General features: G+C 46.0%; 204 protein-coding genes, 2 tRNA genes, 2 pseudogenes and 1 riboswitch (1 of these 209 cut by a window edge). Of the genes and pseudogenes, 99 read left to right on the top strand and 109 right to left on the bottom strand.

Annotated elements, in window-relative coordinates; all coding sequences use genetic code 11:
* The 6 genes from J0M30_14790 to J0M30_14765 form a co-directional block, all read left to right on the top strand.
* A protein-coding gene (locus J0M30_14790; protein MBN8668762.1) for a hypothetical protein crosses the window boundary here: on the top strand, positions 1–1,235 show its 3' portion. The gene continues 310 nt to the left of window position 1, outside the view; the window shows 1,235 of its 1,545 coding nt (coding positions 311–1,545); its start codon lies beyond the left edge, outside the window; its stop codon occupies positions 1,233–1,235.
* A gap of 169 nt (positions 1,236–1,404) precedes the next feature.
* Positions 1,405–1,839, top strand: coding sequence for a hypothetical protein (locus J0M30_14785; GenBank protein MBN8668761.1), 435 nt, complete (start codon positions 1,405–1,407; stop codon positions 1,837–1,839).
* Positions 1,840–1,961: 122 nt separating this feature from the next.
* Complete coding sequence (locus J0M30_14780) at positions 1,962–3,302, top strand: DUF935 family protein (GenBank protein ID MBN8668760.1); 1,341 nt, start codon at positions 1,962–1,964, stop codon at positions 3,300–3,302.
* A gap of 38 nt (positions 3,303–3,340) precedes the next feature.
* Positions 3,341–4,168 carry a minor capsid protein gene (locus J0M30_14775; GenBank protein MBN8668759.1) on the top strand — a complete coding sequence of 276 codons (828 nt, stop codon included), beginning with the start codon at positions 3,341–3,343 and terminating at the stop codon, positions 4,166–4,168.
* On the top strand, positions 4,140–4,643 hold the full coding sequence (locus tag J0M30_14770; protein ID MBN8668758.1) for a phage virion morphogenesis protein: 504 nt from the start codon (positions 4,140–4,142) through the stop codon (positions 4,641–4,643). Before J0M30_14775 ends, J0M30_14770 begins: the two co-directional genes overlap by 29 nt.
* A 10-nt stretch (positions 4,644–4,653) precedes the next feature.
* Positions 4,654–5,376, top strand: coding sequence for a hypothetical protein (locus tag J0M30_14765; GenBank protein ID MBN8668757.1), 723 nt, complete (start codon positions 4,654–4,656; stop codon positions 5,374–5,376).
* Here J0M30_14765 and J0M30_14760 read toward each other — a convergent pair.
* The 23 genes from J0M30_14760 to J0M30_14650 all read right to left on the bottom strand — a co-directional run bounded on the left by J0M30_14760 (position 5,371) and on the right by J0M30_14650 (position 18,587).
* On the bottom strand, positions 5,371–5,712 hold the full coding sequence (locus J0M30_14760; GenBank protein ID MBN8668756.1) for a hypothetical protein: 342 nt from the start codon (positions 5,710–5,712) through the stop codon (positions 5,371–5,373). The two genes, J0M30_14765 and J0M30_14760, sit on opposite strands and share 6 nt — an antisense overlap.
* Before the next feature lie 112 nt (positions 5,713–5,824).
* Positions 5,825–6,052 carry a hypothetical protein gene (locus J0M30_14755; protein ID MBN8668755.1) on the bottom strand — a complete coding sequence of 76 codons (228 nt, stop codon included), beginning with the start codon at positions 6,050–6,052 and terminating at the stop codon, positions 5,825–5,827.
* Positions 6,053–6,140: 88 nt separating this feature from the next.
* A complete protein-coding gene (locus J0M30_14750; protein MBN8668754.1) occupies positions 6,141–6,761 on the bottom strand; it encodes an antA/AntB antirepressor family protein in 621 nt (206 codons plus the stop codon).
* Positions 6,762–6,922: 161 nt separating this feature from the next.
* The gene (locus tag J0M30_14745) at positions 6,923–7,480 is read right to left on the bottom strand and encodes a hypothetical protein (GenBank protein MBN8668753.1); all 558 of its coding nucleotides are present in this window, start codon (positions 7,478–7,480) and stop codon (positions 6,923–6,925) included.
* A 25-nt stretch (positions 7,481–7,505) separates the two neighbouring features.
* Positions 7,506–7,958, bottom strand: a complete 453-nt coding sequence (locus J0M30_14740; GenBank protein ID MBN8668752.1) for a hypothetical protein — start codon at positions 7,956–7,958, stop codon at positions 7,506–7,508.
* Positions 7,958–8,386 carry a hypothetical protein gene (locus tag J0M30_14735; protein MBN8668751.1) on the bottom strand — a complete coding sequence of 143 codons (429 nt, stop codon included), beginning with the start codon at positions 8,384–8,386 and terminating at the stop codon, positions 7,958–7,960. Before J0M30_14735 ends, J0M30_14740 begins: the two co-directional genes overlap by 1 nt.
* On the bottom strand, positions 8,383–8,682 hold the full coding sequence (locus J0M30_14730) for a hypothetical protein (GenBank protein MBN8668750.1): 300 nt from the start codon (positions 8,680–8,682) through the stop codon (positions 8,383–8,385). The genes J0M30_14735 and J0M30_14730 overlap by 4 nt, the downstream gene beginning before the upstream one ends.
* Positions 8,679–9,074 (bottom strand): hypothetical protein, encoded by a 396-nt coding sequence (locus J0M30_14725; GenBank protein ID MBN8668749.1) that lies wholly within the window; start codon positions 9,072–9,074, stop codon positions 8,679–8,681. Before J0M30_14725 ends, J0M30_14730 begins: the two co-directional genes overlap by 4 nt.
* Positions 9,037–9,414: a hypothetical protein gene (locus J0M30_14720; protein ID MBN8668748.1), complete on the bottom strand. Its 378-nt coding sequence runs from the start codon at positions 9,412–9,414 to the stop codon at positions 9,037–9,039. The genes J0M30_14725 and J0M30_14720 overlap by 38 nt, the downstream gene beginning before the upstream one ends.
* A gap of 21 nt (positions 9,415–9,435) precedes the next feature.
* Positions 9,436–9,732 carry a hypothetical protein gene (locus J0M30_14715; GenBank protein ID MBN8668747.1) on the bottom strand — a complete coding sequence of 99 codons (297 nt, stop codon included), beginning with the start codon at positions 9,730–9,732 and terminating at the stop codon, positions 9,436–9,438.
* Positions 9,733–9,738: 6 nt separating this feature from the next.
* Positions 9,739–10,194 carry a hypothetical protein gene (locus J0M30_14710; protein ID MBN8668746.1) on the bottom strand — a complete coding sequence of 152 codons (456 nt, stop codon included), beginning with the start codon at positions 10,192–10,194 and terminating at the stop codon, positions 9,739–9,741.
* A gap of 10 nt (positions 10,195–10,204) precedes the next feature.
* Positions 10,205–11,095 carry a DNA cytosine methyltransferase gene (locus tag J0M30_14705; GenBank protein MBN8668745.1) on the bottom strand — a complete coding sequence of 297 codons (891 nt, stop codon included), beginning with the start codon at positions 11,093–11,095 and terminating at the stop codon, positions 10,205–10,207.
* Between the two features lie 7 nt (positions 11,096–11,102).
* Positions 11,103–11,285, bottom strand: coding sequence for a hypothetical protein (locus J0M30_14700; protein MBN8668744.1), 183 nt, complete (start codon positions 11,283–11,285; stop codon positions 11,103–11,105).
* Positions 11,286–11,297: 12 nt separating this feature from the next.
* The gene (locus J0M30_14695; protein ID MBN8668743.1) at positions 11,298–12,017 is read right to left on the bottom strand and encodes a hypothetical protein; all 720 of its coding nucleotides are present in this window, start codon (positions 12,015–12,017) and stop codon (positions 11,298–11,300) included.
* Positions 12,018–12,115: 98 nt separating this feature from the next.
* On the bottom strand, positions 12,116–12,514 hold the full coding sequence (locus J0M30_14690) for a hypothetical protein (protein MBN8668742.1): 399 nt from the start codon (positions 12,512–12,514) through the stop codon (positions 12,116–12,118).
* Between the two features lie 60 nt (positions 12,515–12,574).
* Positions 12,575–12,859 carry a hypothetical protein gene (locus J0M30_14685; protein MBN8668741.1) on the bottom strand — a complete coding sequence of 95 codons (285 nt, stop codon included), beginning with the start codon at positions 12,857–12,859 and terminating at the stop codon, positions 12,575–12,577.
* Between the two features lie 756 nt (positions 12,860–13,615).
* Positions 13,616–14,137: a host-nuclease inhibitor Gam family protein gene (locus J0M30_14680; GenBank protein ID MBN8668740.1), complete on the bottom strand. Its 522-nt coding sequence runs from the start codon at positions 14,135–14,137 to the stop codon at positions 13,616–13,618.
* 16 nt (positions 14,138–14,153) lie between these two features.
* A complete protein-coding gene (locus tag J0M30_14675; GenBank protein ID MBN8668739.1) occupies positions 14,154–14,456 on the bottom strand; it encodes a hypothetical protein in 303 nt (100 codons plus the stop codon).
* On the bottom strand, positions 14,434–14,850 hold the full coding sequence (locus J0M30_14670; GenBank protein MBN8668738.1) for a hypothetical protein: 417 nt from the start codon (positions 14,848–14,850) through the stop codon (positions 14,434–14,436). Before J0M30_14670 ends, J0M30_14675 begins: the two co-directional genes overlap by 23 nt.
* Complete coding sequence (locus tag J0M30_14665; GenBank protein ID MBN8668737.1) at positions 14,847–15,233, bottom strand: hypothetical protein; 387 nt, start codon at positions 15,231–15,233, stop codon at positions 14,847–14,849. Before J0M30_14665 ends, J0M30_14670 begins: the two co-directional genes overlap by 4 nt.
* Position 15,234: 1 nt before the next feature.
* Positions 15,235–16,119, bottom strand: coding sequence for an ATP-binding protein (locus J0M30_14660; GenBank protein MBN8668736.1), 885 nt, complete (start codon positions 16,117–16,119; stop codon positions 15,235–15,237).
* 257 nt (positions 16,120–16,376) lie between these two features.
* Positions 16,377–18,359: a hypothetical protein gene (locus tag J0M30_14655; GenBank protein MBN8668735.1), complete on the bottom strand. Its 1,983-nt coding sequence runs from the start codon at positions 18,357–18,359 to the stop codon at positions 16,377–16,379.
* A gap of 12 nt (positions 18,360–18,371) precedes the next feature.
* Positions 18,372–18,587, bottom strand: a complete 216-nt coding sequence (locus tag J0M30_14650; GenBank protein MBN8668734.1) for a hypothetical protein — start codon at positions 18,585–18,587, stop codon at positions 18,372–18,374.
* 96 nt (positions 18,588–18,683) lie between these two features.
* Between J0M30_14650 and J0M30_14645 the strand changes: the two genes are divergently transcribed.
* The 11 genes from J0M30_14645 (at position 18,684) to sucD (ending at position 30,433) form a co-directional block, all read left to right on the top strand.
* Positions 18,684–19,139, top strand: a complete 456-nt coding sequence (locus J0M30_14645) for a helix-turn-helix transcriptional regulator (protein ID MBN8668733.1) — start codon at positions 18,684–18,686, stop codon at positions 19,137–19,139.
* A gap of 233 nt (positions 19,140–19,372) precedes the next feature.
* On the top strand, positions 19,373–19,633 hold the full coding sequence (locus J0M30_14640) for a hypothetical protein (GenBank protein ID MBN8668732.1): 261 nt from the start codon (positions 19,373–19,375) through the stop codon (positions 19,631–19,633).
* A 9-nt stretch (positions 19,634–19,642) separates the two neighbouring features.
* Positions 19,643–20,995, top strand: a complete 1,353-nt coding sequence (locus J0M30_14635; GenBank protein MBN8668731.1) for a sigma-54-dependent Fis family transcriptional regulator — start codon at positions 19,643–19,645, stop codon at positions 20,993–20,995.
* A 79-nt stretch (positions 20,996–21,074) separates the two neighbouring features.
* Positions 21,075–21,221 (top strand): potassium-transporting ATPase subunit F, encoded by a 147-nt coding sequence (locus J0M30_14630; GenBank protein ID MBN8668730.1) that lies wholly within the window; start codon positions 21,075–21,077, stop codon positions 21,219–21,221.
* A 4-nt stretch (positions 21,222–21,225) separates the two neighbouring features.
* A complete protein-coding gene (gene kdpA, locus J0M30_14625; GenBank protein ID MBN8668729.1) occupies positions 21,226–22,941 on the top strand; it encodes a potassium-transporting ATPase subunit KdpA in 1,716 nt (571 codons plus the stop codon).
* Positions 22,942–22,964: 23 nt separating this feature from the next.
* Positions 22,965–25,013 (top strand): potassium-transporting ATPase subunit KdpB, encoded by a 2,049-nt coding sequence (kdpB, locus tag J0M30_14620; GenBank protein ID MBN8668728.1) that lies wholly within the window; start codon positions 22,965–22,967, stop codon positions 25,011–25,013.
* Positions 25,014–25,023: 10 nt separating this feature from the next.
* Complete coding sequence (kdpC, locus tag J0M30_14615) at positions 25,024–25,593, top strand: potassium-transporting ATPase subunit KdpC (protein MBN8668727.1); 570 nt, start codon at positions 25,024–25,026, stop codon at positions 25,591–25,593.
* 5 nt (positions 25,594–25,598) lie between these two features.
* A complete protein-coding gene (locus J0M30_14610; GenBank protein ID MBN8668726.1) occupies positions 25,599–26,687 on the top strand; it encodes a porin in 1,089 nt (362 codons plus the stop codon).
* A complete protein-coding gene (locus J0M30_14605; GenBank protein MBN8668725.1) occupies positions 26,684–27,811 on the top strand; it encodes a sensor protein KdpD in 1,128 nt (375 codons plus the stop codon). Before J0M30_14610 ends, J0M30_14605 begins: the two co-directional genes overlap by 4 nt.
* Positions 27,811–29,517 (top strand): HAMP domain-containing protein, encoded by a 1,707-nt coding sequence (locus J0M30_14600; protein ID MBN8668724.1) that lies wholly within the window; start codon positions 27,811–27,813, stop codon positions 29,515–29,517. Before J0M30_14605 ends, J0M30_14600 begins: the two co-directional genes overlap by 1 nt.
* Positions 29,518–29,554: 37 nt before the next feature.
* A complete protein-coding gene (gene sucD / locus J0M30_14595; protein MBN8668723.1) occupies positions 29,555–30,433 on the top strand; it encodes a succinate--CoA ligase subunit alpha in 879 nt (292 codons plus the stop codon).
* 166 nt (positions 30,434–30,599) lie between these two features.
* Here the strand turns inward: sucD and J0M30_14590 are convergent, their stop codons facing one another.
* Positions 30,600–31,100, bottom strand: coding sequence for a hypothetical protein (locus tag J0M30_14590; GenBank protein ID MBN8668722.1), 501 nt, complete (start codon positions 31,098–31,100; stop codon positions 30,600–30,602).
* A 176-nt stretch (positions 31,101–31,276) separates the two neighbouring features.
* Between J0M30_14590 and J0M30_14585 the strand changes: the two genes are divergently transcribed.
* Positions 31,277–37,405 carry an alpha-2-macroglobulin gene (locus tag J0M30_14585; GenBank protein MBN8668721.1) on the top strand — a complete coding sequence of 2,043 codons (6,129 nt, stop codon included), beginning with the start codon at positions 31,277–31,279 and terminating at the stop codon, positions 37,403–37,405.
* 306 nt (positions 37,406–37,711) lie between these two features.
* Here J0M30_14585 and J0M30_14580 read toward each other — a convergent pair whose 3' ends face one another.
* Positions 37,712–38,770, bottom strand: coding sequence for an FAD-binding oxidoreductase (locus tag J0M30_14580; GenBank protein ID MBN8668720.1), 1,059 nt, complete (start codon positions 38,768–38,770; stop codon positions 37,712–37,714).
* A 195-nt stretch (positions 38,771–38,965) separates the two neighbouring features.
* On the opposite strand from J0M30_14580, the gene J0M30_14575 reads away from it, so the two are divergent.
* Entirely contained in the window at positions 38,966–39,367 is a 402-nt protein-coding gene (locus J0M30_14575) for a hypothetical protein (protein MBN8668719.1), read from the top strand.
* A gap of 324 nt (positions 39,368–39,691) precedes the next feature.
* Here the strand turns inward: J0M30_14575 and J0M30_14570 are convergent, their stop codons facing one another.
* Positions 39,692–40,477, bottom strand: a complete 786-nt coding sequence (locus J0M30_14570; GenBank protein ID MBN8668718.1) for a zinc-dependent peptidase — start codon at positions 40,475–40,477, stop codon at positions 39,692–39,694.
* A 166-nt stretch (positions 40,478–40,643) separates the two neighbouring features.
* On the opposite strand from J0M30_14570, the gene aspS reads away from it, so the two are divergent.
* The 6 genes from aspS (at position 40,644) to J0M30_14540 (ending at position 47,310) form a co-directional block, all read left to right on the top strand.
* Positions 40,644–42,473, top strand: a complete 1,830-nt coding sequence (gene aspS / locus J0M30_14565) for an aspartate--tRNA ligase (GenBank protein MBN8668717.1) — start codon at positions 40,644–40,646, stop codon at positions 42,471–42,473.
* A 46-nt stretch (positions 42,474–42,519) separates the two neighbouring features.
* Positions 42,520–43,779: a replication-associated recombination protein A gene (locus tag J0M30_14560; GenBank protein MBN8668716.1), complete on the top strand. Its 1,260-nt coding sequence runs from the start codon at positions 42,520–42,522 to the stop codon at positions 43,777–43,779.
* A gap of 195 nt (positions 43,780–43,974) precedes the next feature.
* Entirely contained in the window at positions 43,975–45,321 is a 1,347-nt protein-coding gene (locus J0M30_14555) for a M20/M25/M40 family metallo-hydrolase (GenBank protein MBN8668715.1), read from the top strand.
* A 1-nt stretch (position 45,322) separates the two neighbouring features.
* A complete protein-coding gene (locus J0M30_14550) occupies positions 45,323–45,778 on the top strand; it encodes a GNAT family N-acetyltransferase (protein MBN8668714.1) in 456 nt (151 codons plus the stop codon).
* Positions 45,779–45,909: 131 nt separating this feature from the next.
* Positions 45,910–46,884: a hypothetical protein gene (locus tag J0M30_14545; GenBank protein MBN8668713.1), complete on the top strand. Its 975-nt coding sequence runs from the start codon at positions 45,910–45,912 to the stop codon at positions 46,882–46,884.
* A gap of 24 nt (positions 46,885–46,908) precedes the next feature.
* A complete protein-coding gene (locus tag J0M30_14540; GenBank protein MBN8668712.1) occupies positions 46,909–47,310 on the top strand; it encodes a T9SS type A sorting domain-containing protein in 402 nt (133 codons plus the stop codon).
* Positions 47,311–47,529: 219 nt separating this feature from the next.
* Here J0M30_14540 and uvrA (J0M30_14535) read toward each other — a convergent pair whose 3' ends face one another.
* The gene (uvrA, locus tag J0M30_14535) at positions 47,530–50,352 is read right to left on the bottom strand and encodes an excinuclease ABC subunit UvrA (GenBank protein MBN8668711.1); all 2,823 of its coding nucleotides are present in this window, start codon (positions 50,350–50,352) and stop codon (positions 47,530–47,532) included.
* Positions 50,353–50,946: 594 nt separating this feature from the next.
* Between uvrA (J0M30_14535) and J0M30_14530 the strand changes: the two genes are divergently transcribed.
* From J0M30_14530 to J0M30_14515, 4 genes are all read left to right on the top strand, one after another.
* Positions 50,947–51,549, top strand: coding sequence for a hypothetical protein (locus tag J0M30_14530; GenBank protein MBN8668710.1), 603 nt, complete (start codon positions 50,947–50,949; stop codon positions 51,547–51,549).
* A gap of 62 nt (positions 51,550–51,611) precedes the next feature.
* Positions 51,612–51,727, top strand: a riboswitch (SAM riboswitch).
* 113 nt (positions 51,728–51,840) lie between these two features.
* Positions 51,841–52,881: a homoserine O-acetyltransferase gene (gene metX / locus J0M30_14525; protein ID MBN8668709.1), complete on the top strand. Its 1,041-nt coding sequence runs from the start codon at positions 51,841–51,843 to the stop codon at positions 52,879–52,881.
* A gap of 53 nt (positions 52,882–52,934) precedes the next feature.
* Positions 52,935–54,188 (top strand): homoserine dehydrogenase, encoded by a 1,254-nt coding sequence (locus J0M30_14520; protein ID MBN8668708.1) that lies wholly within the window; start codon positions 52,935–52,937, stop codon positions 54,186–54,188.
* Between the two features lie 52 nt (positions 54,189–54,240).
* Complete coding sequence (locus tag J0M30_14515; protein ID MBN8668707.1) at positions 54,241–55,179, top strand: glycosyltransferase family 2 protein; 939 nt, start codon at positions 54,241–54,243, stop codon at positions 55,177–55,179.
* A gap of 286 nt (positions 55,180–55,465) precedes the next feature.
* Here the strand turns inward: J0M30_14515 and J0M30_14510 are convergent, their stop codons facing one another.
* A complete protein-coding gene (locus J0M30_14510) occupies positions 55,466–56,434 on the bottom strand; it encodes a GDP-mannose 4,6-dehydratase (GenBank protein ID MBN8668706.1) in 969 nt (322 codons plus the stop codon).
* 44 nt (positions 56,435–56,478) lie between these two features.
* Here J0M30_14510 and J0M30_14505 point away from each other — a divergent pair, with 44 nt between their 5' ends.
* The 10 genes and pseudogenes from J0M30_14505 (at position 56,479) to J0M30_14460 (ending at position 67,417) form a co-directional block, all read left to right on the top strand.
* Complete coding sequence (locus tag J0M30_14505) at positions 56,479–57,114, top strand: phosphatase PAP2 family protein (GenBank protein MBN8668705.1); 636 nt, start codon at positions 56,479–56,481, stop codon at positions 57,112–57,114.
* Positions 57,115–57,339: 225 nt separating this feature from the next.
* The gene (locus J0M30_14500; protein ID MBN8668704.1) at positions 57,340–57,873 is read left to right on the top strand and encodes a hypothetical protein; all 534 of its coding nucleotides are present in this window, start codon (positions 57,340–57,342) and stop codon (positions 57,871–57,873) included.
* A gap of 29 nt (positions 57,874–57,902) precedes the next feature.
* Positions 57,903–58,397, top strand: a complete 495-nt coding sequence (locus tag J0M30_14495) for a hypothetical protein (protein MBN8668703.1) — start codon at positions 57,903–57,905, stop codon at positions 58,395–58,397.
* Positions 58,398–58,599: 202 nt separating this feature from the next.
* Positions 58,600–58,956: a BlaI/MecI/CopY family transcriptional regulator gene (locus tag J0M30_14490; GenBank protein MBN8668702.1), complete on the top strand. Its 357-nt coding sequence runs from the start codon at positions 58,600–58,602 to the stop codon at positions 58,954–58,956.
* Positions 58,957–60,036, top strand: coding sequence for a hypothetical protein (locus J0M30_14485; protein ID MBN8668701.1), 1,080 nt, complete (start codon positions 58,957–58,959; stop codon positions 60,034–60,036). It begins immediately after the preceding gene.
* A 96-nt stretch (positions 60,037–60,132) separates the two neighbouring features.
* Positions 60,133–61,110, top strand: a complete 978-nt coding sequence (locus J0M30_14480) for a prolyl oligopeptidase family serine peptidase (GenBank protein ID MBN8668700.1) — start codon at positions 60,133–60,135, stop codon at positions 61,108–61,110.
* Positions 61,111–61,166: 56 nt separating this feature from the next.
* Positions 61,167–63,956: a TonB-dependent receptor gene (locus J0M30_14475; protein MBN8668699.1), complete on the top strand. Its 2,790-nt coding sequence runs from the start codon at positions 61,167–61,169 to the stop codon at positions 63,954–63,956.
* 494 nt (positions 63,957–64,450) lie between these two features.
* Positions 64,451–65,129 (top strand): annotated as a pseudogene (locus tag J0M30_14470) (transposase).
* A 147-nt stretch (positions 65,130–65,276) separates the two neighbouring features.
* On the top strand, positions 65,277–66,788 hold the full coding sequence (locus J0M30_14465; protein ID MBN8668698.1) for a penicillin-binding protein: 1,512 nt from the start codon (positions 65,277–65,279) through the stop codon (positions 66,786–66,788).
* Complete coding sequence (locus tag J0M30_14460) at positions 66,779–67,417, top strand: hypothetical protein (GenBank protein ID MBN8668697.1); 639 nt, start codon at positions 66,779–66,781, stop codon at positions 67,415–67,417. Before J0M30_14465 ends, J0M30_14460 begins: the two co-directional genes overlap by 10 nt.
* A 28-nt stretch (positions 67,418–67,445) precedes the next feature.
* On the opposite strand, the gene J0M30_14455 is transcribed toward J0M30_14460, so the two are convergent.
* The 3 genes from J0M30_14455 to J0M30_14445 form a co-directional block, all read right to left on the bottom strand.
* Positions 67,446–68,378, bottom strand: a complete 933-nt coding sequence (locus tag J0M30_14455) for a hypothetical protein (protein MBN8668696.1) — start codon at positions 68,376–68,378, stop codon at positions 67,446–67,448.
* Between the two features lie 28 nt (positions 68,379–68,406).
* Positions 68,407–68,931, bottom strand: coding sequence for a hypothetical protein (locus J0M30_14450; GenBank protein ID MBN8668695.1), 525 nt, complete (start codon positions 68,929–68,931; stop codon positions 68,407–68,409).
* A gap of 852 nt (positions 68,932–69,783) precedes the next feature.
* On the bottom strand, positions 69,784–70,617 hold the full coding sequence (locus tag J0M30_14445) for a hypothetical protein (GenBank protein ID MBN8668694.1): 834 nt from the start codon (positions 70,615–70,617) through the stop codon (positions 69,784–69,786).
* Positions 70,618–71,310: 693 nt separating this feature from the next.
* Here J0M30_14445 and J0M30_14440 point away from each other — a divergent pair.
* Positions 71,311–72,282, top strand: a complete 972-nt coding sequence (locus J0M30_14440; GenBank protein ID MBN8668693.1) for a glycoside hydrolase family 43 protein — start codon at positions 71,311–71,313, stop codon at positions 72,280–72,282.
* 248 nt (positions 72,283–72,530) lie between these two features.
* Here J0M30_14440 and J0M30_14435 read toward each other — a convergent pair whose 3' ends face one another.
* The 15 genes from J0M30_14435 to J0M30_14365 form a co-directional block, all read right to left on the bottom strand.
* A complete protein-coding gene (locus tag J0M30_14435) occupies positions 72,531–73,874 on the bottom strand; it encodes a TlpA family protein disulfide reductase (GenBank protein MBN8668692.1) in 1,344 nt (447 codons plus the stop codon).
* Between the two features lie 503 nt (positions 73,875–74,377).
* On the bottom strand, positions 74,378–75,745 hold the full coding sequence (locus J0M30_14430) for a RagB/SusD family nutrient uptake outer membrane protein (GenBank protein MBN8668691.1): 1,368 nt from the start codon (positions 75,743–75,745) through the stop codon (positions 74,378–74,380).
* Positions 75,746–75,763: 18 nt separating this feature from the next.
* Positions 75,764–79,273 carry a SusC/RagA family TonB-linked outer membrane protein gene (locus J0M30_14425; protein MBN8668690.1) on the bottom strand — a complete coding sequence of 1,170 codons (3,510 nt, stop codon included), beginning with the start codon at positions 79,271–79,273 and terminating at the stop codon, positions 75,764–75,766.
* A gap of 178 nt (positions 79,274–79,451) precedes the next feature.
* The gene (locus tag J0M30_14420; GenBank protein MBN8668689.1) at positions 79,452–80,675 is read right to left on the bottom strand and encodes a FecR domain-containing protein; all 1,224 of its coding nucleotides are present in this window, start codon (positions 80,673–80,675) and stop codon (positions 79,452–79,454) included.
* A gap of 287 nt (positions 80,676–80,962) precedes the next feature.
* Positions 80,963–81,556: an RNA polymerase sigma-70 factor gene (locus tag J0M30_14415; GenBank protein MBN8668688.1), complete on the bottom strand. Its 594-nt coding sequence runs from the start codon at positions 81,554–81,556 to the stop codon at positions 80,963–80,965.
* Between the two features lie 144 nt (positions 81,557–81,700).
* On the bottom strand, positions 81,701–81,973 hold the full coding sequence (locus J0M30_14410) for a hypothetical protein (GenBank protein MBN8668687.1): 273 nt from the start codon (positions 81,971–81,973) through the stop codon (positions 81,701–81,703).
* 540 nt (positions 81,974–82,513) lie between these two features.
* The gene (locus J0M30_14405) at positions 82,514–82,951 is read right to left on the bottom strand and encodes a LytTR family transcriptional regulator (protein MBN8668686.1); all 438 of its coding nucleotides are present in this window, start codon (positions 82,949–82,951) and stop codon (positions 82,514–82,516) included.
* Positions 82,952–83,394: 443 nt separating this feature from the next.
* Positions 83,395–83,781, bottom strand: a complete 387-nt coding sequence (locus J0M30_14400; protein MBN8668685.1) for a LytTR family transcriptional regulator DNA-binding domain-containing protein — start codon at positions 83,779–83,781, stop codon at positions 83,395–83,397.
* Between the two features lie 87 nt (positions 83,782–83,868).
* Positions 83,869–84,498 carry a response regulator transcription factor gene (locus J0M30_14395; GenBank protein ID MBN8668684.1) on the bottom strand — a complete coding sequence of 210 codons (630 nt, stop codon included), beginning with the start codon at positions 84,496–84,498 and terminating at the stop codon, positions 83,869–83,871.
* Between the two features lie 107 nt (positions 84,499–84,605).
* A complete protein-coding gene (locus J0M30_14390; GenBank protein MBN8668683.1) occupies positions 84,606–85,766 on the bottom strand; it encodes an 8-amino-7-oxononanoate synthase in 1,161 nt (386 codons plus the stop codon).
* Between the two features lie 216 nt (positions 85,767–85,982).
* Complete coding sequence (locus tag J0M30_14385; protein MBN8668682.1) at positions 85,983–87,119, bottom strand: cysteine desulfurase; 1,137 nt, start codon at positions 87,117–87,119, stop codon at positions 85,983–85,985.
* Positions 87,120–87,232: 113 nt separating this feature from the next.
* The gene (kduI, locus tag J0M30_14380) at positions 87,233–88,063 is read right to left on the bottom strand and encodes a 5-dehydro-4-deoxy-D-glucuronate isomerase (GenBank protein ID MBN8668681.1); all 831 of its coding nucleotides are present in this window, start codon (positions 88,061–88,063) and stop codon (positions 87,233–87,235) included.
* A 121-nt stretch (positions 88,064–88,184) separates the two neighbouring features.
* Positions 88,185–89,864, bottom strand: a complete 1,680-nt coding sequence (locus tag J0M30_14375) for a sodium/solute symporter (GenBank protein MBN8668680.1) — start codon at positions 89,862–89,864, stop codon at positions 88,185–88,187.
* Between the two features lie 243 nt (positions 89,865–90,107).
* Complete coding sequence (locus J0M30_14370) at positions 90,108–90,470, bottom strand: DUF86 domain-containing protein (protein ID MBN8668679.1); 363 nt, start codon at positions 90,468–90,470, stop codon at positions 90,108–90,110.
* A complete protein-coding gene (locus tag J0M30_14365; GenBank protein MBN8668678.1) occupies positions 90,463–90,753 on the bottom strand; it encodes a nucleotidyltransferase domain-containing protein in 291 nt (96 codons plus the stop codon). The genes J0M30_14370 and J0M30_14365 overlap by 8 nt, the downstream gene beginning before the upstream one ends.
* Positions 90,754–90,905: 152 nt before the next feature.
* On the opposite strand from J0M30_14365, the gene J0M30_14360 reads away from it, so the two are divergent.
* Positions 90,906–91,547, top strand: a complete 642-nt coding sequence (locus J0M30_14360) for an HAD family phosphatase (protein ID MBN8668677.1) — start codon at positions 90,906–90,908, stop codon at positions 91,545–91,547.
* A 119-nt stretch (positions 91,548–91,666) separates the two neighbouring features.
* On the opposite strand, the gene araA is transcribed toward J0M30_14360, so the two are convergent.
* From araA to J0M30_14335, 5 genes and pseudogenes are all read right to left on the bottom strand, one after another.
* Positions 91,667–93,163 carry an L-arabinose isomerase gene (gene araA, locus J0M30_14355; GenBank protein MBN8668676.1) on the bottom strand — a complete coding sequence of 499 codons (1,497 nt, stop codon included), beginning with the start codon at positions 93,161–93,163 and terminating at the stop codon, positions 91,667–91,669.
* Positions 93,160–94,266, bottom strand: coding sequence for a galactose mutarotase (locus J0M30_14350; GenBank protein MBN8668675.1), 1,107 nt, complete (start codon positions 94,264–94,266; stop codon positions 93,160–93,162). The genes araA and J0M30_14350 overlap by 4 nt, the downstream gene beginning before the upstream one ends.
* Before the next feature lie 735 nt (positions 94,267–95,001).
* Positions 95,002–96,570 (bottom strand): annotated as a pseudogene (locus J0M30_14345) (ribulokinase).
* A gap of 112 nt (positions 96,571–96,682) precedes the next feature.
* Positions 96,683–98,488: a RagB/SusD family nutrient uptake outer membrane protein gene (locus J0M30_14340; protein ID MBN8668674.1), complete on the bottom strand. Its 1,806-nt coding sequence runs from the start codon at positions 98,486–98,488 to the stop codon at positions 96,683–96,685.
* 18 nt (positions 98,489–98,506) lie between these two features.
* A complete protein-coding gene (locus J0M30_14335) occupies positions 98,507–101,683 on the bottom strand; it encodes a TonB-dependent receptor (GenBank protein ID MBN8668673.1) in 3,177 nt (1,058 codons plus the stop codon).
* Between the two features lie 583 nt (positions 101,684–102,266).
* Between J0M30_14335 and J0M30_14330 the strand changes: the two genes are divergently transcribed.
* The 6 genes from J0M30_14330 to J0M30_14305 all read left to right on the top strand — a co-directional run bounded on the left by J0M30_14330 (position 102,267) and on the right by J0M30_14305 (position 113,080).
* A complete protein-coding gene (locus J0M30_14330; protein MBN8668672.1) occupies positions 102,267–104,813 on the top strand; it encodes a glycosyl hydrolase 115 family protein in 2,547 nt (848 codons plus the stop codon).
* A gap of 66 nt (positions 104,814–104,879) precedes the next feature.
* On the top strand, positions 104,880–105,971 hold the full coding sequence (locus J0M30_14325; GenBank protein ID MBN8668671.1) for an endo-1,4-beta-xylanase: 1,092 nt from the start codon (positions 104,880–104,882) through the stop codon (positions 105,969–105,971).
* 32 nt (positions 105,972–106,003) lie between these two features.
* A complete protein-coding gene (locus tag J0M30_14320) occupies positions 106,004–107,647 on the top strand; it encodes a glycoside hydrolase family 43 protein (protein ID MBN8668670.1) in 1,644 nt (547 codons plus the stop codon).
* Between the two features lie 16 nt (positions 107,648–107,663).
* Positions 107,664–109,595 carry a sialate O-acetylesterase gene (locus tag J0M30_14315; GenBank protein MBN8668669.1) on the top strand — a complete coding sequence of 644 codons (1,932 nt, stop codon included), beginning with the start codon at positions 107,664–107,666 and terminating at the stop codon, positions 109,593–109,595.
* Positions 109,596–109,658: 63 nt separating this feature from the next.
* A complete protein-coding gene (locus tag J0M30_14310) occupies positions 109,659–111,725 on the top strand; it encodes a polysaccharide deacetylase family protein (GenBank protein MBN8668668.1) in 2,067 nt (688 codons plus the stop codon).
* Positions 111,726–112,702: 977 nt separating this feature from the next.
* Positions 112,703–113,080 (top strand): GxxExxY protein, encoded by a 378-nt coding sequence (locus tag J0M30_14305; protein MBN8668667.1) that lies wholly within the window; start codon positions 112,703–112,705, stop codon positions 113,078–113,080.
* A 426-nt stretch (positions 113,081–113,506) separates the two neighbouring features.
* On the opposite strand, the gene J0M30_14300 is transcribed toward J0M30_14305, so the two are convergent.
* Genes J0M30_14300 through J0M30_14275 form a run of 6 tightly spaced genes read right to left on the bottom strand, consistent with a single transcriptional unit; the run spans position 113,507 to position 116,272 of the window.
* Positions 113,507–114,550, bottom strand: a complete 1,044-nt coding sequence (locus tag J0M30_14300; GenBank protein ID MBN8668666.1) for an AI-2E family transporter — start codon at positions 114,548–114,550, stop codon at positions 113,507–113,509.
* Positions 114,551–114,970 carry a hypothetical protein gene (locus J0M30_14295; protein ID MBN8668665.1) on the bottom strand — a complete coding sequence of 140 codons (420 nt, stop codon included), beginning with the start codon at positions 114,968–114,970 and terminating at the stop codon, positions 114,551–114,553. It abuts the gene before it with no gap.
* Positions 114,942–115,325, bottom strand: coding sequence for a hypothetical protein (locus tag J0M30_14290; protein MBN8668664.1), 384 nt, complete (start codon positions 115,323–115,325; stop codon positions 114,942–114,944). The genes J0M30_14295 and J0M30_14290 overlap by 29 nt, the downstream gene beginning before the upstream one ends.
* Positions 115,326–115,532, bottom strand: a complete 207-nt coding sequence (locus J0M30_14285; GenBank protein MBN8668663.1) for a YtxH domain-containing protein — start codon at positions 115,530–115,532, stop codon at positions 115,326–115,328.
* 28 nt (positions 115,533–115,560) lie between these two features.
* Positions 115,561–115,731 carry a DUF1328 domain-containing protein gene (locus J0M30_14280; GenBank protein ID MBN8668662.1) on the bottom strand — a complete coding sequence of 57 codons (171 nt, stop codon included), beginning with the start codon at positions 115,729–115,731 and terminating at the stop codon, positions 115,561–115,563.
* Positions 115,732–115,750: 19 nt separating this feature from the next.
* A complete protein-coding gene (locus J0M30_14275) occupies positions 115,751–116,272 on the bottom strand; it encodes a hypothetical protein (protein ID MBN8668661.1) in 522 nt (173 codons plus the stop codon).
* Between the two features lie 122 nt (positions 116,273–116,394).
* Between J0M30_14275 and J0M30_14270 the strand changes: the two genes are divergently transcribed.
* A complete protein-coding gene (locus J0M30_14270) occupies positions 116,395–116,997 on the top strand; it encodes a DUF4142 domain-containing protein (GenBank protein MBN8668660.1) in 603 nt (200 codons plus the stop codon).
* A gap of 22 nt (positions 116,998–117,019) precedes the next feature.
* On the opposite strand, the gene J0M30_14265 is transcribed toward J0M30_14270, so the two are convergent.
* The 4 genes from J0M30_14265 to J0M30_14250 all read right to left on the bottom strand — a co-directional run bounded on the left by J0M30_14265 (position 117,020) and on the right by J0M30_14250 (position 120,199).
* Positions 117,020–117,427, bottom strand: coding sequence for a hypothetical protein (locus J0M30_14265; GenBank protein ID MBN8668659.1), 408 nt, complete (start codon positions 117,425–117,427; stop codon positions 117,020–117,022).
* A gap of 159 nt (positions 117,428–117,586) precedes the next feature.
* Positions 117,587–118,183, bottom strand: coding sequence for a ferritin-like domain-containing protein (locus tag J0M30_14260; protein MBN8668658.1), 597 nt, complete (start codon positions 118,181–118,183; stop codon positions 117,587–117,589).
* Between the two features lie 39 nt (positions 118,184–118,222).
* The gene (locus J0M30_14255; GenBank protein MBN8668657.1) at positions 118,223–118,630 is read right to left on the bottom strand and encodes a hypothetical protein; all 408 of its coding nucleotides are present in this window, start codon (positions 118,628–118,630) and stop codon (positions 118,223–118,225) included.
* Between the two features lie 150 nt (positions 118,631–118,780).
* Positions 118,781–120,199: a sigma-54-dependent Fis family transcriptional regulator gene (locus tag J0M30_14250; protein ID MBN8668656.1), complete on the bottom strand. Its 1,419-nt coding sequence runs from the start codon at positions 120,197–120,199 to the stop codon at positions 118,781–118,783.
* Positions 120,200–120,439: 240 nt separating this feature from the next.
* Between J0M30_14250 and J0M30_14245 the strand changes: the two genes are divergently transcribed.
* Positions 120,440–120,748: a response regulator gene (locus J0M30_14245; GenBank protein ID MBN8668655.1), complete on the top strand. Its 309-nt coding sequence runs from the start codon at positions 120,440–120,442 to the stop codon at positions 120,746–120,748.
* 29 nt (positions 120,749–120,777) lie between these two features.
* Here J0M30_14245 and J0M30_14240 read toward each other — a convergent pair whose 3' ends face one another.
* The 3 genes from J0M30_14240 to J0M30_14230 are packed head-to-tail and all read right to left on the bottom strand — an operon-like array spanning position 120,778 to position 122,950.
* Positions 120,778–122,181, bottom strand: a complete 1,404-nt coding sequence (locus J0M30_14240) for a CHASE3 domain-containing protein (protein MBN8668654.1) — start codon at positions 122,179–122,181, stop codon at positions 120,778–120,780.
* Positions 122,182–122,217: 36 nt separating this feature from the next.
* Positions 122,218–122,583: a hypothetical protein gene (locus J0M30_14235; GenBank protein MBN8668653.1), complete on the bottom strand. Its 366-nt coding sequence runs from the start codon at positions 122,581–122,583 to the stop codon at positions 122,218–122,220.
* Positions 122,573–122,950: a hypothetical protein gene (locus J0M30_14230; GenBank protein MBN8668652.1), complete on the bottom strand. Its 378-nt coding sequence runs from the start codon at positions 122,948–122,950 to the stop codon at positions 122,573–122,575. The genes J0M30_14235 and J0M30_14230 overlap by 11 nt, the downstream gene beginning before the upstream one ends.
* A 136-nt stretch (positions 122,951–123,086) precedes the next feature.
* Between J0M30_14230 and J0M30_14225 the strand changes: the two genes are divergently transcribed.
* From J0M30_14225 to J0M30_14215, 3 genes are read left to right on the top strand one after another with little or no spacing between them, the layout of a single operon-like run.
* Positions 123,087–123,527 (top strand): PA2169 family four-helix-bundle protein, encoded by a 441-nt coding sequence (locus J0M30_14225; GenBank protein MBN8668651.1) that lies wholly within the window; start codon positions 123,087–123,089, stop codon positions 123,525–123,527.
* Positions 123,528–123,550: 23 nt separating this feature from the next.
* Positions 123,551–123,907, top strand: a complete 357-nt coding sequence (locus tag J0M30_14220) for a hypothetical protein (protein MBN8668650.1) — start codon at positions 123,551–123,553, stop codon at positions 123,905–123,907.
* The gene (locus J0M30_14215; GenBank protein MBN8668649.1) at positions 123,907–124,197 is read left to right on the top strand and encodes a PLDc N-terminal domain-containing protein; all 291 of its coding nucleotides are present in this window, start codon (positions 123,907–123,909) and stop codon (positions 124,195–124,197) included. Before J0M30_14220 ends, J0M30_14215 begins: the two co-directional genes overlap by 1 nt.
* Positions 124,198–124,265: 68 nt before the next feature.
* Here J0M30_14215 and J0M30_14210 read toward each other — a convergent pair whose 3' ends face one another.
* Positions 124,266–125,861, bottom strand: coding sequence for a hypothetical protein (locus J0M30_14210; GenBank protein MBN8668648.1), 1,596 nt, complete (start codon positions 125,859–125,861; stop codon positions 124,266–124,268).
* Positions 125,862–125,886: 25 nt separating this feature from the next.
* Positions 125,887–126,813 (bottom strand): YihY/virulence factor BrkB family protein, encoded by a 927-nt coding sequence (locus tag J0M30_14205; GenBank protein MBN8668647.1) that lies wholly within the window; start codon positions 126,811–126,813, stop codon positions 125,887–125,889.
* Positions 126,814–126,987: 174 nt separating this feature from the next.
* Between J0M30_14205 and J0M30_14200 the strand changes: the two genes are divergently transcribed.
* Positions 126,988–127,635, top strand: a complete 648-nt coding sequence (locus J0M30_14200) for a hypothetical protein (protein MBN8668646.1) — start codon at positions 126,988–126,990, stop codon at positions 127,633–127,635.
* 67 nt (positions 127,636–127,702) lie between these two features.
* Positions 127,703–128,035, top strand: coding sequence for a four-helix bundle copper-binding protein (locus J0M30_14195; protein MBN8668645.1), 333 nt, complete (start codon positions 127,703–127,705; stop codon positions 128,033–128,035).
* Positions 128,036–128,184: 149 nt separating this feature from the next.
* Here the strand turns inward: J0M30_14195 and J0M30_14190 are convergent.
* The 5 genes from J0M30_14190 to J0M30_14170 all read right to left on the bottom strand — a co-directional run bounded on the left by J0M30_14190 (position 128,185) and on the right by J0M30_14170 (position 131,708).
* A tRNA-Pro gene (locus J0M30_14190) sits at positions 128,185–128,258 on the bottom strand.
* Positions 128,259–128,299: 41 nt separating this feature from the next.
* Positions 128,300–128,390, bottom strand: a tRNA-Ser gene (locus J0M30_14185).
* Between the two features lie 102 nt (positions 128,391–128,492).
* On the bottom strand, positions 128,493–129,926 hold the full coding sequence (dnaA, locus tag J0M30_14180; protein ID MBN8668644.1) for a chromosomal replication initiator protein DnaA: 1,434 nt from the start codon (positions 129,924–129,926) through the stop codon (positions 128,493–128,495).
* Positions 129,927–130,060: 134 nt separating this feature from the next.
* The gene (locus J0M30_14175) at positions 130,061–130,984 is read right to left on the bottom strand and encodes a metallophosphatase (protein MBN8668643.1); all 924 of its coding nucleotides are present in this window, start codon (positions 130,982–130,984) and stop codon (positions 130,061–130,063) included.
* The gene (locus tag J0M30_14170; GenBank protein MBN8668642.1) at positions 130,974–131,708 is read right to left on the bottom strand and encodes a 5'-nucleotidase C-terminal domain-containing protein; all 735 of its coding nucleotides are present in this window, start codon (positions 131,706–131,708) and stop codon (positions 130,974–130,976) included. Before J0M30_14170 ends, J0M30_14175 begins: the two co-directional genes overlap by 11 nt.
* Before the next feature lie 182 nt (positions 131,709–131,890).
* On the opposite strand from J0M30_14170, the gene J0M30_14165 reads away from it, so the two are divergent.
* The 5 genes from J0M30_14165 to J0M30_14145 all read left to right on the top strand — a co-directional run bounded on the left by J0M30_14165 (position 131,891) and on the right by J0M30_14145 (position 137,696).
* Positions 131,891–132,493 carry a PorT family protein gene (locus tag J0M30_14165; protein MBN8668641.1) on the top strand — a complete coding sequence of 201 codons (603 nt, stop codon included), beginning with the start codon at positions 131,891–131,893 and terminating at the stop codon, positions 132,491–132,493.
* A gap of 76 nt (positions 132,494–132,569) precedes the next feature.
* Positions 132,570–134,177, top strand: a complete 1,608-nt coding sequence (locus J0M30_14160; GenBank protein MBN8668640.1) for an FAD-dependent monooxygenase — start codon at positions 132,570–132,572, stop codon at positions 134,175–134,177.
* Positions 134,178–134,231: 54 nt separating this feature from the next.
* Positions 134,232–135,164 carry an ATP-binding cassette domain-containing protein gene (locus J0M30_14155; GenBank protein ID MBN8668639.1) on the top strand — a complete coding sequence of 311 codons (933 nt, stop codon included), beginning with the start codon at positions 134,232–134,234 and terminating at the stop codon, positions 135,162–135,164.
* 20 nt (positions 135,165–135,184) lie between these two features.
* Entirely contained in the window at positions 135,185–136,513 is a 1,329-nt protein-coding gene (locus J0M30_14150; protein MBN8668638.1) for an ABC transporter permease, read from the top strand.
* A gap of 352 nt (positions 136,514–136,865) precedes the next feature.
* Positions 136,866–137,696 (top strand): hypothetical protein, encoded by an 831-nt coding sequence (locus J0M30_14145; GenBank protein MBN8668637.1) that lies wholly within the window; start codon positions 136,866–136,868, stop codon positions 137,694–137,696.
* A gap of 106 nt (positions 137,697–137,802) precedes the next feature.
* On the opposite strand, the gene J0M30_14140 is transcribed toward J0M30_14145, so the two are convergent.
* The 3 genes from J0M30_14140 to J0M30_14130 are packed head-to-tail and all read right to left on the bottom strand — an operon-like array spanning position 137,803 to position 140,258.
* Entirely contained in the window at positions 137,803–138,222 is a 420-nt protein-coding gene (locus tag J0M30_14140) for a carboxypeptidase regulatory-like domain-containing protein (protein ID MBN8668636.1), read from the bottom strand.
* Positions 138,223–138,280: 58 nt separating this feature from the next.
* Complete coding sequence (locus tag J0M30_14135; protein ID MBN8668635.1) at positions 138,281–139,225, bottom strand: nitronate monooxygenase; 945 nt, start codon at positions 139,223–139,225, stop codon at positions 138,281–138,283.
* Between the two features lie 40 nt (positions 139,226–139,265).
* Positions 139,266–140,258, bottom strand: coding sequence for an NTP transferase domain-containing protein (locus tag J0M30_14130; protein ID MBN8668634.1), 993 nt, complete (start codon positions 140,256–140,258; stop codon positions 139,266–139,268).
* Positions 140,259–140,412: 154 nt separating this feature from the next.
* On the opposite strand from J0M30_14130, the gene J0M30_14125 reads away from it, so the two are divergent.
* Together J0M30_14125 and J0M30_14120 are read left to right on the top strand one after the other, a co-directional pair.
* The gene (locus J0M30_14125; protein ID MBN8668633.1) at positions 140,413–141,690 is read left to right on the top strand and encodes a serine hydroxymethyltransferase; all 1,278 of its coding nucleotides are present in this window, start codon (positions 140,413–140,415) and stop codon (positions 141,688–141,690) included.
* A 71-nt stretch (positions 141,691–141,761) separates the two neighbouring features.
* Positions 141,762–142,184, top strand: coding sequence for a DUF4293 domain-containing protein (locus J0M30_14120; protein MBN8668632.1), 423 nt, complete (start codon positions 141,762–141,764; stop codon positions 142,182–142,184).
* 148 nt (positions 142,185–142,332) lie between these two features.
* Here J0M30_14120 and uvrA (J0M30_14115) read toward each other — a convergent pair whose 3' ends face one another.
* Complete coding sequence (gene uvrA, locus J0M30_14115) at positions 142,333–145,176, bottom strand: excinuclease ABC subunit UvrA (protein ID MBN8668631.1); 2,844 nt, start codon at positions 145,174–145,176, stop codon at positions 142,333–142,335.
* Positions 145,177–145,459: 283 nt separating this feature from the next.
* Between uvrA (J0M30_14115) and J0M30_14110 the strand changes: the two genes are divergently transcribed.
* On the top strand, positions 145,460–146,041 hold the full coding sequence (locus tag J0M30_14110) for a sigma-70 family RNA polymerase sigma factor (protein ID MBN8668630.1): 582 nt from the start codon (positions 145,460–145,462) through the stop codon (positions 146,039–146,041).
* A gap of 95 nt (positions 146,042–146,136) precedes the next feature.
* Here the strand turns inward: J0M30_14110 and J0M30_14105 are convergent, their stop codons facing one another.
* The 5 genes from J0M30_14105 to J0M30_14085 all read right to left on the bottom strand — a co-directional run bounded on the left by J0M30_14105 (position 146,137) and on the right by J0M30_14085 (position 152,256).
* Entirely contained in the window at positions 146,137–148,083 is a 1,947-nt protein-coding gene (locus J0M30_14105) for a thioredoxin family protein (GenBank protein ID MBN8668629.1), read from the bottom strand.
* 73 nt (positions 148,084–148,156) lie between these two features.
* Positions 148,157–148,606, bottom strand: a complete 450-nt coding sequence (locus J0M30_14100; protein MBN8668628.1) for a hypothetical protein — start codon at positions 148,604–148,606, stop codon at positions 148,157–148,159.
* A gap of 116 nt (positions 148,607–148,722) precedes the next feature.
* A complete protein-coding gene (gene purQ / locus J0M30_14095; GenBank protein ID MBN8668627.1) occupies positions 148,723–149,406 on the bottom strand; it encodes a phosphoribosylformylglycinamidine synthase subunit PurQ in 684 nt (227 codons plus the stop codon).
* A 334-nt stretch (positions 149,407–149,740) separates the two neighbouring features.
* Complete coding sequence (locus J0M30_14090; GenBank protein ID MBN8668626.1) at positions 149,741–150,715, bottom strand: hypothetical protein; 975 nt, start codon at positions 150,713–150,715, stop codon at positions 149,741–149,743.
* A gap of 14 nt (positions 150,716–150,729) precedes the next feature.
* On the bottom strand, positions 150,730–152,256 hold the full coding sequence (locus J0M30_14085) for a hypothetical protein (GenBank protein ID MBN8668625.1): 1,527 nt from the start codon (positions 152,254–152,256) through the stop codon (positions 150,730–150,732).
* 245 nt (positions 152,257–152,501) lie between these two features.
* On the opposite strand from J0M30_14085, the gene J0M30_14080 reads away from it, so the two are divergent.
* From J0M30_14080 to J0M30_14065, 4 genes are all read left to right on the top strand, one after another.
* A complete protein-coding gene (locus J0M30_14080) occupies positions 152,502–154,463 on the top strand; it encodes a KUP/HAK/KT family potassium transporter (protein MBN8668624.1) in 1,962 nt (653 codons plus the stop codon).
* Between the two features lie 174 nt (positions 154,464–154,637).
* Entirely contained in the window at positions 154,638–155,426 is a 789-nt protein-coding gene (locus tag J0M30_14075) for an alpha/beta fold hydrolase (protein ID MBN8668623.1), read from the top strand.
* Between the two features lie 242 nt (positions 155,427–155,668).
* Positions 155,669–156,826 (top strand): hypothetical protein, encoded by a 1,158-nt coding sequence (locus tag J0M30_14070; GenBank protein ID MBN8668622.1) that lies wholly within the window; start codon positions 155,669–155,671, stop codon positions 156,824–156,826.
* Positions 156,827–156,935: 109 nt separating this feature from the next.
* A complete protein-coding gene (locus J0M30_14065; protein MBN8668621.1) occupies positions 156,936–157,754 on the top strand; it encodes an alpha/beta fold hydrolase in 819 nt (272 codons plus the stop codon).
* 79 nt (positions 157,755–157,833) lie between these two features.
* Here the strand turns inward: J0M30_14065 and J0M30_14060 are convergent, their stop codons facing one another.
* Positions 157,834–158,775: a LysR family transcriptional regulator gene (locus J0M30_14060; GenBank protein MBN8668620.1), complete on the bottom strand. Its 942-nt coding sequence runs from the start codon at positions 158,773–158,775 to the stop codon at positions 157,834–157,836.
* Between the two features lie 204 nt (positions 158,776–158,979).
* On the bottom strand, positions 158,980–159,891 hold the full coding sequence (locus tag J0M30_14055; protein ID MBN8668619.1) for an LD-carboxypeptidase: 912 nt from the start codon (positions 159,889–159,891) through the stop codon (positions 158,980–158,982).
* A gap of 124 nt (positions 159,892–160,015) precedes the next feature.
* Here J0M30_14055 and J0M30_14050 point away from each other — a divergent pair, with 124 nt between their 5' ends.
* Positions 160,016–161,656 (top strand): formate--tetrahydrofolate ligase, encoded by a 1,641-nt coding sequence (locus tag J0M30_14050; GenBank protein ID MBN8668618.1) that lies wholly within the window; start codon positions 160,016–160,018, stop codon positions 161,654–161,656.
* 45 nt (positions 161,657–161,701) lie between these two features.
* Here J0M30_14050 and J0M30_14045 read toward each other — a convergent pair whose 3' ends face one another.
* Positions 161,702–162,733, bottom strand: a complete 1,032-nt coding sequence (locus tag J0M30_14045) for an LD-carboxypeptidase (protein MBN8668617.1) — start codon at positions 162,731–162,733, stop codon at positions 161,702–161,704.
* A 187-nt stretch (positions 162,734–162,920) separates the two neighbouring features.
* On the opposite strand from J0M30_14045, the gene J0M30_14040 reads away from it, so the two are divergent.
* From J0M30_14040 to J0M30_13990, 11 genes are all read left to right on the top strand, one after another.
* Positions 162,921–163,490: a Crp/Fnr family transcriptional regulator gene (locus J0M30_14040; protein MBN8668616.1), complete on the top strand. Its 570-nt coding sequence runs from the start codon at positions 162,921–162,923 to the stop codon at positions 163,488–163,490.
* Between the two features lie 70 nt (positions 163,491–163,560).
* A complete protein-coding gene (locus tag J0M30_14035) occupies positions 163,561–165,912 on the top strand; it encodes a glycoside hydrolase family 3 C-terminal domain-containing protein (GenBank protein MBN8668615.1) in 2,352 nt (783 codons plus the stop codon).
* 32 nt (positions 165,913–165,944) lie between these two features.
* The gene (locus J0M30_14030) at positions 165,945–167,561 is read left to right on the top strand and encodes a dienelactone hydrolase family protein (protein MBN8668614.1); all 1,617 of its coding nucleotides are present in this window, start codon (positions 165,945–165,947) and stop codon (positions 167,559–167,561) included.
* 345 nt (positions 167,562–167,906) lie between these two features.
* Positions 167,907–170,060 (top strand): methionine--tRNA ligase, encoded by a 2,154-nt coding sequence (gene metG / locus J0M30_14025; GenBank protein MBN8668613.1) that lies wholly within the window; start codon positions 167,907–167,909, stop codon positions 170,058–170,060.
* Positions 170,061–170,358: 298 nt separating this feature from the next.
* Positions 170,359–171,078: a hypothetical protein gene (locus tag J0M30_14020; GenBank protein ID MBN8668612.1), complete on the top strand. Its 720-nt coding sequence runs from the start codon at positions 170,359–170,361 to the stop codon at positions 171,076–171,078.
* A gap of 30 nt (positions 171,079–171,108) precedes the next feature.
* On the top strand, positions 171,109–171,489 hold the full coding sequence (locus tag J0M30_14015) for a hypothetical protein (protein MBN8668611.1): 381 nt from the start codon (positions 171,109–171,111) through the stop codon (positions 171,487–171,489).
* A gap of 11 nt (positions 171,490–171,500) precedes the next feature.
* Entirely contained in the window at positions 171,501–171,956 is a 456-nt protein-coding gene (locus J0M30_14010; GenBank protein ID MBN8668610.1) for a hypothetical protein, read from the top strand.
* A gap of 29 nt (positions 171,957–171,985) precedes the next feature.
* Positions 171,986–172,543: a YceI family protein gene (locus J0M30_14005; protein ID MBN8668609.1), complete on the top strand. Its 558-nt coding sequence runs from the start codon at positions 171,986–171,988 to the stop codon at positions 172,541–172,543.
* Positions 172,544–172,576: 33 nt separating this feature from the next.
* Positions 172,577–173,476 (top strand): hypothetical protein, encoded by a 900-nt coding sequence (locus J0M30_14000; GenBank protein ID MBN8668608.1) that lies wholly within the window; start codon positions 172,577–172,579, stop codon positions 173,474–173,476.
* A gap of 162 nt (positions 173,477–173,638) precedes the next feature.
* Entirely contained in the window at positions 173,639–176,017 is a 2,379-nt protein-coding gene (locus J0M30_13995; protein ID MBN8668607.1) for a 3-hydroxyacyl-CoA dehydrogenase/enoyl-CoA hydratase family protein, read from the top strand.
* A gap of 39 nt (positions 176,018–176,056) precedes the next feature.
* Positions 176,057–176,704 carry a peptidase M10 gene (locus tag J0M30_13990; GenBank protein MBN8668606.1) on the top strand — a complete coding sequence of 216 codons (648 nt, stop codon included), beginning with the start codon at positions 176,057–176,059 and terminating at the stop codon, positions 176,702–176,704.
* Positions 176,705–176,776: 72 nt separating this feature from the next.
* Here J0M30_13990 and J0M30_13985 read toward each other — a convergent pair whose 3' ends face one another.
* From J0M30_13985 to mraZ, 14 genes are all read right to left on the bottom strand, one after another.
* Entirely contained in the window at positions 176,777–177,700 is a 924-nt protein-coding gene (locus tag J0M30_13985; GenBank protein ID MBN8668605.1) for a TIGR01777 family oxidoreductase, read from the bottom strand.
* Positions 177,701–177,925: 225 nt separating this feature from the next.
* The gene (gene ftsZ / locus J0M30_13980; protein ID MBN8668604.1) at positions 177,926–179,848 is read right to left on the bottom strand and encodes a cell division protein FtsZ; all 1,923 of its coding nucleotides are present in this window, start codon (positions 179,846–179,848) and stop codon (positions 177,926–177,928) included.
* 115 nt (positions 179,849–179,963) lie between these two features.
* Positions 179,964–181,337: a cell division protein FtsA gene (gene ftsA, locus J0M30_13975; protein MBN8668603.1), complete on the bottom strand. Its 1,374-nt coding sequence runs from the start codon at positions 181,335–181,337 to the stop codon at positions 179,964–179,966.
* A gap of 12 nt (positions 181,338–181,349) precedes the next feature.
* Positions 181,350–182,132 carry a cell division protein FtsQ/DivIB gene (locus J0M30_13970; GenBank protein MBN8668602.1) on the bottom strand — a complete coding sequence of 261 codons (783 nt, stop codon included), beginning with the start codon at positions 182,130–182,132 and terminating at the stop codon, positions 181,350–181,352.
* 35 nt (positions 182,133–182,167) lie between these two features.
* Entirely contained in the window at positions 182,168–183,550 is a 1,383-nt protein-coding gene (locus tag J0M30_13965) for a UDP-N-acetylmuramate--L-alanine ligase (GenBank protein ID MBN8668601.1), read from the bottom strand.
* A 26-nt stretch (positions 183,551–183,576) separates the two neighbouring features.
* The gene (murG, locus tag J0M30_13960) at positions 183,577–184,674 is read right to left on the bottom strand and encodes an undecaprenyldiphospho-muramoylpentapeptide beta-N-acetylglucosaminyltransferase (protein MBN8668600.1); all 1,098 of its coding nucleotides are present in this window, start codon (positions 184,672–184,674) and stop codon (positions 183,577–183,579) included.
* On the bottom strand, positions 184,671–185,927 hold the full coding sequence (locus J0M30_13955) for an FtsW/RodA/SpoVE family cell cycle protein (GenBank protein MBN8668599.1): 1,257 nt from the start codon (positions 185,925–185,927) through the stop codon (positions 184,671–184,673). The genes murG and J0M30_13955 overlap by 4 nt, the downstream gene beginning before the upstream one ends.
* An 18-nt stretch (positions 185,928–185,945) precedes the next feature.
* On the bottom strand, positions 185,946–187,286 hold the full coding sequence (murD, locus tag J0M30_13950) for a UDP-N-acetylmuramoyl-L-alanine--D-glutamate ligase (GenBank protein MBN8668598.1): 1,341 nt from the start codon (positions 187,284–187,286) through the stop codon (positions 185,946–185,948).
* A 200-nt stretch (positions 187,287–187,486) separates the two neighbouring features.
* The gene (locus J0M30_13945; protein ID MBN8668597.1) at positions 187,487–188,764 is read right to left on the bottom strand and encodes a phospho-N-acetylmuramoyl-pentapeptide-transferase; all 1,278 of its coding nucleotides are present in this window, start codon (positions 188,762–188,764) and stop codon (positions 187,487–187,489) included.
* A gap of 25 nt (positions 188,765–188,789) precedes the next feature.
* Positions 188,790–190,256 carry a UDP-N-acetylmuramoyl-L-alanyl-D-glutamate--2,6-diaminopimelate ligase gene (locus tag J0M30_13940; GenBank protein ID MBN8668596.1) on the bottom strand — a complete coding sequence of 489 codons (1,467 nt, stop codon included), beginning with the start codon at positions 190,254–190,256 and terminating at the stop codon, positions 188,790–188,792.
* 10 nt (positions 190,257–190,266) lie between these two features.
* On the bottom strand, positions 190,267–192,378 hold the full coding sequence (locus tag J0M30_13935; protein MBN8668595.1) for a transpeptidase family protein: 2,112 nt from the start codon (positions 192,376–192,378) through the stop codon (positions 190,267–190,269).
* A gap of 76 nt (positions 192,379–192,454) precedes the next feature.
* Positions 192,455–192,787 (bottom strand): hypothetical protein, encoded by a 333-nt coding sequence (locus J0M30_13930; protein ID MBN8668594.1) that lies wholly within the window; start codon positions 192,785–192,787, stop codon positions 192,455–192,457.
* On the bottom strand, positions 192,788–193,711 hold the full coding sequence (gene rsmH, locus J0M30_13925) for a 16S rRNA (cytosine(1402)-N(4))-methyltransferase RsmH (protein MBN8668593.1): 924 nt from the start codon (positions 193,709–193,711) through the stop codon (positions 192,788–192,790).
* A gap of 7 nt (positions 193,712–193,718) precedes the next feature.
* A complete protein-coding gene (gene mraZ / locus J0M30_13920; protein ID MBN8668592.1) occupies positions 193,719–194,180 on the bottom strand; it encodes a division/cell wall cluster transcriptional repressor MraZ in 462 nt (153 codons plus the stop codon).
* A 426-nt stretch (positions 194,181–194,606) separates the two neighbouring features.
* Between mraZ and J0M30_13915 the strand changes: the two genes are divergently transcribed.
* Positions 194,607–195,851, top strand: coding sequence for an S-adenosylmethionine:tRNA ribosyltransferase-isomerase (locus J0M30_13915; protein MBN8668591.1), 1,245 nt, complete (start codon positions 194,607–194,609; stop codon positions 195,849–195,851).
* Positions 195,852–196,113: 262 nt separating this feature from the next.
* Here the strand turns inward: J0M30_13915 and J0M30_13910 are convergent, their stop codons facing one another.
* Entirely contained in the window at positions 196,114–197,349 is a 1,236-nt protein-coding gene (locus J0M30_13910; protein MBN8668590.1) for a HAMP domain-containing histidine kinase, read from the bottom strand.
* 204 nt (positions 197,350–197,553) lie between these two features.
* Here J0M30_13910 and J0M30_13905 point away from each other — a divergent pair, with 204 nt between their 5' ends.
* A complete protein-coding gene (locus J0M30_13905; GenBank protein MBN8668589.1) occupies positions 197,554–198,105 on the top strand; it encodes a YqgE/AlgH family protein in 552 nt (183 codons plus the stop codon).
* Between the two features lie 110 nt (positions 198,106–198,215).
* Here the strand turns inward: J0M30_13905 and atpC are convergent, their stop codons facing one another.
* From atpC to J0M30_13885, 4 genes are all read right to left on the bottom strand, one after another.
* Positions 198,216–198,473 (bottom strand): ATP synthase F1 subunit epsilon, encoded by a 258-nt coding sequence (gene atpC, locus J0M30_13900; GenBank protein MBN8668588.1) that lies wholly within the window; start codon positions 198,471–198,473, stop codon positions 198,216–198,218.
* 104 nt (positions 198,474–198,577) lie between these two features.
* The gene (locus tag J0M30_13895; protein MBN8668587.1) at positions 198,578–200,077 is read right to left on the bottom strand and encodes a F0F1 ATP synthase subunit beta; all 1,500 of its coding nucleotides are present in this window, start codon (positions 200,075–200,077) and stop codon (positions 198,578–198,580) included.
* 74 nt (positions 200,078–200,151) lie between these two features.
* On the bottom strand, positions 200,152–202,344 hold the full coding sequence (locus tag J0M30_13890; protein ID MBN8668586.1) for a hypothetical protein: 2,193 nt from the start codon (positions 202,342–202,344) through the stop codon (positions 200,152–200,154).
* Positions 202,345–202,357: 13 nt separating this feature from the next.
* The gene (locus J0M30_13885) at positions 202,358–204,298 is read right to left on the bottom strand and encodes a DUF3857 domain-containing protein (GenBank protein MBN8668585.1); all 1,941 of its coding nucleotides are present in this window, start codon (positions 204,296–204,298) and stop codon (positions 202,358–202,360) included.
* A gap of 146 nt (positions 204,299–204,444) precedes the next feature.
* On the opposite strand from J0M30_13885, the gene J0M30_13880 reads away from it, so the two are divergent.
* The 13 genes from J0M30_13880 (at position 204,445) to J0M30_13820 (ending at position 218,289) form a co-directional block, all read left to right on the top strand.
* Positions 204,445–205,629 carry a hypothetical protein gene (locus J0M30_13880; GenBank protein MBN8668584.1) on the top strand — a complete coding sequence of 395 codons (1,185 nt, stop codon included), beginning with the start codon at positions 204,445–204,447 and terminating at the stop codon, positions 205,627–205,629.
* Positions 205,630–205,692: 63 nt separating this feature from the next.
* Positions 205,693–207,462 carry a DNA polymerase III subunit gamma/tau gene (gene dnaX / locus J0M30_13875; protein MBN8668583.1) on the top strand — a complete coding sequence of 590 codons (1,770 nt, stop codon included), beginning with the start codon at positions 205,693–205,695 and terminating at the stop codon, positions 207,460–207,462.
* A gap of 45 nt (positions 207,463–207,507) precedes the next feature.
* Positions 207,508–209,148 carry a pyruvate dehydrogenase complex dihydrolipoamide acetyltransferase gene (locus J0M30_13870; protein ID MBN8668582.1) on the top strand — a complete coding sequence of 547 codons (1,641 nt, stop codon included), beginning with the start codon at positions 207,508–207,510 and terminating at the stop codon, positions 209,146–209,148.
* Positions 209,149–209,255: 107 nt separating this feature from the next.
* Positions 209,256–209,852, top strand: a complete 597-nt coding sequence (locus tag J0M30_13865; protein ID MBN8668581.1) for a hypothetical protein — start codon at positions 209,256–209,258, stop codon at positions 209,850–209,852.
* A gap of 19 nt (positions 209,853–209,871) precedes the next feature.
* Positions 209,872–211,389 (top strand): flotillin family protein, encoded by a 1,518-nt coding sequence (locus tag J0M30_13860; GenBank protein MBN8668580.1) that lies wholly within the window; start codon positions 209,872–209,874, stop codon positions 211,387–211,389.
* 62 nt (positions 211,390–211,451) lie between these two features.
* The gene (locus tag J0M30_13855; protein ID MBN8668579.1) at positions 211,452–212,888 is read left to right on the top strand and encodes a hypothetical protein; all 1,437 of its coding nucleotides are present in this window, start codon (positions 211,452–211,454) and stop codon (positions 212,886–212,888) included.
* A gap of 180 nt (positions 212,889–213,068) precedes the next feature.
* The gene (locus J0M30_13850; GenBank protein ID MBN8668578.1) at positions 213,069–213,575 is read left to right on the top strand and encodes a MarR family transcriptional regulator; all 507 of its coding nucleotides are present in this window, start codon (positions 213,069–213,071) and stop codon (positions 213,573–213,575) included.
* Positions 213,576–213,602: 27 nt separating this feature from the next.
* The gene (locus tag J0M30_13845) at positions 213,603–213,989 is read left to right on the top strand and encodes a hypothetical protein (protein ID MBN8668577.1); all 387 of its coding nucleotides are present in this window, start codon (positions 213,603–213,605) and stop codon (positions 213,987–213,989) included.
* A 34-nt stretch (positions 213,990–214,023) separates the two neighbouring features.
* Complete coding sequence (locus J0M30_13840) at positions 214,024–214,845, top strand: DUF393 domain-containing protein (GenBank protein ID MBN8668576.1); 822 nt, start codon at positions 214,024–214,026, stop codon at positions 214,843–214,845.
* 121 nt (positions 214,846–214,966) lie between these two features.
* A complete protein-coding gene (locus J0M30_13835; protein ID MBN8668575.1) occupies positions 214,967–215,332 on the top strand; it encodes a CoA-binding protein in 366 nt (121 codons plus the stop codon).
* A 221-nt stretch (positions 215,333–215,553) separates the two neighbouring features.
* Positions 215,554–216,021 (top strand): hypothetical protein, encoded by a 468-nt coding sequence (locus J0M30_13830; GenBank protein MBN8668574.1) that lies wholly within the window; start codon positions 215,554–215,556, stop codon positions 216,019–216,021.
* Positions 216,022–216,082: 61 nt separating this feature from the next.
* Positions 216,083–217,684 (top strand): zinc-dependent metalloprotease, encoded by a 1,602-nt coding sequence (locus J0M30_13825; GenBank protein MBN8668573.1) that lies wholly within the window; start codon positions 216,083–216,085, stop codon positions 217,682–217,684.
* Positions 217,685–217,815: 131 nt separating this feature from the next.
* A complete protein-coding gene (locus tag J0M30_13820) occupies positions 217,816–218,289 on the top strand; it encodes a ribonuclease H-like YkuK family protein (protein MBN8668572.1) in 474 nt (157 codons plus the stop codon).
* A 110-nt stretch (positions 218,290–218,399) separates the two neighbouring features.
* Here the strand turns inward: J0M30_13820 and J0M30_13815 are convergent, their stop codons facing one another.
* On the bottom strand, positions 218,400–218,594 hold the full coding sequence (locus J0M30_13815) for a hypothetical protein (protein MBN8668571.1): 195 nt from the start codon (positions 218,592–218,594) through the stop codon (positions 218,400–218,402).
* A gap of 66 nt (positions 218,595–218,660) precedes the next feature.
* The gene (locus J0M30_13810) at positions 218,661–219,299 is read right to left on the bottom strand and encodes a YihA family ribosome biogenesis GTP-binding protein (protein ID MBN8668570.1); all 639 of its coding nucleotides are present in this window, start codon (positions 219,297–219,299) and stop codon (positions 218,661–218,663) included.
* Positions 219,300–219,419: 120 nt separating this feature from the next.
* Here J0M30_13810 and ubiE point away from each other — a divergent pair, with 120 nt between their 5' ends.
* The 3 genes from ubiE to J0M30_13795 all read left to right on the top strand — a co-directional run bounded on the left by ubiE (position 219,420) and on the right by J0M30_13795 (position 221,592).
* Positions 219,420–220,166, top strand: a complete 747-nt coding sequence (gene ubiE, locus J0M30_13805; protein ID MBN8668569.1) for a bifunctional demethylmenaquinone methyltransferase/2-methoxy-6-polyprenyl-1,4-benzoquinol methylase UbiE — start codon at positions 219,420–219,422, stop codon at positions 220,164–220,166.
* Entirely contained in the window at positions 220,130–220,867 is a 738-nt protein-coding gene (locus tag J0M30_13800) for a PorT family protein (GenBank protein MBN8668568.1), read from the top strand. Before ubiE ends, J0M30_13800 begins: the two co-directional genes overlap by 37 nt.
* Positions 220,868–221,154: 287 nt before the next feature.
* On the top strand, positions 221,155–221,592 hold the full coding sequence (locus tag J0M30_13795; GenBank protein MBN8668567.1) for a hypothetical protein: 438 nt from the start codon (positions 221,155–221,157) through the stop codon (positions 221,590–221,592).
* A gap of 27 nt (positions 221,593–221,619) precedes the next feature.
* Here J0M30_13795 and J0M30_13790 read toward each other — a convergent pair whose 3' ends face one another.
* Entirely contained in the window at positions 221,620–223,269 is a 1,650-nt protein-coding gene (locus J0M30_13790; protein MBN8668566.1) for a hypothetical protein, read from the bottom strand.
* 128 nt (positions 223,270–223,397) lie between these two features.
* On the opposite strand from J0M30_13790, the gene J0M30_13785 reads away from it, so the two are divergent.
* From J0M30_13785 to J0M30_13775, 3 genes are all read left to right on the top strand, one after another.
* Positions 223,398–224,741: a dihydroorotase gene (locus J0M30_13785; protein ID MBN8668565.1), complete on the top strand. Its 1,344-nt coding sequence runs from the start codon at positions 223,398–223,400 to the stop codon at positions 224,739–224,741.
* Entirely contained in the window at positions 224,741–226,057 is a 1,317-nt protein-coding gene (locus J0M30_13780) for a DNA mismatch repair protein MutS (protein MBN8668564.1), read from the top strand. The genes J0M30_13785 and J0M30_13780 overlap by 1 nt, the downstream gene beginning before the upstream one ends.
* A gap of 170 nt (positions 226,058–226,227) precedes the next feature.
* A complete protein-coding gene (locus J0M30_13775; protein MBN8668563.1) occupies positions 226,228–227,205 on the top strand; it encodes a serine hydrolase in 978 nt (325 codons plus the stop codon).
* Between the two features lie 11 nt (positions 227,206–227,216).
* Here the strand turns inward: J0M30_13775 and J0M30_13770 are convergent, their stop codons facing one another.
* The 4 genes from J0M30_13770 to J0M30_13755 form a co-directional block, all read right to left on the bottom strand.
* Positions 227,217–228,347 carry an ATP-binding protein gene (locus tag J0M30_13770; protein MBN8668562.1) on the bottom strand — a complete coding sequence of 377 codons (1,131 nt, stop codon included), beginning with the start codon at positions 228,345–228,347 and terminating at the stop codon, positions 227,217–227,219.
* 305 nt (positions 228,348–228,652) lie between these two features.
* Positions 228,653–229,093, bottom strand: a complete 441-nt coding sequence (locus J0M30_13765; protein ID MBN8668561.1) for a hypothetical protein — start codon at positions 229,091–229,093, stop codon at positions 228,653–228,655.
* A 272-nt stretch (positions 229,094–229,365) separates the two neighbouring features.
* The gene (locus J0M30_13760; GenBank protein ID MBN8668560.1) at positions 229,366–229,833 is read right to left on the bottom strand and encodes a hypothetical protein; all 468 of its coding nucleotides are present in this window, start codon (positions 229,831–229,833) and stop codon (positions 229,366–229,368) included.
* A 156-nt stretch (positions 229,834–229,989) separates the two neighbouring features.
* Positions 229,990–230,475 (bottom strand): hypothetical protein, encoded by a 486-nt coding sequence (locus J0M30_13755; GenBank protein MBN8668559.1) that lies wholly within the window; start codon positions 230,473–230,475, stop codon positions 229,990–229,992.
* Positions 230,476–230,686: the final 211 nt, after the last annotated feature.

Genomic DNA, 230,686 nt, shown 5'->3' with positions numbered 1-230,686 from the left:
TCACCGGCAAAAAGAGATACATGCTGATGATCTCCAATTCATATGATAACGCAGAAAAGTTTCTGGCTCCTTACTGGGGTAACCTTGAAGCTAATCAACGTATCATTCATGACTATGGTGTTCAAGAGCTTCCAGGAAGCTGGACCAGTGGCGATTTTGTGAGCCGTAAGGGATTTGGATTCCTTGCCTTAGGAGCTGGTCAGTCCCCACGCGGTACTCGTCTGGAAGAGGCACGTCCCGATGTGCTGGTATTTAACGATATCGACACAGACGAAGAATGCCGAAACGCCGATATCATCGAAAACAAATGGAAGTGGATTGAGTCAGCGGCCATTGGTACCAGGTCTGTATCCAAGGCCACCCTGATCTTATTCCTTGGCAACATCATCGCTGAAGATTGTTGCGTCGTCCGGGCTACAAAAAACGCAGACTATGTTCATGTAGTTAATATCCGTGACGAAAATGGTCGGTCCTCATGGCCCGAAAAGAATAGCGAAGAGCAAATAGATCGCGTTCTTTCCAAAGTATCTTATTCCGCGCAACAGCGGGAATACTATAATAATCCAATTGACGACGGTAAGGTATTCAAGGAGTTGACTTATGGCAAGTGCCCTCCTTTAAAGTCTTTGCCCTTTGTGGTAGTGTATGCAGACCCCGCACCCAGTAATCGCGATAAGCCCGGAGTGAAAGCAAAAGCGCAGAATAGCTGCAAGGCGGTGGCCATTTGTGGCAGCCAGGATGATATTTTATTTGTTTACAAGGTTTTTGTTGATACCACGACAAACTCAAATTTTATTGATTGGCTGTACCGCTCACGGGATTACATTAACGACCGGACGCAAGGGTACTTCTATATCGAAAATAATACCCTTCAAAACCCATTTTATGAACAGGTCCTTCTGCCACTCATTCTAAGCAAAGGCCAGGAACCGGGCAATACTGTACTCGGCATTACGCCAGATGACCGTGATAAGCCAGATAAGTACTTTAGAATCGAAGGAAATCTGGAGCCAAAAAACAGGCTTGGCATGATGATCCTTAACATCGATGAAAAGGACGATCCTCACATGCAAAGATTGGAAGCGCAGTTTAAAAGCGTTTCCCCCAATTCAAAAACAATGGATGGACCTGACGCTGTGGAAGGCGCTTGGCATATAATAAAAACCAAAATAACCGTGCTTGGAAATGGTGCAGGGAACCTTGTTAAGAGACCCAAAAACACGAGGAGATACTAATGAATATTCAGATCGGAGATACCGTGCGAGTAGTATTGGGTATGCACTTGGAGCGAACCGGGAAGGTGATAAGCCTTCGTTGCGATTGTCCACTGAAGATCAAGGTCCAGTTTAATGGGGAAGTAAAAGAGGTTTACAGATATCAAATCATTGAATCAAAATAATTACTATGGCCGCTATTGTTACCATCGAGGACATGAAAACACATCTCTACTCAGAGATTATGACCACTATTTCACGCAATGATAATACGATTTTACAGGCAGGCATAGATACCGCCATCAGCGAGGCTATGGGGTATTGCAGTCGATATGATATCGCCGTGTTGTTTGACAAAGCCCAGAACGGGCCTGACCGGGCTAAGCTAATCGCCGCTGTCAAGGATCTGGCTGCCTGGGAAATCTGTAAGCTTGCTAACCCTACTGTCAATCTTGAACTCTTTGAAGCCTTACAGGAAAAGGCGCTGGAATGGTTGCTTAATGTTCAGACCGGGAAAGTAGTCCCCTATGGATGGCCCTACCCGGCGGATGATGAGGCCACCAACTACAATGAGAACAATTCAATCCAATATACCGGGAACACAAAAAGAAGTAATCATTATTAATTTATGATCATGATCCCAGAAGATATCACCAGGTATATCGTTGACCATAAGTTACAGTTTGGCGCTATTCAGGTCCTTGACAGCGTACTACTGGAAACATACATAACTATAAACTTGAATTAATGGCAAAAGGAGTGTACAAGAAAAAGACGGACTCGATGATCATTGTAAATGATCTTCGGATACAAACCGTTGACAGAACCTCTAAGGATATTGGGGATTTTATCAATTCCCTAAAGACCGCAGAGTCCTTTACCTCGCCTAACCGGGTGCAGCTCTATGACCTTTATAAGTATGCGGAACTGGACCCGTTCTTTTCCGGCGTATGGCAAAAGCGGGTAGCGAATATCCTGAACAAAAAACTGATGTTCGTGGGTAAAGAAGGCAAGGAGATAGATTCCCTTGCTCCGCTATTTAAAAATAAGCGCTTCCGCGATCTGTTGGAAGACCTGATGATCACCATTCTTTATGGTCGATCAGGATATGAATTCATCCCTGGCCCATCCTTTGACTTCAATAAGATACCACGTAAGCACCTGAAGCTGGAGAAAAAGAAGATCACCATCTTTCAGGCTGGCTCTGATGAAGGCTTTGCCTATGAGGAATTACCAAACGTATGGGTACTGGGTGATCCTGATGATCTTGGCATCCTTCATAAAATTGCGCCCTATTCGATCTACAAAAGAAACTGCCTGGGAGATTACAGCCAGTTCATAGAAATATTTGGCATCCCCATGCGGGTGATTAAGTATGATGCCAACGATCAGAAAACAAAACAGGAACTGTTGACTATGGCCGAAAGTGCCGGTAGCGCCCTGATCATGTCCATTCCAAAACAGGCGGAAATTGAGATTAAAAACGAGGGGGTTAATTCCTCAGCAAATGGTGACCTGCAATCTAAGTTTATCGACCTGCTCAATAAGGAGATAGCAATCTATGTGTTGGGTAACGTGGAGACATCCATGAGCGGTCGCACCGGTAGCCTGGCTAAAGCTAAAGTACAGGGCGAGGGGCAAGCTGAAATCCTGCAAATGGATTTGGAGACTGTTTTGCTTTGGCTCAACTCCGAGCAGTTTTTATCCATTCTTAAAACCTATGGATACTCCACTGACCAGGGTGAGTTTAAGTGGGAAGAGGAAGTAGATAACGCCTGGCTGAAGGACGAAAAAGCCATTGACGACTGGCTTATTAGTAAAGGGTTTCCGCTGGAGGAAGATTATATATACGAAAAGTATGGTCGGCCAAAACCAAAAGATTTTGATGCCAGGGTGCAAAAAATGGAGGAGGAAAAGTTGGCGCGCGTGCCTGATCCAAAGACTGGCCAGAAACAGACGCCAAAGCGCGGTGAAGCTGGCAAACCAAAAAAAATGCCCGGAACCGGGGCGACCGGTGAAATGAGATCGCTCTGGTCCCGGCTCAGGCACGCGCTTGCCGATTTTTTCGACCCGGCCCCGAAGGACTGATTCCGGAGGGGCTTAGCCATGAGGAGGTTAAGGAGCAATTGAGTAAGGCTTACGCTCGGTTCAATAAGGGCGATTTTAAGCCCCTTATGGCCGATGGGCTGGAACAGTGGCTCAAAGACCTGATCCAGCGCATATACGGCCTCCAGGCCCTTCCTGAGGGCATTGACAAGGAAATCACCCAATACTTTGCCGAAACCCTGGTTACGGGGATCGTAGAAGGCTTTGGAGCCAGTCTGGAAGAGGTGGATTATGACACCCCTGACTATGAAATGCTGGACGCGCTGATAAACCATACATGGCAGTTTTCTGCGGCCAAGAATTACAGCCAGTTGCGCGCCCTTACCGAAGCCCTCCAGGACGAGTCCGGCAAGCTGAGAACCTTTGGGGAATTCCGGGCTGTGGCCGAACAAATCAATAGCGATTATGTGGGAGCTTGGCTCAGGGCTGAGTACAATTTTGCCGTAGCGGGTTCACAAATGTCCAGGCTGTGGCTTACAATTGAAAGGGATAAAGAGTTCTTCCCCTTGTTGAAATACCGTACAGCGGGAGATGAACGGGTCAGGCTTGAACATGAATTGCTTGATGGCTTTGTCCGGAAGGTAGATGATCCGATATGGGACATCTTATTTCCGCCCAACGGGTGGGGGTGCAGGTGTGATGTTCAGCAAATGGCATCAGGCGCGGAAACGCCATTGGACAAGATCATAATACCCGACCGGATGCCAGACATGTTCAAGGTTAACCTCGGCAAGCAAAGGTTGGCTTTCCCACCTACCCATCCTTACTTCATCGGCCTTCCTGAAGATATTCGTGACCAAGGCCTTAATCTGAGACCCGATGAGCAAACCGACGAAACAACAGATTGAGCAATTGCTAAAGAAAAAGTTGAAAAGGGGGCTTGCCACCCTTCCAACAGTTATTGGTACAGAAGCCGTGTCTTGGTTTAAAGACCGGTTCCGGCAACAAAACTGGGTTGACCGATCAGCACAACCCTGGGCGCCAAGAAAATCAACAGGAAGAAAAAGCCTTGGCAGAGCAATTTTAACGAATACCGGGTATCTGAAGCGCTCTCCCAGGATCATATCCACCAGCGCCAATCGTGCCAGGGTGGGTACAAATGTGCCATACGCCAAGGTTCATAATGAAGGATATAGCGGTACTGTAACTGTCAACGAACATAAACGAACAACGCTTTTTGGAAAAAAAGTAAAGCCATACAGTGTGCCTACTTATACCAGAAAGATGAATATTCCAAGAAGACGGTTCATTGGCAATTCTTATGTATTGAGAAGTATTTTAAACAAGCGTGCCAAGGTTCACCTGACCCGATCCATGCGATAAAACGATGTATATGGCAGTCATTACTCCAGAGTCAAACTTGTTACTAAAAATTCAACAGCGGATATTGGATAATATTCCTGAAATCCGTTGGATCGATGCCGACCAGGGACAGCTAGAGTTTTTTACTTCCACTCGTCCGCCCGTAGTGTTCCCGTGTGCCCTCATCGATGTCCAGGATATTACCTATCGGGATATGCAGGATATGATGCAGCAAGCTATTGGCAATTTTACCATTCGAATAGCCATCGAACCGGCTGCCACCTTTTCAAGCACCACTCCCACTCAATACAAGGAGAAGGCCATCACCCATTTTGAACTGGCTGGCAAGGTGGCTAAATGGTTAAATAATTGGAGGGCTGATGGTATATTGACCATTGACTTCACCCGAAAATCTCTTGTTACCGAAAAGAGGGACGATCCTTACCGGGTACTTCTATTGACCTTTGAATGCCGCTGGATCGATACCGGTCAGGCTAACCAGGGTAATGCCACCGTATCTTCTTTCTCCTACGCTACTACCGGAAACGAAGACGGCATAATCACCGCTGATCAACTAAAGAATGTAACTATCATCTGGCTTGATCGCAGTGATGCCTGGTGGGGAGTGGCCACCGAAGGTCAGCCGACCCTTGAGCCGCGAAAAGCCATACATGACCCGGTTAACGGCACTCTTACATTTGCCAGTAATTTTGGGGCAGGGGAAACTGTGGGAATGCTCCTGAAAGGGTTATAGATAGTTTTCGCGCGCGGGGGTGGACCAGTTCAGGTGTGGCCACTTTTTTTCCAATTGTTCCCTGGAGGGTTTTATTGCACGAACATTAAGCAGCATTTCCCGGTCGTTTTGAAGGACATCATACACCCTTCTCTCGGTTAAAAAAAACTCCGTGGCCACAGCCTTTAATACAACCGGATAGCTCCATCCGGTAGAGTGTCCAATAAACCAGTACCGGTCAATCATACATTCATTTCTGCGCTCGTGTAATTCGGAATTGCGGCCAGACCCGTCCGCGATCACGGAGGGGCTTTCAATGAAGATGTCGTTAAAAAGTGTTCTGGAGCCGCGCTGCATGGTCTGCAAATTAGCAATTTTTCGATAATATCAATATTCTGATAAAACAAACCCCCTCACTAATGGAGGGGGCAGGGAATCCGTCCTGGATAAGGACGTGCTTGTATTCCACTTAGCTAAAGGCTTTCCGGAGCTGGTTTTCGTCCGGAAGTATACTGCGGAGTAGTTCAATAAGTGGTGTGACTTCATCCCCAAAATTCTTGTGCTTGTCTTCGGATTGAGAACTGTATTCTACATTGGCGGCTATGCTATTGAGTAAGCTGGCATGAGTGGCCGCCGGGTCAACACAAGGAAGGGTAATTACAATGGCAGAATCGGTGTACTTAATGGTTGCCTTCATAATAAAAAGGTTTGAATGAATTAAATTGGTTCGTATCAATAGCAACATAGCGCTATTGACATTCCCCTATAACTTTCGGTTGGCCTGTTCAGTTCAAGTACTTCTGTGTCTGCAATACGCCAATGATCGCAACTGATTTTTGATGATTGGGCTTTATACACAGAACCTCATGAACATAGTCCTCTCGTACAAACCAGCGGCCCTGGGCATCCACCGGCATCTTACGGGCCTTCCCCTCTTTGGCCATAATCTTAATTTTCCCGTGATTGTACGATTTGGAGCTGAGGCGGCGAATTTCGGAGGCGCAGTACCAGATATGACCTCGGTACTCCATGGTCTGGCATTGGGATAGAATCGGGCGCATTTCCTCAAAAATGGAAAGAAGGGCCGTGTTAACCTTGCGAAGCTGCTTTTCGGCATCAATAAAATACTGCCGGGCCTTCATGCCGAGTTCCGACCGCTGGAGCATAGCCAAGTGCTTGGCCATGTCAAGGGTAATGGTGTACTCAATGGCTTTCCGGCCACCTGTACTTTTCCCCATATTCGGGGAAAAGTCCCGGCCCTCGACAAAGCCGTAGTTTTCGACATAATCCTTAATCCATGTCGAAAAATCCCTACCAATTCTTAGAAATTTGTGAAGTTCGCGGGCATCAACCCACTGAGATTCTTCCCCTTGGTTGATGATGGGAATGAGACTGTTGTTTGGCATAACTTACAGTTTTAAATAAAAAATCCCCTCGTGTGCCAAACAACAGTCTACATGCGTAGAGAGAGTCAACCGATTCTACGGTTTCACGAGGGGGTAACTTTAAACCTAAAACTTGATTGAACTGCATAGTAAATGTTGTTTGGCAGTTCAAATATAGATAATTAGTAATTAATAATTGAATTTTTTTCAATTACACGATAGGTAGGTGACAATATCAGAATAATACTATCAACTTTTTGTTGTACACCAGAAAGAGAGTCGGAAATGAAAATATTATAATTGGCAAGAAAGCCTTTAAAGTCATGCGAATCCACTGACTCAGCTATTCTGAGATGTCGCTTTGCAGAGTCAGTTAATCGTTCAACTTCCTTTTTTAATTCTTCAACTTCAGATAACTGGTCAGTTGCATTTTTATACTGTGATTTGCTCATGCCAAAAAGCTGGTGAATAGACAATATTTCTCTTTCCAATTGAAGCTTCTCCTGGATAATTTTCATGACTTCGGCCCCTTCGTCCAAATAGTTTCTTGCCTTAATCTCCTCAATTTTTCTCGATGTTAGAGTATCAATTAGGTAAAGGTCTATGCTGTCTATTATAATTCCTTCAGACTTAGCTTTGAAGTATTTACGTATAGCAGATTCCACACTATCATAATGACTGGTTTTTTCTTGATTACAGGCACATAAAAAAAGGAAGGAGATAACTAACAAGATTTTCATATACGATGGTTTTGAGTGTTGCAAGTTATGGTTTTAAATAATCCCTGTATGGCCCAAGTTCAAACTGTGTTACCAGCTTTGGTAGTTCATTATAGCTGTATTCATTCAATGGCTTCTTTAAGTAGCCGTATTTTTCCACCCATGCGTGAACGTGTGAATAGTCCTTTTTATTGCGAATTTTTCCTCCGGTATCCACGACACGGGAGTAGGTAATCCACTGCATTTCGTGAGCCATTGCAAAGAGCTTGCTCATCAGTCTGGAGTTGTCAGGCTTTGGCAACCCTGCCGCCTGGAGGCCACGGGTGGCCGGTCCCGCAGAATTCAACCAGCTCTGTAACTCTGACCACGTAAGTTCCTTAGTGCTTCTTGTCCGGCCACCTGATATCTGTTCTATGATATCCCTTTTTTCATTGGCCAATCCAAGCTTGCTCAGAATTGAATTGAAAGCCTTGATTTGTTTGGTGTCCACTGGTTTCATTATCCAGAGTATTCGTTTTCCCAATATTGATCGCGGAGGTATTTTTCAGGGTCTGCCTTCTTTCTCCAATTCACCGATTGAAGAAACTTATCATACTGTGAAATACCAAAATAGGCTTTAACCTTGTTGGACTTGGAAAGCTTGTCCCATATTGGTTCGGCTCTTTTCCGGTTGATCTTCTTTCCATACGATTGCCAAAACATTTCAAAGGTTACCTCAAAATCGGCCTCAACAACCGTTGTGCTTGCGCTAAATGATTGTTCGAGTAATTTTAAGTGAATGGGAAGTGCTTTAAGGAAGCCAGATAAATGCACATCCGAAAAATTGCAATTTGAAATGTCAACGCGGGCCAGCGTTCCAGTTGGGCCAAATACTATTTCGGCGGTCCCGGTAAACTTTTCGTTGTTGGTGATTAGAAAGCGTCTCATTTTTTAATTAATGGTTTTAGTTCGTGAGGAATATTATACACGGTAACCAGAACGTTACCCGCAAATAGCCAGATTGCTTCCCCCCAAATCCGCATATTGTTGCAATTCTCATACTCTCTATAAACCTGGTCCAAGTAAGACTTGAGCCGCCCTTTACAGGCCCCATGCTTTTTACCGGCCACGTATGCTTTAAGAGCAATACGCCGGGCGGCTCGCTTGTCCATTCCCAATCGCTCCTTTGTTCTGATGAAGGCGTGATCTGAAATTTCTATCTCCACTGATACTTTGCTTCTCATCCTATTGTTTTTTGATACAGCGGGGTTGTGTCTTTTACTTCTCCGGGCAAAGGCTTTTCCGGCAAATTGTAAAGGAATCGTACTACCATTGCTCCTGCCTGAATCGCTTCACGGTGGATGTCGAAGTATCTGCCTCCTTCATACTTATGCTGGAGAGCCGCTTTGACTACTTCTCCCACCTCTTCGGTAATGATTGCAGTTCCATCAATGATTTCTTTTGGCCAGTCTGGATGCTTTTTCTTAGCTGCCATCATTTCCATAGCAATGCAAACCAAGATTCTTTTTGTGTGAATATCCAGAGACTGGAGATGAAGGTTACAGTGTTCGTGATTTAGTTTCATATTTTTAAGTTTTTTACCAGTAAATAATATCTCCAGTAAACGGAAGCTCATGTGTTTGCTTCCACCAACGAAGCATGACCTCAAAGCAACCAATACTAATTTTTGAATCTTCTGCCCGGAATCCATCACACCATGCGAGTATATCCTTTTGTACTTCAGACAACCGCTCGCCATTCAAATAAACATCTCCCCTTTTGGTAATTCTGATTTCCTTTACATCCTTGCAAACCGTTTCTTTGATTTTTGTACACCACTTTGTCCGCATCCCATAGTATAGGTATAAGGTGCTACCAGGCTTCGCCTGACCTTTCCTTTTTTTTCGAATTGTTTGTTTTTTTTCTCCGCTCTTTATGAGTGGAATAAATCTCTCCTTAAATGAATAGGCTGGCATATAACATTCAATTAATAGTTATTACTTGCAGTAGGCTCCTTGCCTTCTACGTTTTCTCTTTTGACGTTGATTATAGCGGAGACGGTGACTATGGTCATAAGCGTCGCCAGTTCCCCTGCCATCCATTAGACGGGCAATCTTTTTAGCTGTAATCAATTCCCCTTCCTTGTTGATGAATGTTTTAAAAGGCTTCTTTTTTGCTTCTACCGCTTTGGTTAATTTCTGAATCCTCTTTTCATGTACTGATCTCATCTTGTTCTTAAGGCGAAGATTTTTCCTTTTTCTTTTGCTACGAGCATGGTTGTTTTTCTGTTTCATACTTTCCTATTTTTTATAATGTTTGTTGAAATAATCAGTGGGGTTACTTTTGAATTTTATTAGTGATTCTTGGAGTTGTTTCAATTTTTCATATTCTTCCGGGCAAACTTCCTTTTGGTACTTATCAACTATTATTCCGAGTATTTTATGCTTCATTGGGTCCCATGCAAACCATAGCATTTGAGGAACGAACTCAACAAAATCAAAATCGGAAACATCCGCATGATAGCTATCCGGACCGCCTCCTTTTGCTATTTTTCGAAGACCACTTCCATCCTCGTTATCGATGTAAAACGGGGGATAGTCCTTGTGTTTTATTTCAACAATTTGTCTGAACTTCCCGGCAAAAGCATTTTGCCAATGCATTTTATTGGATTCGACAGGCTTAATTATAACCTTGAGAACACGATACTGAATATCTTCTGTGTAGTTCCATTTTCCTTCACGGTAACTTGTTGTCATGTTTATGGTTTTAGCTTTTATTAAAATATTTGATCGCTTGTTCACCAATCCACCTTCCGGCGGGGACAGCAACTCCGTTGCCCAAAAGCTCATAACTGAAATTCCTTTTCGGTAAAACAAAATCATCTGGCACACCCATTAATCTAGCATACTCCCTTATTGTGAACGGCCTTAAGCCTCCTTTGTAATTAGGGTCCTTAACAAGACGAGTCCCCATATCTTTCGAATAGTGCGCAACACAGGTAGGAGCAATGCTATCATTATCTTCGGGGTCTACCACGATAGGCTTATCCCTGTATGCTCCGTTAACCCTGGCCCAAACAGAATCATTCACATGTACCACCGGGTCTTTCTCAAGTATTTCCTTTATAGATGGCTTTTTTGCTGCCGGAGAAGGGGCGCATATATTGAATGGCTTTTTAGTCCCAATAATGAATAGCCTTTCCCGACGTTGTGGAAGCCATAAGGCCGCATCAATTGGACAAAACACAGTTATATAGTAGCTTGGAAATTTTGTCATCGCCTCCATAACTACCTTGAAATGTTTCATGCCTGGCACATTTTCAACGACAAACATTTCCGGCTGCTCAAGTGCGAAGTGACGGAAAGCGTGCATGTATAATTCATCCCCTGTTCTTACCCCGTGTATTTCTCCAATAAGGCTATACTTCTTGCAGGGATATGTATATACGTGAATATCTGATTTGGGCTGATCGAGTACTGTCATTTCCTTGATATCGCCCCAAATGGTTCTATGGGAGAAATAGTGTGGATTCATTCGCATGGTCATAATGGCTCTCTTATCAAGGTCCACAGATTGAATGATTTCAATACCGGCTTGCTGCAATCCAATTGCCATCAAACCGGCTCCACAGAAGTAATTTTTAGCTGTTGGTATCATGGATTGCTTAATTACTTTTTTGCATTTGAGAAATTATGGCATCAATTATCTTAATTGCGTCATTGAAGCCAGAGATTCTCCCCTTAAACCAAGTAGCAGTTTCACCTCCTTTTTCATATTGAGGCATAGCTTCCTTGGCCTCTTGAATCTTTTTCTTCAACTCCCTTTTCGCTTTCATTAAATCTTCCATAATCATTAGTGTTTACTTTTTCTTACCGGGCCAATATTTGCCCTGAATTACGTGGGTGTATTTTTTACGCCAATACTTTCTCGCGCCTTCTTCCCAAATCACAAATGGGTTACCGCCGCCATATCTCGACTCCACGTAAGCAACAAACCCCATAACCTCAATCTTTATGTCGCAGTCATGCTTCACAAACTTTGTTAAGTCGTTTTTAACCCAATGCGAAATGAAGATTAATGACTTCCCTTTTCGCGGATTGCAGAGCTTGTCTGTGTAATGGATAAAGCTGTGTTTATTAATCTCTGCGTGCTGCATAGAATCGAGAACACCAAAGGCCGCGCTCTTCTTCTTCATTAACCGCTCCAGGAAGGTCTCCTCCACGTCGCTAACCAGCGGAGCTTTGTAAAGGCGAACCATTCCATCCTTGTCTTGCATCCCTGCCTGGATGATTTTCTTGCCTACTGTTTCGCTATCCCCACCGGCCTCCTCATGGTTATTGTAATCAACCGCTCCGAATTGGGTCAGGTAGTTGCAGAGTTCAAATGTGAAAGAGCTTTTCCCGGAAAATGAAGGCCCTGTGATGAACCACTTTGCGTGCCTCTCTGGCTTGCCAAAGCTTTCCAGCCACTTCCCTTCGAAATCGTAAATAACCCGTTCCTTTTTTATGATCTGCGATGGCCGTAAAACCTTGATTTTTCGCTTTTTATGAGGGATTTCCCCCGGATTAACTTGTTCCATACTATTAAAAAAAGTCACAAAATTTGATGGTCAAAAAATTTACACCTTGCTAATAATCAATTATTTAGCCCTTTTTTACCGTTTCTTTTGGGGGTTTTTCAGCCACGTATGGCAATTTTTTGGAAGTATTCCTCGGATATAAGCGCAAGCTCTTTTCTCAATTGCTCGGTCATTCCGCTAACAGGTATTTGCGCCTCAAGAGCAGCATGAATTTCTCTTTTCATGCCTTCACTTATTCGTGGACCAAACAGCCACATTTCGCTTATATAGCGGCAATGCCGGGACTTCTTAATAATTGCTTCATCATTGCGTAATCCGCGCTCACGAAGCTCAGGGACGCTATCGTCGCAGCTTACGACATCCGAGTACCAGGGCACAAATGGAACAACGTCCTCAAATTTTGGATCAGTATTAATTCGGTTAATGATGGCCCTTACTGCGGCCAGATTTGCCTCAACATTCCCGCCAACGGGATGGGCGATGTAGACTATTCTCATTGCGGTTGGTTTAATAAATTTTGAGAAGTGTTTTTTACAATTAGGTGAGTAGATTTGAATTTATTCAACGGCTTGCAAACGGTCAATTTCTGCGGCTATCAATGCCCCGGCTACTTTTAATTGGTGTATTCGGTCGTTTTTCAGTTTGTCGCAAAGCCCCCAGTCATCAGGATATTCAATAAAATATTTATCCGTTACTGAATAACCGGTGTCCATTGCTGTGAGCGTTGCTGCGTTAATAGCTAGTTCTCCATCACGGTGTTCTTTATCGTGTGATATAGTAAAGCCGTGTTTTTCAATTTGTTCTTGCCGTTCGATGGCAATAAGTTCGATTCCTGTTTTCATTTGTGAATTTTTTACTGTTTGAAAAAAAACACAGGCATAGCAGTTTCAACGAGGACTTATCCAGTCTGATGCAATCTCATGGGCCTCTTTGTTGCGCTTCATCCTGTGCCGAACTGTGTGCCGGTTTCAGAGTTTTACTATGTAGTTTTCAGATTACTACCAACCAATGCACTTCATCGGGCTACGCCCTCCCTGCATCCATGTCCGAAAAAATCAACTCTTATTACCCACCCTGTTTCGTAGCCTTGATTTTGGGTCTTGCATCCGTAAACGTTTACACGGCTTTGTTACGGTAGCAAGTGGCTTACCACGTTACGCCGAAGCGATACATATTTGAAAGAACGTTTTTAAAAGTTGCCGGTCTTTCCCGGCTGTCAGCAGATGATGTCCATTCTTACTTCGGGTCTGCCGTGTTCCTCTGTGAACACCTCCGGCGACAACACTTTTTCCTTCACCGTTAGCTTTACGGTTACTGTGCCGCAACATGGAATTTCTTTAAAAACCAGCCCATCGAAATGAGCCGGTTCACCAATTAAACCTTATCCGATGAAAACAAAGATTGCTGAAAGGGTGGGTAGGAATCAAACCTACGTGCAGTCAAACTCACTCCGCATACCATGCTAGCTGGTAGCATCGGCGTCGCGCCCAATCAGCAATATTTTAAAGAACTTGTTTAAGTAGAAGGGGCGAGTAGACACAAGCCCCGTTATATATTATTCTTCACTTTCCCCTCACAGCCACGTTTGGGGAAGCTCTTTATACTACAGCAACCTGCTCCAGGCTTGGCTGCACGTAGAATGTTTCGTCTTGAATAATCTCAAGGCCAACATCCTGTAAATTGTTTTTAACGGAATCCTTCTCACGGTCAGCAAGAAGCATGTCCTTTGCGATTTCTTCCTCCGTCCTGATGTAGGATGGAAGCACTCTTTTTACAAGCGTTTTGACGGCCTCCCAGGTAAAACCCTTTCTGGTTTTGAGCTTTGGCGTACCAGTCCTGAACCCGAAGGTTCCGTGAGTGAGTTCGACGGACTTCTTCTTCTCAAATAGCTCCGGGTGGCTCTCGGCATACGCCTGAATGAGTTCAAAGTGTTCGTCCTTTTCCTCCTGGAGAGTGCTGATCTCCGCATCAAACTTTTCCTTGATCTTGGTAATCTCGGAGTTCATTTTTCCCTGGAGGATTTCCAAGCGGCTGTGCGTCTTGTTATAGGCGGCAAACGCCTCCTCCATTGTTTCGCGATTCACCTCAGTGATCACTTTCTTTTTTTGTCTGGTTGACATAACGATGATTGATTGGTTACGAAAATTGTTGGTGGATTTTCATGGTAAGCTGGTTGATCACATTGGCGGTGAACATATCCAATGTGTCCGGGTCAACTCTTGTGAAATACAGGTAAAAGGCGCAAGCCTGTTCGTCGCTGATCTGTACGCTGTACTTATTCCTCTTCTCAGCGGCTCGCAGATAAAACTTCTTCCACAATGAGTTTAACAGCCCATGAATTGCAACCGCCTGTATTCCTCTCGGCCTCGGTTGGTTCACTACGTTATCCAATGATTTGAAAAGGGCCTCAAATTCACTACGAGTGAGCTTCAGCTTCATGGTACCTTTCAAGATTTAGTGTTACTACAATCCTCTTTAGGGGAGGAAGAAACTTTTCGTCCTTTACCTTGATAAAATCCTTTGCCTTTCTTAACTGCTGATCAACTGCTGTCGCAGGGAAACTCCATATTGAGGCGATCTTTGTTGCCCCCCATCCATAAATGAAGAATAGGAGATACATAAAGGCCCTTCTTCCCTCCATCGCGTTTTGGATGCTCGCCCGTGAAAGTATCTGCACAACCGAGCATCCGTACTCCGATGCACACAGTTCAAGGACCTTCTCTTGTTCAGGAGTGAACGGCCTACACTGCGACGGAAGAGGCTCCTTATTGAAGGAGGGAGAGTACTCCTTAGGAGGATAGTTGCTGATGATGGAACCAAGTACTGCGCTCATACCGCCTCCATTTTTATTGTGACAAAATCCGACCCGTACACTTCCTTAGGAGGACATATTTCAGAGGCGAGCATCTTCGGGTCATGAAGGTCGCGGTACATTTGGCGCAGATCAATGATGGGAACCGTTCCTTCCAGACCGTCCCACTCTTCAACAAATCCGCTATCAATTCCGTGATGGATCATTTTCCACCAGTTCCAGAATTCCTTTCGGCCTTGTAGCATTCGGATGGCATCAGGGTCTTTTGTTCCGATATAATGAGATAGGTAGGAAAGTCCGGAATTCCACAGAAAAACGGTATACTCCCCGTCTTTCCAAGCCAACAGGTCACTGACCCTGGCTTCGTTGCGGGTTCTTTCCCCGCGAATTTGTGCTAAGGTCATGTTAGGCGGCTTTTAAGTTTTTACGATTTGATTTGAGTTTGTTCTTGAGGAAGTTCCTCTCAACACGGCGCAGGTCACCGTTGGCCTCATTGATGATCGTATTGATCTCAATGGGATCGGTTATTTCGTTCTCTTTGCAGATAAGCTCAATCTCCTTGTTACTGGCACCGTTGAGCTTTACGAACCTCGACCCGATCCTGGACCATAACTCCTGGTACCCGTTCTTATTTGTGGCAAGACCGCGAGCCATGCGCTTCTCAATATTGTTAGTTGAGAGCCACACAAACCCGCACATGCCATTTAGCTCATTATAGAAGGTGATAAAGAATTTAAGGACAGGGTCCGGCAGCTTGTCAACCTCGTCCATCAACAGGACCGGCTGGTGCATCCGGCGAACCTCCCGGACGATGGCTTCCATCATTTCCACTGCATTCATACCGGCATCGCTACGCCCCATCGCCTGGAGAACTTTTGAAAGGAAGGTTTTCTTATTCCAGTACTCCCGGCATTCGATATAGAAGGCGTTGTTTTGGCGATGGAGGCTGGCGTATGTTTTAGCACCGGTTGATTTACCAAATCCAGCTCCCCCAACTAAGGCGAAGGTTGCGCCCTCTTCTTTGGCGGTGTCGAAAATCAGGAACATGGTCTGCATGTCCAGAGTTTCAACCACCTTCAATTTGCGCTGGCCAATGCCAAGCTGCTTGGCAATGTTGCGCCACATGTTATCACCTATTTTTTTCCACTCTCCGTTTTTGATCTGGATAAGAGTGGCTTCGCTGACATCGTTCAGCGATTCAGCGGCAGCGCGCTGTGTGGAATAGCTCCTTACATAGAGGGCGAGTGCCTCTTGTACTTCTTTGCGGATTTTGTCAGTAATTTGTTGCATGATTGATTGGTTTTAGTGATGAGTGATGCCCTGGCTCCATTGCAGTGGATGCCGGGGCTTTCATTTATTGCTGAAAAGGTCCTCCTCAGACTTGGTGCTGTACGCCTTCATTAATTGGTTTAAGCCAATCAATAATATTGCGCCAAGGGCCACAATAAGGAGGATCAGAATAAGCTTGGTAGCCGATTCGTTTAACGGCTCCTGTTTTGTTTGAAGTAGATAAAAAATTGTGTTGTGCATCATTTATGGTTTTAGTGTTAGAGGTCATCAATTACGTCGTTGATGTTACGGGAGCTTGCTGATCTCGGCTTATTGTTAGATTCAATAAGGGTAGGGTTATAAGCCATTTGCAGAGCCTCATTAGTGGCCTTGGTGTGAATCCCTGCTTGGAGATAGCTTTCAATCTCAATCTTGCTCATAGCCAGAAGGTCCTGCCGCTGGTTTTTCTTTTCAGCCGGTTCAATGAAGTGACGGACCTTTTCCGCAAGACGGTCATTGAGTTTCTTTCTGTCACCTTCTTTGAAGTCAGCCAATGCTGATGGCATTAGCTCCTGTTCACGGGCAATGAAAAGCACGTCCTTGTTATTGGTTACAAGGATGCGCGAGTAGTCCATTGGATCGTATATAACCTGAACCTGCATCCCGATAGTTTTCATATACAGTTCCTCAGGAACCTCGTAAGTCCGATCCTTACAATTGATGCTTGGTGAAATACCTGCACTGGTTACTTTATTTAGGTGATTGTGAGGGGTGCCAAGCTTTGCCAATACCTGTGTTTCGGTGATCGCCTTTTCTTTACTCTTCTGTGAATTGTGGAAGGCTTCGATCCATTCCTCCTGGCGGCTTTTCCCGGTTTTGTCATTAACCAGGTTACGCAGGTTATTGATGAATTGTGCTGCTTGGAGTGGAGCTTGGTCAACTGTCGGATAGTCGCGCTTATTGGTTTCGATGAACTCTTCCGGTACGCGTTTCCCGGATGTGATGTTGCTGCCTGAATAGTTCTTGTATAATGATAATGCTTGGTGCCAAGGGGTCCCGAACGTACGCTCGATGTACTTTGCCCTGGCCACCTTCACAGTCGCTGGCGTAAATACTGCTAGCGACTTGTAGAATTCAGCCAAATCGTTTTTGAGGTCCTTGTCAAGGCCGAACCGGTCCGATCTTATTTGGTGAGGCATGTACCATCCGCCCGTCAGATCATGTACATGGTGTACAGCATCGAGATAGGCAAATCGGATCAAGTCCTTAGTGTAGGTTTCCCCAATAGCCCATCCCAAAATATAATCGTTGAATGCGTCAATAACTATGGCCAGTACAAATCTGTTATAATAGAATACCTCGGTTCTTCCTCCTTTGGTTCGGGTGTTTTGAAAGTACAGATCAAGATCGTTATCATCATGCTCCACAAGTAAGAGAGGAGCGGAAGGGCGCGCCCGGTGAATGTGTTTTCCGTAAACGTTATAGGTTTCCTTTTTGCCCCATTTGTCCTGGCTTATCAGGTGCCGGTTCTTATTCTTCCAATTGGTGACTGTGCGGTCGGTGATCTGATCTTTGCCGTTTTGTGCTGCCCAGGTATTGTATCTCCGAGCCGTCAGCACATCATCGGAGTTCGGTATGCTGATCAATTCCAGAAGAACAGCCTCAGCCGTTTCGTCGTCAACTTTCAGGTTGTTTTTCATGCCGAATTTCTTACTCACCAGACACTCGTACCCTTCCTCCCGATATGTCTTAATCTTCCTGATCAATGGTCGGTGTTTGCTTGGAAGGGCAATGCCATCCTTCTCAATCAGGTCGGCGACTGCCATCCAAAATGCGGCGGCACCGATTCCTATCTGATCCCTTATACTCTTGAAATCATCCTGAGCCTTTACCAGCATATTCATCCAGTTAGCCGCCTCGGTGTATTTTTTGATGGTTTCAACCGGCAGGGCTTTGTTATTATCATACCGGTATGAGTAGAAGAATTCCTCTGCCTTGGTGTCGCGCTCAATCATAGCGCGGATGGGTTCCTTTGCAAAATAGTCGTATGGATTACCAACCAGCTTCGTGATGAGTTCCTTCTTATTGTCTGGAAGCGAATCGTAGGTGATCAGAACCTTCCTCATATCTGAGGGGTCTTTGATCGTGATTGCCCATTTGGCACCTCGGCTGAGTTCCTTTTTCAGGTAGTTTTCCGAACCAAATCCGAACCGGATAAGGTCCTTGAATTCTAAGTAAAGTTGGCGATCAATGATCTTCACTTGTGGCTGTTTTTAGTTGAAGGTTACCGTTTCGCGAACTGATTTAAGTAGCAGATTGTGTTCCTCGTGGTAGGTCAGGTAGTCTGCAAGGATTTCCTCGTTTTGCCGTTCTCCAGAAATTACCATGTTGACATAGCGTTTGCTGACCCTGTGTTTTTCCGCAAGAATGGCGACAACTTGCTCCGGTTTTTTTCGGTTTACTTTATTTTTCGTCAGTATTTTTGGCATACCTTTCTGTTCCTTTGTAGGAACAAATTTAATATCAATTTTCTGATAATATCAAAATCTTGATAAAAAATATTGATAATAATTAATCCCCAGGATGTGAATTATTTTGCCAAGAACCTTAAATTCTTATTCAAAAAATTCGACACAAGCCAGTCCCAGCTTGCGTTTCACCTAAGTAAAGGGCAATCAACTATTTCAAATTGGATCAACGGGGTGAGTGAGCCTGATATCAGTATTTTGATAAAAATCAGGGAATATTTCGGAATTAGCCTGGATGCGCTGGTTTTTGAAGATTTAGCGAATGGTAACCTAATTTCAGAAGATCATGTCGCGAAATTTCAGGGGAGTGGTAACCTAATTGGTAACCCAATTGGTATCCTAAATGAGGTTTCCGAGGCTTACTTTGGGGGTGGGAAAGGCGCGCATCCGGGGGAATTTGAAGGGGATGCTGTGGCCAAGTGGGCGTTAATGGGGCAAATAAAGGCCCTGCATGAAAAGATCGATAATTTACTAGTTATCAATGAAAAGGCCTTGAAACAGGCTAAAAAATAGGCTTAAAGTTGCTTTTGGCGACTGATAAGGATTGGTTGGGGATGGTTTCTTTGGGGCCAATTGGTCAAAATTGGTCTATTAAGCACTTTTTAAATTTCGGTATAATCATGGTCAAATCGGCTGAAACCCGCCACAGTGGTGCATTTTTCGCACATTTTGAGTGTAAGTGTGTATGTACTCTTTAAATTACCCCCCTTACACTCGATATCATTCCCCAATCCAACCCCTATCTGTTGAAAGACGGGGATACACTCCGGGCTAAATTGTTTTTCCAGAAAAAGGCCCTGGCCAATGGGCTGGTCAAGATCTGGCACCGCGCCGGAGGCCAATCGAAAATGACCAACCTCCAGACCGATGAAAATGGACAGGTTGCTTTTCCGGTCTACACCAACGGCCAATGGATGATCAGTTCGGTCCATATGATACGGTTGGACAAAGACCCCAGGGCCCAATGGCAAAGCTATTGGGGAAGTTTTGTGTGGGGATACCAGTAACTTTGCGGCATGTCCCCGGCCATTTCCATTCTTCTCATCGATGATGAACAACAGCTCCGGCAACTTACCGGACGCATCCTCAAATTGGAAGGGTTTCCTGTGTACGAAGCGGGTCATTTAGCCGAAGCGCGAAAATTACTTCAAACACAATCCGTCGACATTGTCTTGTGTGATGTACGCCTGCCGGATGGCAATGGAGTGGATTTTATTCCCGAGATAAAAAAATCCAATGCAGAGATTGAGATCGTGATGCTCACCGCCTATGGAAATATCCCCGATGGGATACAAGCCATCCGAAACGGGGCCTATGACTATCTCGTAAAAGGAAATGACAATGACCGGCTCATCCCCTTGCTCCACCGTTTACAGGATCAGATCTTACTCCGCCGAAAACTCAAACACCTCGAAAAAAGAGTAGCGAAAAAATACAGTTTTGATTCGATCATTGGAGAATCACCGGTTATTCGGGAAGTGGTTGCCCTCGCCCGGAAAGTAGCCAGCACCGATTCCACGGTATTACTTACCGGGGAAACAGGAACAGGTAAAGAGGTTTTTGCCCAGGCCATTCACCAGGCTGGAGGTAGAAATAAACAACCCTTTGTCGCCATCAATTGCAGCGCCTTTGGCAGAGACATTCTCGAAAGTGAATTGTTTGGGCACAAAGCCGGTGCCTTTACCGGCGCCAATAAAGACAAAAAAGGGTTGATGGAAGAAGCACACCTGGGCACCCTGTTCATGGATGAAATCGGGGAAATGCCACTTGACCTGCAGGCAAAATTGCTTCGGGTGCTGGAAACAGGCGAATTCATCAAAGTGGGCGATACAAAAACCATCAAAGTAAATATCCGGTTGATTGCTGCCACACATCGTGACCTGACCACCGAGGTTAAAGAAGGCCGGTTTCGCGAAGATCTATTCTATCGCCTGAACGTATTTGCCATTCATCTTCCCTCCTTGCGCGAAAGACAGTCCGATATCCCCATACTGGCCAATCATTTCCTGCTCCAACTTTCAAATAAAACCCATTCACTCGCCCATACCATTTCCCCCGCTTTTTTGCAAGCCCTTCAGCAATACCGCTGGAAAGGAAATATCCGCGAACTCAAGAATGTGATCGAACGCGCCATGATCCTTGCGCCGGGAGATGAATTACTGGTTGACCATCTTCCCCCCGAACTGAAAAAAACAAACCCGGCCGAATTCTCCACCAACCTCGCCGATATGGAAAAAAGACATATCGCCCATGTGCTGACCCTTACCAAAGGAAACAAAACAAAGGCAGCCGAACAGTTAGGTATCGGGCTCACCACCCTCTATCGCAAGATCGAAGAATACAAGTTGGATGAAACCCTTTCAAAATGACAGGGTGTTTTTCAAAATGAAAAGGTCATTCTTCCATTTACCCCTCTTTAATAGTTATTAATTCCTTCAAAATCAGTGATTGGTTGCTCAGATTGGCTCTGGCATCCGTTTCGTGATCTGTTCCGGGTCACCAATACGGTCATCCATGATGAACATCCTCTTTCTCATTGCCCTCGGCGTTTTTGCCTATCTGCTTTTTGTTTTGCTTAAACCGGAAAAATTCTGAACCCATGAATGGAGAAATTTTTGGCGTAGCCCTCATATTCCTCGTCACCTTAATACTTGCCTTCCCTTTGGGGAAATACATCGCTCGTGTATATGCCGGGGAAAAGACCTTGCTTGATTTTATGGCGCCACTGGAGCGGTTCTTGTATCGCACGAGCGGGATAGATCCACGTGATCCCATGAACTGGAAACAATTCCTCAAGGCGATGTTAACCATCAATGCGCTCTGGCTGGTCTATGCGATGGTGCTCTTGATCTTTCAGGATAAACTCCCGCTCAACCCGGATGGCAATGCGGGTCAAACCGCAGACCTGGCCTTTAATACTGCCGTCAGTTTCCTCGTGAATTGCAACCTGCAACACTATTCAGGTGAATCAGGGCTTACATATTTCACCCAATTATTTGTAATCACCTTTCTGCAGTTTGTCAGTGCCGCCACCGGCATGGCTTGTCTGGTAGCCTTGCTGAATGGCATGAAACACAAGACCACCCAGAGCCTTGGTAATTTTTGGAACTACCTGGTAAAAAGCATTACCAGGATTCTCCTCCCACTTAGTCTTGTGTTAGCCATCTTCCTGACCTTTCAGGGTACCCCCTCCAGTTATGATGGCAAGGATTCGATCATTACCTTGCAAGGTGATACGGTACAGGTATCCCGCGGTCCCGCCGCAGGCATGATCGCCATTAAACAACTGGGAACAAATGGTGGCGGATGGTTTGGTGTAAACGCTTCGCATCCGCTGGAAAATCCCAACTACTGGACCAATGCCGCTGAAACCATTGCGATCCTTTTGATCCCGATCGCCCTGGTCTTTGCCCAGGGTTTTTATATTCAGAAAAAGAAACTGGCATACGTCATCTTCGGGGTAATGACCCTGTTGTTTGTCAGTTTCTGTATCATCAATATTTATTATGAATCAAAAGGAAATCCGGCGATAGATCAACTTGGAATCGCCCAAACAGCAGGAAGTTTGGAAGGTAAAGAGGTTCGGCTCGGCGCCCCCGCTACCGCATTCTGGTCAGTGGCCACTACTTCTACTTCCAATGGTTCGGTAAATGGCATGCATGATAGCCTGACTCCGCTCTCGGGGGCGGTGGTTTTATTGGATATGATGATCAATGCCCTTTATGGCGGGGTTGGTGTGGGGATACTCAATTATTTTATATTCATCATCATCGCGGTTTTTATTTCGGGGTTGATGGTAGGACGTACACCGGAATTCATGGGACATAAAGTTGAATCACGGGAAGTAAAAATTGCCGCTTTGATCACCCTGCTGTCGGCCTTTCTCATCAAAGGGTTTACAGCCCTGGCTATATATTTAGTAGCGCATCACCCCGAATTGGCCTGGACGGTAAAACCCGGTGCCTGGCCCAACAACCCTTCTTATCATGGTTTTTCAGAGGTATTGTATGAATACACATCCGCCAATGCCAATAATGGCAGCGGTTTTGAAGGACTTGCTGATAATAACCCGTTCTGGAATTATACCACAGGTATCGTATTGCTACTCGGGCGTTATTTACCCATCATTGGACCCATTGCCATTATTGGATGGCTGGCCAATAAAAAATACATCCCTGATTCTCCCGGTACGCTTCGGATCGACTCGCTCACATTTGGTGTCATGACCTTAACGGTCATCCTCATCCTTACCGCGCTTTCCTATCTGCCTGCCCTGGCTCTTGGGCCATTGGCTGAATATTTTTCCATGAAATAAACAACAGATAAACATCCACCAACATGTCGAAACATACCCGAAATATCAAACTATTTGATCCGGCCATGATGGGCACGGCTATTCGCCAATCCTTCCTCAAATTAAATCCCGTTCGTCTATTCCGAAACCCGGTCATGTTTACAGTCGAGATCGGTACGGCCATCATGCTTGCTGTCTGTATCTATCAAATGATCACCGGTGAAAGATCCGAAGGTAGTCTGACCTATAACCTTATCATCTTTCTCATCCTGTTGATCACCGTACTGTTTGCCAATTTTGCCGAAGCACTTGCTGAAGCCCGTGGCAAAGCCCAGGCCGAAAGTCTGCGCCGGACGAGAGAGGACACCCCGGCAAAAAAACTAAGCGGAAAAGAATACCAAACCGTTTCCTCTTCTTCACTTAAGCTGAATGATCTCTTTGTGTGTGAGGCGGGAGATATCATTCCCATGGATGGGGAGATAGAACAAGGCATTGCCACCATCGATGAATCTGCCATTACCGGTGAGTCAGCACCGGTGATCCGTGAAGCAGGTGGTGACCGATCTTCCGTCACCGGAGGCACCAAAGTATTGAGTGACCGTATCGTGGTGCGTGTGACCACCGCCCCCGGTGAATCATTTCTGGATAAAATGATCGCGCTGGTGGAAGGGGCCTCCCGGCAAAAAACACCCAATGAGATCGCCCTGACTATCCTTCTCGCTGCCTTCACCCTCATTTTTGTGATCGTGGTGGTTACACTCAAACCCTTCGCGGATTACGCCAATACACCTGTTACCATTGCTGCGTACATCTCTCTGTTCGTTTGCCTGATACCTACCACCATTGGTGGTTTATTATCCGCAATCGGTATAGCGGGAATGGACCGGGCCTTACGGGCCAATGTGATCGCTAAGAGCGGTAAGGCGGTGGAAACAGCCGGTGATGTGGATGTATTATTGTTGGATAAGACAGGCACCATCACCATCGGAAACCGCAAAGCCACCCATTTTTTTGCAGCCAGCGAAACCAGCGATAGCGATTTTATCCAATGGTCAGCCTTGAGTTCGTTGTCAGATGAAACACCCGAAGGCAAGTCGATCCTTGAATTGGCACGACAGCATGCCAATGCACAACTCCACCTGCCAACCGACCTCTCCGGTTATCAATTTGTCCGATTTACCGCTGAAACCCGAAGTTCAGGTGTCGATACACCACAAGGGCTTCGGATACGCAAAGGCGCTTTTGACAGTATACGCAATTTGGTGGTTCAGCACGGGAATACCGTGCCGGAAGTGATCGAATTAAAAGTAAAAGAAATTGCTGCCAATGGCGGCACCCCACTCGTCGTGGCCGTTAATGAAGACATAAAAGGGGTGATCGAATTACAGGATATCATTAAACCCGGTATTCAGGAGCGCTTTGAAAGATTACGCAAAATGGGCGTAAAGACCGTGATGGTTACGGGTGATAACCCCCTCACGGCAAAATACATTGCGGAAAAAGCGGGCGTCGATGATTTCATAGCCGAGGCCAAACCCGAAGACAAAATGAATTATATCCGAAATGAACAGGCCTCCGGAAAACTCGTGGCCATGATGGGTGATGGCACCAATGATGCCCCGGCCCTGGCACAGGCCGATGTAGGTGTATCCATGAACAGTGGAACCCAGGCCGCCAAAGAAGCCGGAAACATGGTTGACCTGGACAATGATCCCACCAAACTCATTGAGGTAGTTGAGATCGGTAAACAACTATTGATCACCCGGGGAACCCTCACCACTTTTTCCATTGCCAATGATGTGGCCAAATATTTCGCCATTGTACCGGCTTTGTTCATCAGTTCCATTCCGGCTTTGCAGGCATTAAATATCATGGGGCTGAAAAGTCCGGAAAGCGCTGTACTGGCTGCTGTCATCTTTAACGCGATCATCATCCCTCTGCTCATACCACTGGCATTGAAAGGAGTGGCCTATAAACCCATTGGCGCTTCGGCCTTATTACGAAGAAACCTGTTCATCTATGGGTTGGGAGGTATCATCGTACCCTTTATCGGAATCAAAGCCATTGACCTTTTATTGGGATTATTTATGTAAAAAAAAGAAAATGAAAAAAAACCTGATAATATCTCTCAAACTTTCGCTGGGACTTATCCTGCTCTGTGCAGTCCTTTATCCGCTGATAGTTGCGCTGGCCGGGAAAGCCTCCCCGGGAAAGGGTAAAGGAGAAACCCTGCAACTCAATGGAAAAGTGGTGGGGTATGAACGGATCGGGCAACGGTTTACAGAAGACAAATATTTTTGGGGCAGGCCTTCGGCGGTGGATTACAAAGCAGATGGATCGGGAGGAAGCAACAAAGGTCCTTCCAATCCTGAATACCTTCAATTAGTAGAAGAGCGCATCGATAGCTTTTTGGCTCATAACCCCGGCATCGCCCGAAAGGATATACCCGCTGACCTGGTAACCGCCAGTGGCAGTGGATTGGATCCGCATATATCACCTGCCGCTGCCTCTATCCAGGTAAAAAGAGTCGCCAAGGCCCGCAATCTGCCAGAGTCAACCGTGCAGGAATTAGTCGAAAAGAATACGGAGAAAATTCCCTTTGGACTTGATGCCGTCCATGTATTAAAACTCAATATCGCTTTGGATGCATTAACCACGAGCCTTAAACAATAATTGTTATGAAAAAAATGCTCCCCTTTGTACTGCTATTCTTTTCCGGGGAAGGACAGGCACAAACTGAAAATAAAGAACCGCAACCTCCTGCGATATCCTTTAGCGCTTATCTCGAGACCTATTTTCAATACACGTTTAACAAACCCGGAGATAATAACCGCCCGGTGTTCGTTTATAGCCATAACCGGCACAACGAATTCAACCTGAACCTGGGTTTTGTAAAAGCGGCTTATTCAGCTGATCGGGTAAGGGCCAACCTGGCCTTGGCAGCGGGCACCTATATGAATGCAAATTATGCCGCTGAACCCGGTGTGCTTAAAAACATCTTTGAAGCCAATGCCGGTGTTAAGCTTAGCCAAAGAAAAGAGCTATGGCTTGACGCCGGGATCTTTTCTTCCCATATCGGATTTGAAAGTGCCACCAGTAAAGATTGCCCGACCCTGACAAGAAGTATCCTTGCCGATAATTCACCTTATTATGAAGCCGGCGCCAAACTGACCTATCTTTCGCCCAATAAAAAATGGACAATTTCGGCACTCGCGCTCAATGGATGGCAACGTATCCAACGTGTAGCTGGAAACCCGATGATCAGTACCGGTACCCAGGTTCAATTCAGGCCAACCGAAAATACGGTCATCAACTATAGCAGTTTCTTTGGCACAGATAAGCCTGACTCCGCCCGTTTGTTCCGTACCTTTCATAACCTGTATACCCAAACAAATCTCTCCGAAAACTGGGGCCTTATCCTAGGATTGGATATCGGTACCGAGGACCGGTCGGTAAATGGATCAGGGGTAAATACCTGGTTCGCTCCGGTGGGAATCCTGAAATATTCATTGAATGACCAATGGTCCATTGCCGGACGATATGAATACTATGCTGATGAGAATGGGGTTATCATTTCCAGTACCCAGCCAGGTGGTTTCAAAATAGCAGGGTTATCCTTTAATGTGGATCATAAACCGACAGACAATATGCTGATGCGACTTGAATTCCGTCATTTACAGGGTCAGGAACCCCAGTTCATCAGAGACAACCAGCCTGTAAAAACAGAATCTTTCTTAACCGCCTCAATGGCGATCTCATTCGAATGACCATGCCCGATCAGGAAGCTGACATATGGATGGAGAAATTGAAGAAGGAAGCCAAAGGTAAACTCAAGATCTATATTGGCATGAGTGCCGGTGTGGGAAAAAGTTACCGTATGCTTCAGGAGGCACACAGCCTTTTGCGCAATGGAACCAATATCAAGATCGGATACATCGAAACCCATGGAAGAAAAGAGACCGAAGCCCTGACCGCGGGGCTGCCGGTCATACCCCGTCGCAAAGCATTCTACAAAGGAAAAGAGTTGGATGAACTGGATGTACAGGCTATTCTTCTCCTGCATCCCGAAGTGGTGATCGTGGATGAATTGGCGCATACCAATATCCCCGGTAGCCGGAATGAAAAACGCTGGCAGGATGTACTCGACATTCTTGAGGCCGGTATTGATGTCATCACTGCCATCAACATTCAACATATCGAAAGCATCAATGAAGATGTAAAAGAGATCACCGGTGTTGAGGTTAAAGAAAGAGTGCCCGATAAGATCCTGCAGATCGCTGATGAGGTTGTGAATATTGACCTTACTGCCGATGAACTCATCACCCGACTGAAAGAAGGAAAGATCTATGACCATTCTAAAGTCCAGCTCGCCCTGCAAAACTTCTTTAAACCCGAAAAGATCCTTCAGCTCAGGGAGCTCGCGCTTAAAGAAGTAGCCGGACAGGTAGAACGAAAAGTAGACCATGAGGTTTCAGCGCGGGAAAGACCCTGGCGGCATGAACATTTCCTGGCATGTATCTCTTCCAATCAGGAAATGGCTCAAAACATTATTCGCAAAACAGCCCGTCTGGCTTCTTATTACAACAGTCAATGGTGGGTGTTGTATGTGCAAACCTCCAGAGAATCCGCAGAGAAAATTCCCCTTGCTACCCAGCGCCACCTGATCAATAATTTCAAAAATGCGACAGAACTTGGTGCGGTTGTACTCCAGATGAAGGAGGATGATGTGGCCGGGGCTATACTCCGGGTAGTGGAAGAAAAACAGATCACCACCGTTTGTATCGGCAAACCTCACCTAAATTTGTTTCGGGTAATATGGAAAACAGGGGTCTTTCGCAAACTTTTAAAAGCCTTGTCAAAAAATGAGGTGGATATCATCATTCTTTCCTGATGCCAACTAAATTAAAAACAAAGATCAGCCTGGGGGGCGTTTTTCTCTTTGCCCTGATGATCCTGGTAGGGGCTTCATCTTATTTTTACCTCGACCGGTTGGCCACCAGCTCACAGAATATTGTACAGGACAACTATGAAACCTTAGACTACTCCCGGGAAATGATCCTGTCCCTTGACCAGATTCGCCAGGACTCCGCAACCGCTTTTCAACGCTTCGAAAACCAATTACGTTTACAGGAAGAGAATATCACTGAGGACCAGGAATTGGATGCCACTAAAAAATTAGGCACTCTGTTCCATGTTTTTCGTTCATCAGGAGGCCCCGACAGCCTGCTTTATCCTCTTCGGGAACAGATCATTCACATTATGCAATTGAACCTGCAGGCGATCGACCGAAAAAACCAGTCGGCACAAAAAGAGGCCACCAATGCCCGTACAACCATCACCGTAATCTTAACGATCTGCCTGCTGGTGGGATTTACCTTCTTATTCAATTTCCCTTCTCTGGTCGCCTCTCCCATTGCTTCATTGACCGAAGGGATCAAGGCCATTGCCGAAAAAAAATACCACAAACGGATCCATCTGGAACGAAAGGATGAGTTTGGCGAACTGGCCAATGCCTTCAACCTGATGGCTGAACGACTGGATCAATATGAACACAGCAACCTGTCACGGATACTATTTGAAAAACAACGGGCCGAAGCGGTGATCAATTCGCTGAAAGATGCCAGTATCGGGATCGATGAAAAAGGCCTTGTACTTTTTGCGAATCAGCAAGCCCTCCATCTATTGGGGATACAGGAATTCGATATCGTTGGAAAAACGCAGGAGGAAGTGCGGGAAAAGAATGACCTGTTCCGATTTCTCCTGCAAGAACAACCCAGTCTGCCATTTAAGATCGTGGTTGAAGGCAAGGAGAATTTCTTTACCCGTGAAATGGTCGAACTCCCTCAAGATGGCAAAAAACCCGGGCTGATCATCATTTTAAAAAATATCACCCCTTTTAAAGAATTGGATACGGCCAAGACCCAATTCATGGCCACGATCTCGCATGAACTCAAAACTCCGCTGGCCTCTTCCGATTTTACACTCAAATTGCTGGAGGACGCACGTACCGGTCCGCTTAATACTGAACAGATTCAGCTTGTATCCAATCTCAAAGAAGATAACCGCCGGATCCTTCGGATCTTAAGCGAACTACTCGATCTGAGCCAGGTAGAAAGTGGAAAGATCGAACTCAACATTGCCCCTATTTCCCCCACCGAAATGATCGAGGAGGCCCGTATGGCCATTCTGAATACGGCCAACCAAAAGAATATCCGCGTAGATGTATCCCTGGCAGCGGATCTTCCCCTTGTGAAGGCCGATAAGGAAAAAGCAGGGTGGGTCCTGAACAATTTTTTGACCAATGCCATCAAATATTCCCCACCGGATGACAATATTCTGATCAGTTGCCGCCGGGACGGTGACCGGGTGGAGATCGGTGTCACCGACCATGGCTCAGGCATTGAAGAAGGATTCCAGGGCCGCATTTTTGATCGTTATTACAAGGTTCCCGGCAAAAATGCCGTTAAAGGCACCGGATTGGGACTGGCCATCAGCAAAGACCTCACGGAGGCCATGGGTGGCGAGATCGGGGTCCGGTCACAACTTGGCCAGGGCAGTTATTTTTACTTTCGGTTAAAGGTGGCAGAAAAGGCATAATGCAGTACATTTGCACGACTTTTAATCATCCTGCACCATGAGTATTCTTGTAAATAAAAATTCCCGGATCCTTGTCCAGGGTTTCACCGGATCAGAAGGCAGTTTCCACGCTACCCAGATGATCGAATATGGCACCAATGTAGTAGGTGGCGTAACCCCTGGTAAAGGCGGAACCACGCACCTGGATAAACCCGTATTCAATACCGTTGCGGATTGTGTGAAACAGACCGGGGCCAATGTCAGTATCATTTTTGTCCCACCGGCCTTTGCCGCCGATGCCATCATGGAATCGGCCGAAGCAGGGATCGAACTCGTGGTCTGTATCACCGAAGGAATCCCTACCCAGGATATGGTGAAAGTGAAGAACTTTTTACTCGGAAAAAATACCCGTCTGGTCGGCCCCAACTGTCCCGGGGTGATCACCGCCGGTGAATGTAAAGTGGGCATCATGCCCGGGTTTGTATTCAAAGCCGGACGCATCGGTATCGTTTCCAAATCGGGCACCCTCACCTACGAAGCCGCCGATCAGGTAGCGAAAGCCGGACTTGGAATTTCCACTGCCGTAGGTATCGGTGGCGACCCCATTATCGGAACCACTACCCGCGAAGCTGTTGAACTCTTTATGAACGATCCCGATACCGATGGTATCGTCATGATCGGTGAGATCGGAGGTGGTATGGAAGCCGAAGCCGCGAATTGGATCAAACAATCTGGTAATAAAAAACCGGTGGTAGGTTTTATCGCCGGACAAACCGCTCCTCCCGGTCGTCGTATGGGTCATGCCGGTGCCATCATCGGTGGCGCGGATGATACCGCTGCCGCTAAAATGAAGATCATGGCCGAATGTGGCATTCATGTGGCACAAAGCCCGGCAGATATCGGGAAAACAATGGCAACAGTCATTTCCAAGAAATAATTTCACTGCAAGAACAATAATTTCACCGCAGAGAACAAGAGGACGCGGAGATACGCAGGGAATAAAAACAAACATAAAAATAGCTGGTGACTACTTTGGTCACCAGCTATTTTTTTATGATTCTCTGCGTATCTCCGCGTCCTCTTGTTCTCTGCGGTGAATTATCCTAGAATCGGTTTCTCCGGGGCATTTCCTCCCACTCGTCATCATGCCGTCCCTGCTTTCCATCCCGCTCGAAATCATAGTAACGATCATTATCATCCCAATCGTTGATCCGGCGGTTGCGGTCATGGTCAAATCCACGGCCTTTGTTAAAGACCGTTCTTGTCTCCACCTTTGAACGGTTGAAGCGGTCAATGGTAACGAGGATATGCGTACCGGGACGTACATGAACAGTGGCATTGTACACCAGTTCATATCTGTTTCGGCCAAACCCCCTAAAGAAGCGATCCTTTTCCTTATATACCTTGATCTTGTGCATTCCAGGACGAAGGTTCTCCAGCTTCAGGCTGTTGAAGGCAGGATCAAAACGCTTGCCATCCACCATCACCTTGATGTCATCATTATCAAGCGAGCGAATGGTCAGTTTTCCGGTGAATCGCATGTCTGCTGCAAAAACAGCGACACCGATCAGGAGAGTAAAAAGTGTAGTGTAGATTTTTTTCATGGCTTTCTTTTTTAAGGTGAATAATTGTGTTCCTACCTATAAGATGCCAAACGCATGCCATCGTGCCAGATAATACGTTAATAACCGTTAAAATGCCCGGGCTTTATGAAATTCTTAAGGGTTTGGCATCCTGATAGAAACAGATTATTTACCTTGTATACAATTAAATAAGCGCTATGCAACCTTCTGTGAAATATTCCATCTTTAGCCTTCTCTTTTTAATCATCACCTTGCCTATGTTTTCGCAAACACCCATCAAGACCTACGACAAAGAATGGAAGAAGATCGATACGCATATTGAAAACGGTTTGCCCCAAAGTGCAGTGACCGAAGTAAAAAAATTGCTGGCCCTGGCCAAAAAGGAAAAACAGGAGGCCCAGGTTATCAAAGCCCTGATCTATTATACAGCCTTCCAGGGAGAAACAAGGGAGGATAACCCACTCCTTTCTATTAAAGACCTCGAAAAAGAAATCCCAACCGCCAGCCCGGCGGCTAAAGCCATTCTCCACAACCTGATCGCCACTCAGTATTGGGCCATCTTCCGGGATATGCGTTGGCAGATCTACAACCGCACAAATACGATCAGCTTTAAGAAGGATGATCCATTGACCTGGACAATTAGCGATTTTCATAAAAAGATCAGTACGCATTTCAAATCCGCTCTGGCTGATAGAGTATTATTGCAAAAAACCGATCTCAAACCCTATAATGCGATCATCGAAAAAGGAAATACCCGTCACCTTCGTCCTACCTTATATGATCTGCTGGCCCATCATGCCCTGGCCTATTTTGAAAGTGATGAGAGCGACCTCGACCGACCGGCCGATGCCTTTGAGATCAATGCCTCTTCGGCCTTTGATCCCGCTGCTGATTTCATCACCCGAAAATTTGATACCCGGGATACACTCTCTCTTCGTCGTCAGGCGCTGCTAATCTATCAGGAACTGATCCGGTTTCATTTGAATGATGTAAAACCCGATGCCCTGATCGACGCCGATCTGAAGCGATTGGATTTTGTCAAAGAAAATTCCACCCATCCTGATAAAGAGGAATTGCATTTACTCGCCCTTAATCATATCGCGAAACAATACGGCTCCTTACCAGCCGCGGCCCAAGCCTGGTACCTCCTTGCCGATCATCATTACCAACTGGTCAACGATTATGAACCCTTAAAGGATACCACTCATCGTTGGGAAAGAGTAAAGGCACTGGAGATCTGCAATCAGATACTGACTTCCAAAGACAGCTCAGAAGGTTGGGTCAATGCGTATAATCTCCGGTTGAACATCCTGAAAACCGAGACCTTTTTTCAGTTGGAAAAAGTAAATCTTCCTAACCAGGCCTTCCGCGTCTTTCTCAGCTATCGCAACACGCCGGTTATCTATTTGCGTCTTGTACAGGTAGAAAAGGAAATGAAGAAGAAAATGGAAGATCTCTATGAAAAGGAGAACTGGCAGTATTTGCTGAAAGCACCCGTCTTCAAAAGTTGGGAACAAGCGCTCCCCTTGCCCGCTGATCATCTTCAGCATACGACCGAAATCCCCGTGGAAGGGATTGGCTCCGGAGAGTATTTACTGATCACCTCAACGGCAAAGGATTTTGATATTGATAAATCAACTCTTTCTGCCCGCCACTTTTTTGTATCTCCTATCAGTTTTGTTCGGAATGGCAAAGAAATCTATGTGCTACACCGCGAAACTGGTCAGCCGCTGGCCGGCGCGAAAATAGACGCCTGGAAACGGACCTATAACCAGAAAGAAGCAGAATACGTGGAAGAATGGTATAAGCGTTACGAGACAAATCAAAATGGATATGTCGAGTTGTCTGACATCATGCAGGAGTCGGACCGCAACTCGCCCTATAAACTGGCTATCACCTACCAAAAAGATTCCTTATTGCTGGATGAATGGATGAGTGATTATTACTGGTCAAGAAACAATACCGAAAACGAAGCGCCGATCGATAACCGCCAATACTTTTTCTTTACCGACCGGGCCATTTACCGTCCGGGACAAACTGTTTATTTCAAAGCGATCGGTATCATCCCTGACGCCGAAAAAAGATTCATCCCGCTTACGCGTCATAAAAGCAAGTATATCCTGCGTAATGTAAACTCAGATATTGTAGACAGCCTGGTGCTTACTTCGAATGAATATGGTTCCGTATCCGGTTCCTTCCGTCTGCCTTCTACAGGATTGACGGGACAATTCACCTTACAGGATGCAGATGGCCATGGTTTCAACTTTTTTTCTGTGGAAGAATACAAAAGGCCCAAATTCTTTGTGGAATATGAGAAAATAAAAGGGGCTTACCGGGTCGGTGACACGATCACAGTCACCGGATCGGCCCAGGCCTATGCCGGTAATGCCATTGACGGCGCCAAAGTAAAATACCGGGTGGTGCGCGAGGCGCGTTTCATTTATCCCTGGCTGTTCAAACGCTGGTGGCAGCCTTCCTCTCCTTCACAGGAGATCGTTAACGGTGAAACCACCACCGATGCGGCAGGAAAGTTCCGGATCGATTTTGCGGCTATACCCGATAAAAGCCTGGACAAAAAACTGGAGCCTGTATTTGATTACACCGTGTATGCGGATGTGGTGGATATCAATGGAGAAACCCGCACCGGAGAAACCACCGTTTCCGCCGGATACAAAGGGTTGATGCTCTCTACCGCCATTCCCGGGCAGGTTACCCTGGACAGCCTGAAAAGCCTGACCATTTTAACCCAAAACATGAACGGGGAATTTGAACCCGCGCAAATAGAAGTAGGTATTTCCGCTCTGAAGATCGAGCAACGTTTGTTGCGTCCCCGTTTCTGGGAAAGACCGGAATCGCAGATCTTATCGAAAGAAGAATACACCCGTCGTTTCCCCCATGATATCTATGCTGGCGAAGATGACTGGGAAAATTGGGAAAAAGAAAAGATCGTCTATACCAAAAAAGACAGTGCCCGGACAAAAGGAGAATTTCCGCTTACCGGTGCGCGTCTTCCTGCCGGTTATTACGAAATAATGGTTACCGCCAAAAATGAAAAGGGCGAAGAAGCCAAAGACATCCGGTATATCGAGATCGTTGATGAAAAAGCCAGCCAGCTCCTCAGGCCTCAATACCTGTGGACACGTCGTAGTGAATCGATTGAACCCGGCGAAACAACCTCGATTCAGATTGGCACGTCGGCACCCAATGTGTATTTAGTAAAAGAAGAATACCGGGAGGCAAAAAAGGGACAAAAACAAGACCGGTTTGGATTACAGGTCACCACCACCCAACAAACCTTACAGACCGGCAAAACCTCTTTCCCTGTCACCGCTACCGAAGAAGACCGGGGCGGGTTTGGTATCACGGCCTTCATGGTGCGGGACAATCGTTTTTACCAATTCCAGGACCGGATCGAGGTACCGTGGAGCAATAAGGACCTGCAGGTGGAGTTCAAAACCTTCCGTGATAAAACACTTCCTGGTTCAGATGAAAAATGGTCGGTCAGGATAAAAGGGTATAAGAGTGAAATGGTCGCTGCTGAAATGCTCGCGAGTATGTATGATGCCTCGCTCGACCAGATCGTTGATCACGATTGGAACCGTCCCTATATCTGGCCCTATTTATTCGCCACCAGAAGCTGGGATCCGGGTGCAAACTTTAAGCTGGAAAATGCGTCAAAATGGGAAAAGGACGAAGAGGAGAAGTATCTGATCAAACAATACGATGAATTGATAGATCTTGCTAATACACGAGGAGGATACAAAATGAAGAGTATGGCACCGGGTGTTGGCAACGCGCGCGCCATGGAAAAAATGGCAGTTAATGTGTTAGACGCAAAGTTTAGTAAAGCAGAAGACATTACTGCATCGGAGGGGTATTATAACGAAGACGGAGATGGAGTAACGGATACAACAAAAATGATCCAAAATCCACAAGATATCCCGGCACCCTCCATACGCAAGAACCTCCAGGAAACGGCCTTCTTCTTTCCTGACCTGAGAACAGACAGCGAAGGAAATATCGAATTCTCCTTCACAACACCAGAAGCCCTGACCACCTGGAAACTTCAAACACTGGCGCATACCAAAGATCTGGCTTTTAACCAGTCAGCCAAACTCCTTATCACCCAGAAACCCCTGATGGTACAACCCAACCCTCCGCGTTTCTTACGCGAAGGCGATAAGATGGAATTCAGTGGAAAGATCGTGAACATGACAGAAGAGGAGATCACCGGGCAGGCTCAACTCCTTTTGTTCGATGCCACCAATAACCAATCAGTAGATGGCTGGTTTCAGAACGTGTTTCCCAATCAGTACTTCACCGTACCGGCCGGACAAAGCGTAGCGGTTAAATTCCCCATCGAAGTACCATTTCTGTTTGACCGGGCACTGACCTGGCGCATCGTGGCCAGTTCCTCGGCCACAAATACCCTGGCACTGGGTGCCTATAGCGATGGCGAAGAAGCCATGCTACCGGTATTGACCAACCGTATGCTGGTGACAGAGACCCTTCCCCTTCACCTGCGGGATACGGGTACAAAGACCTTCAAATTTGACAAACTACTGAAAGCAGGTGCCTCGGAAACCTTGCAACACCATAGTCTCACCGTAGAATATACCTCCAATCCCGTTTGGTATGCCGTGCAAAGCCTGCCCTACTTAATGGAGTATCCCTACGAATGTGCCGAGCAGACCTGGAACCGGTATTATGCCAATGCACTGGCCGGATTGATCGCTAATAGTTCTCCACGGATCAAAGCCGTATTTGAATCCTGGAAAGGAAAAGATACCGCTGCCTTGTTAAGCAACCTGCAAAAAAATGAAGAACTGAAATCCATTCTCCTCGAAGAAACCCCCTGGGTGCTTGATGCCCGCAATGAATCAGAACAAAAGAAAAAGATCGCATTGCTTTTTGATCTCTATCGACTCAGCGATGAAGCAAATAGCAGTCTGGAAAAACTAACGCGGATGCAAAACGCCAGCGGCGCCTTTGTATGGTTTCAGGGCGGACCCGATGACCGGTATATTACCCAGTACATCGTCACCGGTATCGGGCATCTGCTAAAACTGAATGCGGCTTCTGCTGCGGAAAAGAAAACCCTGGAGAATATACTGGCTAAAGCCCTTCCCTATCTCGATAAAAAAATAAAAGATGACCATGACCAATTGAAAAAGCGAAAAGCCAATCTCACCCTGAACCAAATTGGCCAGACACAGGTGCAATACCTCTACCTCCGGAGTTTCTTCCCCGATAAGAAAATACCCGCTGCCTCTCAGGCCGCTTATACCTATTACCGGACACAGGCCCAGAAATTCTGGACCAAACAAGGAAAATATGCGCAAGGCATGATCGCCCTGGCCCTGCATCGGACCAAGGATACCAAGACCCCGGCCGCAGTTATTAAATCCTTAAAAGAAACCTCGATCAATAATCCCGAACTCGGTCGCTATTGGAAACTTTCTTCCGGTTGGTTCTGGTACCACGCCCCTGTAGAAACACAGGCCTTGTTGATCGAAGCATTCTCTGAGATCGGAAACAATCAAACCACCGTCAATGAATTAAAGACCTGGTTGCTGAAAAACAAACAAACCAATCATTGGTCAACCACCAAGGCTACGGCAGAAGCTTGTTACAGTTTATTGCTACGGGGAGAAGACTGGCTAAGCCAGGGACATGAGGTTCGGATCGATCTGGGGCCAGCCTTTGTTACCTCCGGTACAGGCGCTGAAGCGGGAACCGGATATATCAAAAAGACCATTGAAGGCCGTCTGGTAGAGCCTGCCATGGGAGAAATCAAGGTCCAGGTAAAAAATACAGCAACGGCTACATCAGGTGGCTCGCCCTCCTGGGGGGCTGTTTACTGGCAGTATTTTGAGGACCTGGATAAGATCACCTCTGCGGAAACACCCCTCAAACTCAACAAAAAAATATTCATTAAAAAGAATGAGGAACGCGGGCCGGTATTACATCCCATCAATGAAGGCGATGTAGCTAATGTAGGTGACCGCATCACTGTTCGAATAGAATTGCGGGTAGATCGTGATATGGAATATGTGCACATGAAAGATATGCGCGCCAGTTCGCTTGAACCCGTGAATGTTTTGAGTGGCTATCGCTGGCAGGATGGACTGGGCTACTACGAAAGCACCCACGATGCGAGCACTAACTTCTTCTTTCATTCTTTACGAAAAGGAACCTATGTTTTCGAATACGAACTGTTTGTCACCCACAAAGGCGAATTCTCCAATGGCGTAACAACGATACAATGCATGTACGCGCCAGAGTTTTCGTCGCATAGCGAGGGGGTAAGGGTGGTGGTGGAGTGAATGGTGGGGTCGGATGTTGGATGTTGGATGTTGGATGATAGATGACGGATGTCTGATGACTGATGACGGATGTTGGAGGGTTGCTGTGCGAGACCTCTGGTCTCGCACGATTGTCTTGTCGCCTCTGGCGACTCGAATAAAATACTTTTTTGAAAATATATAAAGATCGTGTCGCCAGAGGCGACGAGAGGAACGTGCGAGACCAGAGGTCTCGCACAGCAACCCTCCATCATCCAACATCCAACATCCATCATCCAACATCTCTCCTCCGTCATCTGTCCTCCGTCATCTGTCATCCGTCATCTGTCACCCTAAACGCAACACCCTCCCAAACCTCCCCACATCCACCAAGGGCATCAATTCATTTCCCTTTACTAAATGCTGTACGAATTGATCGCCGAAATATGGGGTGAGTGAACAGCCTTTTGTCCCCATGCCATTAAATATCCCGACGACAGGATACAAGGGATGCAGACCGATAAAGGGACGTCGCTCGATGGTGGCTGGCCGTACTGCCGCCTTATGGTCAAGTATCTTATAGGGTAACTTAAGCCAGTTATCTAATTTTTGAATGGCCACTGCCCGATAGCCTTCGGTGGGAAGTGCATTGTCAAATTCCCAGATATAATTTGAACCCAACCAGAAAAGGTTATCGCCTGATAAAGGCACGAGGGTCAACCCTTTTTTATAAATATTCTCTTTCGGCAGGTCGGGTATCTCAAGTATCAGGGCTTCGCCCTTGTGCATGGCAAAGGGGAGCCGGGAGAAAAACCGCGATTGAGAGGCTTCAGCGCCATCACAATAAATGATCCGATGGGCAATAATATCCCGGTAGGTTATCGAGTCCTGATTTACGACCAATTCGTTTTCTTCAAATCGCTCCTTTCTTAATTGTCCTTTTTCTTCCAATCGTTTTTGCCAGGCAGGCAATAACTTATCCAGGTGAACGGTATAGGCCGGATCAATGATGCCACAGCCAAAACCGGGATGAAAAAAATGAGACAGGAGATCATCCGGCCCTTTGGAAATATAGTCCTCCCCTTTCTCGAGGCGGGATTCAAAGGCGATCTTGATATCCGGAGCGGAAAAGAAGTCAAGAATAGGCTTTCGGGAAATGGCGTTGATCCCCAGGTCAGCACCCATTCGATCATACTGCTTTTCAGCAAATGGCAGGAGTTCATCGATCATCCAGGTCTTGACAACGCGCCTTCCCGTCACCGGATTGATCAACCCCGCGGCCACCCGGGAAGAACTCGAAGGATCCGCCTCGTCGATCACCAGAAAGGTCTTATCTGTTTTGGATAAAAAATAACTCAGCCATGTCCCGGCAATACCCTGTCCGATTATCAAATAGTCCACCAGCATGTTGCAAAGGTAGGGAGGGCGGGGATAGTGAATAGTGAATGGTGAATGGTGAATGGTGAATAGTGAATAGTGAATAGTGAAACTAAAAATTTGTAATTTACAATCCAATAAATTTATTCACCATTCACTATTCACCATTCACCATTCACCATTCACCATTCACCATTCACCATTCACCATTCACCATTCACTACCATGCCCAACCAACAATACGCCATCCCCGCCAAGTACCGTCGCCTTGAAAACCTGCATATAGTTTTCTGGTTGCTGAAAGATATTTCCTGGTGTATGATCTGGAAATTTTTGGGTGTATTAATGATCGTACCCACACTGGCTGTGGCGATCTTTATAGGTTGGCGTACACGCCAGATCAAATCCGAATTGGCGCATAACCTGGCCATCGCCTTTTGGATATCGGCAAACAGTTACTGGATGATCAGTGAATTCTTTGGCTTTGATGAAATACCTGTTTGGCGGCATTTCGAAGGAAAACACCTGGCCCTGATCCCCTTCCTGATCGGAGCAGCTATACTGGCTTATTATTATGCGCTGGTGCGTCCCCGCGAAGTAAGGGAGAGGCATTTTGTGACGATGTGAAGGAGGTGTGAGGCGTGAAACGTGAGGAGTGAGGCGTGAGACGTGAGACGTGAGATGTGAGGCGTGAAACGTGAGGCGTGAGATAATAGTATTGAATAATGAATTTTCACTCACGACTCACGACTGACGTCTCACGACTCACGACTGACGTCTCACGCCTCACGACTGACGTCTCACGTCTAACGACTGACGTCTCACGTCTCACGATACTAAATAGAAACCGAGCCGATCAACGGCAATGAAAAGCGTAAATTACTTTCCTTCTTCAGAACATGCTTTCTGAAGAGGTAAATGGCGGCGATTGTTAACATAGTTCCCGGAATTTTAATGAATGATTTTATTTCGGGATATTGGATCCTGGTTCAAAACTTTGCAAAGGGCATCATACAATTGCGGCATGTTCATCTTCAATCCCTCCGGGCTTTCAAAAAAAGCCTCCACACTCACGGCCCAAAACTCATGGATATTGCTATAGGCATAACTCCGCAGGTAACTCCGGCGGCGGGTTATGACATCGGCAATGATCGGTCCGGTTGTCGTTGAGAATTTCTCATAATTCAACCGAAACTCTTTATCCTCTCCATAAGGTGCAAAGAAGTTATTATACAGCAGTGCATGACTCATTTCATGCAAGGCCACATTGATATTGTCGTTGCTAACGGCATAGCCGTAGAGAAAATGTTTCCAGGACAGATAGATCCCTTCCGGTGCCACATGACCGATATAGAGTTCCTTATCACTGTCCACCTGATAGGCATCGGCCAGGATATGGATATCCTTGAAACTGTCCATCAGGAAATTGTCCAACCCAAAGGTGACCTGCACCGCAGAGGCACTGACCAGAACGGGTATCTCTTCCCGCTCTTCCAATCCTACATAATGAAAGGTCTTGGACATCCGGTAATGGTGTACCCGGTCAACAAAGCGGCGCTTCATCGGCTCATCCAGCTCGTTGAAATAGTTGATATATCCACCAATAATAAAGGAGTAGTTGTTGTATACAAATTCCGACACCAATTCTATGGGAACTGGGACCACCGGTTTGGGCGCTTCAGGTACAGACCTGTCCGGTGTGAACAACCGTTTAAGTTTTCGCAATACAGTTTTCATGAGTCGGGTTCGGAGAGCTAAAAGTAGAAAACGCCCCCGGCCTTTGCAAGTTTTACGCAGTAATATTTCTATTTTCAAAGCCAGTCGCTGTTTTCCAATCCATTAGGATAGGCCCCTTCGCTGATTTGTCCGTATATTTGCGCGATTTCTACCAATCTATTTCCTCATGTTCAGAACGCATACCTGTGGCGAACTCCGGCTCGCTGATGCCGGCAAAGAAGTGACCCTGGCCGGTTGGGTCCAAACCATACGCAAATTTGGCGCGATCACCTTTGTGGATCTGCGCGATCGCTATGGTATCACCCAGTTATTATTGGGCGAAGACCTGCAAGCTCAACTGGATGCCAATCCGCTTGGCCGTGAATTTGTATTACAAGCCACCGGAAAGGTCAGCGAACGTTCGAGCAAGAATCCCGCCATCCCTACCGGAGATATCGAGATCGTATTGAGCGCCTTTACTATACTCAATAAATCCGCCGTCCCCCCCTTCACCATACAGGATGATACCGACGGAGGAGATGACCTGCGGATGAAATACCGTTACCTGGATCTTCGCCGCGGTGCTGTGAAGAGAAACCTCGAATTGCGCTATGCCGTCAACCGCGCTGCACGCAATTACCTGCACCAGCAAGGGTTCATGGATATTGAAACTCCCTTTCTGATCAAAAGCACCCCCGAAGGGGCACGCGATTTCGTGGTTCCCTCCCGTATGAACCCGAATCAGTTCTATGCCCTGCCTCAAAGTCCGCAAACCTTTAAGCAATTGCTGATGGTGAGTGGGTATGACCGTTACTACCAGATCGTGAAGTGTTTCCGCGATGAAGACCTGCGTGCCGACCGCCAACCTGAATTCACACAGATCGACTGCGAAATGGCCTTTGTGGAGCAGGAGGATATTCTGAACATGTTCGAAGGCATGGTGAAATCCATCTTCCTCGAAGTAAAAGGGATCAACTATGCAGAGAAGGTAGAACGCACTACCTGGGAAGAAGCCATGTGGACCTATGGTAATGATAAACCCGATATCCGTTTCGGAATGAAGGTCTGCAACCTGAAATTCCCGGCGCATACCTTTCAAACCAAGAACTCCATCTCCTCCCTGATCGATGGCGCAAATTTCCAGGTCTTTGATGGCGCTGAAACCGTGGTGGCGATTGCCGCACCGGGCTGCAGCGAATACACACGCAAACAAACCGATGAACTGACCGAATGGGTGAAACGCCCGCAGATCGGGATGAAAGGTTTGGTCTTTATTAAATGCAATACCGACGGCACGTATAAAAGCAGTGTCGATAAATTCTATAGCGAAGAGAAATTAAAAGCGATCGCCGATGCGGCCGGGGCAAAAGCCGGTGACCTGGTATTGATCCTTGCCGGAGCAGAAGAAAGAACCCGCAAAGCCATCAGTGAACTACGTCTCGAAATGGGTGAGCGGCTGGGACTGCGCCGAAAAGATGAATTCAAATTACTCTGGGTACTCGATTTCCCCCTCTTTGAATATGATGAGGAAGGAAATCGCTGGGTCGCCCGTCACCACCCCTTTACCTCCCCTAAACCTTCGGATATCCCCACCATGATCGGGAATGATCCGCGTATTGCCGATGCTTCCAAATACCTGGAGCATCCCTATGCGGCCATCAAAGCCAATGCCTACGATATGGTATTGAATGGAAATGAGATCGGCGGTGGCTCCATCCGTATCTTCCAACGGGAGTTGCAGGAAAAAATGTTTGCCGCCCTGGGCATGGATAAAGAAGAACAACAACACAAGTTTGGATTTCTGCTGGGGGCCTTTGAATACGGCGCACCACCCCATGGGGGTATCGCGTTTGGATTTGACCGGCTCTGTGCGATCCTGGGAGGCAGCGAAAGTATCCGTGATTTTATCGCCTTCCCCAAGAACAACTCCGGGCGCGATGTGATGCTGGATGCCCCTGCCACCATTGATCAAAAACAATTGGATGAGCTTTTCCTGAAGCTAACAGCTAAAAGCTAATAGCTAAAAGCCATTGGCTGTTAGCCTTTATGTATCTTTAATTGTGATTACATCCGCTCCTCTTGCCGAACGAATACGCCCTGAAAAGCTTCAGGACCTCATAGGCCAGGAACACCTGACCGGCAAGGGAAGTATTTTGCAAAATGCGATAGAGATCAACAAGGTCCCCTCCATGATCCTCTGGGGGCCGCCCGGGACGGGCAAAACCACCATCGCCAATATTATTGCCCATACCTTACAGGTTCCTTTTTTTACACTCAGTGCCATCGCAGCCGGCGTTAAAGATGTCCGCGATGTGATCGAACAGGCACGCACCCGTCCAGGTGCCATTCTTTTTATCGATGAGATCCACCGCTTTAATAAAGGGCAACAGGATGCCTTACTTGGCGCCGTGGAAAAAGGTACCATCACCCTTATCGGCGCCACCACCGAAAACCCTTCTTTTGAGGTCAATGCGGCCCTGCTTAGCCGTTGCCAGGTATATATATTAAAGGCCCTGGAGGAAAAACACCTGGAGCAATTGGTGAAACAAGCGATAGAAAAAGATGAATGGCTGCGGAACCGCTCGCTGGATATCCGTGAAACGAATGCCCTCTTCACCATTTCCGGAGGTGATGGACGTAAACTGCTCAATCTGCTTGAACTCTGCGCGGATACGCTTCCTCCCGGTTCGGAACTCACCGATGAACTGGTGACAAAGATCGCCCAGCAACGAATTGCCCGTTATGATAAATCAGGCGAGCAGCACTATGATATCATTTCGGCCTTTATCAAATCCATTCGTGGCAGCGATCCGAATGCCGCTGTATATTGGCTGGCGCGTATGATCGAAGCCGGGGAAGATGTTAAATTCATCGCGCGTCGAATGTTGATTCTTGCCGCGGAAGATATTGGCAATGCCAACCCCACCGCGCTTGTGCTGGCCAACGCCACATTTGATGCAGTAAATAAGATCGGTTATCCGGAATCCAATCTCATTCTTTCTCAATGCGCGATCTATCTCGCCTCCAGCGCAAAAAGTAACTCCGCCACCCTGGCCATCATGAATGCCAGCAGCATCGTCAAACAAAAAGGTGATCTCCCTGTACCCTTGCATATCCGCAATGCCCCCACCAATCTGATGAAAAGCGAAGGCTATGGCAAGGGATATGAATACTCACACAACTACGAAAAGAATTTCTCGCCCCAGGAATACCTCCCTCCTGAAATCGCAGGCACATCTTTCTATCAACCCGGCACCAACGCCCGGGAAGAGGAAATGCGCAAGCATTTGAGGGATCTGTGGAAGAAGAAGTATGGGTACTGATGCTGTGCGGCTGTGCGAGACCTCCGGTCTCGCACTATTGTCTTGTCGCCTCTGGCGACTCGAATAAAATACTTTTCGAAAATAATAATAAATCGTGTCGCCAGAGGCGACGAGAGGAACGTGCGAGACCGGAGGTCTCGCACAGCCACCCAACACAATCATAATTCCCCTAAATTTACAAGACAAACTTCTGCCATGAGATTTCTCCACATTCTACTCCTGTTAACTACCGTTTCCGCTTCGGCGCAAACTATCATTCATAAAGACCCGCAAATTGAAAAATGGGTTACGGAAGTCAATGCCGATTCGCTTCGATCCTATATTCATACCCTGGTTGGTTTTGGTACCCGTAATACACTGAGTACCCAAACAGATCCCAAAAGAGGAATAGGTGCCGCCCGTAACTGGGTATTGTCAAAATTCAATGAATTTGCCAAACAATCCGGTGGCCGGTTGACCGCTATCATTGATACCACTACGCTGCAACCCGATGGACGACGCGTGGATGTACCCTTATTATTGGGCAATGTGGTAGGCACACTCAAAGGAACAGATCCCAATGATAAAAGGATATTTATCATCAGTGGCCACCTCGATAATATGCGGACCAGTGTAATGGACCGCACCGGAGATGCACCCGGTGCGAATGACGATGGAAGTGGAACGGCGGCCGTGATCGAATGTGCCCGGATTCTAAGTAAACAATCTTTTCCCGCCACCATTCTCTTTGTCGCCTTTAGCGGGGAAGAACAAGGATTATTGGGGGCACACTTTATGGCGGAAAAAGCAAAGAAAGAAAACTGGCCCATTGAAGCTGTGTTGAACAATGATATCATGGGGAGTAACAATAGCAATGAGACCAACATCATCAACAATACCAGGGTCCGGATCTTTAGCGAAGGATTACCGGCATATGAAACCGAAAAATCAGCCGCCAATATCCGCAGCCTCGGTCTTGAAAATGATGGCGCTTCGCGCCAACTGGCACGGTATATGAAAGAGGTGGGTGAAAGGTATGTGGATCATTTAACCGTATCCCTGATCTACAGGAACGACCGATTTTTGCGCGGGGGTGATCACACCGCTTTTGTCAACCGCGGGTTTACGGCTATCCGTGTCTGTGAAATGAATGAAAATTTTTATCACCAGCACCAGGATGTACGCAAAGAGAACGGGATCCAATACGGTGACCTCGAAGAGTTCATGGATTTTGAATACCTGCGCAAGACCACCGCGCTCAATCTTGCCAGCCTGGCCAGTCTGGCCCTGGCACCTGCCCGGCCTGAAGAGGTAAAGATCGAAGTGCGGAAGCTGACCAATTTCACCGAACTGAATTGGAAAGCCCCTCTCACCGGTCGTACCGCCGGGTATTATATACTTATTCGGGAAACCAGCAGCCCGGTTTGGGAGAAAAAGATCTTTACCACCGCCACATCAGCAACGATCCCGTATTCAAAGGATAATTATTTCTTTGCCATACAATCCGTGGACGAAGCAGGGCATGAAAGTCTGCCGGTGATTCCACAGGTCTCAAGACGTTAACATGAACTGGATTCTAAAATCGTTTGACCAGCTTACCCCGCGTGAACTTTACGCGATCCTGCAATTACGTAATGAAGTTTTTGTGGTGGAACAAAACTGTGTATTTCAGGATGCCGATGGAAAGGATGGCTATTGTCATCATTTAATGGCCTGGGAACCGGGTTACCTGGCTGCTTATACCCGATTGGTCCCGCCCGACCTGGCCTATCCTGGTTTTGCTTCCATTGGACGGGTGGTCAGTTCCCCCAAGGTCAGGGGCACGGGTTTGGGCAATGAACTCATGGAGCGTTCGATCGGTGAAGCAAAAAACTTATTTCCCGGATTCCCCATCCGGATCGGTGCACAATTATATCTCAAGAAATTCTATACCGGACTCGGCTTTCAACAGACCGGTGAAATCTACCTCGAAGATGGCATTGAACACATCGAAATGACGCTGTCTGAAACTCCTAAGTAGATTTACCAAGTGGAAAAACCAAGGCACTACGAGCAATATTGTTAATCTTTGTTCGTAAATAGATGGAGAAATGAGAATTTCTCTTTTAGTCAACAGTAATCCAATATTTGAGAAACGAAATCTGGTCTCTTATGAAAACAATTGTACCAATTGTGCGTACGATGGCATTTGCCACCGTGCTCTTTCTCTTCACACAAAAGACGCAGGGACAGGCCATTACCCTTCAGAACGGGAAGGTGGAAGTAGGCCTGGGCATTGGTCCCTCTTTCTTCCTGGGCGATCTGGGTGGACAGAGAGGTATCGGTCAACCCTTTATCAAGGACATCAACATCCCGCTGACCAAACTGTCGAAGGGCATTTATCTGAACCTCTATCCGGCCGAATGGATCGGTTTTCGCGTTTCCCTGAACCACATGATGGTCGAGGGCGATGATGCGGAAATTGATAACAAAGGTGGACGTGAGATCTCCCGTCTAAGGAGAAACCTTTATTTTAAATCGAACATCACCGAAGCCTATGCGGCCCTGGAACTTTATCCAACCGTATTCCTGGAGCAATACGATGGCTTACAGGGAAAGATCAGACCGTATGGTTTGATCGGTATCGGTGCCTTCCATTTCAATCCTAAAGGCTATTATATCGGTGGCAACGGCCAGAAAACTCTGGTTGACCTGAAACCGCTTCGCCTGGAAGGACAGGGCATGGCAGAATATCCCGAGAAAAAGGAATACAGCCTGACCCAATTGGAAGTTCCCATGGGTTTTGGTTTTAAATACTACGTCAAAGAAAACCTGTATGTGGGATTGGAGATCCTGCACCGCAAGACCTTTACAGACTATGTCGATGACGTAAGTACATCCTATATCGACCCGATCTACTTCGATCAATACCTGACACCTGAGCAAGCTACCTGGGCCCGTCAACTGCACTACCGTACGCCGCTGTATGAACCAACCACACGTCCATTCATCGGATACCAGCGTGGCGACCCCAAGGAAAACGACGCGTTCTTTACGACCGTGTTGCGCTTTGGATGGCGGATCAATGGCGATAATACGCCCAACAGCCGTGCGCGCAGACAGATGCGTTGTCCGAAGTATTTCTAAGCCCGATCCCGTAATCCCGAACCCATGAAAACGCATAAGCCTTTTCCAAAATTGGTAGGCGGTTTGCTGACCGGAGCCGTGCTACTCAATACCATCACCCTGACCTCCTTTACCGGTAAAGAGTCCGCCAACGATCCCACGATCGGTGGCAAAGACCGAATCGTAAAGAAAAGGGCTGGTAAAAAATCAAGGGCCATCCGGATCTATCCGGATATCGTAAAACGTACCATGCACATCATCTCCAAGGATGTGAATGAAGGCCCGGTCGATTTCTATGTATTTGCCCTGGATGGCACCATGCTCGCCAATCACCGCCTCAATCCCGGAGAACATGTCCGGATCGGGGAACTGCCACGCGGTACCTATGTGTACGAAGTGTTCGACGGAGATGAAATGTCCGAAAAGGGCAACCTCGAGATCAAATAGTAAAAAAAGTTCTTTACATACAACTGTATAAACGCAGTTCCAATAAGGCCATCGAGCTTAATAAAATTCAATACCCTGGTTGACTAAAACCTAATCCGTTCTCTATTGGTACTCTCAAAAAGTAGAAGATTTTATTAAATACTCCATGTCACCTTATTGGACAATATTAAGGGGCGACGGAATAAAATCCGGTCGCCCCTTTTTTTTTCAATACCCGCCTCACAACTCTGCCTTCAGATACTTCCCGGTAAAGCTCTCCTTAATTTTAATCAGCTCCTCCGGCGTTCCCTCAAACAATACCCGGCCTCCACCATCACCACCCTCGGGGCCCATGTCAATGATATGATCTCCAACCTTTATCACATCCATATTGTGCTCAATGACCAGGACCGTATTACCCCGATCAACCAGCTTATTCAATACATCCAACAGGTGCTGCACATCCTGAAAATGAAGCCCGGTCGTGGGCTCATCAAGTATATAGAATGTCTTGCCGGTATCCCGTTTGGATAATTCAGTGGCGAGTTTCACCCGCTGGGCCTCTCCCCCACTCAGGGTCACCGCCGATTGACCCAGGGTGATATAACCAAGACCCACTTCATCCAATACTTTTATCTTCCGGTAGATATAGGGCACCTGCTGAAAGAACTCGACCGCTTCCTCCACCGTCATTGCCAATACATCGGCAATGGACTTCCCTTTATACCGTATCTCCAGGGTCTCGCGGTTATAGCGCTTGCCATTGCATTTCTCACAATGCACATATACATCGGGTAAGAAGTTCATTTCGATCACCCGCATACCACCTCCTTCACAAACATCACAACGGCCACTTTTTACATTGAACGAAAAACGTCCCGCATTATACCCGCGTATCTTGGCCTCGGGTACCGCGGCAAAGAGTGTCCGGATATCGGTAAAGAACCCGCAATAGGTCGCGGGATTACTCCGCGGTGTGCGTCCGATAGGTGACTGATCGATCTCGATCACCTTGTCAATATGCTCCAATCCCTTCACCGACTTATACGGCATCGGTGTCATACGAGAATTATAAGCATGCTTGGATAAAATGGGATAAAGGGTCTCATTGACCAGGGTCGACTTTCCACTTCCACTTACCCCGGTCACCACAATGAACTGCCCCAGTGGAAACTTCACATCCACCTTCTTGAGGTTATTGCCGGTCACCCCTTTTAGGTCAACCGATTTCCCACTCCCCTTTCTTCTTTCGGTGGGCACCGGTATTTTCAAATGTCCATTGAGATAGCCTGCTGTCAGGGTATCTCCTTTTAAAATCTCCTCAGGTGTGCCCTTGGCCACGATCCGGCCCCCGTGGTAGCCCGCCTTGGGACCAATATCCACGAGGTAATCTGCTGCGAGCATGATGTCCTTATCATGTTCTACCACCAATACATTATTGCCAATATCCCGCAGGTTTTGCAGGGCCTGGATCAAGCGATGATTGTCACGCTGATGCAACCCGATCGAAGGCTCGTCAAGGATATAGGTGATCCCTTGCAATTGAGAACCGATCTGTGTCGCCAACCGGATACGTTGCGATTCACCACCGCTTAATGTCTTCGATGGACGGTTGATAGTAAGATAGGTCAATCCCACATCGAGCATGAACTGCAACCGCTCACGAATTTCTTTGAGTATATCTTTCCCGATGACCTTTTGTTTATCATCCAGTCTTTTCTCAATGTCTTTAAACCAAACGGCAAGTTTATCCAGGTTCATCTGGCTCAGCTCCGCGATATTCTTTCCATCCACTTTGAACCAGAGGCTTTCTTTGCGCAGCCGGTCGCCGTGACAGGACTCACAGGGCTTTAACTCCATATAGGATTCCGCCCACTCACGCAGACTTTCACTATACCCGTTATTGAACCATCGTTTCAACATATGAATGATCCCTTCAAAAGGAGCGGTGGGATCATACTTGAAATTCTCTTCTTCGATCTCTTCTTCCACCCCTTCCACATTACCATACAACAGGATATTCAATGATTTTTTATCGAGTTCGCTGATGGGTTTTGTCAGCGATATCTTGTTCTTCTTCGCGATCTCCTGTACCTGTCTGAATACATGCGCTTCTCTTTCTCCGCCAAGCGGGGCAATTCCCCCGTCACTGATGCTCACCGAATCATCCGGAATGATCGTCTCCATATTGACCGTGAACATCGTTCCCAATCCACGACAGGTAGGACAAGCCCCATAGGGCGAGTTGAATGAAAAAGAATTGGGAGAAGGTTCTTCGTAACTGATCCCGGTATCCTCGCACATCAATTGTTTGGAGTACTGTACTGTTTTGCTCGAGTCATTCACCAGCAGGAACATCAGGTCCTTTCCCAGACGTAGGGTTTGCTGAACACTCTGGCTCATTCTTGCCCGCAGGTCGGGCGTTACCTGCAAGCGGTCCACCACCAGTTCAATATCATGGATCTTATACCGGTCCACCTGCATCTTGGGCACAAGGTCTTTCACTTCTCCATCCACGCGCACTTTTAAAAACCCTTTCTTCCGCATGTCCTCAAACAATTCGCGGTAATGCCCTTTGCGGCCTCTGACAAGGGGCGCAAGCAGGTGGATCTTTGCGCCTTTGTATTTTTTGTAAATATTATCGACTATTTCCTCTTCCGACCATTTCACCATTTTCTTTCCGGTGTTGTACGACCAGGCCTCTCCCACCCGCGCGAAAAGCAACCGCATGAAATCATAGATCTCTGTGACCGTACCCACGGTGGAACGCGGGTTTTTGTTGGTTGTTTTTTGTTCAATCGAAATGACCGGTGACAATCCGGTGATCTTATCAACATCCGGACGCTCCATATCGCCAATAAATTGACGCGCATAGGAACCAAATGTTTCCATATACCGTCGCTGGCCTTCGGCATAAATGGTATCAAAGGCCAGCGAAGATTTTCCACTGCCACTGATACCTGTTATCACCACCATTTTATTCTTGGGTAGTGAAATGTCAATGTTCTGTAAATTATGTACCCGCGCACCGAGTATATCTATGGAGTCTTCTGTTTTGCTCATGGTGCACGAAGATACAAAGGAGGAGGGATGTTGGATGTTGGATGTTGGGGGTTGGATGACTGATGACAGATGACGGATGACGGAGGGGAGGTTGGGGATTGGATGGCGGATGTTGGGGTTGGGGATTTGGTGGGATTTTGGATGTTGGATGCTGGATGTTGGATGTTGGATGTTGGGGGGGGTGGGATGGTGGAGGCTTGCAGTGCGAGAGATGCTGTGCGAGACTTGCTGTGCGAGACTTGCTGTGCGAGACCTCTGGTCTCGCACGATTGTCTTGTCGCCTCTGGCGACTCGAATAAAATACTTTTTTGAAAATATATAAAGATCGTGTCGCCAGAGGCGACGAGAGGAACGTGCGAGACCAGAGGTCTCGCACAGCACACTCTCTCACAGCAAGCCTCCGCCACCCATCATCCAACATCTGTCATCAGTCATCTGTCATCCCACCCCCAACATCCAACATCTGTCATCAGTCATCTGTCCTCTGTCATCCCCCCTCCCCCCCAGCTACTTTTCCACATTTCCCAACTCTGGCACCATTTTTAACCCTATACCGATGAGTACCCAAATTTCAAACAAAAAAAATAGAGACTTATGAAAAGACCCATGTTACTGGCAGTAGCATTACTACTGTTTTGCCTGCCTGTTTTAAATGCGCAAACTGAACCCGATACGGTGAAGCCGAAACAACCGGATACCGTGAACCCGAAAGTGCCTGATACAATGTTGCGCTCCAACTCTACCGTTTCAGAGATCAGTGCAAAATATCAGCGCAAAGAAATGCCCGCAGCGCCTACACTTGATAAGGTGTTCCCCGTGATCGGTAACTATGTTTCCGCTTCTGATCCATCTGTGGTGAATATCCGTCTGGATGAAACCAGCAAGAGCTGGATCATCGTCTCCGGACTTCCCCAGGGAAATATCAAAGCCATGCTGATGCGTTCACCCGCCGTTTACAAGATTCCGGCCCAAAAATCAGCATCAGGTACCGATATCCCCGAAGGAACATTGATCTACACACCGGATGTCAATGCCCTGCATATCTGTATCGGCAAGCCCTTTGAATTTGCCAACCCGGGTATCGTGTTTGAGCAAACTACAACTCCTGAAAAACCAGCAAATAAGAAAGACAAAAAACCCGAGGCATGGATCTACAACGGTGCCAAGCAGGAAGTGATGACAACGGCTAAACAATAGTCCTTCATCATTCCATACTTTTTTTCTAAAAAGTCGCTATATTTGCACTAGTTCTTTACCACTACTTATCAAGAAAGGCTGAGGGATATGGCCCGAAGAAGCCTTGACAACCTGCCACGCGTAACCCGCGTGATAAGGTGCCAACTCCAGCCCGATGGACAATCGGGACAGATAAGTCAGATTCACAGCCTTTTTTAATCTTGAACATATTAAAACAGCGCTCATCTGACTTCAGGTGAGCGCTTTTTTTTGCCTCTTCGGATAAGTAAGTGTTGAAGACAGTCGCAGTCTATGTCAACACAATTATTCCATTACGAACAACCGTTCATGCTCGAAAGTGGCCAGACCCTGTCCGGCTACCACCTCGCCTATACTACCCTGGGAAAAATGAACAGCACCCAAAGCAATGTGGTCTGGATCTTTCATGCCCTGACCGCCAATAGCGATCCCGCCGAATGGTGGCCGGGATTGGTAGGTGAAGGAAAATTATTTGACCCGAAAAACCACTATATAATCTGCGTAAACATGCCAGGGAGTTGTTATGGCAGTATCGGCCCCCTGGAAAAGAATCCACAAAGCGGGAAGCCATGGTATCATGGCTTCCCTTTATTTACTACGCGTGACATGATTCGCGCCTACCAGCCGCTTTGTAAAGCCCTGGGGATCGGGAAGATCCATATCGGACTGGGTGGCAGCATGGGCGGTCAGCAATTGCTCGAATGGGCCATTGAAGAACCCGAACGATTTGAGCATATCATTCCCATTGCCACCAATGCCCAGCACTCCCCCTGGGGTATCGCTTTCAATGCCAGTCAACGCATGTGTATTGAAAATGACCCGACCTGGAAGGAGTCATTCAACGAGGCCGGTATCGAAGGCATGAAAGTGGCCCGCAGCCTGGCCCTCTTGAGCTACCGGCACTATGATGCCTATAATACCACCCAGCCACGGGATAAAAAAGCCCCCTGGCCCGCCCCCCACCCCTTTGGTGGTGAAGCCGCTGAAAGCTATCAGCGTTACCAGGGCGAAAAACTGGGCAAACGCTTCAACGCCTTTAGCTATTACCGCCTAAGCCAGGGAATGGATAGCCACGACCTGGCCCGGGGAAGAGGAAGTATTTCAGAAGCACTGGGCTCCATCAAGGCCCGTACCTTGAGCGTAGGGATCAGCAGCGACCTGCTCTTCCCACCCGTGGAACAGGAAACCATCGCCCGGCATATTTCCGGTGCAAGCTTTGCCTGTATCGACTCTTTTTATGGGCATGATGGGTTTTTATTGGAATATGAAAAACTGGAGAAATTAATCAGGGATTTTCTTGCCAGTGAACAGTAAAAGATTAATGATTATTAAAAACAAGAATTTAAAATAATAAGAATCATACAAAAATGGAATCGCACAAACAACTCACGATCGGTCTCTTTGGATTTGGTGTAGTCGGCGAAGGCCTCTACCGGGTGTTGCAACAAACCCCCTCGCTGAAAGCAAGGATCAAAAAGATCTGTATCAAGGATGCCTCGAAGAAAAGGATCGCGCCGGCAGAACTCTTTACCACAGACAAGGACGAACTCCTCTTTGATCCGGAGATCAATGTCATCGTCGAAGTGATCAACGAAACCGAACCCGCCTTTCACATCGTTACCACCGCGCTAAAGAATGGAAAGGAAGTGGTCAGCGCCAGTAAGAAAATGCTGGCCGAACATTATCCCGAACTGCTTGAACTGCAAAAAACGACCGGGCTCTCCCTGCTGTACGAAGCCGCCGCCTGTGCTTCGATCCCCGTTATCCGTAACCTGGAAGAGTATTATGACAATGACCTGCTTCATGGCATCAAGGCCATTGTCAATGGCTCCACGAATTTTATCCTCACCAAGATCTTCGAAGATAAACTGGAGTTTCAGGAAGCGCTTATGCTCGCCCAGCAATTGGGATTTGCCGAAGCCGATCCCAAACTCGATGTGGAAGGTTATGATGCCCTTCACAAATGGATCATCCTGCTCAACCATGCCTATGGCATCACCGCTTCTCCGAATGACCTGGTCTTCTCCGGCATCCAGAATATCCAACTCAGTGATGCGGTCGTCGCCACCGAAAAACAATACGCCATCAAACTGGTGGCCCAGGCACGTAAACTGAAAAATGGAAAAGTAGCCGCCTTTGTATTGCCGCAGTTTGTAACCCAGGACGACCAACTGGCTTTTGTAAAAAATGAATACAATGGCGTGGTCATCGAAAGTGGTTTTGCGGATAAACAATTCTTTTATGGTAAAGGCGCCGGCAGCTTCCCTACGGCATCAGCCGTATTGAGTGATATCTCCGCCCTGCGCTATGATTACCACTACGAATACAAGAAACTCTATCAACAACCCAATAAACTGACCGACGATTTTTACCTGCACGTCTATGTTTCTTTTGAGGATATCAAATACATCCCCAAAGAAAAATTCGAGCAGATCGAGGAATGGCATTCACAGGAACAACGAAAATACCTGGTAGGAATCCTGCCCTTTAGCGAATTAAGGAACAGCACCTGGTGGAAAGAGAACAACACCTCACTCATACTTACCCCTGATCCGATTGTGGAAGATATGGAGGTGCGGAAGCTGAAGAGGAAGAGCCTTGAACTTGCCGGATTGGTATAATTCCTTATTTCATAATTACCGCCACATAGCTAATTTTGCATAAATCTTTAATATGCGTGAGCTGTCCGTCGTCATCACCGTCATGAACGAGGAGGAAAATATCGCCCCGCTGCAGGAAGCCATTCGCAATGCCCTGGGGGGGATGGATTATGAAGTGGTCTATGTGGACGATGGTTCCTCGGACAAGACCCGCGAGGAGATCAAAAAACACGCTGATGACCGTACGGTATTGGTCGAACTGCGCAAGAACTATGGCCAAAGCACGGCCATGACCGCGGGTATCGATCATTCCACCGGAAAATATGTGGCCCTGCTGGATGGTGACCTGCAAAACGATCCCACCGATATACCAGGTATGCTGGACCTGCTGAAGAAAGAAGACTGGGATGTGGTGGCCGGTAACCGTAAGAACCGCAAGGATGGTATGTTCCTCCGCAAGATCCCCAGCAAGATCGCCAATGCCCTGATCCGGCGCATGACCAATGTCTATATCAAAGACTATGGTTGTACCCTCAAGATCTTCAAACGCGAAATAGCCGAAGACCTCGGTCTGTATGGCGAACTCCATCGCTTTATCCCCGTGCTGGCTAAACTCCAGGGCGCCCGCATCACCCAGGTGGATGTAAAACACCATGCCCGGCAATTTGGAAAGAGTAAATATGGCATCAACCGCACCTTCAAGGTCATGAGCGACCTGATACTGATGGTCTTTTTCCGTAAGTACATTCAAAAACCCATGCACCTGTTTGGCACCATGGGGTTCATCAGTTTTGGATTGGGAGTATTGGTCAATTTATACCTGCTCATTCTAAAAATAATGGGACAGAATATCGGTGGTAAACCCTTGCTGATATTGGGATTGATCCTCCTGATCGGAGGGATTCAATTGATCACGATTGGTATCATTGCGGAAATTAGTGTACGTACTTACTTCGAATCGCAGGATAAGAAGACGTATACTGTTAGGAGTGTGTTTGGTGGAGGGAGATGATGGGTTTTCTTGGATGACGGATGACGGATGACGGATGACAGATGACGGATGTTGGATGTTGGATGTTGGTGGCTTGCTGTGCGAGAACTCTGGTCTCGCACGATTGTCTTGTCGCCTCTGGCGACTCTGGCGACTCGAGTAACAACCTTTTTTTTATAAATTAATCAAATACTGCCGCCAGAGACGGCTTTCTGGAAGTGCGAGACCAGAGATCTCGCACAGCACCACTCCGTCATCCGTCATCTGTCATCTGTCATCCAACATCCAACATCCGTCACCCAAAACCCTACCCCACCACCTTCTCATTCTCCAAAAACCACTCCCGAAACGCCTCCAACCCTTCCTTCAACGGCGTCTTGGGATCGTAGCCGAAGAGTTTTTTGGCTTTGGATATGTCCGCATAGGTCTTGGGAACATCGCCCGGTTGTTCGGGCATTTGCTGTATGATGGCCTTTTTACCCAGGACCTCTTCAATGGCCGATACAAGGTCTTTTAAAGAGATGGAATAATTATTCCCGATGTTCACGATCTCGAAATCGGTTTTATCATAATGGATGGCCGCCATGATCCCCGACACTATATCTTTTACATAGGTATAATCCCGGCTGGTGCTTCCATCGCCATACATGGTGATGGGTTTGCCGGCCAGGATGGCCTTGGTGAATTTATGGATCGCCAGATCGGGACGCTGCGCAGGGCCGTATACGGTAAAGAAGCGCAGGGCGAGAAAACGGATGCCAAAGAGTTTGCTATACACATGTCCCAGTTGTTCCCCCGCCAGTTTGGTCATGGCATAGGGACTGATCGGGAGGAGTTGTTCTTCCTCCTTCCAGGGAAAATGATCATTCACCCCATATACACTGCTTGAGGAGGCAAAGACAAACTGTTTGATCTTTCTCTCCCGGGCAAAGTCCAGGATATTCTGCAACCCGATCACATTGGATTGCTGATAGGCAAGTGGGTTTTCAATACTCGGACGCACCCCCGCCTTGGCGGCCAGGTGAATGATCGCATCCACCGGCTCATTGATCAATCCCACCAGTTCATGGCCACTCACCTTGGACAGGTCCATCGACAAAAGGCGGAACCCGGGTTTGGTCCGGAAATCCTGGATATTCAGTTGTTTGATATCGGGAGAGTAAAAGGGATCAAAATCATCAATACAGGTGATCCGCACCTGTTCGGTGGCCAGGAGTTGCCGAATGAGATGGTTTCCGATAAACCCTGCCCCTCCTGTTACGATATAGTGTTTCATCTGCTTTTTTTTGTACGCCCGGCGTCTTATCTTTCGTTTTCCCGATGCAAAATAAATCAAATATTCCTTACCGATTGGCGATAAGGGTCACTGTTGGACTGGCGGCGCTAACCCTTGCCTTTCTGCTCTGTAAGGGGAAGAACGGCTCGTTTATGTGGGTCAATGAACGAAATTCCCCTGTACTGGACACCCTTTTCACCTATATCACCTATCTGGGTGACGGAGTAATGTGGGTACCGTTAGGTATTTACTGCCTGATATTTAACAGACGATTCACACTGACCGTTATTGTAGCCATCCTGCTTTCCACGGCCTTTACGCATATTTTTAAACAGCTCATCTGGCCACATGCCCTGCGTCCCGCCTCGCTACAGGATGCCGGTCTCTCCCTTCATTTTGTCGATGGCATCAAGATCAACCGCATCCGAAGCTTCCCCTCCGGACATACCGGTCAGGCCTTTACCATGGCCCTGCTCATCGCCTATCTCGTCAACCGAAAATACTGGGGCTGGATTCTTCCCCTGCTGGCCTTTGCCGTCGGTTATTCACGAATCTATCTCTCGCAGCATTTTGTAAGCGATGTGCTGGGAGGAATGGCCGTTGGGTTGCTGACGGCGGTTATATGTATATGGGGGTGGAGGAAATGGGAGGTAGGAAATAAAGGGTGGGAAAAAAAATAAGAAATTTAAAATAAGGAATAAGGTGGCTTCGTGTCCTTCGTGCCCCCTTTGTGTTCTTTGTGTCCTAAAACTCCCCGATCTGATAAACTAACCCTCAGAACTCAAGCAGGCATGAAATCGCGAAATTTAATTGTACATTTTGTACTATTTTAGTACATTTGTGTTAGCTATTTGAAACTTAAAAAACATCAAAACATGAGGAATAAAGGGATTTAAAATCGAGCGATGAAAATAAAAGTTTTGAAGGTTAAACCTGAAGAACCTGCCGAGGCAGAAATTCTAAAGAACAGATCGCTGCCATTACCGGGTTTACAGGAAGCGTGGAGATTTAATTTTGCCAAACTCAGTAAAACAACCCCCAATTCGTCAACATATGTACTGGTAACTGAAGAAACACCACAAATAATAGAAGGATGCCTGATTTTTCAGATGAAAAATGGCATAATCCCATATGGTGCATATATCGTAGTGGCGCCACATAATAGAGGGGATAGAAAAAAATATGATCGGATTGCAGGATGTTTGATAGCGTTTGCCTTCAAACTAAGTTTGGATAAAGGAAAGGGCCCATATAGGGGGCAGTTGTTTTTCGATGTTCAAGAAGAGAACCCAGAGGATGAAGAGAAACTAATGAAAAATTATAGCCTAAGGTATGGTGCTGTCCGATTGGAGGATACAACCACCATGCTTATATATGATGAAATTGGCCACTCTTTGGTTGAAAAATATCTAAGATGGCAGCAAGATAGCAGTAAATAGAAATCGATTCATACTAAACGATACAAAACATGTCAAAAGCAAAGAAGACTACCAAATTTCACCTGGAGATCGGTCTTCAAGAGGGTCAAAACTGGAGTACACAACACCTCGATAAAGTCAAGTCATTTGCCAAGAAAGTGGATAGCCGGCGAACACTTGAGCAAAGGCGCAAGAACGAAATGGAGGCGATTCGATTTCGCATGGAAGAATATGCCAATACGGAAGAATCAAATATTCGGGAAAAGTTAACCATTGAAGATTGTGTGAAATTATACCTTTCTACCCTTGATATAAACTTCAAAACCTTTGCTACATCCATTGACACGAGTGATGCCAATTTGAAAAAGTACTTAAAGGGAGAACGCAAATTCAACGAAGACCTCGCATGCCGATTTGGCAAATTCTTTCATGTATCTCCGTTGACCTGGATGCGTGTCCAGCACAAGAATGACTTATTAAGTTTATCGCGAATCCAACTAAATCGGCAGTATAAAAAGTATGATTTTGAAAAAGTAATAAATTAACTAAATCTGCCATTCGATAAAGGAATTTACTTTGTGTCCTAAAACTCCCCGATCTGACAGACCATACTTATTATACAGTAATACTACAACCACCAAGATCCCCCACATTAACCTTAATTAACTTTCCCTAACCGAAATAAAGCAAGAAATATTTTGACGAACTAAATTTATAGTTTTACTTTGAACTAAATTTATAGTTCAGATGAAGGTATTAACCAAAGCAGAAGAACAAGTGATGAAATCCGTTTGGAAAATAGGCAACGGATTACTGATGGAGATCGTTGAATCCATGCCCAAACCACAGCCACATAAGAACACCGTGGCCACCATTCTTAAAACACTGATCACAAAAGGATTTATCACCATCCAACCCGAAGGAAGATATCACCGGTATATACCCCTCATCAAAATGGAAGAATATTCCAAAGCCAGTCTGACCAAATTGGCCAAAGGCTATTTCAACGGATCATTCTCCAATGTGGTCTCGTTTTTAGTGGAAGAGGAAAAGCTTTCGGTCACCGACCTGGAAGCACTATTAAAAAATTTAAAAAAGAAGTAAATGGAAGCGATACTCTATTACCTGGCCGAATCCACCATTATCAGCGGACTGCTGATGACCTATTACTGGTTCTTTCTGCGCAACCGGAAAATGAACCGGTTCAACCGGTTCTATTTACTCGGCACCCTGTTGCTAAGTTTACTCCTTCCCTTCATTCAGATAAACCTCCCGGCCGGAGAAACCAATCCCCTTTACATCCCCACTGTTTCACAAGCCATCATCAACCCTATCGACCAGGCAGCGAATACATCCAATACACTCAATCTTGTTCTTATAGGCATTTATGCCCTGATCGCTCTCCCGCTGACAGGAACCTTTCTTTACAGAATAGCCTGGATCCTCAAAGTGAGAAAAACGAATCCGGTGGAGCCATTCGGAGGTGTTAACCTTATCCATACCAACCTGGTACAGGCCCCCTTCTCCTTTCTGAATAACCTCTTCTGGAGACGCTCCCTGCCATTGGAGGAAGAGTCCTCCCGGCGTATGCTTCAACATGAACTGGCCCATATACGCCAATTACATTCAGTTGATAAACTGCTCATGCAAATAATTCTCTGTCTCCTCTGGATCAACCCCTTTTATTGGCTATTACAAAAAGAGCTGACCGTGGTGCATGAGTTTCTCGCCGATGAAGCGAGTATAGAGGAAGGAGATGTATCCGCATTTTCAGCCATGCTGTTAAGATCCTTTGGTATCGGACAAACCATTTCCCCGGCACAAGGATTCCGTGAATCCTCAATTAAAAGAAGGATCAGCATGATCACAAAAACAAGAACCGGCGCTCATCCATTCAAATGGATCTCCCTGCCCTTATTCATAAGCATTTTCCTGATCGCCGCATGCAGACAGAACCAGGACAAGCTGCCATCCGTTGAAACGACCACCCACCCCGCGGCAGAAAAATTATCCTTACAGGAACCCGTGCTGAATCAAAATACAAACGCGGCCGATAACCCTACGCTGATATTAAAACCGGTTGCGTCAAACAAAGATCAATACCAGATTCAGGTCAATGATAAAAAGTCGGAGCAAACTTATATTTTAAACACTAACGGCACACGTACGATCATCGCCCAATAGACCAGACATATAATCCCAACATTTTCCAGGCCCCGTTCAAATCGAAATGGTAACATTTCATCGGGCAGCCTTTTGCCTGGACGCAAATAAATAATTATGAAAAAGATCCCCCTTTCATTCACCGCCTCTCTCCTGCTCTGCTTCCTTTTAGGCAGCCGGATAAGCATTGCCCAGGCACAGACGGCTGAAACGATGCGTTTCGACATGCAATACCTGTTATCCCTTCCGGAAGGATATGAAAAGGATAGTCTGAAAAAATGGCCCCTCGTGATATTCCTTCACGGTGGAGGAGAATGTGGGGAAGACCTGGAACAAGTGAAAGTAAACGGATTGCCAAAACTGATCGCGCAGGGAAAAAAATTTCCTTTCATCACCGTCTCGCCACTTGCCACCATCTGGTTCGGTTGGGAACCCGATGTACTCCTGCGTTTCCTGGCAGGATTGCATCAAAAACTACGGATCGATCCCGACAGAATATATCTCACCGGACTTAGTCTCGGTGGAGAAGCCACCTGGAAGCTGGCCCTGAAACAACCCCGGCTCTTTGCCGCGATTGCACCCGTATGTGCATCGGGAGATACCAGCGAGATCTGGAAACTAAGAAACATGTCCGTCTGGGCCTTTCATGGCGCCAAAGATGATGTAGTGCCTCTCGCCAAAGGCGAGGCTATGGTGAATGCACTTAAAAAATACAACCCGCAAGCCCGAATGACCATTTACCCCCATGCCAATCACAATAGTTGGGACAGTGCCTATAACACCGAAGCACTTTATACCTGGCTGTTGAAACAAAAAAGGTACAAACCAGTCGCGGGTAAACTGCCTGCCGATTCGCTCCAACAATACGCAGGCACCTATATCGCCGATGGCGAAACATTTACGATTACCCTGACACCGGAAGGACTGGTCACCAAACTCCACGGAGAGAACAGACACCTGGCCTTTCTGCAAACCGATGAGTTCTTCATCAAGGAAATGGATCAATTCCAGCTAAGCTTTCAACGCGGAAAAAAAGGGATCACCGGATTCACCCTGTATGGAGATCAAAAAACAGTATATACAAAACACCCGTAGCCAACTATTTTTTTACCTAATTGAACTAAATAAGTAGTTCAGCAAACCGTCTTTGTATGACAACTTCTTCCCTTCGCCTCCTGTTTATTTGTCTGGCCGCCACGTTCACTACAACCGTTTACAGTCAGGCAACAATCACCGGCAAAGTAATCGATTCCGCTACGGGCAGTCCCCTTGCCCTGGCCACCGTCAGCGTATTTGCAGCTTCCGATACTTCGCTGATCAATTACCGCCTGGCGAATGAGGATGGCATCTTTAAGGTTTCCGGCATTCCGTTGAATATCCCCTGCCGGATGGTCATTAGTTTTTCCGGATATGCGGTAAAAAGACTTGAGTTCACCATGACAGAGGACAAAACACTCGACCTGGGCAGCTTCGCCCTGGCCACCTCTGCCAAATCACTCGAGGAGATCATGGTAAGGGCCGAAAGACCGCCGGTATCCGTGCGAAAGGATACCATTGAGTTCAATGCCTCCTCCTTTAAAACCTTACCTGCTGCCCTTGTAGAGGATCTCCTGAAAAGACTCCCGGGTGTACAGGTGGACAAAGCAGGCAATATTACGGCCAACGGAAAAAGGGTGAACAAGATACTGGTAGATGGCAAGGCCTTTTTTGGAGATGACCCCAAGATGGCGACCCGCAACCTTCCGGCCAGTGTGATCGACAAAGTGCAATTGACCGATGACAAGGAAGCCGCCGACCGCGACATCGACTTTAACCCCAATGATATGGGCAAAGTGATCAACCTGACCTTAAAGAAAGGGATCAAAAAAGGATGGTTTGGCCGCACCTATGCCGGCGGTGGGACCAAAGACCGCTATGAAGCCGGAGGTATTTTCAATATCTACCGCGACACCATGCAATTAAGCCTTGTTGGATTCAGCAACAATATCGGGAGAAGCGGATTCAGCATTCACGATATTTCCGGTATCGGTGGATTTGACCGAAGCGGTTTTAACAGCCTGTCCATTGGCACCCGCGCAGCCGGTGGAGGATTTGCCATCAATGGTATCTCCTTTGGCGGAATGGAACCCGGTATCGCGCGTTCTTCCGGTATCGGTTTCAACCTTAACCATGCACCCAACAAAAAAAGGTCCTTCTTCTCCCAATATTTCATTGGCGAAACAAGCGCCCAGATCAATGAGCGTATCAACAAAAGGGATTTTTATGGCGATACGGTCGTTACCAGTCTGACCAACTCCTCCAATAAAAAACGAAACCTGACCCATAACCTCAATGCCGGCATGAACCTGAAGCCAGACAGCCTGCACCTTATCCAGTTCAAGGCCGGCTTGCGGACCAATTTCCTTCAGGAGAATATTAACTCCCATATCGATATCTCAAACCAGACGGATGGTGACCTGACCGAAGGCAGGGCCCGGTTGCTCAACCAGGCCTTAGAAGGCAATTACAACCATGAATTCTTCTTTACCCGGAAGAGTCCTTCAAAGGCAGGCCGCATGTTTCAATTGAATCATTGGTTGGCCTGGCAAAAAAGCAAACAGGACTTCACCACCGAATCGGTGAACCAATACTTTCAACCCCTCACCTATTTTGATTCGCTATACCAATTGCGTCAATCCAGCTTTCCCAATCTGTCCATCATTGCCCTGGCCCAGTTTGCCGAGCCATTAGGAAAGAACTGGACCTTAAAATACCAGACCCGTCTTGAATTTAACCAGGACCAACAGGAAGCCAATGTGCTGGGTCTGGACCCGATGAAACAAGACTTTACGATCAAAGACTCTTCCCAAAGCAACGCGCTCATAAGGGACAGGATGCTGGCGGCCCCCGGCATGGTCCTGCAGTATATGACAAAGAAATTAAGCCTGACCTTTGGTTTCACCGGGCAGTATCAAAAATATGCGACGACACCATTGGGGAAAGCATCCAACCAGGATCATCTTTTCAACCTCCTCCCCAATCTGCAAATGGCCTTTAAGGGGTTTAATTTCCGGTTGGGCAAGAGCATCAATCTCCCCCCTCTTTCCCAGCTATTGGCGGTAAAAGACAGTTCCAGTCCCTTTCAGGTGCGGTTTGGTAACCCCAACCTGCAACCTTCCAGAACAACCAATCTGAGCCTGAACAAATTCATGGTATCAAAGGACCGTACCATGGATTACAACCTCTACCTGAACGCCAATTTCACCAATGGGGACCTGATATTCGACCGGCGGTTTGGATCCGATGGCACGCAGACCCTGGTGCCAGTAAACCGGGATGGGACCCGGGAGTTCAGGGTCGGTACGGGCATCACCAAGGAGTTCAAAAAAAATCAGTCCTTTCAGGTATCGCTGCAGGCCCGCGCTACGGTCCGGTACACCCGACAATCCATTTTAATGAACGAGGTGGAAAGCAAGGTATCCGCTTTTCAATGGGAGCCTGGATTCAGCATGACCCTCAATTGGAAAAATATCCTTGAATTCCGTCCCGAATACCGGTTCCTGGGTACCAGCACAAGCTATACCGACAAATTCTTCACCAACCTCAACGCGGGTCAGCACTATATCCAATCCGATCTTACCATTCGGTGGCCAAAGGATATTATCTGGGAAAACAATATCGAGTACCGGTATTCCAACACCGTATCTCCCGGTCTGCCCAAGGACAACCTGTTATGGAATGCCGGGGTAAGTCTTCAATTTCTGAAGGAGAAAAAGGGAATGGTTAAACTGGGCGTGTATGACCTCTTAAACCGGAACAATAACCTCACCCGGTTTGCCACGGGCAATCAGATCATCGATCAGGAAGTCAATATCCTGAACCGGTATTTTCTATTGACTTTTACCTATAGCATCCGAAACATCGGTGTACGAAGCCAGAAAGACCGGTTTCAGCTATTCTAAAAAGCAGGGTGTGGGTAGTCAATCTCAAAGGCAATTGTTCGCAGCCGCTACCCCTCCCATCCCTGGCTCCTTCGCGCTTCCCCGTTCACCTTCACCACCACCCCGCAATCACGCCATCAACGCCATTCACCCCCCCTTCGTGTCCTTCGTGCACCCTTTGTGTACTTTGTGTCCTTAAACTTCCGGGTCTGGTAAATTAATCGCCATATTTCCCCGAAACCTTTTTGCTGGAAGGCTCTGCCAGGCTGGAAGCATTTTAAAGTACTGAATGTTTCAACTCTTCCAAACAATATTCCTCATAAACGAAGCTTGGATTTATTACAAAATAAATCTTGGCGCCCACTGGCGCCCTCGCGCCTTCGCGGTTAAGCTCCACCGCCAGGACGCTAAGGCGCTAAGGGACGCCAGGAAAAATTACTTTGTGTGCTTCTGTAAGTATCCCTAATAAGCAGACAGTTTAAAATTAGAGTTAAAAACTTAAATTTAAACTGCAAATGAAAAAGACACGATTTTCGGAGACCCAGATTGTTTCCACCCTCAAGCTCCAGGATTTGGGTATTCCTACCAAGGAGATCTGCCGGGAATTGGGCATCTCGGAAGCCATGTTTTACAACGGGAAAAGTAAATACGGTGGTATGGAAGCCTCTGATGTAATACAGTTAAAGGCTCTGGAAGAAGAGAATACCCGGCTTAAAAAAATGTATGCCGACCTGGCTATGGACAATCAGATTCTGAAGGACCTGTTCACAAAAAAAGGCTGGGCCCTGCCACAAAAAGGCAGTTAACCGAGGAGATGGTTTTGGAACAAGGTGTTCCGGTGAACAGGGCCTGCCGATTAGTTTCCTTACCCCGTTCTCAATTTTATTACAGCATCAAAAGAAACGATTCTGAGCTGGTTGACGCTTTACAGGAGCTGGCATTTAAACACCCTTCCTATGGCTTCCGAAAGCTCTTTGCCTATCTGCGACGATCAGGCAAGACCTGGAACCATAAAAAGGTTTACAGGGTCTACAAGCTCTTAAAACTGAACAAAAAGCGGAAAGACAACTAACTCATGAATGGATCGAAGAATACAACCAGAGAAGACTCCATGAAGGGCTGGGTAACCTAACACCGGAAGAATGGAAATACAAGGTTAGTAAAAATGAATATCTTCAATTAACCACTGTCTGAATTATGGGGTTCTTACAGGTAGGTGAAGATTCTTTAAGGAATGATATAAAGTAAAGAAATTAAAATTCAAAAACTAAGTAAAATCCATTAGTCAAAAAGAAAATCAAAATATTTGGAAAAAAGTGAAATTTACATTTCACCCAATAAATGGCAATGACTCAAAACCATTCACCTGAGACATCTACAGGATATGTTCTTTACCTAAGGGACAGGAATAGAATAAGCCCCTTTGGAGTTGTTTCCCTAAATGAAGAATGCCAAGCATATACTAACTCTCTACCTCCAGAAATAAAATCGTATTTAATTCGAATCGAAGATAGGAATTTTTATAAGCACCAAGGAATTGACATAAAAGCCATAATCAGATCACTTTGGGTAAATATTCAAGCGGGAAAAATAAAACAGGGAGGAAGTACAATCACACAACAACTAGCAAGAAATTTGTTGAAAGATAATAGACGCAGTTTTCATCGAAAGCTAAAGGAGATTTGCTTTGCCTTGGAGTTAGAAAGTAAATTTTCAAAAGATGAGATATTGGAAGCATATTTCAACAATGTATATTTTGGAAATAATTTGAGGGGCATTCGAGCAGCTTCTCTTACCTACTTTCATAAAGAACCCAAATATCTCAGTTTGGCGGAGACATTATACTTACTCACCCTCCTTCGAGGGCCTAACATTTATCGAAATCATCCAGGAAAGTCAAGACTAAGATTTCAAATGATCTGTAAAATTCTATATGATGGCCATCTAATATCTAAGAAGACTTTCAAGAAAACTAATCAGAAGAGAATTAAATTAAAGGAATATCCATTAGAAGCAATTAGACCTGCATGTTTAAATTATATAACGAATTCTGTTCAAGAAGAAAATCAATCAATTTTAACTTCAATTGATGGAAAATTACAAAAAGCACTTTATTCCTTTGTTAAACTCTCAAGATACCCCGTTTCCGTAGTCGCGGTAAGAAATGCAAAAGTTATTGCCTTTGCCAGTACCTATGGCACTGACTACCCATTCATTTATAGATCAAATGTAGGTTCGACTTTAAAACCGTTTATTTATACTTACCTAAGAGAAAATGGCATTAATTCAGGAGATTTATTTAGTTCGACCCAGAATGAAATGAAATGGCCAGTTAATGAGGTTATAAAATTAAAAGATAGGGCAAAGATGACTTTAAAAGAGGCGCTTTTATTCTCTAACAATAATACCTTTATTAATGCCTCACTCAAGGTTGGCTTGGACAGCGTTTTGGACTTTCTCGCTCAAACAATTTCAAAACCGAGGTCTGATTTATATCCCTCTAGCATTTTAGGTGCTACCCGAGGCGGTATTTCGCTAGCGGAACTAAGTCTTATCTATTCCTCCTTTTTCAATGGAGAGAATTCCAGTTCAAAAAAAGAGTGTTTCCATATATTGAATGATAATTTCAAAGAAAAAATAGGGATAAATATCGATTGTGCATTTTTAAAAACTGGAACTACTAACGACTATAAAGACAAGTATGTAGTTCTAGGTGATGGTGAAACAACTTTCGCTTTTCTTAGTAACGAATATGATCCAGATGATACAAGCAAAGAAGGTGGACTAATCGCCTCAATTGGCAAATATATTCGAAAATTATTTAAACCAAAATCAGAATACAAATGGATTTAGAACAACTACTCCAAAATGCTGATCCCAATATTATCATCTTTGTTTTTAGCTCATTATTCGCTTTCCTATCTTGGGTATTGAAAGGGCTAATTACACAACCGATTGATCTCGCAAAAGCCACTTTTAACACTTACCAACAAAAGCGTATTGAAGCGCTGGCTGAAGCACGGGCAATTCTCTCATTCATTGCCTACTTTCCAGAAGGCAATGAGACAATTGAATATAAGAATCAATTGCAAGTTTTTTTGATAAAGGGGAGTAATGCTGCCTATTTCAGCAAAAGCACATTCGATAAAGCGCTTCGAATTTCAATTGGCAAAGACACGGATGAAAAAATGTATAAAGAAGTTATAGAGGAAATCAATTCGGAATTGACTCTTATTATTTCAAAACTTAAGGAGGAAATTAACTTTTATCAAACCTTTGCCAATCTGAACCCGGTGAAGCGATTTTTAGGATATACTTTATTGCTCTTAAAGCAAATCCTTTCAATTATTTTAGCTCTTAGTGTGATTTTTCTAATAATCTATGGATTTATTAAAGGGGGGTGGATCGTTAAAATAATCCTGTCCATTTTTTCCTTGATAGTAATCACTCTAGGACCCAGAATCCTAAAACTCATTTCTTAGGCTAATAAATGGGGATTCATTTCCTCCATTAAATTTCTTTTGGAGGGCGCTTTTTAACAGTCAATTGCTTTGGATTAAACTTACATGCAGCATAATAATTCATTACAACCTGAACTTCTTCATTAGAGTCTTTTTCAAATGACTTTGCCCTTGCCAAATAGTAGTCCCTATTTATTGAAGCTATTATAAATCCTTTCCCTATATATATTAAGAAATTTAAGAATGGCAGGACTATAGTAGCAAGAATTAGAATATCATGTCTATCTGGTGAATTATAAAAAAGAAATGACAGTAAATCAACCCAATAATTGGGTGCTGCAAGTATGCAACTGAGTATCCAGACATTTACCGCTAACTTGTACCCATTCGGTTTTCTTTTACCGCCATTACCATTCAATTTCCTGAAATCTGGTTGTCTCCAGCTAATATCTTTGACCCATAGAGTTATCATAAATAAAAAAGTACCTGCCAGAAAAATTGCAAGGGTGGTGTCAATTCTGGCCATGTACTCCAACTTTTGGTTTCCGTCAGTATAACCTGCTGCCTTTTGATATACACCACTCCAAAAAAGCATCAGGAGGCAATACATCAACAAGTAGAAATTCAGGTAAGCGAAATTTCTTGTCAACGTGGTCTGTTTAATCTCTGTGAGTATCTCCTTTTCGGCTTGCTCATTTAAAAATGCCCTAGACTTAATTTTTTCCTCAGCTGCTTCTTTAAATGCCAATAGTGTGTTTTCCGGCTTTTCCTCCCTTTGAATTAGGTTGGCCAGATCAGTTTTTACCCCAACGATCTGGTCATTCATAGCTTTAAAAACATCTTTAATAGGCTCATACATCCGAAGAATCTTCTCAGCAATAACACTAACAAATGGATTCGGGGTGAATTCATCTATTAAAATATAAGCAATCGTAAAGGTCGCGAACAGTTCAAAAATTGAACTGAAACTTTGTAACTCCATGTACTAAAGTGGATAAGGCTAAAAAATATCAGGCGGCCAGATTAATTTTAAAATCTCTGGAATCTTCCATCAGTTGGTTAATAAAAGAAGCAAATAAGGCAACTCTTTCTGGATTATTGAAATTTACTTCCGCCGTATAATCATGAATCCCTGTCTCAAGGCGATACATCCTACCGTCTGCAATAGTGATATGCACTGGATTACCATTCCTGGTATCGGTTACCTGTCCTTGCGAAAGATAAATATCTACCTTCTCTTTGTATTTACGAAGGACATTATATATCTTACTTGAGCCATTCTTGGAAAGGTCCTGCTCGACTAAAATTACCACCCGGCCTCCGCGTTCAAGGTAATTTTCCAATTCCCGCAAATACCGGTGGTCATTGGACACTTCTCCAGAAAACCCACCGCAATAGATATTTACTTCTGATTTTGCAAATCGAAAAATATTTGCCATCACTATAGCTGCATGGTTTGGCCCTGAATTAAAAAAGACCTGATCAGTGCCGCCATGCCGTGCTAGTGATTCTACAAAATTCAAATATTCAATCATAGATAAAGGTTAAACTACTGTATTTCAAACAAAATAGGTACCAAACGGTTCATTTAGGCCCAATAAGACCAAATTTATCCATCCAATAACGAAAAGAATGACTAAAATATGATAAGCGGTTCTTCTGGGGAGATTGGTAGCGTAAACCATCTGTCCGAGCGTGAGCCGGAAAGGACGAACCGAAGTGCTCAAGAAAATTAGGATAACACTGTTATATGACTTCAAGTCAGTTGGTTAGTTAGACAAGGTTACGGCAAAAATGGTAAATGACAAAATTCAGGATAGGCTTTTTCTCATGCTACCCTCTCATAACTAATTGAAAATAAGTGTATTTCCTTAGCGAACACCGTGGAAATGACCCAGGATTGTCGTGGAAAAATTGCCAGGAAAAATATGGACCCAGCCCGTATTCTTCTCCAATAATACCTCCATATTATTCCATACTAATCAGCAGTTCAAAAAATTCATTCTACCTACTCCCTTGTATCCAAATTTCCTTCAGTTTCAGCCAATGCAGACAGATTATGCCTGAAGGCGGAGACAGCGAATTCGATGAATTCCAAGGTGTCGCCTGAACTGGGCGAAGGCAGGAAAACTACGCTTGAAATTGGCTGTATATACAAAATTTCGACGCTGAGGAGTGATGCAATAAAGATAAATTAGTATTTCGTCTCGATGCGACGACTTGGTGAGGTAAGGCGGACAATAATTTTAATTGCCTGAATTTAATAGGGCACAGTTACCGGGTCAACTTACTTTAAGAAAGATAGCTACTTACGAGCAGTAAGGGAGGCCAATCCATTTCTAACATCATTTAAAGATTTGTCATAATTCGGAAAGCTTGCGTTCAATTCATTTTTTCTTTATCCCAAAAGATATTAGCGCATTTTCCTTATTGATGCCCATTAAAAAACCAGTCTTGCCTGTACTTACCTTTGTTACATAAATATCAAGTAATTCAATGGGTCTATTTTCATCTACTGGTTTATACAATCCAATAATTGCTATTGAAAAACCAAAAATTGGTTTGCTTGAAGTTATGTAGAATTCGTTGTTCAAAAGCTGTTCCTTGGGCATCAATAATGGACCTTTACAGAGACTAGCTCTAGATGTATAGGAACTACTCCCATCTGAATAGTCCAGTTTACATATGTAGTCTAAGAATTCTAAATTAGCTTCGGATTGTGTCGAGAGAATTGCAATATTAACAAATGAGGTATCATTTATTTGACGAATTTTTATTCCGTCTTCCCGAATAATAATGCGAGGTAAATCTCTTGCGTTATTGACTATAACAGTTTTTGCTGAATCTCTAAGTGATTCAATTCTTTTTCGTACTGTATCAAGTCGAAGGTTTTGATTAGCAAATGCAATTGAAAGATCTGTAAAAAGTTTATTAGTACTTGAATCTACACCTGAAGTTATTCTCGCAGAAATAATTGAATCCCTATTGTCTCGTTCTACTTTTAGCAACCCATCTTTCCTGTCATCTCGTTTTTTTATTAATCTATATTGCAAAAAACTGAATGCAATTATCGTTAATCCGATAGCTGCAGCCCATTTTCCTCCTTTTGTTAGCCGTTTATACCATTTATGATGCTTATCATAAAGTGGTCCTTTAGATGAAATAATTGTTGAAATTAAACTTAGAATTCCAATTCCGATTATATACCAAAGCTCATTCATTGTTATTTATTTATTATTTCGCGGTATCGAATTGCATACCATGGTCTCAACTTTTCACAGGCAAGAAATATTTAGGATGTTCAGCCTTACACGGCAACCGAAGAGATTCACTTCAGATTGTAACAATAGAAGTTAAATTGTAAAGACTAAAATAAAGTATTAATCAATCTTTACAATACAATTTAGCACGACAAGTGTTTCTCAATCACAAACCAAGTGCAAATAATTCTTTACGATGTTTTCAGGGAGGAATGGTCTCTTTGGTAGGAAATGGATAAGGTTCCCCTGAAAATAGAGATATTCCGGAATATCACAAAAATTACCGCCTAAGTGATTCTACTTAGCGCCGACCTTTTCTATTAAAATAATTAGGATTATGTAGTTGGTACAACTCCCGGGTTCCAAAGCCAGAACGCGGGTGCTATTCTTCCTTGTGTAGTATGTACATTCTCCGTCTTTAGACGGTTTGACCCGGGTTTTTTCACAGATCCATCCGTGCAAAACCCTTCCAAAATACCGTTAATAAAAGACAGTATACTCGTTTTTACAACATAAAAAAGGTTAGGCGAATTTGGTGTTTCCACGGGCTGAAGAATCCGTTAAATGACGGAGATGGATATGGACGAAAAGTTGCCTCGTGGCCAATAATATTAAATGTTGGCATAATGCGATACATTTATTACAAAATTCGCTATGAAGTATACAGGCAGTTTGATCTTGGTATTCTCTTTATTATTCCAGGTAGTCAATGCGCAGAAAAACTATGCTGGAAATCCCGTGTTGAAAGGCTGGTACGCCGATCCGGAAGCGGTTGTTTTCGATAATCAATACTGGATCTATCCTACCTATTCTGACAAATACAATAAGCAGGTCTTCTTTGACGCGTTTTCCTCGACTGACCTTATCCATTGGAAAAAGCATGAGCATATACTGGACACCAGTGTGGTACGCTGGGCCAAACGGGCCATGTGGGCACCGGCCGTGGTGAGGAAAGACGACAAATACTATTTCTTCTTTGCCGCCAATGATATCCAGAACAACCAGGAATATGGAGGCATCGGGGTGGCGGTGGCAGACAATCCGGAAGGCCCTTATAAGGACCACCTTGGCAAACCCCTCATCAGTCAGTTCTATAACGGGGCACAGCCGATCGATCAATTTGTTTTTAAAGATCAGGATGGCAAATACTATATTATTTACGGAGGTTGGGGACATTGTAATATCGCGCAACTCAACGATACGTTCACCGGATTTGTGCCGGATTCAGCGGGCAATGTCTTCAAAGAAATAACTCCAGGCGGATATGTGGAAGGGCCGTTTATGTTTGTCCGGAATAACAAATACTACTTCATGTGGAGTGAGGGCGGGTGGACCGGTCCCGATTACAGTGTGGCCTATGCGATGGCGGACAATCCGTTTGGACCCTACCAACGGATCGGGCGGATCCTGGAACAGGACTCCTTAGTGGCCCGGGGCTCCGGACACCATTCCATCATACACAATGCTAAAAAAGACAATTGGTACATTGTTTATCACCGGCGCCCTTTGAACGAAACAGCCGCCAACAACAGAGCCACCTGTATCGACCGAATGTATTTTGACAAAGAGGGTAAGATACTCCCGGTAAAACAGACTTTTAAGGGTGTGAAGAAACAGCGGTTATGAGTGTGCTTTTTTATTTGTCACTGTTACTTCTTCACTACGCCGATCCACTGCCAAGCAGTTAGACAGTGTTTGTTGCTGTTCCATTATTTTATCCAGTTCATCTGTCGCCAGGCAGATATTTCAGAGGTTCGAAGGTAGTCTCACTACCATTTATCTGGACCCTTAGTTGCGCGTGAGTTTACTTGGTTAATAGTTTTACTAAATATCCTTTGCAAATCGATTCCTTAAATACTAATATATATGTGTGTTCAATACATATCCGTTATAATAAGGACTTCCATTTCTCTCTCTTCCTCCCATATGCAAAATCCACTTTTTTCAAGTACTTTTAAAAGGCCATCACTATCAGCAAATTCAAAATTATCAGGAAAAGTAATATCTATGAGCTGATCAGATAAACCTGTTTCGTCTATTAATGGCTTATTAAAGTAAGCACTTAAGAATTTAATGATATTACCGATGGAATAATTATGGATAACTTTTTTTATAGTACCTTTATCAACATAGAATTCCATTTTTTGCTTAGAGTATGATTTTATTATTTGATCGGTAGTTGTTACAATCAAACTTTTTAATTTTCGACTCTCTTTATATACTCCCACTTTAAAATACCTTTTTATATCCTCTTTTAAATATCTGTTTTGATCAAACAGATTGGGTGGAGTAGGTGGAGTGACCAAATCGTAGCAATACATGTATCTAGTATCCGATTTCCTAGCAACTTTATCAGGATCATTTTTAACATCAATAATAATTCTGTTGGTAAGAAACCCTTTCATTAAATCTGAATAAGCAACAACTAACATATACCAAAGAGGTTTATTAATCATATACATCCCAGTGATATTGCCATTTATATCCTTCCTTACTCCTTCGCATGAATTAATTTCTTTGTTGTATTCTGTAAATATTGAACGGAAAAGAAAGGCATCAAAATCGCCACCATTCCCATCTACAAAAAGTGGTTTTTCCTTGTCATATGCCCAATCATCTTTAACAGGGATACTTAATTTTTCACCATTTAACGCGAAAATAATATTCTCTCTTGTAGTATTTTTTAAATCTGTAATGACTAATACTTTTCCATTTTTATCAATCCATACTTGATGAGGAACAGATTGATGCGGAAAATAGGCATTCAAAATACTATCATGAATAGGAATGGGGAGCTTTGGATAAAAACCGGTACGTGTTTTTGTTTTTTCCAATACTGATTTAATTTTTTCTTCTGAGTCAAATTTTGGGTCATGTGGGTTTACAAGCAGAATTTGAATTTTGCCATTAAAATCACTTTGTAGTTTTTCCATTTCAGGGAAAGCTTCGATACATGAAGCACAGATTGTACTCCACATGTCTAAAATAATTAGCTTTCCCTTAAAATCGGATAGTTTTGCTTTCTTGGTTTTATAGTTTAATATATTCCCAAATAAAATGTCGGGAACTTTATCTCCAATTTTTAAAGGTCTTATGGAATCCATTTTAATCCCTTCAACGTTCACTTTAAGCCTTCCCCCATCTTGAGCATGGGTCAAATGGCTAACCAGAAATAAAACCACAATAATTAAGTATTTCTTCATTTTTCGTTTTTCCATGTCATTAATAATTAATACTTACTTTAGAGAACAACTTAAATAGCTATAAAGTTTTTAAGTGACGGTAAACGATAAGTAAAAGGGCCAGTTAATCCAATTTAAATGATTTGGTGAACCCCATTTGCAGGATCCAAGCCATTCAAATTTTTATTCTCCTTAAACATTCAAACTCCAGAAAAACCTACTATCAGAGCATTAACAAAAGAAGAATAAACATCATACTTAAACTAATTCTTATCATGATAACGTAATTAGGTAAACTACGGCCCCAGCGGACAGATATCAATGATATCAGTCTAAGTAGAAGGAGAAATTATCGTCGATTCACAATCATATAGTCAATACTTTTTTAATTTAACTTAATGAGAAAATAAATAAACGATGCTTATTGTTCCTCCCCGCCGGGGTCCTTCACAAACATTGCAATTATAACCTAATTAGTTCAGAGACCCCGGAAGGACAGATAAAGATATTTGAAAAGAGTTTTTCAACTCGGGCAAAATTTAATTTTGGGGCATACCAGTTATATCTATTATATCTTTTGGTATAGGCAGTGCATACCTGCTATCATTAGGTGGCAATGTATATACTTGATCTGCTATTCTCTTAAGTGTTATATCCGCACCTTCTTTATTAAATCGTTTGATATCAATCCATCTAAGGCCACGCATTAAAAGCTCTTTCCTTCTTTCAGTTAATACCAAGGCAAGAGCCAGTTGCTGGTTGGTAGCAGTATGAGGAATGAAAGTGCCTGTTGCCCAACGTTTACTGAGTAAAATATTCAGGTCATTCATAGCGTCTGAAATTCTAACAGGAGTAGCTCTGGCATGACATTCGGCCCTTATTAAGTACAATTCATCTGTAGCAATTCCTGTAAATAAGTCTTCGATATCGTCGGTACTATAAGTTCCTTGAAATGCATGAAAACCAAAATTTTCATAAAAAAAAGCAGTTTTTCTCAAATCATTATCATCATAACTATTGTATAATAAGGTATCAATTAAAGCTATATAAGGATTTTTGGGCCAATAGAATTGTGTTTGGGTAGTATAAAAGATTATTTCTTTATTAAATGGCTGAAAAGGAGGCATAGAAAAAGGATCGACACTGGGGTCATTAAAGTCCAACAGGTCATTCTTTATTTGCAAAGCCTGATTTGAATACTTATATGCGCTGTCATACATTCTCATTGACAGGTATGCCCTGGCCAAAAGGCCGAAAGCGGCTGCTTTTGATGGGCGCATTACGTGTTGAGGAGTATTAGGAAGAAAAAGAGCCGCTTCTTTTGCATCTGTAATCACTCTTTCATAGCATTCCTTTACACTTGCCCGAACTGATGGCATAGACGGATCTGAATTTAGTCTTAGAACTACCCCTAAATCCAATTGTGATGTAGTTTGATCATATGCCTTTCCATATATCCATATTAAATTCAAATACCTGTAAGCTCTGTGGAAAAGTGCTGACCCTTTTACATTGTCCCATTGAATCAAATTTGCAGGAGTTCTTTGTATATTATCAACATAATCTAGACAATAATTCGCTGAATAAATACCCAGATAACCCACAGCCCAGTCGTTGTTAAATTTGTACTCAGCAGGTCGCCAGGTATAGAGTGATTTATCAAAATCTGTCAGCGAATTATAATCGCTTAATTGTAGAAAATAATCATCAGCTGAAGTCTCCCCAAAACCTGGAGTGGTCTCCTTATTTATTAGGCTATTATCATCAAGCAATGCTTCCAAATCATCCAGTGTTTTTAATTCTACTAATTTTTTATCAGGCTTTTCCTCAAGATACTTCTTACACGAAGTAAGCGGAAAAGTGAAAATAAAATTGCTGATCAAGCAAAGTATTGTAAATTGTTTCATTTTCTAAATTATTGCCGGTTAAAAATTAGCTCTTACACCCAATGTCCAACTTCTTACAGGTGGTAATGAAGTAGGATATTCAGGGTCTAAGTTTTCCTTATTTGCTCTCCATAGTATGCCAACATTGGCCATATTGCCATACAATTCTAACTCCTTGAACAAGGAGCTAACAGGTCTATTTTTTATGAAAGAATAACTTAGGTTAATATACTGCAAACGTATATTTCCTGCCTTCAATACATTAACTTCTGAGGAGTTGTAAAAGTCATCCCTTTTTTGGTTATTGGCGCTAAGCGGATACTTAAATGCTGGAACATTTGTGATTGCTTCGTCCCCTGGAACTTGCCATCTAATTTCATAATCTTTGTTACCAACACCGTTATTAATTAGCAAGGTATAAGAAAGACTCGGCCTCCTGAAATAGTACCCTAGTTTATAAGAAATCAGGGTTGTTAAAGTAAAGTTTTTCCAAGTAATGCCGTTCATCAAAGATCCAAACACAGGAGGACTTGACGGGCCGATATAAACAATATTTCCATCTAAACCTCTGGCAAGCCCCTCATTAGAAATTGCAGTGTAATCCGTACTTAATTGTCCATTCAAATATCCCTGCGGATCACCATTTGCATTTAAACCACCCCATTTATATGCGGCAATTGCATATAGTGGCTTACCCACCACAGGGGCAATACCAGAAGCGGCGTTAATTTTTGTTGATATCCGGGAAGCTGTTGTGCCAAAATATTTTGTTACTCTATCCTTATTATAATTAAATAATAAAGTAGTATACCATTTAAAGGCTTTATCAATATTTTTGCTGGTAAGAACAATATCTACACCCTTTCCATTCATATTCGCAGAATTTATTGTTACCTGGTTTATATATCCCCATACAGTATAATCATATAACGACGGTCCATATAAGTCAGTTCCATTTTTACTATAGAATTCTAAAGAACCAGTAATTAAATTATTTTTCAAAGCAAAGTCAATACCTATATTAAGCATCCCCGATCTTTCCCATCTGAGTTCTGGATCATTCAGTGTACCGATCCTTGCATACGGGAATCCTGTTACCGGAGCTGACCCGTAGGCACCTACAGGTACAGCAGATTTACTTGGATCAACATTTCCACTATATCCATAAGTTGTCCTTAATTTTAATAAAGGGAACATAGCTGATTTATAAAATAGCTCATCTGAAATTTTCCAGGCTGCTCCTAAGGACCATAGTGGCTTCCATTTGTCATTTGTTTTAACACCAAAAATGTTAGAACCATCTTTTCTTATGCTTACTGAAAGAATATACCGTTGTTTGTAACTATAGGAGGCATTACCATAGGCAGAAACATACCTGAAAACACTAGAAACAAAACCCGGAGCACCTGGTAAAGTATTAAAAGCGCCAGTAATAAATGTTGGATAAGTATTTCTAAAATCTACTGATGCAGTAACAAGAGGGTCTTCGTTATATCCATATGCTGTATACTGGTCGCCATCTGCTTTGGATTCTCTAGTTTCTACACCAGCTATAGCCGCAACCTGGTGATCGAACCAAGTTTGATTAAAATTTAATTGTCCCCGGACAGTATAGGATGTTATAAAATTGTTTTGAAGCGTTCTAATATCCCCTTTGGGAATGATATAGTTTACAATCCCGGTATTTCTATTTAACTGGCTAAAAGAGTTAATCAAGTCTCTTGTATAATAACTCTCCATATCAGCCAGTTGTTCACCTTGGGATTGTTGTCTTTGATATTGATACTTAAGATCAATATTTAGGGATTTCGTTAGCTTGTATTGCAGGCCTATATTGGTAAATAACTCCTGTAAATTCGTAGTAGTTTTGTTATGTTTCCAATCTTCTAACGGGTAAAATTTCCAATTAAATAATTTTCCTGCGCCTGCTGTATCTATATACGTATCCCTGTAAACAGCCGCAACTGAAACAGGGCTTCCGTCATTGTCGGCCAATCTGAAATAAGGCACTGGTCTGCCACCAGGGCGAATGCTGCCTAATCCCGGAATTCCTGTAGTCGCTTTACTATTTGTATAATAGACGCCAAAGCTTAGTTGCAAGTTCTTTACAGGCTTGTAAGTATTTTCAACTTTAATATTCAGTTTTTGAAATTTATTTTGTAACTCTCCCGATAAATTATCAAACCCAAAAGAAATGGTATATGCGTTGTTATTGCTGCCCCCATTAAGATTTACATAATATTGTTGTGTGACTGCAGTTTTATATACATATTTATTATATTGATCACGAACATCTGTCGCTTTCATCGCATTAATTTGTGTAGCAGAATCAGTTGCAGAGATTAACCCATTTTTTCTTTTAAGAAGTACATCTACAGCAGGGGTTAATGAAAGATATTTACTATTTATCCGGCTTGTAAAGCCTGAAAAATTTTGTTTAAAAAGGAATTCCTCTACATCAATATAATCGGTTGAAGACATCTGTGGAAGGTAAGAGAGGTCGCTTTTTTCACTGATTATCGTATTTGCATTGAAACTCACTTGAAGTTTTTGATTGAATTTCCCTTTTTTTGAAGTGATCACAATAACTCCATTCCCCGCTCTTGCCCCCCAAATAGAAGTTGCCGCCGCATCTTTCAATATAGTTATGCTTTCAACGTCATTGGGATTTATGTTATTTATGCCGCCCTCATAAATAAATCCGTCTAAAACAATCAAAGGATCCATCGAGGCGTTAATTGTACTTAATCCCCGAATCGTAATATTATCATTTTTGGGAGAGCCGCCACTGTTTCTGACCTTATTATTATCAAATAATAGTCCACTGGTTACTCCTTCAAGCCTTTTCAATATATTAGTACCGGTTTGTTGGTTTAAAGCTTTGTTGTCAATTACCGCGACTGAGCCTGTGGCCCGGTTAGGCTCAATTTCCTGATAGCCAGTATTTGCTTTTATAGTTACTTCCAGCCCCTCGGTTACTTTTGTTTTTATTGTAAGTGTAGCCAGATCACTTTTACCAGCAACCCTCACCTCATACCTCTCAATATTCACCCCACTCACCACCAGTACCGCATCTTCCTCCACTCCCTTCAACTCAAAATATCCGTTCTCGTCCGTCGTCGTCCCTTTGGTCCTGTCTCCCTTCACGGTAACACTCGCCCCGGCCACGGGATTGCCTGCGGTATCTACCACCCGCCCTTTAACGTCAATAGGCAAGGCAACCACCTCTTCCCCCACCCCTTCTGCCGAGGTAACCGGCCTGAGCTTCACCACGATCACATTCTCCACAATGGTATAGGTGAGCGGCTGCTCCTTGAAACACTGGTCAAGGGCCTGGCGGAGATCGGCATTGCGGAGCTCAATGGTAACAGGACGGGCATGCTGGAGCACATCCACCGTATAAAGCAGATCAAGCCCGGTTTGACGCTTGATCTCCTTGAGCGCTTTTTCAAGGGGCGCATCACGGAGGGTGAGACTCACCTTCTGAGCCTTGCCGGTGGCGGCGGCTGACAGACAGGCAGCTAAGAGGATGACGGCTGTGATCTTCATAACCCGGACAATTAGGGTTGACCCCGGCCTACAGCTACCGGCACGGGAAAAATGAATTAATTGCATAGCTTCGCAATAGCCTGTCTACCGACAGGTAGGTTTAGGTTGTTAAATGAGTGTCGCTACTTATTCTCGATCTAAATGACCAGGGATGTTACCGCATTCCTGGTTTTTATTTTTAAGGTCGTACAATGACCTGCTTTCCTTTTATCTCAAAATGTACCCCTCCGGTCTCCTCCAATATCCGGAACACACTGGCCGCACTCAGGGTACGCGGCATCCCGCCTCTAAAAGTCTTGGTGATCTTTCCTTCATACACCACTTCCACATCATACCAGTTGGCTACCTGGTTCATGATGGTTTCAATGCTGGCATTGGTGAAAATGAAACGGCCGTTCTTCCAGGCGAGTGTTTCTTCCAGGTCGGGGTTGGTATTGAGCGTGAGACGTGAGTCGCGAGACGTGAGGAGGGCCTGCTGACCAGGTTTGAGAATTCGTGAGGCGTCAGACGTGAGGCGTGAGGCAGATACCTTCACACTTCCTTCTATCAGGGTGACCCTGATATCCGCCTCGTCATCATAGGCATTCACATTAAAGTGTGTGCCCAACACCATCACCTCCATATCCCCCTTACTTACATAAAATGGCTTTGTTTTATCAGGGGCTACTTCGAAATAGGCTTCGCCGGTTATTTGCACTCTGCGTTCATTCCTCCCGCCTGATGCGGCAAATGCTACAGGATAGGTGATAATTGAACCCGCATTCAACCAAACACGGCTGCCATCGCTTAAGGTGATGTCGATGACTTTGGAGCCGCGGGGATTATAAAGCGTATTGTAAACCAGCCCGGACTCCGGACCCCCGACTCCGGACCCGGTATAAACTATTTTTCCGTCGGCGGTCTTCACCACTTGTACCCCATTGAGTTCTGCCAGTGCGCCATTATCCGTACTATCGAGATATACGGTTCGTCCATCGGCCAGGGTCAGGGTAGCACGATTGCTGGCTGGCGCCAAAACATCTGTTTGGTTAGCGATTGTTCCCCGGTCATCTGTCATCTGTCCTCTGTCATCTGACCCCGGTCCCCTGACCAACCACCACCCCACCGCCAACAACCCCACAATAACCGCCGCTGCAACCCACCGGGTCCAATACACTTTTCTGACCACGGGTTCTGCGGGACGGGCGGCCAGGATGCGTTGGTATAATTGTTCCCAGTCCACCACCGGCAGTTCGGGATCATCTTTATAGTAATCAACCAGTTGCTGAATATGGGCCGCCAGTTCGGGATGCCCCTCACCAGACCCCACCAGGGACATCAGTTCCTTTTCCTCGGCGGGTGTTGCGCTGCGGGAGGTCCAGGCTTGGAGGAGATAATATATGCGTTGCGGTTCGGGGGCCATGGGAAATGTTAATCGTTAGATGATAGTGGATGATTGGCGGGGGAAGTGTGTACTAGTTTAAACAAACTTTTTTTACCACAGAGACACGGAGTTTTTTAAACACAGAGGCACAGAGACACAGAGAATATTCACTTCACTGATAAAACTGCCATCCTGCTAAGGAGATTTTCATTTTGGATTCGAAGAAATCAAAAATTAATAATCCTCTGTGTCTCTGTGCCTCTGTGGTTAAAAAAAAACTCCGTGTCTCTGCGGTGAAAAAAAAGTCTGCGCCACTCCAGCCCATCTTAAAGACGGAACTCCTCCCTTATCAATATCCAAACAACAGCCGATAATCCCTTACCAAAATGGGTACGTAAGAATTCACTGGCGGCCATCAAATGGTTTTTGACGGTATTGGGGGAGATATTTAACCGGGCCGCCACTTCTTCGCGGCTCAGGCCTTCGAGCTTGCTGAGCCGGTACACTTTTTCCTGTTGGGGCGGTAATTGTAAAAGAAAGGAATGGATGATTTCCCGGTTCTCCTTGGCCAGGAGGAAATCTTCAACAGGATTGGTTGATTGGTCGGGGTGATCGCTGACCCAGCGGTCAAGGGTCTTGCGGTCTAAGGCAATTTTCCGAAACTGGGTATAGATCTGGTTATGGAGCATCGAGAGCAGGTAATTGTGGGGATTACGGCTCTCGGCCACCTGCCGGCGTTTGACCCATAAGGCCAGAAAGGTTTCCTGTACCGCTTCTTCGGCCAGTTGCTCTGAACGCATCAGGCGAAAAGCGGCCGCAAAGAAAGGGGCCTTGTAATGATCATATAATTCCCGAAAAGCCTGTTCATTGTCATTGGCCAGTTCGCGGAAAAGCAGATCGTTATTTTGGGTCAGCACCAAAACGGATGGGGTTTAGTCGCGATAAATGATTTGAAAATGTAATACTAAGATAATCTACTTAGATGAGACTCACCTAAATCCTGAAAGGCTGCATTTGGAAACCTAAATTCTCTGTGGTAAAATAAACCACAGAGGCACAGTGAATTATTTCCCCTCCATTTTTTCGGCGTCGACAACGCCATGGATTCTGCGTAATACCAGCAAGGTGCGATAGATACGGTCTTTTTCCATCTGGCAGCAAACCAGAATGAGGGAGGATTGGGGATTGGAGGGATCTGATTGGACATGCAGGTTTTCGAGGAGGATACCCCGTTCGGTAAAGACCTGCATCATGCGATAGAGTACTTGTATGGGGGTATGTACCCGCAAGCGGAATACACAGGATTTTTTGGTGATATGGTCGAAGGTGATGGACATAGTCGCTGAATTAAATAAGGGGAAGTGAGAACACTCCCCCTATTACCAAAAACTAACTCCGGTAAAGTACCGGCTGTTACTGCTATGAGAAAGGGTTCTGCTCCCTTTTGCTCGGAAAGGGACGAGTAGACACCCACCCCGGTGAAAAACTTTTGAGATATTTTTATTAATCGTTAGCAAGGTATATACTTAAATGATGTTCATTTATTCAAATACATTGAAGGCATTTTATCGTACACAAACAAGTCGATTTGGTAGATAATATTCGTATTGCAAATACTAAAAGCTAATAGCTAATAGCTATTAGCTTTTAGTATTTAGCTATTAGCTAAAAAAAGGGAGTGAGTAAAAACAGACTCCCGGCTATTCCGATAATTTCCTGAGTAGGAAAGTGAAGGGCCTGTAGAAACAGGCCCCGTTATTGCTTTTATAATCAAATAATCTGCTTAACACAATACCAAGATAGACGAGGATGGTAAAGGATTTTTTGGATTTACACGAAACGCCTGCTTTAGTACATGATTGGGGTCATATACTTTATTACTCGTCAAAGTTCTCGGGTAATTCGGCGATCACATCGATCTTGTCGGTCTGCCGGTTTTTACCCGACCGTATCTCATTGAATAATATATTCAGCTTCTGGTGAAGGATGGTACGGTATTGTTCCCGGATGGGAAATTCCTTATCCCCCAGGAAGACACTATCATTATCAAAAGAGGTTATGTGATCAACCGACACGATGAAGGATCGATGGATACGACAAAACTGTCCTTCGGGCAGGGCCGATTCCATCTGCTTCATGGTGTTGAGGATGACATAACTTTTGTCGGCCGTTACCACCTGGACATAATTCTGCCTGCTGAAGACATACATAATGTCTGCAAATGCCACGCGGATAAACTTGCCGTTGGACCGTATAAAAAAACTTGACTGCTGGACCGCAGTCTTCTGTTCCGGGCACAAGGATCTTAATTCCATAGCAAAACAAGATTAAGTCTATGTATAAAGACGAATGAGAAGAAAAAAAGGACTAGTCACTTTCCTTATTTTTTTCTCAAATAGGAAATTTTTCTGTTGTGTAGGTGGTACATTTTGACTGGAAGGGCCTCTGAAATCAGCCAAAAAAAGAAAAAAGGGGAAAGTAAAAACCCTCCCCGGTGGATTTACAGTTACCCTTTAAGTGAACTGTATCGGAGGGCAGTTCTGGAGCTGCCCATGGCTAAACTAACTGTAAGTTGGTTATCTGGATGAACTGAATGCTAAAAAGAAGAAGGGATAAAAATCCCTTCCGATTAAACCACACTTATTGATCATGAGAAAACAAATACGAACTGATAGGGACACAATTTAGCGGGCTGCCTGCTACAAAATTTTCTAAATACACCAACTGCTTAATCTGGTACACGAGCGAGTCAAACTGGTCAATGACTATGCAATTCGCCATCCCAGTCAATATAAAAGGAGTTGGGACCGGGCTTACCCAGTATATCGGAGAAGAATAAACAACGCGCATAGAACTGTTTCCTGAAACTGCGGTCAACCGGAATGGAGATACCGGGCAGGCTTACGGAGTATTCATCAAAGTCAATGATCTTACTCGTGGAAACAATAAATAAAGGATGGACCTGACAGAAATCACGCACGGGCAAAATACGCCGGATGCTTTCGAGTGAAGCCCTGCATTCCATTTCCGTATCCATCGACACCATCCGCACCAGGTCGCCCTCGGCATGGAAATAAAGCACCCGCGGAAGCAAGATCCGTACATACCGGTCACCGACCATGATAAATACTCCGCCTGGGTTCATACCCTAAATATAACAGGGATACACACCTGTTTTAACAGAAATACACGATTGAGTGTAGAAAGTACACGATTGATGGGGAACACTTACTTAGAGACCACGCTGGTAGAAGAAATTCAACAGATCGGCCCGGTTCTTTACCTTCAGTTTACAGTAGATATTATGGCGATGTACCTCGACCGTCTTAAAGGATAGTCCCAGGGAAGCCGCGATCTCGCGGGTATTCAAACCCTCGCGTACCATGCTGATCACCTGCATCTCGCGGTTGGTCAGCGATTCGATCGGATCCTTCTGATCCAGCATCTCGGCATATACGAGGCGGTCACGCAGGCTCTCTTCCAGGTACACACGTCCATTTCCCACCTCGCGGATGGCGGTCTTAAACTCTTCCAGGTTGGCAAACCTGGTCAAATACCCGGGTATCCCGGCCTTCATCACTTTTCGTATAACCACGATATTATAAAACCCGGTGAGCAGGATGATCCGTGAGCGGCCAAATTCGCGCGACATGGCAATGATACTATCCACCCCTTCAATACCGGGGATATTCACGTCGATCACGATCACATCCGGATCAAGCTCACGGGCCATGGCACGCGCCGTGGCCAGATTGGCTGTATCGCCTATTACTTCAATATCCTCGGATTCATTTAAAATAGAGGTCCAGGCCTGCCGCAGGGCCGCATATCCATCAGCGATCATTACCCGTATTTTATTCATGCAGTTAGTATAAATTTCATTTTACTTATAAAGTACAGTAAATGAAATTCCCTCATTCAAAGAATACACTGATGCAGGAGAAAAGTGGACGAGAGGCCTGAATTGGTTTATGAAAATTGATGCAAGGCGGCTGCCAATTGATCCACTTCGGTTGTTGTATTGTGCAGGTGCAAACTGATCCGTAACCGTTCTTTGCCTTCGGCCACAGAAGGATGCTGAATGGCTTTAACCGCAAACCCGTTTTTTAATAATGCTTCCCCTGCCCTTGCTGCGCGCTGGCTTCCGGGAATGATGAGGCTTTGTATGGGCGAACTGCTGGGTAATAACCAGCAACCTTCGGGTGCCTGTATGGTTTGTTTAAAATGCTGAATGAGCCCGGTAAGCGGGGCATAAGAAAAAGCGGGGGCCTTTAGTTCAGCATAGGCAAGCTGTATCCCCGTTAGCGCATGAGGGGGAAGGGCGGTTGTAAAAATAAAGGACCGTGCATGGTTCAAAAGATATTCTTTCAGCAGTTTGGGCCCCACTACAATGGCCCCATGACAACCGAGGGCCTTACCAAATGTATGTACCCGGGCCCAGACCCGGTCTTCCAATCCTGTAGCGGATACAAGTCCCCTCCCCTGCGGACCCATAATACCGGTGGCATGGGCCTCATCCACAATAACCAGGGCCTGGTACTTGTCACAACAAGAAAGGATATCGGTCAAGGGTGCCTGGTCACCATCCATCGAGTAAATGGATTCCACCACCACAAAGACCTGTGCCCCGGGCGCACGATTTTTTTGAACCGATTGTAAGACCTGCTCGAGGTCATTGACATCATTATGTTTAAAGCGGTGACGGGTAGCATAGCTAAGCCGGCAACCATCAATGATACTGGCGTGGATCAACTCATCGGTTACGAGATGATCGCCTCTGACCGGCAGCGAAGAGAACAAACCCACATTGGCATCATAACCGGAATTAAAAATCAACCCGCTTTCTGTCCCGTGAAACCGGGCCAGCTCTTCCTCCAGACTTGCCGCCTGTTCGCAATGTCCGGAGATGGAACGCGAGCCTGTAGCGCCAAGCCGGTCATTGCTGGCCGCGATGGCTTCTTTCCATTTTTGTTTGAGTGATTCTGAGCGGGCAAATCCGAGATAGTCATTCGAACAGAAATCGATCCCATCCAGAATCTGCAGCCGGCGAAGCTGGTCATTTTCCTTTCTTTTATCTAATATCCGGGCAAGGCGGTCGGCGAAGGAATGATGGGCGTTCTGTTCATGCATAGCGCAAAATTAGGCAGGGAGCATGAAAAAGGGGTCTGTAAAAACAGACCCCGCACTTATTTTGAAACTTAACATGAGAATGCTCAAAAGTATAGCAGGATCTTTTGGAAAAAAGTACATGTACACCAACGACTAAAATTCATACACGAAAAAGGGGATGTAGAAACATCCCCCGTCTGCTTATGCTTGTCTCTAAGAGAAGTGTGAGACAAAAAATTATAATGCGATCGGTGCTTCGGACCATTCGGCGATCCGTTCGGTGACCTGAATGGCTTCGCGGAGCGTATTATTTTTAGAGAAGGAGAATCGGATATTGATCCGGTCCTGGCGGCCGAGTACTTCCATTACATGTGAGTGACCACCGCTACAGGCGCTACCCCCGGCTACTTCGATATTGGCCTGGTCGAGGAAGGGGAGCAAGGGTTCGGCTTCGGGGCGTTCGGGGAAGGAGGCATTGAGTATCGTATAGAGGCTGGCGCCTTTGGGATCTCCGTTAAAGAGCAATCCTTCTACCCTGGCCTCGAGTTCGGACATCATACATTTTTTGATCATGCAAATATGTGCGGCATCGGGTACAAATTGTTCGATGGCCCTTTCGAGTGCGGTGGCAAAGCCAACGATACCGGCTACATTTTCTGTACCCGCCCTTATGCCTCTTTCCTGGTTACCGCCATGGTGCAGGGGGACCAGGGATTCGGGCTTACGGGCTATCAGGACACCCACGCCTTTTGGTCCATGAAATTTGTGTCCCGAACCGGAAAGCAGGTCAACCGGGAGTTGCGAGGCATCGATGGGAAAATGCCCGATGGTCTGTACACAGTCACTATGAAGAAAGGCCCCATGTTCCCGGCAAAGACTGCCAACTGCCCGGATATCGGTGATATTTCCTGTTTCGTTATTAGCATGCATCAGGGTGACCAGACATTTATCCTGAGACTCCCCCAGCAGTTGTTGCAGATGTTCGAGATCGATATGTCCATCCGGAAGTATATCTACAAAAGAAACCTGTGCACCGGTAACCCTTGCCTGAAATTCAACCGCTCTTAATACGGAATGATGTTCAATACGCGAAGTGATGATCCGTTTGCAACCCCAGCCATGAACGGCGGTATGAATGGCCATGTTATTGCTCTCGGTTCCGCCACTGGTAAAGATCACCGAGCCGGGGCTGACAGAAAAATGACCGGCCACGGACCGTCTGGCCTTTTCCACTGCTTTTCTTGCTTCACGTCCACGTGCATGAATGGAAGAGGGGTTACCAAAATGATCTTCCCAATAGGGCAGCATGGCTTCCAACACCTCTGGTGCGAGAGGTGTGGTGGCTGCATTGTCAAAATAGATTGAGGAAATCATGGTACAAATTACCATGATAAGGGAAACCATTTATTTCAAATACATGAACTGGTTGGATTGATACATTAATTCAATATATTGGTGGATGATTTTGTATTCCGTAAGAAAATTCTTCATCGCAATTCGGCCACCGGTGCAGGATCCATATCCGTATACACCAAATTCTCTCCGGCCATACCCCAAATAAATCCATAATTCGTGGTGCCGCAACCATAGTGTGTGCTCCAGGGCGGAGAGATCACAGCTTCCTGATTGGCCATTATGATATGTCTTGTTTCGTCGGGACTTCCCATAAAGTGCATGATCCGGTGTTCGGCAGGCAGGTCAAAATAAAAATAGACCTCCATTCTGCGTGTATGCGTGTGTGGAGGTATAGAGTTCCATACACTGCCCGGAGCCAGGGTGGTCAATCCCATCACCAGTTGACAACTTTTTATACCCTCCAGATGGATATACTTATATACTGTACGTCGGTTCGCCGTTTCCACTGCACCCAATTCGACAGGCGATGCCTGGTCTTTGGTAAAAAGGGTATTGGGATAGCTTGCATGTGCCGGTGAAGAAAGCAGGTACAGGACCGCGGGGTTTTTGGCACTGGCAGATGCAAAGCTTACTTTCTTTGTACCCTTTCCCAGATAGAGACAGGAAAGTTTATCTACATTAAACTTTTTCCCATCGGCCTGTACCACCGCTTTGCCACCTACATTGATGATGCCCATCTCACGCCGTTCTAAAAAATATTCGGCTCTTAGTTCACGCGGATTACCCAACAGGATAGGCTTTGATGTTGGCACCACTCCCCCGATCATCATCCGGTCGTAATGCGTGTACACGAGTTTTATCTTCCCTTTTACCATCAGGTCACTCACCAGGAAATGCTCGCGTAATCCCTGCGTATCCATGGAGCGGGTCTCCACCGGACCAACCGCAAACTGTTGCTCCAACCCCTCCTCCACCAAATTGTTTTTATTATACTTTTTCATATCTCAAATCCTTTGTGTCCTTTGTGCCCTTCGTGTCCTTCGTGTCCTTTGTGTCCTTTGTGCCCTTCGTGCTATTGATTAATTACCAGAAGACCGTATACAACGCAATCAACAACCCGATTATAATCAACGCCCCCACAGCAAACCCGGTAGAGGTTTTGAACATACTTGCATCGATCTCCAACCCTTGCGGTTTCACGCCCTTCTTATTCTCATACCGGCTGATCGCGATCATACCGATCACCGAAAGCACGAATACGATCGCCATCCGGTCAAGGAAGGGGATTTCAAAAACTCCCTCCTTATTCGCTACGGCAAACCCGATGGCATGAAGGGGTTCGAGATCGATCATGCCCGGCAGGAATTTCAGGATCACCGAGAAAATAAACCCGCCGATGGTGGCAAACAGCGCCGCATTGGAGGTTGCTTTTTTCCAGAAGAACCCCAGCAGGAACATCGCAAAGATACCTGGTGAAACAAATCCGGTATATTCCTGGATATACTGGAATCCCTGTTTTCCTTCTCCCATCAATACATCGCCCAATCCAAGTGTCAGCAAAATACCAATGATCGAAGAAAGGATGATGGCGACTTTACCTACATAGACCAGTTTCTTTTCGGATGCATCTTTCTCATATACTTTTTTATAAATATCCAGGGTGAAAATGGTACTGATGCTGTTTACCTTGGCCGCAAGCGAGGCTATAACGGTGGCGGCAAAGGCGGCCACGGTCACTCCTTTTACACCCACGGGGAGCAGGTTCAACAGGGCTGAATAAGTTTTATTCGAATCGGCCACCACTTTTCCGTTCTTGGTGATATCGATCAGCGAATGATCAATCATATTATTCTGATACATATGATAAATGGCGATACCGGGCACCACAATAATGATCGGCATCAGCATTTTCAGGAAGGCGGCAAAGAGGATACCCTTGCGGGCTGTGGGGAGACTGGCCCCGAGCGCGCGTTGGGTGATATACTGGTTACACCCCCAATAGTTCAGGTTGGCGATCCACATACCACCGATCAACACACTCATACCGGGGAGGTCTGCATAGTAAGGACTGTCCTTGGAGAAGATCATATGAAAATGATCCGACGCTTCGGAGCGAAGGATACCAAATCCTTTACCCAGTCCTTCTTCCCCACCGATAAGGTCCATCGTGATATAGAGCGCGATAAACCCACTTAATACCAGAAAGAAAACCTGTATGGCCGAGGTATAGCCCACCACTTTCATACCTCCAAGCGCAATGAAAACGGAAAAAAGCGCCAGGAGAAAGACACAAAGGGTGAAATCCCAGCCACTGATGCCGGAGATGGCGACCGCTCCCAAATAGAGGATGGAGAGCAGGTTGACCACGATATATAATAATAACCAGAACACGGCCATGATCATGGCCACACGGCCATTGTACCGCTGGTTGAGAAACTGCGGCATCGTAAATATCTTGTTCTTGAGATAGACCGGCATAAAGAAGACTGCCACCACGATCAGGGTCAGAGCCGCCATCCACTCATAGGAGGAAATGGCCAGTCCCAATGAAAAGGCCGACCCGCTCATACCGGTCATTTGCTCGGCTGAGATATTCGAAGCGATCAGGGAAGCGCCGATGGCCCACCAGGTCAGCGAGCCTTCGGCCAGAAAGAAATCCGCCGAACTGGTCTCTACCGCCTTTTTTTTGCGATAGATCCAATACCCATATAAGGAAACAAGCACAAAATAGAGCAGTACGATGATCCAATCCATTTGCAGCATGGCCGTTAGTTTTAAGTGACCAAACTTAGGGAAATTATTGGGTTAAGCTATTGATTTATAGAAATGATGAAACGACAATGAGGAGTGTCAGCAGAAAAGGAAAACCTCCAACTAAAAACCTATATAAAATAAGGTTGAGAAGCCATTCTAATAGTAAAAATTATATATTTTATTGATTATCAATTATTTATTAGATAAAACAATTACAATAAACGACAAATTGTGGTTATGTGAAAAGCGCTATTACTTTTTTGAAAAGTAGTTCGCTATTGCTGCATCTAATTCGGGAATATTTGTTTTACAAATATTATAGATGATATCTTGATCCATTAATTCATAATGGTGGGAAAGTATATCTCTAAATCGAATGATTTTTGTCCCATCCAGTTTCAATTGCTCTTCAATGAACCCTGGAGCTAATTTTTCAATTTTTTTCATATTCTCTCCAATGGATTGGAGCCTTGTAAGAATGGAATCGTACAAAATCTGTCCATCGGGGGAACTTACAAAGTCCTGGGCAACACCTATAGACACCATTCTTTCATTGATAACATTAACATGCTCCACAATCATTTCCAAGCGCTCTAAAATTATAGGCTCAGGCATAAATGATTTCCTTTTCAATTGAATGAAGAAAACTTTTTCTCAAATGAGGTCCCTTCCTTACTAAATCAACTTTTTTATGTAATTGCCTTTCGAGGTTGTTCCATATGGTACAAAGTGAATTCCAATTTGGTTCAGCTAATTCAACCAGTACATCCACATCACTATCTGCGACTTGATTACCTTTTGCATAACTTCCAAAAAGGCCAATGCTTATAACCCCCAGATCCTTAAAATCTGACTTGTTATTCCTTAATACAATAATGATTTCTTCCTTAGTTAACATCTCTGCATGAAAATTTACTAACCCTAAAGATCACTAATTTGGTTTGTTTTGCCAAATAGTCCACTCCACGTATATGATTGAGTTTTACTATTGGGTTACAGTTCTTTATCGTGGTAGAAAAATATATATAACAAGTTCCCTAACATTGCACCATGAAATTCAAAGCCTTTCTATTCGACCTCAATGGCACCATGATCGACGATATGGATTATCATATCCGTGCCTGGCACCGGATCCTGAATGGATTGGGGGCCAATATCACGCTGGAGGAGATGAAAGAACAGTGTTACGGAAAGAACCATGAATTGCTGGAACGGACATTCCCCGGTCGTTTTACCTATGCGGAAAAGGACCAGATGAGTCTGGAAAAAGAAAAGGAATACCAATCACTTTATACCCCGGTGCTTCTCCCCGGTCTTGCCGATTTCCTGGAAAAATCCTATCAGCAGGGAATACCGATGGCCATAGGATCGGCCGCCATCATGTTCAATATTGATTTTGTATTGGACCGGCTCAACCTGCGCCATTATTTCAAGGTACTGGTCAGCGCCGATGATGTAGAACACAGCAAACCCCATCCTGAAACCTGGTTAAAATGCGCCAGTGCGTTGGGCGTAGCGCCAGAGGATTGTCTGGTCTTTGAAGACTCCCCCCGCGGCGTTGAAGCCGCCGAAGCAGCGGGTATGCATTCATTTGTTCTCACCACCTTACATAAACCGGAAGATTTTTCGGGGTTTAAAGGGGTGGTGGGGATGGCGGGGGATTTTGGCGGGTGGAGGTTGGATGTTGGATGATGGATGTTGGATGTTGGTTGGTTTAGATGACAGATGACGGATGACAGATGACAGATGTCGGAGGTTGGCTGTCATCCAACATCCAACATCCAACATCTGTCATCCGTCATCTGTCATCTTTAAAAAGCAAACTCATTCCACCTCAACTCATTCCTCAACTGCCTGATCGTTGTTGCCTGGTCGATCAGCAGGAATTCCACGCCACTGATGAGGGCGAGGTCTTCGAGGTGGGAGGCGGTGAGATTTTGACTAAAACAGGTATGGTGTGCCCCGCCTGCGAGTATCCAGGCGGCACAACCCGTGGCCATATCGGGTTTGGGTTCCCACAACACGCGGGCTACGGGTAATTTGGGTAAGCCATGAATGGGTGCTACCGCCCTTACTTCATTGACGAGTAACCGAAACCGGTTGCCCATATCCACGAGAGAGGCATTGAGTGCGGCACCTCCACCGGCATGAAATACCAAACGGGCGGGATCGGCTTTTCCACCAATACCCAGCGGATGTACTTCAAGGGATGGGGTTCCTTCGGCAATGGAGGGACATATCTCCAGCATATGTGCGCCTAAGACCAGATTTTGATCGGAGCCTTTGGAAAAATGATAGGTATAATCTTCCATGAAAGAATTACCGCCTTCGAGTCCGGTGGCCATGAATTTCATCGCGCGCACCAGGGCCGCGGTTTTCCAGTCACCTTCGGCTGCAAAGCCATAACCATCTTTCATCAGGCGTTGAACGGCCAGACCGGGCAGTTGAGTGAGCCCGTGTAAGTCTTCAAACGTAGTGGTGAACCCTTTGAACCCTCCCTTTACCAAAAAACGACGGAGACCGATCTCGATCTTTGCCGCTTCGCGAATGGAAGCATGACGCGCCCCGCCTTTTCTCAGGTCTTCGGCAAGTTTGTATTCCTTTTCATATACACTGCAAAGTTCATCCACTTCTTTATCGGTCACTTCATTGACAACGGCTACCAGGTCACCCACCCCATGGGTATTGACGGAATAACCCAATTTCAGTTCCGCTTCCACTTTATCTCCATCGGTAACGGCTACATAGCGCATGTTGTCACCAAAGCGAACAAACCGCGCGCCCTGCCAGTCATGCCAACCCGCAGCGGCCCTTACCCAGGTATCGATCTGAGTCAATACCGCCTGGTCTTGCCAGAAACCAACAACAACCTTGCGGTCTTTGCGCATACGGCTCATCATGAACCCAAACTCTCGATCGCCATGTGCCGACTGGTTCAGGTTCATAAAGTCCATATCAATATCGCCCCAGGGTATTTCGCGGTTGAACTGGGTATGCAAATGCAATAAGGGTTTGTGAAGGATCTTTAATCCATTGATCCACATTTTGGCAGGAGAAAAAGTATGCATCCAGCTCATTACCCCGATACAATTCTCTTTGGCATTGGCCGCAAGGCATACCTGATAGGCTTCCTCGGGTGATTTGATCACCGGTTGATACACGATCTTCACAGGAACCTGGTCGCCTTTATTCCAGAAATCTACCATGGCCTGCGAATGTTCCGCTACTTTCTTCAATGTCTCTTCACCATATAAATGCTGGCTACCGGTGATGAACCAGAGCTCGAGCGGGTTGAATGCTTTACTCATTTTGCAGTAATAAATTTATAAATGGTCGTTTGGGTATAGGTCTCGCCGGGTTTTAAAATTGTACTGGGAAATCCGGGCACATTGGGACTATTGGGAAAATGTTGTGTTTCGAGGCAAAGCGCACCGTGTTTGATATACTTGATATTATTACGGGTATTGGTCAGTGTTCCATCAAGAAAATTTCCCGAATAGAATTGCAATCCCGGTTCGGTGGTCCATACCTCCATACCTCTTCCACTGGGTGCGTGAAAGAGATAAGCTGCTTTCTCAAGCGTATTTCCGGTTTTATTAAGTACCCAGTTGTGATCATATCCACCAACGACCGAATCAATATCCCGGCCGATCTTTTTTTGCTGACGGAAATCCATGGCTGCAGGTACCGGTTCAACTGTTCCCAAAGGAATGAGGTTGGCATCCACCGGGGTATAATTATCTGCCAGAATTTGTAATTCATGATCCAGGATCGTGGAATCCTTTTCACCCGACAGGTTGAAATAGGCATGCTGGGTTAGGTTGAGCGGTGTCTCCGCATCGGTGGTCGCTTTGTAATCGATTTTCAACGCATTGTCATGTGTAAGCGTGTACACCACTTCAACTGACAGGTTACCGGGGTATCCTTCTTCCCCATCGCGACTGAGATAGGTAAGTTTCAAACTGCTGTCACCGGGCATTTTTTCAATATCCCAATAGACCTTATCATATCCCTTAACGCCACCGTGCAGCGAGTTGCCATTATTGTTGGGCGCCAGTTGATACTCCTTTCCATTCAGGGAGAACTTAGCTCCACCGATCCGGTTTCCGTAGCGGCCGATAAGGGCGCCAAAAAAGGGGTTCCCTCTTTGTGTATAGCCTTCGAGATTGGAAAAGCCGGTGACCACTTCCTCCACTTTTCCTTCCTTGCCAGGAACTTTGAGATGGGTGATGGCTCCCCCATAATTGATTACGCTGAGTTCCATTCCCGCTTCATTGGAAACGGTGTACTCGTTTACTTTTTTACCTTCGAACTGGCCAAATTCTTTTTCGGTGATCGGTTTGTGTTCTTCTTTGGGGGAAGAGCAGGCCACGAGGGATAAGAGGATCATGGGATAAATAATTTTTTTCATCATGGTGATCGTTTATTGTCCGTAATAGGCATCCTTGCCGTGTTTTCTTTCAAAATGTTTTTTAATGAGTGCTTCTTTCATGGGTTGTGCCTGGGGGTTGGCCTGCAGGGTTAGCAGGGCCATCCTGGCGATCTGTTCCAATACAATGCTGTAATAAACTGCCTGGGCGGCATCCTTTCCCCAGGTAAAGGGGGCATGATTGCCTACCAGGATCATCGTCATATCGAGATAATTCAATCCTTTATTTGTTAAACATTCCATGATCTGAAACCCGGTGGCATGTTCATAATTTCCCTGGATCAATTCATCACGCATGGGGGCGGCACAGGGTATAGGGGCAGTGCAGTGATCGGCATGGGTGGTACCAAACAGGGGAATGTCTTTGAGTGATTGTGCCCAGGCCGTAGCATAGGTGGAATGGGTATGACAGATACCCGCGATCTCCGGCCAGTGTTTATACAAGACGGCATGGGTGAGTGTATCGGAGGAAGGGCGAAGTTTTCCTTCCACGGTCTTTCCGTCAAAATCCACGATCACCATTTTATCCGGGGTAAGTTCTGCATAGGGCACACCGCTGGGTTTGATGGCAAATACACCGGCCTTTTGATCGGCGGCGCTTACATTTCCAAAGGTGGCAACAACCAATCCGGACACAGGCAATTGCAGATTGGCTTCACAGGCCTGCTCCCGAATGGATTGGTAGGTTGATTTAGCGGATGTGCGTTTGCCACTGGTAAAATCGCCAAGCGATTTGTACCGGGCATATCGTTTATCGTAAAATGTAGTGAGTGATGGATCGGGTGTATAGGTTTTCTCAAATCCACGTCCCATTTTTTCCATGGCCTTATCCACGGTAGGATAGATTCCCGCCGCTACAGCGGCAAACATGCCCGCTCCCGCGGCACAGGTTTGTTCGCTCTGGTGAATACGGATAGGCATGCCTGTTATATTGGCCAGTTGCTGCATGACATAGGGCGATTTTTTTGCCACGCCGCCCAATCCGATCAATCCTTTTACCGGCACCGATTCCGATTGAAACCGTTCAATGATGGCGCGGGCGCCAAAACAACTCGCTTCCACCAATGCCCGAAAAATATCGGCGGCTGTTGTACCCAGGTTCAGCCCGGTGATGGCCGCTTTTAATTCCTGATTGGCATCGGGTGTTCTTCTCCCATTGATCCAGTCAAGCGCCAACACATCATCGTCTGATAAGGGAAGCGCGGCGGCTTCTGTACTTAGTTCATCAATGGAGCGGTTGACCAGTTTACTAAACCAGGCATAGAGGTCACCAAAGGCAGACTGACCGGCCTCCATCCCCATCATACCGGGTATGATGGAGCCTGTTACCTGACCGCAAATCCCTTTTACCAATACATCTTTTACTTCGGCAGCGGGGGCCACCAGCATATCACAGGTGGAGGTGCCCATTACGCGACTGAGGTAATAAGGTTCTATCTGTCCGCCCACAGCGCCCATATGTGCGTCAAATGCGCCGACACCTACGATCACGTCAGTGGACAACCCCAGTCGGGCAGCCCACTCCTTGCTTAAAGTACCGGCCTGCTGATCGGAGGCAAATGTTTTTTCATATAATCGATCACGGCAACCATCCAGTAAAGGATCGATGGCCATAAAGAATTCATTGGGGGGAAGTCCGTTCCAGTCGGGTGACCAGAGGGCTTTATGTCCGGCTGCGCAAACGCTTCGTTTCATTTCCCGGATATCCTTTCCACCGGTGAGTACAAAGGGAATCCAGTCACAATGTTCAACCAGCGAATAGCCATGCTGGCGAATCGAATCATCCTGTCTTAATAAGTGAAGCCATTTGGCCCAGAACCATTCGGAGGAATAGATACCACCCACATATTGAAGATAGTTAACGGGGAAGGTGGCTGCTACTTCATTGATCCATGCGGCTTCGCGCACAGAGGTATGGTCTTTCCATAAAACAAACATGGCATTCGGGTTTTCTTCAAAACCCGGCAATAGCGCCAGGGGCACGCCATGCTTATCCGTAACAACCGGTGTGGAGCCGGTGGTGTCAACCGAAATGCCTTTAATATTTTTTTGAACCTTATCCCCTGCTTTGCTCAGGCATTCACGGATGGTATTCTCCAATCCTTCTATATAGTCCAATGGATGCTGGCGAAACTGGTTTTTGGCGGGATCGCAATAAGCGCCTTTTTTCCAACGGGGATAATAATAAACGGAGGAAGTCAATTCCATTCCGTTTGCCGTGTCGAGGATGACAGCCCGCACCGAATCGGTGCCATAGTCAACGCCAATGACATAACCTTGGTTCATGAGGAAATCAATATAGTATAAATAAGTATCAATTGCTCCATCTTTCATAAAAAAGGGGCAGGTCAATGACCTGCCCCACATGTATCACTCCAGTAGAAATCTTAAACTAAGATCAATAGCCAGGGTTCTGTGGGAAGGCCGGGCCTTCGGTCACGCGATCGATCTGGCTTTGCGGAATCGGGCGTAGCACATGGAAACTTTGGATATTGGGACCTGCTTCGGGGTTCCATTCCTGGATACGACGTACCAATGATTGGGTACGGACCAGGTCATGCCATCTTTGCCATTCGCCAAACAATTCACGGCTGCGTTCATCCAATATAAAGTCAACTGTTACATCACCCGGTGTAATCGTCATGGCAGCCACGGCTGCAGCATTTTGCGCGGGTGTATTGGTTTTCCGGAAAGCGGCACGTTGACGGATCACATTCAGCATGGCTGCTGCATTGACATTATCGCCAGCTTTGAAATAAGCTTCGGCTGCTACCAGGTAAACTTCGGAGAAACGATACAATACGCAAGGACGGGTTGATGGGTCATTAAAGTTAGAGCCACGGCTGGGGTCCATGAATTTTTTCAGTGCGGGGAAGATCGTATTCGACCAGAGGCTGGGCGGAGCGATCGTGCCTTTGAACGGACGCGTACCATCAAACTGAGGTGCGCCTGTCACTTCAAAATCAGGAAGCCAGATAGCGGTATCACCTACAGCGAGTGTATAATCAATACCACGGCTGTTGTTGGCGGCACCAGCTGTATTGTTGGTGGCTTTGTTGGCGATATAAACAGTGTAGAAAGAATTCTGGAAACGGGAATCATTGTTCCGTTGTGTAAAGGCACGATCGAGGAAATAGTTCTTTCCTGCGTTCGGGCCAGTGGGCCAGAAATAACTGTTGGGACGCATCCGGATATAAGGGCGACCATAGTAGGAATCGCGGATCATGGTGGTTGTTCCACTGTTCACAAGTACATTGGAAGCATTCTTATAGGAGTTGATCCCCCAGTTGGGATAGTTGAAATTGGTAAACCAGGGGGACAAGTTTTGGGCGGCGCCACCGCTGGCTGCTCCACCTACCGTATAATATCCATATTTAGGGTCCATGCTGTGGTCGCTTACGAACATGGTTTCTTTGCCATAATCATTTGCGGGCACAAAGGCATCACCAAAATCCTGCCAAAGATCCAAACCATAGGTGGCCTTATTGGCAATGATCGTGGAGCAGATAGTAGAAGCCTGAACAAAATCAGCATTGTTATTGGTCAGCCATCCACGGGTGAGATAGGCTTTGGCCAACAGAAACTGGGCTACTGGTTTAGTAGCTGCTTTCCCCAGGAAGGGGGCTGTTGGTCTGTCGGGCAGATCTGCCGATGCTTCGGTCAGGTCCTGCAGAATCAGATCATAAATCTGCGATACAGGTTGGCGCGAAGCGGCCTGTGATGGAACCGTGATGAACTCAGTGTGAAGCGGTACATCTCCAAATGTTTGCACCAGATAGAAATACCAGAATCCACGGAGGAATTTGGCTTGTGCCAGGTATTGTTTCCGGGTGGCATCGGGGAGGTCAATGGTTTGACCATATTGCAACACCCCGTTGAGGGTATTGATATCCTGAAAAGCAATATTCCAGGCGGCGCCAAAATTACTGGCATTTAATCCATTATAGGTAGAGATAGGGGCACTACCGCTGGCTCCGAGGATGAATTCATCCGTACCGGCCTGCATTTCGTTGGTAAAGCCTTCCGTACCCCACTGGCTACGCATGTCATTGTACACACCGGCGATCCCTCCCAATACCCCGGCAGGGCTATTGAAAAAAGAAGGAACGACTTGCGCCTGAGGTTTTTCCTCCAGGAGCTTCTTACAGCCGGTGCCTGAAACAACTATCGCTGCGATCGCTATTGCATATTTTATGTATTTCATATCGAACGATTGAATAGTTTAGAATTTAAGATTTACACCAAAAGTGAATTGACGAACCGGAGGGTTGTTCAGGTTCACACTTACCTGTCTGGTGGGGGTACTTACATCACCTGCACCTGTAGGCGTTACAGAACCACCATAACCATTTCCTTCCGGATCAGGTCCAAAACCATCTCTTACAAAAGGTGAGTAGATGATAAACGGATTGGTCGCATTTACATAGACACGTGCATAGCTGATACCTGTTTTTTTCAACAGACGGGCAGGTACACGATATCCAAAGTTGATGCTCCGGCATTTGATAAAGGAACCATCCTGATATCCAAGAGTTGAACCATACAGAAAGCGGTCGGTACCAGCATCGGGTGCAGGGAAGGCATTGGTCGGGTTATTCCGAGTCCAATAATCCACCTTAAGTTGGTTCACGCGGCTCTGCATAAAGAAAGGATAACCATTACTACCACCATCAGCGGTGAGGTAAGGAACCAGTACTTTCATACCCATTCTGGCGTAAACAACCACGGAAAGATCAAAATCACCATAGGAGAAACGGTTGGTTAAACCACCTTCCCATTTGGGTTGGAAGTTTCCAAGGATCTTCCGGTCGGCGGGTGTAATGCGGTTATCTCCGTTTACATCTTCTACTCTGATCTGGCCGGGATATTGTGTCGGGGCCAATTGAGCGGCTATGGTTCCTTTGATGGAATCATCCAGTTGCCAGATGCCTAATTTATTATAGTCATAGATCACAGTCAAAGGATGTCCGACAAACCAACCGGCGGCAATATTCTGCAATTCGGTTGGTGTGGTCAACTCGGTGATCTTTTCCCGATTGAAGAAGTAGGTGATGTCGGCGCTCCAATTGAACCCTTTAGGGTTGCGAATGGGTTCAACAGTTAGAGCTACTTCCACCCCTTTACCTTCTGTTCTACCAAGATTTTTAAAGGTAGAACTTGCTCCATTAGAAGCGGGAAGGGGTACAGGGAGAAGGATATCCTTTGTTTTCTGATGATAGTAATCAACCGAACCGGTAATACGGTTATCCAGGAAACCAAATTCCAAACCAATATCGATCTGGGAAGTGGATTGCCATTTGAGGTCGGTTGCAGGAAGGGTCGTAACTGTATAAGCCAATGCCTGACCAGCAGTAGAAGTTCCAAAGTTATAATACCCGGCTGAAAGGGCTCCCAGGGTAGAATAAGGTCCTACGTTACGGTTACCGGAGATACCCCAGCCACCACGTAGTTTCAGGTTGGAAACAAAATCAAGTTTTTCCATGAATTTCTCATCAATCACATTCCATCCCAAACCAATGGCGGGATAGTTGAAGTATTGGTTACCGGGTGACAGGGTAGAAGAACCATCCCTTCTCATGGTCAGGGTTAACAAATACTTGTCATCGTAGGCATAATTAATACGTCCCATGTAAGAAACCAGGCCTTGTTCAGTAAATGACTGGTTTCCGGGATTGGCAACGGGTGTTCCGCTGGCCAGACCAAAGTTGGCATTACCGATATAGTCAGCAGGTACACCGGTAATGGTGAAATTGCTTCCTTGTGAATGGTCTTTGGTGATCTCAAACAAACCGGTGAAACCGATCTTATGTTTTTCGGCAATGGTCTTATTATAATATAAGAGGTGTTGCAGGTTGTAATTCCAAAACTCTGTATTGGAAATAGTGGCGTTGGAAGAAGACTGTACAACAGCGGTATTTACGTAGGTGTTAGGACCAGAATAACCGTTGAAAGCCGATTGGCTGAAGTTCAAACCGGCATTGAAACGATAGCGCAATCCGTCCATCAGTTTCACCTCTGCATACAAACTGTTGAAGCTGCGAATAGAGCGGCTGCGGGAAAGAATGGCATCCGATTTCGTGATCAGTGTCAGCGGGCTCACAGCGGCCGCGTCAATAGATCCAAAAGCAGGATTCAGGTTAACCGTTCCATCGGCATTATAAGGGCTGGCCAAAGGAGTCAACCGGGCCAAACCGCCGGGAATACCACCACCACCTGGGTTATTGGTATAGGTCAAGGTATTCATGGTATTCAAACCGATCTTCACGCGGTTGCTGATCTTTTGATCGAGTGTTGCGCGAAGATTAAAACGGTCGAAGCGTTGGTTAGGGATGATGCCTTCTTCGCGGAAGAACCCGGCACCCATACCAAACTGGGTCATTTCAGTACCACCCTGCAAACTCAGTTGATGACTTTGCATATGCCCTGTTTTGTAAATAAGATCCTGCCAGTCGGTACTTACACCGGCGGCCAGCGCATCTTTTTCCAATTGGGTCAGGAGGTAAGAAGAAGTGAATTGGCTTCCAGGCCAACCGGTACGGTTGTAGGCAGCACCATCTTCTTTGAACTGGGCATATTCTTGTCCGTTGAATACTTTGTATTTGGACATAATATTAGTGACACCATAATATCCATCATAGGAAATAACTGGTCTTCCGACCTTTCCTCTTTTGGTGGTCACCAGCAAAACACCACCCGCACCACGTGAACCAAAGATGGCAGTGGCGGAGGCGTCTTTCAGGATCTCGATGTTGGCGATGTCATCCGGGTTCAGGTCATTCAGACCGCCATAAGGGATACCATCCACCACCACCAGTGGGCCGTCGAGTGCATCGGCGGAGCCTTGTGAAGTGGTCAGGGTTCTGTTACCCCGGATCCGGATCTGGGCTTGTGAACCGGGTGTGGCTCCATTACTTACAATGGATACCCCGGCTGCACGGCCTTTTAATTGATTGAGTACGTTCGGGGCCGGCACTTCTTTCAGAGTGGCCTCGTTGACCGAGATCACCGCACCGGTTACATCCCGTCTCCGTTGGGAGCCGTAACCTACTACGATCACCTCACCCATACTACGGGCATCAACTGCCAGTTGTACAGATAGCTCCGCGCCTGTAACTGTCACTTCCTGGGTAAGATAACCCACATACGAAATGACCAGGACAGTACCCGGATTGGCATTAATGGAAAAATTACCCGAATTGTCGGTCGTGGTTCCGGTACTTGTACCTTTTACTGAAACAGAAGCGCCGGTAACCGGACTACCCGTTTCATTCTGTACTTTACCCACCACTCTACCCTGAGCAAATGTCATCAGAGCAGCAGCAATAAAGAAGGCAAATAAACTCAGTCTCTTCCAGACTGCGTTGTAGTGCGTTCTTTCATAAGCAAGTTCGTGTTTCATGTTATTTGATTGTATTAGCAAGTGAAGAATGGAAGATTTCATTGGGGTCGACCATGGTTTTTATCCATCGGCATACCAGGTTTCTTTGGTAAATGACCCATTAACATCCGAAAACAGAGGGGGGGAATTGATAGCTTGCTTGAATATCCCCCGGTGAAATGAGGACAACAGCAGATTTTTATTTTTCATATGGCTATAGGCCATACTGCAGAAATTTAGCAGTTGATCGAAGTAGTTTTTAGCAATCGCTAACGAAAATAGAGGTTTAATTTGAAAATGCAACCGATTGCAATAAATTTTTTTTAAACCTCCCCTTCCTGGCATTTTAATCCCAGACCCCTAGTCCACGTCCTAACTATTTTATTTACAGCAAAATGGGCGAAAATCAGGCTGATAGGGTCATTCATCCCACTCATAGACCGTTTCATCATTAGCCCCTTAGCCCAAACAGGTAAGGCCTCTAACCCAAAAAATTCTAATTGGGTGAAAATAAATTTCACGATCTTTAGGCAACCGATTGCAATTATTAGCCTATAAACATGGCTCATTTTTCCTTTTTGATTTACCTACAACCCGGGAGAAAATGAAAAAGCACATGATACTCCTGCTCCTGATGAGCCCCCTCTTATCCAGGACACAAAACCTGCTCAGCAGCGATATAGACAAAAACGCCTTCCCCCTCGGCAACTGCACCATTGTATCAGCACCCGATGAAGCACCCCTGGTAGGATTAGTAGTGAGTTGGCTGCAAAAAGACATTCAATCTGTAACAGGGAAAGCACCCATAACAGGTAATGCCTTACCAAAGAAAGCCGAAACCCTGATCCTGGTTGGTACTGCTTCCTCTTCTCTTTTGCCCATGGCCCTGCCACGAATGGATATGTCCAATTGGTTTAAAAAGGATAGCTGGGAAGCTTTTCGCATACAGACCATAGATAACCCGGTGCCGGGTATCAATCAACTTATTCTCATCGTTGGCAGTGACCGTCGAGGTGCCGCCTTTGGTGTAGCCGAATTTTCCACACAGATCGGAGTGTCTCCCTGGAATTGGTGGGCCGATGTGCCGGTAAAAAAACAGGCCCAGCTCCGGATCAAAAGGAATTTTTTACTTGCCGATCATCCCCGGGTAAAATACCGCGGCATATTTATCAATGACGAAGCCCCTGCCCTGTCAAACTGGTCGAGGGAAAAATTCGGCGGCTTTAACCACCTGTTCTATGAAAAGGTGTTTGAACTCATCCTTCGCCTGAAAGGAAATTATATCTGGCCCGCCATGTGGGGCAATGCCTTTTATGATGATGACTCACTCAATATCCGTTCTGCAGAAAAATACGGGATCGTGATCGGCACCTCGCATCATGAACCATTGATGCGCGCCCATGATGAGTGGAGACGATATGGCAAAGGCAAATGGAACTATGATAGCAATGAAGTATTGTTAAAAGCCTTTTGGCGCGAGGGCATGAAGAGGGCTACCAACGAAAAGATCGTGAGTGTGGGCATGCGGGGCGATGGAGATATGCCAATGTCACGCGAAACCGCCACTTCCCTGCTGGAGCGAATTGTAAAAGACCAGCGCGAGATCATTGCCGACGTAACCGGCCAACCTGCTGCAAAAACGCCACAGCTTTGGGCACTCTATAAAGAAGTACAGGATTATTATGACAAAGGCATGCGGGTACCGGATGATGTAACCTTATTATTATGTGATGATAACTGGGGTAACCTGCGCAAACTTCCCAAACGAGAGGATAAGCCCCGCACCGGTGGATATGGCATTTATTATCACTTTGATTATGTAGGCGGCCCCCGCAATTACAAATGGGTGAATACAAATCCACTCCCGAAGATCTGGCAACAGATGAACCTGGCCTGGGAATATGATGTGCGTCAGATCTGGATCGTGAATGTGGGTGATATCAAACCTATGGAACTCCCGATCTCCTTCTTTATTACCTATGCCTGGAATCCGGAAAAAATAAAGGCGACCGATATTCAGGCCTTCACCCGAAAATGGGCGGCTGATCAGTTTGGAAAAACCTATGCCAATGAGATAGCGTCCATCCTATCCCTTTATGCCAAGTATAATGGCCGTCGCAAACCAGAGTTGCTCGATGCAGACACGTATAGTTTCAACTATGACGAATGGCCAAGGGTGGTAAAAGAATACACCGATCTGCGGGAACGCGCCAAATCCATTGCCACTAAATTACCGGCCGAATACCATGATGCCTATTTTCAATTGGTACTCCATCCCGTGCTGGCCTGCTCGAACCTCTATGAAATGTACTACAATCATGCCTTATATAAACAGGCCTATGCGCTAAAACTTCCTGAAACAAATACCTATGCCGCCAGGGTAAAAGATCATTATTTGAATGACTCACTCATCACGCGGCAATACCATGAATTGGGTAACGGGAAATGGAACCATATGATGAGCCAAACCCATATCGGGTACACTTATTGGCAACAACCCCCCGTACAGAAAATGCCAGCGATGACCCTGCTGTCGGAAGATTCCATTCAACATGGAGCCACTACACCACGTGTGAACAGACCTGCGCTTGTAAAAGGAAATAAAGGCCCTGTATTTCATGAAGACAGAAATATCGGTATCTCGATCGAGGCAACAAACTATAGCCGGGCGATTGAAACCAAAGAGATCAAATGGGTAAAACTTCCCGATCATGGAAGAACAGGAAATGCGGTCACTGCATTTCCTGTCACTGCACCAGCTTCCACGCCGGGACAAGGCTCACCCTGTCTGGAATATGATATCTATACCGTAGGCAAGGATTCGGTAACCCTCTATGCCTACTTCACACCGGTGCTTAATTTTCACAATATGGAAACAGGCACCCGCTATGCGGTTTCCATCGATGGGGAAACGCCACAGATTATCAGTCTGAATAAAGAAGACAAAACGAGCGACCGCGGTATCTGGAACAAATGGGTGGGCGAAAGCATCATTATCCGTTCCAGCCGTCACTTTTTAACCCAACCGGGAAAACATAAGATCCGTATCTGGCGTGTTGACCCGGGTGTAGTACTCCAAAAACTTGTGCTGGACCTCGGTAAACTCAAACCCAGTTTTCTTGGTCCCCCCGAAACTACAAATCCACAATAAAACTATACTGGCATGAAAATTAATTCGCTTTTTGTTGTATGCTGCCTCGTTACCCTCACCGGGTTGATGTCTTGTTCCTCGTCTAAAAAGAATGCAGCCGGCAATCAACTTCCTTCGCTAAAAGAAATATACAAGGACGATTTCAAGATCGGCGCCGCCTTGAACAATTGGCAGATCGAAGAAAAAGATACAATATCGGTCAACCTGATCCCTCAACAATTCAATGTGGTTACCCCGGAGAATATCATGAAGGCAGAGGTGATCCATCCCCAATGGGATAAATATGATTTTACGATGGCCGATAAGATCGTTGAATATGGAAACAAGCACGGGATCGGCATCAATGGACATACCCTGGTCTGGCATAGCCAGATGCCGGCATTTGCCCGTCGCATGCAAAATGTGGATTCTTTCCGCACCTTCTTCACCGAGCATATCAAAACGGTGGCATCACGCTATGATGGTAAAGTATTGAGCTGGGATGTGGTCAATGAAGCACTGAATGAAGATGGCACCATGCGTAATTCACCCTTCTTACAAAAGCTGGGGCCTGATTTTGTGACCGAGGCTTTCCGCCTGGCACAGGCTGCCTCGCCCCGTTCAGCCCTTCTCTACAACGATTATAATAATGAACAACCTGCCAAACGTGCCGGCTGTATCACGATCATCAAAAAAATTCAGGCCGCGGGTGTCCGTATAGATGGTGTGGGTATACAAGGTCACTGGCATGTAGGCCGTGTTCCTTTTAAAGACATCGAAGAAAGTATTCTTGAATATGCGGCATTGGGTATTAAAGTATCCTTTACGGAACTGGACATCGAAGTGCTTCCCCGGAATTTTCAGGGAGCTGATGTAAGCCAGCGTATGCAGCAGGACCCTTCGCTCAACCCCTATGTAAATGGTTTACCGGATAGCGTACAGCAACAATTGGCCAAAGATTATGCCCAGCTTTTTCAACTGTTCCTGAAACACCGGGATAAAATTGAACGTGTCACTTTCTGGGGCGTACATGATGGTCAAAGCTGGCTGAATGGCTGGCCTGTGAGAGGACGGACCAATCACCCCTTATTATTTGACAGAAAGGGCCAACCCAAACCGGCTTTCAAAGCCGTAGTGGAAGTGGGAGAAAAATCGTCCAAGTCACTTCGAGGTTTCTAAGTAAAAAAAACTGCAATAACAATTAAATACGCATGAAAAGAATCGTCCTTGCCATCCTGTTGATGGCCCAAGGTCTGCTGACCCAGGCTCAATATGTTCAAAATCCTATTCTCGCCGGATTCTATCCGGATCCAAGTATCTGTCGCGCCGGAAATGATTATTACATTGTCAATTCCTCCTTTGCCTATTTCCCGGGATTACCATTATTTCACAGCAAAGACCTGGTGAACTGGCAACAGATCGGTTATGCGTTGGACAGACCCGAGCAATTGAACCTTGATAATGCCCGCATTTCCGGTGGACTCTATGCACCGGCGATCAGTTATCATAATGGACTTTTCTATATCGTTTGTACCGAGGTGGGTAGCCTTGGAAATTTTGTGATCACGGCCAAGGACCCCAAAGGTCCCTGGAGCCAACCGGTTAAATTGCCGCAGGTCAATGGGATCGACCCTTCCCTTTATTTTGAAGGCGACAAGGCCTGGATCGTTTACAACAGCATTCCACCCGATAATATTTCTCTGCATAATGGCCACCGTACGATCCGGCAATACGCTTTTGACCCGGTCAAACTTCAGGTCACAGGGGAAGAGAGAATTCTCATTAACGGTGGAACAGATATGGCCAAGAAACCTGTTTGGATCGAAGGGCCGCATATCCTGAAAAAAGATGATTGGTATTTTCTCATTTGCGCCGAGGGAGGAACAGGTTATAATCACTCTGAGGTGGTGTTTCGCAGCAAATCGCCCGAAGGGCCATTTGTTACCTATGAAAAAAATCCCATTCTGACACAACGCCATTTGGATCCCACCCGTAAAGATCCCATCACCACTACCGGTCATGCCGACCTGGTTGAAGGGCCCGATGGAAAATGGTGGGGTGTATTTCTGGGTTGCCGACCGTATGATGGCGATCACTACAATACAGGCCGCGAAACCTTTATCGCCCCGGTAAGTTGGGAAACCGGTTGGCCGGTGTTTGACCTGGGTGGGGAAACGGTGAAATATCAATACCCCATCGCCGGTATAAAAGATACTAAGACTGCGGGCTTTAACGGCAATTATCATTTTAAGGATGGGTTTAGTGACCCTGTATTGAATATCCGCTACCGTTTTCTGCGTACCCCACGGAGTAGCTGGTATAGTTTGACTGAAAATCCAGGTTATCTTACCCTGAATACCCGATCAGAAACCTGTGAGGACAAGGCCAATCCTTCCTTTATCGGTTTTCATCAACCCCATCTCAAAGGGGAAGCGACGACCTGGATGAAGTTCAATCCCACCAGCGACAAGGAAAAAGCCGGGCTCCTGTTATTTCAAAACGAAAAAGCGTACTATTATATCTGTCTTTCCGTCAAGGAAGGAAATACAATGGTGCAATTGTTTAAAGGAAAAGAATTGGTCAGCTCCGCTCCGGTAAAAGTAAAGGCAGGAAAAGAGATTGGTTTCCGTATTACGGCCAACAGTGATCGGTATGCATTTTCCTACGCAGTGAAGAAAAACAAATGGATCACTTTGTTGGACAACGTGGATGCCCGTGAACTGAGCACCAAAACGGCTGGCGGGTTTGTGGGTTGTCTGTACGCTCTTTATACGACCTCGAATGGTGAACCCTCTACCAATAAAGCAAGGTTTAATCATTTTGAAATAAGCAATAAAGACGATATTTATAAATGAACCATTCTCGTTGGTAATGAAAAAAATATTCTTCCTGTCACTCCTGGTAGTGACCCTGCAGCCATTGTGTGCCCAACTGCGATTGCCAGCCCTTGTGCGCGACAGCATGATCCTTCAACGCGATACCAAGGTCAGGATCTGGGGATGGGCTTCACCCAAAGAAAAAGTAGAAGTAAAAGTTAATGGGCGCACTTATAACACACGTGCCCAGGCCAATGGAAATTGGGAGGTTTTTCTGGCCCCCACCCCTGCAGGTGGCCCTTATACAATGTCCCTGAAAGGAAAGAACCGGATCGAGTTAAAAGATATCCTCTTTGGTGATGTCTGGTTTTGCTCAGGACAATCCAACATGGTCCATCAATTGAACATTCATGATGTTACCTATGCCCGTGTGATCGCCGAGGCCAATGACCCGCAAATACGCCAATGCTGGATACCCACGCTGGCCGACCTGAATGGCCCGCGAACCGAATTGCCGGCCGTGTATTGGAAAGCCGCTGTAGGCGAAGATATCCGACCCTTTTCCGCCGTGGCCTATTTCTTTGCCAAAAAGATCCATGATAAATACAAAATACCCATTGGCATCATCAACTCAAGTGTAGGCGGTACGCCCATTGAGGCCTGGACCAGTGAAGAAGGTTTACAGGATTTCTCTTCTCTTATTTCCCAGATCCAAAAGAATAAAGACACGCAGTATGTCAATTCATTGATCCGGAATAATGCGGCACTTCCCCGCCCTGCTCCGCCTGTTGACCTGGGTCTTGAAGCAAAACCCACCTGGTATGACCCGGCCTATGTGCCCGGCGGATGGCGGCGTATTCACATTCCCGGTTTTTGGGAAGATCAGGGGGTGAAGGACCTGAATGGTGTTGTATGGTACCGAAAAGAAATTGAAATTCCTCAATCCATGGCAGGTAAACCTGCCCGCGTTTTCCTGGGAAGGATCGTGGATGCCGATGAATTATATATCAATGGAAAATCGGTAGGTCGCACCACGTACCAATATCCCCAAAGAAGGTACACTGTACCGGAAGGAGTATTAAAAGCAGGAAAAAACCTCTTTGTGATCCGGGTAACCAACAATGGAGGCAAAGGTGGATTTGTTCCCGATAAACCCTATTGTATATTCTCCGGAATGGATACTGTATCCCTGATGGGTGATTGGGATTATAAAGTGGGTGTTGTGTTTCGGCCATTTAACGGCCCAAGGACACAACCACCTGTTAATGCACCCAACCAACCTACTGCGTTGTACAACGCCATGGTTGCGCCCGTGATACCCTATACGATCAAAGGGATATGCTGGTACCAGGGGGAGAGCAATGCCGGAAGACCCGTGGAATATGAGGCCCTGATGAAAGCGCTGATCGAAGATTGGCGAAAAAAATGGAACCTGGGTACACTTCCCTTTTTCTATGTTCAATTGCCTGGCTTTATGGATTACAGTTATCTGCCTGGAGAAAGCAATTGGGCGCGGTTAAGAGAGTCACAATTAAAGGCCATGAAAACTGACCGCACCGGCATGGCAGTCGCCATTGATCTGGGCGAATGGAATGATATACATCCCGATAATAAAAAGGATGTGGGGGAAAGACTCGCATTATGGGCCTTGTATGAAGCCTATGGTGAAAAAGAATTGGTTCATTCCGGTCCAATGCTGGAAAAGATTGACGTAGGCACAGAAAAGATCACGCTTCATTTTACCCATATCGGATCGGGTCTGATCACCCGGGATGGAGAAGCCCCTGCTGAATTTGCCATTGCGGGTGAGGATAAAAAATTTGTTTGGGCACAGACAAGATTGGAAGGCAATAAAGTGGTGATTTGGAATGATGAAGTAAAGAACCCCAAATATGTTCGGTATGCCTGGGCGGATAATCCGGTCAATCCCAACCTGATCAATAAGGAAGGATTGCCTGCTTCACCATTCCGCACAGACCCTGATTAAATACGCCTATAACAGCATAAATTGTTTACCATGGTTATGCTGTGAAAATTAAAACCCTTTGTCATGAAAAGATTTCATTGGCCCTTGATCGTATTGCTATTGGGAAATACGGCCATGCAGGCACAATTCAACCAACCCTGGCAAGGAAAGAAATGTGCCGTTGTGATCACCTATGACGATGCCATTGACCAGCACCTCGACAATGCCTTGCCGCTGCTCGACTCCCTGGGATTAAAGGCCACCTTTTATGTTACCGCCTTCTCGCCCTCCGTACAAACCCGAATGGAAGAATGGCGTGGCATGGCTGCCAAAGGACATGAACTGGGCAACCACACGCTGTATCACCCCTGTGCCGGTGGCCCGGGCAGAGAATGGGTGCCAAAGGAATATGATCTCAGCACCTATACTCTCAAACAAATAGTGGACGAGACACGCATGACCAATTTATTTCTGCAAGCTCTCGATGGAAAAACGGAAAGGACCTTTGCTTATACCTGTGGCGACCAGAAGGTGGAGGACAGTTTTTTTATAGAACCGCTTAAGAAAGATTTTATCGCGGCCCGTGGAGTAAGGGGCGAAATGCACAAGATCCAGGACATTGATCTGTATAATACCGATTGTTATATGGTCAATCACCACAAGGCCGAACAAATGATTGCCTGGGTGGAAGAGGCCATGCGTACCAATTCAATGCTGGTGATCTTGTTTCATGGCGTGGGCGGTGGAAACGGGTTGGATGTAAGCTTACCCGATCATCGACAGTTCCTGCAGTATTTAAAAGACCATGAGAAGGATATTTACATTGCGCCGATGGTGGATGTAGCCAAACATATCCGCTCCTGGCAGACCCGGGATAAGGCCATGAAGGCGACCCAGGCACAAACGCAAAAAGATTATAAGGATATGACCGGGAAACTGGGAATAACCTCTACCCGTCCTGGACCATCTGGTAATCCATCTGCACCCAATGCGGCAAATATCGACGAATCCAAAGCCTCTCCGTATACCACCCTGCCCGATCCGTTGAAATTAAAAAATGGAAAGACGGTCAATAATGCTTCTGCCTGGTGGAAGAAAAGACGTCCTGAGATCGTGGCAGCATTTGATAAAGAAATTTATGGACGTGTGCCAACAAATACACCGGCGGTGCGCTGGGAAATAAAAAGCCGACGGGATTCGCTCTTTGGCGGAACCCTGGCGGAAGTAAAGGAACTCGTAGGGCATGTAGATAATTCATCTTATCCTGCGCTTACGGTAGATATCCAGTTTTCGCTGGTATTGCCAAAGCACATTCAGCAACCAGTACCTGTGATGATCGAGTTTGGATTTATTTTCCCTCCGGGGTTCAGGCCACCGGCCCCTCCTCCGGGTACGCCTGTTCAAAAATCATGGCAGGAACAATTATTGGAAAAGGGATGGGGTTTTGGTATTCTGGTACCTACCAGTTACCAGGCTGACAATGGCGCGGGTTTGACAGAAGGGATCATTGGATTGTGTAACAAAGGCCAGTTTCGTAGTCCTGATCAATGGGGCAGTTTGCGTGCCTGGGCCTGGGGTGCGAGTCGAACGATCGATTACCTGGAAACGGATCCCGGTGTTGATGCAAAACGCGTAGGGATCGAAGGGCTTTCGCGATATGGGAAGGCCGCTATTGTTACGATGGCGTATGAACCGAGGATCAGTATTGGCTTTATTGGTTCTTCGGGTGCGGGGGGTACAAAAATTTTACGACGTGTATATGGGGAGCAGGTAGAGAACCTGGCCTCCTCGGCAGAATATCATTGGTTTGCCGGTAATTTTATTCGCTATGCCGGTCCCCTCACTCCGAATGATCTGCCGGTAGATGCCCATCAGTTGGTTGCGCTCTGTGCGCCACGCCCCGTATTCATCAGTTCAGGTTCTCCCAATGTGGAAGGCCGCTGGGTTGATGCAAAGGGTATGTTCCTCGGGGGCGTACATGCATCTCCTGTTTACGAGTTGTTGGGGAAGAAAGGGCTGGGTACGGATCAGTTTCCAGAGGAGAAAACAGGATTATTGAATGGAGATATAGCCTGGCGGCAACATGAAGGTGGTCATACCACTGGACCGAACTGGGAGTATTTCATTCAATTCGCGGGGAGATATTGGTAGACATCTGTGCGAAAATTGTAAAGTGTTTATTCCCATATTCCACGTTTTTTCTCCTTTGTGTCCTTCGTGTCTTCTTTGTGTCCTTCGTGCCCTCCTACGCCCGACTTGCGTAGGAGGACACAAAGGACACTAAGGGTGCACGAAGGACACGAAGATTTTTTGGAGGAAAATTCTATTTTACCCATCAAAAATTGGTCATTTGTAGAGGCTGTGTAGTGCTTATTCCCGAATTCAACGTTATTTCTCCTTTGTGTCCTTCGTGTCTTCTTTGTGTTCTTCGTGCCCTCCTACGCCCGACTTGCGTAGAAGGACACAAAGGACACTAAGGGTGCACAAAGGACACGAAGTTTTTATGGAGGAAAATTCTATTTTACCCATCAAAATTTGGTCATTTGTAGAGGCTGGGTAGTGCTTATTCCCGAATTCAACGTTATTTCTCCTTTGTGTCCTTCGTGTCTTCTTTGTTTCCTTCGTGCCCTCCTACGCCAGACTTGCCTAGGAGGACACGAAGAACACTAAGGGTGCACGAAGGACACGAAGATTTTATGGCGTAAAGTTCTATTTTGACCCACCAACAAATGGTGATAGGTAGAGGCTGTTTAGTGCTTATTCCCGAATTCAACGTTATTTCTCCTTTGTGTCCTTCGTGTCTTCTTTGTGTTCTTCGTGCCCTCCTACGCCAGACTTGCGTAGGAGGACACAAAGGACACTAAGGGTGCACGAAGGACACGAAGTTTTTATGGCGTAAAGTTCTATTTTGACCCATCAACAAATGGTCACTTGTACAGGCTGTTTAGTGATTATTCCCGAATTCAACGATTTTTTTCCATTGTGTCCTTCGTGTCTTCTTTGTGTTCTTCGTGCCCTCCTACGCCAGACTTGCGTAGGAGGACACAAAGGACACTAAGGGTGCACGAAGGACACGAAGTTTTTATGGAGTAAAGTTCTATTTTGACCGATCAACAAATGGTCAAACTATGGATACAGAGGAGATCATAAAAATCATACTAGACGAATCGATCTACATTCATAAGTCAATAGGCCCGGGCATGCTGGAGAATGTTTACCACTCCTGTCTTGCCTATAGATTAAAGAAAAGAGGGTTGTTTGTTGAAACAGAAAAGCCAATACCCTTGATATTTGAAGAAATAAAAATGGAATGCGGATACAGGGCCGATCTCGTAATTGAAAGAAAGGTGGTCATTGAAGTTAAGAGTGTGGAAGCAGTAATCCCTTTGCATCTGGCACAGACCCTAACTTACCTACGATGTCTTAATCTTAGATTTGGTCTTCTCCTCAACTTCAACACTGTCTTATTTAAAAACGGTATTAAAAGAGTGGTAAATGGTTATTAACCTTTGTGTCCTTCGTGCATCCTTTGTGTTCTTTGTGTCCTCCTACGCCAGACTTGCGTAGGAGGACACAAAGGACACTAAGGGTGCACGAAGAACACGAAGTTTTTATGGAGGAAAGTTCTATTTTGACCCATCAACAATTGGTCATTGGTAGAAACTGAGTAGTGCTTATTCCCGAATTCTACGTTTTTTCTTCTTCGTGTTCTTCGTGTCTTCTTCGTGTTCTTTGTGTCCTCCTACGCCAGACTTGCGTAGGAGGACACAAAGGACACAAAGGGGGCACGAAGAACACGAAGGGTGCACGAAGAGCACGAAGGGTGCACGAAGAACAGGAAGGGCACAAAAAAAATACCCCGCCTGGACAGGAAGGGTATATACTTAAATCACACTGAAACCATCCAAATATATTTTGTAAAGCAACCAACTCTATTCCTGCTGAAGGTCCTCCCGTCGCTCCGCCACAAACTCACTTCGATATATGCGTGTCAATATTATGATGTAACTGATCAATAAAGGACCGAAAATGAGACCAATAAATCCAAACAAACCCAACCCCACAATAACCCCTAACACTGTAATGACCGGATGTATATTTGAATACATCTTTAATATCGTGATTCGGGCGAAGTAGTCAATATTACCCGTAACCAGTAAACTATAAAACAATAATCCTACAGCCATTCCTGACTCACCGGATGTATACGTGTAGATTACCAGAGGGACCCATACCACCATGGTACCCACTACCGGAAAAAAAGCGAATAACCCTGTTAGGAACCCCCAGAATACAAATTGAGGAAGTCCAAATAAATAATATCCCAGCATGGCCGCGGCGCCTTGAATAGCCGATATCATTGGAATTCCCAAGGCATTGGCCTTTACCATACGTCGGGTTTCGGTAGCCAGTAAATGAGTGCTTTCCTGATTGAGTGGAATCCAGCGCAACAACCTTCTTTCCATTTTGCTACCATCCTTCAATAGAAAATAGAGCAGGAACAACATCAATATAAGGTTGGTGACCAAATTGATCGAACTGTTGACCAGCGATGGGAGCCAATTAAACAATCCTTCCAACCATTTACCCACTTGTCCACCTCCAAGCCATTCCAATCCATTCTTCTGCGTAAAGCCATCCACAGCCTGCCCCAATTTTCCTACCGCATCGGCAGGATTCTCCAGAATGGGACGGATATAAGGCCCTGCCAGCGTTAGTCCCAGATAAACAGGTGCACCTAACACAAATAAGTAGCCCACCACATACATCAGCGCTGTTAGACCCGGTCCCCACTTTCTGGAAAAGACCAATTGGAAAAAACTTTGTCTGCTTAACACATATAAGGTTATAGCCCCGAGAATACCAGGCATAAATATCCGAAGTTCAAAGAGCGACAGGATTACCAGTATCAGGATCAGCATCAAAAGAAGCAATCGCGTCATTAATTCATTAAACCGCATACCTGGATTTTCCATTTAAATAGTTCTGGATTCCTGATCTGCCGGATGAGGGACAGGCTCACCACTCTCCGGCGAGTCGCCCTGTCCGGCGAATAATTTATTCCAATCGATATGGGCGATCATTTTCATAAACTGGTTTGATAAGAACCCTGTAAATAATGGCGCAAAAAGGCGACCCCATCCTTTGGTTCCGGCGAATACGGCTTTGCGGAATAGAAAATTGGCCGAACGTTTGACTCCGGATATCAACAAGGGATTTTCTGTTCCAAAAAGAAAGGCTCGATGTACCCAATTGATTCCATTAAATACAGGATCCAATTCCTTTTCCAAACGCATATGGTGTTCTCTAAGCACTCTTTCATTGGCTTTTAATAAACGTCGGAGACGTTCTTCTTCCAGTACCAGTTCATGGTAATGTTTGATCTGTTTGTTCATCTTCAAAAACCTGTTGAATAAAACGATCCCGAAATAAGGGGATCAAAATCCATTTTCCCAGCAGGATAACCACCGGAACAAGGAGCCCAAACCCAAGTCCGACCAAACCAAAACCCAGATACCGGTTATCAAGCTTATCCCCTATCCAAAAAGCCAGTGCCAACCCTATAAAGAGAATAAGGAAGAGAACCAGAACCACCAATATCCCTTTCACCATCCAATGCGCAACCCATCTGGAAGATAGGCGAACAAAACGCATCACATTCAGTTCCACCCATGTTTCCAGATAACTGCGGCCCGACTTCAATAGATGGTTGGCCTCCTCCTTTATTCCGCTGCTATGCTGCTTATCCACTTACAGAGCTTGGTCTTCTAAAATTTCTTCACCATCCTGGGAAATTTTTTGAAAAAGGCCCTTCCCTTTGGCCAGGAGATCTTCTCCTTGCTTTTTAAGTTTTTTACGTAACTCGCTTCCTTTTTCCGGAGCGATCAACACACCAATCAGCACCCCGGTAAGGAGTACGGAAGCGACACCCAAAGTGAATTTCATTCCCTTGTTCATAGTATATAATTTATTTTATGAAGAAATATTAAATATCCCCTTTTACGGGCTTCCCCCGTATAATGGATATGAGAAACAAAACAATAAAGATGAAGAATACGATCTTGGCGATACCTGCGGCGCCAAGTGCAATGGTTGTAAACCCAAACACTGCAGCCACAATGGCTATTAACAAAAAGGCAAGTGACCAACGTAACATAATTTTCAATTTTAGGTGATTAAATCGTCAGCCGCGCACTACCAACAGGGTTGGTCACACTGTCCGCTTCCGGACAAGCGAAACACACCCGCAGACTGGCTGTTCTTTTTTGTGAGCGGGCCAGGTGACGGGAGAATATTTTCCTCAAATCCCGGGAAAAGATTCCCCGCCGACAAAGCAATTTCATATACACCAGAGAAAATGTCTTTTCATCTTCTTCAAAAAAACGAATAAGTTCCTGCCACTGACATCCAGGTGACAATTTGGGAATTCCAGGCCAACTCGCATAGAGTTCCCCTTTACCATCTTTGCGATCAGCGGGTTCAGATAACAAGAGTGGAGATAGCCAACTCCTTAACTCCAGCAAGTTGGTTCTGGATTCCTGTATTAACTGAGAAATCATAGGTTGAATGACCTTGTGATCCACCCACTTATTCAAGCGCATCATACTTGTGATTCTTTCCCTGTGAATGTATATAAGGTCAAGAATCATCTGTTGCTGATTGACCGTAGTGGTTTTTGAAACGGTTTCCTGAACCATAGCAGATCTTTTACTGAAACCTTGAAAAAACCATGCCAGTCAATTCTTCCATTCATTTCAAGTTGGCATGAATATTTCCTTTACCCTATTAAATTATTCATCACTATTCAAAATGACTCAGTATGCGAAACAAGATTTTATGCCTATTCATGACTGTTACATTTTTTGCCTGTAACAATGCTGCCAATGACAGTGTAGATGAAGCGGATTCGATTAATAAAGCGAATCGGGAAAATGCCGAAAACAGGTACAATGATTCGGTTGGCGAAGGAAGGAGGATCTTAACTCCCACCGAAGAAACAGCTGATTTTCTGGTCAGAGCCGCCAATGCCACCATGACAGAGATACAATTAACACAATTGGCGATGGACAAATCCTCTCTGAGCAGCATCCGCTCCCTGTCAAAAGAACTTAAGAAAGACCATCAGGAAATGAATGACGAGATCAAACGACTGGCCAGGGAACGAAACATTGCCTTGCCGGATATGGTTTCCAATGAAAGTGAAAAAGACCTCACCGACCTGCGTCAACGTTCCGGAAATGATTTTGACAAGGAATTCATTAAAGAAATCATTGACAGGCATGATGAGTCCATTCGTTTATACGAAAATGCGGTTTCCAAAGGCGACGCGCCTGAGGTAAGAGATTTTGCCAGCAAGTGTTTACCTGCATTACGTTCCCACCGGGACAAGGCCAAAGACCTGCAAGACAAAACCTGGAAATAAGCTACTGGACAATTTGAAATATTTATTGGTTGTCACTGATCAACAGGTTGACAAAAGCCAGGACGGGAGGTAAGCCCATCAGAATAATCATTGCAGTACCCTGGGGCAAAACCCCGTCCTGGCTGTCACCTACATGAACAACTGCCGCAACGATATATAGTACCAGAATAAGGGTATGTACAAAAAGCGAATAATAATACTCATTCCATTCCTTGTTCTTCCCATTCATTCGCCGGATACGCCTGAAATAACCTACCGCAGCTACTAACGCGCTAACGCCTCCGATGGCTATACCCAGCAAGGCTAACCGGTACCAGTTCAAACCCAGTTTAGCATAATAAATAATGTAGACAGCATACACAATCTTATACACAAAGACCGGCCAAATCAATAAGACGAGCGATCGAAAAGAAGCGTTTTGTTGTTGCATAAAGGTTGGCGTAAACTGCATAACTAAAAAACTGTGCCATTTTTTGTTACGGAAAGAGTATAAAAAAGCCAGGCATAAAAATGCCTGGCCGTTCCTGACATCAACCTATTGCTTAAAAAATAGGTCATGGATAACAGTCCGGGTTATGTGAAAACTGACTCAAGAATAAACATCCTCTTCCACCTCGCTATGCTTTTCCCAGGAATAAGCCCCCTCCTGTTCAGCCTTTACATTGATATGACTTTCGGCTATATCCGTAAGTTCTTTGTCTGTCTGGTCTTCTTCCTGTAAGGTCTTTTCAAGCAGATCAGCAGCACGGTACAGGTCCATGGTCAACGCCAATTGAACCAGGCCACCGTAAGAAGCGATCTCATAATGCTCCACTTTTTGCGCCGCAATAATAAGCGCCGCATCGCGTGTCATGCTCCCTTCTTTGGTTTCCCGGATGATCTGGCGGGCTTCGGTGATCAATCCGTCAATGGCTTCACATTTTTTTGCTGAAGCAGTGCTTCCAATAAGTTGAAAGACCTTGTCCAATCTTTTTACATGTCGTTTGGTTTGCTGGAGGTGCTGTTCAAAGGCATCTTCAAGTTCTTCAGTGGTACAGGCTTTACCCATTTCCGGAAGTGCCTTCAGGAGTTGTTGCTCCACATAATAAATATCCTTGAGCTGATCCAGAAAGAATTTCTCCAGCAGGGGTGTGTCCTCCTTGCCTTTATTGGTTGTGCTATTGTTCGTACTTTTTTTGGGTGCCATAATGCTCCTTTTTTGTGGTTTTAATTTCGGAAGTGCGTATCAATACCGGTTGCGGTTATTCCCCTGGTATCCGCGGTTGCCTCGGCGTTGCTGTGATCTTTCCGGTCTTTCATTGTGATTTCGCTGATAGCCCCGGGAATATCCCTCATCATATCCGTAATTGGCGTCGCGATCAAAGTCGCGGTCCACCCGTTGCTCCTGATACCGGTTTGGATTGGAGTAGGAGGAACCATAATCACGACGATCAATATCTTCCTCTTCTCCATAGTACCGCCTTTCGCGATAGGGCGTTTCCTTATACCCCTCGTCAGAATCATCATCATAAAATACGCTGCGTGTAGCACCAAACTCTTCACTATAATTATCCTGGCGCACGTACCGATCATTTTCACCAGACCGGGGTTGTCGATTTGCGGAACCAAAACCGCGTCTTGAATAATTTCTCATACAAATAAATTTTTTTGATTGAATGTTTAGGAAATAACATGGACAAAATCCATGCCTCAGGGTTCAGGGCAGGAAACATCAATTCAAATGCGTAATAAAATCTACAATCCTGTGATGGAATAAAGGCACTGTGTAGAAATTTCTACATATCTATTGAATCCGCATATCGAGGGATTCAAAATGTCTTAATTTATTGTAAAGTGTTTTGCGGTCTATCTTCAGTATCTCTGCTGCCTTCTTTTTATTGAAATTTACCTGCCGGAGAACCTCTGTGATCAACTCAAACTCTGCCCTTGATACTACCGTGCTTAACAGTTCACCGGCCCCGTTGCCGTTATTAGACAACTCCTTGTCCAAAGACGGAGGCAGGTTAGAACTCTGTCCATTTCGCATTTCAACAGGCAGTGCTGCCAATTGGATGAAATCACCCGACGGGGTAAGCAGAACAGTTCGCCGCACTACATTTCTAAATTCCCGGATATTCCCCGGCCATGGGTAGGTATGGAAAAAATCCAATACCTCCTGGGAAAAACCCGGAATTTCTTTCTCCGTATCGGAACAGCACTCATCAAGAAAGTAATATGCCAGTGGTTCAATATCGTCCTTGCGTTCGCGGAGAGGTGGAATGGAAATCGAAAACTCGTTAAACCGGTGATACAGGTCTTCCCTGAACCTTCCCCGACTGCAAGCCTCTTTCAATATCTCATTGGAGGCGACAATGATTCGAACATCCACCTCCTGAAGTTTGTTTCCGCCTATGCGTTTAAACTTTCGCTCCTGGATTACACGCAACAGAACGGCTTGTACATCCAGCGGGAGGTTGCCGATCTCATCCAGAAATAAGGTTCCTCCATCTGCCAGCTCAAAATGCCCCGCCTTGTCAAATAAGGCTCCAGTAAATGCGCCTTTTACATGGCCAAACAATTCACTTCCGGCAAGCTCCCGCGAAAGGGTACCGCAATCAAGTGGAACAAAAGGTTTACCCGCTCTTGGACTATGATCATGTATGGTTCGGGCCATCACCTCTTTTCCGGTGCCACTTTCCCCATAAAGTATAACACTGTAATTAGTTCCGGCCACCAATTCCACTTCCTTTTGCAGTTTCTGTGCAGCCCTTGATTTGCCCTGAAAAAATTTGCCCGTTGAAGCCTCCGCCGACCTTCGTTTTTCGGTTTGAGATTTTACCAGTGTATCCCGGCCATTTGTATGATCCCCTATCAATTGACCCAGTTTCTCTAATACCTCATCCTGAATGAGTGGTTTGGTCAGATAATCAAATGCCCCCATCTTGATCACTTCCACAGCAACTTTCACATTTGAATATCCGGTGATCATTAATATGGCGGCATCGGGATCGTGCTCCTTAAGCCCGGAAACCAGTTTACAACCATCCATATCTCCCAACCGATAATCACAAATCACTGCATCAAATCGTTCAGCCTGAAAAAGAGCCAACCCCTTATTTCCAGAATAAGCTGTTCGGATCTCAAAATCATGTTTCTCCAGAAAACGAACCAATAATAGACAAAGATCTGCATCATCATCAATAATGAGTATTTTCTTGGACATACATAAGGATTTAAGGTATCAATTAAGGTAAAACTACGTGGCATAATTTCCCCACCGAAATCATGCCGGGATTTTTTTTCATTCCCACTTAGATGAGACTAAGTAAAAACCCTTTTGGCAAAAAAATTGTGGCAAAAGTGGTAATCCCCTTTGTATGACCGATTAATTAAAGTCTTGAATCAAAAACCACATAGACTCGTTGCTTTAATAATAGATGATGAAACTGACATATGTTATTTGTTGGGTGCCATCTTAAGGCAAAAGAATATTCATTCGGTATTTGCCCGAAATCTGGGAGAAGCCGAAAAATTGATTCTTTCTCCCGCCACCTATTGCATAATATTTCTTGACAACCATCTGCCCGATGGCCTGGGCACTGGTCTGGTTGAAAAAATCAGAAAATATCAACCCGCTACAAATCTGATCATGATCACTGCACATGATACTTCAGCAGACCGAAAAATGGCAGAGCGTATTGGGATCGAGCAATTTATCGGTAAGCCATTTACCAGGGATACCATTCTACGTACCATTGAAAAGATGTATTAAATTCCCCATAATGGGGAATATTTTCTCCATCATCCATCGTCCAAATGCAGAAATATCTGAAAAACAGATCCTTCGCCCAGCCGACTAATTACTTTTATATTTCCTTTATGGCTAAGAATGATATTCTGTGAATTTGTAAGCCCAAGCCCATTACCCTGAGGCTTAACCGTAAAATAGGGTTCAAATAATTTTTGGAGCGTATCTGTATCCATCCCCGTTCCATTATCTGCAATTTCCACAATACACCGTTTGTCAATTTTTTCTGTTTTCAGGCGAAGTATGCCTCTGTTCTTCTCCATGGCTTCAATGGCATTCACAATGATGTTCAAAAAAGCAAGTTTGATCTTGTCGGCATCCACCAGCACACTGCAGGCCATGGGTGAATAATTTTTTACAACCTGAATAGATCGCAGGTCAATCCTGTCACCGGCCATGGCCAAAGCCTCGTCCAGCAACTCGTTTACATTGGTCCGCTGCATATTTAATTGAACAAACCGGGTAGCATACAACAAATCAGAAACCAGTTGGTTGATCCGCTCTGAATTTCGAACGATCATATCCAACAGCAAGGAAGACTCCTGACTTTTACCGATGTCTTCCTGCAACTGCTCAGCGGCCAGGGAGATATTGGTCAATGGATTACGCACTTCATGGGCAATGGTCCGGGCAATCCGGCCGGTAGAGGCAAATTTCTCATTGCTCCGTAACTCCGATAATTCGTGGTTCATCTCCTGAAGTTCGTTTATGTTCCTTTTCAGATCAGCCTCGTATTGCTGGGCCTTTTGGTCAGCCTCACTTTTTGCATGATTCTCTCTGTTGTAGGTAATTACGGAATAAAGGATGGCAATAACTGCCGTGATCAGCGAAACCAGAGTGATGGTCCGGGTGCCGCTAAAATATCCGGAAAGTCGGTGACGTCGATCCAACATATGAGCGTATTCAATAGAAGTAAGCTGCTCAATTGATTTGTGAATGCTATCCATCAACAACATGGATTCCAATTTCTCTGCGATCAACTCTTTTGTGACTTTGTAACCCGAACGCTGATACAGCAAAATGGCCTGACGCAGGTGATCAAGTCGCCGGGTGGTCATACCATGGATATTATGCATCAACGCCCCTTGTACGGAATCCATTTCAAAATAATCAAGCAACCCTCTGTTTAACCCAGGCAATCTCGACAGCGATTCACGGTAAGGTTTAAGGAAAATCACATTCCGGGTGAGCAGATAGCCCCTGGCCCCCGCTTCAGCAGATAAAATATGAGAATAGAATCGTTCCAGGTTGAGAAGTGCCATATGGCTGCTGGATACCCAGGAGGTTTGCTGGTGCAAACGACGGGTTGACCCCAGTATCAAGAAATAGGATAATACGAGGAGAAAAAAGGCCATAGCATAGCCTGATCGAATCTTCACTTTTAATGTGGATATCATTAGACCCACCAGATACTTGCAAAAAATCCGCCAAACTCATTCAAAAGAGCAAACCTCGGCCAAACCGTGGTTAACCGTTTTCAGAAACCAATGAGCCTTATCCACACGCATGAGTACCTGTAATTGATCCCCACTATGGTCACGACCCAAATACGTAACCCTGCCAACGGCATACAAATATCCATTTTCCGTTATTTGTATCAGGGAAGCCGGCACATTCATCATTAATCCCGGACCTGGCGGTAATTGGAGGGTCAATGTTACCGGCACGCAGGATGACCCATTTTGCAGGCAGGCGATTTCGACCTGATAGGTTTCTTTTGCATGGGGTGTGCGCACCCGAAGCATCCCTTTCCCAATACTTCTCATTTTTTGACTGATCCTGTCCCAGTTAATATCCATACTCTTTATTTTTTTTTAGCCATAACCAATTCCAAAAACGCTCACTTGGTCTTCGCAGCCCAAAATACCGTTGTGTTTGTTTAGCCTTACTTACTTCCACAAAAGAGGGTTGAAAGCGCAACAGGAATAAATTCCCCTGTCTGTGGAGAATACTCGTCAGGCCTTCTGTCCATATATAATAGGATAACCCCTTCTTAAAAAAGAGCAGACGTCCTCCAAATTGATCTTGTTTATCCAACTCTTCAATTGGAGAAGGTTTGAAGTAAAAAAGGAGCTTACCATCAATATCCATTCCCATATAATGAACAAGTTTATTCCCAAAGGGAATACGGTTGTCCTCCAGATTAAAAAAAAGGGCATGTGTCATTTGACTTAATTTCTCTCTAACGATTCCGGTTATTAAGTCTTCTTTAATTGGTATCATATCTTGAACAGACTCAAATTAGAGACCAATCAAAAAAAGTGGTATGGTTTTTTCAACAATTACTACAAAATAGTAACTCATGAAAAATTTGTTAACGATTAATGATCTCATCGAGATCAATAATGATCGCGTAAAAGGATATGAAAAAGCGATGGAGCAAACACAAGAAGATGATCTCCGTAGCTTATTCAGTGAAATGGCGGCCCAAAGCCGTCGCAACGCGAGCGATCTGGGTAATCTGATACGTAAAGAAGGCGAAGAGCCGGAGAAAGGAACAACAGTAAAGGGCAAGATCTATCGGGCCTGGATGGATGTCAAAGCCACTTTTGCAGGAAATGACCGAAAATCGGTTTTGAATGCTTGCGAATTTGGAGAAGATGCAGCTCAGAGGGCGTATCGATCAGCTCTTGAAGAGGATGAATTGGCTGGTGAAGCCCTTCAATTGGTTACAAGGCAAAAAGATGAACTTATGCTGTCGCATGACCGGATCAAAAGTCTCCGTGACCAACAACCTGCCTGATCAAATAACTCAAATACCCCATCATGGCAAACGAAAACCTGATCGACAACATGACCACTCTTCTCTCCTGCCTGAAAAAAGCCAAGGAGAAGGGCTTCAATCGTGACTTCACCATTACTGAACATGGATTGAGTTGGATGGGAGGAAATCAGTTCTATCGTCCGGAAGAAATCGCCATTGTTGATTTTTTTCGCTATGAAGGGAAAAGTGACCCCGACGAAAACGCGATCCTGTACCTTATGGAAACAAAGGATGGCAATAAAGGTACTTTCTCCTGCACATTTGGCATTTACACAGAGCCTGTGATCACGGAGTTTGTGCTTCAGATCGAAGAGATCATGAAAAAAAAATCGGGTGAACAACCGAAAGAGGAGGGGTAATGCGGATACTAAACCGATTCCCATTTATCATTGCCATAATATCCCTGATGGGTTGGCTTTTCAGTTTCATCTTCAGGCCACCGGAGAAAAACCTGAACCCCTATCTTGTCGGGATCAGTATATTCTTAGCGGGTGTATACTGGATATGGATCCTTTTTGATGTGATCGGTAATATTGGCCTCAAACGGTATCAACGGAACTTTTGGCTGATCCTGGTAATATCCATCCCCTTTTTTGGAGCTATTTTATATCAGGTCATGCACCAAAGACCCAACAAGATTGTAACCTGAAAGAATTTTTGCAACTTCCTTCATGTGTGCTTCCGGGGGGTCATTCACTTGAATGGCCCTCTTTTTTATCAGGGCATTCCCGCCACTTCTTTCACTCCCGTAAATAAGGCATTCCAGGCAAAACGAAAAAAAGATCGGTCGCTTTCCCGTTCTTGGCTGGGGTAAGCGACTCTTTCCTTACCATTGCGTTGCGGATTTTCATTGGGTAGTACGAGGTTAGCTATTCCACTGGCAAATTTGCGTTTGGCCAGCCCGGGGTATTCTTGGTTGGTTCTCATTAATGCCACACGAAGATCATTATAGCGCAGGTGTACCACCCCTTTCATTAAATGTTTATCCCCTTCAAATGCATAATGAAGATCTTGAACGCGTCCCGATTCAAATCGAGCCAATCCCAACGGCATTGCCAAAGGATTGAAAGCATGAAGCCTGGCCTGGCCCATTCGACCAGAGAATGAGAACCTAGCCCGGGGATCACCTAATCGGAAATTCCACACCGTCTTTAACTCGGTTTCCTGTTGTACCCGACAATGAATGCGCGCATTTAAATTACCCGTTTCGGCCCGGCTATCAATATTGGTCAATACTGCCCGTATACGATCAAATCGAATCGTGCCCGAAGAATCAGTCACCGGGCTCAACTCTTCATAGGTTAAAATGCCTTTCGCTATGCTGAGTTGTGGGATTCGTAAACCAATCTTCAGGGAGGACAGCAACGAGGAGGGAATTTGATCCAGACGATTCCTTTTGTCATGAGGTAAACGGCGGTCCCGGTAAAGAGCCACCTCAAGATCGTTTATAGCTGCGGAATCCATCTGGCAACGGTCCATTGACTGTTCCCCGATCCGCCATCCAAAAAACCGGAGACCGCGAAGTCCAAAATCGACCCGATCAGTCTGTGTTTTTCGCTGGTGCATAAATTTGGTTTTTGACAAAAGGGGAATGAATCGAAATTCTTCCAACGCAACCGCTTCCATTTTTGAATCCACCTTCAACCCATTGCCTTCCACCCGATAAATGCCCGGCAGGCTATTCCAATAAAATTGAGATACCTGAAACCGTATGGCTTCAACTGGCAGGGGGTCTTCATTCAGGTCAAGAGATGTAATACCCTCCCCTTCCAGGGAATCAATTTCCACACGGGCAATTTCTGAGAGGTCATACTGTTCTTTGATCTGGACCTCGGCAGCTTTTATTAGTATCGAATGAATAAGCACCTGGCTTTTGCGAACACGAGCTTGTTTTTTATCCTTACCTTTTTCCCCTGTCAGCAATACAAGTACCTGGGGAGACTCCAATCGAAGGGAATCAAGTTGAATGGACCCATTTAATAGCACCTGAGGCATATCCAATCCTTTTATTTCCAATATTGGCACATAGGCCTTTATCAGTTGAGCAGGGGCCTGATTCTTCGCCTGCAGTTTTTTAAACACAGATGAATGAAAGTTCACCTGTAATCCATGAATCCTGATCCGCCCGCTTATCTCATCCATCTCGATACGATCAAACCGGATTGAATAGAGTCCTTGCGTTTCCCGATTCAGCCATTGATTGATTTGCCGGGAGAGAACAGGTTTTTTCTGAACACTCCAATAAATCAGGCCTCCACATAATATCACCAAGCCGATCCAGAACCATTTTTTCTTTACCCATTTCTTTACCATTCTTTATTGTTTTAAAACCCAGGGATCAGCTACCGGATCCAGGATCATTATTAAAAATTCTTTCCCTTCGTTTCCGCCTGAAGGCAATAGGGTCCGGTCGGATCGTTTTCCCTTTTCTGCGCAGGTTCAGATGTGTGAGAATCGCCCCGGTGTAAAGGATCACGGCAGAGAAATACACCCAAAGAAGTATGATCAATAATGCGCCAGCGGGTCCATAATACCCGACGACCTGGTTATGCCCCAGTAAAAAAGTGATGACTACCCTTCCGATCATAAATAATACTGCGGTAGCCAAAATGCCCGAGCGTGCTTCCTTCCAGGGAACACGGGCATCTGGCAGCACCCGAAAGATCAACGCAAAGAGGGTGACGATGACCAGAAAGCTGAGCAGGAAATTGGATGCGTAGATCAGCACCAAACTAATATTCGGTAGATATCGGCTCAGTTGATCCAGAAAAAGATCAATCAGGCTGTTGACCAGCAGAGAAACCAATAATAAAAATCCGAGCACCGCCACCATCGAAAAGGAAAGAACCCGATCGATCAGAAGTTTTACCCACCACTTACCTTTAACCGGTTTAACCTGAATGTCCCAAATAAGGTTCATCGACTGCTGGATCTCCACAAATATTCCTGAAGCGCCAAAGAACAATGTCACCAAACCAGCGATCCGCGCAAAGTATCCATCTGTACTTTGTCTAACCTGTTGGAGTACTTTTTCCAGCAACTGGCTACTTGATTCGCCGATCAGGTTTCCCAGCTTGAGAAATAATGCCGATTCAGCCTGACCAGAACGATAAAACAGGTCGCTGATCCAGATCACGATCAACAGCAAGCCAGGCAGGGAAAACAATGTATAATAAGCCAATGCGGCAGAACGCCGAAGTACCTGGGCTTTGTCAAAAGCTGTAATAAATTCAGCGAAGGAATCTTTGATAGTCGATAGCTTCATTTATCATGTAGAAGAAAAATAATGCCAGTAATTCATTTACCACTGTTGATTTATTTCCCCAAATTTTCCCATTCCGTTGTTGTATAGGCTGGTCCCGTCTTTAAATGCAAGAAGGCATATTGTTTGCCGATTTTTTTTTGATAGATACTATTTAAAAATTTAAAAGCTATTTGTATGGAAAGAAGGAATTCCGGACGTCAGGGGTTTGCATCCATGGATCCTGAGCGCCGCAGACGGTATGCCCGAATGGGTGGAGAGGCTTCACATGGTGGCCGAGGTCGTGATTACGAAGAATATGAGGAGGACTATGATGATTACGAGGATGATGAATATGAAGACGTGAACAGTGAGTATGACAATGATTATGAGGATGACTACGAGGATGTTTATGATGATTATGAAGACTACGATGAGGAGGAGGATGACCGACGTGGGGGGAGCCGTTACCGCACTCGTCAGTCGGGCAATCGTAGCCGTTATGGAGATAGCAACAGCCATCGCAGCCACTCAGGGAATTCCGATCGGCGTCGTGATGATCGGGACGACCGTTCATTTCCGGGGCGTTCTTCCTCTTCTTCGAACCGTTCTGGCCGCCGGGGTTTTGCCTCGATGGATCCGGAGGACGTAAGACGCATTGCAGCTATGGGAGGGCGGGCCTCGCATGGCGGAGGACGTGGCAGCAACAGTAGCGGTGGCCACAGCAGCCGCAATCGCTATAGCGGCAATAGCGGACGTGGAGGCAATACTGGCCGAAGCAGTAGCGGAAGAAGCCAATCGGGTGGCAGAAGTGGTGGAAGCCGTTCTTCTTCACGCAATCGTTGATCGATTTCAAATTCCGGCAACCCGTGCAAAGCCTGTGCGGGTTGCCTTATTATTTAAACAACTTCATATGAAACTAGCCTACGAGCCATTGGTACAGACACTTACCCAATGCGCTAAACATTGCGACCTATGTGCTTCCGCCTGTTTGCATGAGGAGTATGTGGGAATGATGGTGGAATGTATACGCCTGAACCTTGCCTGCTCCAGTATGTGTCAGGCCCTTGCCAAATTATTGATCTTTGAAAGCCCTCAGATTAATGCGCTTGCCATTGCCTGTTCCCAGATCGGAACAGCTTGTGCGCAGGAGTGTGCCAAGCATAGTCAGGATCATTGCCAGGAATGTGCGCGGGTTTGCCAGGAGATGGCAGAGCAATGTGGGTCATTTGCCGCGTCCCCTTGACTTCGTTTTCCTCTTCGTGTTCTTCGTGTCTTCTTCGTGTTCTTCGTGTCCTCCTACGCCCGACTAGCGTAGGAGGACACGAAGGACACTAAGGGGGCACGAAGGGCACGAAGAAAAAAAGAGCGACTCTACTTAGAGTCGCTCTTTAGTCGGGAAGACAGGATTCGAACCTGCGACCCCCTGGTCCCAAACCAGGTGCGCTACCGGCCTGCGCTACTTCCCGGAAGAAAAGACCACCTACGCTTAAGCTTCGGTGGTCGAAAGCGGTGAGGGAGGGATTCGAACCCTCGGTACGGCTTTAAGGCCGTACGACGGTTTAGCAAACCGTTGATTTCAGCCACTCATCCACCTCACCTGACTGAAATAAGGGTGGCAAAAATAAACACTTATACCAACAAATCCCAAAAAAACAGGTCCGCCGTAGGCGGACCCGTCAAACTTTTATCCTTTACAGGTATCACATGGCGGCTAATTGCACTTTCTGTTGCAGTTCCAGTACGTTTTCACGGAAAACACTATCGGTATCCATCAGGTCTTTAACGGTTTGGCAGGAGTGGATCACCGTGGTGTGGTCGCGTCCGCCAAAATGTTCGCCGATGGTTTTAAGTGAATTCTTGGTAAAGGCTTTGGCCAGATACATCGTTATCTGACGTGCCTGTACGATCTCGCGTTTGCGGGTTTTCTGCAACAGCTTATCATATGACACATCGAAATACTCGCATACCATTTTCTGAATGGTATCGATCGTAATTTCTTTACTGGATGATTTGACAAAATTCCTTAGCACTTTTTTCGCAAGGTCTAGGTCTATTTCCCTACGATTAAGCGAAGATTGTGCCAATAAGGAGATCAATGCCCCTTCCAGTTCCCTGACGTTATTATTAATATTATAGGCAATGTACTTGACCACTTCCTTTGGCATGTCAAGTCCATCATTCTTCATTTTTCTTTCCAGGATCTCGATCCGGGTTTCATAATCAGGCATTTGCAGATCGGCGCTCAAACCCCAGCGGAAACGGCTCAACAAACGCTCCTGAACCCCTTCCAGATCCTTGGGGGGTTTGTCGGATGTGAGTACCAATTGTTTACCGGATTGGTGCAAATGGTTGAAAATGGCAAAGAAAGCATCCTGCGATTTCTCGGCCTTGGCAAAGAACTGAACATCATCCAGGATCAGTACATCGATCAACTGATAAAAATGGATGAAATCATTGATCGCATTGTTGCGGCTATGGTCCATGAACTGGTTGATGAACTTCTCCGAGCTCACGTAGAGGACCACTTTATTGGGATGCAGCTTTTTTACTTCATTTCCGATGGCTTGTGCCAGGTGTGTCTTTCCCAAACCAACACCGCCATAGATCACGAGGGGATTGAAAGAATTGGCGCCTGGTTTTTCGGCAACGGTCTTTCCCGCACGACGTGCTACCCGGTTACAGTCACCCTCAATAAACGCGTCAAACAGATAAACCGGGTTTAACTGTGGGTCAATCTGCATCTTCTTCAGACCAGGAATGACAAAGGGGTTCTTAACTGGGTTATTTATAATCAAAGGAAAATCCATTTCATTTTCCGGGTACATCTTATATCCGTTACCCGGTACATCAACTGTCACTGGTTTGTGGGTCTTGTTGCCGCTGTCTACCATGATCCGGTATTCCAGTCTGGCTTCCTTTCCCAACTCCCGTTTCAATGTCTTCGCCAATAAATTTACATAATGTTCTTCCAAATATTCAAAGAAGAATTGGCTCGGAACCTGTATGACAAGGATATTTTTTTTCAGCGAAACCGGTTGGATGGGTTCAAACCAGGTTTTAAAATGCTGCCATTCAACGATGTCCTTTATTATCTTCAGGCAATTGGTCCAGACTTTTTCAGCATTTTTCTCCATTACTTGGTCAGCAGTTTATATATCGGGTTAATAATTTTCAAGGATCAATGAGTGGGGTTAAATCATAGGGAAATGGACTAAAAAAAGTTTGACAGGGGGACGAATATCTATAAATCTTTCCTAAAAAAAAATTTTTATTCCTTTGTTTTTTTCGTAACCGGGATAGGGGTTGAATTAACCAAGTTTTTCCTCGAAAATTTGGAAAATTCAAAGTCGAGCCTGCCCAGTTGGAGACCCGCCCAACCGACCTGGTTAACCAGTACGGGCTTGCCTTTTTTATTGACGAATGACTCAGGTTTATCCATGAAGGTATGGGTATGTCCGCCAATTATCAGGTCTATCTCTTCCGATTCCCCGGCCAGCACCACATCACTGACCGTATTGTCTTTATACTTATACCCTAAATGCGACAAACAGATGACCATGTCGCAGTTCTTTTCCTTACGTAAATAAGAGGCCGTTTCATTCGCCTTTTCCACTGGCGAAAGATATTTTGTAGCCCCATACAGATTTTCAGGAACCAGGCCATGAAGCTGGATACCAACCCCGGTTATGCCTATCCTTAATTTACCTTTATTAAATACTTTGTATGGAACATATTTATGTTCCATGGGTGTTCCGGAAAAGTCGTAGTTACAGATAACAATGGGAAAAGAGGCGAACGTCAGTTTGTTTGCCAGGTTTTCCAATCCGGCATCAAAATCATGATTACCGATCGTGGCGGCATCATATCCCATGGCACTCATACACCGTATCTCGGGTTCGCCTTTATATAAATTAAAATAAGGGGTTCCCTGAAAAATATCCCCCGCATCGAGTAAGAGCAATTCCTCTTCTTCCTTTCTCAGCTTATCGATCAAAGCTGCCCTTGCCGCCACTCCTCCAAGTCCCTGGTTTCGGCTTCCATCCATGGGAAAAGGATCGATCCGGCTATGGGTATCATTGGTATGCAAAATGGTCAACTTCTTTATAGCCGTCCATTCCTCCAGCCGGGCTGGAACCAGGGCGGCACCAGAGGCCAACATCGTATGCTGTAAAAAGGAACGTCTATTGAGCATATGAAACACGGGTTTCAGGTGATTGAATAGCCTGGCCTTTAGCCGTCAGGCCCCTTACATGGTCCATGATCGCATCCCTCATCAGATAGCCATTGTTTTGAACCGGCAGGGGTTTGAACATGACCACATTATCTCCCCCGTTGATCACAAAATCACTATTGGCCACCACATAAGTGGCCGACTCATCAAAGGGTTTGCCTCCTATCATTATATCTACAGCCCGCCCTTCCCTTATCACAAAACTGCCCCCGGAAACCGGCCATCCGTTTCGGGAAGCTATCAGGTCAAAAAAAGATTTCAGGGTCTTTCCATCCACCCGCTGTATCAATAATATATTATCAAATGGCATCAGCTCAAAAACCTTCCCCCGGGTAATCGGACCCGGCGTCAGCTCATTCAGCCGAATACCCCCATAGTTTACAAATGCCAGGTCAATGGAAACTCCATATTTTATACTTCCCATCTGACGCATCGCATCAGCCATGAAATTTCCAAGTCCACAATCAGGCTGCTGCTTGAGTAACCGATCCCCCACCCGCCCGATCACCTCCTCCATCTGACTGGCCACACTATCACGATAAGGCTGCATCATTTTCACCAACATGCTATCCCGTGGAAGGGTACCTGATATAGAATAATCCTCGTACACCACCCCCGTTGGCCTTAACGTGGGGCCGCAGGAAAAAAGCAGGCTTATCAAGCCAAAAAAGATCAGTTTCCTCACGCGCATAATTTTTCGGGTAATAGCAAGACCCATCAAAGCTCAAATCCTTTAATCCTCAAACTCCTGGTCGTAAGGTAGAATTATTTTGCCCTTTCCCCCGTGATTTTGAACATCTTCCCTAAAAAAATTTTCTTTCCGCAAATACTGAATTAATCCTTACTTTAGGGGGGTAAATTACTGCTATGAGAAAAGTTTTATTTGCCCTTTTTGTATTGACAATCATGGCCGGAACCGCCGGCGCCCAACAGAAGAAATCCCGTAATGTAGCCCGTCTGGGTCTGAAGACAGGTTTGAACTATTCCCATTTTCACAATACCGGTTTGGAAGAGAGTACGATCAGCGCTGACTGGAAGACCGGCTTCGTATTTGGTTTCTTTGTGGAAATGAAGATCGCCGACAAAATGTATTTCCAACCCGAGGCCCTCTATTCCTCCATGGGTGGAAAAAATATCTCTACCATCAACGGAGAGAATAACCTTCGCCTGAATTACCTGTCTGTTCCCGTTTCCCTTAAGTATGAATTCGCCCCCAAATTCAAATTGGCCGGTGGTGTTCAATTAAGCTGGATACTGCAGGCTACCAATTTACGCCTGGATACAAAAACAGATGTTACCTCCACCGTTCGCAATAGCGATATCGCCCTGCATGGCGGTGTAGAATTCTGGCCCAATAAAAAGGTATCGATCGGTGCCAAATACCTGCACGGGTTGACCGATGTAGAATTCTATACCGGAACAAAAGCCTTTAACCAGGGGATGCAGTTTTCGGTGGGTGTCAAACTTTAGGACACGAATTGTAAGGATTTCGCGGATTATTTGGATTCTATAGTTAGTAACGGATTTCAGGATAGACACCTGACCCATGCAAATAAATCTCACCATACAGCTCCTCCCACAGGAGGCGGCCAACGAGGCCGTAATACGTTCGGCCATTGCTGCGCATACAGGCCGGCCGGCAAAAGACATCACCGGATTTACCTTACTTAAACGCTCCCTGGATGCCCGTGGCAAACAACCCCGGTTTCAGTTATCCCTTCTGGCCTTTATCAATGAACCCTATGTTCAGCGATCAATACCTGAATTTGTCTTTCGGGATGTAACCCGGGCAAAGAAAAGAGTGGTGATAATTGGCGCGGGCCCAGCCGGGTTATTTGCCGCCCTCTACCTGATTGAAAAAGGGATCAAACCCATTGTACTCGAACGGGGCAAGGATGTCCGCGCCCGTCGTCGTGACCTTGCCCGGCTAAATAAGGAAGGAGTCGTAAACCCCAACAGCAACTATTGCTTTGGCGAAGGCGGGGCTGGTACCTATAGTGATGGAAAACTCTATACCCGAAGTTCAAAGCGTGGGGATATAAACCGCATTTTACAACTCCTCCACCATTTTGGGGCCGATGAGCATATCCTTTTTGAGGCCCACCCGCATATCGGGACGAATAAACTGCCCGGTATCATCACCGCCATACGAGAAACCATCACAGGTTATGGCGGGGAATACCATTTTGAGAAACAAGTGACCGGGTTCAACCGAAAGGGCAACCGGATCGGGTCGGTCAAAACCGCCGATGGAGATACGATTGACGGGGATGCCTTTATCCTGGCGACAGGCCACTCAGCCAGGGATATCTTTGAATTGTTTCACCGGGAAAATATACTGATCGAGGCCAAACCCTTTGCCCTTGGGGTAAGGGCGGAGCACCCCCAGGAGATCGTCGACCAGATCCAGTACCATTGCCCGGTTGACCGGGGCCCTTACCTGCCCCCGGCCTCCTACAGCCTGGTACAACAGGTGGAAGACAGGGGCGTATTCTCCTTTTGTATGTGTCCAGGTGGCATCATTGCCCCCGCCGCTACCAGCCAGGGTGAACTGGTGGTCAATGGCTGGTCACCCTCCAAACGAAACAACCCCTACGCCAATAGCGGGATCGTGGTGGAGATCCGGGAAAATGATACCCTGCCCCCTGCCGATTTTGAAAAGACGATGGGTATGCCCCCTTCGGTGCTCAAAACAGCCCTGGGACGTATGTATTTTCAACAATATGTGGAGCGGAAATGCTTTGAGGCAGGAGGCGGTCTTTTTGTGGCCCCGGCCCAGCGAATGACCGATTTCTGTTCGGGAAAGACCTCCACCACCCTGCCTGCCTGCTCCTACCTGCCTGGTTTAAAGAGTGTTGACCTCCGTGAAGTGCTGCCTGGTTTTGTGGCCAAGACCTTGAAAGAGGGTTTTCTGGCATTTGGGAAAAAAATGAAAGGCTATTACAGCGCTGAAGCTGTTCTGGTAGCCACAGAATCGCGTACCTCTTCCCCGGTTCGAATACCCCGTGATACAAAGACGCTCCGGCACCCGCAACTGGAAAACTTATATCCTTGTGGTGAAGGTGCCGGATATGCAGGTGGAATCGTGAGCGCGGCTATGGACGGCGAACGGGTGGCCGCGCATATTTTTAGCCCAGTTCCCGATTCACTGTAATATTTTTGCCTTTCATCAGACAAATGAAACATCACCGGATCTAATACAACAATTATGGCCCTGCTTGAATTGAAACACCTTAAAAAGTATTACGCTACGCAAAAAGCGGTAGACGACATCAGCTTTTCCATTGAGAAAGGGACCATCTTTGGTCTGCTGGGACCCAACGGAGCCGGAAAGACCACCCTCCTGCGGATGATCACCGGTATCTTCTACCCCGATGAAGGGCAGATCCTTTTTGATGGAAGACCTTTTGACCCGGTGAATGATATCATTCATATCGGCTATATGCCTGAAGAAAGAGGTTTGTATAAAAAAATGAAGATCGGAGACCAGGCACTCTATCTTGCCCAGCTAAAAGGACTTGATAAAGGGGTGGCCATGACCAAGATCAAAGAATGGTTTGTGCGTTTTGAAATGCAAAGCTGGTGGAATAAAAAAGTAGAAGACCTGTCCAAAGGGATGAGCCAAAAACTTCAATTCGTTACCACCGTTCTCCACGAACCGAAACTGATCATCCTCGATGAACCTTTCAGCGGTCTCGATCCGGTGAACAGCAATCTCATTAAAGACGAGATCTTCAACCTCGCTAAACGCGGTTCTACCGTGATCTTTAGTACCCACCGTATGGAACAGGTTGAAGAGATCTGTGACCAGATTGTACTGGTGAACAAGGGCCAAAAGATCCTGGATGGCACTGTGCAGGCAGTGAAACAGGATTTTAAAGAACATTTATTCCGCGTGGGTTTTGAACATATCCCAACCCTGAATGACAATGCGCCTTTTGAGGTGGTTGGTACCCGTGACCTGAACTATGTGATCAAATTAAAAGAAGGCCAGGGTCCCAATAGCGCCCTACAATATTTTATTCAAAACAATAACCCCGTCATTGCCTTTAATGAGATCCTTCCCTCTTTGAATGATATATTCATCAAGTTGGTAGAAGGAACACCCACTACCCGGCAATTTGAAACAGCGGCTGTTTAACCTCCCAAAAGCATTCAACTATGAACAAGATATGGATCGTTTCAAAAAGAGAATTTCTCACGAGGGTGCAAAAGAAGACCTTTTTGCTGAGCACCATCCTGCTCCCCTTGCTGATCTTTGGATTCTACGCCCTGATCATTTACTTCTCGGTAAAGGGATCGGATACGTATACCATTGCCGTTGCTGATAAGACCGGTTCATTTGAACAATCCCTGGTCAAGAAAGGAGATGATGTGGAGTTCCTGTTTCTCAACAATGAAACTGAAACCGGATTGAAAGACCGGTTGGATAAAAAAGAATTTGATGGCTATGTTTTTATCCCGGCACAAAGCGATCCCGGTGGAAAGGATACCATTCGGGTAGTCGCCGGAAAGAAAGCAGGTATCAGTACCATAAATGAAGTGGAGGACCGCTTTAGCAAGGTGATGGAAGAAAAAAGATTATTGTCGTATAACCTCACACGTGTTCAATTGGACAGCCTCCAGAAGAACACGGCTGTAAAATTCATCAGCAGCAAAGGTGAGGAGGAAAGTAAGACCCGCGCCGGTGTAGCGTATGGAGTGGGCTTTGTATCGGGATTTCTCATTTATATCATCCTCTTTGTCTATGGCTCCATGGTTATGCGGGGCGTAATGGAAGAGAAGGTCAGCCGTATTTCAGAAGTGATCATAAGCAGTGTAAAACCCTTTCAACTGATGATGGGAAAGATCATCGGTATTGGTGGGGTTGGATTGGTACAGTTCCTGATCTGGGGTGTACTGATCGTGGTATTACAAATGTTGCTTCCCTTGATTTTCCCGGGTTTTGCCGAACAGATGCAAGCCGGTGCCATGCAGTCGCCACAGATGGCGCAGGCTGGTCAGGCCGCACAGCAAAGTGGTGGTATGGCCGGATTGTTTGATGGTCTCCGCCAGGTGAACTTCGGGCTCATTTTTGGCTGTTTCTTATTTTATTTCCTGGGTGGATATCTGCTCTACTCTTCCCTGTTTGCCGCCGTTGGTAGTGCGGTGAACGAAGATCCTCAGGATGCACAAAGTTTATTATTACCTATCACGATGCCGATCATCTTCGCGATCGTTATCATGATGAAAACGGTTAACGAACCCAATAGCGGGCTTGCCATCTTTGGCAGTATGTTCCCGCTTACCTCCCCCATTGTAATGATGGCCCGCGTGGCCCATGGCATCCCCGACGGGGTCACCTGGTTACAATTGATCATCAGCATGGCCCTGCTTATCGGCGGCTTCCTATCCACCACCTGGCTGGCCGGAAAGATCTATCGCACCGGCATCCTGTTGTATGGCAAGAAGGTGACGTGGAAGGAGATGTTGAAGTGGGTTAGGAAGTAGGGGGGCAGATGACTGAGGACGGATGACGGATGTTGGTTGTTTTAGATGACAGATGACGGATGACAGATGGCGGATGTTGGATGATGGATGTTGGATGTTGGTGTTTAAATAATTGAACTTTTTTTTGCCCAGGAGGGGCATCCAATCTGTCATCCGTTCTCAGTCCTCTGTCATCCGTCATCTGTCATCCGTCATCAGTCATCCGTCATCTGTCCTCCGCCATCCAACATCCAACATCCAACATCCCTCCTCCCCCAAAAAACTTTTGTTAAACCCCAAAATCCCCAACCATAATACGAAATAAATCGTATTTTTATACGAAATTAATCGTATAACTAATAAAACCAATTGTATGGCAACAAAGAAATCAACAGGTATTTTGCTGCTGGCCGGGGGCCTGCTGCTGGCTGGTTCGCTGGTTTTTATTTCCTGGTCAGACAAACAACCTCAGTCGCATTTTGGCGGTGACCGCTTTGTAAACGACACCACACCCGAGAAATCAAGGAAGCGCGATAAGGTCAGGAATATCGAAGAGGCCATTGAGGAAGTGGAGAAAGCCCGTCAGGAGCTGTCCCGCACCCTTGAGGTGGATATGGCCCGTATGCAAAAAGAACTGGAAACTGGTCTCCGGGAAATTGATGCCCAAAAGATCAAGATGGAAGTGGAAAAAAGCCTGAAGAGTATGGATATGGAGAAGATCCAGAAAGAGCTGAAAGAAAACATGGAAAAAATGGAGTTGAGTGACCGGGCTGAATTTAAGGAGGAAATGAAGCGGGTGGAAAAGGAAATGGAAAAAGCACGTATCGAATTGGAGAAAGTCAAAGAGATCGACTTTAAGAATATGGAGAAAGAACTGGCCAAGGTGAAGGTGGAAATGAAAGATATCAAACCCCGGATCGAAGCGGAATTGAAAAAGGCAGAGAAGGAATTGGAAAAGGCCAAAGAGTCATTAAAAGAAACCAAGACATTTATCGATGACCTGGATAAAGCGGGTTTGATCGACAAGGACAAGGATTACACGATCGAGCATAAGAAAGGTGAGTTGTTCATCAATGGACAAAAACAATCCGAGGCCACGTATAAGAAGTTTGAAAATTATTTAAACAACCACAAGGAGTTTAAGATAAAGAAAGAAGCGGATGAGTTTGATATGCAGAGCGGAGAGCGGAAGGTTAGGATATAAATGGAAAATAAGGAATAAGAAACAAAGAATAAGAAAGACCCAATAAGAAATAAGGAAGTCGTTTGACTTCCTTATTTCTTATTGGGTCTTTCTTATTCTTTATTTCTCAATCATCATTATCCATAAAGTGAAAGATCGATGGAAACAGCTTGGTCTCGCTGGTTAAAACCATCTCTACATTCAACAGGAAGGCCTCATCGGTTTTGATGGTGATATTCTCCTTGGTTACTTTCTTGTAGCCTTCTTTTTCAAAAACGAATTTATATACACCGGGTTTGAGGTCATCAAAAGCATAATTGCCATTGCAATCGGTGATGATCACTTTTTCTTTTTTGGAGGTCACATAAGCGGTGATGCTTACCTCGCCCAATGGTTTTTTGGATCCTGTTTGGATCACGCTTCCATTGATCTCATTAACCTTCTTATTGGGTGTTTCGTTATTGCAGGGGGATGTAGATGCACCGGCATTGGCCCCAATAGCAGTCAGCATGGCCAGGGCAACTGCAAGGAATCGAAATGATTTCATGTGTAAAGGTTTTCGTTGTTAATGGTCTACACGCAGTTCATCCGACACAGTATCAAAATTATAGCATTTTTATCGGATGTTTCAAAGCTTCTTCAAACTCTTTTACCATATTTTTTACGATGGTTTCGGCAGGTAAAATTTCGCGGATCAGTGCGCTTACCTGACCGATCTCCAACTCTCCTTCATCCATATCCCCTTCAAACATTCCTTGTTTTGCTCGGGCACGACCTAATATATTTTTTAATTCTTCATGCGTAGCGCCTCTTTGTTCAGCAGCTAACACTTTATCAAAAAAATTATTCCGTAATAGGCGAACAGGGGTTAATTTCTTCATCATCAATTGGGTATCCCCTTCCTGGCTCTGGATTACCTTATTTTTGAAATGAATATGAGCGGAAGCTTCTTCACTGGCCACAAAGCGGCTGCCTACCTGTACTCCTTCGGCCCCAAGTACCATGGCTGCCAGCATCTGTCTGCCAGTGGCGATCCCTCCGGCGGCTATAACGGGGATCTTTACGCTATTTACCACGGCGGGTACCAAAACCAGGGTAGTGGTTTCTTCCCGGCCGTTATGTCCACCGGCCTCAAATCCTTCCGCAACCACCGCATCACAACCTGCCTGTTCCGCTTTCAAGGCAAAACGGGTACTACTCACCACGTGTACTACGGTGATGCCATGTTCTTTGAGTTTAGGTGTTAATACAGCAGGGTTTCCCGCGCTGGTGAATACGATCTTCACACCTTCTTCGATCAGGATATCCACCTGTTTTTCCAGGTCGGCATAGAGAAGTGGGATATTCACCCCAAAGGGTTTATCAGTGGCTGCCTTGCATTTTTGCAGGTGTTCGCGAAAGACATCGGGGTACATGGAACCACTGCCAATGATGCCCAATCCCCCGGCATTACTGACGGCAGAAGCCAGTCGCCACCCGCTTGTCCAAACCATACCGGCCTGAATGAGCGGATACCTGATTCCGAAAAGTTGGGTGATGCGATTTGTCATACGACAAATATAACTAATGGCTAAAAGCTATTCGCTTTACTTAACCAAGGTCGATATCGGTATTATCCCCAATATTCAAGGTCCTGGTTTCTCCACAGATACCTGTATCACTTCCGATCAGGGAACTGTCGAGTACGATATCGATGAGATTGGAAAAAGAACCAATAATGGAGTTGCGGATGATCGAGGAATCCACGGTCGTATTTTCTCCGATGCTTACATTTGGTCCCACAATGGAGTTCTTGATGATACAACCTTCGCCAATGCTGACAGGTTGGATGATCACAGCGTTCTCGGATTTATAATCAGCTTCTACCTGTCCGGCGAATTTCTTCAGCAATGTGGCATTTGATTCGAGCAGGGTTTCTTTTTTACCACAATCAAACCAATTCTCTACGCGAAAGGATTTAAACTGTACACCGCGGCGTATCATGCAATCCAGCGCATCGGTCAGACTGAATTCGCCCCGGTTTTTTAATCCCTGATTGATATTATCATCAAGGCATTGAAACATCTGTTCACTTTCCCGGATCTTGTACACACCAACCAGGGCCATATTGGATTTAGGGATCTGTGGTTTTTCCACCACGTGTTCAATAAACCCTTCTTCATCCATTTCAGCAACGCCGAATTCGCGGGGGTCATCCACTTTTTTTACTCCTAACATCGAATGGGGTGAGTTCAGTACTTCTTTGACGTCATACTCACAAATGGAATCACCCAATACCACGAACACTTCATCCTTTCCCACCAACTTTTTGGCGAGGGTAACGGCATGGCCAATCCCCTGCCGGTCAGTTTGATATACATAGGAGGCCTTGATGCCCGGATAGTGCTCGGTCACATAATCCTGGATCTTGTCACCCAGGTAACCTACAATAAAGATGAATTCATTGATCCCGGCATCTTTCAACTGGTCGATAATGATACTGAGCACCGTTTTACCGGCCAGGGGGATGAGCGCCTTGGGTTGAGTATATGTATGGGGACGAAGCTTGGTACCGGCTCCGGCTACTGGTATGATTGCCTTCATTGGTTTTTATTGATGCAAAAGCACCCGAAAGTAACGAAAAAACAAACAACAAAAACTTATACGATTGAGGGGGTTAGACCTTAATTTTGTGCCTCCCGAGAAAATTGATTTCGCGGAATACACTGATTTCTCAGATTATACAGAATTTCAAAATATGCAAAAAGATACACAGGTTTTTGATCTGATCAACAAAGAGCTGGATCGTCAGCGTCATGGCATTGAACTTATCGCGTCGGAAAACTTTACATCCTTGCAGGTCATGCAGGCGATGGGAACCGTTCCTACCAACAAATATGCTGAGGGCTATCCGGGCAAAAGATATTATGGTGGTTGTGAGATCGTGGATCAAATCGAAACCCTGGCCATTGAGCGTCTGAAAAAGATATTCAACGCGAGTTGGGCCAATGTGCAGCCCCACAGTGGTGCACAGGCCAATGGAGCGGTTTTTCTGGCAGTGTTAAAACCGGGTGACAAAGTGCTGGGACTTGATCTCAGCATGGGTGGTCACCTGACCCATGGAAGCCCGGCAAATTTTAGTGGTAAGACCTACCATGCGCTTCACTATGGCGTAACCAAAGACGGACTGGTGGATTATGAACAGATGGAAGCCATTGCCACCAAGGAAAAACCAAAAATGATTATTTGCGGTGCTTCTGCTTACAGCCGTGACTGGGATTATAAACGTATTCGTGCCATCGCCGATTCGATCGGTGCGGTGGTATTGGCAGATATTGCGCATCCGGCCGGACTGATCGCCACCGGATTGCTGAATGACCCCTTTGATCATTGCCATATTGTGACCTCCACCACCCACAAAACACTCCGTGGGCCAAGGGGCGGTATCATCGCTTTGCGTCATGATTTTGAAAATACCTGGGGCGTAAAAGATCCAAAAGGTAACCTGCGGACCATGAGCCAATTGCTTGACCTGGCTGTTTTCCCGGGAACACAGGGCGGCCCTCTCGAGCATGTGATTGCTGCCAAAGCCGTTGCCTTTGGAGAGATACTCTCCGATGGATTCAAAGCCTATGGTCAACAGGTCATCGCCAACGCCCAGGCCATGGCCAAAGCCTTTGTAAGCCGGGGGTATAACCTCATTAGCGATGGGACAGATAACCACCTGATGCTGATCGACCTGAGAAACAAGAATCTGACCGGGAAAAAAGCACAGGAGACCCTGGATAAAGCGCATATCACGCTGAATAAAAATGCGGTACCTTTTGATGATAAATCACCCTTTGTTACCTCGGGTATCCGGGTTGGTGTTCCCGCGATCACCACACGCGGATTAAAGGAAACCCATATGGAAACAGTGGTCGCCCTGATCGATAAGGTTTTGATGAACACAGAAGACGAATCACTGATCCTGGGCGTGAAGGAAGAAGTAAAGGAATTCATGAAACAATTCCCGCTTTATCCCGAATTAGGCTAATAATCAGTAATTAATAATAAATAGTTATTGATTATTAATTATTAATTACTCATTATAAAAATTCACTCACGATGATACAACGCATTCAATCTGTATGGCTTCTGCTGGCAGCTGTTCTTGGCGTGCTAAGCTATCAGCTTCCCTTTTATGAGGCGACAAACCAGAGCACAGACACCATGAGTGGTGGGGTAACGTATGTGAATGGAGGCAGTACGCTTTTTCTCGTTGTCCTTACCGGTGCTACGATCTTCCTGGCACTGGCCTCGATCTTTTTTTATAAGAAAAGAAAACAGCAATTGCGGATGACGATCGTCGGGACCGTTTTATCGGTCTTATTGGTCATCCTGAACTTCTCGGCCATGCGCAAACTCGGAGGCTCCGTTCCTTCGCTGACATCCCTTGTCGTTTTTGCTATACCGGTTTTGTTTGTATTGGCAGCAAGAGGTATCTGGAAGGATGAGAAATTGGTGGAGAGTTTGGATCGACTGAGATAGGATTTGACCGCTGAGAACATGAGAACGCAGAGATGCGCAGAGATATTACCCTTTAAAATGATTAAAATTTATCAGTTAATATTTCCTGTTTTTTTTGAACAATATCTCTGCGAGACTCTGCGCTCTCATGTTCTCTGCGGTGAATAGTTTAAAGGTATTTCCCTGTCAAACTCTTCTTCTCCTTCTTCATATCATTCGGTTTTCCGGCGAAGACCAGTTCTCCTCCACCGTCTCCGGCTTCGGGGCCCAGTTCAATCACCCAATCGGCGCTGCGTATGACATCTGTATTGTGTTCAATAACGAGAATGCTATGCCCTTGCTCGATCAGGGCGTTGAAGGAGGTCAGTAATTTTCTGATATCATGAAAGTGAAGGCCTGTGGTGGGTTCATCGAAAATGAAAAGGATCTTTCCACCACCCTTACCTTTCCCCAGGAAGGAGGCCAGTTTGACCCGTTGCGCCTCCCCACCGGAAAGGGTTCCGGAGGACTGCCCGAGTTTTACATATCCCAATCCTACATTGCTTAAAGGCTGTATGGCCTGGGCCAGTTTGGGTTCTTCTTTAAAGAACAGGATGGCCTCGTCCACGCTCATCTCCAATACATCGTGAATACTCTTTCCCCGGTATTGTACTTCCAATACTTCTTCCTTGAATCGTTTTCCGCCACAGGATTCGCAAACCAGGTGAACATCGGCCAGGAACTGCATTTCCACTACCTGTTCTCCCTCTCCTTTACAGGTATCGCAGCGACCGCCATCTACATTGAATGAAAAATGTTTGGGCTGAAACCCGCGCATTTTGCTGAGTGGTTGTTTGGAATATAGATCGCGGATCTCATCATAGGCCTTGATATAGGTAACCGGGTTGCTTCGCGAGGATTTTCCGATCGGGTTCTGATCGATCATTTCGATCTGGGTGACACTCTCAATATCTCCGGTAATGGCACGGTGAAATCCGACCTTGTCCCCTATCTCTCCTTTTATTTTTTTAAGCCCGGGGTAAAGTATCTGTTTCACGAGAGTGGTCTTTCCACTTCCGCTGACCCCGCATACCACGCAGAGCAGGTTGAGGGGAAATTGAACGGTGATATCTTTCAGGTTATGTTGTCTTGCCCCTTCAACAGTGATAGAGCGGTTCCATTTCCGAAGGGTTTTTGGCGGATCGATCCGGAGTTCGCCTTTCAGGTATTGACCGGTCAAACTTTTGGAGTTGGCTACCAGTTCATCATAGTTCCCTTCGGCCACCACTTCCCCACCCAGGTGCGATGCAAGCGGGCCCATGTCAATGATGTGATCCGCCTCGCGCATCATCATTTCGTCGTGTTCCACTACAACCACGGTATTATCGAGGTCACGTAATTCTTTTAATACAGCAATGAGGTTGGCCGTGTCCCGTGGGTGCAGACCAATCGACGGTTCATCCAATATATACAATGAATTGGTCAGGTTACTTCCGAGGCTTGTGGTCAGTTGAATCCGTTGGCTTTCTCCGCCACTGAGCGAATTGGCCAGGCGGTTAAGGGTCAGGTACCCAAGACCAACTTTTAAAAGGGTGTCCAACCGGTGATGGATCTCAATGAGTATGCGTTTTGCAACCTGTTTGTCATAGTCAGACAGTTGTTCATCCAGCTTCGCAAACCAGGCCTTCAGATCACGCACCGGGAGCGCGTTCAATTCGCCAATATGTAATCCGCCCACTTTCACATACAGGGCTTCGGGACGCAGCCGGTAGCCTTTACAGTCCGGACATTCGGTGCGGCCCCGGTAACGGCTTAATAAAACCCGGTATTGAACCTTGTACAGATTTTGTTCTACTTCTTTGAAAAAGTCATTGATCCCAAGGGCCGGTTTTTCTCCTTCCCAGAGCATTTGGTATTGGGCCTTGGTCAGGTCGGCTATGGGTTTATGTACCGGGAAATCGATCTTTTTGGCGGCTTTGATGAACTGTTCACGCCACCAGCCCAGCTTCTCCCCTTTCCAGGGGGCCACAGCGCCATCATACACGCTCAGTCGGCGGTCGGGTATCACCAGGTCGGCATCGATGCCCAGGACCTGGCTAAAGCCCTCGCAGGTGGGGCAGGCGCCAAAGGGGTTATTAAAGGAAAATAGGTTGGGCACAGGTTCTTCGAACTGCATCCCATCCATTTCAAACCGGTTATTGAAGTGGAGCAGGCTCTCCCCATCCACTTCAATATACACATCTCCCTCTCCTTCATAGAAAGCGGTGCCAATGGAGTCTGCCAGGCGGTGGCGGTCATCCTCATCAAAATCCTTGACAACGATTCGGTCCACCAGCACATAGGCCAACCGCCCTGAAAAGTGCGCCTTTAAATCTTTGTCTGATTTCTCCCCCCATTCTTCTATCCGGCTTACCACCCCGGAGGCCCCGGTTTTCTTATCGCGGGTATAGATCCGGGAAAAACCTTTTTGGGCCAGGATGGACAGTTCTTCACGGATATCGCGGTGGCGGTGTAATTTAAAAGAGGTCAGTATAAATACCTTGGAACCTTCCGTCAGGGTGCTGATGCTACGCAGTACATCGGTCACATCATCCTTTTTTACCTCTCTTCCGGATACAGGGGAAATGGTGTGCCCTATACGAGCGTAAAGTAACCGGAGGTAGTCGTACAATTCCGTCATACTCCCCACGGTACTACGGGGTGTTCTCGTGATTACTTTCTGTTCGATGGCGATGGCCGGGCAGAGACCCTTGATATAGTCCACATCCGGTTTATTCATCCGGTTGAGGAACTGCCGGGCATAGGCGCTGAGGCTTTCTGCGTAGCGCCGCTGGCCCTCTGCATAGAGCGTATCTATAGTGAGACTGGACTTTCCCGAACCGGATACACCGGTGACCACAATGAGGTGGTTTCGGGGGAATGCAACGTCCACATTCTTAAGATTATGGACCCTCGCGCCCTTGATAAAAATGGCATCGGAGGCGGGTACTTTCCCTCTTTTTTTCTCGGATATTTTCGATAACGGAGTAGGCATGGAAGGTTACAAAAGTACGCTTTGTCCTTACAAATCAACACATAGCATTAACATTTCCTTTTGAAAAAAGGGGAGTATACTTGTATAACCGTTGGGGTGAATAACAAATTGCCTTACTTTTATATTCACAAGCACAATAAAAAGTAAACAAGCAACCAAACAATAATCCAGCAACCAAAAAAAACAACCCGCCTATCGACTCCTGAAATCTACCCGTACTAGTCCCAAAAATCCAATAAGTAAAACCAAAACAATATCCATCCACCAAAAAACCGAGGAGTTTATGAAAGCTTATTCTCAGAAAACTGACCATGAATTGATCCATCTATTCGTTGATGGACAATTAGATGCATTAGAAGCACTTGTCCTGCGCCACAAGGACAAGCTCTACACATCCATTCTTTTCCTGGTAAAAGACAAATATCTTGCCGAAGATATTTTCCAGGATGTATTCATCCGTATCATTGACACCATGCGCGGCGGCCGGTATACCGAAGAAGGTAAATTCCTGCCCTGGGCCATGCGGATCGCACACAACCTTTGTGTTGACCATTTCCGTAAGGTAAAACGCACCCCGACCATCAAGAACGGAGAAGACAAAGACATTTTTGAAGTGTTGAATTTTTCCGAAGACAGCGCCGAAACTAAAATGATGAAGCGCCAGAGCCACGACCGTGTGCGTGAAATGCTTGACCGTCTACCGGAAGACCAACGCGAAGTGATCATTCTCCGGCACTATGCCGATATGAGCTTCAAAGAGATCGCCTCTATGACCAATTGCAGCATCAATACCGCTTTGGGACGGATGCGCTATGGCCTGATCAATTTGAGGAAAATGATGATGCAGAAGCAAATTGCCCTGTAGAAATAAAGAACATTAAATAAAAAATAAGGAATAAGAAAGTATCCTGACTTTCTTATTCCTTATTTTTTTATTCCTTATTTTTTATTCTTTATTTCTTATTTTTTCTTCCCGGCCTCTATCCCGCATTTCAGCCATGCTTCAAATTCCCGGGGATCAGGGGTATAGTATTTTGTCCGGGTAAGCGGTACCTGGTCGGCTGAAAGGATGGCATATTGAGGTTGAGAGGTGGCGCCGAAGTTGACCGTTTGAAAGGTGGCCCACTTATCCCCTACTGTAATGATCGGTTTTTCTTTTCCGCTGCTGTCCTTATAGACCATTTGTTCATTCAGAGGCAACTTGCGGCGTTCATCCACATACAGGGAGACCACTACAAATTCATCCCGCATCAATTCCTGAACTTTGGGATCGGTCCAGACACTTTCCTCCATCTTCCGGCAATTCACACAGGCCCATCCGGTGAAATCGATCAGGACAGGTTTGTTTTCCTGCTTGGCCTTTTCCAGGGCCAGTTCATATTCATTCTCCAATGGCTTGAAACCCGTAACACAGTTAACTGGTTCTTTATAGATACTGTAGCAGAGAGGCGGTGGAAATCCGCTGATCCATTTCAGGTTAGCATATTTTGTATTGGTGACACCGGGAATAAGGTATACGGTAAAAGCGGAGAAAAGTGCAATAAATATGATCCGGGTGATCCCAAACTTCTTGACAGGGCCGGAATGCCCGATCTTTAAAATACCCAGCAGATAGAGCACGACCAACAGGCTGATCAGGGCCCATGAGCCGATAAATATCTCTCGTTTGATGAGGCCCCATTGTTGTACCAGGTCAGCATTGGACAGGAACTTAATGGCGAGGGCCAGTTCCACAAAACCCAACACCACTTTTACATCGGTCATCCATCCACCTGAACGGGGAAGTGATTGGAGCCAGTTGGGAAACAGGGCAAACAGCGCAAAGGGAAGTCCAAGTGCCAAACCAAACCCTGCCGCACCTACCGTAAGTGGCCATGCGCCCTGGTTTGCAACACCCACCAGGAGCGTACCCAGGATAGGCCCGGTACAGGAAAAAGATACAATGGCCAGTGTGGTGGCCATAAAGAAGATACCTGCAATATTTCCCAGCCCGGATTTGGAATCAGCCTTATTGGCCAGAGAAGCTGGCAACCCGATCTCAAACAAGCCAAAGAAAGAAAGCGCGAAGGCGACAAATATGGCAAAGAAGGCCAGGTTCAGCCACACATTGGTAGAAATATTATTGAATATCTCCGGATTGGTATTTCCAGCCAGGTGAAAGGGCACCGTGATCAATACATAGATCAGAAATATAAACAGGCCATACATTACTGCATTGGCCACTCCCTGTTTCCGGTCCTGCGATTTTTTGGTAAAAAAGGTTACGGTTACCGGGATCATGGGAAACACACAAGGTGTCAGCAAGGCGATCAATCCCCCTGCTAATCCCAATAAAAAAATCGTAAGCAGGCTTTTGTTCTTGGTGCCATCATCTCCGCAATCACTCACCGGGTTATTGATATCGATCGAAGCGACCTTGATCGCAAATTCCTTCGACACACCGCCTTCAAGCGCCACCTGAAAAGTAAACGGCCTGGCGGTAACAAACTCGTCTCCTTTTCCATAATAGAATTGCAGACTTCCCTGCAGGGTTGCCGGAATGGTACCCGGAATGCTTACCGTAGCCTTCCATTCAGCCGGCCCTTCCTGTACTTTAACAGCTCCAAAAATGGGGCTGTTAACGGTCTGGGGTGCGTTCACGGGTTGAATCGTTCCTTCCAACAGAATACTTGAGTCGGCAAAGACAAGCTCGGCCATTTTGATCTCCGAGATCACCTGATCGGGGCTATAAACCTGCCAACCTGCGGCACCGGAGGTGGTAAAGGTCAATTCAAATTTTCCTTCGCCGGTCTTTTTGCTGTCCACTTTCCAGGTGACCAGGGTATCCGGGGCCTGAGCAGAGAGGTTGGTTTGTGCCAACAGGCTGAACAATAAAATGATCAGAACAGGTAGAGATCTTCTACGCATAATGGTTGAGTTATTTGACGATGAAGCCCAGGGTGGGTACAATGGGCTATGATCAGGAAGTGTGGTAAATGGTTCAATTCAGTGTAACACTGAAGTTGATCTTCTTGGCAGGAAGGCAGCGCTCATCCGTACAAGTTTGAAATTCGATGGTTCCGCTGGCATTGGTTCGGCCTTTGCCTTTTACTTTTACCACTTGTACAAATTCGACTTTCCGGGAGTATTGATTCGCGGAAACATCCAGCGTCTTATCGTGATACTTCTCCAGGTTTCCTACCTCTTTGATCTTGCCTTCAAAACTCAGGAGTGGGTTTTTGGTAAAAATGATCTCTGTGGGGATGGCGATCGCATCATCGGGTTGGGTCTGCGAATAAAGGTGCCATCCGGCGTCGATGGTTGCGGTCAGTTTGACCTCATATGTATTATCCGCGGTTTTCTTGGCCGTATAGGTCCAGTTTACCGGGTTCTGTGCTTTAACAGTACAAGCGGCTACAGAAAACAGAAGTATGTACAGGATCGATTTCATACATATTTTTTAAGAAGGTCATTTTGAAATGACCGGTGGAATATCCTGGACAAAAATAACCTTCAAATCCGGCTATTTTGTAACAAAAGTGACAATACTCTGTTAATGACGGACGATCAGGCTGTTTGGGGGGTCAATTGACCCGACATTAGTAAATCTTTAAGAATTTTTCGGCCATCCGTATTGCCCAGAACCGGGGATGCCGCCCTTTCCGGGTGGGGCATCATTCCAAATACGTTGCGGCTGGCATTACAGATTCCGGCGATATTTCTGGCTGCCCCGTTGGGGTTTGCCGCCGGGGTTATTTCACCCTCTTCATCGCAATACCTGAAGATCACCTGGTTATTGGCTTCCAGGGCGTCGAGTGTTTTTTCATCCGCATAATAGCGGCCTTCGCCATGGGCCACGGGGATCTTATAAATATGGCTGTCGCTGTCTTTCAGGAATACATTTTTACATACAAATTTCTGGTGCTCATTTCGCAGCAGGGCACCAGGCAGCAAATGGGATTCGCAAAGGATTTGAAAACCATTGCATACACCAAATACCTTCCCACCCCGGTTGGCAAATTCAATGACCTGCTGCATCAGCGGACTAAAACGGGCAATGGCGCCGCAACGCAGGTAATCCCCATAGGAAAAGCCACCCGGGAGAACGATACAATCATCGGTGGTGAACATACTCAGGTCCTTGTCTTTGTGCCAGAGCATTATCACTTCCTGGCCCATATCATGGACAAGGGCGTCGTGCATGTCGCGGTCACAGTTGGACCCGGGGAAAACAACAACTCCGAATTTCATGAGGCAAAAATAGGGTTTTTTTGGGGGTCGGGGGTTGGATGACGGATGTTGGATGACGGAGGACAGATGACGGATGACAGATGACAGATGACGGAGGCTGCTGTGCGAGACCTCTGGTCTCGCGCTTCCAGAAAGCCGCCTCTTGCGGCACTAAACGTTAAATATATAAAGAAGAAAAGGTTGTTATTCGAGTCGCCAGAGGCGACAAGACTATCGTGCGAGACCAGAGGTCTCGCACAGCAAGCCTCCGTCATCCGTCATCTGTCATCCGTCATCTGTCATCTGTCCTCCGTCATCTGTCATCTGTCCTCCAACCTCCCCCTCCCCCTCCCCCTCACACCAAATACTCCCGCGCCACTACAAACCCCACGGTTGCCCAGAACAACAGAAGCGGGAAAAAACGGGCTTTGGGATAGAAGTAGGCACAGCTGTGGAAGATCGCGAATGGAATGACGATCACAACAAAATTTTCGAAGTATTCGGCTTTGGAAAGAAAAGGCACAAAGAGGGACACGAGTAAATAGATCAGGACCAAACTCCAATTCTTCCGTACCTGGATCAACATCCGGCGGAGGTTGACCTGAATAAAATAACCACCTACCAGAAAGGGGATCAACATCAGTAAAGCGGCGCCGGGAAGCCAGTAAGATGGTTCAAGGACCGGAATCTGGATAGACAAAGGAGGAATTATCTTATGCCATCCCCATTCACCCGTGATCAGGAGCCAGGCGGCATAAAAATAATAAGGTGTAAGCAGGCCCATCACACAAATGATCCACTCCTGGATACGGATGGGCTTCATGACAAACAAGGCGGGCAGGACCCAGATAATGAAAAGAAAGGAAGAGGAAAGGAAAAAGGAACTCAATCCAAGGATCAAGCCGATATTAAAGACCATACCCCGGATATGCTGCTGGTTATACAACCTGAATAAGGCAAAAAAGATCAGCAAAAGAAGGGTATTGATGATCAGGGGGGCCGAGAACCAGTTCCACTCTGGCAGCAGGGAGCTGACCAACAGATAGGACATGGCCGGCAGGTAAGTGCTTTTCTGAACCATCCGGTAATCCGATACAAACCGGTTAACGATCATGGCCTGAAGGAAGATAAGAGAATAGGCCAGTGCAGCGACAACTCCCGGTGAAGCATGGGTACGAAGCCACTCAATCAGCTGATGGTAGAGAAAGGTATCGTCTTCCGTTACAAGGGGGGCATGCGGATGAGTAAATGTAGATAGCTTGAGCAGTACGCCCGCTACGAACAAAATGAGGATATTGACAGGTGTTTTCTGTTTAAATATACCGATCACCGCTATGGATTAAATTAATTGTACTCCAGTTTGGCGAAACAAATATAGTTATTGCGGTATATACAAGGAATAATCATCTGCCGGGCACTCACCTGCTTTCCGTATTTGGTCATAAACTCATAGCCTTTATCCAGGTTCTTCAGGGTTGGGTTGCGGTTGATCTTACCACCGGGTTCAAGGGCAAAATCACTGAGTAAGAGGTTACGCTTTTCAGGTATATTAAAGATAAAATGGAGGCTGCCTCCGGTGTTCATGACCTGGTAGGAAACCCGGTCATCGGATTCATCATCAAACTGCTCCTTCTTGATCACATTGTTCCATTCAAGCTGACCTTGTTTGTCAAAGGAGAGCAGGACGATATTCTCCGCGTGGTAACGGACATTCCCGGTATTGTTGCGTGAACGCCAGTACCAGTTACTGTAATAGGGTGAATAGTAGTAATAGTCCATCGGTGAAAAGAAGGGCGACCCATACATATAATCCCAGCGGTTCCAAAGCCCGCTTCTCGACGTTGTATAATATGATTCAGAGGTTACAATAAACCCGCCATCTGCCTTGGTGATGATGGAACGGATAAAGAAATCATTAAAGGCGGTACGGAAACTACCATTGTCGCGGGCTTCCCGGCGAAGGTTTTCCGAAAACTCAAGCGAGCTGTTGAGCATCGCTGCCTGCTGGGTCTTGTCCCAGACAAAGAAATACATCCCTTCGATATTTCCCCTTTTCTGTCTTACATAAAATGAGTTGATAAAATACCTTTTGCTGAAATTATCCACCTTGATCCGGAGTTCATCCAATAGCATGTCCTTAAATTCAATGGGGATATAGCGGAAGGAATCTGCATAGGCATCTTTGGTAACAATATAGGCGCTGGTAATATTGTCATTGGAGTTTCGGTAGTACTTGGTAAACACCAGGTTTCCTTCATTATCCAGCAGGAATTCACCGAGGTAATCATTTCTTTCATCCATGGGCATGACCAATTGGTCACGGCGAAGAAAGTTGAGTTTGTTGTCAAACAGCTTGGTGGTCACCACGTAGCGTTCTTTGTTCTTGCTGTTGATCTTAAAGATGATGATCTTGCTTTTATCCTCACTGGATAGGGAGGTATATATCTTGTTATTGGTGGTTATCCCGATATGGGTGGTATCGAGTTCCACGGCTTCTTCCATCTTTTTCCCGCTCCCATCAATTTTTACCCCCATACAATGGATGATCCCCCGGCGTTGATACTGGTAGATCATGTAGGTAAAATCGGAATAGGGAAAGAAATCCACATTGATCAGACGCTGGTCGGGCATATAGTCGTGTTTAACCTTACCCACCATTTTCATATCGTTATCGTAAACACAGATAAAGGACTCATTGCGAACGTTCTTGTATACCAGGAAATTGCCGTTGATCTTGCCAATGATCTCAAAATCGATCCTGCGTCCATCGTCCCGGTCGGGTTCCGAATAGACGATCTTCTGGGCCTGGGATAGGCCGATCAGGCAAAAAAGGGTAAGGAAGAGCAGGGATGTTTTTCTATAGTTATGCATTTCGTTCCATTTCTTGGTTAAAGTTACGAATAGCCTGGTAAACCGGCTGTTGGGTAAATATTAAAGTTCACCGGCTGGTTTCAAGGGTAAGATGCCGGAAAATCCGGATTTACACGAACCCTTGTTCGTATCCCATGACGAATAAGTTGGGTTTTGGGGTTGCCTGTCCCGTTTTTTTCCTTATACCTTTGCAGGTAAAATTTCAGAAAACAGGACCCACTGTTTTCTTACAACAAAACTGACACGTGAAAGTTTCGACGAACAAGGTAACCGCCGCCGGATTGATCATTGCCCTGGGAATTATTTATGGGGATATTGGTACATCTCCCCTGTATGTATTTAGTTCCATCATTGGTGATCGTGTTGTTTCGGAAGACCTGATCATAGGTAGTTTGTCCTGTGTGATCTGGACCCTTACCCTCCAAACCACCTTAAAGTATGTCTGGATGGTGTTAAAGGCCGACAACCGGGGGGAGGGAGGAACATTTGCCTTATATGCATTGGTGAGAAGACAACGTAAATGGCTGGTCATCCCCGCCATGATCGGAGGGGCTTCCCTTTTAGCGGACGGAATCATTACCCCACCTATCTCCATTACTTCGGCAGTAGAGGGGTTGGAGAAGATCCCTGCCCTGGGTATTGAAAAAGGAAGCCATATCATTTTATACATCGTGATCGGGATCCTGTTCCTGTTTTTCTTCATGCAACAATTCGGAACAGCGTCTATTGGTTCAATGTTTGGTCCGGTAATGACCATCTGGTTTTCCATGCTTGCCATATTGGGATCGGTTCATATCATGGACGATCCGGGTATCTTTAAAGCGATCAGTCCCCACTATGCCGTTCAATTTGTAACAACCTATCCCAAAGCTATCTGGATCCTGGGGGCCGTTTTCCTTTGTACCACGGGGGCGGAGGCCCTCTATAGTGACCTGGGCCATTGTGGACGGGGTAATATCCGTATCTCCTGGATCTTTGTCAAATCCTGCCTTCTGCTTAACTATTTTGGTCAGGGAGCTTTTTTGTTACATAACCATATTGGCCAAACCAAAGCGACTGCAGCCATCAATCCCTTTTATGACCTCATGCCGCAATGGTTCATCATTGCAGGGGTGATCATAGCTACCTCGGCAGCGATCATTGCCAGCCAGGCGATGATCTCCGGCGCATTTACCCTGATCAGTGAAGCCATGCGATTAAACCTCTGGCCCAAGTTGAAGATCCGCTATCCATCTGAAGAGAAAGGTCAACTCTTTATACCGGGCATCAACGTCATGATGTTTGCAGGCTGTTTGGCCGTAGTACTTTATTTTCAATCTTCCGAAAAAATGGAGGCAGCTTATGGTCTTGCCATCATAGTCACCATGATCATGACTACCATCCTTTTTTCAAATTACATGGTTGCAAAGAGGGTCAAACCCCTTTTCATCTATATTTTCCTGGCCATCTATACGCTTGTAGAGATCCTTTTCCTTATAGCCTTGTTGGATAAGTTTGCCCATGGCGGTTATTTCACCCTGATCCTGGGTGGCTTTATGTTCCTGATCATGTACGTTTGGTACCGCTCACGCAAGATCAAGAACCGGTATGTGGAGTTTGTTAGACTTGAACACTATATTCCCAAGATACAGGAACTGAGTAATGATAAGTCGATCCCCAAATATGCCACCCACCTGGTGTACCTCACCAGTGCCAATAACCCCAAGGAGATTGAACACAAGATCATTTACTCCATCCTGAACAAGAAACCCAAACGGGCCGATATCTACTGGTTTGTTCACGTAGATACGATGGATGACCCCTATACCTGCGAATACAAAGTGGACCATATCATCCCCAACGATATCATCCGGGTTGATTTCCGGTTGGGATTCCGGATGGAACCCCGGATCAACCTCATGTTCCGGAAAGTGGTGGAAGACCTGGTAGCCAATAAAGAAGTGAACATCAACAGCCGCTACGAAAGCCTGGAAAAAAACAATGTAACGGGTGACTTCCAGTTTATCGTCATGGAGAAATTCCTGAGCCAGGATAATGAACTCCCCTTCTTCGAGCGGATCGTGATGAAGATCTACTTCGGACTGAAAGAAATCAGCCTCTCGGAAGAACGCGGCTTTGGTCTCGATCCCTCCAATGTCACCATCGAAAAATTCCCCCTCATAGTAGCACCTGTGGCGAGTATGAAGTTGACGAGGGTGGAGGAGTAGGTGGGGTGGGATGAGATGTTGGATGTTGGATGTTGGATGTTAGATGTTGGATGTTGGTTTTGGTATCCAATTACTAATTTCTTACCTTATAGTCTTTTACTTACATCCAACATCCAACATCCAACATCCAACATCCAACATCCAACATCCAACACTTAACAACCACCAACCACCTTGCCTCCCCTCCTTCTATACATCCTGCTTGGTATTATCGTCCTGTCGGTACTGGCCTATTTTTTACAGGAAAAATTCATTTTCAAACCCGAGAAGCTCCGAAAGGATTTTGAATTCAAATATGATATCCCTTTTCGGGAATATTTCTTTGAACCCTCCCAAGGTGTAAGTATAAACGCCCTTCATTTTTACCGGGAAAAACCATTGGGTTTACTCCTCTATTTTCATGGAAATACGCGAAGCATCAAGGGTTGGGCAAAATATGCGCGTGATTTTTACCGGTATAATTATGATGTGGTATTGGTGGACTATCGTGGGTTTGGAAAAAGTACAGGCAAGCGCAGCGAGAAGGACATGCTCAACGACATGCAGTTCGTTTACAATGACCTCCTGTCAAAATATGCGGAAACGCACCTGATCATCTATGGCCGGAGCATGGGGAGTGGATTTGCAACCAAACTGGCCTCCGATAATAACCCCCGGTTCCTGATCCTGGATGCTCCGTATTATAGTTTTAAAAAAGTGGTCCAACGTTTCCTCCCCTTTTTACCGGTGCGTTATGTACTCCGTTTTCACCTGCGTACCGACCGATGGATCAAAGCGGTGAAATGCCATACCTATATCATCCATGGTACGCGTGACTGGCTGATCCCGATACGGCATAGTGAAAACCTGCAAAAAACAAACCCCCGAAAGATCACCCTCATCCGCATTGAAGGTGGCGGGCATAATAACCTGCCGTTTTTTGACGAATACCACGGGTTTGTGCGGGATATTTTGAAGGAATGACTTTAGGCGGGAGGGGTGAGACGTGAGGCGTGAGACGTGAGACGTGAATAGTGAATTGGCGAACTCACTATTGACTATTCACAATTCACTATTCACTATTCACCCCTCACGTCTCACGTCTCACGTCTCACGTCTCACCCCTCACGCCTCACGTCTCACGCCTCACGACCTTTAGCTTTTACTTAACGCGCCTCAACGTAACCCGGCCCTCCTTTTGCCGTCACACTAAAAACGGAGGGCTTATGAAACAGAAATTTTACCCCTACTTCTTATTGGTTTCGATGATGGTGGCCCTGGTGGGCTGCAAGAGTGCATCGAAAATGTACCAGCAAGGTAATTACGATGAGGCTGTTGAACTGGCTGCAAAGAAATTGCAAAAAAAGCCAGGTGACGCGGAACTGGTCCACGTGATACAGAATGCCTATCGCTTTGCCGTGAATGACCACGAAAGCCGTATTCAAGCCTTGTCAGCCGGACAAAGCGAAATGAAATACGAAGCGATCTACCGGGAATATGCCAGTCTGCAACGCTTATACGATGCCATCTATCATTCCCCCGAAGTAATGAATGTGGTGGAGCCGACTGATTACTCCGCTTACCTGGTGACCTATGCGGATAAAACCGCAGATGCCTATCGTGACCGTGCCTATCGCCGGATGGATATGGGTACCAGGGAAAGTTTCAAAGATGCCTACTTTGATCTGGAAAAAGCACTGGGATATCGCCGGGGTGACCTTGAACTTCTGGATGCGAAAGAGGAAGCATATGAAAATGCCCTTACCCGGGTGGTAGTGCTGCCAATGGATGATGGCCTGGATGGTTTCAGGTTCAGTTCCTATAATATGGCCGATCGCTATGACCTGGATGAACAGATCCTTCGGAACCTGAAATACAACAGCTCGAACCTGTTTGTTAAATACTACAGTCGTGCCGAAGCCCGTGGTTTGAATATCGTACCCGATCAGGTAGTGGAACTGAGGTTGAACACCCTGCAATCCGGGCGCATGCGCAACGTGGAGGATAGACGTGAGGTTAGTAAGGATATTGTAGTAAAAGAAACCGTTTACCGTCCCGACTCGGTGGTAAAAGAATATGCAAAGGTAAAAGCCATCCTGACCCTGAACCGTCGTACTTTGTCGGCCGACGGAAGCATGACCATCCTTGTCCGCGATGGAGAAGGTCGCCGAATCTGGTCAGATCATGTTTCCGGTGCCTATGACTGGGCCACTGAATTCACCACCTATACCGGTGATGAGCGTGCCCTGAGTGAGAATGATCGCAAATTGATCCGCATTCGTCCAGAAAACCCACCTTCTGATCGTGAAATGATCAATTGTGTTTTGAACGATATTCAGGCCAAGGCGAATAACCAATTGAGGAATTACTTCAACAGATTCTAAAATTTCAGATTTCCCGCAGCGGGCGCCAGGATCAAAGAATCGCGGCGCCCGTTGCTTTTTACAGGCATAGCGGGAGACCTTACACATACCAAACGCCTACCTTTGCTGCATGAAATGGAATTGGAAAAAGATCCTCAAATACCTCCGCATTACCGTTTTTGTTTATGTGGTGGGCGGGGCTTTATTATACCTCTTGCAAGACCGTATCCTCTTTCATCCGGTAAGCCTGAAAAAAGAACATACCTACAATTTCCCCCAGCCACACAAAGAGATCAACCTGCCGATCAATGAAAAATCGACCATGAACATTGTCCAGTTCACCAGTACCGATACAGCTACCAGGGGTGTGGTGCTTTATTTTCATGGAAACAAGAAAAACATAAGCTGGTACGCGAACTATGCCCCTTATTTTACCCGTGAAGGATATGAGGTATGGATGATCGATTATCCGGGTTATGGAAAAAGCACAGGCAAACTGAGCGAGCAAACATTATATCAATGGGCCGAAGTACTTTACCGGTTTGCCCTGAGCCGGTTTCCCAGCCAGCAGATCATTGTGTATGGAAAAAGCATGGGTACCGGAATCGCTGCCTATCTGACTTCGCGGAATACCTGTCAGCAATTGATCCTGGAGACTCCTTATTATGATTTCCCTTCGGTGGTAAAGCATTATCTCCCTATTTACCCCGTACATTCCTTATTACACTATCAGATTCCAACCCACGAATATCTGGCAAGAACCAAGTGCCCGATTACCATTCTGCATGGCACTAAAGACCGGGTGGTGACCTATTCCAATGCTGTTCGGTTAAAAGAGGTTTTAAAACCAGGTGATACATTTGTTACCATTAGAGGGGGAAAGCACAATGATCTGTTTGAGTTTGAAACAACAGTGAAAGCTTTGGGAAATGCAATGGATAGAAAATAACACCCCCGGAATACAGAGAAAGTACAGAATGGTTCTTCCGTGAATTCCGTTTCCCGAACCTTCGGAACTGTGAGAAAAATTATATGCCTACGGGCACCACATTCTTCGCGCTGTTTCGCTTTATTTTCTCCGGTACGGCGGCAATGATCTCCCGCTTAAGGATATCCAATAATTTTTTCTTGATAAAATCCCGGTGAACAACGAGACTTACCTGACGCATGGGAACGGGTTTACGAAACTGCCGGATCATTTGTTGTTGCCGGGCAGGAAGATCAATGGTGGAAAGCTCGGGCAATATGGTGATCCCGTCATTGATCTCCACCATGCGGCGAAGGGTTTCAATACTTCCTGCCTCGTACTCAAACCGGTGTCCGAGCTTGCTGGCCTTCTGCAATTCACAGAGGTTCATGATCTGCGACCGGAAGCAGTGCCCTTCCTCGAGTAACCAAAGTTTGTTGGGATCAATATCCCTGGCGAGTACATATTGTTTTTCATAGGCCTGGTTGTTCTTGGAAACATACACCACCAATTCTTCATAAAACAACAGATCTTCCCGTATCCCCTGCTCCATCAATGGGGTTACCAGAATACCGGCATCGATCTTCCCTTCCCGCAAACGTTGCACAATGATATCCGTCATCATTTCATTTACTACCAATCTCACCTCGGGGTATTGCGTGGTAAACTCTTTTACAAACAAGGGCAGCAGGTAAGGTGCCAGGGTGGGAATGATCCCGATCTTTAATTCCCCGGCCACGATTCCTTTACGGTGGTTGACCATTTCAATCAGTCCATCGCGCTCTTCCATGATACGAAGGGCGTGGTTGATAAACTCCATACCGAGTTCGGTGGGGATTACGGGTTGTTTACTTCGGTCAAAGATCTTTATGCCCAGATCAACCTCGAGTTTGTGTATCTGCATACTGAGCGTAGGCTGAGTTACAAAACAATCAGCAGCGGCGGCGGCAAAGTGACGGTGACGAAAAACGGCGAGGACATACTCCAGTTGTGTGAAGGTCATTTGTATAGAGTTTATCTATTAGCCTACAAAACTAATTGATTTCATTGTGTCCTTTGTGCCTCCTTTGTGCCCTTCGTGTCCTCCTACGCCCGTCTTGCGTAGGAGGACACGAAGGACACAAAGGAGGCACGAAGGACACAAAGGAGGCACGAAGGACACAAAGGAGGCATGAAGGGCACAAAGGAGGCACAAAGGACACAACGATTATTCTTCGAGGAAGACCCGCGATCTGGTGACGCGGAGTTTGTAACCTACGCCGACCTTTAGCGCGTAATTCTCTTTTTCATGGCTGACCGGAAAGCCATAACAAACGGGGTAATCGTACTCACGAACATGTTCTTCAATGATCTGGTAGGCTGATTTGCCAAAGGGACGTTCGGTATCTTTACTGTCGGTAAAACCCCCAATGATGAGTCCGGCGAGTTTTGAAAGTTTGCCGCTTCGCTTTAACTGGTACATCATCCGGTCAATATTATAGAGGTACTCTCCCACATCTTCCAGAAAGAGTATTCGTCCACGGGTTTTGATATCTGACTCCGTCCCGATCACATGGGCCAGCAAGGCCAGGTTCCCACCAATCAGTTCACCGATCCCCTCCCCTTTTCGGTTCAGTTCATGCGGTTCGCATTGGTAGCGGATCTTTTCGCCCTGCAAAACCGCCCGCAGGGATTGTACATAGTCATTGATAAATCCACCATCATTGAATGCATTGGCCATGGGGCCATGCAGGGTGGCTATGTAATGATTTGAGTAAATATGTGCATGCAGGACGGTGATATCACTAAACCCGATGATCCATTTGGGGTTCTTTTTGAATCGTTTGAAATTAAGTTGATCAATGATCCTTCCCATCCCATATCCGCCCCGGGCGCAGAGAATGGCCCGGATGGAATCATCATCGAGCATTTGTTGCAGGTCATTGAAACGTTCTTCGTCTGTACCCGAAAAATAGGTTGCTGAATCTCCGCCAACGGTCTTTCCCACTTTTACCTGGAAACCCCATTCTTCGGTAAGAACCCGGATACATTCGGCCACACGTTCAGCGGCCATGTACCCGGCGGGGCAGAGGATCCCGATCGTATCGCCTTTTTGAAGGTAAGGAGGGTATTTGATCATGGAAATTGCCTTTTTCGTTGAATCGCAAGGTAAGAATATGATCGTTATCATAATCCGTCATTTCTGAAATCAAGCGCGTCCGGGTCAATAACGGATAGATTTGTACGAATTTATTAACAGCCATATGAAAGGAGCTATCCAACCCATTCAGGACCTGGCCCGTGAGCTTGGCCTTCAGGATGAACAATATACCAGCTTTGGCCGGTACAAGGCCAAGATCCATCCCTTACCAAAAGACAAAATACCTGCCGGCAAATTGATCCTTGTTACCTCGATCACACCTACCAAGGCAGGGAATGGGAAGACCACTACATCGATCAGTCTCGCGGATGGATTGAACCATATAGGTAAAAAAGCCATCCTCGCGCTTCGGGAACCTTCCCTGGGCCCCTGTTTTGGAATGAAAGGAGTGGGTACAGGTGCGGGGCGCTCACAACTATTTCCTGCTGACGAGATCAACCTCCATTTCACCGGTGACTTTCACGCGGTATCAGCGGCCAACAATATGCTCGCTGCCTTATTGGATAACTACAACTTTCATCAACAAGGCACCGCGCGTGAACTCAGGGAAACCTATTGGCGGCGGGTACTGGATGTAAATGATCGTTCCCTGCGGTTTATCATCACGGGGCTTCATGGAGGAAAGAATGGTTTGCCTGCGGAAACCGGATTTGATATTACGCCGGCCTCTGAATTGATGGCCATTCTCTGTTTATCATCTGATCTGGATGACCTGAAAAAAAGGATCAATGACATCCTGCTTGGTTTTACCGCAGGCGATACCCCACTCACTACACGTGATATCGCCGTAGGTGGCGCTATCACTGCACTGATGAAAGATGCGATACTTCCAAACCTGGTACAAACACAATCGGGCACCCCCGCACTGGTACACGGTGGACCATTTGCCAATATTGCGCATGGATGCAATTCCCTGCTGGCAACCCGCACCGCGCTTCAGTTGGGTGACTATGTGCTTACAGAAGCCGGATTTGGCAGTGATCTTGGCGCCGAAAAATTCTTCAATATAAAATGCCGCATTGCCGGTCTCAATCCCGCTTTGAGTATATTGGTAGTAACCGGGCAATCCCTCAAACTGCATGGGGAAACTTCCCCCAAAAACCTGTCCACTCCCGATCCGGCTGCTGTAAAAAAAGGGCTGCGCAACCTGGAGCGTCATATACATATCCTGCGCAGCTTTGGGCAAAAGGTATTAGTGGTGCTCAACCGGTTTGCCAGCGATACCGAGGAAGAGATCGAGGTGATCCGTGAAGGATGCCGGAAATTTCAGGTTCCATTTTCATTTACGGAAGGTTTTGCCAAAGGGCCTGAAGGTTCTACTGAAGCCGCGAAAATGATCGTATCACTGACCACAGAACCGGCTGCCCCGGTACAGCATACCTATGCGCTGAGTGATGCGGTAGAAACCAAATTGAAAAAAGTGGTACAGCGTATATACGGCGGCAAGGATATTTACCTGGATAAAAAAGCAAGGCATCAATTAAAACGGATCGAAAAATCGGGGTATGCCCACCTGCCGGTTTGTATTGCCAAAACACAGTATTCATTTACCGATACGCCAGAGGATATTCATACCTATGAAGGATTTACGATCAGCATTGATGAATTAATGGTAAATGCCGGTGCCGGATTTATTGTGGCGGTATGCGGCGAAATGGTGCGTATGCCAGGATTGAATGCAGAACCTGCGGCGCTGAGTATTGATGTGGTGGATGGAAAGGTAGTTGGGCTGGGTGGAGAGTAGGGAGAGAATAAAAAATATAAAAAAAGGGTAAGAGATTACTGTACCTTATTTCCTCCCAGACAACTCCTTTAATCTGCATCCTTCTTCCCCAACGACAAGTTCGTGCACGACTCCGCATTTGAGTGCAAAGTTATTTTTCTGATGCCCTACCGGAAAATCAAAACAAACAGGATAGGCATACTCCTTTACTTTTTCCATCACAATTTCTTCCAGTGTTTTCCCAAACTCATCTCCCCCATCATCTTTTTTGATCTTAAACCCACCAATGATCAGTCCTTTGAGACCGGATAACTTATTGCTTCGTTTCAGGTTCCAGAACATACGGTCAATACTATACAGGTATTCCCCGGTATCTTCCACAAACAGGATCTTTCCGGTTGTACGCAGATCAGACCGGCTCCCTGCCAGGCTTTCGATCGTTTTCAGGTTACCACCTACCAATACGCCTTCGGCTTTGCCCAACCGGTTGGCTGAATGGGGGCCGGTAATGTATTCCATTTTCTCTCCACCCAGGGCCTTTTGTATGGAAAGAATGGTCTCTATCTGAATCGGCTCGGCTTTGCTCCACTCCTCTGGAAAACTATTGGTCATTTTTGAATGGATGGTGGCAAAACCCAGGTTACGGTTTATATGGGAATGAAAAACCGTGACATCACTAAACCCGATGATCCATTTCGGGTGTTTCTTAAATGTTTCCCATTTCAACTGATCAATGATGCGTACGGCACCATATCCCCCCCGGGCACAAAGGATCGCTTTGACCTCCGGGTCATCCAGCATTTGTTGAAAATCGTCTGCTCTTTCTTTATCAGTTCCCGCAAAGGTGAAGTCCTTTTTCCCGATGGTTGTACCTAACCGGATCCTGTAGCCCCAGCTTTCAATCTGCTGAATAGCGGGCCGCATCTCCTCTTCCATCATAAACCCGGCCGGGGCGGTAATGCCGATCAGGTCGCCGGACTTCAGGTAATGAGGGATAACAGGCGGCAGATCTTCTTCCGGCTCATGGGAGGCAGAAAATGAAGTGAGCGGGAAAGACAACAAAGCCGCTGAACCAGTCAGGAATTTTTTTCGATCCATGGGTGAAATTCAGGGGAAAAGTTACAAAGTTTTTTATCTTTCAAGTCAGATCATTTTAGTAGCAAGAAAATTTTATAATTTATCAAAAGAGATACCATGTTTTTAAGTTTCCCGTTGCGTCTGCAAAGAAGCAGCGATCGCTGCGGGCGTTCTATCTTTGCGTAGCTGCGAGAAATAAAAAATTCCCTTGACCTTGACAGACCTGGATATCGCCATAAATAAAATTTCTCCCTTGTCGGAGGAAACCCGGGAAGAATTTCTTCGTGCCTGGTCAGGCTGGTCGGTACCCCGGGATCATTTTATGGTGAAGGAAAATGCGGTTTGCGATCATATTTTTTTTGTTAAAAAAGGCATTCTCCGCATCTTCTATTTCAAGAATGGAAAAGAGATCACCGAATGGATCGCCATGGACGGAACGTTTTGTCTTTCGATCCTAAGTTTCTTTGAACGCACCCCAAGCCGGCTACAGATACAAACCCTGGAAGCTTCCGAGATCATGGGGATACATTATGATGATCTGACGGGTATGGCTGCCCGTTTTCATGAAGTGGAGACCCTTTTCCGGAAAATGATGACGCTTTCGCTGATCCTTTCGCAATACCGAATGGATTCCATTCAATTTGAAACGGCACAACAGCGATACGACCGCCTGTTAGAGACACAACCCGAATTGCTCCACCGCGTACCCCTCACCTATATCGCTTCCTTTCTCGGCATTACGCCTGAAACCTTAAGCCGTATCCGAGCACACCGCTGAATTTATTGATAATTATCAAATGGCTTCCTAAAAGGGTAGACTGACCTTTGGGTGATAAATATGTTGCTATATGAAACAACTCCTTCTCTCCCTTACCTTTTGCTTTTTTCTATTCTCCTCTTTGGCCCAGGATCATTCGGTCAAAGCACGGGAACTGGTATCAAAAATGACACTGGAAGAAAAAGCACAGTTTGTTGTGGGCATGGGTATGAATATACCCGGACTCATCAATTCCGGGGCCCCGGTTGTGGGGCAAACACTGGATAAGGTGGCTGGTGCAGCGGGCACCACTTTCTCTATTCCCCGGTTGGGCATTCCCAATGCGGTGCTGGCGGATGGTCCTGCAGGATTGAGGATCAACCCTACGCGTGAAAATGAACCAGGGCAGACATATTTCGCTACCGCCTTTCCCGTTGGCACCCTGTTGGCCTCCACCTGGGATACAGAGCTGGTTCAAAAAGTAGGTATTGCAATGGGCGAAGAAGTCAAGGAGTACGGGGTGGATGTCATCCTCGCGCCGGCATTGAATATCCACCGCAATCCACTGGGTGGACGCAATTTTGAATACTATTCCGAAGACCCTTTTGTTTCGGGGCATATTACGGCCGCCATGGTCAATGGTATTGAATCAAATGGAGTAGGCACCTCGATCAAACATTTTGCCGGCAATAACCAGGAAACCAACCGCAACCTGGTCAATACCATACTGAGTGAAAGAGCATTGCGTGAAATTTATCTCCGTGGGTTTGAGATCGCAGTTAAAAAATCCCAACCCTGGACGGTGATGAGTTCCTATAACAAGATCAATGGTGTTTACACTTCTGAAGACCCTGCTTTGCTGACAACCATCCTTCGCCAGGAATGGGGGTTTAAAGGATTTGTAATGACCGATTGGTTTGGCGGAACGGATGCCATTGCGCAAATGAAAGCGGGCAATGAAATCCTGATGCCGGGTACGCCTGATCAGATGAAAGCTATTCTGACAGCTGTGAAAGAAGGAAAACTGGATGAAAAGGTATTGGACCTGAATGTGGAGCGGATTCTGAATGTATTGCTGGGTTCTGTATCGTATAACAAGGTTTCCTTTTCCAATAAACCCGATCTCAAGGCGCATGCCCTGATAGCGCGCACAGCTGCGGCGGAGGGTATGGTGTTATTGAAAAATGAAGGCATGACACTTCCCCTTGGAGAAAATAAATCCATCGCCGCCTTTGGCAATACCTCCTATGATTTTATTTCAGGGGGTACCGGATCCGGTGATGTGAATGAAGCGTATACGGTTTCGCTGGTAGATGGTTTAAAAAATGCTGGCTTTATGATGGATCCATCACTTTTGGCGCAGTATGAAAAATTTATAAAACAAGAAAAGGCCAAACTTCCCCCCAAGAAATTCTTTTTTGAATTACAGGCCCCCATTCCTGAAATGAGCCCATCCGAAGCAGCTCTGAAATCTGCTGCAGAAAAGAACAGCATAGCTTTTATCACGATCGGGAGAAACGCAGGCGAGTTTCAGGACAGAAAAAAAGAAAACGACTATTTTCTCTCTGACGCTGAATTGGAGCTGATCGACCGGGTCTCAACAGCTTTTCATGCCAAGGGGAAAAAAGTAGTGGTGATCATCAATACCGGTGGGGTGATTGATGTAACGGCCTGGCGTAATAAAGCAGATGCGATCTTGCTGGCCTGGCAGGGTGGCCAGGAATCTGGAAATGCGGTAGCTGATCTTGTTTCCGGAAAGGTAACGCCCTCCGGGCGCCTGACCACCACTTTCCCGGCGAACTATGACGACCTGCCTTCCTCCAGGAATTTCCCTGGCCGTAACCTCTCCAATGAGATCGTGATGAGCCCTGCGGGCTTTCCGCTTGGTTTCCCATCGGAAGTGGTGTATCAGGAAGGAATCTATGTAGGGTATCGCTATTTCACCAGTTTTCAGGTGAAACCCGCCTATGCCTTTGGTCATGGATTATCCTATACCCAGTTTAAATGGTCTCCTGTAAAATTGAGTGCGAAAAATTTTTCAGGCAGGATCACGGCCACGGTAGAAGTGACCAATACAGGTAAAATGGCCGGTAAAGAGGTGGTACAGCTTTACCTCAGTGCTCCATCGGGCGTGTTGGAAAAACCAGCCCTGGAATTGAAAGGATTTGCCAAAACACGATTGCTTAAACCCGGTGAGAAACAGGTGATCACCTTAACGCTTACCCCGGAAGAACTTGCTTCCTATCATACCGATGCGGCAGCCTGGGTAGCCGAAGGAGGAACATATACAATAAAGATCGGCAGCTCCTCTGAGAATATCCGTTCTACTGCTTCCTTCCAATTGGAAAAGAACATCATTGTCCAAAAATGCCATAAGGTGATGTCACCCCAGCAACCGATAAAGGAACTGAATCAAAAAGAAAATCCTTTACGTGGATTTTAATCATAGTTATACCTTCACCAAAAGTTTTCCATATGAAACGCTTATGCCTACTCTTCCTCCTTTTTGCGGGAGCACTCTCCAGCATCGCGCAGGACCAAGTGATCAAATTATATGAAGGACCCGCACCGGGCTCGGAAACATGGAATTGGACAGAGGCCGAGAATGACAACAATATGTGGCAGACCAAGGTGGTATATAATGTAAGCAATCCCACCCTTACGGTGTTTAGTCCCGAGAAAGGCAAGGCCAATGGTACAGCGGCAATCATTTGTCCGGGTGGTGCTTTTTATGCCCTCTCCATCAATAGTGAAGGATATGATGTGGCCAAATGGCTGGCTAAGAAAGGGGTTACCTGTTTTGTATTAAAATACCGGCTGGCCAAGACCATGGGAAATGATCCCACGGCTGAAGTGGCCGCTAAAATGGGAAAGAAAGAATTTGAGGATGAAACCGGAAAAGTAATTCCGCTTTCGATAGCCGATGGAAAAGCTGCCATCGCGTATGTACGTCAGCATGCCGCCGCATTTGGCGTGTATAAGGATCGTATTGGTATTATTGGTTTTTCCGCCGGGGGAACCGTTACCACTTCCGCTGCTTTTGGGAATAATGAATGGAACCGTCCCGATTTTATCGTACCGGTTTATCCCTATTTCCCCGATGGCATGCAGGGTGAAGTGAAAAAAGGGGCACCTCCTATGTTTGTGGTGGCTGCCAGTGATGATGGTCTTGGGCTCGCCCCGCATAGCGTAGATCTTTATAACCGCTGGTTGAAAGCCGGAAACACCGCCGAGATCCATATGTATGCCAAAGGCGGACATGGATTTGGTATGCGGAAACAAAACATGCCTTCTGACCATTGGATCGAGCGCTTAGGCGAATGGATGGACCAGATGGGTTATATGAAGAAAAAAGAGTTTGATCCCGCTCTGGTGGCCTATGAACGAAAAGAATTCAAGTTTGCCGAAGGGCAGGTGCTTCCTTATCGCATTCTATATCCGGAAAATTATGATCCAAAGAAGAAATACCCCATGATCCTTTTCCTGCATGGAGCAGGTGAGCGGGGAAAAGACAATGAGAAACAATTGATACACGGCAGCCGGCTTTTTCTGAATGAAGAAAACAGAAAGAACTTCCCAGCGATCGTTGTATTCCCCCAATGCCCTGAGGAGTCCTTTTGGGGCACCGTAAATGTAGATCGCAGCAAACAACCCATTAAGTTAGATTTTGCCTATGGCTCTGCTCCGGTATGGCCCCAGGCTGCAGCCAATGCGCTGGTGCGCTCGCTGATCAAAGAAGGATCGGTTGATGAAAAACGCGTCTACATCACTGGTCTTTCCATGGGCGGCATGGGTACATTTGAATCCGTTTACCGCAACCCCGATCTCTATGCCGCTGCCTTACCGATTTGTGGTGGTGGCGATCCCAATAGTTATTCAAAAAAACAGGCTAAGATCCCATTCTGGGTCTTTCATGGCGCGGCAGATGCCGTAGTGGATGTCAAACTCTCCCGCGATATGGTAGAGCGACTCAAAGCGCTTAAGGCCACCGTCAAATACTCCGAATACCCCGGTGTAAACCACAATAGCTGGGATAATGCTTTTGCCGAGCCGGAATATTTGAAGTGGATGTTTGCGCAGCGGAGGAAGTGAAGTGGGGAGGTTGGATGTGGGATTTTGGATGACGGAGGACGGAGGAAAGATGACGGATGACGGATGTTGGATGTTGGATGGCGGAGGCTTGCTGTGCGAGACCTCTGGTCTCGCACGATTGTCTTGTCGCCTCTGGCGACTCGAATAAGAAATTATTGCAAATCTAGAAAAATAATCAATTTCTGTCGCCAGAGGCGACGGGAGATGCGTGCGAGACCAGAGGTCTCGCACAGCAAGCCTCCGCCATCCAACATCCATCATCCAACATCCGTCATCCGTCATCTGTCCTCCGTCATCCAACATCCAACATCCACCTCCCGGGAATCCCGTATTTTTGCCACGCAAATGAACACTCCGAAAAGATACCTCATTACCTCTGCCCTGCCCTATGCCAATGGATTGAAACACATCGGTCATCTGGCGGGGGCTTATATTCCGGCCGATATCTATGTCCGCTATCTAAGGGCTCAAAAAAGGGACGTGGTTTTTGTCTGTGGCAGTGATGAACACGGCACAGCCATCCCCATCCAGGCCATGAAGGAAGGCACTACTCCCCGCGCCATTATTGACAAGTACCATGAGGCGATGAAGGAAGATTTTGCCGATCTGAACATTTCCTTTGACATCTACCATCGGACCAGTGACCCGCTCCATCATGAGACCGCTCAGGAATTTTTCCAATACCTGAACGAAAGAGGAGAACTGGAAACCAAAGAGACCGAACAATACTTTGATGAATCGGCCAAGACCTTTTTAGCTGACCGCTATATTAAGGGTACCTGTCCCGTTTGCGGAAGCGACCGGGCCTATGGTGATCAATGTGAAAATTGTGGCAGCACCCTGAGCCCCGATGAACTGATCAATCCGGTTAGCACGCTGAGCGGCCAACCCCCGATCAAGAAAAAAACCACCCATTGGTATCTCCCGCTGGGAAAACATGAGGCATTTTTACGGCAATGGATAATTGAAGACCATAAAGATGATTGGCGTGGAACCGTGACTGGTCAATGTAAAAGCTGGATCGATGGGGGGCTGCAATCACGTGCGGTAACCCGCGACCTTGATTGGGGTATTCGCGTTCCTGTTTCGGCAGGAACTGAGGCTACAACAGAGGCCGTAGATGGGAAAGTACTGTATGTATGGTTTGATGCCCCGATCGGGTATATCAGTGCGACAAAACAATGGGCCATCGACAATGAGAAGGATTGGAAACCTTATTGGTACGATAAGGACACCAAACTGGTGCACTTTATTGGAAAAGACAATATCGTTTTCCATTGCATCATATTCCCCATCATGCTTCAGTTGCATGGAAATATTTTACCGGATAATGTGCCGGCCAATGAATTCCTTAACCTGGAAGGCGATAAAATGAGCACCAGTCGCAACTGGAAACTCGATATGCGTGACTATATCCAGGATTTTGTAAAGAAGGAAAACGGGGGTGGCCAGTGTGTGGATATGCTCCGATATTATCTTACACAGATCGCGCCGGAGACCAAGGACAGCGAGTTTACCTGGAAAGGTTTTCAGGATGCCGTGAACAGTGAACTGGTGAGCATTTATGGCAATTTTGTCAACCGTACCTGGGTATTGATGCACAAACTATGTGGCGGTAAAGTACCCCGCTATCATGCAGAAAAGGCAGATGACCTGGACAAAGATTTGGAAAATGACATCAAGGCTACCAAAGAACGGGTAGAAGGATTGTTGGAACAATATAAATTCCGGGAAGCGCTATTTGAAGTAATCGATCTGAGTCGAAAGGGCAATCAATACATGCAGAAGAAAGAACCCTGGATCCTGGCCAAGACGATCAGTGAAAATCCCGATCAGCAATTATTGATCGATAACTGTCTGCATTACTGTCTTCAGTTAACGGCCAATCTCGCCATACTTATCAATCCCTTCCTGCCCAACACAGCCTCCCGCATGTGTCATATGATGAAAGTGGTGGACAAGATGCTGGATTGGAAAAACGCCGGGTCCGTTAAATTGCTTAGCGTGGGGTACACCCTGCGGGCACCAGAACTTTTATTCCGGAAGGTCGAAGATGAAGAGATCAAGGCCCAAGTGGAAAAGTTAAAAGCCCACTCCACCCCTCCCCCTGCACAAACCATTCAAGTCAAAAAAGTGGATGAGAAAAAAGAAACAACAGCACCCGTTGCCAAATCCGAGATCCAGTATGATGATTTTGCCAAACTGGACCTTCGTATCGGAACCATCATCGCTGCCGAAAAGGTTGAAAAAGCAGATAAATTGTTAAAACTTCAGGTGGATATGGGTACCGAGACCCGCACCATCGTTTCAGGAATTGCGATGCATTTTACACCAGAAGAGATCGTTGGTAAACAAGTGACCGTAGTTGCCAACCTCGCTCCGCGAAAAATGCGCGGCATCGAAAGCCAGGGAATGATCCTGATGGCAGAGGATAAAACAGGCAAATTGCATTTTCTGCATACAGAGAATAAAGTGGAACCCGGCTCCGGGGTTTCTTAGGCTTTCAATTATTTTAATCATCAAGATAAAAATGATGCTGTAACTAAAAGATAACAGCATCTTTTTTGTTTTAGTGGCATGCCATATACATATATAGCGCACTGGATTAAAAGACATTTAGGGCGTTTTTGTATGCTAAATCTGGCTTGGTTGTTGACTTAAAAAATAATCAGAAAAAAAACGCGGAAAGTGGTTACATCATAAACTCCGGCGGACACCAATCTACAACCCAAGCTGCTATTTGGGAAGAATTCTCTTTTCCACCAAAGAGCCCTTTTAACCTAAACAACCAATTATTATGCGAAAGATGAACCTTGCGCGTTCTCTTGTTGCGGCCATTGCTGTAATCGTAACGCTTTGGGCCTGTAAACATGAGATACTCTACCCTAATCCGACAGACGGTGGTGGTACAGGAGGTGGCACAACCGGTGGAACCCAACCCTGCAGCCCCGATTCCGTTTATTTCCAACAGCAGATCCTTCCTTTAATTGTTTCCAATTGCGCCAAAAGTGGTTGCCATGATGCCGCTTCACATGTGGAAGGGCTGAACCTCACCACCTATACGGGCATCATGAAGATCGTGAAGCCCAATAATCCGGGTGGAAGCAAACTACTGAGTGTGATCGTTACCAATAACCTTGGTGACCGGATGCCCCCGCCTCCCGATCCAAAAATGCCGCAGGACCAGATCAACCTGATCACCAAATGGATTCAGCAAGGAGCCAAGAACAATTCCTGCAGCAGTGCCTGTGATTCTTCCCTGTTTACCTTTTCAGGAGCAATCAAACCATTGATCACCGCTCAGTGCCAGGATTGCCATACGGGATCCGCAGCAGGTGGTGGTATTGACCTAAGTACATATAATGGAGTGAAAGCGGCGGCAGACAATGGTAAACTATGGGGTTCGATTCATAAAGATCCTGGATTTGCCCCTATGCCTCCTGCAGGTACAGGACTAAGCGACTGCCAACTTACCCAGTTTAAAAAATGGATCGATGCGGGCGCGCCAAATAATTAAATGAACAATGAATTCTTGAAAAATCACAATATGAAAATCGGAAGAAAATCGGTCGCCCTACTCGGGATCCTGGGAATGATGACCATGGCTGGTTGTTATTACGACATCGAAGCAGAGCTCTACCAGATGAATAATACGCCTTGTGACACCACCGGAGTGACCTACTCGAATACGGTTGCCCCATTGATGCAGGCTCAGTGCGTAAGTTGTCATAGTGCTTCTTTTGCCTCAGGCAATATCGCACTGGATACCTATTCAGCCGTTCGAACATCCGCCTTGAATGGAAGTCTTTATGGTTCCATCAATTACAGCGGAGGGTTCAGCCCCATGCCACAGGGGGGTAATAAAGTGAATGCCTGTACCATCCAGAAAATAAAAGCCTGGGTAGATGCCGGAGCTCCCAATAATTAAAATGAACCACCATGAAGAAAAGAACCATTCTGTTCACGATCATCGGCCTGGTTGTTGCCGCCGGGGCCTTCTACGGGTACAAAGTGTACACCAAAGGAAACAAGGACCTCACGAAAGTAAAACCCGCGCTGACCATTGAAGCAGAAAAACTGGTGCAGGAATTTACCAGCAACGAGACCGCAGCCAATCAAAAATACCTTCCAAAAGAAGAGTATGTCATTGATGTCACCGGAACGGTGAAATCCATCAACAAAGATGAGCGTGGCAAAATGACCCTGGTACTCCAGGCCTCCGCGGAGGATATGTCCTCCGTTCAATGCGCTATTGACTCGACCCATGTAAATGACCTTGCAAACCTGCGTGCCGGTACCCCGGCCCGGGTAAGAGGTGTTGTTACTGGTTTTAACAGTGACGAATTGCTGGGTGCTGATGTATTTCTTTCCCGCTGTGTACTCATTATGAATTAGACAACTTTTTTAACCACAAAACAACAATCATGAAAAAGATCCTTTTCACCCTGGCCATTGTAGCCTTTAGCACGATCCAACTGCTGGCGCAGGATAAATATTTTACCAAGACCGGTACCATATTTTTTGAATGTACCAAATCACCTCTCGAAAAGATCGAAGCCACCAATAGCAGTACAACCTGTGTAGTAGATAGCAAAACGGGCAATATGCAGTTTGCGGTTCAGATGAAAGGTTTTGAATTTAAAAGAGCGTTGATGCAGGAACACTTCAATGAAAATTATGTGGAAAGCCATAAGTTCCCAAAAGCGGAGTTCAAAGGCATGGTTTCCAACAACAGCGATATCAATTATGCCAAGGATGGAGAATACACCGCCAAAGTAAAAGGCAAACTTACCATGCATGGAGAAACCAGGGATGTAGAGACCAGCGGCAAAGTGAGTGTAAAAGGAGGCAAGGTCAATATCCTCGCAACCTTCCAGGTATTGCTGTCAGATTATAAAGTAAGTATTCCTTCTGTGGTAAGTGACAAGATATCCAATACGGTCAATATCAAAGTGGAATGTGCCCTTGAGCCATTGAAATAATATCGTTTTACTTCCTAAGAATAAACTATTCATATGTCTTCCTTACGCCTTCAACTGTTTGGTATCCTGCTTACCCTCTCGTCTTTGTCCAGCTACGCCCAGGATGAAGATCTTCTAAGCCTGGTGGGCGACGATAAACCCAAAAAGGAACATGTAGATTATGCGTTTAAATCCTCGCGGGTGATCATGAGCCAGAGTATGGAACTGATCCGGCCCGGGGTAATGGATTTCCGGATCCTACACCGCTTTGGTTCTATTGACAAAGGGGCTTATGAAATGTTTGGGCTTGATAATGCCACGATGCGTATGGGACTGGATTTCGGGATCACCAAAAACTTCATGCTCGGCGTTGGCCGGAGTACCAACAAAAAAGAATTTGATGGTTTTTTGAAATACCGGCTTGTCCATCAATCCAAAAATGGAGGTCTCCCCTTTTCTGTAGTAGTCGTAGCAGGCGGTACGCTCAATTCATTGAAATGGGCGGATACCACCCGCAAAAACTTCTTTACCTCCCGAATGGCCTACTATGGGCAGATCATCATTGGCAGCAAACTGTCGGAAGCGATCACGCTGCAAGTAACGCCTACGGTTCTTCATAGAAACCTGGTCCCGGATTTTGCCGATCCCAGTGACCTGATAGCGGTAGGGGTAGGTGGCCGAATACGGCTTAGTAACCGCATTTCTCTAACCGCCGATTACCTATACCGCGTAAACCCCAATGAGGCTGATGGCACCCGTGACCCCCTGTCTATCGGATTTGATATTGAAACAGGTGGACACGTATTTCAACTGCACTTTAGCAATGCCCTGGGTATGAATGAACGGTCCTTCCTTACGGAAACAACCGGGCAGTGGGGTAAAGGAGAAATACAATTCGGATTTAATATTATGCGGGCCTTTCAGATTAATAAGAAGGAAAAGAAGAACAAATAGGCTGCAACTAAAAACACAGAGGCACAGCGACGTGGAGAAAAAGTCATTTCTCCACGTCGCTGTGCCTCTGTCGTAATTCAAAGAATATATATTCCCAATTTTCTCTATCTTCGAAGTAAATAGTTGCATAACTAACTATTTTTATTTCGAAAATAATTATATATGAACCGGATCATTAAGAAGGTTGCCGTTTTAGGCAGTGGTGTCATGGGTAGCCGTATCGCTTGTCATTTTGCCGGGATCGGCGTACAGGTATTATTATTGGATATTGTTCCTGCTGAGGCCAGGGAAAGCAAGGACGCCAAGGCCCGGAATAAGATCGTGAACGACTCACTGACGGCCGCTATAAAATCCAACCCCTCTCCTGTCTATCACAAGGAGGTGGTAAAGAAGATCAGTACCGGCAATTTTGATGACAACATGAAAGAGATCGGTGCCTGTGACTGGATCATAGAGGTAGTGGTAGAGCGACTGGACATCAAACAACAGGTATTTGAACAGGTAGAAAAATACCGGAAACCCGGCACCCTTATAACCTCCAATACTTCGGGTATCCCCATTCATATGATGACGGAGGGTAGAACAGAGGATTTTAAAAAACACTTTTGTGGCACTCACTTCTTCAATCCACCGAGGTACCTGCGCCTGCTGGAGATCATCCCTACCCCGCATACAGATCCATCCATTGTGGAATTTCTGATGCATTATGGAGACCTTTTTCTGGGAAAAACAACGGTATTGTGCAAGGACACGCCTGCTTTTATCGCCAACCGGATTGGGGTATTTGGGATGATGGCCATTATGAAGGTCATGGAGCAATTGGGGTTGACGGTGGATGAGGTGGATGCCCTTACCGGTCCTATTATTGGTCGTCCAAAATCAGCCACTTTCCGCACAGCGGATGTGGTGGGAATTGATACGCTGGTGAAAGTAGCCAAGGGGGTAGCAGAGAATTGCCCGCAAGATGAAGCACGCGCCATTTTTACCATACCGTCCTGGCTGGATAAATTAGTCGAGAATAAATGGTTGGGAGATAAATCAGGACAGGGATTTTTTAAAAAAGTAAAAACGCCCGATGGCAAGAGTGATATTCAAACCCTGAACCTGAGCACTTTTGAATATGCCCCACGGGTCAAATCAAAATTTGCCACGCTTGAAACGGCCAAACCGGTGGATGACCTTCACCAACGTTTGAAAATGCTGGTAGCCGGCACTGACAAAGCGGGTGAATTTTACCGCCAGTTCCATTATCATCTTTTTTCCTATATCTCCCACCGCATTCCGGAGATCAGTGACGAACTGTACCGTGTTGACGACGCGATGATGGCAGGTTTTGGTTGGGAAATAGGTGCCTTTGAAAGCTGGGATACGCTGGGCGTAGCCCGTACAATAGAAGCCATGAACAAAGCCGGGTTTACCGTTGCCGCCTGGGTGACGGATATGCTCGCTGCCGGACATACCCAGTTTTATAAAGTGGAAAAGGGACAAAAATTGGCTTACGACCCCGCCTCCAAATCCTATAAACCATTGCCTGGTGGTGATGCCTTTATGGTGATGAGCAACCGGGCCGATAAACTGGTATGGAAAAACGGAAGCTGCAAACTCTATGACCTGGGAGATGATGTGCTCGGCTTGCAGTGGAATACCAAAATGGGTAGTATCGGTGGGGATGTGTTGAGTGGTATCCAGATGGGAATTGAAAAGGCAGAGAAGGATTTCAAAGGCCTGGTGATCGCTAATGAAGGACCTAATTTCAGTGCCGGCGCCAATGTGGGTATGATCTTTATGCTGGCCATTGACCAGGAATATGATGAACTTGATCTTGCCATTCGTATGTTTCAACAAACCATGATGCGGGTACGCTATTCAGGGATTCCTGTAGTAACAGCTCCTCATGGATTGACATTGGGAGGCGGATGCGAACTAAACCTGCACGCGGATAAATGTTGTCCGGCCGCAGAAACCTATACGGGGTTGGTGGAATTGGGTGTGGGATTGATTCCCGGTGGTGGCGGAACCAAAGAGTTTGTATTGCGTGCTTCTGATGAAATGCATAAAGACGAACCGGAGACGATCACGTTAAAAAACAGGTTTCTTTCAATAGCTACGGCAAAAGTGGCCACTTCCGCGCATGAAGCATTTGACCTGGGCATCTATCGTAAAGGACTTGATGAGATCGTACTCAACCAGGGACGTCGTGTGGCGGAAGCCAAAAAATCGGTATTGGAAATAGCCGGTAGCGGATATGTAGCCCCTGTGCAACGAAAGGATATAAAAGTGTTGGGACGCTCTGCCCTTGGCGCCCTGTATGCAGGGATAAATGGCATGTGGCGGGGTAACTATGCCACCGATCATGATGTAGTAGTGGCTAAAAAATTAGCCTTTGTGATGTGTGGAGGCGATCTGAGTGAAGCAAGCACGGTCTCTGAACAATATTTACTCGACCTGGAGAGGGAAGCTTTTCTATCCTTGTGCGGAGAAAAGAAAACCCTGGAGCGCATTCAAAGTGTGCTCAAAAGCGGAAAACCTATCCGCAATTAAAAACGCTGGGTAACGCAGCGTTACCCGGAGAATACGATAATGGGTACTGTAGAAATTATTAATAGTAACGCGCAACTCCTTATCCGGTCGCATATTGTCACCTATGGAAATGCCGCTGACCCGGAAACTACTGATTATATCCGCGAAGAGATCGAAGACCTCTGGAATGAACCTCAGTCGCATGTCCGTTTAGCAGGAAAATATTATGAAGTCCGGTTTCTGATCACGGCCGAATTCAAACCAGGACTTGAAGAAATGGAGGTGCTCCAAAACCTGGATCCCCGCAATAATTTCTTTCGCATCGAAGAATACTCCTCCCTTCATATTTCCTTTGTTGATAGCATTGGATGCAATACAGGTTATTTCAAAAAAGATAACCTGTACAGAGGCTCAACCACAGCGGCACATGAATATGGACACACAATCGGGTTGGAGCACCCGGATGACCTGGACATACGAGGAATGGGAACACCAGGCATCATGTATCCCCGTGGTACACTGGTGGATCCGCAATTTCAATATGAGCCTGATAAACCCGCAGGAGAAAAAGGGGGCACCATGCATCCGATCCACCGAAGGGTACGGTCATCGGATATTGCAGCGCTGCGATTAGAAAAGCTACGGTTTAAAAATGGAGTGGGGATATTGGGGGAGTTTACGAATGTGTTTCATTGGGCACATAAGTAATGATTCCTGTAATTCCGTGCACATTATTTTTCTTGCAGTCCCAAATCTTCGGGACACAGAACTCAACAAAATTTAGATTACAAGATCGGCCATTGCCTCCTCTATCCTGGAATAGTTAAATGAAAAACCAATCTCACCCAAACGCTCTGGTTTCACAGTTGTACTCTTCAAAACTTCCACACTCATTTCCCCCAATATAATTTTCAGTAAAAATGATGGCACCCTAACAGGAATATATAGCCCGCCTTTTTTGTGGGCAATGGATTGGATCATATCCCGGTTTGAAACAGGATTTGGGGCGACAGCATTATAAGGTCCTGACATCGTTTCATCTTCAATGGCCCGGATAAAAATATTGACCAGGTCGTTGATATGGATCCAACTAATGGTCTGCCTGCCAGAACCAAGTATGGCTTTTACTCCAAACCGAAAAGAACGGGCAAATTCAGGATAGGCGCCCCCCTCTTTTGCCAGAACAATACCAATACGGATCTTGACCAGTCGCTTCCCTACATGACTGACAGGTTCAGTAGCCGCCTCCCATTCTTTACAGGTATTGCCCAGGAAACTGTCATCCGGGGGGTCTGATTCAATGAAACCTGAAAAACCTGGTCTGGGGTCGGGACCATACCATCCAATGGCAGAGGCAGTTACTACCGACAGAACCTTATTGGGAATGGTTTGCAAAGATTTTACCAGCAATTCACCGGATTGAACCCGGCTATCGCGTATCTCCTGCTTTCTTTCCTTTGTCCATCTTTTATCAGCAACGCCCGCACCAGCCAGGTGTATGATGTGATCGGCAGATTGGATGGCATGCAGATCAACATAGTTCCGGATCAAATCCCAATGGGCAAAAGCGGGATTCTGGCTGGGATCAAAGATTTTCTTTTCCCTGGTCAAAATAGTAACAGCATACCCTTTTGACAGCAAGGCCTGAGTCAGGGCCTTCCCCACCATGCCGGTTCCTCCTGTAATGAGAATTCGCTGTTTCATTTTCTACTGTCAATAACCAAAGTTTCAACTATTTGTTTGGATTTATGGTTATTTCTCGCGGCGAACGCAAGCAAAAGCAGCGGACGCAGCGGTTGTACAAATTTTGGAAGATTACCCGCCGTCGCATCGCGACGGTAGGTTGGTAAAAGAAACCCCCGGCAAAAATGCCAGGGGGAACAACTAAAAACACAGCCTTTGAGGCGGTTTCATTGGAACGAATAAAGGTTAGTCCGGCTTTTTGCCGTCCAAAAAGGTATTGATCGTACTGATGCGGGAATTGTTGTTGTCGTCGGTTTTGACCTCGTAGTTGGAGTAGAAATTTTCGACGGAATTGCTGTTTTGGTACAATTCCATATTGCGGCGGATATAAGCCGGCACGGTTTCAAACTCGTTATTTGGATCGGCATTGTTCACGTTGTACGAGAGGTTGCGCAATTTGAGCAACCGCTCTGCCGCCCTACGTTTTTGTTCATCGGCTTCGTCCTGTAAAACAGGATCCTCAACCGCATGACTCAAAGGTGGTTGAGTCTGATGGGCTAACGGTATATCCGCCGCAGGAATGTCATCCCGCTCTACCAGTTGAAGGTCAAGGATTTCTTCCTCGTCCTTTTTGTCAGCTGGCAAAGGCGAAACCGGTTCTTCTGCAGAAGGTTTTGAGGTAAAGACCTCTGTCCTGGACTCTGCATAAATATTGGAGGGTCTGGCCAGATACCCACCCGCCGCTGCAGACGTTGGAGTGGGTGTAGTACTTATTTTATCCTGATTAGTGGATGATGCTTGTTGTTGGGGATTTGCAGAGGATGCGGATCGGGAGGCCGAATTTAAATGCTCATCAGCAGAAGCAAGCACATACTTTTCAACAGTAGTTTCCCTCGTAATATTACTATCCTCTTTTTTCTCCTCATTCAATTCCCAATAGACGACCGGCGCACGTTCGTCAAGGATCACTTCGGGTGTGGTTTCTTCAATACGAACCACATCATCGGTCCAGTCAATACTGGTCACAGGCACGGGTTTATCTTCAACGACCAGTTTAGGAGCCAATGGATCTTCCTTACGTGTTTCCATTTTTACAACCGGTGTTTCCTCCAGTTTCTTTTCTTCTTTGGGTTGACCAAGGACCATTACGATCTTCTCTTCCTTCTTTTCTTCTTTCTTCACTTCCTTCCGGTCAAATGGATCTTTATGCTCAAATCCGGTGGCGATCAGGGTGATGCCGATATGGCTGCCAAGACTGCTGTCATATCCCATACCCAAGATAACATCGGTTCCTTCACCCGCCTGACTCAGGAGGTAGTTTTGAATGATCTCTACCTCATCCATGGTAAACTCGTGTTCACCCTCGGCACTGTTGATATTGATCAGGATCCATTTGGCACCACGGATATCATTGTCATTCAGGAGTGGCGAATTCAGGGCTTCCTCGATGGCATGCTGGGCACGGTTCTCCCCTTCTGCCATGGCACTTCCAAGGATGGCTACACCGCCGTTTTTCATAACAGTGCAAACATCGGCAAAGTCCACATTGATCTGGCCGGTGGTGGTGATCACATCGGTAATACATTTTGCCGCGGTTGCGAGTACGTTATCCGCTTTGGCAAAGGCCTCGCGCATTTTCAGGTTGCCAAACTGGTGACGCAGTTTATCGTTGCTGATCACCAGCAGGGTATCCACATATTGTTTCAGCATCCGGATCCCTTCTTCTGCCTGTTGCTGTCTTTTCTTTCCTTCATATGCAAAGGGCGTGGTCACAATACCCACGGTCAAAATGCCCAGGTCTTTACAGATCTTGGAAATGATCGGAGCGCCACCGGTTCCGGTACCACCACCCATACCGGCAGTGATAAAGGCCATCTTGGTATTTACTTCGAGGATGCGCTTGATCTCTTCCAGCGATTCTTCAGTAGCCTGGCGACCGATCTCCGGATTGGCACCGGCCCCGAGACCCTGTGTCAAATGCGGCCCTAATTGCACTTTATTGGGCACTGTACTGCTGGCAATAGCTTGCGCATCGGTATTACAAATGATAAAATTTACCCCATCAATACACTGGTTATGCATGTGATTGACTGCATTGCTTCCACCGCCGCCTACACCGATCACTTTGATGATGGAGGATTGCTCTTTGGGGAGATCGAAATGAATCATTTATTGTTGATTTTGAATTAACTATTTTTTTTAGGTCCGGGGTCCAAGGTCGGAAGTCCGGGGTCCGAGGTCAATTCTTCGGACCTCTGTCTTCGGACTCTCGACTTCGGACCTTCTATAAATGTGAATCTTCCTCTTCTTTGAACAAATCAATAATCCGGTCTTTGAACATACCCCAGAAATTGCTCAATCCACGACGGCTGCGCATTTTCTCGGCGTTCACTTCCTCTTCGACCAATACTTCTTCTTCGGCCTGGAGGGCTTTCTTCAATCCTTCGGGTACTTCCACTTTCTTGAAATCCTTTTCAAAGTCCTTGCGGTTATGCTCATAGTCATCATATCCTTTCAGGATAAGACCGATACAGGTTGAGTAGGTTGGTTTAGCCAGGTCTTCAATATGCCCGGATGCCAGGTGTTCATTGGGGAAACCGATACGGGCATTGAGACCGGTCACATATTCGGTCAACTGGATCAGGTGTTTCAATTGAGAGCCCCCACCAGTGAGGATGACACCGCCATTCAGGGCCTTGTTGTCCAATCCAACCTGTTTGAGGTGATAGGTCACAAAATCCATGATCTCACTCATACGGGCCTGGATGATATTGGCCAGGTTCTTTACACTGATCTCCTTGGCGGGCATACCACGCAAACCAGGAATGGTGATATAGGCATTGGCCTTGGCTTCATTGGCCAGAGCGGAACCAAATTGTACTTTCATTTGCTCGGCCTGGGTTTTGAGTACACCCAAACCGGTTTTGATATCATTGGTGATATTTTCACCGGCAAAAGGAATGACGGCAGTATGTTTCAGGATACCCTCGTAGAATACAGCCAGATCGGTGGTACCACCACCTATGTCCACAATGGCCACACCGGCTTCCATATCTTCCTGTCCCATGACCGCGGCAGCAGAGGCCAGAGGCTGTAACACAAGGTCTTTGGTGATCAGGTCTGATTTCTCCACGCTCCGGTTGATATTCCGGATGGCATTCTTATCACCGGTGATGATGTGGAAATTGGCTCCCACTTTTACACCGCCATATCCAATGGGGTTGGGGATATTCTGGAAATTGTCCACGGTAAATTCCTGCGGGATCACATCAATGATCTGGTCACCTGCCGGGATATAGGTCTTGTACTGGTCAGCCACCAGTTGATCGATCTCCCGTTGGGTGATTTCCTCTTCGGTGGTTTGACGAACGATGTCACCCCGTGTTTGCAAACTTTTGATGTGATGACCGGCGATGCCGACATACACTTCATTGATGTCGAGATCGGGGTTGGAGGCCATGCAGTTCTCAAGTGCTGAACGAATGGCTTTGATGGTTTCATCAATGTTCAGGACCTGTCCGTGTTTTACACCATTGCTGTTCGCCCGGCCAAAGCCAAGGATCTCGAGTTTGCCAAACTCGTTCTTTCTCCCGGCAATGACAGCGATCTTGGTAGTGCCAATGTCAAGTCCGACGATAATGGGTTGTTCGGTGTTCATGATATGCTGTGTTTAGTTGTTAGCTTTTTTTTGTCCAACGATCTGGCCCTTGAAACGTACATCAATGGCGGCGTACTTTTCAAAGCCGGTTTTGCTCAGTACTTTTTTATAAAAAAGATCAAGCCGGTAAAATTTCGATTCCAGGTCTTCGGCCTTCCCAAGGCGAATAATGTTATTGCCAACCAGGGTTACCAGATCAAACTGACCGCGTGAATCCATGTCCACCTGCTCAATTTGTGCCTTCCAGAATTCATCCCGGGAGATATGATCCGCTAATAGGATAATATCTTTTCCTAACAGGCTGTCTTTTTTCGTCCACTTATTGCGATCCGGGAAGCCGGTAAAAACAGGCAACTCGATCATCCACCCTTTTTTCAAAGGCAAGCGGTGTAATTCATTATCGAGATAATAAGAGCCTGAACTGGTGGTAAATACCCGCGCCAAGGGGGAACGTTCTTCTACCACTATATGCAATACATTTCGGTTATCAAACCACAACTCGGCATCTTTTACCCAGGCATTCTTCTCTACCAAAAGCTCCATCGTATGCAGATCCAGTTCCTTAACAGGTTGCTGACGAATGTTTCCTTTGGCCACGGAACGCACCCACTGCAAAACCTCAGCTTCAGCGATCACGGGTTTCTCTCCCATACCCTTGATCACAATCGTATAATCATTGCATACCTGCCGCTTCTTATTGCTGTTGGCCGCGAGCAATAAGGAAACAAGCCCTCCGCCAACGAGGAGCCAGATGGCTGTTATAAATAGTTTTCGTATCGTTCTTTTAGTGTTCACGGTTTTCTTGACTAATAGCTAATAGCCAATAGCTATTAGCTTTTATTTAATATTTCTTTTATTCCAACAAGTTCTCCATCAATATCCCCTGCTCCTGCGGTTACCAGCACATTTCCCAATTCCTTGTTCCAGGTTTTGGCGTACTGTTGGACCCAGCTCATCAAATCCTCTTTCTTTACGAGCTCCTTATTAGGGTTTTTCATTCTTTCCAGGATCATTTCACTGTTCACTCCCTCGATCGGTAATTCCCTTGCAGGATAGATCGGGAGCAGAACGACCCGGTCCGCCAGGTCAAGCACTTCGGCAAACCCGTCCGCATGGTCCCTGGTACGGGTAAACAGGTGCGGTTGAAAAATGACCGTACAGGTTTTACCTGCAAACAGAGATTTTGCCCCGGTGATCAATGCCCTGAGTTCTTCCGGGTGATGCGCATAATCATCGATAAAAACCTGGTTATCGGTTTTGATGATATACTCAAAGCGTCGTTTTACGCCCCGGAAATTTTCCACGGCCGATTTGATCTTCTCATTTTCGATCCCCAAAGAACTGGCCACCGCTATTGCCGCGGTGATATTCTCCACATTGTGCATACCGCCCATATGCAGTACCACATCATTCAGCCTATTGTCTTTCATCACCACATCGAAGGTGTAGCTGCCGCTTTTCATTCGGATATTGTCGGCATACACATCGGCACTTTCATTCTGTAGGCTGTAGGTGGTCCGGTCGGGTGTCAACAGGTCTTTCCCTCTTTTCAACCCGAACTTGCTCACCAGTTTACCAGATGGTTTTACCTTTCCGGAAAACTCAATAAAAGCCTTTTCCATTTCCTCCGCTGTGCCATAGATATCGAGGTGGTCAGCATCCATCGCCGTGATCACCGCGATATCCGGACTTAATTTCAAAAAACTCCGATCATACTCATCCGCTTCTATCACACATACGTTTCGTTCATGGCTCCAGAAATTGGTGCCATAGTTTACAGAGATCCCGCCTAAAAAGGCGTTGCAGCCATAGCCAGAATCGCGCAAGAGATGCGCGATCATGGTGGTAATGGTCGTTTTGCCATGGGTACCGGCAATACAGATATTAAAAGAACTGTTGGATATCATCTGCAGCACATCGCTGCGTTTTACTACGTTATATCCTTGCTGCTGGAGATAAACCAGCTCCTGATGCTCTTTGGGAATGGCGGGTGTGTACACCACCAATTCCGCATTTTGAGGGACCTTGGTAATATCTTCATTATAATGCACCCCGATCCCCGATGCCTCCAACTCTCTCGTAAGAGGAGTGGAGGTTTTATCATATCCACTCACCAGCGCACCCTGGGTATGGAAGTAACGGGCCAATGCACTCATCCCGATACCACCGATACCAATGAAATAAACCCGTTTCCCCCGAAAGGGGGTATTCATAAGGACAGTATGTTGAGACTCGTTGTTCATTTGTTTTTGATGAGTGCCAAAACCTCTCTGGCTATCCGCTCATCGGCATCTGTTATTCCCAATTCGGAAATATTCCTTACCAGCTCCATTCTTTTTGCCTCATCGTTTAATAGGTCCAGCATCATGGGAACGACCTTTTCCTTTGCTTCGCTGTCTTTCACCATCAAGGCCGCATTCTTTTTTACCAGGCTTTGGGCATTGACTGTTTGATGGTCTTCCGCCGCAAAGGGAAAAGGCACAAAGAGCACAGGCTTTTTCAACACACATAATTCTGCGATCGCCATGGCACCTGCCCTTGAGATCACTGCATCTGCCGCCGCGTAGCCAAATTCCATCTGGGTGATAAAATCGTTTACCCACACTCCCTGCTTCCCGGCTGCTTTGGCACTGGCCCTTTCAAGAAAAGGTTTTCCGGTTTGCCAGATGACCTGGATACCTGCTTCAAGCAGGGAATCCAATCCGCTTTCCATGGCTTCGTTGATCGAGCGGGCGCCCAGACTTCCTCCCACCACCAACAAGATCTTTTTTGATGGGTCAAGTTTGAAAAAGGCGGCCCCTTCTTCGCGGCTACAGGTGGAACCACTGATGGTGGCCCTTACCGGGTTACCGGTGAGCAGTATCCGATCTGCAGGAAAGAATTTATCCATGCCTTCATACGCCACACAGATCCGGTTTGCTTTCCGGCCAAGTATGGTATTTGATTTCCCGGCGTGCGAATTCTGTTCCTGAATCAGGGTTGGAATCTTCTTTCGTTGCGCCTGTCGGAGCATCGGGAAACTGGCGTAACCACCTACCCCGACCACCGCATTGGGAAGAAACCCTACCAGGATCGATCTGGCCTGCCATAAACTCTTCAGGAGTTTAAAGGGCAATCCAATATTTTTTATCAAAGAACTTCGGTTGAACCCGGCTATATCCAATCCGATGATATCAAATCCTGCCTGGGGTACTTTCTCCATTTCCATTTTACCCTTGGCCCCTACAAATAATATCTCAATCGAAGGGTCCAGTTTTTTCAGCGCATGGGCAATCGCGATGGCGGGAAAAATATGTCCGCCTGTACCACCCCCGGCTATGATCACCCTTTTGGTCATGCTTCAACAGTTTCCGCCTGCGCATTTTTTCCTTCCAGTTTCTCCACATTGCTGGCCACACTCAAAATGATCCCAATTGACAAGCAGGTAAAGAGAAAACTACTTCCCCCCATGCTCACCAGTGGAAGAGTTACCCCTGTTACAGGAAACAGGTTTACACTCACTGCCATATTCACCACCGCCTGAATGACGAGGGTAAAACTCAAGCCCAGGGCGAGAAAAGCGCCAAAGGCATAGGGACAACGTTTAAAAATGCGTATGCTTCTATATAAGAAAACCAGATAAATAAATAAGATAAACGCCCCACCGGCCAGCCCATACTCCTCAATGATGATGGGATAGATAAAATCGTTATAGGCCTGTGGCAAAAAGTTTCGTTGGGTACTGTTCCCTGGTCCAACGCCCAGCAACCCGCCTTTAGCAATCGCGATCTTGGCCTGATTGACCTGGTAAGCGTCTTCATTGGCTGCTTCTTTTCCTCCACCATACATAAAGCCTTCCACGCGACTGATCCAGGTATCTACCCGGGCAAACAATCCTCCTGAACTTCCTTTTCTCACTTCCGCTTCCTGTCCCTCATTTGCATGATGCTTGATCATGGCAGCACCGATGAGCAGGACAAGCGGGATCAAAACGATTCCAACCGTGACCAGCAAATGTTTTGTATTCGCCCGGCCGATAAAGAGCAGCAGCATACAACTCGCCCCCAGTAGCAGGGCAGTTGAAAGGTTGGCTGGTGCAATGAGCATACAAATGACGGCCACCGGTGTGATCAGATGGAGATAGCCTTTCTTCAGGTCCTTGATCACTTGTTGTTTCCGGCTCAACAAACGCGCGAGGTACATGAACAGGGCGAGTTTGGCCAGGTCGGAGGTTTGCATGGTCATATTGATGATGGGCAGTCGTATCCAACGGCTACCTTCATTCATCCGAACACCAAAAAAGAGGGTATAGACCAATAAGGGTATGGAAAGCAGGAATAGGATCTGCGCCACCTTTGAGTAGATCGTATAATTGACCTTATGGGCAAAATAGATCACCGCGATCCCCATGATGATGAACATGATCTGTTTGAAAAGATAGATCTCGGTATTCCCTTTATACATTTTATAGGCGAGTGAGCCGGTAGCGCTGTACACCACCAGCAAAGACACCAACACCAATAAGACAACCAGGGCCCAGATGACCTTGTCGCCTTTGGTGCGGGCGCTAAAGCGCCGAAGGGGATTCTCTATTTGTACCGGTTCTGTCATTTTCTATACACTCTTTACTTATAATTCGCGAACGGCTTGTTTGAACTGATTGCCACGGTCTTCGTAGTTTTTGAACAGGTCAAAACTGGCACAAGCCGGGCTTAACAGGACCACATCGCCTTTGGTAGCTAATTGAAAGGCAGCATGTACGGCTTCTGAGGCGCTGCCTGTGTTTACAATAGGGCATCCAATATTTTTAAATGCTTCGTGGATCTTGGTATTATCTGTACCCAGGCAAACAATGCCTTTCACTTTTTCCTTTACCAGGTCTTCGATCAGGGAATAGTCATTCCCCTTGTCCACACCACCCAGGATGATAACAGTCGGTTTGTTCATGCTTTCCAGTGCATACCAGGTGCTGTTGACGTTGGTTGCTTTACTGTCGTTGATGAACTCTACTCCTCTGACCGTTGATACCGGCTCCATGCGGTGCTCCAGGCTGTGGAATGTTTGCACAGCCTCCCTGATCTTCTCTTTCCGGATATCCATGGTGGCTCCGGCTACACATGCGGCCATAGTATTGTATTGATTATGTTTCCCTTTCAGGGCAAAGTCGTACACACTCATTGAAATGTGTTCATGTCCTGTCCTTACATACACGTCCCCGTCTTTGATAAATGCTCCGTTGGCCAGTTCTTTTCTCATACTAATTGGTAATGGGTTAGAGAGTATTTTAAATTGGTCTATATACTGCATGGTCACTTCGTCATCCGCGCAGTAAATGAAATGGTCACTGCTATCCTGGTTCATCACGATCCGGAATTTGCTGCGGATATAATTCTCGAATTTGTATTCGTAGCGATCCAGGTGGTCTTCAGTGATATTGGTGAGTATCGCCACATCGGGTTTGAAGTGGTGGATATCATCCAGCTGAAAACTGCTGATCTCTGCTACATACAAGGGTTTGGGGTCGGTGGCTACCTGCCGGGCAAAGGAGAATCCAATATTTCCCACCAGCGCGCAATCCAATCCTGCGGTTTTGCAGATATGATAGATAAGCGCCGTGGTGGTGGTTTTTCCATTGCTCCCGGTGATGGCGATGATCCGGCTCTTTCCTTTAAACCGGTAGGCCAGTTCGATCTCGCTGATGACCGGTATCCCTTTCTTTCGGATGGCTTTTACCATCTCATTCTTTTCGGGGATACCCGGGCTCTTCATGATCTCATCGGCAGCCAGGACGATCGAGGAAGTATGTCCGCCTTCTTCAAAGGGGATGCTTTCTTTGATCAATTCCTGTTTCCAACCCTCTTTCAAAGAACCCTGGTCGGAAAGAAAAACATCATAGCCTTGTTGCTTTGCCAGCAACGCAGCCCCGATGCCACTTTCTCCTCCTCCCAGTATGACGAAACGCTCACGCATGCTTCTTCCATTTCTTACAGCGCACGCTCAGATTTTTCAGCGCTGCCTTCTTTTCTCAAAGCGGGCCTGCTATCAGGCCGTCCGCCAGGAGAAATACGTACGGGTGGGGTTCTTCAGAAGTATTGGTTTTAAACTGTACCACACAATCATCATGAATCCGATAGGTTTTTCACAGATGAAACCACGGTGGCTTCAGTATCTTACCGTATTTTAAGTGTTGCGATGGCAAAGGCCACACACAACAGCGTTACGATCCAGAAACGGGTCACGATCTTGGCCTCGTGGTAGCCTTTCTTTTGGTAATGGTGGTGGAGCGGACTCATCAAAAAGATCCGTCTTCCCTCTCCATACTTTTTCCTGGTGTATTTAAAATACCCAACCTGCAACATCACGCTCAGGTTCTCTACCAGGAACACCCCGCAAAAGATCGGGATCAGCAATTCCTTATGCACAATGATGGCAATGGCAGCGATCAATCCACCCAATGTCAGGCTTCCCGTATCGCCCATGAATACCTGGGCGGGATAAGCATTGTACCACATAAACCCTATACTGGCCCCGATCATGGCTGCAATGAATATGGATAACTCCTCCAGCCCCGGGATATACATGATGTTCAGATAGTCAGCGAAATAAAAATTACCACTGGCATAGGCGAATATGCCCAAACAGACCCCGATCAGCGCGGATGTTCCCGAGGCTAAGCCATCCAATCCATCTGTGATATTGGCACCGTTGGATACAGCGGTGATGATGAAGATCACGATGAGGATATACAACACCCAGGCATAATCACGGATCCCTTCGGGAAGAAGTTTGGTATAGTTGAATTCATGAGACCTGACAAAGGGAATGGTGGTGATCGGCTCTTTGGTGACCACAAAAACTTTTTCCTTTCCATCCACGGTCCTGACTTCCATGTCCGGGTTATTGGGATTGAACACCCCCTGGTATTCACGCCAGATCTTTACTTCGCTGTTAAAGATGAGTACAGCCCCGACCGTGATACCCAATCCAACCTGTCCAAGTATTTTAAACCAACCAGCCAGGCCATCTTTGTCTCCCTTTTTATAATTCACACCTTGTTGCTGTGCCAGGCGTTTGGCCCTTAATTTCAAATAATCATCTACAAAACCGATCGCGCCCAGCCAGACCGTGGCGATCAACATCACGATGATGTAAACCGAATTGAGATTGGCCAACAGGATCGTGGGTAATATTATTCCCAGGATGATGATGAAACCTCCCATGGTTGGTGTCCCTTTCTTGCTTTGCTCTCCGGCCAGTCCCAGGTCGCGTACTGTTTCCCCTACTTGTTTTCTTTTCAGGAAGTTGATCAGTCGTTTGCCATAGATCATGGTCACCACGAGCGACAAGAGGAGAGCCAACAACACCCGCGACGTGGTAAAGAGGAACAGGCGGCTACCCGGAAGGTGGATATCCTGTTGCTCGAACCACTGAAACAAATGATATAACATGTTGGCCTGGTTTGTCGGTTTACTTTTATTTTTCCAGTAATGCAAACATCTCCTGCACTACTTCTTTGTCGTCGAAATGATGTCTTACTCCTTTTATCTCCTGGTACTTCTCATGTCCTTTGCCAGCGATCAGGATGATATCCTCAGGTCCTGCCAAACTCACGGCTGTCTTGATCGCTTCACGCCGGTCGGTAATCGAGATCGTCCTTCTTTTTCCTGCACTCCCTAATCCTGCTTCCATATCCCGGATGATCGCATCAGGTTCTTCGGACCGGGGGTTATCGCTGGTCAGGATCACTTTATCACTGTGTTCGGCTGCTACTTCCGCCATCACGGGTCTTTTGGTCTTGTCCCTGTCTCCTCCACATCCAACCACGGTGAACACCCGCTCATTCCCCTTTCTTAGTTTCTTGATCGTGGCCAACACATTCAGCAACGCATCTGGTGTGTGGGCATAATCAACGATCGCCATGATCCTTTCTTTGCGGGAGACGAGATAATCAAATCTTCCTTCGGCTCCCGTGAGCAGGGAAAGATTCCGCAACACATCATGTTTATCTTCTCCCAGACAGATCGCCACTCCATACACCGCCAGCAGGTTGTAGGCATTGAACTCGCCGATCAACCGGAAGTGGACCTCCTGTTCATTCACCGTCATCATCAGTCCGGTCAACCCATTCTCCAGGATCTTCCCTTTAAAATCAGCCATGGATTTAAGGCTGTAGAGATATTTCCTGGCTACGGTATTTTGCAACATCACCGGCCCTCTTTTATCATCCAGATTGCTGATGGCAAAAGCATCGGCAGACAATCCATCAAAAAAGGCCTTCTTCACCCGGATATACTCATCAAATGTTTTGTGGTAATCCAGGTGGTCATGTGTGATGTTGCTGAACAGGGCCCCGGTAAAATGAAGGGCCGTGCTCCGGTGCTGGTGAATGGCATGCGAACTGTTCTCCATGAAAACATGTGTGCATCCCTCATCCACCATTCTCCGCAACAGGGCATTCAGACTAACTGCATCCGGTGTGGTATGCGTAGCAGGAATAACTTCCCTGTTAATGCGGTTCTCCACCGTGCTGATCAATCCACAGTTGTAACCCAGTGATACAAAGAGCTTATATAATAAGGTGGCGATGGTTGTCTTTCCATTGGTTCCGGTTACACCCACCAGCTTCAGCTTTAAGGAAGGCTGTCCATAAAAATTATGGGCCATGATCCCTGCTGCTTCAGCGCTGTTGTTGACCTGGACATATAAAATATCCGGGTTCAGGGTAACCGGTAAGGTTTCGCAAACAATGACCGAGGCTCCGGCCTCTTCGGCTTTCGCCATGAAACTATGTCCATCGGTTGCTGCCCCTTTTACCGCCACAAACAAAGAACTCGGTGTAACTTTTCTTGAATCCAGTTGGATATCCTTTACGGAAGTAGCAGTTTTTCCCACCACTGTCCGGATCGCCACTTTATATAATATATCCTGTACGCTAACCAACTCGAATCATTTATCCTAAAGTCAATTGAATCACCATTCCTTTTGTCAGGGTCGTACCAGCAGGTAATGATTGCTGTTTCACTTTTCCTTTCCCACTTACCTGTACGGTTACCCCTTTCGATTCCAACAACAAAAGCGCATCTTTCAATCCCATACCGGTCAGATCGGGTAATTGCGCCGGTGTCTGGGGTATTTCCCGGACAATGGCATATCCTTTTTCCGGACTTACCCTTGACCAATTTTTACTGTTGGAGGAATCGCGATAAGACATTCCCAGATCGGCATATACTTTACGGATCGCCTGCCCGTTTCCGGCATACATGTACTGACTGCTGTCGCTGGTAAATGTGATCTGTTGTCCAGCTTTTTTCTCCACCTGCTGATTATACAGTTTGGTCGCGATCTCACGGAACACCGGCGCGGCCAGTTGTCCGCCATAGTGATAAAACGCATGGGGTTGGGTACGAATGACCACGATACAGGTGTATTGAGGATCATTGGCCGGAAAATAACCAACAAAAGAGGCTTGATAGATCCTGTCTGCATATTGAATCTTCCCATCGGCCACATGTGCCGTTCCTGTTTTTCCTGCTACTGGGAAATTGATCCCCTGAAATGCGGGCCGTCCCGTTCCTTCGGTGATCACCATTTCCATGGACTCTTTGGCAGTACGGATCACGGCTTCATCTGCTATCCTTTCCTCCAACACTTCGGGTTGAAATTCTTTAACAGGGATACCATTCTGCAGGATTCGGTTGACGAGATAAGGCTTCATCATCCGCCCATTGTTGGCAATGGCATTGTAAAAGGTAAGGGTCTGAAGAGGGCTTAACCTTATCGCATACCCAAAGCTCATGGTAACAAGATCAATCAACCCTTCTCTATTCTTCTTCAGTACGGCATGACGCGGTTTTTCTTCCCCTATCAGATCGATCCCTGTGCGTTGATCGAGGTGGTACTTTGTGAGGTAGTCTTTGAATTTGGCTGGATTCGATCCAAAGGTTTTATAGGCCAATTTACCCATACCTACATTGGAACTATGCGCAAAACACTCTTTTACAGTGAGCACTGGTTTGGGAGAACGTTCAGCATCCGGCACATCCCGAACATTACCAACCATGGCATGTCCTGCCGTCCCAACTTCAACCAGGTCGTTGGGGCGAACCGTTCCTTCACTCAGCGTGGCAAGCAGGGTGGCCAATTTGATGGTAGAACCCGGCTCAGTCGTGCGCAGGGCATAATTATAATCTTCCCAATAATTGCCATCTGTTTGGCGACCCAGGTTGGCTATGGCTTTGATCTTTCCGGTTTTTGTTTCCATTACGATACAGGTGCCATACTGTGCTTCACTCTCGGTCATCTTGCGCATCAGGGCTGTTTGGGCTATGTCCTGTATCTGTACATCCAGTGTGGTCACAATATCTTTCCCGTTTTCGGGCTCGATCATGTAGCCATCAACGGGAACGGCTGCACCACCGGCAATAAACCGTACCAGTCTTTTTCCGGTTTGTCCTTTCAGCAGCGAATCATAGGTTCTTTCCAACCCCACATTGTCTGCATTCTTCCTGGCCAGTCCAATGGTACGATTTGCCATGAGGCCATACGGCATCAAGCGTTTGCTGTTGACTTCGGCGATCACACCCGAGCGGTTGCGTCCAAGGCGAACAAGAGGGAACTCGCGGAAACGCTTATATTCCTCAAAGGACATCTTTTTCTTAAGTAGGAAATACCGTCTCTTTTCTTTGAATGCTTTTTTCAGTTCACTTACATAGGCGGCTTTGGATTTTTCGCCAAAGGTGACAGCCATGTGATAAGCGAAGGAGTCCAGGTTTTCGCGGAAGCGTTTCCCGTCCTTTTCGCGGAGTCCGTCGGCGGCAAAGTCCATGTAAATATCAAACTCAGGGAGAGAGGTACTCAGCATTTGTCCGTCTTCGCTGTAGATGGTACCCCGGTCAGGTGAAATTTCCTGGATGCGTTGGTGAAGGCTGTCGCTCATGCTTCGCCAGTAGCTGCCCTGCACCCGTTGGATGTAGATCGCTCTACCAAGAACCAGCATACTAAGCAAGCCAATGCCAATAAAGCTGAGGTAGACCCTCCATAATATGTCGCGCCGGATGTCCAATGCTCCGCCAGATTTTTTAGTTGTTATCGTTCTCCAATGCCTTTCGGCCAAATGGTCATCTTCGGTGGCCTGATCCTTAGTTGGCCTGATCGTCGAGTACGGCGGGGGCGTTATCCCCTTCTTTCAGTCCCAGTTTCTCTGCTGCCTTCACCAGTTCACTTCTTTTACTGAGAAACATCACTTCGGCTTTCACATTCTTGTACTCGTATTGCAGTTCTTTTACCTCCCTTGCGGTTTGACTGATCTTGCGGATCGTCTTATCGGCATGGTGTCCATTATAGATATAGATAACCGCCAGCAAAGTCAGAAAAAGAAAGAAGGGCAGTTGTTTAACCAGTGACGGATAGTTCAGCCATCTTTTCCAATCTGGCTTTTGTTCTTTTTCCGTGATGGTATTATTGTCTGCCATTTATATCTTTTCGGCTACCCGGAGCTTGGCGCTTCGGGAGCGTGAGTTTTTCTTGATTTCGTCGGGTGAGGCCACGATGGGTTTTTTGGTAATGACCTTTAGTGTGTTCACCCTGGTTTGCATAGTAAAAGGATTCTCCTCCGCCTCTTCCCAGGTTCCCTGGCGGAAAAAGTTTTTGACCAATCGGTCCTCTAATGAGTGGAATGTGATGATGGCAGCCCGTCCTCCGGGCTTAAGCAGGTCTGGTATTTGTTCCAGTAATTCACGAAGCGCGCCTAATTCATCATTGACCTCGATACGCAGCGCCTGGAATACCTGAGCGAAATATTTATTGGGATTTCCTTTTACCACTCCGCGGAGAGCTGTTTTAAAACCTTCGGTGGTTCGGAGTGAGCTGACGCCCCGGAGACTGACGATTGTTTTGGCCAGGGTTCGGGAGTTGGTCACTTCTCCGTATTGTTCAAACAACTTATGCAGTTGCTGTTCCGAATAGGTGTTGACAACAGTAAACGCTGAAAGTTCCTGCCGCTGATCCATCCGCATATCCAGATCTCCTTCAAACCGGGTTGAAAATCCCCGGGTGGCTTCATCAAACTGGTGGCTGCTTACCCCCAGATCGGCCATGATACCATCCACACTGGATACACCATGTAATTTTAAAAAGCGGCGGAGGTGGCGAAAATTGTGAGGGATAAAGATCATCCGGTCGTCATCGGGGCAATTTTTACGGGCGGCTTCATCCTGGTCAAATACCAGCAGTTTGCCGCCAGGCCCCAATTGCTCCAGCAGATAACGGGAATGGCCGCCACCGCCAAAGGTGCAATCGACATAGGTTCCGTCCGGGTGAAGTTGCAGGGCATCAATCGTTTCCCGGAGCAGGACCGGCACATGATAGGGTTGGTCAATATGGTTCCCCTCATTCATAGTTTGATCAGGCTCCCGGTTTGGGTTTTCCCATCACCTTCTTCGCCAGGTTACTGTAATCTTCCGCAGATAATGAATCAAAGAGCTGGTGGTACTTATTACTATCCCAGATTTCTATCTTTTTTACTGCCGATACCAGGACGATATTCTTATCCAGGCTGGCATATTCCTTCAGGTTGCCGGGTATCAGCAGGCGCCCGGCGGTATCCGGCTCCACGTAAGTGGCCCCGTTCAGGAAGTAGCGCCGGAACCGGCGGGCCTCCTCATCGAACTCGTCGATATTGCTGATCTCTGTAAAGAGCGGCTCCCAGTTGGGAATAGGGTACAAACTCAAACATCTTTCAAATCCCCTGTTGATCACAAACCGATCCTCGGCCCCCTCCGGCAGCTGCTTCTTAAAGCCCGCCGGCAGAAGAAAGCGCCCCTTTGCGTCCAAAGTGGCCTCGAATTCGCCGAGAAAACCTATCATTATCAGTAATTTGTATCAATTTTTATTAGATTGACACAAAATAACACTTTTTCCCACTCATAAATCAAATTTTCATCTTTTTATTTTTTCCACAGGGGGTAAATGGGGTGAAACCCGCTACCAGTAAGGATTATACGCGATGGGGTAAAGTGGGAGACGCTTTTGATGGTGAATAGGGTGTGGATTAGGGTGGAAAAGGTGTGGATTGGAGCGGGAGGAGGATGTTGGATGTTGGATGTTGGATGACGGATGTTGGATGACAGATGACAGATGACAGATGACGGATGACAGATGTTGGACAGCAAGCCTCCCCATCCAACATCCAACATCCAACATCCATCTTCCGTCATCTGTCATCCGTCATCTGTCATCTCTCATCCATCATCCAAAATTCCTACCTTCGTACCCACTACAACAGTTAGTTGTATGAAACCAGACCCCAGCAAAATATCCATCGCGGATTTTACCTATCCGCTACCGGCAGAAAACATTGCCGAATTTCCGCTTACCGAGCGCGATCAGTCAAGACTCCTTATTTACCAGGACGGTGAGATTCGGGAGGATCATTATTCCCATATAGCGGAGTATATACCCCGGGAAGCCCTTATGGTATTCAACGATACCAAAGTGGTGGAAGCACGTCTGTTGTTTCAAAAAGAAACCGGTGGTCAGATCGAAATATTTTGTCTCGAACCCGATGAACGCCATGGCGATATTTCATTGGCCATGCAAACAACAGGTAGTGTATTTTGGAAATGCCTGATTGGCGGAGCTTCCAAATGGAAACCGGGTCAGGTACTCCGAAAAAAATTACGCATAACCGATACGGATATCACACTGGAAGCGCATTACCGGGAAAAAAAAGGTGATCACTTTCTGATCGAATTGATATGGAATAGTGAGCAATTCAGTTTTGCAGAAATATTACATGCCGCAGGTTCGATCCCTCTTCCCCCCTATATCAAAAGAGCTGTACGGGTGGAAGATGCGGAACAATACCAGACCATTTACGCGCATTACGATGGCTCAGTCGCTGCCCCAACTGCAGGCTTACATTTTACCCCGGCCATATTAAAATCGCTAGAGGAACGAAAGATCAAAACAGATTTCATTACACTTCACGTCGGTGCAGGGACATTTATGCCGGTAAAATCGGCCACGATCGCCGATCACGCCATGCATTCGGAGTTTATTCATGTGAACTACAAAACGGTTGAAAATATTCTCGAAAACCACAAGTATATCATCACGGCCGTAGGTACAACCTCGCTGCGTACCATTGAAAGTCTCTATTGGTTGGGGGTCAAAACAAAACTCAATCCCTTTATCCACCCTGCCTCACTGACCCTGGGCCAATGGGAAGCTTATGCACTTGAAAAGGATTCCATGACGGTACCGGTTGCCTTGCAGGCATTATTGACCTGGCTGAAAAGAAATGAAAAGGAGGAATTGATTACCCGAACCCAATTGATGATCGTACCAGGATATAAATTCAGGATCGTAGAAGTATTGGTCACCAATTTTCATCAACCACAATCCACCCTGCTGTTATTGGTGGCCGCAGCCATTGGCCCCGATTGGAAGAAAGTGTATGAATATGCGCTGAAGAAGAACTTCCGGTTTTTGAGTTATGGAGATGGGAGCTTGTTGTATGTGAGGCGTGAGGTGTGAGGCGTGAGGTGTGAGACGTGAGACGTGAGGCGTGAGACGTGAGGCGTGAGACGTGAGGCGTGAGACGTGAGGCGTGAATGGTGAATAGTGAATAGTGAATGGGGAATGGGGAGGAAAATAATGTATAAGCAAAAGGGTCAATAGTTTTCACTATTGACCCTTTTTTATATCTTTCACTATTCACTATTCACTATTCACTATTCACCATTCACTATTCACCATTCACGCCTCACGTCTCACGTCTCACGATTCTCACGCCTCCCTATTTCCTAAAAGGTATCTCCACCGTAAACACACTCCCCTTCCCTACGGTGCTTTCTGCTTTGATGGTGCCGCCATGTGCTTCTACCATGGTTTTGACATAACTCAATCCCAACCCAAAACCTTTTACATTATGCAGGTTGCCGGTATGAGCGCGGTAGAATTTTTCAAAAATGCGACGGATCGTTTCTTTGCTCATACCGATGCCATTGTCTTCGAAAATGATGGTGAGTTTTTTCTTATCGGAAAAGGAGCTGATACGAATTTCGGGGGGCACATGTTGTTTGGCATACTTGACCGCATTGTCGATCAGGTTATTGACCAGATTGGAAAAATGCACCTCATCGGCCTGGATAAGATCTTCGGTGGCCTGGAGATCCAATTCTACTTTGCCCTGTTTTTCCTCTAACTGAAGCGCGAAATTCTGCGCGGTATCCTGTATCACTTCGTGGGCATGTACCGGTGAAAGCATTAATTCCACTTCCTGTTTTTCCATCAAAGCAGCTTTGAGGATGGTTTCCACCTGCCGGTGCATCCGTTGATTCTCCTCTTTGATGATGCTGCTAAAATATTTCATCCGGTCGCGGTCAGATTGCACCTTTTCATTTTTCAAGGCATCCACCGCCAATGAAATGGTGGCCAGTGGTGTCTTGAACTCATGGGTCATATTATTGATAAAATCGTTCTTGATCTCACTGAGTTTTTTCTGCCGCAACATGGTGTTTACAGTCAGAAAGAAGGCCGCAAAAATGATGATGGTAAATAGGATGGCGGTGCCGATCTTCCAGCGTAATTCGCGAAACACCACGGACTTGATATTCGGAATGGCCACGATCAATATTTCGTTTGGAGCGAGGTTCTCCAGAAAACTACCTCCGGGCGCTACAATCGGAAATATGGATTGTTTGCAATGGGTGGTATCGTAACTGAGCTTCTGGTATCCGCTACTTTGCCGTTCGATCACCCCTTCTCCCAGTGAATTGGCTGTTACCAGGGCAAATTCAAATTTTGTTCCTTTCATGCCATTCAGGTCAAAAGCCCGGCTGATCTTTTCGGATATCTCGGTTACTTTAAAACGTTGTCCGATGGTAGGTGGTTTCAATATATCCAGGGAAAAATTGTCCCGTGTAAGCGGGTTGTTAAAACTGGTGGTTTTGTACACCGACAGTTCCTCCCCCACCATCCGGGTAGCGGATACAAGCTGGGCTTCCAGTTGATCCTCTTTGGAAATGGTCATGCTCTTGATCCATGATAACTGGATCAGGATGATTCCAATCAGTGAAATGGAAATAAGAATGATGATTATGGGGAATGTTCTTCTCACAATAGCTTACATTTTCCGGCATGGATTTTATTCCGGAAAACCTGGCAATATTATAGCAAAAATGTAAAATTTACCTACATAGAAAGGTTAAATAGCATTTTGGTGGTAAATTGAATCATGATTGACCCCGGAAAAGGCATATTGCTGATCTCCGATCCGTTTCTTCAGGACCCTAATTTCATGCGCACGGTGGTTTTATTGTGTGAGCATCAGGAAGAGGGCAGTTTTGGATTTGTATTGAACCGGCTCCATTCCACCACCATGGACCAACTAATCCCTGATCTGGATGATCATCCTATCCCTGTTTATTATGGCGGTCCGGTACAATTGGATACCATCCATTTTTTGCATCAATGCCCGGATGATATTCCGGGAGGTATTGAGATCCTCCGAGGGGTGTTTTGGGGTGGTGATTTTTCCCGTGTCATTGAACTGATCAAATCAAATACCCTGGATCAGGATAAGATCCGCTTTTATATCGGGTATTCCGGTTGGAGCCAGGGGCAGTTGACGGATGAAATGAATGAAAAATCCTGGTTAACGGTAAAAGCCGAACCTTCACTCATTTTTCACCCCAATGAAAAAGAGATCTGGAAAGATGCACTACGGCATTTGGGTGGCGACTACGAGATCCTGATCAATTTTCCCATTGACCCCCAACTCAACTGATCCCCATAAAAAAACCTCCCCAGGCGGGGAGGTCAGTCTTGTCATCAATCATGGACCAATTGGGTTTTCCGTCCAATTATGTAAAAATTCCTTTCTGGGGATGAGGTTTCTTATTCAATAGCGTTGGCGCCTTCTACCAGGACCGTAACGCGGTTGTTCAGCACTTCTACAAAACCACCCTGTATCTCAAAATGAGCGAGGTGATTCTGTTTATCCTTCAACACTTTCACCTTGCCGGCCTTGAGGGCGCTGACCATGGGTGCATGTTTCTCCAATACTTCAAAGCTTCCGCTGGTGCCAGGCATTTGCACACCGTAAACTTCACCGCTGAAGAGCTTTTTTTCCGGAGTAAGTATTTCGAGATTCATTTACTATTTAATTTTCACAACTAATAGGATTCCCAAATTTGTCCGAAGTCGGGGGTCCGAGGTCTATACTCTTGACATCGGTCTTCTGACTTCCGACTAGACGCTTATCCCTGAGCTGCGGCCAGCAATTTCTTCCCTTTCTCGATCGCATCATCGATGCTACCAACCAGGTTGAAGGCTGCTTCAGGATAGTCATCTACTTCACCATCCATGATCATATTAAAGCCGCGGATGGTTTCTTCGATGGGAACAAGTACTCCTTTCAGACCGGTAAAGGCTTCAGCCACATGGAAGGGCTGTGAAAGGAAACGCTGTACCTTACGAGCACGGGCAACAGTCATTTTATCTTCATCGCTCAATTCATCCAAACCAAGGATGGCGATGATATCCTGTAATTCTTTATAACGCTGAAGGATCAATTTCACACGGTTAGCGCAATCGTAGTGGGCGTCACCAACCACCTGGGGCATCAGGATACGCGACGTAGAATCCAGGGGATCCACGGCAGGATAGATACCAAGGTCAGCGATCTTACGCGACAATACGGTTGTTGCATCCAGGTGGGCAAACGTAGTAGCCGGAGCGGGGTCGGTCAGGTCATCCGCGGGTACATATACCGCCTGTACGGAAGTGATCGAACCATTCTTGGTAGAAGTGATACGCTCTTGCATCAGACCCATCTCGGTAGCGAGGGTGGGCTGATAACCTACCGCTGAAGGCATACGTCCCAACAGGGCAGATACCTCAGAACCAGCCTGGGTGAAACGGAAGATATTGTCAACGAAGAAGAGAATGTCTTTTCCTTTTCCTTGACCATCGCCATCGCGGAAATACTCGGCAATGGTCAAACCAGAAAGCGCCACACGGGCACGAGCGCCAGGAGGTTCATTCATCTGACCAAACACGAAAGTGGCTTTGGATTCTTTGAGTTCTTCCATGCTCACTTTGCTCAAGTCCCAACCACCAGCTTCCATGCTATGTTTGAAACCTTCGCCATATTTCATAATCCCGGCTTCGATCATCTCACGCATCAGGTCATTTCCTTCACGGGTACGTTCTCCTACCCCGGCAAATACAGAGAGACCGGAATAAGCTTTGGCGATATTGTTAATGAGCTCCTGGATCAATACTGTTTTTCCTACCCCGGCACCACCAAACAGACCGATTTTACCACCCTTTGCATAGGGCTCGATCAGGTCGATTACCTTGATACCGGTAAAAAGTACCTCGGTTGCGGTAGAGAGGTTTTCAAACATGGGGGGCTTGTTGTGAATGGGACGTCCACCCACTTTGGAAACAGCTGGCAAACCATCGATCGGATCACCGGTCACATTGAACAGACGACCGTTGATTCCTTCCCCAACCGGCATGGCAATGGCATTTCCGGTATCCACTACTTCCAGCCCACGAACCAGGCCTTCTGTTCCGTCCATCGCGATACAACGAACACTGTCCTCACCCAGGTGCTGTTGTACTTCAAGTACCAGCACTTCCCCATTGGGCCTCTTGAGTTCCAATGCGTTATAAATTTCTGGGAGTTTGCCGTCAAATTGAACGTCGATAACGGCTCCGATGATCTGTTTTACCTTACCAGCTTTTGCCATACAAGTAAAATTGTAAAGAGGTTAATTTTCAGGCCGCAAAGGTAAGGGGGCGGGTTGAAAATTCCGAAATAAAGTTATTGAGCAGGTTTCAACAAAATGAGGCGGTTGGTGAAGGCATCCGCGGCATCCACAAAGGCCAGCATTTGCCCCCAATTTTCCCGTTTTACCTGACTGGTTTTGTAGATCTTTTGGATATCCAGGGTCAGCACATTATCCTTGACCGAAGCGGAGCTTATAAAGGACCCGGCTTCGGTATCGATATTGTTGGTCAACTCCTTTAAACCATCTACGGTATATCCGGCAGGTATGGTGAAATTGATCTGCCACCGAAGCTTTCGGGGATAACGGAGGTCGGCATCGAATTCACGCAAACGATCATCCTCATTGATATGCAATTGCCCACCCATCAGCCCGGACAGATTAACCAATAGCTTCTTGCCCGCTTTGCGGATCAGCCCTCCTACCTGGAAGGTCTCGCGAAACATCATTTCGGGTTTTTTAAAACTCCGACCCTCCGCCACCATATCAAAATTCTGGTAGGTGACCGGCCCGTCAAATTCCCTTTCCAGTTGTTGCTTCATGTAATCGGGTTTTCTTTCTTTGAACTCATCGGTCAGGGCCTTTTTTTGCTGGTAGAATTGATCGGCATATTTCTGCGGAACCCCTTCCATATCATCCGGTCCAAAATAGGTGCGGCTGTCAGTGAACATATATGGTGTAAACCGCATGGCATATCCACTGTTCCTTTCTTTTTGAATACCGGTATAGGCCGAGGTACGAACCACATTCAGCCATTTTTTTGAGGTGTCAAGGGTCACCTGGCATTGAAATAACCCTTTGTTATCATCAGCCTTTGAATCGGGGATCACAATCTTTTCCGGCAAAGCCTTGATAGTTCCACCCAACACATAGGCCTCGTTCCCGGTCATTCGCTCGTCCACATCATATAAATTCGAATGTTCCGTGGCCTTGAACACAAATTTCCCTTTGACGCGCAGACACCAGGCGAGTTCGGATTCAAATAACAAATTCGCTGGCACCGTAATATTATTGGGGGTTGTTACAACAACCTCCGATGTGATCTTTCTTTCTCCCAGCAATTTGGCCATCAGGTAAACAAATTGTTGATCGGAATAGTAATAGTTGTTGAAGACCTGTGTATGACGGATATAGTAATAGGCCATTTTAATCAAATCCTCTTCCGTAACATCCTTAGCCCCGTTGTTCTTCATCTTGTTCCACAATCCGCCGGCGATCATATCCACCGTGGCGGAGGACCCATACACATAGGTCTTTCCCGTGGCTATATAGTTGGCAAAAGCTTTTTCACCGATCTCCTTGCTATCAAAGCTGGATTTCATTTGCCCCTTGGATCCGGCAAATAATGACTTGATATCACGCCCATCGGTGTAGATGATCTGGAATTTAACCATGGGCAACACGAGGTATTCATTGACAAAATTTCCATCCTTCAGGCGGTCACGGTCTTTGTCCGTCCAGGTATAGACAGTGAAATCACCGTTCATGGATTGTTGAAAATCCGGCGCGCCATTGATGCTTCGCGCGGTGATGAATGAATTATTGTCTGTTTCGATCACGATCTTATGCACCATCAAGGGCATCACTTTCTGGCAGAGTTCATACTGGGGATCAAATGTATAATAGGGTGTTTTCTTAACATCAAGTGTACTGCTCGTTACGGATACAAATTCAAGTTGATCACCGGGCAAGAGATCCGCTACCGGGACTTTATAGTATTCATTTCGATTGCTGACGTTCTGGTCAAAAAAACTTTTGAAGAACTCAGGCACATTATCATTGTCCTCAATACTCACAGCCCTGGTCAGGGGAATCTCTTTTTTGGTGCCATCTGTTTTGTATACCACGGCGCCAAAGCCATCCATTTTGGAACTGTACCGGAAATAGAGTTCCGAAAAATCATTCACCGCCTGACGGTCCTGGAGGATCACTTTCATGTGTTTCCTTTCCACCAACACCAGTTTTTCCTTTCCTCCCAACAGACCTGACCGTTTTTTATCAAAAAGAATATGTTTTTTATAAGCCACGGCTACGGCCGATTCATCCATCCATTTGGCTGGCGATTTGGATACGGTAAAATCCTGATCGGTTTCGGCCCACACTTCTTTGGCATTTTCAGAGAGGGCATCGAGAAAATCTTCGTCGATCATTTCCTGGGCGTACAGTGAATGTCCTGTAGCAAACAGGGATAATAGGAGCAGGATCGACAGGGATCGAATAGATTGCATACTATACGTTCATTTAGCTTTTGGTAATGGTAAGCAGGTAACTGTTGAATTCCCGGATCGATTCCAGGAATACCTTCCAATCGGCAAGCTGATCGGCAGGGATGACACTTTCTTTGATCGTGAGTGTTTTTTTCAACCGCACTTTATTTCCGGTAGTTTCATAACTGCCCTCAAAGGAATATCCTGGTCGGTCGATGGTCAATTTTTCCGGCAGGTCAATACATTTTTTTCCGGCGGGTAGTACCAGCTCGAGTTCATCTTCAAAGGCAAATACCGATTCAAAATCAAATCCTTTCTGCCGTTTATCATCGGGCATATACCGGCTCAGGTTCTTGGGAAAGAAATCAATATGGACATACTGGTCATTGCCAATATTGTTGATATTATTGGACAGGTCAATATCCCCTTCGATGACGACAGGCACTTCGCGATTGGTGAGGTCACTGCTTTTGATCTGGGAGGCTTTCAGGTTTGTATTTCCAAATTCCAATATCTCTTTCAGGTAATCCTGTTGGGCATACAGCGGCATTTCCTGGTAGTGCTGGTGGAAATCCTTTCGCTCATTGCCGGTAAGGGTAAACTTTACATGCCCCTTGAGTGAATTATTCTCCAGTTGCAGTGTTGCGACGGTTCGGATCACATGATCGGTGGCTTTACTTAAGGGCACTTTTACTTCTTCAAAGGCCTCGCCTTTCTCAATCAAAGCCGATTTGCCTTGTATACGATAGGCATCCTCCCCCAGGGGATTGTATTTTTCTGTACCATCCAGGAACCAGACCTTGTTTTTAAAATAAAGGGCGGTGATGGCATGATTGTCTACGCACATAACCGGTATGCTGTGATCATAGGGCAGGTGTCTTGTCCCGATCCAGGTAAAGCGGGCGTCGTACCCTGCGATCTTGAGCATTTCTGTCAACAGGTTGGCCATACCCTTACAGTCACCATATTTTACCGAATAAACTTCCTGTGTGCTGGCAGGAATATAGCCGGCATACCCATCCTCATAGGCGATATAGCGGATATTGTCCTGCACCCAGTAATAGATCGCCTTGATCTTTTCTTCATCTGTTTTCTTATTGGCAGTGATCTGGTTCACCTGGCTCTTGAGTGGAGAGATATCATTTCCCGCCATTTTATAAAGCTGGGAATACCATTTATAAAGATCAGCCGTATTCTGAAACACATTTATTTTTTCAGAACCGTTGGTAAATGATTTTATCTGGGTAAGGATATGCGGATGGGTGTAGGCAATACCCAGGTCATTGGCTTCATTCTTCAAGGCCGGATATTCCTTGATCTTAAAAGAATAAATGGTGGCCTTACCCGAAGGTCGCCGGGTCTTTTCGACTTTGTACCCTTGAAAATTCTTCTCCACAAATTGAATATCCAACCATTCGGGCACTTCATATTCCAGCACTTTTTCTACCACCGGAAAAGGCTCGTGGAAGAAATTCCGGGTCAGGTATTTTCCATCTGTGTATTCACTCACCCAATTCATCTTTGCCACCTTTCCTTTTTCCAAAAATCGGAATGAATAGACCTGTACCCGGCTGTCATCAAAGAAGGTATTTTCATCGGTGACGGACTGGTCGAAACCACGTTTTCCGGTCAGGATATATTTATTCTGGTATTTGTCATACCGGGTAAAGCTTTTCAGTTTGACAAAGCGGTTATGGAATTTATAGTACTGAAAAATGGCAATGTCTTTTAAGCCGATGAATTCGGCTTCGCCGGTTTCTTTTACGGTTACTACGGGTTGTTTTAATTCATTGACCCCTTTTTCAAAGGTGTATTTTTCGGTGATCCGCAGGGCCACATAGGCTTCGTCTTTGAATTTTTTTCGAAGGCGCAGGCTTTCTGTCAGGTCATCCGGTGATACAGCTGATTGCCCACACAGGTTTAAGGCCGGTGCCAGGGTCAAAGCCATGATCAGGGCGAATGCAAAAGATCTCATCTCGGTATGATTTGTTGGAGGATAGATTTGGAAGAGCAATGGATGTATAGGGTGTTTAATGGTTCGTTCTACCAAGGTAGGCAAAGATCGTCATCCCAGCAAGAAACCGGGGCCAAATAAAAGGCAGATAAACATATATTTGCGGCATGCAATTGATCGAGGTAAATGACGGGTCCACCCGCAGGGACTTCCTGAAAGTTAATGCCCTTGTTAATAAGGGAAACCCGAATTATATACGTCCGCTGGACAAGGACATCAATGAAATATTCGATCCGGAAAAGAACAAGTTTTTCCGCCAGGGGGAAGCCATGCGCTGGATACTGAAAGACAGTCGCGGAAAGCTCATTGGCCGCATTGCCGCTTTTACCAATAAAAAATACAAGAACAAAGGCGACGATGTGCCTGTGGGGGGCATTGGTTTCTTTGATTGCATCGAAGACCAGTCGGCCGCCAACACGCTTTTTGATGCTGCCCGTGACTGGCTCAAATCAAAAGGCATGGAAGCCATGGATGGCCCGATCAATTTCGGAGAGCGTGATCGCTGGTGGGGGGTATTGGTAGAAGGGTTTAATCCGCCGGTGTACGGGCTCAATTACAACCCGCCCTATTATTATAAATTATTTGAATCCTACGGGTTTCAGGTATTTTATACCCAGACCTGTTTTGCGGTGGACCCCGATCTGCCGGTGAGCCAGAAGATCAAAGACCGGCATGCCCTTTTATCCAAAGACCCGGGCTATCGCGCGGAACATATTCGCAAGAACAAGCTGGAAAAATATGCAGCCGATTTTACAACGGTATATAACAAGGCCTGGGCAGGACATAGCGGTTTGAAGCAAATGAAAAAAGAGCAGGTATTGACGCTGTTCCGCAAAATGAAGCCGGTGATGGATGAAAAAGTAGCCTGGTTTGTATATTATAATAATGAACCGGTCGCCATTTTTCTCAATATCCCCGATCTCAACCAGTGGTTCAAATACCTGAATGGTAAATTCGATCTCTGGCACAAACTCAAATTCCTCTGGTATAAAGCCACCAAACCCAACCGGAGTTTTTGCGGACTGATATTTGGCATTGTCCCTGAATTTCAGGGCACTGGCGTGGATGCATACATCATCAATGAAGCGGCACTGACCATCCAGCCCCTGAAACAATACACCCGGTATGAAATGCTCTGGATCGGTGACTTCAACCCGAAAATGATCAATGTGGCCGAGAACTTCGGCGATACCTACCGAAGCCGAAAATTACATACCTACCGGTTTTTGTTTGACCGGACAAAAGAGTTCAAAAAGCATCCGATACTTGAATTCAGAAAAGGCGAAAGCTAATCGCTAATAACTAAAAGCTAATCATTTTTAGCTCTTCCCTTTTCTTTAACTTGCACCTTCGCTATGGAGAAGTTCATCGTTTCGGCACGAAAATACAGGCCCCAACTGTTTGATACAGTGGTGGGGCAGGCACATATTACCACAACGCTCAAAAATGCCATCAAACAGAATCAATTGGCCCATGCCTTCCTGTTTTGTGGACCAAGAGGTGTAGGTAAGACCACCTGTGCGCGTATTCTCGCCAAAACGATCAACTGTGAGAACAGGACCAAAGATGGGGAAGCCTGTAATACCTGTAATTCCTGTACCTCTTTTAATGAAGGTACTTCGATGAATATCCATGAACTGGATGCGGCGTCGAACAACTCGGTGGATGATATCCGCACCCTGGTGGAACAGGTTCGTTTTGCCCCACAGGCCGGCAAGTATAAAGTGTATATCATTGACGAGGTACACATGCTTAGTTCGGCTGCCTTCAATGCTTTTCTAAAAACCCTGGAAGAGCCCCCCTCCTACGCTATTTTCATTCTGGCCACAACGGAGAAACATAAGATCCTTCCCACGATCCTCAGCCGATGCCAGATCTTTGATTTCAAGCGGATCACGCTGAACGATACGGTTGAGCATCTCGAAGAAATCTGTCAGAAAGAAACGATTAAATCCGATAAAGCCGCCTTACAGGTTATTGCCCAAAAGAGCGAAGGTTGTATGCGGGATGCGTTGAGTATACTCGATAAGATCGTCAGCTTCACTGGCGGGGAACTCAATTATACCAATACACTCGAACACCTGAATATCCTGGATGCGGATTATTATTTCCGGTTGCTCGATCTTATGTTGGAGCAGGACCTGGCCGGTACCCTGGTACTGTTTGACGATATCAACCGCAAGGGATTTGAAGGTGATATGGTGATCAATGGATTTGCCGAATTCATCCGGAATTTATTGGTCTGCAAAGACGAAAAAGCTGCCGCCTTACTCGAAGTCGTGGAAAGCTTCCAGGATAAATACCGGGAAAAGGCCGCCCGGGTAAGCACCGCCTGGCTGATCAGTGCCCTGAATATTCTCGGGGAGGCTGAGTTGAATTACAAAGCGGCCCGCAATAAGAAGCTGCATGTTGAATTGGCCCTGATCAAACTCTCCTATCTGCAGCAAGCCCTGGAGATCACCGCTGAGGAAGGCGGTTTGGTAAAAAAAAAACAACTTGACCAGGTAAGACCGGTAAATTTCCGCAAGCTTACCCCATTGGAGGTAAAAACGACTGAAAAGGCCTCACCGGTTACCAAACAACCGGTTTCCACCTCTCCTAAACTCGTTATTGAAACCCCACCTGCCCGTAAAGAGCCTGTTACCGAACGGGCTCAGCCGGGTATCGCCGGAAAGCTCAGTGCACTCAATAAGATCCGAACCAAGGTGGGAGGCCCTGCTGGAACGGAAGCCGCTACTCAGGCTCCACAGGTATTGGAGGAAAAAGCACTACAGGAAGCCTGGAATGCATTTATTGCCAAGCTAAAGGAAGAAAAGAATTCAGCCGCCCAGCCCTTTCAGTTGGCCAGTTTACGGATCACTTCGGCCAATAGTTTTGAGGCCATCACCAATAATAACCTGGAACAAAAGTTCCTGGATAAAGAGCGGATACATGCCAGTGAATTTCTCCAGCAACAATTGAATATCCGCCCTATCCAGTTCACGATCCTCATCGAGGAAAACCCCGATCAGAAACCCAAAGCGGATGCCCCACCCACCATTCGCGAGCAATACCTGGAAATGGTGAAGGACCATCCCCTGGTCAAAGAGCTGCGCGAGCGGCTGGGATTGGAACTGGACTACTGATTGATTCCCTATTTTACCTTAATTTCGAGCCAAAATTTGCTTTACATGGCTGAAACGATTTTAATGCCCAGGCTAAGTGACACGATGACGGAAGGTGTGATCGCGGCCTGGCACAAAAAAGTGGGCGACCCGGTTAAAAAAGGCGACCTGTTGGCGGAGATCGAAACCGATAAGGCCACCATGGAGTTGGAAAGCTATAAAGATGGCGTATTACTGCATATCGGCACCGAAAAGGGCGGAAAGCTACAGGTAGATGACCTGCTGGCTGTGGTCGGTAGTGCCGGGGAAGATATTTCCGGTATCATTGGTTCAACCGGAGGTAAAAAAGCAGCTCCCAAAAAAGAGGCCCCTGCTCCAGCGGCCGCTCCAACCGCAGCTCCTGCCGCCTCAACACCTGCCTCACCGGCCTTGGATGTTTCCAAAATGGATGAAGTGGTATTGATGCCCCGGCTTAGTGATACCATGACCGACGGCGTGATCGCTTCATGGGCAAAGAAAGTAGGCGATACCGTGAAAAAAGGTGACCTGCTGGCGGAGATCGAAACCGATAAAGCCACCATGGAACTGGAAAGCTATAAGAACGGAACCCTGTTATACGTTGGTGCCGAGAAAGGACAGAAGATCGCTGTAAACGACCTGCTCTGTATCATAGGTGAAAAAGGAAAGGTGGATGTGGATGCTATCGTAGCCGCTGTAAAAGGCGGTGCTGCTGTGGCAACAGCTACAACAGCCGCTGCGGCAGCCGGTCAACCCGCCGCGGAGGCAAAATCAACGGAGGTGGCTGCTGTTCAGGAATCACAACATAACGGAAGGGTAAAGGCCTCCCCGCTTGCCCGCAAACTTGCAGCCGATAAAGGCATTGATATCTCCCGCGTACATGGCTCCGGCGACGGTGGCCGTATTGTAAAGGCCGATATCGATAATTTCAAAGCCTCCCCTGCTCCCGAAAAAGCTTCCGCGACGTCATCATCGGCGCCCGTCGTTGCTTCCGGACCAGTAGGTCAGGTAAGCTTTGAAGATGTGCCGGTATCCCAAATGCGTAAGATCATTGCTAAACGCTTGGCAGAAAGCAAATTCACTGCCCCCCATTTTTATTTGACCATGGCCATTGATATGGATAAAGCGGTAGAGAGCCGGGCAAAGATCAATGAAGTGGCACCCGTTAAGATCTCCTTTAATGATATGGTGCTGAAAGCCTGTGCGCTGGCACTGAAACAACACCCCGCTGTCAACAGCAGTTGGATGGGTGACCATATTCGTAAAAATCATCATGTAAATATTGGCGTTGCTGTAGCAGTAGAAGATGGATTGCTGGTGCCTGTGGTACGGTTTGCCGATGGCAAATCTTTGTCGCAGATCGCCTCCGAAGTGAAAACATTTGCCCAGAAAGCCAAGGATAAAAAATTGCAACCAGCTGATTGGGAAGGAAACACTTTCACCATTTCCAATCTGGGGATGTTTGGGATCGAGGAATTTACAGCTATCATCAATCCACCGGATGCATGCATCCTCGCAGTTGGCGCCATTAATCAGGTGCCCGTAGTCAAAAATGGTTCTGTGGTTCCTGGAAATGTGATGAAAGTGACTTTGAGTTGCGATCACCGTGTGGTAGATGGCGCAACGGGTTCTGCATTCCTGCAAACATTGAAGTCCCTGTTGGAAGAGCCATTGCGGATGCTTGTGTAGATTGTTTTTTCCTCCTGAAAAAGTCAGAAAAAAATCATTTTATAATGTCCTGGTTTTCCACCGGGACATTTTCTTTTTAGTTAATTTCGGTCATCAACCTTATTAACATGCTACTTGACATAACAGGCTGGTGGAATGCCCTGGATTCTTTTGAAAAGATCATTTGGACCATCGCCTTAATTTTCTCCCTTTTATTTCTTGTACAAACGATCATGTCCTTTGTTGGCGGGGATTCTTCCGACACAGATTCGATTGGTGATTCAGATGAAGCCATTGGAGACGATGATGGTGTCGGCACCCAGTATTTTACCATCAAAAACCTGATCGCTTTTTTTACCATGTTTGGCTGGGCTGGAGTAGCGGCCTATTCAAGTGGCTATGGAAAAGGTGTCAGTATACTGATCGCATTACTGGCGGGGTTAGGTATGGTGGCCCTGATGATTCTCTTGTTGCGTAACGTGGGACGTTTAAAGGAAAGCGGAACCATGGAGATCAATAATGCTGTCGGGAAACTGGGAGAGACCTATATACCCATTCCTGCCAAAAACGAAGGTGCTGGCAAGGTGCGGATCACTATTCAGAATTCCTTACACGAAATAAAAGCCATTACGGAAGATGAGGTAACAATTCCAACGGGCAAAATGATCAGAGTCCTGAGGATATTAAATAATGAGATACTGGTTGTTACTGCACACTTATCCTAATAAATTAAACTGAAGTTTTATGGAACCATTGCTGGTCGTCATTGTCGTCGCGGTCGTTTTTTTATTTATTCTATTAATTTCTTTATTCAGGAGGTATAAGCGTTGTCCTTCAGACCGGATCCTCGTTGTTTACGGAAAGGTTGGGAAAGGTCCCGATGGATCTCGCACAGCTAAATGTATCCATGGCGGAGCGGCGTTTATCGTTCCGGTTATACAGGACTATGCCTTTCTTGACCTGACCCCGATTTCTATCGAAGTAAATCTGACCAGTGCGTTGAGTAAACAAAACATCCGTGTGGACGTACCCTCCCGTTATACGGTTGGTATCAGCACAGAGCCCTCTGTGATGCAGAATGCCGCTGAGCGTCTGCTGGGTTTACAAAGACCGGAGGTACATGATCTCGCCAAAGACATCATCCTGGGTCAAATGCGCCTCGTTGTGGCGATGATGGATATTGAAGAGATCAATAATAACCGGGATAAGTTCCTGGCCAATATTGCCTCCAATGTCGAAGCCGAATTGAATAAGATCGGTTTGAAAATGATCAACGTGAACGTTACCGATATCAAAGACGAGAGCGGTTATATCGAGGCCCTGGGTAAGGATGCTGCCGCCAAAGCCATTAATGAGGCCAAGATGCGGGTGGCGGAACAAGAGAGGACCGGGGATATCGGTAAAACCCTTGCAGAGAAAGACAGGGATATTAAAGTGGCTGAAATGCTCCGTGACCGCGATACAGAGGTCGCCATGGCCAATAAAGACAAAGAGATCAAGATCGCCGGCGCAAACCGGGATGAACATATTGGTAAAGCAGAAGCGGAAAGGGACAGCCGGATCAAGATGGCGGAAGCCAATGCCCTTGCTGTCCAGGGAGAAAACCAATCCAAGATCCAGATCGCCGATTCTGATGCGAAAAGACGGGAAAGAGAAGCAGAAGCACTAAAAATAGCCATCTCAGCCGAAAAAGTACAAACAGCAAAAGCTCTGGAAGAAGCCTACCTGGCAGAACAAAGAGCGGAAAATGCACGTGCTGAGAGAGACCGCGCTGCACAAAATGCGAACATTGTAGTAAGTGCAGAGATCCAAAAGCAAAAAGCCATCATTGAAGCCCAGGCCGAAGCAGAAAGATTGCGGGAAAGAGCCAAGGGTGAAGCAGATGCGATTTTTGCCAAACTGGAAGCCGAAGCCAGAGGTATGTATGAAATTCTGACCAAACAAGCCGAAGGCCTTGACCGGATCGTGAAAGCCGCCGGGGATGATCCCAAAGATGCCGTGTTATTGCTTATAGCTGACAAATTACCTGAACTGGTCAGATTACAAACCGAAGCCATAAAGAATATCAAGATCGATAAGGTGACCGTATGGGATGGGGGACAACAAACAGATGGCAAGAATTCAACAGCCAATTTCGTGAGTGGACTTTACCGCTCCGTACCACCACTTAAGGATATTTTCGATATGGCAGGCATGGATCTTCCAACTTATCTTGGCAAGAAAAATGCCGGAGATTCGAACACCGTACAATCAACGGAATAGTCCGAATAATTCCATTTCTTTGCAGCTAATACTTTAAAGACCTTTTACTTAGGTCTTTTTTTATGAAAGCTGCCTTCACCACAATAATATTGGTACTGAACCTTTGGGTATCCGCGCAAAATTACACCGCGACCAATGGATCATCATACACCGGTTCGCTCAATGTTCACAACAACCCGGCCGCCATGGTCAATGTACCCGTTAAATGGGACCTGACCCTGTTTGGTTTCCAGGATAAACACTACACCAATATTGTAGATGTTTTCAAATACTCCCTTATTTCCAATCCGGCCAATTCGGAATACCTGGTGAAAGAGGGAAACTTCAAACGCTATGGTGCCGTCAATGCCAACCTGAACCTGCTAAATGGGCGTATCGCCCTGAATAAACAGAATGCCATTGCCTTTGGCATCAATGTCAGGTCTTATACCGATGTCAAATCTTCTGTCTATAACTATATCGATACGATCAAGCGATTTGGCGAATTCTTTGGCATGAATGAAGCCAACCAGGGAATGACCGGATCGCTGGTTAACAGTTCCTGGGCTGAACTCTATCTGTCGTATGGACGCACGATCTATGAAAATGAATTCCTCCGGTTAAATGCAGGACTTACTCTCAAGGGCAACCGGGGAGTAGCCGGAATCTTTGCCAATATTGACAATGGCCGTTTTCAACGGATTCCCGCCACTGACCCCGTCGAATACCTGGTCACCAGTGCGGAGACCCGCTGGGGGTATTCCTCCAACCTCGACCGATGGGATGGCAATCAAAGTACGGGGAAGAACCTGGGTTCCTTTTTTTCTTTTACCGAAAGTGGTGCCTCCGCCGATATCGGTTTTGAACTGCTGTTAAAACCCGTCGCCCCGGAAACACCCGAAACCGAAGAAAGCTATTTTGACTATGACTGGAAGATCGGGCTTTCCTTTCTTGATCTGGGCTATACCCAATATCATTTTGGCAAATACAGCACAGCGGTAGCCAGTATACGTCCCAATGTAACAGACCTGCGCCTGGATCGTAGTCTGGACTCCACCACCAAGACCCTCCGATCTTTCAAGGACAGCCTTTCCTCTTTATACCAATTCTCTGGCACCTACGAAGGAAAATACCGGATCAACCACCCCGCCAGAATGGTCGTAAATGTTGACCGCTTTGTAACCGGATCCTTTTTTGTGAATGCCGAATTATCTGTTGACCTCTCCAAACTCCCGATCAAGGACAATATCCGGGTCAGGGATATTAACCAACTGACGATCACACCCAGATGGGAGACCAAACGAAAAGGTTTTTATATCCCTGTCTATGTCAATGACCGAAGCCAGTTCTGGATCGGTGGGGCCGTGCGCCTGGGACCCGTCCTGTTTGGGGTCCATAACCTGGCCAATATATTCTCCCAAAAGAAAATCACCCGGGGTGGCGGCTACTTCGCCATCATCCTTCGCTCCCGCGATATCACCGGATCGAGAGGGGATAGAAGGCTGGATTGCCCGAAGTGATAACGTGAGGCGCGTGAGGCGTGAGGCGTGAGACGTGAGAAGCAACTCACGCCTCACGTCTCACGATTCACGTCTCACGATTGACGTCTCACGATTGACGTCTCACGATTGACGTCTCACGTTTAAAACTTTTCTTTCAATATTTTTTGAAACTTCAGTAACAATCTCTAATTTTACACCATGAAACTCACTGAAGCCAAACAACAATTCATCAGCAGCTGGGGTGGTTTTGGTACCCATTGGGGGATCAACCGCACCATGGCACAGATACATGCCTTATTGCTGGTAAGTCCTGACCCCCTGACCCAGGACGACATCATGGAAGAATTGAACATCAGCCGGGGGAATACCAACATGAACATTCGTGAACTCATTAACTGGGGTCTGGTCGAAAGGGTGATCCTCTCCGGGGAAAGAAAGGAATATTTTAGTGCGGAGAAGGATATCTGGAAAGTGGTCAAGCAGATCGTTAAAGAGCGGAAGAAAAGGGAATTGGAACCCATGCTCGATTTGCTTAATAAGCTTGAGGCGGTTGAAGGTGACAAGAAGGATAAAAAGGTAAAAACCTTTGTGGATACGGTAAGTGGAATCAAAAAGCTTGGCCAACAAGCTGATCGTACACTCGATGTAATGATCAAAGCCGAGGAGAACTGGTTTGTAGGAAACCTGGTTAAGTTCTTTAAGTAATCATCTCCGATTTTAAAATTAATTGAAATGAAAACGATCAAACTGGCGGACCTCGTCACCAATCTTCTTTTGATCCTGGGCGGGACCATTTACTATATTCAGCAGGGAGGAACTTCTTTTATGTGGATTTATACAGTGGTTGGGGGCTGGCAAATCTTAAGTATGATTACCCATATTCTGCTGAAAGACCAATATACTCCCTCTTCGCACCGCCGTATTTACCAATTCACCATACTGGTGTTATTTCTATTGGGATTACTCTCCCTTCTACTCGGTGTCTGGGATGTTCCCTTATTCATCTTCTACCTCTACCTGATGGTATTCCTGCCCTTGATCCTGGCTCCTTATTATACGTTGATCTGTCTGGAGGAATATAAAACCCTTCGTCGCCGGGAATTCATACATCTCAAGTAAACGTTTCGTTCATCTACTTATAAAAATGACGACCATGAACAGCTCCATTCTTTTTTATGACGATCATTGCCCACTCTGTGTATGTTATACCAAATTCTTTGTCAGGACTGGTTTATTAGCCCCAGAGGAGAGGCAGGCCTTTTCTGCTATCCCTGAAAAATGGCTGTCAAAGATCGATTTTGTGAAGGGCACCAATGAGATCCCGCTGGTAAACAAAGAAACCGGCAAGGTACTCTATGGCATTGATGCCTTGTTGGAGATTCTGGGTCGAAAGATGCCTGTTGTAAAGACCATTGGGCATTGGGCACCCATCAATTTTTTACTTCGGAAATTATACAAACTCATTTCGTATAACCGCAAAGTGATCACCGCTATACCTTGCGGGCCTGGCGAAATAGATTGTTCACCTTCTTTTGACTATCGGTATCGAACATTATTTCTTTTCCTCGGGCTTCTCTTTAATACCCTTATGTTGATACCAGCCCACCAGTTGCTCCAATCCATCCCCACTTACACGCTCACTTTTTGGGAATTACAAACAGGGCATTTTCTATTGGTGGTTTGTAACCTCAGCCTGGCATTTTTCTTAAAGAAAGAGAAGGCCTTTGAATTCCTGGGGCAGGTGAACATGCTGGCGCTGACCTCCAATCTTCTGCTTATACCGCTAATCGTATCGGCAGCCTGGTTATCAGTGGTGGCGGTTAAGGTTTTTCTGGTGATGCTTGTGGTACTCGTTTTCCGGGAATATATCCGGAGAATGAGTTATGCCGGCATCCTCAAATCCTATTCCTGGATCGCCGGTGTACAATTAGGTGGGATGGCTTTGTTCCTACTCTTTTTATTTGGAAACAAGTAGTGCACTTTTTCAATCTACAGTTTCTCGCAGCGCTCGCCAAGATCTTTGCGGGGCTGCGAGAAACAAATACGCGGGGATCCGTGTAATCCCATAATTCCTCAAATACTGGTAATTTTGTAGTATGTCTGCCAAAAAAACCCTCATACTCGGCGCTTCCGACAATCCGTCCCGGTACAGCTATCTGGCCTTACAACGGTTGAAATCACATGGACACCCGGTAGAAGCTATCGGGCGTAAGAAAACCGTGGTTGGCGATACCCTGATCGGTACCGAAAAAAAGGTTTTGGAAAACATTGACACCGTTACCCTCTATCTCAACCCAACACATCAGAAAGAATACTACGATTATATCCTTTCTCTCCAACCCCGGCGGATCATCTTTAATCCCGGAACGGAGAATGATGAACTTTTATCTCTGGCACAAAAGCAGGGAATACAAACACTGGAAGCTTGTACACTGGTCATGCTGTCAACGGGACAATACTAACCATTGTAAAATTTTCATCGGGCATACCCCATCGGTACTTAGCATTTACACCACGTAGTATTACCAGTATTGTTAACCGACTATTACTGAATTTCAAAAATGCTAAGGGTAAATCATTGCATTTGCAAAAATTAATACTGATTTTTGAAATCCGTCCCCACTGAAAGCAACAGTAATAAAATTTACTGGGCAAAAATCCGTTATTATAAAAAATCCAAACAATGAAAAACCTGAAAAGAGGTTCCCTCCTCTTTGTCTGTGTCTGTTTCGTTCTGACCCTCGCGGCGCAGGACAAGCCATTACCGGTACGGGAGCCGGACCTTTCCAAACCAACCCTTTTTCAAGAATTACCATCACGGATACCCTGCTCTGTTTCAGAGCTTCAATCCCTTTTACAAGTCCAGCAAGATCAACGTGTAGATAGAAACTTCGGAAATGGATTTGATTTCCGTGGCGTGGTAACCTCCAAATCTGAGCCCGGCGACAGTACGGTGCGCAGTGTAGCGATCCGTTCGACCAATTTCAACGGAGCGCTGATGCACATCGCCCGCATAACGGAGGCCGATGGATCGGTCCGGTATACCGGAAGGATCATTAGTCTCCAGCACCAGGATGCCTATGAACTGGTGCAGGAAAAGAATGCTTATTATTTTATTAAAAAAGGTTTTTATGATTTGATCAACGAATGATCGACAGCTAGGTCCGTTTTTAATCCCTATCCGCCCTTCGAAAACGCAACCACCTACTACTATGAAAAGCATTTTACGAACCGTACTTACCGCCCTGTTCACCGCGCACCTGGTCTTTGCACAAGCCCAGGTGCCGGTGCTTAACAGCTTCCCTTCTGCCAGTGCCACTATTTTGTTGGATTTTGATGGAATGTATGTCACCGGCACCGTCTGGAATTTCTCCGGCCCCTTTTCTGCCAACACATCCGGCCTTACCAATGACCAGGTTACCGAGGTATTTAACCGTGTGGCTGAAGATTATCGTCCTTTTAATATCAATATCACCACCGAAGAAGCCAAATACACCGCTGCTCCGGCCAGTAGCCGTATGCGCGTGATCATTACTTCCTCCTACGAATGGTATGGCAGTGGTGCAGGGGGTGTAGCCTATGTAAATTCTTTTAAATGGGGAGACGGAACGCCCTGTTTTGTTTTCTCTTCTTTGTTTGGATATAATGTAAAAAATATTGCCGAAGCCGTTTCGCACGAGGCCGGGCATACGGTCGGACTTCGCCACCAAAGCACATACGATGGTGCCTGTTTTAAAACCTCTGAATACAATTGGGGGCAGGGAACAGGTGAAATTGGTTGGGCCCCGATCATGGGTGCCGGGTATAACCAGAATATGACCGTATGGCATAATGGACCTAACTCATTTGGCTGCGCCAGTATCCAATCCGATCTGGATGTGATCACGAGCAGTTACAATGGATTTGGTTTCCGGACAGATGACAACGGTAATAACTTTGCCGCTGCCACCAACCTGAGTTTTGATGTATCCGGGCAATTCACCATCAACGGTGTAGTGGAACGTACAACCGATATCGATTACTATGAGTTTAACCTCCCCGAATTCGGAAACTTCACGCTTGATGCCATTCCCTACAATGTTGGCACGGGTAATGCCGGATCTGACCTGGATATGAACGTGGTGATCTACGACCAATATTTCAATGCCCTTGGCACCTATAATCCCGGTAATCAACTCAGTTCTCTTATCGACACAATTTTATCTGCAGGCACTTATTATATCAGTGTAAATGGAGATGGAAATATGTATGCTTCAGAATACGGCAGTCTGGGCTCTTATTCTTTACAAGCCGGATTTATTGATGGTACCCTGCTCCCCATTCAAGACCTCAGGCTCAATGGTATTGCAGACCAGAACCTGCATAACCTGGAGTGGTCCATTCTGGCTGATGAGCCGATCTCCCAATTAACGATACTCTACTCCACCGATGGACGCCAATTCAAAACGCTGGTCAATCTAAGTCCGGATAAAAGAAATTACTCCTGGTTCTTTAACGAAAACAAATCCATTCAATACCGGATCATGGCCACCCTTGAAACCGGTCGCAAAGAATACTCCAATACGATCATCCTCCGTTCCGGTAGCTTTACCAAGCCAACGCTGATCGGCAACCAGGTACGGTCTACCTTGTCGGTCAACAGTCCTGGCGATTACCAATTCCAGGTTCTCGACTATAATGGACGATCCATTCGCACCGGAAAGATCCAGAAAGGGTTCAATTCCATTGAAACGGGTTCGGGTGCATCTGGAATCTACCTGATCCGCTTTATGGGAAATGGGCAGGTTTGGACAGAGAAATTCTTCAAAAACTAATCCATAAAGACTACATAGTAAAAGCTAATAGCCTTGCGCTATTAGCTTTTTGCATTAGGTTAATCCACATTTAATAAACAAGATTCCTCAAATCCGGAGGTTTTTCGATAACTTAGGAAAACCTCTTTACTATGCGTTGGAGAAAATTTAATGGCGAAACCATTGATCTCCCCATCTACCAGGCCGTTGAAAACGCCATCCGGCGTGAGACGGAAAAAGGTTTCCACTTAAAGGTTTGCATTGGCACTGACTCTCAGGTGAAAGGACAGGAGACCGAATTTGCCACGGTCATTGTCTTTTTGCGCGAGGGGCACGGAGGGTTCATGTTCATACAAAATGACAAGACCCGTCAACGCTTTACCATCAAGGAACGGATGCTGACTGAAGTAGCCAGGAGTATTGAGATCGCGTATGAGCTTTGCAATTTGTTCACTATTTACAATGTGGACATGGAAGTGCATGCGGATATCAATACTAACCCGCAATTCAAAAGCAATGATGCTTTGCGGGAAGCCATGGGATATATCCTGGGTATGGGATTTGCTTTCAAGGCCAAACCGGAGGCTTTTGCAAGCAGTAGTTGCGCCAACAAGATCGTAAACTGATCCCGCCCCGGTTTCGATTGATTTCTGCCGGGAAAAACGGCAGCAAATACCTGTCACCCCAACGCAACCGTTTTGTTCAAAAAAATAATCTGAAATTTTACATTAATTGATCAGCGTAAAAACTCTGTGCTTGCCGAAGCATCGGTAGTAGAGTCAGGCTGATTGGACATGAATAGAGAGGGGCTGGAACTGGTCTTCTGAAGAACTCCCAGTTTCTTTGTGTCTTCATTCGCTACGTAGAAGAAGAAAAGGGCGACTCCAAACAAGGCTAGTACAAGGATCTTTTCAGAGAGTAATCTTTTCATATGAAGGTTAAATCCGGGGGCAAGATACTCAAATAAGCCTATAAATCGTTGGAAAATGCCCTGTTTTCAAGGGGTGTGGATATTATCACTGTTGTTCAAGTCATTAATGTAGTCGAGAATTTCCTCCCGACCCAGTTTAGTAAGCGCAGAGGTAGTGAACCAGGGAGGCAGCGATTCCCAATTCTCTTTCATCTTATCCAGAAAAGCATTGATATTACGCTGGGTGGCCATGGGTTTATTCTTATCGGTCTTGGTAAATACGATCGAAAAAGGGATACCCCATTTACCCAACTGCTCTATGAACTCGAGATCGATAGCCTGAGGAGTATGCCGGCTATCAATCAGGGTAAATACGTTCACCAGGTTCTCCCGTTTGCGCAGGTAATTCTCGATCATTTGTTCCCAGCGACGGCGGTCCTTCTGCGCTACTTTGGCATAGCCATAACCGGGAAGGTCAACCAGATACCATTTTTGTGCCTTGGACCTCTCCCCTTTTTTAGATAGAATCTCAAAATGGTTGATCAATTGTGTTTTTCCCGGGGATGCAGAGGTTTTTGCCAATTTCTGGTTGTCACAGAGCATATTGATAAGGGAAGATTTACCCACATTGCTCCGGCCAATAAAGGCATATTCCGGTCTGTCGGGTTTGGGGCATTTGTCCCAGTAGGCGGAGGAAATGAGGTAGGTAGCTGAATGAATCTGCATATAGAGTGATGATGGTGGACGGATGACAGATGACGGATGACGGTCCAACATCCGTCATCTGTCATCTGTCATCTCTATTCTGCAAGATAACCGATATTTTCCTCCTAACTTTGCGCCGCTATGCAGCCACACGATCATATTAAACCCTTTTCGGAATCGAGCAAGGGCAAGAAGGAACAGGTAGAGGAAATGTTTGACCGGATTGCCGGTCGATACGACCTGATGAACCGGTTTTTATCAGCTGGGATCGATATTGGATGGAGGAAAAAAGCCATCCGTATTTTGCAGGAAGACCAGCCAAAACAGATACTGGATGTGGCTACCGGCACAGCGGATATGGCCATTCTCACCTGTAAAATGTTAAAACCCGACAAGGTCACCGGTATCGACCTTTCGGCGCAGATGCTGGACATTGGCAGGCAAAAGGTTGAAAAAGAAGGGCTTACAAATCATATACAATTGCTAAAAGGCGATGCGGAGGCAATAAATTTTCCTGATGCGTCGTTTGATGGCATAATGGTTGCGTTTGGGGTACGCAACTTCGAGAATCTGGAAAAGGGACTGGGCGAATTGCTCCGCGTCCTGAAGCCAGGTGGGAAATTGGTTGTGCTGGAGTTTTCCAGGCCAAGGAATTCGGGATTCAGAAAGATTTACAACCTGTATATGGGTTTGGTGGCCCCGCAAGTGGCCCGTTGGCTGAAACAGAACAAGGAAGCCTACGAGTACCTGAAAGAATCATCTGCCGCTTTCCCCGATCGAGCTGATTTTGTTAACCTGTTAAAGAGTACCGGTTTTACCCAAACGGGGTTTAAACCGCTAAGTTTTGGAATATGTTGCATCTACAATGGAAGAAAGTCCGCAAGCTGATCCCTTTCGTTTTGATCCTTGGATTCACCGGGTCCTTTTCTCCCATTGCCGCCCAAATGGTTGAACTCAACCAACCTGACCATGATGCCAAACCTTATTATTTTGGTATCACCCTGGGTTTTCAACAAGCCAGTTTTCATGCAGAAAAACACCCCCGGTTCCTTCAATATGATTCCGTGATGGTGGCCCAACCATTGAATGCCGTAGGTTTTCAACTGGGTTTACATGCTACCGCACCGATTACCAACCGCCTCGAAGCCCGTTTCAACCCCACCCTGATGTTCAATCAGCGGAATATCGCCTATACCCTGAAATATCCCGATCCCCTGGACGGCACCAATATCACCAAAAACATAGAATCGGTGATCTTCTCGTTTCCTTTTCAATTAAAATTCAATAGCGACCGGATCGGCAACTTTCGGGTATATATGCTCGGAGGGGTTAAAGCCGATCTCGATCTTGCCGCCAATGCCCGCGCCAAAAGGGCCGAAGACCTGGTCAAACTCCAAAAGTTCGATTATGGCGTGGAAGCAGGAATCGGTTTCAATTTCTATTTCCCCAGTTTTATCTTCTCCCCGGAGATCAAAATAAGCAACGGCCTGCGGAATATCCATAGCCGTGATGAATCCCTGAAATACTCCAATATTTTTGACCGGATCCAGTCAAGAATGATCATGTTTAGCATCCATCTCGAAGGATAGTTTCCACCACTTTGTTGTCGTGTATTTTGTCGTGTAAATGCTGTTTTCTGGCATTTAGTTTTCAGTCAACTTTGTGATATAATCGGATTGAATCCTAAACAAAATAAATAAACGAGTTATGGTACCGAGGTACTTTAATTATTTTGACGGGGCGACATACAAAGTTCTTACAGCACGCCAATTTCAGGAATTCGCAAAAAAAAATAAGCTGATAGCAAAAAATGCAATTTTTATCCCCCCAAGGATTGGAAGTAACGGATTTGGAAAATTTTATATAAGAGAAGGTTATGTCTCATCACCAAAAATATTCAAATCAGCCACCGAAATCTGGCTTTGAACGGGAATTTTTTAATTCCATTATCCAACAACAAAAAAGAAGGTTTGATCTGGAAGAAAAACAGATCGAATTAGAAGAGAAAAAACTGGAATACAATACAAAACTTTCAGAACTGTCCTTACAGTATGAATCTGAAATGCAAAAAAATAAATCTACAAATTATAGAAAAGTGATAATAACTCAAGGGGTTATCGTCACTATAATTGTTATTTTGTTTTTATCCTTTATTGGGTTTGCATTAATGATAGGAAAAGATGCAATTGTCAATCAGGTCATAATATTCTTTACGCATTTAGTAACCCTCTTGATTGGTATGTTTCTTGGAAACAAACTAAACAAAAATTCAATGGTGCTTGAAAACAGGACAGATATGCATGTGGATATCTAACCTCGTTGAATTTCAATTTTGTTATAATCAAAACTCAAACTCTCTCCTAAAAGCATTCCATCGTACTCCAACCGACAATATCTTGGCAGAACTATTTCGGGATGAATTGGATGGTACATCAAATTTGCGGTAAACTCCTTGCGCTTCTATAAAAAGATTGGGGCGTAGTTCATACGACAGTAAGAAAGAACCATACATGGATTTGGCCTCTGTACCCGAGCCAATTTCATAACCATAATCACCCACCCTGAACGGCGGTATATTTGGCAAAAAGATATTGCTGCCAAAACTCTGCGCTCCAACATTCAAACCCTGCTTCCAACTCATCAACTTCCCTAAGATCGTCCAGCGTGGTGCCGGTTGATAGCGAAGGATGGCAATAACCTCATTGAAGTTGGCCCCCAGGGGATGAGCCAACGGTTGGTTATAATGGGTATAGTTGGCCACCGAATCACGGTGCGAATAGGTAAACGGACGCACCCTGTTCATTTCCACCTGCAGGTCCAGGTTATCAATCCCAAATGCATCAATGTATTTCGCACCTAATTGAAGTCCCCATTTATTGGCCCACCATCCGTCATTCCGCTTGATCTGTGCCAGGTTGAATTCGTCCAACAGGAATTGCCCATACACCTGAAACTGTTTGCGGATATTCGCTTTGAAATCAAGTCCAGCCACCGAGTTATCAAAACTTCCGTTTTGCTGCTCAATGGAACGATAGAAAATTACCGGGACAAGGTAGCCAAACTCAAACCGGTTGCTCCGGCCAAAGACCACCCCTTCAAACAGCCCCACATTGATGGATTTGGTCAGCTGCACATCCAGGTGGTGCATCGCGGCATATTTTTTCCGGAGTAACCGGTCCGCAGCGCGTGGCTCTGTCTGGGTCAATTCCATAAAGATGTTCTGGTAATTGAATTTCCAGATCCGGGTATTGAGTTTTAAGAAAAGTGTATTCTGACTAAAATCACTCAGGAAAAGGCTACGGTACCCATTGCCGATAAAATTGCGGTCATAGCCAAAAGTGATATCAATGTATTTCGCGGCATTAAAGGTGAAGTAACCTCTGGCATCAAAATAATCAAACCCCGTACCCTTGAAATTTTTATAATAACCGCCGCCGGGAACAGATTTAAAACTATCCTCCCAGGCCTGCACATAGAAAGGATCCCGCTCCTGGTTCTCGGTCAGGTACGCGGCAAACCCGATCTTATTCGAAATTCGTCCCCTCAACGCCAGGCCACGAGTATTTTGAAAAAGCGTCTCATCATTCCCACTCTCCTTCATATACCTGAACTGGATCACCGGATTGATGACCAGATCAAAATCTTTGATGTGGACCTCATACAAATTGGATGGAGTCTGGTAAAAACGTCCCAAAGGTTTGCGACTCGCCAGCCTGAGCCGGACGCTATCGGGCAGCTCCTCGATGTTGTCCTGCAATAAACCCTGGATATTATAGGCATCTGTTTTGGAGAGTGACTGCATACCCACATGCTGCTCCCATCTCCCCACTGCCCCTGCCGCATATCGACGGGTGAGATAGCGGTTCTTGGAGAAATTCAGGACAGAATCCTTTTGCGCTTTGATCTCCAGCCTTTCCAGGATGATCTGGTCTTTGGAACCTTGCTGAAGAAAAGTGGACTGGGCAAATGCCGTAGCCGATGAAATGGCCATTGCCAAAACGACAAGGAGGGGGCGTTTTTGATTAAATTGCATGTGATATTGAATTGAAGCTGGTGACAAGTTAGCCAAATAATGGCTCACGGAAAGCCCTGAACACACAGAAAAATATTTAACGAGATATGGGTCAATATATTATAAAGAATGCCCGGATTGTTAATGAGGGAAGCATACAGGAAGGTGACCTTTGGATAAAAGAGGGCCGGATCGAACAGGTAGGCGGGGTCATTTCCGGAGGAAATACAAAGGCGGAAGAGATCGTTGCTGATGGTAAATACCTGCTCCCGGGCTGTATTGATGACCAGGTTCATTTTCGGGAACCCGGTCTTACCCACAAGGCCAATATCTACACTGAAGCCAGGGCTGCAGTGGCCGGTGGGGTGACAAGTTTTATGGAAATGCCTAATACCATCCCCAATGCCCTGACACAGGAATTGCTTGAAGATAAATATGCCATCGCCGCCCGCTCCTCCCTGGCCAATTATTCTTTTTTTATGGGGACCGGGAATGACAATGCCGATGAAGTACTCAAGACCAATGCCCGCAAAAAGGATATCTGCGGGGTAAAGATCTTTATGGGTTCTTCCACGGGCAATATGCTGGTGGATAATCCTAATACACTGGATAAAATATTTCGCGAAAGCGAAGTCCTGATCGCCACCCATTGCGAGGACGAACGGATCATTCGACTGAACAAAGAAAAAAGAATGGCCACCGGCGAACCCCTCACACCTGCCGATCATCCGGTGATCAGGGATGAGGAGGCCTGCTACGAATCTTCGCTGATGGCCATTCAGATCGCCAAAAAATATGATACCCGGCTCCACATCCTCCATATCAGTACCGAAAAAGAACTGGCCCTGTTCACCAATATGTTTCCCCTGAAACAGAAAAGGATCACCGCCGAAGTATGTGTACACCACCTGCATTTCACAAGTGATGACTATGCCACCCTGGGCAACCAGATCAAATGCAATCCGGCGATCAAAGCGCCGCATAACCGTGATGGATTATGGAAGGCCCTGCTGGATGACCGGTTGGATGTGATCGCTACCGACCATGCCCCGCATACCTGGGAGGAAAAGAATGAGCCCTATGAAAAAGCACATGCCGGTTTACCGCTTGTACAGCACTCGCTCAACCTGATGCTGTACTATCACCATCAGGGAAAGATCAGCCTGGAAAAGATCGTGGAGAAAATGAGCCATGCCGTGGCGGATTGTTTTGAGATAAAGGACAGGGGCTATATCCGCGAAGGCTATATGGCCGACCTGGTATTGGTTGACCTGGAACAACCCTGGCAGGTAAACAAGAAGAATATCCTGTACAAATGTGGCTGGAGCCCGTTGGAAGGTTTTAACTTCCCGGCCTCGGTGACACATACCTTTGTAAACGGGCATTTGGTATATGGAAACGGAGTGATCAATGAATCTCAATGGGGACAGCGTCTCCAATTCAACCGATAATGCAAATTGACAAACAGACCTTCAACGACATTGCCATCTTCCAAAACGAAGAAGAATTCTCCATTTTTCATAAACTCAACTTCACCCGCACCAATTATGGCCGTGAATGGTTGAAGTATTTTTTCAACGAACCCCACTCCGATCTCAGGCGTATTCTGGGTACCCAGAAGATCATTCAAACCCTTTCCGAAAAACTCGATCAATGGCCTGCCAATATCAGCAATGGTACGCTCCTGGTCATGGAAAAATACCTGGATTACAGTCTCGACCCCATGCCCGAGCATCCCAATCCTATCAATTCCTTTTTCTACCGGGCCCTTCACTCGGAAGACTATTCCATGATCAAATATTCGGTCAAACATTTTGCTGATTTTTTTCAGGGCATCCGGCAACTGGGATTATTGTTTGAGCATGTGGACCTGCCCGCTTTTTTCAAGATCTATATTGACCGTTTGCTCCAATTACTCCGTGAGCCCGCATTGGAGAAACTCGCCGCTCAACATGCGGATTCGAAATTGACACCGCTTGAAAATATTTACTTTGGGTATCAATTGCGCAACCGGTATAAGACCAATACCCTGGAGTTGATCGACATATTTGGGCGACTGGATGCCTGGTATTCCATGGCGCATGCTGTAAAGACCTTTCAACTCAGTTTCCCCACCTTTATTGAAAGCGATGCGGCAACAGTAAGGGCAAAGGGGTTGTATCATATCCTGCTTCCCCGTCCCACAGCCTATGATGTGGACCTGGACCCTTCGCAGAATTTTTTGTTTCTCACCGGAGCGAATATGGCGGGCAAGAGTACCTTGATCAAATCCATGGGGGCAGCGGTCTTTCTCGCCCATATGGGAATGGGAGTACCAGCCAAAGAATTCACCCTTACGTTGATGGATGGGTTACTGACCAATATCAATGTGATGGACAATATTGCCAAGGGCGAAAGCTATTTCTTTAATGAAGTACAACGCATCCGGCATACGATTGAAAAGATCAACAATGGCCGGAAATGGTTGGTGTTGATCGACGAGTTATTCAAAGGCACGAATGTCCAGGATGCGATGAAATGTTCCCTTACCGTGATAAAGGGGCTTATCAAGATCAAAAACTCGCTATTTATTTTATCCACTCATCTATATGAGATCGGGGAAGAATTGAAATCCTATCCCAATATCAGTTTCCGGTATTTTGAAACCAATGTAACCGACGAGCAGCTTGAATTCTCTTATCAACTGAGGGAAGGCATCAGCAACGACCGGCTGGGGTATCTAATTTTAAAGCGGGAAAAGGTGGTCGAGATGTTGGAGAGGCTTTAAATAATATTAATTCTTTCTGTTCGTTAAACGTTGATCTCATATTTCTGTCTATAGGTTTGATTTTTGAGATTCAATACTTTATGAAAAATACGACCCTACTCTCCCTCCTGATCACCCTTTTTGTAACGGGGTGTACCAAGGATGACACTAATCCCCCCGCCGCGGAAACCATGTATTTCCCTGCTTTAACCGGCACCACCTGGGAAACAAAAACCGCAGCCAGTCTGGGCTGGAAAACGGATTCCATTCAAAAATTGAAGGATTTTCTCGCACAAACCAATACCAAATCATTTATGATCCTGGTAAATGGACGGATTGTGATGGAGGAGTATTTTAATGGCCATACTTCCACCGATCAATGGACCTGGAACAGTGCCGGTAAAACCCTGGTAGCGACTACAACAGGTATTGCCCAGCAGGAAGGATATTTAAACATTAGCGATAAGGTATCGCAATATGTTGGTACGGGCTGGACAAGCACTCCGTTGGCAAAAGAAAACCTGATCACTGTAAGGAATCTATTGACCATGACCTCCGGGTTGAGTGATAGCAGTAATTTCGTCATTCCTGCCAATCTTACCTATATGGCCGATGCCGGAAACCGCTGGGCCTATGGAAATGTATTTCAGGAGTTGATGGATGTGGTTGCGGATGCCACCAACCAGAGCTTTGAGGCTTATTTTTCGGCCAAGCTGAAGAACAAGATCGGCATGGATGGTTCATGGAATTTCGGGCCCATATTTAAAATTTATTCCAGTAACACCCGAAGCATGGCCCGCTTTGGCCTGCTGGCTTTGAATAAAGGCAAGTGGAATACCGAGCAGGTGGTGAATGAAACTTATTTTACAGAAAGTACCAATACCTCCAATACCTTGAACCCATCGTATGGTTATCTGTGGTGGCTGAATGGAAAAGGGAAGTATATGGTTCCCCAAAGTCAGGTGGTTTACAACACGAACCTGGTCACCAATGCGCCAAATGACATGTTTGCCGCTATGGGTGCACAAGACAACCGCATCTATATCATTCCGAGCAAGAAAATGGTCATTGTCAGAATGGGTGATTTTAGTGATCCCAACAATCCGGTTTTTGCTGTATCGGGATATGATAATAACTTATGGGCGAGGATCAATGCGGTTATTAATTAATTTCCTTTCACCTAGGCCCACTCATACACCGGGACTGCCAGTATGGTTTTACCATTCCGCTCGAATTTGTCTTTCTGGTCAAGTGTAATGATCCAACCCGTATCCATGGAGAAAAACTCAAGCGCCTCGAATAAACCATTTAACTCACGATCCTGGTTATCCGGATTTAAATGATAACATACCTGAATACACTTAGAAACCTTTCCTTTTTCTGACACGACAAAGTCACATTCCCCCTTTTCAGAAAAATAACTGATATCGTGATAAGATCTTCTCAAATGAAGAAAAACCATATTCTCCAATTTCCGTCCATGATCATCATTGAACGACAATGAATTGACGTGAACCAACCCTGTATCTACCGCATACACCTTCCGGGGATTGATTGCCTGGGCTCTGAGTGAATAGCTGAATTTGGGTATAAAAAATAGCAAATAGGCATCTTCCAGATAGGACATATGTTCCAATATGGTGCTGGTGGCTCCGAGATTGATTAGTGATTTAAGGTTTGACGCTGAAACTGGTTTGCTAATATTGGTGATCAGATATAAAGCCAGTCGTTGTAAAGATCGAATATCGCGAATGCCATGGCGTGCGGCTATATCTCGTACAAGAATGTCATTAAATAGCTGTGTTAAAATCTCTTGATTCCCACTAACTACATATTCCGGGAAGCCGCCTGTTTCCAGATACGTTGATGCGGAAATTTTTGATTTCTTTTCTTTTCGGAATTGACAGAACTCCTCAAACGAAAAAGGAAACAATTCCCGGGAAATTTGTCTTCCTGTTAGTTTGGTTCCCAATTCCCTGCTCAGCATGGATGCATTTGAGCCCGTCAGGATAACTCTGAACCGTTGGTCCACTTTTTGTCGAATATATCTTTCCCATTGGTCAATGACCTGGATTTCGTCAAAAGCCAAAACACGGATTTTGCTTTCCTGTATATATTCATCCAGTTTAGTGAAATCCTTTAATTCAAATTCATATAATCGAGGGTCTTCAAAATTCAAATAAAGGAAATTAACATGTCTTTCTTTCAGGAATTGGGAAACAAGGGTGCTCTTCCCACATCGCCGAACACCGGTTAGGATCAAGGCATGGGTTTCCATATCAGGAAGTTTATCCAGTTCCATTCGGAGCATCCCCCTTGTTATATGGTTAAGATTAACTTTCTGACTTTCAATAACTTCTATTATATTATCTAATATCAAAAATATTTATTTGATACTAAACTACACTTTTATTTGATACTAACAAACAAATTTAGTTGACATAATTTATCTGGCCGCAAGACTTAAAAGGGCTTCAGAAGCACAAGATGAAGGCGACTGACCGCAGCCAAAAACTATGACAGCGGGTGCGAAGCAAAAAACACAGTCCTATTTAATCTGGACTGTGTTTTAGCTGGCGTATGTTTTTGTTGGCAAGGGAGGGAGACCGAGACTTATTATCCATCAATCTCATCTAATCCTGTATATACAATTATGCCGTTATATATAATAATATCAAAGTATCTATTACCAATATCTTTAAAATCCTTGATATCCCCTTCATAATGAACATAATATCGGTAAAGAGTCTCTCCTTCTTTTAAATACTTCCCCCCTTCAAACACAAAATTAGGCTTTCCAAAATACGTCGATACATCTGCCCATTTTCTCCCTCTAAAACATGTGCTACAGTTAGCTAAATACTCGTTCGCGAACAAATCTCTAAATCCAGTCCTCGTCAAGCTATCTTGAATCCAATATTTGGAATTATATCTCAAAGCGTCAAAACAAGCGACAGGTTTTGGATTTGTATAACAAGTATCCTTTGGCATTGTTTGTGAATGTACTCTTTGCTTACTTAGCATAAATAACATTACCAAGAAAAATACCCTTAACATAAAAAATATTTTGGTTATTAATTGTCAGACCCCGCTCTCCTGAGTCTTCCCGTACCTTTTCAAAAAACAGAAACCCGCTGGCTGTTGTCTTATTAACTCCAAAATAACACAATTGTAGTTAACCAGACTACGGCCCATCCACACCACCGCTTTGAAAAAAATTCAATTATAATCTATGCGCCTCTGTTGTTATTTCTTACCCAAATCTCTTAAAAATTATTTAGCTGGCATATGATTTTGTTGGCAAGGGAGGGAGATCGAGACCTATCCACCTATTCTGGAGCCCATCCTTTCAGAGTTCCCTCAGTAATATCAATCCAACCACTATCAGGAAAAGATCGAATATAGTCAGGCACCGGGTGATCAAAGAGAAGCTTGCCGTTACTTGGATTATTTGTAGAAAATTCAACAAAGAATCTGCCCCCATTGGGAGTTACATCCTTTTCGTATGAAGCTCCAATACTTTCAGTTCCCTCGTATTGTTTCCCCAAAACTTCGTAGTAGAAATTAACTGTAGGTTGTGAGCTTCTAATATTATGATGTTTAACCCCGGTCACTCCTATTGTATAACGGTGATCTCTTTCTCTTTCTGAATTCAATTTTTGTTTTTTACTTCTATTACAAAGGCCTATTGACAGTAATAATAAAGCAAATAAAACACTTGCTATAACCTTACCCCAATGCAACTCACTAGTGCCTTCCTTATAGAAGTTTCTTAACAAATCATTTATTGCAGTCATTCCTATATTTTATGAATTCTTACTCTGAACATTTTTTGAGCTAAAATCTATGCCAGCGGATGCAAAGCAAAATACCCAGTCCCATATTATCCGGACTGTGTTTTAGCTGGCGTATGTTTTTGATGGCAAGGGAGGGAGACCGAGACCTATTCTACCCTACCATTTTGAAACACCACCCCCTAATAAATATCTAAGACCACCCATTATTGTATCCTTATCAGATTCATCTATTCCAAATGCCACTGGAATACCCTTATCGTTTACTTTGATAATAATATCATAATAGCTACTAGTCGAATATGTCGATACCATTTCCTTAATTTCAATTGACCCAAATGCAATATTCTCAGTTGCAACGGTACCATTAATACAAAATCCATCGTTTATTTTCTCAAGTAAAAAATCATTTTTCGACAAACTTTTTCTTTTTCTAATAATTACAAAGGAAAAAACAATAGCCAAAGTCCCAATAACAGTTAATTTACTCATCATGCTACTTTCACTCATTGAATACATAAAATACATAATCACCAAAAAACCTACACTATAAATCGCTAATTCCAGTCGATAAAGCCAAAGTACCTTTCTGTTCTGTTGAATAGAGAACGAGGTTGAATTGTACTTAATCACGATAATTTTCATCCTTATTGTTTTAACAAGTTAACATCCTGACCTATGGCACCCCTGCTCTCCTGAGTCTTCCCGTACCTCTTTAAAAAACAGAAGGCTGGCCGTTGTCTTACAAACTCCAAACTATCACAATTGTAGTTCACCAGACTATGGCCCATCAAAACCACCGCCTTGAAACAAATTCAATTATAATCTCTGCGCCTCTGTGGTTTTTTCTTACCTA

It is taken from the genome of Chitinophagales bacterium (genome assembly GCA_017303415.1).
Classification (GTDB): domain Bacteria; phylum Bacteroidota; class Bacteroidia; order Chitinophagales; family Chitinophagaceae; genus SpSt-398.
Note: the sequence above shows the minus strand (reverse complement) of the source record. Positions and strands in the feature narration are given on the sequence as shown.

Coding starts and splice junctions, on each gene's coding strand:
- J0M30_14785 (MBN8668761.1), top strand. CDS start 1,405: ATGGCCGCTATTGTTACCATCGAGGACATGAAAACACATCTCTACTCA.
- J0M30_14780 (MBN8668760.1), top strand. CDS start 1,962: ATGGCAAAAGGAGTGTACAAGAAAAAGACGGACTCGATGATCATTGTA.
- J0M30_14770 (MBN8668758.1), top strand. CDS start 4,140: ATGAGCAAACCGACGAAACAACAGATTGAGCAATTGCTAAAGAAAAAG.
- J0M30_14765 (MBN8668757.1), top strand. CDS start 4,654: ATGGCAGTCATTACTCCAGAGTCAAACTTGTTACTAAAAATTCAACAG.
- J0M30_14760 (MBN8668756.1), bottom strand. CDS start 5,712: ATGCAGCGCGGCTCCAGAACACTTTTTAACGACATCTTCATTGAAAGC.
- J0M30_14755 (MBN8668755.1), bottom strand. CDS start 6,052: ATGAAGGCAACCATTAAGTACACCGATTCTGCCATTGTAATTACCCTT.
- J0M30_14750 (MBN8668754.1), bottom strand. CDS start 6,761: ATGCCAAACAACAGTCTCATTCCCATCATCAACCAAGGGGAAGAATCT.
- J0M30_14745 (MBN8668753.1), bottom strand. CDS start 7,480: ATGAAAATCTTGTTAGTTATCTCCTTCCTTTTTTTATGTGCCTGTAAT.
- J0M30_14740 (MBN8668752.1), bottom strand. CDS start 7,958: ATGAAACCAGTGGACACCAAACAAATCAAGGCTTTCAATTCAATTCTG.
- J0M30_14735 (MBN8668751.1), bottom strand. CDS start 8,386: ATGAGACGCTTTCTAATCACCAACAACGAAAAGTTTACCGGGACCGCC.
- J0M30_14730 (MBN8668750.1), bottom strand. CDS start 8,682: ATGAGAAGCAAAGTATCAGTGGAGATAGAAATTTCAGATCACGCCTTC.
- J0M30_14725 (MBN8668749.1), bottom strand. CDS start 9,074: ATGAGCTTCCGTTTACTGGAGATATTATTTACTGGTAAAAAACTTAAA.
- J0M30_14720 (MBN8668748.1), bottom strand. CDS start 9,414: ATGCCAGCCTATTCATTTAAGGAGAGATTTATTCCACTCATAAAGAGC.
- J0M30_14715 (MBN8668747.1), bottom strand. CDS start 9,732: ATGAAACAGAAAAACAACCATGCTCGTAGCAAAAGAAAAAGGAAAAAT.
- J0M30_14710 (MBN8668746.1), bottom strand. CDS start 10,194: ATGACAACAAGTTACCGTGAAGGAAAATGGAACTACACAGAAGATATT.
- J0M30_14705 (MBN8668745.1), bottom strand. CDS start 11,095: ATGATACCAACAGCTAAAAATTACTTCTGTGGAGCCGGTTTGATGGCA.
- J0M30_14700 (MBN8668744.1), bottom strand. CDS start 11,285: ATGGAAGATTTAATGAAAGCGAAAAGGGAGTTGAAGAAAAAGATTCAA.
- J0M30_14695 (MBN8668743.1), bottom strand. CDS start 12,017: ATGGAACAAGTTAATCCGGGGGAAATCCCTCATAAAAAGCGAAAAATC.
- J0M30_14690 (MBN8668742.1), bottom strand. CDS start 12,514: ATGAGAATAGTCTACATCGCCCATCCCGTTGGCGGGAATGTTGAGGCA.
- J0M30_14685 (MBN8668741.1), bottom strand. CDS start 12,859: ATGAAAACAGGAATCGAACTTATTGCCATCGAACGGCAAGAACAAATT.
- J0M30_14680 (MBN8668740.1), bottom strand. CDS start 14,137: ATGTCAACCAGACAAAAAAAGAAAGTGATCACTGAGGTGAATCGCGAA.
- J0M30_14675 (MBN8668739.1), bottom strand. CDS start 14,456: ATGAAGCTGAAGCTCACTCGTAGTGAATTTGAGGCCCTTTTCAAATCA.
- J0M30_14670 (MBN8668738.1), bottom strand. CDS start 14,850: ATGAGCGCAGTACTTGGTTCCATCATCAGCAACTATCCTCCTAAGGAG.
- J0M30_14665 (MBN8668737.1), bottom strand. CDS start 15,233: ATGACCTTAGCACAAATTCGCGGGGAAAGAACCCGCAACGAAGCCAGG.
- J0M30_14660 (MBN8668736.1), bottom strand. CDS start 16,119: ATGCAACAAATTACTGACAAAATCCGCAAAGAAGTACAAGAGGCACTC.
- J0M30_14650 (MBN8668734.1), bottom strand. CDS start 18,587: ATGCCAAAAATACTGACGAAAAATAAAGTAAACCGAAAAAAACCGGAG.
- J0M30_14635 (MBN8668731.1), top strand. CDS start 19,643: ATGTCCCCGGCCATTTCCATTCTTCTCATCGATGATGAACAACAGCTC.
- kdpA (MBN8668729.1), top strand. CDS start 21,226: ATGAATGGAGAAATTTTTGGCGTAGCCCTCATATTCCTCGTCACCTTA.
- kdpB (MBN8668728.1), top strand. CDS start 22,965: ATGTCGAAACATACCCGAAATATCAAACTATTTGATCCGGCCATGATG.
- kdpC (MBN8668727.1), top strand. CDS start 25,024: ATGAAAAAAAACCTGATAATATCTCTCAAACTTTCGCTGGGACTTATC.
- J0M30_14610 (MBN8668726.1), top strand. CDS start 25,599: ATGAAAAAAATGCTCCCCTTTGTACTGCTATTCTTTTCCGGGGAAGGA.
- J0M30_14605 (MBN8668725.1), top strand. CDS start 26,684: ATGACCATGCCCGATCAGGAAGCTGACATATGGATGGAGAAATTGAAG.
- J0M30_14600 (MBN8668724.1), top strand. CDS start 27,811: ATGCCAACTAAATTAAAAACAAAGATCAGCCTGGGGGGCGTTTTTCTC.
- sucD (MBN8668723.1), top strand. CDS start 29,555: ATGAGTATTCTTGTAAATAAAAATTCCCGGATCCTTGTCCAGGGTTTC.
- J0M30_14590 (MBN8668722.1), bottom strand. CDS start 31,100: ATGAAAAAAATCTACACTACACTTTTTACTCTCCTGATCGGTGTCGCT.
- J0M30_14585 (MBN8668721.1), top strand. CDS start 31,277: ATGCAACCTTCTGTGAAATATTCCATCTTTAGCCTTCTCTTTTTAATC.
- J0M30_14580 (MBN8668720.1), bottom strand. CDS start 38,770: ATGCTGGTGGACTATTTGATAATCGGACAGGGTATTGCCGGGACATGG.
- J0M30_14575 (MBN8668719.1), top strand. CDS start 38,966: ATGCCCAACCAACAATACGCCATCCCCGCCAAGTACCGTCGCCTTGAA.
- J0M30_14570 (MBN8668718.1), bottom strand. CDS start 40,477: ATGAAAACTGTATTGCGAAAACTTAAACGGTTGTTCACACCGGACAGG.
- aspS (MBN8668717.1), top strand. CDS start 40,644: ATGTTCAGAACGCATACCTGTGGCGAACTCCGGCTCGCTGATGCCGGC.
- J0M30_14555 (MBN8668715.1), top strand. CDS start 43,975: ATGAGATTTCTCCACATTCTACTCCTGTTAACTACCGTTTCCGCTTCG.
- J0M30_14550 (MBN8668714.1), top strand. CDS start 45,323: ATGAACTGGATTCTAAAATCGTTTGACCAGCTTACCCCGCGTGAACTT.
- J0M30_14545 (MBN8668713.1), top strand. CDS start 45,910: ATGAAAACAATTGTACCAATTGTGCGTACGATGGCATTTGCCACCGTG.
- J0M30_14540 (MBN8668712.1), top strand. CDS start 46,909: ATGAAAACGCATAAGCCTTTTCCAAAATTGGTAGGCGGTTTGCTGACC.
- uvrA (MBN8668711.1), bottom strand. CDS start 50,352: ATGAGCAAAACAGAAGACTCCATAGATATACTCGGTGCGCGGGTACAT.
- J0M30_14530 (MBN8668710.1), top strand. CDS start 50,947: ATGAAAAGACCCATGTTACTGGCAGTAGCATTACTACTGTTTTGCCTG.
- metX (MBN8668709.1), top strand. CDS start 51,841: ATGTCAACACAATTATTCCATTACGAACAACCGTTCATGCTCGAAAGT.
- J0M30_14520 (MBN8668708.1), top strand. CDS start 52,935: ATGGAATCGCACAAACAACTCACGATCGGTCTCTTTGGATTTGGTGTA.
- J0M30_14515 (MBN8668707.1), top strand. CDS start 54,241: ATGCGTGAGCTGTCCGTCGTCATCACCGTCATGAACGAGGAGGAAAAT.
- J0M30_14510 (MBN8668706.1), bottom strand. CDS start 56,434: ATGAAACACTATATCGTAACAGGAGGGGCAGGGTTTATCGGAAACCAT.
- J0M30_14505 (MBN8668705.1), top strand. CDS start 56,479: ATGCAAAATAAATCAAATATTCCTTACCGATTGGCGATAAGGGTCACT.
- J0M30_14500 (MBN8668704.1), top strand. CDS start 57,340: ATGAAAATAAAAGTTTTGAAGGTTAAACCTGAAGAACCTGCCGAGGCA.
- J0M30_14495 (MBN8668703.1), top strand. CDS start 57,903: ATGTCAAAAGCAAAGAAGACTACCAAATTTCACCTGGAGATCGGTCTT.
- J0M30_14490 (MBN8668702.1), top strand. CDS start 58,600: ATGAAGGTATTAACCAAAGCAGAAGAACAAGTGATGAAATCCGTTTGG.
- J0M30_14485 (MBN8668701.1), top strand. CDS start 58,957: ATGGAAGCGATACTCTATTACCTGGCCGAATCCACCATTATCAGCGGA.
- J0M30_14480 (MBN8668700.1), top strand. CDS start 60,133: ATGAAAAAGATCCCCCTTTCATTCACCGCCTCTCTCCTGCTCTGCTTC.
- J0M30_14475 (MBN8668699.1), top strand. CDS start 61,167: ATGACAACTTCTTCCCTTCGCCTCCTGTTTATTTGTCTGGCCGCCACG.
- J0M30_14465 (MBN8668698.1), top strand. CDS start 65,277: ATGGCAATGACTCAAAACCATTCACCTGAGACATCTACAGGATATGTT.
- J0M30_14460 (MBN8668697.1), top strand. CDS start 66,779: ATGGATTTAGAACAACTACTCCAAAATGCTGATCCCAATATTATCATC.
- J0M30_14455 (MBN8668696.1), bottom strand. CDS start 68,378: ATGGAGTTACAAAGTTTCAGTTCAATTTTTGAACTGTTCGCGACCTTT.
- J0M30_14450 (MBN8668695.1), bottom strand. CDS start 68,931: ATGATTGAATATTTGAATTTTGTAGAATCACTAGCACGGCATGGCGGC.
- J0M30_14445 (MBN8668694.1), bottom strand. CDS start 70,617: ATGAATGAGCTTTGGTATATAATCGGAATTGGAATTCTAAGTTTAATT.
- J0M30_14440 (MBN8668693.1), top strand. CDS start 71,311: ATGAAGTATACAGGCAGTTTGATCTTGGTATTCTCTTTATTATTCCAG.
- J0M30_14435 (MBN8668692.1), bottom strand. CDS start 73,874: ATGGAAAAACGAAAAATGAAGAAATACTTAATTATTGTGGTTTTATTT.
- J0M30_14430 (MBN8668691.1), bottom strand. CDS start 75,745: ATGAAACAATTTACAATACTTTGCTTGATCAGCAATTTTATTTTCACT.
- J0M30_14425 (MBN8668690.1), bottom strand. CDS start 79,273: ATGAAGATCACAGCCGTCATCCTCTTAGCTGCCTGTCTGTCAGCCGCC.
- J0M30_14420 (MBN8668689.1), bottom strand. CDS start 80,675: ATGGCCCCCGAACCGCAACGCATATATTATCTCCTCCAAGCCTGGACC.
- J0M30_14410 (MBN8668687.1), bottom strand. CDS start 81,973: ATGTCCATCACCTTCGACCATATCACCAAAAAATCCTGTGTATTCCGC.
- J0M30_14405 (MBN8668686.1), bottom strand. CDS start 82,951: ATGGAATTAAGATCCTTGTGCCCGGAACAGAAGACTGCGGTCCAGCAG.
- J0M30_14400 (MBN8668685.1), bottom strand. CDS start 83,781: ATGAACCCAGGCGGAGTATTTATCATGGTCGGTGACCGGTATGTACGG.
- J0M30_14395 (MBN8668684.1), bottom strand. CDS start 84,498: ATGAATAAAATACGGGTAATGATCGCTGATGGATATGCGGCCCTGCGG.
- J0M30_14390 (MBN8668683.1), bottom strand. CDS start 85,766: ATGCATGAACAGAACGCCCATCATTCCTTCGCCGACCGCCTTGCCCGG.
- J0M30_14385 (MBN8668682.1), bottom strand. CDS start 87,119: ATGATTTCCTCAATCTATTTTGACAATGCAGCCACCACACCTCTCGCA.
- J0M30_14375 (MBN8668680.1), bottom strand. CDS start 89,864: ATGCTGCAAATGGATTGGATCATCGTACTGCTCTATTTTGTGCTTGTT.
- J0M30_14370 (MBN8668679.1), bottom strand. CDS start 90,470: ATGCCTGAGCCTATAATTTTAGAGCGCTTGGAAATGATTGTGGAGCAT.
- J0M30_14365 (MBN8668678.1), bottom strand. CDS start 90,753: ATGTTAACTAAGGAAGAAATCATTATTGTATTAAGGAATAACAAGTCA.
- J0M30_14360 (MBN8668677.1), top strand. CDS start 90,906: ATGAAATTCAAAGCCTTTCTATTCGACCTCAATGGCACCATGATCGAC.
- araA (MBN8668676.1), bottom strand. CDS start 93,163: ATGAGTAAAGCATTCAACCCGCTCGAGCTCTGGTTCATCACCGGTAGC.
- J0M30_14350 (MBN8668675.1), bottom strand. CDS start 94,266: ATGAAAAAAATTATTTATCCCATGATCCTCTTATCCCTCGTGGCCTGC.
- J0M30_14340 (MBN8668674.1), bottom strand. CDS start 98,488: ATGAAATACATAAAATATGCAATAGCGATCGCAGCGATAGTTGTTTCA.
- J0M30_14335 (MBN8668673.1), bottom strand. CDS start 101,683: ATGAAACACGAACTTGCTTATGAAAGAACGCACTACAACGCAGTCTGG.
- J0M30_14330 (MBN8668672.1), top strand. CDS start 102,267: ATGAAAAAGCACATGATACTCCTGCTCCTGATGAGCCCCCTCTTATCC.
- J0M30_14325 (MBN8668671.1), top strand. CDS start 104,880: ATGTCTTGTTCCTCGTCTAAAAAGAATGCAGCCGGCAATCAACTTCCT.
- J0M30_14320 (MBN8668670.1), top strand. CDS start 106,004: ATGAAAAGAATCGTCCTTGCCATCCTGTTGATGGCCCAAGGTCTGCTG.
- J0M30_14315 (MBN8668669.1), top strand. CDS start 107,664: ATGAAAAAAATATTCTTCCTGTCACTCCTGGTAGTGACCCTGCAGCCA.
- J0M30_14310 (MBN8668668.1), top strand. CDS start 109,659: ATGAAAAGATTTCATTGGCCCTTGATCGTATTGCTATTGGGAAATACG.
- J0M30_14305 (MBN8668667.1), top strand. CDS start 112,703: ATGGATACAGAGGAGATCATAAAAATCATACTAGACGAATCGATCTAC.
- J0M30_14300 (MBN8668666.1), bottom strand. CDS start 114,550: ATGGAAAATCCAGGTATGCGGTTTAATGAATTAATGACGCGATTGCTT.
- J0M30_14295 (MBN8668665.1), bottom strand. CDS start 114,970: ATGAACAAACAGATCAAACATTACCATGAACTGGTACTGGAAGAAGAA.
- J0M30_14285 (MBN8668663.1), bottom strand. CDS start 115,532: ATGAACAAGGGAATGAAATTCACTTTGGGTGTCGCTTCCGTACTCCTT.
- J0M30_14280 (MBN8668662.1), bottom strand. CDS start 115,731: ATGTTACGTTGGTCACTTGCCTTTTTGTTAATAGCCATTGTGGCTGCA.
- J0M30_14275 (MBN8668661.1), bottom strand. CDS start 116,272: ATGGTTCAGGAAACCGTTTCAAAAACCACTACGGTCAATCAGCAACAG.
- J0M30_14270 (MBN8668660.1), top strand. CDS start 116,395: ATGCGAAACAAGATTTTATGCCTATTCATGACTGTTACATTTTTTGCC.
- J0M30_14265 (MBN8668659.1), bottom strand. CDS start 117,427: ATGCAACAACAAAACGCTTCTTTTCGATCGCTCGTCTTATTGATTTGG.
- J0M30_14260 (MBN8668658.1), bottom strand. CDS start 118,183: ATGGCACCCAAAAAAAGTACGAACAATAGCACAACCAATAAAGGCAAG.
- J0M30_14255 (MBN8668657.1), bottom strand. CDS start 118,630: ATGAGAAATTATTCAAGACGCGGTTTTGGTTCCGCAAATCGACAACCC.
- J0M30_14250 (MBN8668656.1), bottom strand. CDS start 120,199: ATGTCCAAGAAAATACTCATTATTGATGATGATGCAGATCTTTGTCTA.
- J0M30_14240 (MBN8668654.1), bottom strand. CDS start 122,181: ATGATATCCACATTAAAAGTGAAGATTCGATCAGGCTATGCTATGGCC.
- J0M30_14235 (MBN8668653.1), bottom strand. CDS start 122,583: ATGGATATTAACTGGGACAGGATCAGTCAAAAAATGAGAAGTATTGGG.
- J0M30_14230 (MBN8668652.1), bottom strand. CDS start 122,950: ATGACACATGCCCTTTTTTTTAATCTGGAGGACAACCGTATTCCCTTT.
- J0M30_14225 (MBN8668651.1), top strand. CDS start 123,087: ATGAAAAATTTGTTAACGATTAATGATCTCATCGAGATCAATAATGAT.
- J0M30_14220 (MBN8668650.1), top strand. CDS start 123,551: ATGGCAAACGAAAACCTGATCGACAACATGACCACTCTTCTCTCCTGC.
- J0M30_14215 (MBN8668649.1), top strand. CDS start 123,907: ATGCGGATACTAAACCGATTCCCATTTATCATTGCCATAATATCCCTG.
- J0M30_14210 (MBN8668648.1), bottom strand. CDS start 125,861: ATGGTAAAGAAATGGGTAAAGAAAAAATGGTTCTGGATCGGCTTGGTG.
- J0M30_14205 (MBN8668647.1), bottom strand. CDS start 126,813: ATGAAGCTATCGACTATCAAAGATTCCTTCGCTGAATTTATTACAGCT.
- J0M30_14200 (MBN8668646.1), top strand. CDS start 126,988: ATGGAAAGAAGGAATTCCGGACGTCAGGGGTTTGCATCCATGGATCCT.
- J0M30_14195 (MBN8668645.1), top strand. CDS start 127,703: ATGAAACTAGCCTACGAGCCATTGGTACAGACACTTACCCAATGCGCT.
- dnaA (MBN8668644.1), bottom strand. CDS start 129,926: ATGGAGAAAAATGCTGAAAAAGTCTGGACCAATTGCCTGAAGATAATA.
- J0M30_14175 (MBN8668643.1), bottom strand. CDS start 130,984: ATGCTCAATAGACGTTCCTTTTTACAGCATACGATGTTGGCCTCTGGT.
- J0M30_14165 (MBN8668641.1), top strand. CDS start 131,891: ATGAGAAAAGTTTTATTTGCCCTTTTTGTATTGACAATCATGGCCGGA.
- J0M30_14160 (MBN8668640.1), top strand. CDS start 132,570: ATGCAAATAAATCTCACCATACAGCTCCTCCCACAGGAGGCGGCCAAC.
- J0M30_14155 (MBN8668639.1), top strand. CDS start 134,232: ATGGCCCTGCTTGAATTGAAACACCTTAAAAAGTATTACGCTACGCAA.
- J0M30_14150 (MBN8668638.1), top strand. CDS start 135,185: ATGAACAAGATATGGATCGTTTCAAAAAGAGAATTTCTCACGAGGGTG.
- J0M30_14145 (MBN8668637.1), top strand. CDS start 136,866: ATGGCAACAAAGAAATCAACAGGTATTTTGCTGCTGGCCGGGGGCCTG.
- J0M30_14140 (MBN8668636.1), bottom strand. CDS start 138,222: ATGAAATCATTTCGATTCCTTGCAGTTGCCCTGGCCATGCTGACTGCT.
- J0M30_14135 (MBN8668635.1), bottom strand. CDS start 139,225: ATGACAAATCGCATCACCCAACTTTTCGGAATCAGGTATCCGCTCATT.
- J0M30_14130 (MBN8668634.1), bottom strand. CDS start 140,258: ATGAAGGCAATCATACCAGTAGCCGGAGCCGGTACCAAGCTTCGTCCC.
- J0M30_14125 (MBN8668633.1), top strand. CDS start 140,413: ATGCAAAAAGATACACAGGTTTTTGATCTGATCAACAAAGAGCTGGAT.
- J0M30_14120 (MBN8668632.1), top strand. CDS start 141,762: ATGATACAACGCATTCAATCTGTATGGCTTCTGCTGGCAGCTGTTCTT.
- uvrA (MBN8668631.1), bottom strand. CDS start 145,176: ATGCCTACTCCGTTATCGAAAATATCCGAGAAAAAAAGAGGGAAAGTA.
- J0M30_14110 (MBN8668630.1), top strand. CDS start 145,460: ATGAAAGCTTATTCTCAGAAAACTGACCATGAATTGATCCATCTATTC.
- J0M30_14105 (MBN8668629.1), bottom strand. CDS start 148,083: ATGCGTAGAAGATCTCTACCTGTTCTGATCATTTTATTGTTCAGCCTG.
- J0M30_14100 (MBN8668628.1), bottom strand. CDS start 148,606: ATGAAATCGATCCTGTACATACTTCTGTTTTCTGTAGCCGCTTGTACT.
- purQ (MBN8668627.1), bottom strand. CDS start 149,406: ATGAAATTCGGAGTTGTTGTTTTCCCCGGGTCCAACTGTGACCGCGAC.
- J0M30_14085 (MBN8668625.1), bottom strand. CDS start 152,256: ATGCATAACTATAGAAAAACATCCCTGCTCTTCCTTACCCTTTTTTGC.
- J0M30_14070 (MBN8668622.1), top strand. CDS start 155,669: ATGAAACAGAAATTTTACCCCTACTTCTTATTGGTTTCGATGATGGTG.
- J0M30_14065 (MBN8668621.1), top strand. CDS start 156,936: ATGAAATGGAATTGGAAAAAGATCCTCAAATACCTCCGCATTACCGTT.
- J0M30_14060 (MBN8668620.1), bottom strand. CDS start 158,775: ATGACCTTCACACAACTGGAGTATGTCCTCGCCGTTTTTCGTCACCGT.
- J0M30_14055 (MBN8668619.1), bottom strand. CDS start 159,891: ATGATCAAATACCCTCCTTACCTTCAAAAAGGCGATACGATCGGGATC.
- J0M30_14050 (MBN8668618.1), top strand. CDS start 160,016: ATGAAAGGAGCTATCCAACCCATTCAGGACCTGGCCCGTGAGCTTGGC.
- J0M30_14045 (MBN8668617.1), bottom strand. CDS start 162,733: ATGGATCGAAAAAAATTCCTGACTGGTTCAGCGGCTTTGTTGTCTTTC.
- J0M30_14035 (MBN8668615.1), top strand. CDS start 163,561: ATGAAACAACTCCTTCTCTCCCTTACCTTTTGCTTTTTTCTATTCTCC.
- J0M30_14030 (MBN8668614.1), top strand. CDS start 165,945: ATGAAACGCTTATGCCTACTCTTCCTCCTTTTTGCGGGAGCACTCTCC.
- metG (MBN8668613.1), top strand. CDS start 167,907: ATGAACACTCCGAAAAGATACCTCATTACCTCTGCCCTGCCCTATGCC.
- J0M30_14020 (MBN8668612.1), top strand. CDS start 170,359: ATGCGAAAGATGAACCTTGCGCGTTCTCTTGTTGCGGCCATTGCTGTA.
- J0M30_14015 (MBN8668611.1), top strand. CDS start 171,109: ATGAAAATCGGAAGAAAATCGGTCGCCCTACTCGGGATCCTGGGAATG.
- J0M30_14010 (MBN8668610.1), top strand. CDS start 171,501: ATGAAGAAAAGAACCATTCTGTTCACGATCATCGGCCTGGTTGTTGCC.
- J0M30_14005 (MBN8668609.1), top strand. CDS start 171,986: ATGAAAAAGATCCTTTTCACCCTGGCCATTGTAGCCTTTAGCACGATC.
- J0M30_14000 (MBN8668608.1), top strand. CDS start 172,577: ATGTCTTCCTTACGCCTTCAACTGTTTGGTATCCTGCTTACCCTCTCG.
- J0M30_13995 (MBN8668607.1), top strand. CDS start 173,639: ATGAACCGGATCATTAAGAAGGTTGCCGTTTTAGGCAGTGGTGTCATG.
- J0M30_13990 (MBN8668606.1), top strand. CDS start 176,057: ATGGGTACTGTAGAAATTATTAATAGTAACGCGCAACTCCTTATCCGG.
- J0M30_13985 (MBN8668605.1), bottom strand. CDS start 177,700: ATGAAACAGCGAATTCTCATTACAGGAGGAACCGGCATGGTGGGGAAG.
- ftsZ (MBN8668604.1), bottom strand. CDS start 179,848: ATGATTCATTTCGATCTCCCCAAAGAGCAATCCTCCATCATCAAAGTG.
- ftsA (MBN8668603.1), bottom strand. CDS start 181,337: ATGAACACCGAACAACCCATTATCGTCGGACTTGACATTGGCACTACC.
- J0M30_13965 (MBN8668601.1), bottom strand. CDS start 183,550: ATGAATACCCCCTTTCGGGGGAAACGGGTTTATTTCATTGGTATCGGT.
- murG (MBN8668600.1), bottom strand. CDS start 184,674: ATGACCAAAAGGGTGATCATAGCCGGGGGTGGTACAGGCGGACATATT.
- J0M30_13955 (MBN8668599.1), bottom strand. CDS start 185,927: ATGACAGAACCGGTACAAATAGAGAATCCCCTTCGGCGCTTTAGCGCC.
- murD (MBN8668598.1), bottom strand. CDS start 187,286: ATGCGTGAGCGTTTCGTCATACTGGGAGGAGGAGAAAGTGGCATCGGG.
- J0M30_13945 (MBN8668597.1), bottom strand. CDS start 188,764: ATGTTATATCATTTGTTTCAGTGGTTCGAGCAACAGGATATCCACCTT.
- J0M30_13930 (MBN8668594.1), bottom strand. CDS start 192,787: ATGGCAGACAATAATACCATCACGGAAAAAGAACAAAAGCCAGATTGG.
- rsmH (MBN8668593.1), bottom strand. CDS start 193,711: ATGAATGAGGGGAACCATATTGACCAACCCTATCATGTGCCGGTCCTG.
- mraZ (MBN8668592.1), bottom strand. CDS start 194,180: ATGATAGGTTTTCTCGGCGAATTCGAGGCCACTTTGGACGCAAAGGGG.
- J0M30_13915 (MBN8668591.1), top strand. CDS start 194,607: ATGAAACCAGACCCCAGCAAAATATCCATCGCGGATTTTACCTATCCG.
- J0M30_13910 (MBN8668590.1), bottom strand. CDS start 197,349: ATGACCATTTCCAAAGAGGATCAACTGGAAGCCCAGCTTGTATCCGCT.
- J0M30_13905 (MBN8668589.1), top strand. CDS start 197,554: ATGATTGACCCCGGAAAAGGCATATTGCTGATCTCCGATCCGTTTCTT.
- atpC (MBN8668588.1), bottom strand. CDS start 198,473: ATGAATCTCGAAATACTTACTCCGGAAAAAAAGCTCTTCAGCGGTGAA.
- J0M30_13895 (MBN8668587.1), bottom strand. CDS start 200,077: ATGGCAAAAGCTGGTAAGGTAAAACAGATCATCGGAGCCGTTATCGAC.
- J0M30_13890 (MBN8668586.1), bottom strand. CDS start 202,344: ATGCAATCTATTCGATCCCTGTCGATCCTGCTCCTATTATCCCTGTTT.
- J0M30_13885 (MBN8668585.1), bottom strand. CDS start 204,298: ATGAGATCTTTTGCATTCGCCCTGATCATGGCTTTGACCCTGGCACCG.
- J0M30_13880 (MBN8668584.1), top strand. CDS start 204,445: ATGCAATTGATCGAGGTAAATGACGGGTCCACCCGCAGGGACTTCCTG.
- dnaX (MBN8668583.1), top strand. CDS start 205,693: ATGGAGAAGTTCATCGTTTCGGCACGAAAATACAGGCCCCAACTGTTT.
- J0M30_13870 (MBN8668582.1), top strand. CDS start 207,508: ATGGCTGAAACGATTTTAATGCCCAGGCTAAGTGACACGATGACGGAA.
- J0M30_13865 (MBN8668581.1), top strand. CDS start 209,256: ATGCTACTTGACATAACAGGCTGGTGGAATGCCCTGGATTCTTTTGAA.
- J0M30_13860 (MBN8668580.1), top strand. CDS start 209,872: ATGGAACCATTGCTGGTCGTCATTGTCGTCGCGGTCGTTTTTTTATTT.
- J0M30_13855 (MBN8668579.1), top strand. CDS start 211,452: ATGAAAGCTGCCTTCACCACAATAATATTGGTACTGAACCTTTGGGTA.
- J0M30_13850 (MBN8668578.1), top strand. CDS start 213,069: ATGAAACTCACTGAAGCCAAACAACAATTCATCAGCAGCTGGGGTGGT.
- J0M30_13845 (MBN8668577.1), top strand. CDS start 213,603: ATGAAAACGATCAAACTGGCGGACCTCGTCACCAATCTTCTTTTGATC.
- J0M30_13840 (MBN8668576.1), top strand. CDS start 214,024: ATGAACAGCTCCATTCTTTTTTATGACGATCATTGCCCACTCTGTGTA.
- J0M30_13835 (MBN8668575.1), top strand. CDS start 214,967: ATGTCTGCCAAAAAAACCCTCATACTCGGCGCTTCCGACAATCCGTCC.
- J0M30_13830 (MBN8668574.1), top strand. CDS start 215,554: ATGAAAAACCTGAAAAGAGGTTCCCTCCTCTTTGTCTGTGTCTGTTTC.
- J0M30_13825 (MBN8668573.1), top strand. CDS start 216,083: ATGAAAAGCATTTTACGAACCGTACTTACCGCCCTGTTCACCGCGCAC.
- J0M30_13820 (MBN8668572.1), top strand. CDS start 217,816: ATGCGTTGGAGAAAATTTAATGGCGAAACCATTGATCTCCCCATCTAC.
- J0M30_13815 (MBN8668571.1), bottom strand. CDS start 218,594: ATGAAAAGATTACTCTCTGAAAAGATCCTTGTACTAGCCTTGTTTGGA.
- J0M30_13810 (MBN8668570.1), bottom strand. CDS start 219,299: ATGCAGATTCATTCAGCTACCTACCTCATTTCCTCCGCCTACTGGGAC.
- ubiE (MBN8668569.1), top strand. CDS start 219,420: ATGCAGCCACACGATCATATTAAACCCTTTTCGGAATCGAGCAAGGGC.
- J0M30_13800 (MBN8668568.1), top strand. CDS start 220,130: ATGTTGCATCTACAATGGAAGAAAGTCCGCAAGCTGATCCCTTTCGTT.
- J0M30_13795 (MBN8668567.1), top strand. CDS start 221,155: ATGTCTCATCACCAAAAATATTCAAATCAGCCACCGAAATCTGGCTTT.
- J0M30_13790 (MBN8668566.1), bottom strand. CDS start 223,269: ATGGCCATTTCATCGGCTACGGCATTTGCCCAGTCCACTTTTCTTCAG.
- J0M30_13785 (MBN8668565.1), top strand. CDS start 223,398: ATGGGTCAATATATTATAAAGAATGCCCGGATTGTTAATGAGGGAAGC.
- J0M30_13780 (MBN8668564.1), top strand. CDS start 224,741: ATGCAAATTGACAAACAGACCTTCAACGACATTGCCATCTTCCAAAAC.
- J0M30_13775 (MBN8668563.1), top strand. CDS start 226,228: ATGTATTTCCCTGCTTTAACCGGCACCACCTGGGAAACAAAAACCGCA.
- J0M30_13770 (MBN8668562.1), bottom strand. CDS start 228,347: ATGCTCCGAATGGAACTGGATAAACTTCCTGATATGGAAACCCATGCC.
- J0M30_13765 (MBN8668561.1), bottom strand. CDS start 229,093: ATGTTAAGGGTATTTTTCTTGGTAATGTTATTTATGCTAAGTAAGCAA.
- J0M30_13760 (MBN8668560.1), bottom strand. CDS start 229,833: ATGACTGCAATAAATGATTTGTTAAGAAACTTCTATAAGGAAGGCACT.
- J0M30_13755 (MBN8668559.1), bottom strand. CDS start 230,475: ATGAAAATTATCGTGATTAAGTACAATTCAACCTCGTTCTCTATTCAA.